Genomic DNA, 230,686 nt, shown 5'->3' with positions numbered 1-230,686 from the left:
CATAAACTGCGCCCCATAAATTAACAACCTCATTGGTATTCGAAGTTAAATTGAACCTCCAGGTATCTAATCCTGTTACTCCGTTCGGTTTGTTTACCACAAAGTCCTCTCCGCGGATATCGCTGTAGATTAAGTATCTTCCTCCGTAAAACTGACCATTTTTTACGCCTGCATAAATACCATTAACCTGAGATAAAATTCTTGCAGGATTTGAAAAGGCATCTTCAATAGGTAAGGATGTATCGGGTGCAGCATCTAAGAAATTCTTTTTACATGATGTTGCAAAGAAAAATGGTGCGACAAGAAAAAGATATTTTACTTTATTATTTATTTTAATTTTCATGATCTCTAATTTTAAAATCCAACATTAATACCAAAAGTAAATGTTCTGCCCGATGGCACAGAGTTTCTATCTACACCAGGAGCAAGGTTACCACTATTTCCAGTTGCTGTAGAGTTTCCGTTTACTGAAACCTCTGGATCTGGTCCTGGATAATCTGATATAATCCAAAGATTGCTAGATTGAGCATATACTCTAATATTCGAAACACCATATTTACTTAAAAGTGTTTTTGGCAGTGTATAACCCAAAGCTAGGTTTCTAACTTTTAAGAAATTACCAGAGAAAACATTTTGAGATTGTGCAAAAGCCGATCCATTCGAAGTATTATCACCATAAACCAAACGAGGAATATCCGTTACCTGACCAGGAGTAGTCCACCTGTTCAATACGCCTGCTTCATTGTTCCAAAAACGTTGATCGCGAAGACCCGCTAATGATCCATAATAAAGTTTATTACCGCCCGAGAAGGTTAAACCCAAGGTAAGATCGAAGTTTTTATAACGGAAATTATTGTCAAGCCCACCAAACCATTTCGGAATTGAAGGTCCATCAATTACAGCATCAAGTGCGGCATCAATTGCAGGTGCATTTTGACCTGCCTTAGGTCCATCAAGGTATTGATAACGGGCAGCTGTTGCTCTTTGGAAACTGAATCTCAATTTCTCTCCATTTCTGTTGATAAAAATTCGTTCTCCTGTTGCCGGATCAACTCCAGCTGTTTGTACAGTATAAATCGATCCGATTGGATAACCAACGCGGGTAATGTTTGCCGTTTCTAAAGAAGTGGCACCAAAAAGATCTGCATTGTTATTACCTAAAGCGGTAACTTCATTTTTTAGTGTACTAAAGGTAAAAGTGCTAGACCATGTAAAATCATCCGTATCGATGTTTCTTGAGTTTACAGTAAATTCAAATCCTTTATTGTACATTTTACCAACGTTTGTTGTAATGGCGTTACCTGGAACACCTTTTGAAGGTGCCTGAGGAGCATTTTGAACCAGGTTGTCGATATTATTATGATAATAGTCTACTTCCAGAGAGAACCTGCCGTCCAAAAACTCTAAATTAACACCAACATCGGCTTTTTTACTGGTTTCCCATTTAAGCTCAGGATTACCCGCCTGAGCGAATGATAACGCTGCATCAGATCCGTATAAACCTGGATTATACAAAAATAGAGATGGGTAATTACCAATATTAATGTTACCAACTTCACCATAACTACCACGTAATTTAATACGGGTTAATACTTTACTTAAGCCTGAGTTTTTATAAAAACCTTCTTCAGAGATTGCCCAACCTGCTGAAGCTCCTCCAAAATTACCATATTTATTACCTGCTGATAAGCCAGAATAACCATCTCTTCTGAATGAACCAGATAAGTAATATTTTTTCTTATAATCGTAGCTTAAACTTCCAAAATAAGACCGGAATGAATTATCTCCTTGTACTAATCCTGATGGGGTAATAATACCAAAGGCTCCCTGATATACTTTAATAAAAGGATCAATTACATTTTGTCTGGTAGCGCCATAACCATCCGATTTGGTTTGTTGATCTTCAGCACCAATTAAGGCACCTAAGCTATGATCGCCAAAGGTATTTGCATAGTTTAGTGTATTAGACCAGTTCCACCTGGCATTCTTAACAAAGCTACTGGTAGCACCACCATTATAAGCAACACCATCGCCCTGTAAACGGTTTACAAAAGCATTGTTGTCAATCTTTAAATTATCTAATCCATAAGTCGTTTTAAAACTCAATCCTTTAACCAATTGAATAGAGGCATAAACATTAGCAATAATCCGATCACTTTCTGATGTATTTTTATCCTCATTTACCAAAACCGCAGCATTTGGATAATTCGACGCGATTGTATTCGCGCCTAAACCAACAGCACTTCCATTCACGTTATAAGATCCATCTTCATTATAAGCGGCAACGTTAGGGGGCAACACAATGGCTAACCTACCCAAACCTACAGTTGAAAAGGTTTGCCCAGGAAGCGAGCCTGTGTTTGGCGCACGGTTCATGGTATTACTATAAGAAAAATTAGTTCCGATAGTAACATTCTTAAATAACTTATGATCTAAATTTACCCTGCCATTTTTTCTTTCGAATGAATTTCCCAAAATAAAGCCTTCTTGATTGCTATAACCAAGCGAAACATAATATGATGTTTTTTCGTTTGCTCCAGAAAAATTTAAGGCATGGTTTTGAGATGTTGCAGTTCTATAGGCATAATCATACCAATTTGTTTCTACCTGAGATCCATCTGATTTAGTTTGTAGAAAAAATGCTGGTGCAAGGCCGATATTTGTTCTTGATTCATTTTTAATCTGAACATACTCTGCTGCATTTAATAAAGGAGTAAGGTTTTGGGCTTTTGTAGTTCCTACCCATCCTTCATAGTTAATTTTAGTGCTGCCTTGCTTTCCTTTTTTTGTTGTAATTACGACAACACCGTTGGCCGCTCTAGAACCATAAATTGCAGATGATGCCGCATCTTTTAAGATATCGATTGACTCGATATCAGCTGGGTTGATGTCTCCCAATGCATTACCTGCAGCACTGTTAGCCGATTGGTCGCCCGTAAATACAGGTATACCATCAACAATAATTAATGGATAAGAACTTAAAGAGATAGAGTTAAAACCACGCACCCTAAAAACAGGAGGGTTATTTAAAACTCCATTTGGCTGAATGATGTTTACACCTGCCGCTTTACCTGCAAGTGCCTGCTCAAAACTCTGAACTGGTACGTTTTTAAGTTTTTCTCCACTTACACTTGCTATTGACCCCGTAACATCTCTCTTAGATTGTGTGGTATAGCCCGTTACAACTACATCAGATAATGTTTTAGAATCGCTTTGTAGCTGTACATTGACCACATTACCGCCGATAGTTTTGGTTTGGCTTAAAAAACCGATATAGGAGAATTCCAATACGGTTGCTCTGCCATTAACTCTTAGTGAATACTTACCATCTGCACCGGTTGTGGTTCCGCCAGTTGCACCTTTAATTCTTACACTTACGCCCGGGAGAGGTAATCCATCTTCCTGGGCCGTAACAGTTCCAGTGATTGTTCGATCTTGCGCTATTGCTGAGGTGGCAATAAATAGCAATATGAACAAACTTTGTAGAAGTTTTTTCATAAAAATAATTTAGTTTAGTTAATAATAATCCAATATATGATTTAGTATTTTGTAATGCAAATTTTACGTACTGAAAGCTATATTTCATCAATAGAAATGTACGCTAGAAATGAACTGATTATTAATCGATAAAAAATCAGGATAGATGCCCTGCTCTATCATAACATTAAATAAAACCTAATGCCATTATTAACCTTATTTATCTGATAAGGCCGCAAATTTTTGGCAAAAATTCTAATACGGTCCTCTCGTTGACAATTATCTCGGTGATTCTAACAGCAATTTTTCCAGTTTTAGGCTTTTAGAGCGGAGATTGAGCCATATTTATAATCAGGAGGTTCTTTGGCGGTTGTTCTGCATCGAATCACCACAAATTGAGCAATAAATAACAACAAAAATAAACCAATCAGCAGTTTTTTCATGAAATTCAAATTAGTTTGGTTAATAATTAACCCAAAATAACATTTAAAACCATTTATTACAAATAATATCCGCAAAAAAAAGCAAAAGAAAAGGCAAAAAAATCAGATTATCAACCCTGAAAACATGAATTTTTGAGAATATTTTGAGAAAGATAGCAATACAACTTAAAAATCCAGGTTAGATACGATGAAAAGTAATAAAGTATCAACAAAAAATTTCATACTCCTATTTAGTAGAATGAAACAGATGGAAAATATCATTTTATTTGACAAAAACATAAGGTATAGTTAATGACCAAAAAAAAAGGGCTGTCTGGATAGACAGCCCTTAAGAATCTTAAGATTTTGATTTATGGGTTTTGAGCGCTCTGTGGAATGAGAGGATTTGCATTCAACTCATCACGAGGAATTAAGAACAAAAATTTAACATCGCCCGCAGGGATAGTTAAAAGATTTGCTACTGATGTACCTACATAATTAGGAACATTTGCAGCAGTTCTATCTAAAGGTAAATTTAAACGTTTTAGATCTAAATATCTGAAACCTTCACCCCAAAGTTCTACTCTGCGGTTAATCATGATTTCATCAATCAACGCAGTTCCGATTTTAACCGTTTTAACTGCGGTTAGATCTCTTACTTTAACCAAATCAAACAATGCAGTTTGCGCAAGTAGATCCTGACCGCTACGTGCATATGCTTCTGCTAAAATCAAATACATTTCTGCACTTCTCATCCAAGGTGTATCTCCTAAAGAAGGGTCGCCAACCGTTTTTACAGAAAACTTTCTGCTCATGTATGCACGACGTGTAAATGCTGCCGTAGGAAGTGGAAAGTTAGCCGCTGTAGGAGCTGGTTCCCATAATTTTCTTCTTACATCATTAACAGGTATTTGATTATATAAATTTGAATTAATCATTTTTGGTGTACCACGCATATAAGTGGTATTTGCGTTATAAGCAATTTGACCATAAAAGGATCCAAATGTATCTCCTTGCTCAGTAGTAGGCATTGCGCACCACATGAATTCAGATAACGCATTATTGTTAAAACCACTTACATAATCTGATTGGCTCATTAATGGATATTTACCACCATCAATCACATCTTTTGCAAATTTAATTGCGTTCGGATAATCTTGCATGGTTAAAGCAACTCTTGCCCTTAAACCTCTTGCCACCCAAACATCAGCATGTGTTTTGTTTGTCTTAGTGGTAGAATTTAAAGCAATTGCCTTATCCAAATCAGCTACTATCTGAGTGTAAACATCTTCTACCGTAGCACGCGGCTTTATAATGTCGGCTGTGGTTAATACCAATGGAACGCCCAATTGAACATTTGGTTTTGCTGCAGCATTATATCTTGTTCCGTAAAATTGCACTAAATACGAATATGCATAGGCTCTAATAGTTAAAGCTTCTGCTTTCAATCTAATTTTTTCCGACTCTAATCCTGTTACGCTTGGTAAATCTATGTTATCAAGCACATAGTTAGCGTTGTTAATCATACGGTAAAAGGTACGGTAATAGTATAGGTTACTCGGATGTGTATCAGTTCGTGGCGACACATAGTTGCCCTCACCAGTTGAAGTGAACCATGTAGCTGCTGCCTGATGCAAATCCTCTCCCATAAAATCAATACCCAACAGGATACCACCAACACCTGGTTTACCTTGTGCGTTTGAGGTGGTGGTTGTAGTTCTGGTATTCATATAGGCATAAATACCACTGACTACAGCATTTGCATTTGTTGTTGAAGTGAACACCTCTTCCAAAGCAATCTGATCGGTTGGCTTGGTTTCCAGGTATTCCTTTTTACAGCCGGGAGCGATTAAAGCTACCACTAAGCTGGTTAATATTAAAAGCTTTTTCATATCTCTTTCTACGCTATTTTTAAAGATTATAAGGTTAAATTAATACCCAAACTAAAGTTTCTGCTTTGAGGATAGGTATTACCATTTACACCGTCAAAAGATTCAGAAGGATTTAATCCTTTTCTTTTTGAATGAAGGTATAAGTTTTCGCCTGTTGCAAAAATACGGGCACTTGGCACCTTAATTTTGTTTAACCAAGCTTTAGGCAAATTATATGATAAGTTAATATTACGTAAGCTCCAATAAGAAGCATCGATTAACCACCTGTTGGATGTTGCGTTAGTATTTGCAGTAGCTCCAAAATCAGCTCTTGGTGTACTGGAAGTATTATTTGCCGGAGTCCAAGAATTTAAGATATCTTGATGCAATGCACCGCCATAAGAGCCCGTACTCATTAAGCCCTGATACACAGAATCATAAGCTTTGCCACCAACTTGGTAATTTACCATAAATGATAACGATAGATCTTTGTAACTGAATGTATTTACAAAAGAGCCCATCAAATCTGGAATTGCCGAACCTGAATAATCAAATTTTGCAAATGATTGATTGGTTACATACTGTACACCGTTCACGGTACGAATGTTTGCAGGAAGCGTTCCATCAGCAGGTACATACAATGCAGCGCCATCGTTTGGATCAACACCTGCGTATTGTCTTAACCAATAGTCATAGATTCCATGTCCTACCTCTCGTTTTTTAGTTCCACTGATAATTGTTGGGGTTTCTGGAGGAAGCTTAGTAATCTTGTTCTTAAAAATACTCCAGTTGGTGATTAGGCCCCAGGTAAAATCCTGTTCGCGAATAATGTCGCCACCCAATTGAAGCTCAAAACCTCTGTTATACATGGCACCAATGTTACGATAAACACTAGTAACCGCTGCAGATAATGGCTGCGGAACACTGAAAATTAAATCATCTACCTGTTTGTTGTAGTATTCTAATTCACCATATAATCTTCTCCCAAAAAACGCAAATGAAATTCCTGTATTTAGCGTGTTTTGTTTTTCCCAGGTTAAATCAGGTGTAGCAATAGATGCCAATAAAACACCGCCTTCCGTATTGCTATTCGAACCTAGATCAAAAAAGGCTCTATCTCCGTAATATCTATTATTTCCACTACCGTCAAGCAAGGCATTATTACCTACTTGACCGTAAGAAACTTTTAGTCTTAAATCATCTAACCAGCTTGCATCTTTTAAGAAGTTTTCTTTTTTAATGGCCCAAGTTGCTCCTGCTGAGAAAAATGTTCCCCATCTTTGTTCTGCAGAAAATCTTGAAGAACCATCACGTCTTAACGATCCATCAATGAAATATTTATCATCATAATTGTAGCTAACTTTAGATAAATAAGACTCAATACGGTCGTTATCCTCTCTACCATATGAACTAGATGATGTAACAAAATTTGCAAACTCTGTATTACCACGAGCAACCATATTTGTTCTGTCAGCCTGGAATATTCTATATTTAAAGTTGTAGTTTTCGTGGCCTGCTAATACTGAAATCGTGTGTTTTCCGATTGTTTTGTTATAATTTAAGATTTGATTAAAGGTGTATGATTTAGTAACCGCATTACTTTGGAACTTGTAACCATTCGAACCCGCACCATCACCAACAATTGGGTTTTGGAACTGATCAACATTATTGTTTCTCAAATCCATGCTAATTGTTGGAGTGAAAGTGAAATCTTTCAAGAATCTCACCTCAATATAACTTCTTGCACTTAACTGGTTTCTTCTATAAGCATTATCATTAAGCATGGTTTCATAAACAACGTTTCGACCCGGAGAAGCTCCTGACGGGCGATTCACAGCTCCTGGATGAATACCATAATCATACCATTGCTCACCTGTTAAAGAATTGGCGATTGGCTCTCCCGCTGCGTTAAAGGCGTGTACAGGATAAATTGGGCCAATTCCTCTTGCAAATGAAAACGGATTGACAAAACTTGAACCGTTTCCTGTAGAGGCATCGCTCGCAGTATTTGCATCAGACATTGCACCTGATAAATTCAAGCCTGTTTTTAACCATGGTCTAAGTTTAGTATTTACATTCACACGTGCGTTAAAACGTTCGAAGTCTGATTTCAGGATGAAACCACTATCCTTTAAATAGCCTAACGACACGAAGTAATCTGTTTTATCGCTTCTTCCTGATGTGCTAATATTTGCATCTGTTCTTTTTCCTGTGCGCTCTAAAGGAGCATACCAGTTAAAATCATTATATAATAAAGATGCATTAGGATTAAGTTTACCATCAGTACCTACAACTTGACCTCCAGGAACATTGAATGGGTTATAAACTAAGTTTGTAAACACATCTGCCGACGCTTTTGTTGCCGCAGCAGCATCTGTTAGCGCTGGAGAAGCTGAAAACATTAAGTTATTCTTAATCGCTTGCCAAACCGCTGGATAGTATTGAGCAGCATCTAAACGCTCATACTCAGGAATTCCACGGGTAGACCATCCTTGACTAAAGTTAACATTGATTGCTGGTTCTGCTGATTTACCTTTTTTGGTTGTAACGATAATTACGCCATTAGCGCCCCTAGAACCATATAAAGCTGAAGAAGATGCATCTTTCAATACCGAAATACTCTCAACATCATTCTGATTGATATCACCAATACTACCATCATACACCGCACCATCTAAAACGATAAGCGGGCTATTTGAAGATGAATAGGAACCAAAACCACGAATACGGATAGCAGAGCTATTACCTGGTTGCCCATTAGAAGCCAATACAGAAATACCTGGCGCTGATCCTTGTAATGAAGCCGTAATATTAGTTACAGTTCTTTTTTCCAAGTCTTTTGCGCTAATACTAGAAACAGAACCCGTAATAGACTCTTTTTTCTGCGTACCATAAGCCACAACCACAACATCGGCAAGACTCTTCGAATCAGAAGCTAATCCCACGTTAAGGGTATTGGATGAAGGAACATTTACTGTTTTGCTTGTAAAGCCGATATAAGAAAATTGAATTGCTGAAACAGCAGAGCCGATTCGTAGGGTGTATTTTCCGTCAGCGCCTGTTACTGCTACTGCTTGCGAACCGATGGCTCTAACACTTACACCTGGAAGGCCGATATTATCCTCAGCAGATGTTACCGTTCCAGTAATTGTTCGCTCCTGAGCCATTGCAGTAATAGCAACAAACATCAATAAGAACAAACTTTGTAGAAGTTTTTTCATGAAATTTAAGTTAGTAAATGAAATAGTTATTTGAATCGCTAAATATAAAAGAGTTTGCTAATAGTTTAACAAATTTTAACAAAACAAGCCATTATAATGACTTTGTTTTGACAATAAAGCTGTCTGTTTAAAAAGGCATATTGGGGGATTTTTCCTCAAAGAAAGGGCCTCTAGAACTACAAGTTATCATATTTTAACTTATAATAGGCAATTTATATCAATTATCGTCATTAAAAGCGGGAGTTATTTTCAGAAAAAATCATGCCATTTTTCCGCTAGATTTTCTATCTTATCCTCCAAAGCGCTTAAAAATCAACTATCAAATTAATTCGTAAAGTAATATACCCATTTCATTATCGGTTTTTTTTGCGCACCTGGCATACAGCCACATATCCATCTATCCGAAACAGTTTAAAGTGCATTAGCAAAACAAAGTACTGGCCAGCTCGGGTATGGAAGTGAGTAGGGCTATAGGCGGGCAGAAGATAATAATATTGAGGCTTAGTAAGTACAATTACTTCTATAAAGAAAACGCTGCTCTAAAATAATGCATCTAATCTATCATACGATACTGAAGGTAGATTATGCTATTTGTCAGGAGGTCAAATATACAGTCAAAAGGTGAACCTTAGCACACCTCCGATTTAGCCATAAATTCAATACAAGAATCGAAAGTCATATACTGGATTCTGAAAGGCTTAAACTTTGCATAAAAAAGGGCGCTCTTATAAACGCCCCTTATTGAAATCTACATAACAAAAATTTCTAAAGCGTATCATAATAGCTTAACAGCTTAATTATACCATCGCTAGATTTTATATCTAATTTGTTCTCTTTAGCGTACTTTGTTAGTTCTTCGCTTTTACCTAGGGCAGCAACAATTGACTTTTCATTATACTTTACTTTAATTGGTTTATTTTCTGCCTTAACAATATAGTATTGAGTATCATCAGCTATTTTTCTTGTTACCGTTGCTGTATTGTAACCTTTGCTTTCAATTACAGTTTTTGTTGTTTTTTTAAGAAACTTAACTTTACCATCATAAATGACTTGGTAAAAAGTCTTATCTGTAAATTTATCAACAGGGGCAAAGCCATTTTTATACAGCTCTTTTGTTGAGGTTAGCAAAAATTCTTTCGGTTGATCCTTGAACTCATATTCTTCGCCATCTTTTCCTTTCAGCACTAATAAGTCGGCAAGCAAATCATATTTCACTTCGCTTGAGGAGGGTTCAATACCTGATCCGAATTGCACCACTGCTTTTTGCCAATCACTAAACAAGTATGGGGAGCCTTCAAAATCAGCATCTGTTCTTTTTGCACGTATGGTTTGACGATCGCCTCCCATATTCACACTTCTGTACACTTGAGCTTCGGCGGTAAGAAATCCTATTGTACCAATCAATAAAAAGAATATTTTTTTCATAATAAGTATTTGATGAGGTTGTATCAAATTTAATCTTTAAAATAAAAAAAACCTATAGTTTGGTTTTTTATTTTAATTTCTCCCATGAAAGACCAAAGCTCATCCCAGCTTATACTCACATCAGGAGGTATTGTTACCAAGCTAGATTAAAACCTGTAGTAAGCTTTATCGTTAAGGTTTTACCCATAACACCGTATACATTACAGTACCCTAAGGGCTTAACCTGCTTGAAAGTGTATTGTTGCATCTTAAAAATTTAGAATGCACTGCAAACAAAAAAGCTCCCTTCCTTAGAAGAGAGCTTTTTAATGATTTCTGGAAATTATCTTGATCCTTTGTATGTAATAACTAAGCCCAATATTTCCCGCTTGTTTGCGGTTTGGTTCCAGTCAAAGTTCAAGGTGAAAGTTTTCGTAGCAGGATCATATTTATTAACAGCTCCCGGAACAATTTTCATACTTGTCGCCACCGTAGAACTAATAGAGGTAACCTGGTTAGTAGTTGGGTTAATGGTCAATGTAATTGGATCTACACCTCCAACACCACCGCCAGCAGCTGCCCAATTTAGGCCCTCGATTCTTAATGAAGTAGCCCCGGTAGTTGCCAACCTCACGTCAGGGTTGCCTGCCATATTTCCACTAAGCGCATCGCCTGCTGGAACGCCTGGCGCAGTATATCTGGTAACTGTACCCGCAGCTACAGAATACACTCCATCATAGGCATTTTTAACACCTACTATGGCAAGGAGTTGGTTTTGAACAGTAACCTCTCCATCAATACCTGTTGCGGCAATTCTAAAAGCTAACATATATTTTTTAGAAAAATCGAATGCAGCAAAATTTAGATTAATATCGAAAGATTTCGCAAATTCTCCTGGAGCAAGATTAATGGTGTATCCTGTACTCGTCCTTGTAACTCCTGGAAAGGTGGTATAAAGTGCTTCTGGAAGCATTTCATAGGTATCAGGAACCGCAGGAGTACCAGTAGCATGATCAGTATTATATTTTGCAATTAAATCAGGTGCATAAGTTAAGGTAATAGTTGCAGCCGCATTGTTAACGGCCTGGCTAGCAGCAGCTTTAGTTACCGTAAAGAGCTTACGTTTTTGTATCCCAGAACCAGCTTCGAGAAAGAAAGATGGATTTGTTCCTTCTGATATCTTTACTCTTGTAGCTCCATTCTCCAGGGTCTCTTCGCCCTCAAATGCGTCCTTTCTGCACCCAGTTACTGTTAGCGCCAATAATAACGCAATACCAGCATATTTTAATAAATGATTTTTCATTTTAGTTAATTTAAACGTTAATGATTATTGATCCCACCACATTCTAGCATCCTGAGTGTTACCACCAGTTAAACGAGCAATAGCCGCATCGTTGTTTGCTTTGTTAGTAGTTTGTTCAGTTGGAGAATAAGCTATTCTTCTTGGAATTTGTTTTGATGAATTTGCAGCAGCAGAAGCTGGTGTAAGCGCAGGAAATCCTGTTTTTCTCCAAATGTTCCATCCTTGTTGTCCATCAGGATAACTTGCCAAATAACGTTGAGTTGAAATATTTCTCACATTATTAGCAGCACCAACAGCTCCGACAGCAACGCTGGCATTGGCCAAATAAGCAGCCGAAGGTGTTCCAACTCCCCATTGCTCGTATGATAATGTAATACCTTGAGTATATAAATCAGACAAACTTTCGGTAGTCCAACCCAGATTAGCCGCTTCAGCTCTGATTAATGCAATTTGTGAAGCAGTTATAATGAAAACAGGGCTAGCCTGATCACGTTTATCACCACGCAGCACACGTGCCCAGGTAGGGTTATTATTTGTAAAACCTTCAGTTGATGCTTTATCTCCGCCGTAAGGAATACCTACGCTTGAGGTTGTTACATTGCCTGCTTGTTCACTCGCGCCACCAAATACGGCTTGTCTTGCATCGCTCAAACTAGCTGTTAAATCAGTCATCGTTTTGCTTTCGCCATAATCTTTACGACCGTTATAACCATCCCAAATCACGTTTCTGAAATTTGGAGCAGCCGGCGTAACTTGCATGTTCTGTGCATTTGTAGTAATTACACCACCTGCATCAGCTAAAGCCGCTTTAAACTGCGTTGCTGCATAATCATTTGCACCAGGGTATTTTTTCGATAACTGAATGCTGATTACCAACCTTAATGAGTTTGCTACTCTTTTCCAGGCCGCAACATCACCATTGAACATAATATCGCCTGTTATTGCAGATGAATTAAAGGAAGTTGCTGCTGTAGTTAATGCAGCCAACATTCCTTTATAAATCGCTTCCTGTGTATCATAGGCTGGGGCATTTACGGTAATTCCCTTTAATGCCTGACTGTAAGGTATGTCTCCCCAACGATTAGTCAATTGAAAATACACGTACTGTTGAAGTATCTTGGCAACCTGATTTTGATTGGTGCTTGTGTTCACCAACTGAATATTTTCCAAGTCATAAAGTATGCCGCTGTAAGCTCCGGTAAATGCACTTTGATCTAACGAATACAACATCGCATCAGGATATTGACTTTGTGAAAAGTACTGTGAATAATAGCCACCTGTTACATAAAAGGCAAAACCTGGTAAACTTGCGATCGAATTAGTTAACAAGGCATCAACCCTCGGAGTAGTAGTTGCTGCTGGATTATCATTAGCAACACCAAAATCCTCTATTTTTTTACATCCCACTGAGCTGGCAAGCACCAAGCCAATTAAGGATGCATATATAAATCTCTTTTTCATAATAATTTCTTTTGTTTTTCTAGATTAGAAACCTACTCTTAAGTTAAAACCAAATCCTCTTGTACCTGGTAATTGAGCAGTTTCACCGCTTGTTGCAGATACCTCTGATGGATCGAAATCTTTTGTTTTAGCATAAATTAAAACCGGATTACGCGCAATTACAGAGAAAGTTGCATTCTGGATATATTTACCAATGCCCAACTTTTTAACGGGTATGTTGTACCCAATTGATACCTCACGCAATTTAATGAAGGTTAAATCATAGATGTAGTCATCAAATGTTCTAGAGTTGTAAAGACCTTGGTAATAATCAATAGCGCTCAAATAATAAGTTTTCGGCTGGCCAGTTGTAGCGTCAACACCATCAACTCTTACACCACCACCATCAGCAGGGTTATCACGTACAGAAACACCTTTATCATTCAAGGCAGCAGTACGAGCAGTTAAACCGCTATATGAACCCCACATATTTGATAAGGAAACAAATTTTCCTCCAAATTGGTAATCAATATTAGCACTTACATTGAAATCTTTGAATATGGTAAATGAGTTTTGCAAACCACCAGTGTGTTTTGGAAGAACGCTACCAAAAAATACGTTTGGATCATTTACAAAATGGCCACTAGCATCCAACAATGGAACGCCATCTGCATTTCTTTTCTTTCCATTTCCGAAAATCTGTCCCCACTGTTTACCTTCTTCGTGCACCATATATGGCATAGTTGTACCCCAAACAGCATCTACCCCTGAAATTCGAGTAATGGCATATTTTTTACTTACCTCTACTACTTTATTATCCAATAAGTTCGCGTATGTTCCTGAAATCGTCCACGAAAAGTTTGGTGATGCCACTGGGCGACCAGTTAATTGAAACTCTAAACCTCTTTTATTGATCTGACCAATATTGGTAATAATTGAACTAAAGCCAGATGCCGGATTGATTGATACAGATCTTGGGAAATTCTTCTCCGTTGCATCCCAATACGTAGCTGCCAAAGTGATTCTGTTGTTCAAGAAGCCTAAATCAATACCCAATTCATAGTTTGATGATACTGCACCAGTGATATCAGGATCAACAAGTACATCAGGAGTAGACATTAGTAAGTTACCATTCCATTTTAATGCATTTACACCATACGCAAAGCCAGGGTAAACATATGCACCAAAACGGCCAGATTGATCAGATAATGCCTGAGGGATCTCACCATAAGACGCTCTTAATTTACCATTTGATAACCAGCCAAAGCTTTCTTTTGGTAATAAATCGCTGAATACGAATGATCCACCAATTGATTTAGATAGTACATTATTATTCACCTTAGGTAATGTTGAGAACCAGTCATTACGTAGAGTTCCTTCTAAAAATAAGAAGTTTTTGTAACCTAAAGTAACTTTACCAAATACAGCTCTATATTTTTCGATATATCTAGTGTTTCCTATTATAGGTTGATTAACAGAGTTTTGAACTGTAAAAAGATCAGGAATTACTAAACCATTATCGGTTTGTGCAGTATTGTCTTTATAATCAGCCCTGAAAATATCAGTACCAACTGTTGCATCAATTGTGAAATCTTGAATTTTTTTAGTGTACTGCCCTAATAATTCGTAGTTCTCTCTATTTGAATAAGTATTAGCAGTATAATAGTAACCTCTAGCCTGTGGATCGTTACCAGTAGTTTGCGTACCACTATCATTTAAACGTGAGCTATATTTATCTTCAGTAAACGTTGTGTTTTGTTGTTTACGGTAAGTTCCCGTAAACTTCAGGTCATCATTAACTTTATAAGTTAAATATACGTTACCGTACAATCTATCTCTTTGATTTAATTTGTTTAACAAATCATAATAAGTATAGAAGTTATACCAATAGTTACCTGCATAAAATGATTTTGGATCTGCTGCGCTATATGAAGTAGGATCATTGTGGTTCCAGCTAGCATAAATGTTGGTTCCATTTAATCCTGGCACTGTCAATCCTCTCAATTCTTTCATAATACCCATATCCAAATCCCTGTGGAACCATTGGTTAAATGATCCTGTACTTTGACTTGAGTATGCATCATCAATATCACCTCCTAGTGCAGTTTTAACGTAGTTAATATTTGCACCTACAGTGAAGTGTTTATTAAGATCGTAGTTTAAAACTAAGTTCAAAGTATTTTTCTTCAAATTTGTTCCAGGTACCAAACCTTGCGTGTATTGGTTACCGTAAGTCATTTTGAAATTGTACTTATCACCGGCATTAGCGAAAGTAACAGAGTTATTTAAGTTCACACCTGTGTTGAAATAATCACGGGCATTATCAGGCTGAGGGGTTAAAGAGGCTGTTTTATAAGAATATTGAGTTCCCGGATACCATGCGTACCAAGGAATGTACTCCTGACCAACCATTTTCGGACCCCAGCTTGCATCATCACTATAGTTATGATAATATTTACCACTAAGCGCTTGCCACTCTACAGGGTCTCCGGTTTTCCAATTGTATTGGATAAGATCTGCAGAGTTACCACCGGCATAAGTGTTTTGATAGTTTGGTAAAATATAGGCATTTTCAAATGTTGCACCTAAATTAAGTGTGATACCAGCCCCCTCGGTTTTCTTACCTTTTTTAGTGGTAATCAAAATTGCACCAGAAGCTGCTTGTGAACCCAATAAAGCTGCCGCAGCAGGACCTTGTAAAACAGAAATATCTTCGATATCATCTAAGTTCACATCATCTGCATTTGGAAGAATTGTTCCGTCAACAACATAAAGTGCGCCACTACCTGTACCAAAGCCACCTGCACCACGTAACCTCACTTGAGTATTTCTACCCAAGGCTGCTGCCGACTGACTTCTTACCTGAACACCTGCAACTTTACCCGCCAAAGCGTTGTTGATATTTGTTCCACGCACCGTATTAAGCTTTTCGCCGCTAATCGTTTGAATGTTTGCAGTAGTAGCTCTTGCAGTAGTTTTTGTACCATAAGCCCCAGTTACAACAACTTCTGTCAATTGGTTAGCATCACCTTCCAATATGGCGTTAATAACATTAGAAGCACCAATAGTTACTTCTTTTTGTTTATAACCAACATAGGTAAAAACTAAAATTGAGCCATTTTTTACAACCAGGCTATATTTACCATTGGCTGCGGTTACCGTACCCGATTGAGTACCTTTGATTTTTACACTTACCCCAGGAATTGGAAGGTTATCCTCCTGTGCAGTAACTGTACCAGTAATTGTTCGATCTTGTGCATATCCAGCCGTAGCCAAGCACAAGAATATGAACAAACTTTGTAGAAGTTTTTTCATAATTATGAAATAGGTTAGTTAATGATTAATGATTGCCTAATTTAGGTGTTGCAAATCATGTTAGAAAATTTTTTTTAACAAATTTTAACAAACCAACAAAACAAATAGCTAATATCCTGATTTTAAGCATATTACAAAATGTTAAATTTTGCTTCCTGGCTGAATTTGAATGACTTAAGCAACACATTATGAGTGGAATATTATAAAAAAAATGTTTTTTTTATGAAAAAAAATGCATCTTTTGAGCAGAAAGTATGTTTAGTTTGACGAAATAAGCTTGAGATTTTCTTTCTTAAGCCCCAAAAATGATTGTTTATAGTTAATGTAAAGTATTTTACATACATGTGCAATAAAATCTATTCAGAAACGATAAAATCAGCGCGTATTTTAACAAAAAAAGTAGAAATCGCGCCTAATATCCACAAAAAATTATATTCCCAAATAAGGTTTTTCCACCTTCCCAGAAGTTTCTAAACAACGGGTCGTTAGCTAAATAAACTACCTTGCCGCGGCCGAAATCTTGTACACCGATTAAAAGCCCTGTTTTAAGCTCTTCCCTTGCTTTTTTACCCACTACACCGGCCATTAAACTTTTTTCGTTAATTAAACCCACATTCCAACCTTTAACAAAAGGCTCATAAATTTTACGGTCTGTTTTTAAACTGTAGTAGGTTTTACCCAGGCCGTAAGAAAAGGGGTGACTAGCATCGAGATTGATCCGGTAAATTGCACCGGGTATGGTCGTTTCGAAATCATCTCTGTCCTTATCCTTGAAAAGAAGTTTGTTTGCCTCCGGTTTTTCGTCTTTTTTTACAACGGCTTCCTTCTTTTTAATATCAAATCCTTTTTTCTCGAATACACTTTCTATAGCATCTTCCATCAAAATCAATCTTCCTCCTTTATTTATCCATGCGGTTAAACCATCCCCTATAAATGCACTGTAACTTCCATCCGGCAAAATCAAGGTGTTTACCTTATTAATATCCAGGTTATTCAGATCCTTAGCATTAATAATACTTGGTGAAAGATTTAGATCATGCTCAAGAAAAAACCAAGCTTCGCCAAACGCGAGAGAAGAAACCTCCATGCCAGATACAATGGCAATTTTAGGCTGTTTTAACAATGGGTAAACGTTAGAGCCGAAATCCTTTCCCTTCTCTACAAAACCACTACTAATTGCCTGAATTGGCCTATTTAAGGTTTTGGCGATCGATGCAACCTTATCTTTCATCCCTTTGATCAGTCTTTCGTTTTCTGCCCTCAACACAATTAGGGTTCCGGCAGGATAGTCTTTACCGTTTACCGCAAATGGCTGATCGGCCTGTCTAACTTTTATATTTTCTTTTTGCAGCGCCGTTAAAACCTGAACATCTTCGCCTGTTCCCCAGCTAAACAACCAGGCTAGGGGCTTCTCAAGCTCATTACTGATTATCTTTGGCTCTTCAATGGCTGAATATTTCCCTTTAATACTTTCTTTACTGGCATAACCCTTTAATACGTACACATAAGGTAGGGCCCATGCTGTAATATCATAAGTATTAGAGTCCGTTACAAGAGTTTGGGGTTCTAATAAAACGTTAGCCAAAACGGCTCTTGGCTGCTGGATATTAACAATTAAATCATTACGGGCGATGCTAAAACTTTCTTCCTTCTGGGTATCATAGTCATAACCTCTTCCCGTTTTATCACCACCAAAAGCAAATTCGATTTTATTTTTGGTTAGCAGTTCAGCCAGTTTTTTTAAGCGTGACAAATTAGTCGCTTTTATGATATAACTTTTATAAACACCCGGACTATTGGCTAATTCCTGCTGGAAATATTTTTTATATTCCTCTAATAACTTCTGATGATTTAAGGAAGTTACTTCAAGGGTCGACATTCCTGTTGTAAAGTGATGTGCGATGCGGTCTTTTAAGGTTAACGTATCGCCATCATTGGTCACCACCGATAACCCGGCCCTGATTCCACCCTGTTCATAGGTCATGCCTATTGATCCATTGTATAAAGGATATGTATCGCCATAAGATGGATATAGTAAATCAAAACGCTCTTTGGTGAAATACTGCCAACCTTCTGCATCAAAATACCTGGCATTGTTTTTACCTACCACTACCTGGAAACTCTTTTGCCAGGGCGTAATGTCCTGGTGAACCGGTTCTGCCGCAGGTGCAAAATAGTAAGGTTCATTATAGCTTTGCTCATGAAAATCTACATGTACCTGTGGCATCCATTGGTTATACAGCGCTAACCTTTGCTGGCTTTCAACCTGGGTTTGCCAGGCCCAATCGCGGTTCAGATCAAAATAATAATGGTTTGGTCTGCCGCCTGGCCATGGCTCTATGTGTTCTCTTGATAACGGATCAGCATTGGGTGTTTTACCCACCACGCTATTAAAATAATTCACGTAACGGTCTCTTCCATCGGGGTTTAAACAAGGGTCTATTATCACAACAGTATTTTTTAACCAGTCTGTTGCAGGTTTATTATTACCCGAAACCAAGGTATAAAGCATCTTCATTGAAGTTTCAGTTGAGTTTGCCTCATTACCATGTACATTATAACTTAACCAGAGTATGGCAGGCTGATTTGTTAAATCCACACTATTATTGGTACCCGTTGCCAAAACCAAATTATTGTTCCTGATCTGTTCGAGTTTGGTTATGTTTTCTGGTGAAGAAACAACTGCCACCATTAAGGGCCTGCCTTCATTGGTTTTACCATATTCTATCAATTTCATGTTTTTAACAGAAGCCGTAGCGGTTTGTCTAAAATAATCGGCTACTTTATGGTGCGGGGTAAAGTGTGAACCCAGCTCGTAACCTAAAAAATCGTCGGGCGATTTTAGCTGTGCCTGTGCAAAAAAAACGGAACTAAGGAAGATTAGGCAGAACGTTAAGCGTCTTTTCATAGGGAAATAATTTTACCTAATGTACTAATTTTGTTTTTTGTTAATGCGAAAGCTTAATTTTACATCATATTTTTTACCATAGGCATGATTACAACCGAAAGATTATACGATTACTACCGAGAAAACCCTGTTATCTCTACCGATACAAGAAACATTAGCCCTGGTTGTATCTTTTTTGCGCTTAAAGGAGATCTTTTTAATGCCAACGAATTTGCCGCTCAAGCTATTGAAAAAGGGGCAGCATATGCTGTTATAGATGAAGAAAAGTATGCTACTAACAGTCAATGCCTGTTAGTAGAAGATGTATTAAGTACTTTGCAAGACCTGGCGCGCCATCACCGCAAACAATTAAATATCCCGGTAATCGGTTTAACGGGCAGTAATGGCAAAACAACCAGCAAAGAATTGGTAAATGCTGTTTTAGCAGAGCGATATAAAACCTTTGCTACCTTTGGTAACTTAAACAACCATATAGGTGTTCCGTTATCTATCTTATCCATCACCGGTGAGGTGCAGATTGCGGTAATCGAGATGGGCGCAAACCACCAAAAGGAAATAGAACTACTTTGCACCATTGCTCAGCCTACCCATGGCATTATTACCAATGTTGGCATGGCACATTTAGATGGATTCGGCGGATTTGAAGGGGTAAAAAAAGGCAAAGCAGAACTTTATGCCTATTTAAAAGAAACCCATGGTTATACTTTTATTAATAGAGATAACCCATACTTGCTTGAAATGAGCACAGCTGCAGGCTTAAACAAACTTATTTATTACGGAACAGAAAATGGCAATACCATTAAAGGCGAATTAAAAAGCAGTGATCCATTTATCGAAGTGGATTGGACCAACCATGACGTTTCTTCTTCTGTTAAAACCAATTTAACAGGTAGTTATAATTTCGAAAACATTCTTGCTGCAATCTGTATTGGCGACTTCTTTGATATGAGCCCAGACGAAATTAACACTGGCCTTGCTAACTATCAGCCAAAAAATAACCGTTCTCAATTAACCAAAACAGAAAAGAATACCGTAATCTGCGATTTTTATAATGCAAACCCAAGCAGCATGACTGCGGCACTGAAAAATATCGCAGCATTATCGGCAGATAAAAAGACTGCCATTTTGGGTGATATGTTTGAGCTTGGACCAGAATCGCTTGGACAGCATGAACTCATTGCGAAACAGGCTAATGAAAGTGCTTTAGATCAGCTAATTTTTATTGGGAAGGATTTCTATTCATTTAAAGACAATTTTAAGGGCACATTTTTCGAAAGTCCGGCCGAAGCAGCTGCATATTTACAGGCAAATCCGGTTCTGGATCATTTGGTATTGTTAAAAGGATCAAGAGGAATGAAACTGGAGAGTTTGTTACAGTATCTGTAACTTCAATCTTTTAATGAATTAAGCTCAAGTTATTAATAAACACAGATATAAAAATCTGTGTTTATCTGTGTGCATCTGTGGCTAAAAAACGCTTAATAACATTAAAATGTACAGGCAATTTTGCCATATACATACCTACCACTAAAACCAAACTGGCTAACCGCTCTTGGGTACAAAAACCTGCCATTCGAAGTATTGTCTAATCCACCTGAATAATTACTGGCAGCGTCTCCACTCAAATTATTTTCATTATTACGTGGATTGATATATAACTTATCAGGGTAAACATCAAAAATGTTATTCGCTCCCACAGTTACCGACCAGGTTTTACTCGCAGCGTAGCTTACAGAGAAATCAGTTATCCATTTCGGCGCAAAAGTCTGATCCAATTGTGCTGGTAAGCCATTGGCAGGAATATTTGGATCAATAGCATTTAAATAGGTAACCTCGCCAAAACGAACTGTCCTTGCCACAAACGATAGTTTATCTACATTATAGGTTGCGGTAATATTCAGTTTGTTTTTAGGCACTGAACTTTCGAAACGGGAGCGTTCCAAACGATCGAAAAGTTTAGCTTTTAATGTAGGATCACTTTCAATTTTATCAGAACCCTGTATACTTCTTACCACGGTTTTGTTTACGTTGCCAGCAACACTTAAAATTAAGCTGCTTTTTGCACCCAAATTAAACCTGTTGGTTAATACCACATCGATACCTGCGGTATTGGTGGTAATGGCGTTGGTAAAAAACTGTACACTGTTAATCTGCGCTGTAGGATCTACCGTATTTAAAATCTGGCTCACCACACCGGTTGGCACTAAAACACCGCCAGCACGTTCGCGGGCATATTGACTGGAGAAAACAATACGGTCGCTGATATCAATATTATAAGCATCGATGGTAAAAGTAAAGGTTTTGGCGATTTTGCCTGCTAAACCCAAACTTCCCGATTTAGAAATTTCAGGTTTTAATGCGCCAACACCAAACTGGGCAACAATAGGGTTTGCATTATTTACCGTTAAAACCTGTGTTGCATTGGTACCTACAAACTGCGTGCTTTCATTATTAAAATATTGTTGGTGTAGAGATGGTGCTCTAAACCCTGTGGCATACGCGCCACGTAACGAAACATCACCAAAAAGTTTAACCTTGCCTGTAAATTTATAAGAAAAGTTCGAACCAAAATCACTGTAATTTTCGTAACGCCCAGCGGCTCCTAAAGTTACCCGGGGGCCAAATTCGGCTTCAATATCGGCATAGGCACCAACATTGTGCCTCGATTTGTCCAATGCGTTGCTCGGCTTAAAGCCCGGGAACACCTGCGCACCTGATGCCGTAGGGGATGTTCCGATCAATCTTCCGCCATTTGAATAAGATAAAAGCTCGCCTTCTTTGATCTGGTAATTATCTATCCTGAATTCTCCGCCAAAGGCAGTATTTAATGAGGTTAAAAACCCACCGTCAAAAGTGTGTTTTTTGTTTAAATCAAGGTTACTGGTATTTTGTCTGAATAGCAATTCCCCAGCGTAAAACGATGTAGGACTTGTTCCAGTAGGCAGAGAAGCATTTACCGTATTATTGATATTGAATTCGATGGTATTTTCACCACTGGTATTACTGATGTCATAATCCCATGTGCCTATCTTACCTCTTAAACCAGCAGAAAATGAATAATCATTAATCTTGGTATCGATGAAAGGCAAAAAGCCATTAGGATAGATAGATAAATCAATCTGTGTGGTTTGTGTTGGCAGGCGATAAAAACCCGCGGCACTTCCGGTTTTATGGGTAAAGCCAGCTGCATAGTACAATTGAGTGGTTTTACCAAAATTAAACTGTCCGTTTAAGAAACCTCCTCCATTTTTTGAATCGGAGTTACCCACCCGCATGTTGTTTCTATCCAAGCCGTTTGCTCTTGCCCTTGCATCATCAATGGCTTTTAAGCTTGCAAAACGGGCCTGAAAAGCGGCTTCTGTTTCTGTTGAACCTTTAGTTGGGCTCGCAGAATATAATAACGGACGGGTATCTAAACCACCCCTGTTTGTATAGCCTCTTTGGAGGTATTGTGCCGCAAAATTGATGAAACCTTTATCATTTTTAAATGCCCATCCCTTGCTAAAATCAACCTGAAAGGTTCTGCCATCGCTAAAATCGCGACCCAGGGCACTTGAAGAAGATTGACCAAAAGAGGTAGAAAAACTATACGGTGTTACCTTTTTTAACACAATGTTGATTACCCCTGCAATGGCATCCGAACCGTACTGCGCCGCAGCACCATCACGGAGCACCTCAATGCGCTCAATTGCCGAAACCGGGATGGAATTTAAATCGGTTCCGACAGAACCCCGACCGAAAGTACCGTTAATGTTTACCAATGCTGTAGTATGCCTACGTTTTCCATTTACCAGCACCAAAACCTGATCTGGCCCTAAACCGCGTAAAGATGCAGGATCGATGTGGTCGGTTCCATCAGAAACGGTTTGCCGGTTAGAGCTAAAAGATGGCGCTACAAAGTTTAAAATCTGCGTTAAATCTGTCTGCGCAAATACCTTAACGTCTTTTGCAGAAATCAGATCAACCGGTACCACACTTTCGATGTTCGTTCTGGGCGTTGATCTTGATCCAACCACAACTACATCACTTAACAGTTCTTTCGCATCCTGCAGTGCAAAATCCATTGTTTTTACGGTATTGTCGATCTGAACAGCTACTTCAGCCGTTTGGTAGCCTGTAAAAGAAACCCTGACTTTATAAGCCCCCGGTGAAGGAAATTTTAAGGCATAAAGCCCATTTCCATCAGATGATGTTCCAACTTTTGAGCCAACTACCTGAACTGTAGCACCTGGAATAGCTAAGCCTGCAGAGTCTGTTACCTTACCCTTTAAGCCTTGGGCAAATGATTGTGTAGAAATTAAAAAGAGGAGAAGGGGAAGGATGTTTTTGAGTAAAATTCGTATCATAGTTCATAGGTTTATAAACAATAATAACAATTTTATTACAAATATGTAGTGAGAAAGCTAATTTTTCCAAATAAAATTTCGAAAAACACACTCAAATACAAACAAATAACGACAATGGATTAAATAATCAATAAAATGCTAAGTGAAAACAAAACTTATTTTGCCTCTTCAACCAATAAACCAACATCACTTACCTCTAAAAGTGGATTATCGCGCATATTCTGCTCAATTTCGACCTCAAACTTACCATTTCGGGAAAAATGATAGTTGGTTAACATCGGCAGGGTATAACTAAACACATTTCCCGAACCACTGCCCAGCCATTCGCCATCATTTTTGGCGAGCTTGTATTGATAACGCCGGGTTATCATCTTCTTGCCATCTTTAAAATGGGCAAGGACAAAAATATTGGCATATTTATAATCGGCGGTATGTCTAAGCTTAAAATAAATGTTGTAAGCCTTTGTATTATCCTTAATCTCAAACGGTGTCGAAATATGGTTACGGTAGGTCCACCTGCGGTTGGCAATTTCGACATTACTATCAATTACGCTGACCATACAGCCCATAAATAGGGTAACCATTAATAAAAAGCCAAGCAAAATTATTTGCTTTTTATTCAGCAGCAGGTTTATTTTCTGAGCCATTATTATTGTTTCGGCGGTTATTATTTTTCCTACGGTTATTTCTATTCTTGTTTTTACTCTGTTCTGACTTAACACCCTCGGCCGTTACATTTCCTTCAGCTTTTACTACAGGCTTTTGTGTTTGTGGCGGCTGTTGTTTTGGCTTATTGTTTTGAGGTTTTGGTCCGTTAATATGCTGTGGTTTAGGAACTGCCTGTTGTGGCTTTGGTCCGTTAGGCTGTTGTTTTCCACCTTGTTGAGCTTTCTGTCCGCCCTGTTGAGGTTGCTGAGTCCTATTATTAGCCCCTGTATTTTTCTCTCCGGTAGGCGTTCTTTCTCTTTTATTTTGGTTGTTGTTGCGGTTATTTTTCTGATTATTGTTTTTGTGTTGGTTATTTTTACCCCGCGAGCGTTCATCTAAACGGGTTAAACTATCCTGACCAACTACATTTTCGTAATCGAAAGATTTTTCAACCACAACCGGCGCAGCAATCTGAACGGCCTCTTCTTTTAAATTAGGCGCTTTTTTGCCCGCCTTATTCATGGCCATGATCTCTTTTACACGCGCAGCTTTAACCGGAATCCAGTTTTCATCACCCATGTAACTGAACCACATGATTTTTTTGAAAATGTCTGTTTTTTGGTGACGGGCATAACCAGCCTCAGTATCAAGGTTTTCAATTCTATCGGGAATATCTTTTAAAGCATCCAAATAGGTATCCAGCTCATAGTTTAAACAGCATTTTAATTTACCACACTGCCCAGCAAGCTTTAAAGTATTTAGTGATAAGTTTTGATAACGCGCCGCAGCCGTAGACACAGTTTTGAAGTTGGTTAACCAGGTTGAACAACATAATTCTCTACCGCAGGAGCCAATTCCGCCTAAACGGCCAGCTTCCTGGCGCATCCCGATCTGGCGCATTTCAATCCTGATACGGAAACTCTCTGCCATTTTTTTAATGAGCTCACGGAAATCCACACGTCCATCTGCTGTATAAAAGAAAGTGGCTTTGGTTTTATCGGCCTGATAATCTACATCACTGATTTTCATCTGTAAACGAAGATCCAGGGCTAATTTACGGGCTTTGTGCATGGTTTCCCACTCCATCCCTTTAGCGGCATTCCATTTTTCTACATCAGCTTCTGTAGCCTTACGGTAGATTTTTTTGGTTACCTGATCGAGAGCCGTTTTACGGCGTTTCATCTGGATCCTTACCAGTTCGCCCGTAAGCGAAACATGTCCCACATCAAAACCACCAGTTGGTCCTTCAACGGCAACAAGTTCCCCAATTTCGAGGTAAATGTTATCGTTATTGAGGAAAAACTCTTTGCGTGAGCCTTTAAATTTGATTTCTGTAACCTGAAAAGGTTTATAATTAGAAGGCATATCCAAATTAGATAGCCAATCGTGAACTTCCATTGTTTGGCAACCACCGGTGCCGCATGAGCCATTACTTTTGCATCCATTAGGGGTGCAACCACCACCTGTTGAACAACTTCCACATCCCATATTAATTGTATATATATTGAGTCCCCGTAGGGAGCGTTTTAAACTTGATAATTTTTACCAATTGTAAAGATACATCTAAAAACAGAATTTTCGGGTTCGCGTTTCTTTCAATGTGGTAATGTGCCTTTTCCAGTTCGCCGATTATAGCCTCTGCCATAGGCAAGGTAAGTACGTGTGTGCTGAGTTTTTTCGCCGTTTCGAAGGTTAGGGGAGGTAATTTCACCAATTCTTCGGCACCACTTAAAATTAAACAGCATTCGCGTAAATAATTTACGCCATATTTTAAAAAATTCTTCTGGTTTTCTCTTCCCCACTTGGCTGCCTCGTCGGTAAACTCAATCAGATCGGGAACTTTATTCCCAAAACCCATCCTCAACCAGGCCGTAAATGTACCCGAACTATCACTTTGCGTATCGGCAGCCAGTGCTTTTGCCTCAATTAGATTTCCATCGGCCAAAAATGCATAATCGATGCCCTGATGCTCAGTTAATCCGCGCGCATTTAATAAATATCCGGTTACTTCTTCCGACGAAAGTTTTGGGATTTTCACAATTTGCGTTCTGGATAAAATGGTGGTTAAAATCTGATCCTGGCTTTGTGCAATTAAAATAAATAAAGTATTTGCGGGTGGTTCTTCAATTAATTTAAGCAGCGCATTTCCGGCTTTATCCAAATATTCGGGCAGCCACATAATTAAAACCTTGGTTTCGGCCTCGAAGGCTTTATAACTTAGCTTTTTAATAATATCGTGGCATTCGGCAATATTAATATTAGCCTGTTTATTAGCTGCATCGAGTTTAGACCGCCAGATATCCATATCGAAATAAGGGTCTTGCATTAACATGCCACGCCATTCTTCCAACACATCTACAGCTGTTTTTACACTCGCAGAAGCAAAAAAAGGATACGAGAAATGGAGATCGGGATGAATTAAACGTTCGTATTTTCTACAGCTCGAACATTCGCCACAACTATCGTTTTCGCCTTTGTTAAGGCAATTAATGTATTGTGCGTAGGCAATAGCCAGCGGTACAGCGCCAGAACCAGCAGGCGACAAAAACAGTTGCGCATGGCTAATGCGGTTTTCTTTAACCGTTTGCACCAATTGTTGCTTCACTCTTTCCTGTCCTATGATTTCTTTAAACTGCATTTGGTGCAAAATAAGAAATAGATATGAGATTCACACATTCGTCATTACGATCTTACTTTTGAAACACATTTTTTAGTGTTAAATAAAGCTCATCACTTACGTTAGCTTATTTGGTCAATATTATTTTGAAAAGCAAGGTCTTGTGCGTTTCGGTTCCGAAAGTCCTGCTATCGCTTCAAGTCCTCGCTACGCTGTGGGCTTTATGCGCTATCAGGTTTATTTAACTCAATTAGTAATTCTTCGGAAATAAACCTTTAAAACCAGAACATCTAGATATAATACGCCCCCCAACTTCGCCCAAACCGTACAGGCCTGAATCAACTAAACCTGATGGAAGCGGCAGCCCCGAAGTATGAGGGCTAAAGCATACAGCAGGGCCCGACATTACCAAGTACTACAGGTTTTGCTTTCCAAAAAATGGAACAAATCATTTTTTTTTTTGCCACAAACGCCAATAACATACACGTTACCAAGGCAATAACGCTTAGGTTTACCTATTATTTCAAAAACCTTACCTTTGCTTTTATTTTTTAAACGGGGCTAAACGCTTTACGCCAAACACCCAACGCTTAACTATTTTTATGGCACGGATCCTCGCATTTGATTATGGAACAAAACGCATCGGCATCGCGGTAACCGATCCCTTGCAGATTATTGCGACAGGACTGGATACGGTACATCCGAAAGATGTGATCGAATATGTTAAAAAGTATATGCTAACCGAACAGGTGGAGGCTTTTGTATTGGGCGATCCTAAACAGATGGACGGTTCCCCATCCGATTCGGCACAACATGTAAAGGGTTTTGCTACCCTGTTAAAAAAATCATTCCCCGATATCCCAAGGCATTGGGTTGATGAGCGTTTTACCTCTAAGCTTGCCCATCAGGCCATTATGCAGAGTGGCTTAAAAAAAATGGACAGAAGAGATAAAGATCGGGTTGATACCATCGCCGCAACCATCATTTTACAATATTTTATGGAAAGTAACCGTTTATAACCAACAAATGAGCCTAATAAACGACGATTTACAGGATTTACTAATTGCCTATTGCGAACCTGAAAGCGAATTGCTTCAACAGATAGACCGCGAAACCAACCTTAAAGTTTTAATGCCCCGCATGTTATCTGGCCACTATCAAGGTCGGGTTTTGAGCATGCTGAGCAAAATGATTTCCCCTAAAAGGATTTTAGAGATCGGCACTTTTACTGGTTATGCTACGCTATGCCTGGCTGAGGGCTTAACCAAAGATGGCCTGCTGTATACGCTGGATATTAATGAGGAATTAGAAGACATGGTTCGCCATAACTTTGCACAATCTGCATTTAACGATCAGATTAACTACATCCTGGGCGATGCCACCACCACAATAACGGGTTTAGATGAAGTTTTCGACATTGTTTTTATCGATGCCGATAAGAAAAATAATGGTACCTATTACGATCTGATTTTTGATCGCGTTCGTCCTGGCGGAATTATCATTGTGGATAATGTACTATGGAGTGGAAAAGTACTGCAGGAGAAACAGGATAAAGACACCAGAAATATTACTAGTTTTAATGATAAAATAGCTGCAGATGAACGGGTTGAGAAATTGATATTACCTGTTCGCGATGGTTTGTTTGTGATTAGGAAGAACTGATGATGGCATATAGTTAATGGCTCATGGTCTTATCAGCCAAGGCCATCAACCATTAAACCATTGTCTATTAACCAAAAAAGAAATGAAGAAAATCTTTACTTTTTGTCTGCTCCTTTTAACAGGGATTATTGCAAGCGCACAAGATACAGAAGAATATATTGCAGAGCACGTAGAATATGCACAGGGTTTAATGCACGATCATAAAATTCCAGCCAGCGTTATTTTAGCTGTTGCCATACACGAATCGGCTGCAGGAAACAGTAAAATCGCACAACACCTTAACAATCATTTTGGAGTAAAAGGCCCAAATAACAATGCCGAAATCCGTTCATCTTATCGCGATTATTTAAATGCGGACGAATCTTATAGCCATTTTGTAGAAATTATGGAAACCCGCAAGCCTTTTAATAATCTTTTCGAAAAATACGATCAATACGATTACAAAGGCTGGGCTTACGGAATCCGCCGTTGCGGTTATGCCAGCAGCAGAAGCTGGGCCAGCCAGGTAATTGGCTTAATCAAAAAATACGAACTCTACCAATACGATGAAAGGCCAGAAGGATACGAAGAGCCTGTTTATGCAACACCAATTCGCCACCGCAGCAAAAGCAGGAGAACAGCTAAAACTTATACCGTAAAATCTGGAGACAACCTAAGTATAATTGCCAAAAAGAAAGGCACCAGCGTTAAAGCCCTGATGCAAAAAAACGGCATAAAAAAAGCGGCCTTAAAACCTGGACAGAAGTTGAAGTTTTGAGTCATGAGTCCAAAGTCGATAAAGACGTACAGTTAACCAATTCCAACAATTAACAGATTAAACATAATCATAACATCAATGCGTTCATACAGCCATTACACCCTTATAGCCGCAACCCTCATATTTTTTAGTTCTTGCGGTACGCGGAAATTTTCTAAAAACAACAAGCAAATAGAAAAAGCAGCCAACAAAGCCAACAACAATTCGTACAAAAGTTACAATACTATAAGTTACATTGATGAGTTTAAAGGAGTGGCGGTTGAAGAAATGAATGCAAACGGAATTCCTGCAAGTATTACATTGGCGCAGGGAATTTTAGAATCAGGCAGTGGAAATAGCGATCTGGCCAAATATGCAAACAATCATTTTGGCATTAAATGTACATCAGATTGGAAGGGAAAAAACTACTTCCGGGACGATGATCAAAAAAACGACTGTTTTAGGGTGTATAAGGATGCCCGCGAATCTTTCAGGGATCACTCTGAGTTTTTAAAGCGCAAACGTTATAGCTTTCTCTTCCAGTTAGATAAGAACGATTACAAAAGCTGGGCACAAGGATTAAAAACAGCCGGATATGCCACCAATCCCAAATATCCGGATTTATTGATCAATACCATCGAAAAATACCAGCTTTACCAATACGATCAACCGGAAAGCGAAAAGCAAAAGATTGCCAGAGAGGACCGTGTCTTTTCAGAAATCAATCAGAATATCCCGCAGGAAAAGGCTAAATTTACGCCAGTAGAAACCCCACCTGCTGGAGCTAAACCCATTCTTGCCGATGGTACTTATACTGTTGTTAAAGGAGATACACTCTACAATATTGCAAAACGTTTTAATTTAACGGTTGATCAGTTAAAAATGTTAAACGAAATGAGTACCGACGCCATTAAACTGGGTCAGATACTTAAGGTTAAATAATGTTAAGTACAAACATAGCCTGCAATATATTTGTAGTTTTGTAACTTAATGAAATTTTTTCTTCCCTTTATACTTGCTTTCGGCATCTCTACGCTGCTTTATGCACAAAATAAACCTGTGCAGGGAATCGTTATTGATAAAGAAACGAAGCAGCGCTTGGCCAAGGTTTATATTTATAACATCCGCACGGGCGATGGTTTATACAACAATACGAAAGGCGAGTTTAGCACTTTTGCTTTACCAGGTGATACCTTAGTTGCGGCTTTATCGGGCTATGGGGTAGATACTATTGTTTTCAAGGGACAAACAGCCGCATATTTTCAACTTAGATCGTTGGGCATAAGACTGCGCGATGTACTTATTCAACAAAAAAGATTAAGTCCGCAGCAGCAATACGAAAAAAATGTTCAGGAATATCGCTACCAAACCATGAAAGGAAGTAGTAAAGATTTATTGAATTTAGGTAACGGTGGTGTTGGTTTAGGTATCGATGCAATTTATAATCTGTTAAGCAAACAAGGAAGAAATGCCCGTCACCTTCAAAAAATCCTGGAAAAAGATTACCGGGAAGACTTGATCGATTATCGTTTCAGCGCCAGTCTGGTTAGTCAGGTATTAGGCATAAAAGATGCTGAACTCACTGATTTTATGCAACAATACCGTCCAACATACCAGTTTGTGCTCGATGCTACTGATTATTCCTTTAATCTGTTTATCAGAAATGCCTATAAAAGCTACAGGTTAAACCCAAAAGCACTGCAATTACCCCCGTTGCCTAAAATAACCATCGATAAGTTGTGAGGGCGCCAATCATCATCGTTAAAAAACTCCCTGCAGCGGGCATGGCAATCTTTCCATTTATCCTGTTAAAATCGCCGCGCTTTAAAAGCGATCCAATCATTATTAACCACGAAAAAATCCATTTACGTCAGCAGTTAGAATTGCTTATTTTCCCTTTTTATATTTTATATCTGGTTAACTACCTGCTTAATCTTATTAAATGCCGGAACCATGATTTAGCCTATCGCAACATTGTTTTTGAGCAGGAAGCCTATGACCATGAAAATGATTTAAAATACCTAAAAAACGGGAATTGGTATGGTTGGTTCAAAAAGATCTGAAACAATAGTTTTCAGCTCCGATTCAATTGTCAATCTGACAATCATTTTGTTAAATGCTTTTTATCTCTAAAATTTTTCTTTTTCTTTGTAGGTAATGAAGAACTGTTTAGCTGCCATAATCCTGATTCTAAGTTTCTGCTCTACCAAATTATATGCACAGGAAATTGATACTATTCCGATCAATACAAAAGACCTGAATATAAAGTTAAAGCGTAGTCCTTTACCGAGCAGACAAGGGCCATTAAACTTTGAACCCGTAAAAATTAAGCCCCTGGTTGTAAATGCCAAGATTAATTACTGGAAAACAAAAACCAACATCGGAATCAATGTTAACCAGGCCCAGTTCAGTAACAACTGGAAAGGTGGGGGTACCAACTCTGTGGCTGTTGGCGGGTTGTTAAACTGGAAAGCAGAATACAATAAAAACAGCTATAGTTATATCAGTGAAATTGTTTTGCAATATGGTAAAATCAAAAATAAAGACCAGTTGCAAAAGAAAACCAACGACCGTATTTTTTGGGACAATAAAGCCTCTTTCCAACTCTCCAAAAGCTGGTTCTTTTTTGGATCGGTAAGTTTTGAATCTCAGTTTGATAAAGGTTTCAGGTATTATAGGGATGGCAATGGAGACGAGCAGGCTGTTTTAATTTCTAAATTTATGGCACCAGGTTATTTAACCGAATCAATCGGTTTGGAGTATAAACCGGTTAAATATTTCTCTACCCGAATTGGTACAGGTACAGCCAGGCAGACTTTTGTACTCGATACCGCAGTTTACGAAAAAGATAAAAAGGAAGCTTATGCGGTAGAAAAAGGCAAAAAATTCAAAAATGAACTGGCTTTCCAAATTGTAAGTGCAATTGATAAAGATATTTTTACCAATACCAACCTGAAAGCCAGGTATGCCATGTTTATTCCATATCAGGAGTTTAAGCCCAGTAAAATCGACCACAGGCTGGATATTGCGCTAACAGCAAAAATCAACCGCTTTATGAATACCAGCTTAACAGGAGTATTGTTGTTCGATACCGATATGGATACGAACAAAATACAGGCCAACCAAACGTTGGCCCTTGGTTTTGGCTTTACCTTCCCGAGGTAGCGTTAACCGCCGCCAACTTTACCTATTTCCCAATATGGCATCGTAACAATCTGCTTAAAGCTTACGCCCCTTTGTTTTAGGTAACGTTTAAACTGCTGTACCGATTTTGCCCTTCCGGTTAAATAAAAAGTTGCATTCTGCCACATTTCCCAGCATAGCGGATGCATATTATCCATCCAGGTGATGGCATTTTTTGCAGGAGTATCCACATCAGAAGGAACCACATCGATCAACAGGTTTAGCTGTTCTGTAGCGCAGAGGTTTTCTTCCTGCAGCTCTAAAATGCCAAAATATTCCACATCCTCATCTACCACTTTTTTTCCAAGCGATTCGTATAAACCCAGGCTGGTTTCATCGCCAAAAAAGAAATGCTGGTTAGATTCTTCCTTATATTTAATCCGCGCACGGTCTAGAATAAGCCTTAAAGTGTCTCCTTTCTGAATGTTCACGGCAAGACTGTGCCCTGGTCCTTGTCTGTTTAAATAAAAGATAACCTCGCAGGTTTCGTTCATTTGATCAAAGGAAGATAGGGTATAGTGCCTGTACTCATTGGCATTAACCCTAAACAATACTTCCATTCCAGGAATAAATTTGGCGTCGAAAAAATCGCCTTTAAAGGTAACGCACTTTAAGTTGCTGCTCAACATTTTCGTTTCTACAACTTCTACCTGATATATTTTATTGCTGATCACTTTTTCCATAGTATTGGCCAGCCATGATGGTAATTTTGGCATCGTATTCTTTTGTTTAGTAACTTTGAACAAAAGTAATTGTCTAACAAACGTATCTTTTTATACCAAAAGGATTAAAGTTTATATCAAAAGGATTTTATGGCTTTAAACATTTACGATGGTGATGATAAATACTATATTGTTGGTAACAAGTTCGACAATAACGAATTTAACCAGGCACTGGTAACCGAAAGAAGAGACAAATACAGCTTTCCCTTTGGCGATGCAGAGATTGTGGAGATCGCTTTTTCGGGTATTTACATTGTTTACGGCGATATGCTCGTGAAAAAGAGCCGCCTGCGCATTAAATCTTTTGATGAACCCGATATGGTTGAGCTTCATTTTTCAATTACAGGCGGCGGCATTATGGAAAATTATCTTACCAACAAACGCCTGGATATTAAAGCCAATCAGCACAATATTATTTATAGTCCTGATTTTGATGGGATGGCAGAATTTACGGTAGGTGGTCCGCATAAATTTTTCGAGGTAAATTTCGAAAGATCACGTTTTGTTGATTTAACTGGCGAAAGCAGCACTTTGCTAAAAAACTTTGCCGAAAAAATCATGAACAACCGTTCGGTAGAGCTTTCATCAGAAAACCTGCCCATCAGCTTTGCCATGCACAGTTGTATAAATGATATTATGAACTGCCAGTTTACCGGTGGATTAAAGCTCTTATTCCTGCAATCTAAATGCCTCGAACTGTTGGCATTGCAAGCCCAGGCTTTTGAACTTGCAGCAAAAAAAACCGACACCCTCACCATTAAATCGTCTTACGATAAAGATCGCATTTATTATGCGCGAGAATACCTGTTAGCCAATGCCATCCATCCCCCATGTTTAACCGAATTGGCAAAGGTTGCTGGTATAAACGAATTTAAACTGAAGCATGGTTTTAAAGAAATTTTCAAAAATACCGTTTTTGGCTATTTAAGCGATTATAAATTGATGCGGGCCAAAGAACTTCTTGCCAATAGCAGCAAAAATATCAAGAATATTTCCGACGAACTGGGCTATTCTTCGGTACAGCATTTCAGCAGTGCTTTTAGTAAAAAATTCGGTGTAAGCCCTGGCAAAGCACGGTAAGTCTAAGTCATATTTCCTAGCCTTGGGTTTAAACCCAAGGCTAGGAACACCCTAACTTATCCCTTTTTCCTTTTCTTCTTCAGATCGAGATAATCTACATAATATAAAACCTTCACCGAAAGGCTGTTATTCTGAGGAGCATTTAAAATCCCGCTTAGGTTTTTGTTGTAACGTTGCGTGTAAAAGGTATCATAAGTTTCGGCGGCATCCTTGTACGAAACGGAAAGAGTGCTGCCGGGTGCAAATTGCCAGGTATAAATCAAATCAATATTAAACACATTATAGTTTCTATCCATCCCGGTTAATGTTGGTCCTTGATAATCGGTTAAATGGCCATCAGGCTGAAGCAGGTAAAGTTCTTTATTTCTTCTATCACTCCAATAATGCCTTAGCACAATGGTTAGTCCCATTAAGTTGGTAAAGGTGTATTTAGCATCAAATGAGTTTTCTACCGTTCTGCGATCGTATTTAGAGAAAATGGCTTGATCACCTTGTGCGGTTACCCAGTTTACATAATCGTAATTTGGGTTAAAGTTCAGGTCTAAACCAAAAGCAATCTTATCATTTAACCGCAGGTTCTGGAAAAAGTAAAAGTTGTATTGTTTACCGCCAAAAAGTTGCTGTTCAAAATAGCGTACATTTCCACCAAAATTATAGGCTTTGGCGCGGTTGGGATTTATATACAAAGCAACACCAAAATTTCCTGGCGCTTGATACATTTGTCCATTTCGGGCTTCGTAAAAGTCGTTCCCTTTTCTATCTACACTTAAATCAAACTCTGCCGACCATTGATTTTTAAACTGAACCCAATACCCTGTATTCGCACCTATTTTTTGATAAGCACTCGGTATTGCCCTGCGAGAATAATTTAGATTAAGCCAACTTTCAAATTGATTATACCATTTGCTTGGCTTGTATACGTTATAACCTATACCAATCCGCTGATCTAAAAAATTGTTATTGGTAAAGAAACCCATATCTGATGGATCAAATTTATCATCAGCATATACCTGATTGTAGCTCCAGGTAAAATTTCCGCTCTGTTTTCCAAACCGTAAGGTGTAGCTATAACCCGTGCTCGACTCTTCACCCCGTAAATAGCTCATTTTACCCCCGCCATTTACGAAATATTTATTGCCTTTATTGTTTAAATTGAAAAGCAGGGCACTCACATTGGCATCGTAAGCAGAACCTTGTCTAAGCACATTTGTATTGATAAACGTAGCCGAACTGTTGTTTTTTAACGACTGATCGAAAACCAGAATGTTATAATTGGTGAGGGGTTGCGTTTCTACCATGCGAAGGTTACCCTGAGCATCCTCTACCTCAGTTTCCATGCTATTGGTAATGGCATTAAATATCCCAATACCAAGGCCTTTTGCTGTCCGTCCTGAAATTTTTGTGGCATTTAATACCTTGGCCTCGGTTTGATCTTTTACAATTTTATCACTGCTGCCTACCCCGCTGTAATTATAATAAGATGGAATAGAGCCGATGCGCTTCGAATAAAACAGGTCACCTTTGTTAAACAATTCTGTTCCTTCTGTAAAAAACTGCCGGTTTTCATTAAATTTCACTTCAAAAGGAGTGAGGTTTAATATCCTGTTATCGGATTGCACCTGACCAAAATCGGGTACTAAAGTCATATCCAGCGTAAAACTGTTGTTAATTCCGTATTTAACATCCATCCCTCCATTAAACCGCGAGGTTGTGTTTTTTACCCCGGGCAAATTAACCGGATAATGGTTTACATAAGCCGAAATATATGGCGAAAAAGATAATCTTAATGGAGGTTTAACATCTTTTATTCCCATCCACAACCCTTCCTGATTGATAAAGCCATTTACTTTAGGGTCTACAAAATTCCAAAAGGTCTGTGTATTGCTCCGTTGTATCCTACGGCTAAAGTTTAAACCCCAGTTCTGGATATCCTTACTAGAGAAACGCAGGGCCGAATAAGGGATTTTCATTTCGCAGGTCCAGCCTTTATCATCAATTTTAACAGCACTTTCCCACACTGCGTTCCAGTTGGCATCTTCATCACCCACCTGCGAGTATTTGGCATCAAACTGAACACCGGCAGCCGTAACAAAAAAGCCATTTCCGTTCATCTTATCGTAAAAGGGGTCTACAATAATCGAAATGAAATCGGCGTTGCCAATATTATCCCTCGACACCAACTCGTGTGAAACACTGTCAGGGTGATCGTACATCCGGGCATAAACATAAATCGCAACATCATCATAAAGCACCTTCATTTCAGTACGCCGATCATGGGTTTCTATCTTTCCCGGATTTGGCCTGATCTGAATAAAATCAGTAGCAATTGGAACATTATTCCAACACTCATCATCTAAAATACCGTCTACTTTGGGGCTTTGCAGCGTTCTTTTTGCTTCTAGCTGGCGCTGTTTCGAAATATCCTGAGCTTGGGAGAAAGCACAAATAAATATAAAAAAAAGGAGGATACAGCGTTTCATTTGTTTAGGTTAGTTAGGTATAAGACTATACCTTAAGCAAAATGTTGCACCAAAAGAAAAATTTAATATTCATCTTCCTAAAGTTTTGACTTTGAGTTGCTAAGATTTACAAGCAAAATTTGATACATTTGCCTTTTATTAAAAACAACTAGCTTTTTGCCTTTCGGCATGAAGCTTTTAGCTTAAAAAAAGATGTTTGATAATTTACAGGACAAGCTAGACAGAGCATTTAAAGTACTAAAAGGACAAGGCAGCATTACGGAAATCAACGTGGCAGAAACCATGAAAGAAATTCGTAAAGCATTATTAGATGCCGATGTTAACTATAAAACAGCAAAAGCATTTACCGATGATGTGAGGCAAAAAGCTTTGGGGCAAAACGTGCTTACCGCGGTTTCTCCAGGTCAATTGCTTACTAAAATAATGAACGATGAACTTGCAGCCTTAATGGGTGGCGAAGTTACAGAGTTAGATACTAAAGCAAATCCTACCATCATCTTAATTGCGGGTTTAAATGGTGCGGGTAAAACTACCTTTGCAGGTAAGCTGGCTTTGCATTTAAAAGGTAAGGGTAAAAAACCTTTATTGGTTGCAGGCGATATGTACCGCCCCGCCGCTGTAGATCAATTGGAGGTTTTAGGAACCTCGGTTGGTGTTTCGGTTTACGCTAACCGTGCATCAAACGATCCTGTTGGCATTGCTTTAGAAGGTATTGCTCATGGTAAACAAAATGGAAATAACGTAATCATTATAGATACCGCAGGTCGTTTAGCGATCGACGAATCTTTAATGAACGAAATATCAGAAGTTAAGGCCAAAACGCAACCACACGAAATTTTATTCGTTGTGGATTCGATGACAGGGCAGGATGCGGTAAATACAGCCAAAGTATTTAATGATCGTTTAGATTTTACAGGTGTTGTTTTAACCAAATTAGATGGCGATACCCGCGGTGGTGCGGCACTTTCAATTAAATCCGTCGTAAACAAGCCCATTAAATTTATCGGTACCGGCGAGAAAATGGAAGCACTTGATGTTTTCTATCCAGACCGTATGGCATCGCGTATTTTGGGCATGGGTGATGTGGTTTCACTTGTGGAACGTGCACAGATGCAGTTCGATGAGAAAGAGGCAGCAGAACTTCAGAAGAAAATCCGTAAGAATAAATTCGATTTCAACGATTTCTACAACCAGATTCAGCAGATCAAGAAAATGGGTAACATGAAAGACCTGATGGGCATGATACCGGGTGTAGGCAAAATGATGAAGAATGTAGATATCCAGGATGATGCCTTTAAATCAATTGAAGCGATTATCAACTCAATGACTCCGTTTGAAAAAGAAAACCCAGATAGTATTCAGCAAAGCCGCCGTTTACGTATTGCAAAAGGCTCGGGCAGCAAAGTAGAAGAAGTTACTAAGCTGATTAAGCAGTTTGAAGATATGCGTAAAATGATGAAGCAATTTTCTAACCCGGCAGCCGCAGCAGCAATGATGAAAGGTATGCCTAAAATGCCATTTGGCAGATAGTAGAGAGGTTTGAGGCAGAAGGTTTAGGGTGTAAGGTATAGTAGTTACGTCATGCTGAACTTGTTTCAGCATCTTTTAAAATAATACAAATCCCGATCAGTAATGGTTGGGATTTTTTGTTTTATTGGTTTTGGAAATGGGGGCTCAGTATTCCATAAGGGGGCCAGTCTTGCTTTCCCTGTCCCGACATAAAGTCCAATCAGGTTTATTTAACAGCGGGTCGTGGAACCGACTCGTTAATAGATACTAAAACTTGATCTTTTTTAAATAATCTGTATATTAGAATCAATATTCATCCCGAATAATTTACATCCAAATTTATTTTAATTAAAATCAATGCTTGTAAAAACATACGGGAGTGCTGTTTATGGCGTAAATGCACTAACCATAACAATCGAAGTGAATATTAGCGCGGGTACAAAATACTACATGGTAGGCCTGCCAGATAATGCGGTAAAAGAAAGTCTTCAACGTGTGGCCAGCGCCATTAATATTTCGGGGTTCCGTATGCCGAAGCAGAAAATTGTAGTCAATCTAGCACCTGCAGATATCAAAAAGGAAGGTTCATCCTACGATCTCCCAATAGCCATCGGTATTTTAGCAGCATCTGGACAGATCCCAAGTGATGAACTAGACGACTATTTCATCATGGGCGAACTCTCTTTAGACGGGACCATTCAACCCATTAAAGGTGCCTTACCAATCGCAATCCAAGCACAGCAAGATGGTTTTAAAGGTTTCATCTTACCGAAACAAAATGTTCGCGAGGCTGGCATTGTAAACGATTTAATTGCCTATGGTGTAGAAAACCTGGCTCAGGTAATTGCTTTCTTTAATAAGAGCGAAACACTGGAACAGGTTAAAATCAATACAAAAGAGGAATTCTTAAAAAACATCAATAATTACGAGCACGATTTTGCTGACGTTAAAGGCCAGGAAAATATTAAAAGAGCACTGGAAATTGCAGCCGCAGGTGGTCACAATGTTATTTTAATCGGTCCCCCAGGGGCAGGCAAAACCATGTTAGCCAAGCGCCTGCCAACTATCTTACCCCCATTAAACTTAAATGAAGCTTTAGAAACTACAAAAATCCACTCCGTTGCCGGGAAACTTTCTGCTGCCGATGCTTTAATGACGATCCGTCCATACCGCTCCCCGCACCATACCATTAGCGATGTGGCTTTAGTGGGCGGGGGAATGAACCCACAGCCCGGAGAAATATCGCTGGCCCATAATGGTGTTCTCTTTTTAGATGAACTACCTGAATTTAAGCGTACCGTTTTAGAGGTAATGCGCCAACCTTTAGAAGACCGTAAGGTGGCCATAGCAAGGGCAAGGTTTTCGGTAGAATATCCTGCAAGTTTTATGCTGGTGGCCTCGATGAATCCTTGCCCATGTGGTTTTTACAATCATCCGGAGAAAGATTGTGTTTGCGCGCCAGGCGTAGTTCAAAAGTACCTGAGTAAAATATCCGGACCGCTTCTAGACAGGATTGATCTTCATGTAGAAGTAACGCCGGTTAATTTTACAGAATTAGCCTCCGCAGCCAACACAGAACGAAGCAACCTCATTAGGGAACGTGTAATTAAAGCCCGGGAAATTCAGGACAAGCGTTTTCGCGATAAAGAAGAACTGCACTGCAACGCCCAAATGAGCCCGAAAATGGTGCGGAAGGTATGCCAAATCAGCGAAGCAGGCACTATTTTATTAAAAACAGCTATGGAAAGGTTGGGCTTATCGGCCCGTGCTTACGATAGGATTTTAAAAGTGGCCCGAACCATTGCCGATTTAGCCGGAAGCGAAAATGTAGAGCTTGAGCATTTGGCCGAATCCATTAATTATAGGAGTTTGGATAGAGATGGCTGGGCAGGATAAAAAGATTTGAAGAAAATCAATTTTTAAACACATGTGATAATCCGTTTTGCCTTTAACTATCTTTAAGGGATAAATAATTACTACCGTTTAATCCATGAAGACTAAAAAAATCATAAAATTATTAATCTATGCCTCCTTATTGGGCATCATTGTAGTATTGGGCATAAATTTATTGATAAAATCTCAAACTGATCCGGTAATTTTTTCAAAAGAAAAAGACACGCCAGGAACCAAAGTAGCCATTATTTTTGGTGCAGGAATAAACAACAATAAGCCAAGCAAATACTTAAAAGACAGGCTCGATGCTGGCATAAAACTTTATAAAAACCATAAAATTGATAAAATTCTGTTATCTGGTGATAACGGTAGCGATGAGCATGACGAGTTAACGGTGATGAAACTTTATTGCTGTGAACATGGTGTTGATACCAATAAAATTTATCTTGATTATGCTGGCTTTGATAGCTACTCTACTTTATACAGGTCTAAATATATCTTTAATATTGATACAGCCATTCTGGTTTCACAAAAATATCATTTAAACCGGTGTATTAATATCGGGAATAAACTAGGTGTTAAGTCATATGGCTTTGCTGCCGATAAAGGCACGTATCAGGGTTACAAATATGCTTCTTTTAGAGAATATTTTGCCCTTGTAAAATCTACAATCGACTTAATGATTGGTAGAAAGCCTCATTTTTTAGGCGAAAAAATTAATATTAATGGTCCATCAAACTACACCAAAGAATAACATGAAATCTTCCATGTTCTTATTGGTTTTATCTCTTTTACCTGTAACTTCATTCCAAAAAAGGATAGCCATTCCGAGGTATTTTATTAAGTGAATCGCCAAAATATAGCATTAATTCAAAAAGGTTGAAATGTTAGACTTTATCAATGCCTAAATTGAACAAGGTCTTTTAAACTGAACAGTTTTACCATGCTAAATCTTTAATGCTAACTCCAGGATCCCCATTTAAAAAATTTTTACTGTCCGTTTTTTCAAAAACCAGCCAAAGCACTGTATTACAACATTTTAAATTTAAAAATAATTTCATTGCACAAGATTTTAAAGGCCTATTCAGCCAATGGCAGCAACGCTTTGGCACAGTCGTTGTCATAGCTCTGTTACATTTATTACCTATTTAAAACTAAAAAAGTGAAAGAGATGAAAAAGACAGTTCAAATTTTCAGCATGCTTTTAATAGCATTAACCGTAATGGTATCATGTAAAAAAGATACCGATCCAGCAGATCGGGATTTCTTTGTGGGTACCTACAAAGGAACCGTTTCTTATCGGAGTGGAGAAACTACCATTAATAGTACTGATGGTAAAGTAACAGTAAGTAAAGTGGGCGAAACTTATAATTTTTACTTCGGCAACGGGATTCCTGATATTACAGGTGTAAAGTTTGAGAAAACAGGCGACAACAGTTATGTTAGTATTGGGTCAGGCTTAACCGGTATCAGTATTGATGCCAGTACCCTTAAAATTTTGGTTTCGAAAGATGGCCAAACCTGGACAGCCAATTGTACCCGATAATTCTTAATAAAAATAAAAGCGCCAATTGGCGCTTTTATTTTATACCTATAATTCAGATTAGCTAAATTTATAGCATGAGTTTTGAATTAAAAGCACACCTCGAAGAAATTATCCCGCTTACCGATCAAGAATTTGAACCTATAATTGCCCATTTCAGGCTTAAAAAGCTCAAAAAACACCAATATTTGATCCAGGAAGATGAACCTGTAAAAAATATCTATTTCGTAATTAAAGGGCTTTTAAAAGCCACTTTCACCGATGCCAACGGCAAGGAATACATTATACAGTTTGCCATGGAAAACTGGTGGATCTCTGACTTCAGGGCTTTTTACAGCAATGTAAACTCAGTTACAAATATCAGCTGCTTAGAAGATGTAGAATTATTGGCCATTACCAAGGAGAACTTAGACAAAGTATGCGCTGAACACCATAAAATGGAGCATTTCTTCAGAGTGAAAAATAGCTTTGGTTATATTGCTTTACAACAACGGATTTTATCCCTGCTTAGCACAAGTCCTAGAGAACGCTTTGAGCAATTATCACAACAATATCCACAACTTACACAAAGGGTTTCTAAAACTATTATTGCAGCGTACTTAGGCATTTCAAGGGAAACGTTAAGCAGGCTTTCTGCAAAAGTGTGATTTAGCGCACACCAAATATGTGACGCTAATCCTTTGCCATTGAGAAATAGCACTATAATTTTGTTTTATAAATACATAAAAGATATGAACAAGAAAGTTTTATTCGTGCTTACAAGCCACGACGAATTGGGAAATACAGGTTTAAAAACAGGTTTTTGGTCAGAGGAGCTAGCCGCTCCCTATTATGCCTTAAGCGATAAGGGCATAGAAATTACATTGGCCTCACCAAAAGGTGGCCAACCACCCATTGACCCTAAAAGCGAAGATCCCACATTTCAAACCGATACCACGCGGAGAATGGATAAGGATGCTGTTCTATTGGATAAATTAAAAACCACCATTAAATTGGAAGATGTAAAAATGAGTGATTACGATGCGGTTTTTTATCCTGGTGGCCACGGACCACTTTGGGATTTAGCAGAAAGCACAACCTCACAACAACTCATAACCGAATTTTATACCGCCAATAAGCCAGTTGCTTTTGTATGTCATGCTCCGGGAGTGCTTAAAGATGTAAAAGTGAATGGCGAATACCTGGTGAAAGACAAAAATGTAACCGGATTTACCAATACTGAAGAAGAGGCCGTACAATTAACAAAAGTAGTGCCTTTCCTGGTTGAGGATATGTTGGTAAAAAACGGCGGGCATTACAGCAAAATCGCTGATTGGAATCCCTATGCTGTGGTTGACGGCTTGTTGATAACCGGACAAAATCCGGCCTCATCAGAAAAAGTTGCAGAAGAATTATTAAAGCTCCTTGCCTAAATTTAAATCCTCAACAAGGTTGGCTAAGCCTTTCCTTGTTGAGGATTCCTTATTATAGCTCGTCTTCTTCCTCGTCTTCAGGTTCAGGCACATACTTTTCAATGGCCTGCCCAATTGCATTTACTTCCTCGTCTTCCTCAAAAATCGGAAGTTCGGTTTTATAATCCATTTTCAACCAGATAGATGAAGTATCTTTTTGAATCTGAATGTATTCTTTTCCATCTTTAAAAATGGTATATGAATCATTTCCTTCAGGAAAAACTGAATAATTAATTGGCCCTATTTCGATGTCGAAAGGTTCTTGCATGGCGGATATTTTTCTTCAAAGATAAAAAATCTTTCGTTGCATAATTGCTGCCAATCTAAGCTTCCTGATAAAAATCGACATCGGTAATCGAGCGCATTTTAATATTCCATAATTAAAAAATTACTTCATATTGTTTAAAAATCCCATCATTTATATTACTTTACGCCTAAAGAACTTACGCGAAAGATAAGAAGATGAAGTTAACGTTTTGGGGCGCAGCACAACAGGTAACAGGAAGTATGCACCTGCTAGAAGTTGGGCATTATAAAATACTGATAGATTGCGGATTAGATTATGAGAAGGAAACCTATCAGGAAGAAAACCAGCAATTCCCTTTCGATCCGGCAAGTATAAACCTCGTTATTTTAACGCACGCCCATATCGATCACTCTGGCAATTTACCTACGCTGGTTCGCATGGGTTTTGATGGCCAGGTGCTCTGTACACCACCAACAGCCGACCTTACTTCGATATTATTATTCGATTCAGTAGAGCTTTTTCTAAGAAAAGCCAGTCGCAAACCCAGAACAAAACGCGGTAACTTCAGCGGTCCAAAACCACTATACCTGCACAAACATGTAATGGATACGATCGATCGTTTTGTAACCATTGCCTTTAACAAGCCTTTCAAGATCAACGGAGATATTAGCCTAACCTTTGTGCCTGTTGGCCATTTGCTTGGCGCTGCTGCAGCTATTTTAACCATTAACGACAATGGCGTAGAGAAGAAAATTGCTTTTACAGGCGATATCGGCAGAGAGAACTACCCGGTATTGGTTAACCCCGAGCCGCTGCCAGAAGTTGACTACCTGGTAAGCGAAGCAACCTATGGCGGGAGGATGCACACCAAAGATCAGACCTTAGAGGAAAGATTGGTTCAGGAAATTACCGAAGCCTGCATTAAAAGCCCTGGACGATTGATTATTCCTGCATTTAGTATCGGCCGTACACAATCGTTGGTATTTGCCCTAAACCAGATCTTTACTAAAAAACTGTTGCCACCTATTCAGATTTTTGTAGATAGTCCCATGGCCATACAGGCTACCGAGGTTTACCGCAAACACCATAACCTGGTAAATCAGGAAGCGAAAGACTTTTACCAAACCATGGGTGATGAGTTTGAATTTGAGCATCTTGCTTATGTTCAAACGATGAAAGAAAGTAAAGATGTTTCCAATTATTTCGATCCCTGTATTATTATTTCTTCTGCAGGCATGTTAGAAGGCGGAAGGATTCAGGATCACTTGTACTACAACATTCAGAACTATTATTGCACCATTCTTTTTATTGGCTACTGTGCCAAAGGAACACTTGGTTACAAACTTTTGAGCGGAGCACCAATTGTTCGGATTAAAGACCGGGAAATGATGGTTTACGCCACTATACACCAAACCGATCTGCTCAGTGGCCATGGCGATCACAATGATTTAGTGAAAACGATTAAACAGACAGGACAGCCCAAAAAAGTTTTCTTGGTTCATGGTGAAGATAAAAGTCTGCAAAGTCTTTCTTTAGCTTTACAAGAAGATGGCTTTAATGTTGCCGTGCCAGAAAGAGGAGAAGTGTTTGAGTTATAGGTTTGGCCGTTGATGGTCCATGGTTTTTTAGTCAATAGCTCAGGGGCTTATAAGCCATCAACCATGATCTATTAAACCATTAACCAAACATCTTCCATCAAACATTACCCCCTCACTTGCCCGTCACCCCGTACCACCCACTTATAGCTGGTTAATTCTTCCAAACCCATCGGACCGCGGGCGTGGAGTTTTTGCGTGCTAATGCCAATTTCGGCGCCCAAACCAAACTGTGCACCATCAGTAAATCCGGTAGAGGCATTGGCATAAACCGCAGCAGCATCTACTTCGTTTAAAAATTGGGCAATATTCGCAGCATCTTCAGAAATAATGGCCTCACTATGTTTAGAGCTATAATCTGCAATGTGGTTCAAAGCTTCAGTTAAATCAGCCACTACTTTAACCGCTAGTTTTAACGATAAAAACTCTGTACCAAAATGTTCAGGTTTAGCCTGGTTTAACAGTTGTGCAGGATATGAAGCTTTTAATAGCTCAAAACTTTTTTCATCAGCATAGAGCTCAACATTACCATCAGCCAAAGGAGATAAAAGCGCAGGAAGATCATCAAGCCGATTTTGGTTAATTAGCACACAATCCAGAGAATTACAAACACTTACCCTTCTGGTTTTCGCATTAAAAATAATCGCTTTCCCTTTCTCTAAATCACCCGTCGCGTCAAAATAAGTATGTACAATCCCTGCTCCGGTTTCAATAACGGGGATTTTACTGTTTTCGCGAACGTAGTTAATTAACGATTGACTACCCCGCGGAATTAAAACATCTACAAAACCTCTTGCATTTAACAAAGCTTCGGTTGCCGCTCTTTCCGTTGGCAGAAGTGTTAAAACATCAGGGTTAATTCCGTACATATCCAGTACGCCATGTATTACCCTCGCAATAGCCAGATTTGAAAATTCTGCATCACTTCCACCTTTTAGCACAGCTACATTTCCGGTTTTAAAGCAAAGTGAAAATACATCGGCAGTAACGTTAGGGCGGGCCTCGTAAATTACCCCAACCACTCCCAATGGCACGCTAATTTTTTGGATATGAAGCTGGTTTTCCAACGTTTTATCTGAAAGGATTTTACCTAACGGACTGTTTAAACTCGCAACATTTTTAAGATCGTTCGCAATATCTGCAATGCGTGCCGCACTAAGCTTCAGCCTATCGTATTTGGGGTCTTCGATAGGCATTTTTGCTAAATCTTTTATATTTTCAGCAAGAATTAATTCAGTATTGGCTACTAAAGCCGCAGCCAGATCTGTTAGAACTGCATCTGTTGTTTCTTTGCTCAGGCTAACTAAGGTACGACTTGCCTGCCTTGCTTTTTCGAAGTATTGTTTGTAATCCATTTTGTTAATTATTAACCGCAAAGCGCGCCAGGTTTTCGCAGAGAAACGCAAAGCTAGATGCGTTCTTTCATTTTATTCATATTGCCTCTGCTTTCTTTTGCGTCTTCTCTTTGTGTCCTTTGCGGTAAACCTTTAAATAGCCGAGTAAAAATAATCGTAATGTACCAGCGCTTTCTGTTTCTTTTGCCCAATGCGTTCTCTGGCTTTATCTGATCCGTATTCCGCGATTCCCAATCCTATAAGGTTATTTTTTTCGTCTATAATTTTAATAATATCGCCTTTTAAAAAGTCTGTCTGAATTTCGATAATCCCAACCGGCAGTAAACTGGTTGCTTTGCCGGAGGTTAATACCGTTTTTGCTCCATCATTTAATTTCACAACACCTGTTGCGGCAGTTTCTGAATGCGCAATCCATTTTTTCTTGCCCGATTTACTTTTTTCGGGCACAAAGCGCGTATGCACCAGTTCGTTGTTTAACAAAGAAGTAAGCACATTGTCTTTCGTTCCATTAGCAATATGAACCGTGATGCCCAGTTTAGCCACCTTTTGCGCCATAGTCGATTTGGTAATCATTCCACCACGGCCAAATTGTGATTTACCCGTTTGGATAAAAGAAGCCAGATTAGCAACCGAACCATTAATTTCCTCAATAACAGCCGATCCTTCAATTTTCGGATCACCATTGTAGATTCCGTTTACATTCGATAGGATAATCAAGGCATCTGCATTTAACATCGAAGCAATTAATCCAGCCAATTCATCATTATCGGTAAACATCAGTTCGGTAACCGAAACTACATCGTTTTCATTCACCACAGGGATTACCTCATTTTGAAGCAAAATCTGTAAGCAGTTTTTCATATTTAAATAATGCGCCCGGTCGCGGAAATCTTCTTTGGTAACCAAAACCTGTGCACACCGAATTTCATGTGCTGCAAAAAAATTAGCGTAGGTATTGATCAGTTTAACCTGACCAATAGCTGCCAATAGTTGTCGGGTAGTTACGGCGTCTTGTTTTTCAGATACCTTAATCAAACTTCTGCCCGATGCTACCGCACCCGAAGAAACCAAAATAACCTCAATACCAAGTTTTTTTATATCGGCCAGTTGATTCACAAGATGTTTAATCCTTGCTTCATCAGGTAAACCATTCGCCTGTGTAATTACATTCGAACCAACTTTAACAACTATTTTTTTGTACCCTAATTTCATTATTATTTTCAAACAATTTGATGTGGCAATTTACCATCAATTTTTCTAATTAAGATGATTATCTATAGGCATAATGGATTTTTACAAAAATGGTAATGGGTTTGGCGTATGGCGCTAAGCGTTTGGGGCTGGGAGTTTGGAGTCAATTAAACGATTAACCTTTTCCCCCACTAATGAACCAATGACAAATGAACTATTGAACTAAATTATTTAAATTGCATTCAACCTAAATTTCAAACCACTATGAAACGTATCTTACCCAGCCTAATCGTACTCAGTGCAATTACGGCATGTAACAACCCTCAAAAGAAAGAAATGAAAGCAATTAAATGGCCCGACGCCAAGGCCCCTATAGCAGAGATTATTCCACATAAAAGAACAATACATGGAGATACCGTGATAGATAACTACTATTGGATGATCGATTATTTTAAAAAAGGTCCCGATAGTACAAAAGTTGTTGATTATTTAAAGGCCGAAAATGCCTACCTCAACACGATGATGAAAAGTACAGATCAATTTCAGGCCGATCTGTTTAAAGAAATGAAAGGGAGGATTAAAGAAAAAGATGAGTCTGTTCCTGTTTTCAAAAATGGCTATTTTTATTACACCAGAACCGAAGACGGGCAGCAATATTTTAAGTATTGCCGTAAAAAGGGGAGTTTATCCGCTTCGGAAGAGATATTATTAGATGTAGATAAACTGGCAAAAGGTCATGCCTATTATAGCGCAACCGGATTTAGTGTTAGTCCTGACAATAAACTTTTAGCCTTTGGTGTAGATCAGGTTTCTCGCCGCCAATACACCATCAATGTTAAAAATTTAGAAACTGGCGAAATGCTGAAAGATGCCATTACCAACACCGAAGGCGGGGTAGCATGGGCGAATGACAATAAAACACTTTTCTATACTTCGAAAAACCCCATTACACTATTAAGCGAAAAAATTAAAAAACACACGCTTGGCACCGATGCTAAAACAGATGTCGTGGTTTATGATGAAAAAGACAACAGCAACTATATCGGTGTGATGAAATCGAAAAATGGCCGTTTTATTTTCATTGCTTCGCAGGGAACATTAACTACCGAATATAGAATGATCGATGCAGATCATCCAGAGGCTGCGTTTAAAGTATTTTCACCCCGCTCAAAAGATGTTTTATACGATATTTTAACCGTAGATGATAAGTTTTACATCATCACCAACTGGAATGCCAAAAATTTCCGTTTAATGCAATGCCCGCTGGATAAAACAGAAAAAGAAAACTGGAAGGAGGTTATTCCAAACCGCAAGGATGTTCTACTCGAATATGGAGAGGAATTTAAGGATCATCTCGTGTTATCGGAACGTAAAAATGGCTTGACCGAGCTGCGCGTACTGAAAAAAGATGGTAGCGATTATTATATTAAGTTCGATGAACCTGTTTATGCTGCCGGTGTTGGCGCAAATCCAGAGTACAACAGCAAAACACTGCGTTATTCGTACACCTCTTTAACCACACCAAACTCAGTTTACGATTACGACCTGGAGAAAAAGGATAAAAAACTAATGAAACAACAGGAAGTTGTTGGCGGTTACGATCCAAAAGATTACACAACAGAACGTGTTTTCGCTACGGCAAAAGATGGCACAAAAATCCCAATTGCTTTGGTTTACAAAAAAGGCTTTAAAAAGAACAGCAACGCTCCATTATTACTTTATGCGTATGGATCTTATGGATCGAGCACTGATGCAAACTTCTCTTCGCCAAGGTTAAGCTTGTTAAACCGCGGCTTTGTTTTCGCTATTGCCAACATCCGCGGTGGACAGGAAATGGGGCGCCAGTGGTATGAAGACGGTAAACTGATGAAAAAGAAAAACACCTTTACCGATTTCATTGCGGCGGGAGAGTACCTGATTGATCAGAAATACACATCAAAAGGCCATTTATATGCACATGGAGGTAGCGCGGGTGGTTTATTGATGGGCGCGGTTGCTAATATGGCACCCGATTTATGGAACGGTATTATTGCTGATGTTCCTTTTGTAGATGTAATTAATACCATGCTGGATGAAAGCATTCCATTAACCACCAACGAGTTCGATGAGTGGGGCAATCCGAAACAAAAAGCAGCTTACGATTATATGAAAAGCTACTCTCCTTATGAAAATGTAGAGAAAAAAGCTTATCCGAATATGCTGGTTACTACAGGCTTACACGATAGCCAGGTGCAATATTTCGAACCGGCCAAATGGGTAGCCAAATTAAGGGCAACCAAAACCGACAAAAATGTATTATTGCTTAAAACCAATATGGAATTTGGCCATGGCGGTGCATCGGGCCGTTTCGATTATTTAAAAGATGTTTCCCTAAGATGGGCGTTTTTATTCTCACTGGAGGGGATAACAAAATAATTTTTTACTCGGTTCGTCATTCCCAACTTGATTGGGAATGACGACCACCCTTTTTAAAATTTAAATCAAGCTAAAATCCACAATGAATACCAAACTAAAAACACTCCAGATTATCCACCTTGCTTTATGCTCTGGTGTTTTCCTCTTTGCATTAGTAACCATTTTCCTCAACCGCGAAATCATGTTTTTTGATGCCAATCCTAAAACTACTTCACCTTTTAACCCGATATTTCCGATTATGGGATTGATTACCATCTCGGCGAGCATCTTCTTTTACAGAAACTTAATGGCAAAAATCGACAAGAATGCTCCTGCCGATACCAAGATTAATATGTATCAAAGTGCGTTTATCATTAGTTCGGCAATGTTAGAAGGGGGTGCTCTTTTCAATATTGTTGGTTTTTTTATGACACATAATTCATTCTTTTTAATATTCGGTGCAGCAAATTTTATTTTTTTGGTGCTCAAAAGGCCAACTAAGGATAAATTGATTTCCGCTTTACAATTGCAATACCCAGATACAGAGTCATTGTAAGCAATTAGCCTTATCTTTGCCCCTCAATGGAATACAATGTTCACACTTTGCCAAACGGCATACGCTTATTGCATGTGCCCTCGGCCTCTGCCATATCTCACGCATGCATCATCGTTAACACAGGATCGCGCGACGAGCCTGAAAACAAAGCGGGTTTAGCACACTTTATTGAGCATCTGATTTTTAAGCGCACCGAAAAACGGAGCACTAATCAGATTTTAAACCGCCTGGAGAGTGTGGGAGCAGATTTAAATGCCTATACTACTAAAGAATACACCTGCGTACACGCTTCTTTTTTAAACCCATACCTTGATCGGACACTAGATCTTTTCAATGATATTATATTCCACTCTACCTTCCCTGAAGAGGAAATGGATAAAGAGAAAAGTGTAATCCTGGACGAAATTTCTTCTTACCTCGATCAACCGGAAGAAGCCATTAATGATGACTTTGAGGATATGCTTTTCGCTGGCCATGCACTTGGCAACAACATTTTGGGCACAACCGAATCCGTTCAGCATTTTACCAGGGAAGATGTAATCAATTTCAGGAAGGCCAATTACCGCACAAACGAAATTGTGGTGGCCGTTTTAGGCAATTACACCTTAAATAGTGTTGTAAATAAAGGGAGCAAACATTTCGCAGCTGTTGAAGAGAATAATCCAAACAAAGAAAGGCTTAAACCGGGTATAATAGCACAAAACAATACGACTATCTACAAGCCGATTATGCAGGCACACTGTATTTTAGGCAGGCAGGCATATTCTACCTACCAATCGCAAAAGGTACCTTTAATGCTGTTGAATAATTATTTTGGTGGTAATGGCATGAGTTCGGTATTAAATCTACAGATCAGAGAAAAATATGGGATTGCCTATACCATCGAGTCCAATTTTTCTCCATTAAGCGATACAGGTATTTTTTCAATTTATTTTGGAACAGATAAAGAAAAACAAGCCAAAGCACTCTCTTTAATCTTTAAGGAGATCAAAAAGCTTAGAGAACATCCTTTAAATGAACTGCAGTTACAAAAAGCCAAGAACAAATTTATCGGACAGATTGCTTTGGGTGAAGAAAACAGGATCGGTTTAATCATTTCAATGGCCAAAAGCCTGATCGACCACAACAAAATCGATTCTCTGGAAACTGTTTTTGAGAAAATTAATGCGGTTACCACCAAGCAAATGGCAGATGTTGCCAACGAGATTTTAGATATTGAGCAACTGAACATCTTTACTTTCTGCCCAATAGAGGAATAATTCTTATTTTTGTAAGTCAAAACCACTCGTTTTGTCATCCTGAGCTTGTCGAAGGACTTAACTATAGGTCTTCAACAAGCTCAGGCTGACAGCGATTTATAATAATTAATAAGCTCAGATCTAGATCTGAAAAAATATAATACAATGAAATTACCAATAGTAGCTTACGGCGATCCTGTTTTAAAAAAGGTAGGAACCGATATCGATAAAGATTATCCAGGATTAAAACAATTAATCAGCGACATGTTCGACACCATGTATTATGCAAATGGTGTGGGCTTGGCTGCTCCTCAGGTTGGCTTGCCGATCCGTTTGTTTATTGTAGATACAGGTGAAGATGAAGACGGGAAACCAGGTTATAAAAAAGTATTTATCAATGCAGAAATTTTGGAAGAAACGGGTGAGGCCTGGAGTTTTAACGAAGGCTGCTTAAGTATTCCTGATATCCGCGAAAACATTATGCGCAAGCCAAATGTCAAAATCACCTATTTTGATGAAAACTGGGTAGAACATACTGAGGATGTAGACGGAATGCCTGCACGCGTAATCCAACATGAATACGATCATATTGAAGGAAAATTATTTACCGATAAAGTAAGCGTCCTCCGAAAAACCATGCTTAAAAGCAAGTTGGATGCGATTTCGAAAGGAAATATCAAAACAGATTACAAAATGAAGTTTCCGAATAAAAGTAAGAAAAGATAATGCCATGAAAAGTTGTTGGCAGTTATTGAGCAAAGGTTGCTTCGTTATCTTTACGATCGTCAGCTTGATTAGCTGCCAACAAACAAATTCGCCCAGCCCCCAATACAGCTATGATAATGGGCCAGAAATCGACACTTCCTACATTGCAATAATCCCCTTCGAAAAAAACACTGCTTTTAGAAAGCCCGCTCAGTTGACCTCAACTGATCTAAAAGAAATAGATAAAATTCTATTAAAATTTGCTGAAGATTATAATAAGCATATCCTAAGTTTACTTTCGCCTAACGACGACAAAAAGAACTTTCTACTAAATCTTAAAGATTACAAACGCCAATACACACCAACAACCAATAGCAAAGGAGAAAAGGAAGTTGTAATTTATTGCATGTGTCACTCTTTTAATGTTGACTGGAAAAAAGAAAGAATAGATGTTCAAGATGGAGGTAAATGCTACTTTATGTTAAAAGTAAACCTTAAAACAAAGGATTTCGAGAGTTCCGTTAATGGAGAGGCTTAGTAGATCGATGGTGATCCGATGGATTTTATATGTAAACATTTACATTTCACTTCAGTCGAGATGACGCCCCTATGAAACTAATTCTTTTATTGAAAGAGATGGTTCTGCATCCAAGACTAAGGACTCCGGACTTAAGACTCCAGACTAATTCGTCCTACTCTTATCCCCATCAAAAATCTGCTGCATTAGCTTGCCCCATGCGAAAGGATTAAGCAGGGGATTAGTTTGCACCATGTTCTTATTGACCATCCTATCAAAATTATACCGGTAATTCTGACTTCCGATTTCTTGTCCGTCGCGTGGCAAGGTTTGAATTAATCCATCAATTGAAGAGCGTGAAAGGTTCTTTTTGGCTATGGCCATATCATCATCCGCCAGTTTCATTGATAAAAATTCGCGGGTAAATTCTTCTGTTGTTGCCCATGGAAAAACACGCACCGACGGTAAATCGATCACGTTGGCTTTCAGTTTCACCATAATGGTATACTTGCTATCCGGTGTACTTTCTGGAATTACTGTAGAAAATTTCTTGTAACCAATAGCGGTGAACAAGATGGTATCGCCAGGATTTACAATGAAGGTAAAATACCCTCTATAATCAGCACCAACCCTTTTGCTCTTGGCTGAAAGATTGGTGATGGTAACGTAAGGAATCACATTTGAGCTATCGATGTCGGTAATAATCCCTGAAAATTGAATAAGTTTATCCTGTGCCGGCTTTTGTTGTGCAAAAGCGGTTACAGAAAAAATAAGGCAAATTAGGGCAACACAATATCTCATTAAGACAAAAGTAATTTTATTAATAAAACTTCCTTGTTAAATAGTGTTAAAGCTTAATCTTGCTCGGCCATATTAACGGCAACTACCGAAGTGATCTGAGGAACGGCTTTCATAATGGCCTGTTCGATACCAGATTTCATAGTCATGAAACTCATCGGGCAAGAACCGCAGTTGCCTAAAAGTTTAAGCTTTACCGTTCCTTCAGATGTAATTTCTTCAACAGAAACATCACCTCCATCAGCTTTTAAATATGGCCTGATAGTTTCCAATGCCTGTTCTACTTGTTCTGTTAAATTCATTATATATATTTTAATTTATAAAAATAGTAAATTTTTAGCAATTCACCATTTGCGCATTGTTGATGGATATTTGTTGGGCAATTTTACTTGCAATGTCTCCAAATATAACATCCAGCAAAGGATTTTGGTTTAATGCAACCGGTTTCCCTTTATCGCCAGCTTCCGAAATGCTCTGGATAATTGGAATTTCGCCTAAAAACGGCACATCAAAACGTGCTGCAAGCTCGGTGCCGCCACCTTTTCCGAAGATATAATATTTATTCTCCGGCAATTCTGCTGGTGTAAAATAAGACATGTTTTCAATAACGCCTAAAATCGGGATATTAATTCCCGGCATCCTGAACATCGCTAAACCTTTATGTGTATCAGCCAGGGCAACCTGTTGAGGTGTCGTAACTACAACCGCGCCCGAAATTGGGAAACTCTGCGTGATGGTGATGTGGATATCGCCGGTTCCCGGTGGAAGATCTACGATCAGATAATCCAGTTCTCCCCAGCTGGTATCGTTAAACAATTGTTTTACTGCGTTGGATGCCATTGGTCCGCGCCATGGCACTGGTTGGCCGGGATCAGCAAAAAAGCCTAATGATAATAACTTGATCCCGTATTTTTCGATCGGTAAAATTTTGGTTTTACCATCGGCAGTTTCTTCAGCGCCCGGCTTGGCATCAACCAGATCGAACATGGTGGGTACCGAGGGGCCATAAATATCGGCATCGATAAGACCAACTTTGGCGCCATCTTTAGCCAATACAACTGCCAGGTTACTTGCTACTGTAGATTTACCAACTCCTCCTTTTCCAGATGAAACCAAAATGATGTTTTTGATGTTATCTAACGATGATGAATTGCTTGGTTGGGTAACCCTCGAAGTTACATTGATGATTACCGCTGCAGTTGGCGATACAAAATGCTTGATGGCATTTGTACAGGCATTTTTCAGCATTTCTTTCATCGGACATGCTGGCGTAGTAAGCTCTAATGTAAAATTGACCTGGTTATCTGTAATCTGTAAATCTTTAATCATGTTTAAAGTAACCAGATCTTTTTTAAGATCGGGATCTTCAACATTTTTAAGTGCATCTAAAACTTGTTGCGGGCTAATCTGCATGGTATTAATTTAAATTCAAAATTAACAAAACATAGCCACAAATACTTTTATTTAGGCTTTTTAACTGTAATTTTAACACGAAATAAACATTTAATTGTTACGTTTAAGCAATTAACCATTTTAACGACTATATGCGAATACCAAAAATTAAGATCCCCAAAAAATATTTAAAAATCGGAGCCTGGGTTTTAGGTGTTTTTTTAGTTGTTTGTATTGCTTTAGGTGCGGTTGCCTATAGCAAAAGGGAAGCACTTCTTAAAAAAATGGTCGCCAAAGCAATTGCTAAGGCCGATAAGGATTATGGTTTGGAAGTTAAAATCGGATCGGCTGGTTTTACAGGCTTTAGCACTGTAAAAATGACCAATATTTCTGTTGTTCCTAAAGATAGGGATACGCTTTCTAATATTGGCGAACTTAGCGTTGGTGTTAAACTTTTCCCGCTCATTTTTGGCAAAGTAAAACTCTCAGAAGTAAAACTGAACAATGGTTTTGTAAGTGTTGTACTTAAAGATTCGACCACAAATATCGATTTCATCTTAAAGCGCAAAAAAAAGGACAGCACCCAAACCAATGGAAAAGCCAACTTACCGGAAATAGCCAGTAACATCTTAAATCAGGTTTTATACAAAATCCCTGACGACATGGATGTGAAGAATATGATCTTTAAACTAAACGATCATGACACAGCCAAATTGAGTTTTGCAACGACGGCTACAATTGATGGGGGTGACTTAAAATCAACCATTGATGTGAATGGTCACGAATCTACCTGGCATGTAGATGGATATGTAAATCCAGGCAGCAAAGAATTAAGCTTTACCGCTTATGCTGATGGAAAAAAACTGGAATTACCTTACTTAAACAACAAGCTCCATGCAAAAATAAATTTTGACACCTTACAAACCGAACTTAAAAATGCGAAATACAGTGGAGACGATTATAAAATTTCTGGCTCCTGGTCGGTAAAAAACATGCTAATTAATCAGCCGCGCATTGCTTCAAACGATATCATTATACAAAACGCAAAACTGGATGCCGATATTCTGGTAGGACCTAATTACATTGCTTTAGACAGCACTTCAACAGCCTACCTAAAAAATGCACAGATCCATCCTTTTGTTAAATATACTTTAGGAAAGAACAAAATATATGAGTTAAAACTAAATGCCGAAGAACAGGATGCGCAAGGCGTTTTAGATGCTTTTCCACAAGGCCTGTTCGAATCGCTGGAAGGATTAAAAGTACAGGGCAAGGTGAAGTATAACCTAAATTTTTATTTAGATACAAAAATACCTGATAGTGTGCGCTTTAGTTCTACCTTAACACCGGTTGATTTCAAAATTGTACAATGGGGTAAAACCAATCTACAAAAAATCAATAGCCCATTTGTATATACACCTTATGAGTATGGTAAACCGATGCGCAATATTACCATAGGTCCATCAAATCCGAATTTTACACCATTATCTTCAATATCGAAAAACTTTATTAATGCGGTTTTAACAGCAGAAGACCCATCATTTTTTACACACAATGGCTTTGTTGAAGAATCGATCCGTAAATCAATCGCAGTAAACTTTAAAGAAAAGAAATTTAAACGCGGTGGCAGTACCATCAGTATGCAGCTGGTTAAAAATGTTTATTTAAGCCGTCAAAAGACCTTGGCCCGTAAAGCCGAGGAGATATTAATTGTTTGGCTTATTGAGCACAATCACCTGGTAAGCAAACAACGGATGCTCGAAGTATATTTCAACATTATGGAACTAGGCCAGAATATTTATGGAATAGGCGAGGCTTCGCGTTATTATTTTGGAAAACAACCTGCCGATTTAACCATCGGTGATGGATTGTTCCTGGCGAGTATTGTTCCTAAACCAAAAGCATCGATGTATAAATTCATGGCTGATGGTAGTTTGAAACCTTACATGTTCAACTATTTTAGGTTTATGGGAAATATTATGGCAAGAAGAGGTTTAGTGGCGAGCGATACTTCTGGCTATGGCTTCTATAATGTACGTTTAAGAGAGGGCCTTCGCCAGTATTTAGCACCTGATACGGCTGTTGTTGATACTACAGCATTTGATGATGACGGAGACGGCTTACCAGTTGTAATTGTACACGATAAAAATAAAAGTTTCTTCGAACGCCTTTTTGGTGGTGGATCTAAAAAAGATACTACAAGCAAACAGATAACCACACCAACCGATACTACTAAAACCAAAAAACAATTGAGGCAGGAGCGTAGGGAGGAACGAAGACGACAAAAGGAATTGGAAAAAACGCAGTAGCAATGAGTTTGCGGTTGTCAATTGGCAGTTACCAGTTGAGCCACACCATTAAACAATTAACCATGACCAAGTTTGCAATTGGTGGTTTACGGTTCTTAGTTAAAACCAACGATTAACCAATTTATACAATTAAACAAAATAACCTTTAAACAGCAGCATGCACAAAATAAAAGTAGAGGATAAAGAGTTCGAGATATTTTTAGAGAACGATACCTTAAACAAACGGATCCGTTTACTGGGCATCCAGATCAATGTTGATTACGAGGGTAAATGCCCGCTATTTATTGGTGTATTAAATGGTAGTTTTTTGTTTATGGCCGATCTAATCAAAGAAATAACCGTACCCTGCGAAATTGCTTTTATGCGTGTGGCCTCATACGAGGGAACAGCAAGTTCGGGAAATGTAAAAGAATTAATCGGACTGCCCGATAACATCGAAGGCAGAGATATTATCATTGTAGAAGATATTGTTGATACAGGCTTAACCTTAACGCATATTTTAAAAACGATAAAAGAAAAAAATCCTGCTTCAATTAAAGTCGCTTCTCTTTTGCTTAAACCAAGTGCTTTAAAATATGAAATTGAAGAACTAGAATACGTTGGTTTTGAAATACCTAACGAATTTGTGGTGGGTTACGGATTAGATTACAATGGCCTTGGCAGAAACCTAACTGATATTTACAGAGCAACCGGGGCATAATTTTTAGATTGGATTAATTTATTTTTCGCACCTTTGCCCAATAATTTCTAAAACAATGACCATACATAAAGAAGGCTACACCACCATTGCCTTAAGCATATTGTTTATCTTCGTAATCAACGCAGTAGTTGATTATAAATATCACGACATTACCTGGTTGCGCTGGTTCATTTATATCTTTTCAGCAGCATTATTTATTATTGTACTGCAGTTTTTCCGCAACCCAAGCCGCAGCTTTTCTTCGGGCGAAAACCTGGTTATCTGCCCGGCAGATGGCAAAGTGGTAGTAATTGAAGAAACAGAAGAAGGTGAATATTTTAAAGATAAACGTTTACAGGTTTCAATTTTTATGTCGCCAATAAATGTTCACATTAACCGCAATCCAATTTCTGGAGTGGTGAAGTTCTTCAAATATCACCCGGGAAAATACCTTGCGGCGTGGAATCCAAAATCATCAACAGAGAATGAACGTACTACAACTGTTGTGGAGCATAAAAATGGCACCCCCGTATTGTTCCGTCAAATTGCCGGTGCTTTAGCCCGCAGAATTGTATGGTATGTAAAAGAAGGCGACCAAGTGGTACAAACAGAGCAGTTTGGCTTCATTAAATTCGGATCGAGGGTTGATGTGTTTTTACCTGTAGGGACAAAAGTTAACGTGGAGCTTAACCAGGTTGTAAAGGGTGGAATCACTACCCTGGCGACTTTAAGTTAAGGATATAATATTTTAAAAGAAGCCGGTTTAGTTAATGCTAAATCGGCTTTTTTGTTCATTTTACAAATATTTAGATGGCAATTTATATCCCTTTAGGATATTCTATACATATTCTAATTTAGTCGTCACCCTGAACCGAGCTTTAGCGAGCTCACCGAAGGTAATTCATTTCAGGGTCTATTTTGCAGGAAAGATGCTGACCACGAAGTAGCTACAAGACAATTGAAAACACTATCCTACTTGTAAAATAAATTCAGCATGACGATCATCGTCTAAGCAAATAGTTAAATTAATAAATATTAATCGGATGCAGGGTATGTAATCACTTAATCCATAGCATCATTACCTACCTCTTCTTTATCACCTGCAGGAGCTGGCCTATCGCTAATTAAGCGTTGTGTAGGGTAGGCAAAATCCGACTTATTACGGATAACGATATCCATAATTTCAAGGTTGATCTCTTGTCTGATTTTAAGGAATTCGGTATAATTTAGCACGGTTACAAAATAGTTAACCTCTACATTTAAACCCGAATCGCCAAAGCTCTTAAAGGAAGCATTTCCATCATCACTGGTACCTTGATGATTATTGATGTAACTTTCTATCTCGGTAATAATTTTTCTAAGTGATTCCGAATTAGTTTCATAAGTAAGTCCGATGATAAAAGAGACCTTGCGCGAATTCCTTAGTGAAAGGTTTTCCAAAACGCCATCAATCATACCTCTATTAGGTATAGTAGCCATCGTTTTTTCAGAGGTTCTGATCCTTGTACTCCTAAAACCTACTTTTTCAACCGTTCCTTCCACACCATCAACCTTTACCAGATCGCCAACGGTAAAAGGTTTATCTAAAAAAATGGTGAACGAACCTATTAAGTTCTCTAAGCTCTCTTTAGCAGCCAAAGCAATGGCAATACCACCAATGCCCAATCCAGTAATCAGCGTTAATACATTAACCTCGAAAACAAAACCAAGAAGGGTAAAAAAACCGATAAATATTACGATCGTTTTAAACAGCTCTTTTAAAAAGGGCACCAGCTGATCGTCGGCCTTATTATCTGTAAGCGAAGCTTTATAAAGAAGCACGTGGCTAATAAAGTCGATTATCCTTAAAATAATCCAAAAAATAGATAGGATGATCCCAAACAAAAATATCCGGTCAATACAATCGCCAATTGTTACAGGTATTAACTCTTTAACCTTACCAATTAATTTACTGTAATGGAATACAGCTACCTCTAGTGGGTGTTTTAACTGGTTAATGGATAGATAAAGTGTGGTTAACAGAATAAAAACCTCGATGGGTTTTACCAATAAGGCAACAAAAGCATCGTTATGCGATTGATTTGAAAAGTTTCTGAAAAGCTTAAACAGCAACCTACTTAACAGCTTAGAAACAATGTTCTTAAAAACTAAGCCTAAAAAAAGTAGGCCTCCGAAAAGGAAATAGGCTTTTACGGTATTACCCCAAAACACTTGGTCGAAAAAAGCAGAATCTAACATTTAACAAAGGTACAAACAAAAAAACCTCCACGAAATTAATCGTGAAGGCTATATCTTATAATAAAGAATATTATTTTCTCAAAGATTTGATACGAGCAGCTTTACCAGTTAAAGCACGTAAATAGAACAATTTCGCTCTACGAACTTTACCATAGCTATTCACTTCTACTTTCTCAATATTTGGAGAACTAAAAGGGAAAATACGCTCAACACCAACGCCGTTGCTCATTTTACGAACGGTGAAGGTTTCGTTAGCACCTGCACTGTTACGTTGTATTACAACACCTTGGTAAATTTGAACACGTTCTTTATTACCTTCGCGAATTTTATAGTGTACGCTCACTGTATCGCCAGACTTGAACGCAGGAAAATCTTTTTTCGCGATGGCCTGCTCTTCAACAAATTTTACTAAATCCATGATTTTAAGCTATTAAACCAACTTTCTTTACCTTGAAAATCGGATTGCAATATTAGGGATTTTTTTTCATATAAAAAAACCTATTTTAATTTTTTCCACAATCTTTATGAATTCCACATTCGATTGTGTTAAATGCTTCTATTCCAAAAGATCAGGAGAGCACTTATTCGCGAATATATCTCAAAATTTAGTGTTCAATATCCTAAGGTAAAATATTTACCTATTAATGATATCAAATGTGAATAATACAATTAGGCAATGTTTCTTCCGCTTTTATTATCTTTTCTAAAATGCTATCCCGACTTTCTTCCACCCCTTCGTCGTGAGGCGATATATGCAGTTCTTTGAGGTTTTTTAAATCTTTTAAAACCCATATATCTTCTAAGCGGATTTTGGTTCTCCAGATATCGAGGTATTCCAGATCGGTCAGTTTGTTCAGATAAGGCAAACACGCTTTAGTAATATCTTCATGCTTCATCAGGGTTAAATCTTTAAGCTGCTTAACATTGCTGATCAATTTAACTCCCTCATCGGTAACTCTCGTTTCTTTTAAATAAATACTTCCCATAACCGAAACTTTTGCAAAAAGCATGGCTAAATACGCATCATCAACCAACGAATCGATACTGGTAAAACCGGGCAGTTCTGTAGGGATATTTTTCGCTTCGGTAATATGTCCGAAATGCCACCAAAACTGTTTTTCTGCGCCCCTGAGTTCCATTTTTTATTAAAGGGTATATTGCTTTAATAAGCTAAGGTATGCGAAATATACTCAGGTAAACATACCCATTAAAGGGTATATTAACAGCTACACAACTCAAGAAAAAGGCTAAATTTAACGATTGGATGGAATATTAATCTGAATAATAGTGCCTTCATTTTTAGCACTGCTAATTTCGAAACTACCTTTGTAGTAATTTACTCTCTTTTCAATGTTTTCGAGCCCAAAGCCCTTGCTTGTTTTCTGCAGATCGAAGCCGAGCCCATCATCGGTAAACTGAAAATGGTAATTTTTGGTATATTTATAAAGCTCCAAGGTAATCAACTCAGCATTACCATGTTTAATGGCATTATTTATAACCTCAAGTGTAATGAGATATAAATCATAAATCCACTTTTCATCAATTTTATCAGGAAAATCATAACAGAAAAGTTCAATTTTTGCATTTGTTAAACCTGCGTTCAGGCTTGATATCTGGCTTTGTAAACTAGATATCAAAGCGCCTTCATCAAGTGCTTTCGGCAGTATTTTATGAGATATTTCTCTGATATCTTCTGCCAGTTCGTTTATGGTTTGCTTGGCAAGCTCGGCATTCTTCATGTCAAAGAGATGAATAATATGGGCAATCTTGCTCCCTACATTGTCGTGAATAATATTAGCGATGTTTCTCCGCTCTCGTAGCTGGACCTCACTAATGGCCCTCAGCGAGCTTTCTTTTTCGAAAATAACCTGTTGCATCAGTTCGTTGTTCTTCAAAAAAATATCAATATAATTTCTTGATAAAACATATCCGAACAAAAACACTTCATAAAGGCCGATAAACAACATCCAATTATCGCCCAGTGATTTTGGAATAATTTCAAATGTCTTTAAAATTAAGCACGCGCCCCATACAAACTGTGGCGCAAAGGCAAGAAGCGCATAAATAGCCTGGGTTTTTTCAATTTTCAGGTGCGTTAATGCCGCCCAGAAAAGTACGACAATAGAAGCCAGGAATATCGTATAGCCCAACACAAAAAAGTAGCGAAATTCAAACCCCTTATAAAACACCAATAAGGAAATCGAAATTAAAATCAGTGAAAAGTTTATACCGCCAAGCACTATAATTAACTTATGTTTAACCGGCTGATTTTCTTTTAACTTTAAAAAATATTCAAGAAAAATACTCAGGGCAATATACCAAAGTGCTCCCGTATAAACCCGGCCCTCGCTAAAAAACCTAAACTCGGGAAATAAAACATGCTTGGCGAAATTGGTTGTAATTGCCGCGTAAAACACAGTCAATACAGAATAGCCAATGTAATAACCATATAACCTGCTTTTAGTCATGAAAAACAATATCCCATTGATCATGAGCAGCAAAAATACCATACCGATAAAAAAAGATGTCAGCGCTGTTTTTTGAGATGACTTGCTTTCTAAATAAACCTGATCTTCCAAACTATAAGAAAAATCTAAATAGGACGTCTCTTTTTTAACCCGTACCCAAAGTAATTTTTCTTCGCCTGGCTGCAGGTTAATTTCAAATGCCAGGGTTTCAATAAACGGACTCTTGCCAGCCGTTCTATCGCCAATGGTTTTAATTAATCTACCATCGTAAAGGCTAAGGCTATCGATATGGTTATTGTTAAAACACAACCATGTTTTATTGCTTTGCGAAGTATTTATATTTTTAATAATAAATCTGCACCATACCGCCGCATTTTTGTTATAGCCAATATTAACCTTGCTATCCTGCTTAAATGGATGAAATTTTTGTTTTTGGAGCATCCCGCTCGTCCACGACGAATTTTGGTCTAAAGCATAGCCGGATATTACAGATATTGATTTGTTTGTGGTTTGTGCACAAGAGAGTAGCGGGAATAGCAAAAAGCTAATCAAGTAGATTATTCTCATGAGCAAACTTAATGAGCGAACTGCTGTTATTGATTTCCAACTTCCGGTGGATGTTCTTCCGATGGGTAGTTACGGTTGTTATGCTGATAAATAAGACTTCAGCAATTTCTTTACTGGTTAATCCTTTAATGATTAATTTAATAATCTCTTTTTCCTGTCTGGATATCCTGAATTTATTGACGATTGAACCATCAATGGCGCTATACACACTCTCGCCTTTTTTATAACTCTTATTGGTATAAAACGTTGTGTCTTTATTTGATTCGATAATACTGATAAGCTCTTCGGCAGGTGTTTCCTTTTTTAGGAAAGCATTCACACCCAGTTTCTTTGCCTTTTGAATCAGAAAATCTTCGTAATAAGCAGTGAGAACAATTATTTTGGTATTTTTTAGTTGGGATCTGAGTTCTTCGATCAATACAAAACCATCAAAGTGGTTAATATTTAAATCACAGATGAAAACATCAGCAATGTTTTGCATTAAATGGTTTCTGCAGGAATGTACATCGCTGAATTTAAAAATGCCATAATTGTTCCCGGTATTTTTAAGCAATTCGGAAATGCCGTTTAAAAAAAGTAAATGGTCATCACAAATAACGATTTGTTTGGGCATATTATCGGGAACTAGAAGCGTTTCTCCTAAAATAGAATTTACCTTTATAATTTACAAGGAAATTTTATTCTAAAAGGTCAGGGCGCCGGGTTTTCGTCCGCTCCAAGGCTTGTTCGTGCCTCCATTCATTCACTTTAGCTTCATGGCCGCTTAATAAAACATCGGGCACTTTATGTCCACGCCAGTCTGCCGGGCGGGTATAAACTGGCGCATCAAGCAGTTCTCCCTGAAAACTATCAGATAGGGCAGAAGTTTCATCATTTAAAACGCCCGGGATTAAACGCACAACAGCATCTACCACAATCGCTGCAGGTAGCTCTCCTCCGCTTAAAACATAATCACCTACCGATATCTCCCGGGTAACAAAGATATCGCGTATGCGCTGATCTATGCCCTTGTAGTGGCCACATAAAATAATAATGTTCTTTTTAATAGAGAGTTCATTGGCTGTGCTCTGGTTTAAAGTAACACCATCGGGACTCATGAAAATAACCTCATCGTATGTTCTTTCTGCCTGAAGCTTTTCAATACAGGCCGCAAAAGGCTCAATACTCATCACCATACCGCTACCCCCGCCGTACTGGTAATCGTCTACACTTTTTTGTTTGTTGGTTGCATAATCCCTCAGGTTATGGACAACAATTTCGGCTATGCCTTTTTTTTGTGCGCGTTGCAAAATAGAATGAGCAAACGGACTTTCTAATAAAGCTGGCAAAACGGTTATAATATCGAAACGCATGCTGCAAAGGTAAGTCTTTAGTCTGAAGTCTTTAGCCTGAAATAGAATTTCGCTGGTTGATCATATTTGAATGGATAGGAAGTAAGAATAAGTCGTATAAATAATTCCAGAAGAGATTCAAAATTAGATACCCTTAAAAATTCGTAAATTAGCTTAAAGTTAAAAAAAACAGAGGCCACCAGATATTAAAGTTCACCATTCCAATGGAGAAAGTAAAAACTGATTTAAGCAATTTAAATGACCAACAGAGGGAAGCCGTTGCTTCAGAAACAAAACGGTTGCTCGTTCTTGCTGGTGCGGGTTCAGGAAAAACAAAAACACTTTTGCAAAAATTGATTTATTTAATTGAAGAAAGGAATGTTAATCCCTCTAATATATTAGCTATTACATTTACTAAAAATGCCGCTAATGAAATGCTTGATAGGCTGATCATTTCGGCGGATGATACCGAAAACTATCGTGAAATTTTATCAGATAAAAATAAATCTGCAAAAGAAAAGGATATTGAGCGATATTTTTTCAGTAAAAAGTACAAATGGATTGAAAATATCACACTTCGTACATTTCACAGTTTGTGCTATAATATTTTAAGAAATTTTGGCGTAAACGAGTTTGATAATAAATTCAAAATAATTGGTGAAACAAAAACCCACGAAGATGAGTTCGCAAAATATTCTGCAACAGAAACATCCTTTGAGGTTATGCATAAAATTTTGATTGAATGTTGTGAATCGAAAAATTACCTTTTAGATTTAAAAAGATATATTCTTGATTATTTAGTAGATAAAATTCATCAAAAAAAACAAACTACGCCTAATTTATATCCCGAGGGAAAGTATTACACATCTTTAAATGGAACAAAAGTAAGATCCAAATCCGAGCAATATATTTCAGACTGGCTTTATAGACACAGTATAAAATTTGAATATGAACCAATTATAAATTTTTCTGATTTTGATTTCAAACCCGATTTCTTTATTCCTGAAGCAAATTTATACATCGAACATGTTAGTGACAAAAGCTATTTAACTAAAAACAAAGAAGATCAGTTTCGAAAAGCAAACAAACTTCTTGTAAAAACTTATGAGAAGCAAACAGAAGATACAGCTCTATTTAATATTACGCTAGAAAAGATCGTTAAGAACAGACTACCTGCAAATTACCACTATATTAGTGCGTTAAAGTTTGAAGAAGAGTTTAAATTTTACCACAAAGAAATAAAGGACTTCTTAAGATTGGCGCTTTCAACCTTGGATTTGATAAAGGTCGAAAATTTAGCAACGGATGTATTATTGAAAAAATCGCAACAAGATCAACATGAAAGAGTAAGAGATTTTTACAAACTAGCTATCCCATTATTAAAAGAGTATCAGAAGTACTGTACCAATAAATCATATTTGGATTTTAACGATATGATTATTAAAACCATTGATTTATTCAAAAATCATAAAGAAATCGGTGATAAATTCAGACAGAAGTTTGAGTACATTTTAGTTGATGAATTTCAGGACGTAAATAATCTTCAAGTAGAGTTTATCAAATTATTGTTAACACAAAATAATCAATTGTTTTGTGTTGGAGATGATTGGCAAAGTATTTATGGCTTTAGGGGGTCTAATGTTGATTACATTGTAAATTTTGAAAGCTATTTTCCGCATTCCAAAACAATAAAATTAAATATGAACTATAGAAGCACTGAGCATATAGTAGGTGCTAGTAATGAAGTTATAAAACACAATAAATTTAAGGTTGAGAAAAATATTCAATCCTTTAAAAAATCAGATAACAAAATCACCATCTTTGCTGGAAAAGATGAAAATGAGAATCTCGACTATGTTGTCGATGAGGTAAAAAAATTAATTTTAAAAGGCTATTTAAGAGAAGATATTCTTTTTTTGTACAGAAGAAGCAAGATGTTTAATCCTTATTTAGATCGCATGAAACATGAAAAATTGTCTGTTACAGGAAAAACAATACATGCATCAAAGGGTTTGGAAGCTAAAGCCGTTTTCATTATTGGACTAACCGAAGGAAACGGCGGTTTCCCCGATATTTGGATGGAGGATAGAATTTTTCAAGCAATAAAGATTTCAAATCATGATTTATTGTTTGAGGAAGAAAGAAGGCTTTTTTATGTTGCCATTACTAGGGCCAAAGATGAGTTGTTTTTAATTACTGAAAAAGGAAATGAATCAAGCTTCTTAAAAGAAATACCAGACATTTTTACTCATAAAATAAACTTTTTATTTAAACCGATAATTGAACATAATAAAACATGTAATAGCTGTAAAAATCAGCTAGATACAAATTTTGTTTTTTGCCCTTACTGTGGAAAAAAACAAATTGAATCTAATTAATACTTTTTTAGCTAAAATCAGAAAGATTATTTTATTTTTCTAAATAGATATCCAGCAAACCTTCAGGCAGATCCAAAGTCAAGCTTTTTTCATCCTCGTCGTATTCTACAATAAAGTCTTCATTTAGCGGGAACAGGATTTCGGTTTCTTTATACATCACTGTAGCCACAAATTGTTGTGGATATTCGTTTACTTCCAAAATTTCACCCAATTCGCCCAAAGTTTCATCTATTGCTAAATAGCCTTTAAAATCGGTATAGAAAAATTCTCCTTCTTCGCGTTCTGGCATTTGCGATAGGGGCAGGTATAATTTCTTTTTTAATAGCGGCTGCACTTTATCGATATGATCAGCATCATCAAAGTTAAAATAGCCGGTTTTATTGGCCTGCAGTTTTGCCGAAGCCACAAAATACGGAACAAGCTTACCGTTCATATCCGCAAATACCACATCAAATTCGAGTTGTTCGTATTCATCAAATTCGAAAAATACCTGAACTTCTCCTTTTAAACCTCTCGTTTTGGTAACGTAACCTATATAAAATGCTTCTTCGTGTTTCATACCCCAAATTAAACGTCACCCTAACCTGTAGCATAGCGGAAAGCTACGCAGTATTTATTTCAGGGTCTTCCCAGAAAGATGCTGAAACAGGTTCAGCATGACGAACTGTAAATAAAAATAGCGTTCCGAAATTCGGAACGCTATTTTATGAGACAAAATAATTAAAATTATTCTGCTCCTTCTTCTTTAGTAGCTTCTGCTGCAGGAGCCTCTTCAGTTGCTTCAGCTTCAACAGCTGGTGCTTCTTCTGTAGCTTCTTCTTCAACAACTTCTTCTGCAACTGGTGCATTTTTAGCTGCGATAGCTGCTGCTTTATCTTCTTTTTTCTTAGCTTCTGCTGCTAATGCCGCTTTACGCGCATCTGCTTTAGAAGTAGCTAAACCTTCTGATTTACCAGAAATTTTACCTGCTTTAGCATCTAACCAAGCTGCAAATTTTTCATCTGCCTGTTCTTGAGTTAAAGCACCTTTTTTAACACCACCTTCTAAGTGTTTTTTGTACAAAACACCTTTGTAAGAAAGGATAGCGCGAGCAGTATCAGTTGGTTGTGCACCACTGTTTACCCAAGCTAAAGTTTTTTCGAAGTTAATTTCGATGGTTGCAGGATTGGTGTTTGGGTTGTAAGAACCTAAACGCTCAATAAATTTACCATCACGTGGAGAGCGAGAATCTGCTACCACAACGTGGAAAAAAGGTTTTCCTTTTTTACCGAATCTTTGCAATCTGATTTTAGTTGCCATTTCTTTTTGTATTTATGTATTCAACATAGTTCCCGGAGCTTCATGCTGCGGGGCTGCAAAGATAACTAAAATACTGTAAATTAAAAACATAGTTTAATTTCTTTGTTTTCAGGATATTTGCGCCGAAATATTTGCAGGTACAAATGGAAAGAATTGCGATTGATATGGACGAGGTAATTGCCGATGCCCTTGGAAAATTTATTAAACTATATAACCGGGATTTTAACGTTCCTTTAGACTTAAAAATCGATGCCGGAAACGAAATCTATCACCATGTTCCGCAAGATGTTAACCAGAAATGGTTCGAATATATAAACGAGCCTGGTTTTTTCCGCGATCTTGAGGTTATTGCTGATAGCCAACGGGTAATTAAGGCTTTACAGGAGAAGTATGATGTTTATATTGTTTCGGCAGCGATGGAGTTCCGAAATTCATTGGTTGATAAGTACGATTGGATGGCCGAACATTTTCCTTTCATCGATTGGCAGCACATTATGTTCTGCGGAAATAAAATTGTAAATGTTGATATTATCATTGATGACCGCACTAAAAACTTTGTGAATTTTGCAGGCAGACCATTGTTATTTACCTCTCCACATAATTTATTGATAACCGAATACGAGCGCGTTAATACCTGGGAAGAAGTAGCAGGTTTATTGCTATAATATTAATTCATGGGGGTCGACTTAAGTCGACCCCCATGAATGCAATTAATCAATATAATCCCTAAAAATTAAATTCGCCTACAAGGTTGGCTCCGCTACTTCTGGCTGCCATAGGCAATACAATTACTTTCCGCTGTTGTTTGCCTGTTGCGTATCGGGTATAAATCTCAGCCGTCACCGTTGTTGGCCCGCTAATATTAATCTGGCTATCGCCGTAATAGTTAACCTCGATTTTATATTTTCCCTTTATTGCTTTTTTGATCATAAATTGTTCGGGGCCATAACCGGAAGTGAAATCGTTGCTGATCCTGCCACCTATTTTTGTTCTCGAGTTTCCATAAAATCCTTTTTCGCCAGTTGGGTCGGTTAGCCATAAATCGATATCAGTATCGTTTTTATTCCAATTGAGCACCACGCGCACATCTACTGGCAAAGGCTGTATTAACCTTTTATCAATCCCCCTGATACTTAGGCTTTTGCCGTGTTTTGCAATCAGGTTATTGATTTCGGATAACACAATCTCCTCGATTCCCTGGTCTCGATCGGTAATCTGACTGTTATAACTTTGGGTAAGTACCTTATATAAATAATCAAGTGCAGCCTGGTATTGCCCGTTATCTGCCAGTGCTAAAGCGTAATCGCGGTAACTCTGCGCATCCATTGGTCGCCATTGTAAAATCTTCTTTGTGATAAAAATCTCGTCTTTATAATTTCCGGTCTGTTTTAATTTATAGGCTAAAATTTTATATAAATCGGCATTCTCCAAGTCCAGATCGGCAATATTACTTAAAATGGTCAGTGCCCTAATGCTATCTTTCTGTTGGTAAAACCAATTGGCTACATCAAAATAAAACATCGGTGTGCTGATGTAGCTTGAACGCATTTTTAAATAAGCCTGATAAGCGCTGTCTGGTTTTCCAACCAGGTTTTTCATATAATCTTTATCACTTTTAAATTCGGGGATTATAATTGCGGGTTGTTGTTGTACCGGTGGCGGCATCCTTATTGCATCTACATTTTGCACTTGAACACCTGCAACCCTACCCGCGAGAGCACCATCCAAACTTCCTGATGTACCACTACTATATCGATTTGAGACTGTCGCTGCAGAGCCAGTAGTAACAGTTTTGCTTTGAGCTGAGTAACCAACAACTACAACCTCATTAAGCATTTTATCATCGCTAGCCCTTGCATCTTCATCTTTTTTTACAACGGGCGCGGGCATTCTTACCCGACTTGCAGACTCAGCTCTGTTTCTTGCGCGTAACTGTTGTGCAGCTGCTTCTCTCCTTGTTCCTTCGCCAACTGGTTCTGAAAGCACGATATCAGCAGTAGGATCTCCATTTACCTCTCTTTGCCCCGGATCAGGGTATCTTTCCTTCTTTTTTTCTGGTTCTTTATAGTAAAAATCTGTATTCCACCATGTTTTCAGTTCTTTGGCCATGGCTACCGCAGCATTGATTAGATCCTGTTTACGTTCCAAAATAGCAATTCTGCGTTGCTTCAAAACGGCATTATAGGCCTGCTGCAATTCAACAGGGGGTACAATATCATAACGCAGGTAATCATCAAGATTCTCTAACACGATGAGGCTGGTATTACGGGTAACAATACCAAATTGTTTACTCAAAACACTAATATCATCCTTATTATCTTCATATTGAATGTCCATTTCAGCAATTTTCTTCTGCGCCCAAACACGGCTAACATCAATGCTGCTTAAAGTATGCTCCGTAGCATTTAACCGAACAACCTGTTCTGAAACAACAGTATTTCCAAAACCAAACTGCAACGTAAATTCCGTATTAAACTCATTCATAATGCCAGCTAAAGAGAAATGTCCGTTTACATTTACTTTCATTGAAGGATAAGTCTGCCTTACATCTGCTCCGTTTTTAATGCCTAAAAACTGTAGGTTTTGCTGGTTCACTTGTTTAAAAGCCTCGGAAACTGACGTGGAATTAAGATTTACAAATTGCCCCCCGGTTTTCATACTGATAAACTTTAATGTGCTATAATCTGCTTTAAGTGCTGTGTTGATACAATGAACAGGTTTATTTAAGCTCACCGTATTTTTCCCGAACGTAGATAGTCCATCAGTAAATAAAATATATTCGTCGGCCTGCAGGCTTTTAGCGTTTATGGCACTGAAATTTGTCCCTCCATCATACACAAGATTCTTCAGTTTATCTTTTAACTGTGTCCAGTTACCGTTCGAGATGACAAAAGTGCCTGCGTTCTTAAAGCCATTGTTAACCAAACCCAGTTGTATAGTTAAATTTTGTTTTTGTTTGATGATTAAATCCAGCAGTTCTATTTCCTTCTCGGTATTGCGCTGCATACCACTTAAAGAAACATCCCACATTACACCTATTTGATTACTCCACTGTTTTTTCCGGCTGTCGGTTTTAGGGAAAACATTCACTAGAAAATAATAACCAGTTGATGCTTTTTGCATTTGCACTTCAGTCAGGTCATTCCGTTTGGGCAGGTTAATAGTCAGGCCGTTTTTAGGCTGATAATTGGTTTTATTAATCTCTCCAACATAGGTATTTCCGTTGGCTTTAAGATCAAAACTACCGCCTGGCTGTTCACCCAGCTCTGGTTTTATGACACTTTCAAAAACGGTAGTTTTTAACGAAAATTTCTCAATGGCCTGGTTATAATCTAATGGCAAATGATACCTTAAAACATTCTTATTATTAAAACTTAACTCTTCCTCATAACCTACAATTATGGTTCTGCTGCCATTAGCAGGTAAGGGATAAATCCTGGTACGGAAATTATTTCCTTCAACTTTTTCCAATAAGCCCGGATCTATCCTACGGCGCTCAATACTCTCGAAAACCTCCGTTGCTTTGGCTTTTTCTACGGGAACGGCTTCGCGCATTTTCCCATTAATATCTAAAGCGTACCGGCTTATGCTAACGCCTTCTGGCATTGGAAAGGTGAGTTCACCTTCTAAAATACGGTTACTGTTATTGTGGAAGGTCATTGTCATTACCGTTGTGGCCACATTTCCTGTAATCTGCACATCAATATTTAACTTTTTAAGTTTAACGGCATCTTTTTGCTCGCTGGTTTCGGTCTGCTGTACCCTTAAAACAGGCATTTGCGCCTGAACAAAAAACATGACCAATAATAGGGGAAGGGTGAGTAAGGTTTTAGATGGTCTCATAACAGTAATTTTAAATAGTGATGCAAAAGCATTAGCGATTACATAAATTTATTTTCTGAGCCTCATCTTTTTTGGGTTTTGGAAGTAAAAAAAACTTTTCAAAAATCTAAAATGGGCTTTTCAAAAAAAATGTAACATTTCTAAAAAAAATTGTTCTAATTATTAAAACTGAAACTATGTTAGTAACCACAACGCCTTCAGTTGAGGGCAGAAAAATTGTAAAATATATAGGTCTTGTTACCGGAGAAACCATTATTGGCGCAAATATTTTTAAAGATTTATTTGCTGGCATAACAGATATAGTAGGGGGCAGATCCAGTTCTTATGAACGCGTTTTAAGAGAGGGAAAAGATACAGCAGTTAACGAAATGCAGCAATATGCAGCTGCCCTTGGTGCAAATGCTATTGTTGGCGTAGATTTAGATTATGAAACTGTAGGCAGCGGAGGCAGCATGTTAATGGTAAGCGCCAATGGCACTGCGGTTATTTTAGAAGACTAAGAAATTGCTTATTGCGAAAACTAAGCAAAAACAAGAAAGTCTTTCCGGTGCGGGAAAGACTTTTCTTTTTTATCCTGTTTTCGATTAAAACGAAAGTATATCGATTAATTTAAGCCATTTAGAACTCACTTTTTCAGCATTAATGTGTTTAATGGCATGATCAAAGGGCGTAAAAACAATTTCACGGTTAATCTGGCCAGCCATAACACCGCTTTCGCCATTAATTAAACCCTCTACAGCAGCAACACCTAAGCGGCTCGCCAGCACACGATCCATACAGGTCGGTTTTCCACCACGCTGAATATGCCCTAAAACTGAAACTTTAGTATCATAATGCGGATATTTTTCCTGAAGAATTTCGCCAACCTTAAATGCGCCACCGGTATCATCACCTTCAGCAACGATAATGATTTTCGAAGCTTTATCTTTACGGCTATGCTCCAGTTTATGTAAAATGTCGTTCGCATTCATGTTTGCTTCCGGAATCATAATGGCTTCGGCACCAACACCGATTCCACTTCTTAGAGCAATTAACCCGGAGTCGCGGCCCATTACCTCTACTATAAAAAGCCTGTCGTGCGATTCGGCAGTATCTCTGATTCTATCCACCGCGTCGATAACGGTATTAATGGCAGAGTCGTAGCCAATGGTAAAATCTGTTCCTGCTAAATCGTTATCAATAGTGCCAGGCAAACCAACAATTGGGAAATCGAACTCTTTTGAAAAAATATTTGCGCCTGTAAATGTTCCATCACCGCCAATTACAACCAAGGCATCAATTCTATTGGCTTTTAGGCTTTCATAAGCTGTTTTTCTACCCTCAACTGTTTTAAAAGCTTCGCTACGTGCCGTTTTTAAAATGGTTCCTCCGCGCTGGATAATATTTGCTACAGATTTGCGGTCCATAGGGATAAAATCATTGTTGATCAACCCTTCGTACCCACGGATAAACCCGGTTACTTCGATATCATAATAAATTGAGGCCCTTACCACGGCCCTGATTGCGGCATTCATGCCTGGCGAATCTCCACCAGAGGTTAAAACACCAATATTCTTAATCTTATTCATTTGTTTGTTTCTTAGCAAATTCTGATAATCCATTATCAAGATATTGCAAATATTTATCTATATTAAATTCTACTCCGATAGGAGGCGAAACTAATTCTTTTTCATCAGTACCCAAAAGTACATAATATGGTTGCGAAATGGTATTAAATCTTTCGGCCTGCAAATGTTTAAATTTTTTACCAACCGTATTCACTTTTGTGCCTAAAATTTTAGAATCAAATTGTTCAGCAGCTGGCAGATCCGTTTTATCATCGGTGTAAAGCGATACAACAATATAATCTTCTTTCAACTTTTTAAGCACCCTTGGGTCAGACCAAACCCTTGCCTCCATTTCGCGGCAATTTACACAGCCATGGCCTGTAAAATCAAGAAATAACGGTTTTTTTACCTCCTTTGCGTAAGCCAACGCTTCCTGGTAATCAAAAAATCCATCAATATTATGCGGAATGTGCAGGAATTCAGCATATTTACGCTTAGCATGGCTGGTTGCTGTTATCTGGCTTGATCCGCCACCACTATCTTGTCCGATCACAAAATCCTGAGTAGAAAGCGGAGGTACCAACGCACTTACGGCTTTTAAAGGAGCTCCCCATAGGCCTGGAATTAAATATATCGCAAATACGAAAGTGGCGGTTGCAATAAATAACCTCGGCACTGAAACATAAGGAAGATCACTATCGTGAGAAAATTTGATTTTTCCCAGTAAATAAACGCCTAAAATTAGCGCCAGTACAATCCAAATGGCCAAGAAAATCTCTCTATCCAATATGCCCCAGTGATAAGCCAAATCGGCTGTCGAAAGGAATTTTAAAGATAGGCCCAACTCTAAAAAGCCAAGAAAAACTTTAATAGAGTTTAACCATCCGCCTGATTTTGGCAATCCCGTCATTAAACTCGGGAAAATGGCAAACATGGTAAAAATTACCGCTAACGATAATGAGAAACCAAACATTACTACAACAGGTGTTAGCAAATCGGTATTAATGGCAACTAATGAGGTTCCGATCAGTGGGCCGGTACAAGAGAAGGAAACAACTGCTAAGGTTGCTGCCATGAAAAAGATCCCGCTTAAACCTTTAGCATCCGATTTTGCATCAAGTTTATTTACAAATGAACTTGGCAGGGTAATTTCGAAAGCACCTAAAAACGATACGCCGAAAACAATCAGTATAAGAAAGATGAAAATATTAAAAAATCCATCGGTAGATATTTCATTTAATGCACTGGCGCCCCAGATCAAGGTAATAATTACGCCTAAACCAACATAAATTACAATGATCGATAAGCCGTAAATAATGGCACTTCTGATTCCTTTTGCTCTGCTTTCGGCTCTTTTGGTAAAAAAACCAACAGTAAGCGGCACCATGGGAAAAATACATGGAAGAAAAAAAGCGGCAATACCGGCCAACAGGCCTAAACCAAAGGTTACCCAAAGCGATTGTTTAGGGGCATCCTTACCAGCTACCGTAGCTTTTTCTACTTTGGCTGTATCCTTCTTAAGGGTATCTTTTTCCGTTTTTACCTGACTATTGGCTGCACTATCCTGTGCAGAGCCTACTTCGGTAAAAACAATATCATCGGGAGGAGCAGTTGCTGTGGTATCCTGTGTTACCAGGGCGTAACTCTTAACGGCTGGCAATGCAACAAACATTGTAGCCATTAACAACAATAATAAAACCTTTTTCATTTGTGTGTTTTGTGTGTGTATTTTTTGAAACCGTGAAATTAAGAATAATTTTATAAACGATTTTTTTTAAACCACTACTCCACGTAGATTTTACTTTAAAAAGAAACAGTCCCGAAAATTCGGGACTGTCTGTAAATATTTTGATGTCAACTATTTAACCGGAACGCTAAATTCAACTTCTTCTGGTGGAAGACATTGTTTATCGTTACAAACCATAAACTCAACTTTTCCTTTAACAGCAGCTGTACCCTTATTTAATTTCACCTTTTGCTGAAAAATTACCGCTTTTTCGAAATAGCTTACGTTCATTTTAAATGTACTTTCGTATTTAACAACTGCTTTAGGTTCGATTGTTTTACCAACAAGGCTAAAATCTTTGGAAGGGGCAAAAGTAAATGTAGTTTTTACCGGACCACCATCTTTCACATTTTGCGAATAGATATGCCATCTATCTTCGATTGTAGCCTTTAAATATATGATGGCTTCATCTTTACTTATCTTCTTTGCAGAATAAGCCCAGGTTACCGGCTTTTCAATTTGGGCAAATGCACCCGCGATGGTAAAAAGTACCATCGAAAGTACTAAAGTGATTTTTTTCATTGTGTGTTTATTTTGTGTGTGTAAATTCTATTTCTTTAAAATTAAAGCCTTTCAGGCCGTTCTTTGTATCAACGGTTAGCCTACCATCATCTTCAACTCCTACTATAGTACCTTCAAAAAGCGCTCCATTTTGCATATACAACGCTGGAATATTAAAGTTATAAAGCCTTGAAAGGTAATCATTTTGTAAAATACTATATTTCCCAGTCCTCAAAATTAAGTAGTATTTTTCCATAAATATGAATAATTTATCCATAATATCCATTAAAGCTACATCTCTTTGTAAAATTTGAATGACGGAAGTAGCGCGTTGGCTAATATTATCCGAAAATTCGGATTGGTTAATATTTAAACCAATGCCAATTACTGAGGATTTAATAGAATTGCCTGTCAGTGTATTTTCGATTAATATCCCCCCTAATTTCTTATTTTGGTAATACATATCATTCGGCCATTTTACTTTTATCCCGTCTTGAACAAAACAGGCTAAAGCATCACTAACGGCTAAACTAACGGCTATATTTAAATAAAACTGCTTATTTAGGGGCAAAAAAGAAGGTTTTAAATAAATGCTTGTGCTTATATTTTTCCCTGCCTGTGTTTGCCAAACGCTTTCCTGCTGTCCTCTTCCGGCAAACTGATTATCTGCCATAATTACAGTCCCTTCGGCTAATGGCTCGGATTTTGACACCAAATCTTTTAAAAAGTTATTAGTAGAATCAACTTCTTTTAATTTGATTAAATTTTGACCAACAAATAGTGTCGAAAAAGTGTTATTTTGCAAGTGTTGAATTTATAATATTGTAATTCCAAAATTAAAGCATTTTAATGGTAAAAAAGAAAATAGTAGCCCTTTCTACATACCTTTCTGAGTTAGCCGTTCACGGCATACAGGAGAAAAAAGGAGAAGATATTGTGCGGTTAGATCTTAGAAATATTCATACCTCAGTGGCTGATTACTTTATTATTGCGAGCGCCAACTCCGGTACTCAGGTAAAAGCTATTGCTGATAGTGTAGAAAAAGAAATATATAAAGCCACTCAGGCCGATCCAAGACATAAAGAAGGTTTCGAATCTGCAGATTGGATTATTCTTGATTATTTCGATGTGGTTGTGCACATTTTTAAAACTGAAAAGCGCCACTTTTATGGCATAGAAGAACTTTGGGGGGATGCCGAAAGCACAAATTATCAAAGCGCATAACCTATAGAACCATTTTGACAAAGACAAATGAACGACAATCAAAATACCAACGAAAAACAAGGAAAAAGAATTCCAAATATCCCTAAAAAACCACAAAAAGGATCGAAATTTAATATTTTCTGGGTGTACGCGGCCATTATTATAGCCATTATTGCAGCACAGTTCTTATTTACTACCGATGGCGGTAAAGAAGTTACTTACCAAAAGTTCGAACAACAGATGTTACTTAAAGGCGACGTACAAAAAGTTGTTGCCTATAAATCCGACGATTTAGTCCGTGTAGAGGTTTATATCAAAAAAGATAGTTTAGAAAAAAAGAAACTATACGATGCCTACAAAAGCAATAGTACCTTTAATGTAAATAACACCGCTAGCCCTGTTGTATATTTTAATGCTGGTACAATGGATGGCCTTGATAAACAACTTGCCGATTCGCAAAAAGATCTTCCTGCTAACCAGCCAAGGGTATTGGCCGAGAAAACCAGCCGCAGCAATCCGTTAGCAAGTTGGTTCTTAAGTATCATTTTACCAGTGCTGCTTTTAATCGGGTTCTGGATTTTTATGATGCGCAGAATGGGCGGTGGTGCCGGCGGTGGAGGCCAGATCTTCAGTATCGGAAAATCAAAAGCAACTTTATTCGATAAAGAAAGCCAGGTAAACATTACTTTCAACGATGTTGCAGGTTTAGAAGAAGCAAAAACAGAGGTAATGGAGATTGTAGATTTCCTTAAAAACCCTAAAAAATATACCGATTTAGGTGGAAAGATCCCTAAAGGTGCTTTACTTGTAGGTTCGCCGGGTACTGGTAAAACCTTGTTGGCTAAAGCTGTTGCAGGCGAGGCCCAGGTTCCTTTCTTCTCGCTGTCAGGATCTGATTTTGTAGAGATGTTTGTTGGGGTAGGAGCATCTCGTGTTCGCGACTTATTTAAACAAGCAAAAGATAAATCGCCATGTATCATCTTTATTGATGAGATTGATGCTATTGGCCGTGCGCGTGGTAAAAACGGTGTAATGGGCGGAAATGATGAACGCGAAAACACCTTAAACCAACTTTTAGTTGAAATGGATGGTTTTGGCACGAATACACATGTTATTATTTTAGCCGCTACCAACCGTGCTGATGTTTTAGATAAGGCTTTATTAAGAGCAGGCAGGTTCGACAGGCAGATTTATGTTGATTTACCGGATGTTATCGAGCGTAAACAAATTTTCGAAGTTCACATCACTCCGCTTAAAAAATCAGAAGAGCTTGATACCGAATTTTTAGCAAAACAAACGCCAGGATTCTCAGGAGCAGACATTGCAAATGTTTGTAACGAAGCGGCATTAATTGCTGCCCGTAAAAACAAATCGGCAGTTGATAAGCAAGATTTCTTAGATGCTGTTGATAGAATTGTAGGTGGTTTAGAAAAGAAAAACAAAATCATCACCCCAAGTGAAAAACGCGCTATTGCTATTCACGAAGCTGGTCATGCCACAGTAAGCTGGTTGTTAGAACATGCGGCGCCTTTAGTTAAAGTTACTATTGTGCCACGCGGACAGAGCTTAGGTGCAGCCTGGTATTTACCAGAAGAACGCTTAATTGTTCGTCCTCACCAAATGCTCGACGAAATGTGCGCAACTATGGGTGGTAGGGCAGCTGAAAAAGTGATGTTCGATACCATTTCTACCGGTGCACTTAGCGATTTAGAAAAAGTAAATAAACAAGCCAGAGCAATGGTTACCATTTATGGTTTGAACGATAAATTAGGAAATATTACTTATTACGATTCATCTGGTCAGAATGAGTATAATTTCTCTAAACCATATTCAGAGGATACCGCATTAACGATCGACAAAGAAATTTCGGCATTAATTGAAGGCCAATACCAAAGAGCAATTAGTTTATTAGAAGAAAATAAAGATAAATTGATCCAATTGGCCGATATCCTGATCGAAAAAGAAGTTTTATTTAAAGACGATTTAGAAGTGATTTTTGGTAAACGATTATTCGAAAACCAAGGAGAAAGCGGAACTCCCGGACATATTACTCCGGTAGAAGCATAAATAAATAATTTCTATTATTACATTTGCTACCCTAGTTTAATTATTAGGGTAGCTTTTTTTTTACAATGAAGGATAATACGACAGCAAAAGAACAAATACTAAAAAAGATAAGGAAAGCACTATTAGAGAAGCGCGAAAACCCTTATCCTAATTTAGAAGAAAGTCAATTGTATAAAAAAAATACGGATGAGCTAGAGGTATTATTTGCCGAGCAGCTCACCGCTATATCTGGTAACTTTATTTTCTGCGAAGATGGGATTGATTTCTTTGAAAACATGCTGCAATTGGCCGATAAGTTTAAATGGCGCAAAATATACTGCTGGGAACCAGAACTTCAACAGTTTTTAAGCAAATACGAATTCCCTTTTTACCAAACCGATAAAGATTTTGAACAGGCAGAGGTAGGCATTACCCTTTGCGAAGCCTTAATTGCCCGTAATGGAAGTGTAATGGTAAGCAATAGCGGTGCTGCCGGCAGGAGATTAAGCATTTTCCCACACCACCACATTGTAATTGCAAAAACAAGCCAGCTGGTTTTAGATCTTAAAGATGCTTTTCTTTTATTGAAGAACAAGTATGGTAATCAAATCCCATCAATGATCAGCAACATCACAGGTCCGAGTAGAACTGCCGATATCGAAAAAACATTGGTTTTAGGCGCGCACGGGCCTAAAGAGCTTTTTGTGTTCTTGATTGATGACTTTAGTTAATGGGATGAGCAGATAGACCCCTATTATCTTCCTGTATAAAACCCATCCCATTATACAATAAATCTATCTGGAACTCTGAAACCTTTTCACCACTAACTCACCTGCAGCATTTATGCAATATATGTCTTCATCATAGTTAGAATATCTTCTTGATAGCACCGGTTTTAACCCCTCATCTTCCAGTTTATGGTGATCAAATGTCAAATAAAGTTCTACTCTAGAGCGATCTTTATCCAAAGTGATGGTTTTTTTCGTTTTTACATTGTAAATGTCAACATCCTGAATCCTTCTATAATTATAGCCCCAGCTAGAATCTTCCCCAAAATCCTTGCTTCTACCAATCACGAAATAATCGTTCATTAAATGAAATATGGTACTGATGCTCTTATCATTAAAAAGCCGTTTTCCCTTCAGGTCAACAATATCTACAACCTTTCTCGTTTTACCATTGGTTAAGGTGTTTTCTTCATTCAAAATCACGATTCCTATATTCTTAGGGAAATTATTTTTATTGTCTCCAAAAGCCGCGAAAGTGCTTTCATAATCCTTGCTTTTTAAAACCGTATCACCATTTTCGTTCAAAAAATAGTTTAAGTTTTTACCACTCATCGACATTGATCCTGGATAGTCGGCAAAAAACAATATATCTTTTGTGGGTTTAGATGATGCTTTTTTTACAGGCAATTCAGCCTTTTTGATTGCCTTTACAGGCATTTTTCCCATCGTTACGCGTACTTCGGTTACTTTATTTTTCTCTGCAGTTTCGGCCAGTTTCTTTTTAAAGTCTGCCTCCCTTTCAGCCTTAAGTTTTGCGTTTCGGATCTTACCTGCTTCATAGGCTGCCTTATCATCTGCGATCTTCTTTTTACGGGCGTCCTCATTTTCTTTGTCACAAGCAGGGCACATCAGTTTTCCTTCCGCATTATTCCAGCCTTTAGGTGCAAATCTGCAGTTATAACGGGCATATTCGCTTTTCGAAACATGTGATTGTGCATTTACCACCTGTACCATAAACAGGAGCAAAATAGTAGTTAAGAAACTTTTCATTTTTAAGTCGTTTAATTTGATGTAAAAATAACAGATTAACCAGGGGAGGTATATACCCTTTAATCGGTATATTTAGTGCTTATTATATCCTAATTATTTATGAGGTATTGATTGGTAATTTAAAATAAGCCATTTAATTATCTCAAATCAATATACTAGATAATAATACCGCACATTTTCAAAAAAGCCATAATTTAACAGCAAGGGAAATGGAAATCCTGAAATTAATGAGTGAAGACTATTCCTCACAGCAAATTGCTCAAAAATTATTTATAGCTTTAAACACCGTTGATACTCATCGTAAAAATATGCCGCACAAGCTCAACGTAACTGGAAAAGCTGGGTTATTAAAATTTGCACTTAAAAAAATAAACTCCGCTAATATTTAATTTATTTTCGATTACCGAATATAATTGATATTTTTATACTACATACCGTTTTAGTATGCGGTATTATAATTATGAGCAGAGCAATAAATACGGTAATTACCGGCACTGGAAGTTATATCCCAAAGAATATTATTTCTGGTAGTGAATTCTTAAATTCGACGTTTTTTGAGAATGGTAATCGATTGGAGAAAGAGAATTCAGAGATCATTGATAAATTCTCTGAGATTACGGAAATCGTAGAAAGACGTTACGCCTGCCCCGAGCAGTTAAGCAATCACATTGGCGCAAAGGCCGCAGAAAAAGCCATTGAAAATGCAGGTATTGATAAAGAAACTTTAGATTATATTATATTCTGTCATAATTTTGGCGATATCCCTTTAGGTAGCAACCGCATAGATATTTTACCTTCTTTAGCCTCAAAGGTAAAACAACAATTAGGTATTCAAAATCCAGACTGTGTTGCCTACGATATCATTTTTGGTTGTCCAGGATGGGTTCAAGGTGCGATACAGGCAGATTATTATATTAAAAGCGGAGATGCGAAACGTGTTATGGTTATTGGCGCAGAAACCTTAAGCCGCATTATCGATCCACATGACCGCGATAGTATGATTTTTTCGGATGGTGCCGGAGCCGTAATTTTCGAAGCTGAAGAATCAGCAGAAAAAAGAGGGATATTAGCCCATAAAACAGAAACACATGCCGTTAATTACGGTAATTTACTTACCATGGGCAAGGGATCTCATCCTGATGAGACCAGTGGAAACTTCTATTTAAAAATGAATGGGCGTAAGCTATACGAGTTTGCGGTAATCCAGGTGCCTCAGGTGATTAAAAAGGCCATTGATAAAGCAGGCTTAAGCGTTGAAGATGTAAATATCGTATTTGTTCACCAGGCTAACGGGAAAATGGATACGGCTATCATGAAACGTTTATTTAAGCTTTACGGTAAAGATACAGTGCCAGAAAACCTAGTCCCAATGACGATTTCATGGCTAGGAAACAGTTCGGTAGCCACCGTGCCAACCTTATTAGATCTGGTATTAAAAGGCGAAGTTAAAGGCTATAAAGTTAAGCCTGGCGATGTAGCTGTTTTTGCTTCAGTAGGGGCTGGGATGCACATTAATGCCTTTATACACCGTTTCTAATTCGCTAGCCGTTTTAATCCGGCCCTAGCCTGGCTTTCAATACTGCTTTCGAATTCATGATTTTTCATGGCAATCGCCGTATTGAAAGCCTCTTTCGCTTTTGCGTTATTTTTCCTTCTTTCGTAAAGCTTACCCATCTGCACTGCCGCGTTGGCGGCAAAATAGTATTTTAGATTTTTGCCTTCATTAATTGTCTCCTGATAAGCTGTTAATGCCTGATCGTCTTTCCCTAAATCATCATAAATTCTACCTAAACGGTAATTCAGTTCTGTTTTGTCTTTATCGTTAGTGTAATCCGTTACTTTCTTGTTATCAAGTAGCTGCAAGGCCCTGCTTAAATAACCACCATCAAACAGTAACCGGGCTTTTAACAGGTCAATTGTTGGCGCTCCTGAAGCCGCTTCGGCTTTCGCCTGTTTATCTTTTTCCATGTAAGTGTATCCGTTTTTAACAGCCTTGGCAGCAAATGCCACGTAAGCCGCTTTATCTCCCTTCAGAAGAGAGATCCAGCCCAAATGAAGGTAAGCGTCCTTCACAAAATTAACGCCCTTGGTTGTCTGCAAAAAGCGGTTTAAATACGTTCCTGAGTTAAGGTCCAGTTTGTTCAGGCGAGCAATGCCCTCCAGGTAGTCCAAATATGGAAAAGGCTGATACACGCCCCCTTCAGGCCGCTTAGCTAAAATTGTAATAGCTTCTTCGCTATGTCCGTTTTTAATGCACACATAACTCTGCAAATAACTTTTTAACAAACTGGTATCGGCAATCCGTTCGGTATATTTTATGGTTTTTGCATAGGCCTGGGGGCTATGCGCCACATCGGTTAATACATAGGCATAATAAAACACCACCTCTTCGTAAAAAGGCTCGTAAGACGATTTTGGTAGATTATCAGCCAGTTTTTCGAACATATTTAATCCGTTCTGAAGGTTACCCTTGATTCCAAAAGTAGATAATGCTGTTTTTAAAGCTCCATCCGGAAGATTGCCCAGAACAGCATTAATCAGCCCCAGGCCTTTTAAGTTAAGGTGAAAGTTCGGAAATTTCTTACTGTTCTCCTGCAAAAGACTGTTGGCTTTCTTAACCTCCATCGCAGCATTAAAATATTCACCAAAACGCCCACGGATCAGTGCCCATTGCAAATTAATTTCTGCCTGCGCATATAGGTAATATGGCGAACTTTTATCATCATCACTTATTTGATCTAACCGTGTAGATTTATTTCCCTTTAGGCGATCAAAATCAGCTTTGCTCTCAGATGTTAGGACTGTAAAATAATCTACGTAATTTTCTAAAAGTGGAATAATGGAATTATTGGGGTGCTGTTTTTTTTCGGTAGAGATATAAGCCCTTGCATTGCCTAATTTAAGCTCGAATATACTTTTATAGGCATTTAAGCAATTGTTGTTAAAATCGAAATTTGCAAATAAAGACGCTGGAAGCAGGAGAAGGGCAGAAAGTGCAAAAACAGGGAAGATTTTAGTCATTCGGGAATATATTTCAGTTTGATTCTGCGCTATAGCAACAGTAGTTCACATTTAAACAAATATCTACATTAAACGCTAAAATCATATTCTTGTTTTGTGTAAACGCCAGAAAATAGGTCTAAACAAAAACGTCCCGATTAAATCGGGACGTTCTAATAATTTTATGATGCGGATTAAGCTTCTGCTACTTCGTGCGTTAAAGCTTCATCAACCAAAATACGACCGCAGTGCTCGCAAACGATAATTTTTTTACGTTGGCGGATATCTAACTGACGTTGAGGAGGAATCTGATTAAAGCAGCCTGAGCAAGAATCGCGGTCGATTGTTACTACAGCTAAACCATTTACAGCATTTTTGCGTAAACGTTTGTAGGCCACCAATAAACGCTCTTCGATTTGAGGCTCAGCTTTATCAGCTTTCTTTTGTAAATCCTGCTCTTCTTTTTCAGTTTCAGCAGTAATTACATCAAGCTCGCCTTTTTTAACTTCTAAATCTTTCTTTCTGCCATCTAACTCCGCTTTAGCAGCTTCGTAGATTTCAGTTTTAGAAGTGATTTCGAAACCATGTTCTTTAATTTTCTTTTCAGAAACCTGAATATCTAAACCTTGAATCTCAATTTCTTTCGTTAAAGCATCGTATTCACGGTTGTTTTTAACTTCTTTTAATTGAGTATCGTATCTTTTGATGGCAGCTTGCGCATCTTTAATTGTATTTTTACGGGTTACGATTGAATCCTCAAGATCATCGAGTTCGCCTTTGATTTTTGCAATTCTAGTTTCTAATCCTAAAACGTCATCCTCAAGATCGGCAACTTCCATTGGTAATTCACCACGAACCTGGCGGATCTTATCAATTTTTGTGTGGATATTTTGTAATTCGTATAAAGCCTTTAGCTTTTGTTCTACGGTTTGTTCCATTAAAACAAGTAATTTATGGGGTTTGTATTTTGCTCCGTTAAACGGATTGCAAAGTTAGTAAATTTTTTCTGAATAATTTCAAGCAATAAATTTGAGGTAAATTGTTCAGTTTCAAAGTGTCCGATGTCGGCAATGATCAATTTTTCCTCTGCATCAAAAAACTCGTGATATTTAAAATCTGCGGTAATAAAAGCATCCGCTCCGGCAGCGATGGCCTCTTTTAACAGGAAACTTCCTGAGCCGCCGCAAACCGCTACTTTTTTGATCCTTTTGCCAATTACCTCGGTGTGCCTAACCACTTTGGCCTGCATTCTATCTTTTACCAAATGTAAAAAATCATAAGCATCCATATCGTATTCCAGCCAGCCCACCATACCAGAACCCACCAATTGATGTTTATTTTCGAGTTTGTAAATATCGTAGGCCACTTCTTCGTAAGGATGGTTCTCGAACAAAGCAACCAGAATTTTGCGTTCGGCTTGTGTTGGGTACACCATTTCAATCCGCACCTCAGCCTCCCGGTGGCGAACGCCTCTCTCACCTACAAAAGGATCAGCATCTTCGTTACCTTTAAATGTACCAAAACCATCGGCATTGAAACTGCATTCGCTGTAATTGCCAATGTTCCCTGCTCCGGCATAAAACAATGCCGACCGTAATTGCTCGGCTTGTGCTTGCGGGCAATAAGTAACTAGTTTTTTCAAAAGGCCCGTTTTCGGCGAAAGCACTTTGGTTCCTGTTAAGCCCAAACGCTCACAAATTCTTGCATTTACTCCTGTGTGGATACTATCAAGATTGGTATGGATAGCATAAAGAGCAATATTATTCCTAATCGCCTTTAACACTACGCGCTCTACATAATTTTTACCGTTGAGTTTTTTTAACCCTTTAAAAACGATTGGGTGGTGGGTAATAATCAGATTGCAACCTGTTGAAATCGCTTCATCTACAATTTTTTCTACACAATCTAAAGCCACTAAAGCCCCACGGATTTCCATATTCGGATCACCCACAATCAAACCAGAGTTATCATAATCTTCCTGATAATTAAGTGGCGCTATGTTTTCGAGATAATTGGTAATTTCGGCTAATTTCATTTTCTAAAGATAGAAAAAATGGCGTTTTTGTTAGAAATGAAAATTTAATCTTGGCATAATATGTTTTCGAGTATTAAATTCGTAATTTAAATAGATAACGCCCTCAATCGATGAAAACAAAAGCCCTTAAAATTTCTTTCTTATTATTATTCACCCTAATAACTAGCAAAAGCTATAGTCAAGTTAAATATAGCGCTAAAGCAGAATATGGTCATCTTTATTATGGCTCCCAACTAATAAGATATGACAGAATAGAGCCTTATACAGGTGATTTTTTGACTGGCAAAGGCGGGGGAAACGAAATTAACGTGGTTAATGGCCTCATTATTAATCGCTTTTTATTCGTTGGAATTGGCTTAAGCTACCTTAAATTAAAAAATGCCGATGGGTTAGCTCCAAGTTTTGACGCTGAGCTTTTAGCGGGTCGAAAAAAACTGTGCCCACTCTTTAATTTTAAAATTGGTCAAAGTTTTCTAAAAAACGATCTGGGGAAAAACAAAAGCTCAACATTTGGAGAATTCGACTTTGGTTTGAATTATCGTTTTATTCCAAAACTTAGCGCCTTTGTTAAGGCAGGGATTCAAATTACGCAAAATACTAGTTTTCTATCCATTCGTGGAGGTGTGAGATTTTAGACGTTTACCACAATCTAAAACCAACTGGGACGAAACAAAAAGCCCGCAAACCCAATTTTTCATCGGGTGCGGACTTGTAGTGTATGGCGGGACGAAGATTAATAATTGCGCTGTCTTTGCTTTCCAAAAAAATTATTAAGGATTCTAAAAATGAAAGGTTTACTGAAAACCGCCCATTCTTACCATCTGTAAGCTTTCGAAAACCATTTTCTGGTTATGTTCAAAAGCAAGGGTTTTGTGATTTACCACATCAATGATCGATCCGATAAAACATAAACCTGCGGTTAAGAGGTATAAAATACCCATCCCGATCTGCCCGATGATAAACCTTTGCAATCCTGGTACAGCAAATAAACCGATTAAACAGAAAATTAGCATGTCTGATGGATTTTTCCTTTTGCTGCTATAAACCATTAAGAAGTTACGCAACTGTTGCTCGGTTAATCCGGTGGTAGCTTGTTGTAAGTATGAAAATTCTTCTGGCGTTATGCCTGGTAACGACATTAGAGGTGATTGATATATATCCATGGTTGCTATGTATTTGTGGTTGAAATTTTAAACTTGTTTTTATTTTTTATCAATGTGTAAATTCTATAAACTATTATTAAAAGTGCCGGAAACCCAAACCAATGTTCAGAAAAGCTTTCGGTAAACTCGCCATGTAAAATATGACTGATTGACCTGCCTATACCGCATCCCGGACACCAGTCTTTAAAGCCCAAATTGGCTAAAGGACAAAGTGTGAAGTGATGTTCGTGGCTATTCGCTGTTGCCAGTAATACTAAAGCTGCAACCCAGAAAAAAAGTTCTAGTGGAAAGCTTTTGATGTACTTCATTGTTTCACTTTTTATATGGTTTAGAGGTTATAGCGTACCCTTTGTTACATCAATTTGCCCCCTAATCGACGAAAGAGGGATATATTTCGACAAAACGAGTAATGGAATCTAAGAATAAGAACTTATTTCTTTTCCTTTTTTGATTTTCACCTGCAACCCAGCCAAAAATAGTTAAAAAAACCTTTACACAAATTGCAGGTTAATATTAAAAGATAAGCTTATTTTTGTGCCTTGAACATTCGCGATTTAATAAACAGATACAAAACCGACGATAGGGTAACTCAATTTACCAAAGCGTTGAACAGCAGCAAAAACCCAAAGATACAATTAAAGGGATTGGTGGGTTCGGCCGATGCTATTGTTGCCCTGTCTTCTTACTTTATATTACATAAACCCATACTATTCGTTTTACCGGATAGGGAAGAAGCCGCTTATTTTCAGTCTGACTTGGAGAGCGTTTTGGATAAACAGGTTTTATTGTTCCCATCCTCGTACCGTAAATCATTTGATTTTACACAGGTTGATACGGCCAACGTTTTGGCCCGTGCGGAGGTTTTGAACGAACTGAACCACGATTCGGAATACGGAAAAATTGTGGTTTCTTATCCCGAAGCCATCGCCGAAAAGGTTATTGACCGCTCTGCTTTAGAAAAAAACACTTTAGAAATTAGTCTGGGTGCCAAATTGGGCATCGATTTTATCAACGAATTTTTAATTGATTACGATTTCGACAGAAGAGATTTTGTTTACGAACCAGGCCAATTTTCTATCCGTGGCGGTATTGTAGATATATTTTCTTTCTCATCCGATCTTCCTTACCGTATCGAGTTTTTTGGTGATGAGGTAGAAAGTATCAGGAGTTTTGAAATTGAAAGTCAGCTTTCGGTTGCCGATGTTAAGTCGCTTACCATTGTCCCGAATGTTCAGGCGAAATTTTTAACTGAAAGCAACATCAGCATCCTCGATTATATCGATCAGGATACACAACTTTGGTTTAAAGATGTAGAATTTACCCTCGATATTGTTAAAGCGGGCTTTAAAAAGGCTGTTGAACTTTGGAAAGCACTACCAGCGGTAGATAAAAACCAAAATCCCGAATGGATTGATCCAAAATTTGCCTTTACTGACGAAAAGTTACTGGGCGATCATCTTCAGGATTTTCCAATCATCGAATTCGGGAAGCAGTTTTTTTATAAAACCGCCGACCGTTTTGAATTTGAAACCAAACCACAGCCATCGTTTAATAAAGATTTCAACCTACTCATTCACAACCTTAAGGAAAATGAAAAAGAGGGTATTGTTAATTTTATTTTTACCGATTCGCCAAAACAGATTGAGCGTTTATATGCCATTTTAGAGGATATTGATAAAACGGCCAAGTTTACGCCGATCAATAGCATGTTGCGCGAAGGTTTTGTTGATCCGCAGATCCAAACCGCATTTTATACCGATCACCAGATTTTCGATCGATATTATAAATACAAGCTTAAAAAAGGCTATCAGAAAAGTCAGGCCATTACCCTAAAAGATCTTCGGGAACTAAAATCCGGCGATTACGTTACCCACATCGATCATGGCATCGGCAAATATGCCGGGCTTGAAAAGGTTGAGGTAAATGGAAAAACACAAGAAATGATCCGTTTAATCTATGCGGATAACGACCTGCTTTATGTAAACATCAACTCGTTAAACCGCATTGCCAAATACAGCGGCAAGGAAAGCGGAGTACCCAAAATGAATAAACTGGGTACCGATGCCTGGGATAAGCTAAAAAAAACTACTAAAAAAAAAGTTAAAGATATCGCCAGGGATTTGATCAAGCTTTATGCTTTGCGCAAAACCCAGGCTGGAACGGCATTTTCGCCAGATAGCTATTTACAAACTGAATTGGAGGCTTCTTTTATTTACGAAGATACCCCCGATCAGTTAAAAGCTACCCAGGATGTGAAAAAGGATATGGAATCGCCGCATCCAATGGATCGTTTGGTATGTGGTGATGTTGGCTTCGGAAAAACAGAGATTGCAGTACGTGCGGCATTTAAAGCGGTAGCAGAAGGTAAACAGGCAGCGATCCTGGTACCAACAACCATATTGGCCTTACAGCATTTCAAAACTTTTTCGTCACGCTTAAAAGATTTCCCGGTTACAGTTGATTACATTAACCGTTTTAAAACCAGTAAGCAGATTAAGGACACGTTGGCCGAAGCAGCTGCAGGCAAAGTTGATATTTTAATCGGCACACACCGTTTGCTGAGCAAAGATGTAAAGTTTAAGGATCTCGGCATCATGATTATTGATGAAGAGCAAAAATTTGGCGTTACTGCAAAAGAAAGGTTAAAAGCTGTAAGGGTAAACGTTGATACTTTAACACTTACCGCGACTCCGATCCCGAGAACGCTGCATTTTTCTTTGATGGGGGCAAGGGATTTATCCATCATCAGTACACCGCCACCAAACCGGCAACCGGTGAGTACTGAATTGCATGTTTTTAATGATAAACTGATTCAAGAGGCTGTTCAGTTCGAATTAGACCGCGGCGGACAGGTTTTCTTTATCCATAACCGGGTAAACGACCTGATGCAATTGGGTGGATTGATCCAGAAACTGGTTCCAAAAGCCAGGATCGGTATTGCACATGGCCAGCTAGATGGCGACGCACTGGAAGATGTAATGCTCGATTTTATTAATGGTGAAAAAGATGTTTTGGTGGCTACCACGATTATTGAGGCTGGTTTAGATATCCCAAATGCCAATACCATCATTATTAACCATGCACATATGTTTGGTTTAAGTGATCTCCACCAGATGCGTGGCCGGGTAGGCAGGAGCAACAAAAAAGCTTTCTGTTATTTACTTTCACCGCCATTATCTACTTTAACTTCTGAAGCCCGGAAGCGTTTAAGTGCCATTGAAGAATTTTCTGACCTGGGAAGCGGCTTTAACGTAGCCATGCGGGATTTGGATATCCGTGGAAGTGGAAATTTATTGGGCGCCGAACAAAGTGGCTTTATTGCGGAAATCGGTTTTGAGATGTACCACAAAATTTTGGACGAGGCTATTCAAGAATTAAAAGAAGCCGAGTTTAAAGGCCTGTTCGAAAATGAACCTGCCCGTCCGTTTGTGGGCTTTACGCAGGTAGATACCGATCTGGAATTGTACATTCCGGATGCTTATATCACCAATATTACCGAGCGTTACAATTTATATACCGAGCTTTCTAAACTCAATAACGAAGCAGAATTAGCTATTTTTGAAAAACATTTGGCCGACCGTTTTGGTCCGGTTCCGCCACAGGTAAAAACCATGCTCAGCGTGGTACGTTTGCAATGGTTGGGCAAGAAATTAGGCTTCGAGAAAATTAGTTTCAAGAAAAACAGCTTAAGAGGATATTTCTTAAGCGATAAACAATCTGCTTATTTCGATTCGAATACCTTTACCAAGATTTTAAATTTTGCACAGAACCATCCACGTATGTGTAATTTAAAAGAGGTAAAAAACACCTTAAGGATTGCTTTCGATAACATAAGTACCGTTGAAGAAGCGATTGAAACTTTAGAACTTATCGACTAAAAACATTAATTCAGTCAATAGACTGACTCAATTAACGTTAATTTGATCAACGAACTGACTGATTTAATGTTTTTAAACTTAGTTTATCTTAAAATGAAATGTTAGATCCAACCTTATTGCTCGATTTAGTGAAAATGCAAATGCCTTATGGAAAATATAAAGGTTATCTGATCTGCAATATCCCTGAAAGTTATTTGCTTTGGTATAAGGATAAAGGCTTCCCGAAAGGAAAATTGGGCGATTTAATGGCTACCATGTTCGAAATACGCGTGAATGGATTAGAGTATCTGTTAACGCCGTTGAAGAACCAGCCACGGTAAATATCCCGAGCGATCGTCATCCTGAGCGGAGTCGAAGGACCGAAAACGATCGTCCTTCTGAACTTGTTTCAGGATCTAATTCATAATTAACGCAATAGATGCTGAAATAAATTTACTGCGTAGCTTTCCGCTGCGCTAAAGGTCAGCATGACGAGTTGGGTAAAATCTGCGTTGATCAGCTTAATCTGCGGGAAAAAGGCTATATCTCACACCCATTTTCATCACAAACTGCATCATCATTTTTATTTAATGAGGTTATTGTGGTTTTAGGTTGAGCTTCTTTCCATTCGGTAAAACTTTGAGTAAGTGCATCGGTAAATGCCTGAACAGGTTGAGCACCCGAAACACCATACTTGCGGTCCATTACAAAATAAGGTACACCGCGGATCCCTAAATTCTGGCTTTCATAAATATCGTAACGGACAGCTTCAGCAAACTCATTTCCATTCAAAACTGATTCAACCTCATCCTTATCCAAACCTATTTCTATAGCAAGATCAATCAAAACACTCGTTTCACCGATATTTTTACTGTTTACAAAATGCGCTTCAAACAGTTTTTCTTCAGCTAAATCCTGAAGATTATGTTTTGCCGCCAAATGGATCAAACGATGAGCATTAAAGGTATTGGCAGGAATATTCGTATCAAAATCTATCTTCAAACCGGCGTTTGCAGCCATATCGACCACCTGCTTGGTCATTTGTTTAGCCTGCTCAATTGGCATTCCCTTGCTTCGCGAAAGGTAATCGTAAACGGATTCATTATTGGTATTGTGATACTCAGGATTGAGCTGATAGCTCTTCCAATCGACTTCAATTTCATTTTTGAACGGCAATTTTTCTATCGCCTGCTCAAAATGTCTTTTCCCGATATAGCAAAACGGACACATCACGTCCGACCAGATTTCTACTTTCATAACACAAAATTAAGGTGATTAAAGTTGGGTAAAGTAAGATCAAAGTAAAAAGCCACTATCGTTTAGGGTAGTGGCTTTCTATATTAATATAGAATTGTCATCCTGAGCCTGTCGAAGGATAGAAATAATACGTTTTTAAGCGTTTCGACAAGCTCAACGTGACAAATCCGAGTAATTTATAGATGTGATTACTTATACAACTGGTTAAATATCAGCTTAAAAGTGCCATGTGTTTGTGCCCTAAAAGCAATTTCGGGTCCGAAAACAAGCAGCTTGCCTTTACCAACCTTTGCCTCGAAGGCCGTTACCCCATCTTGCAGGTAAGCCTGCCCCCAGGCCCAGCCGCTGCGTAGCGGGGTGGCGTTTTCGAACCACATTAAAGGTTTAATCTTTCCTGCTGCAATAGCGTCGCCTGTGAGCTTAAAAACAGGGCTATTATCAAAGTATACATCAGCCTCCTTTTCCATGCCCCAATTGCTTGGCAAAGTTGTATCTACGCCAACATTTAAAACACTTCCCGGGACATAATATTTTTCAGCTGGCAATCTCTTTTCCTCTCCATTTACGATTTCAACCATTGCATTGCGAACAGGGAGATTTAAATGATAGGCTAAATTGGTACTGCTGCCAATAGTTACAATATTGCCGCCTGCCTCCAAAAATTTCTTTAATTCAGGGATTGATTTGTCTGCGGTGATCCTTCCCAAACGGTTTCTAAATTCCTGAGGAACTTCCTCTGCCTTTGGCCCAAAAAATCTGTTTCCAGCACCTCCCTGTACCGATGGGATCGCACCACCTACAAAAATAATTACATCATACTTAGATTTTAAGTTCCCGGCATCAATATCCTGCGGATAAATTACCGTTGCGTTATAATGATATTGTTCCATTAAAAAGCGCAGCCAGCCCGAAGCCATAGAACCTCCATAGGTATCCCAAAGCGCAATTCTGCCAGCAGAAATTTTAATCTTATCCTTTGGTACGGCCGCGGTTTTGAGTTTAATGTTTGCTTTTTCCAATATGGCTTTCCCTGCTGACGAAACATAAAAATCGCCATTTTCAGTAGAACGGTGAACTTCAATTTTATTTTTCAAAAGATCGTTCACTGCAGTATAAGAATCGTTTTGTGCTGCACTTAACACATAATTTGATCCATTAGGCAATTTATTCTCTGGCTTTAATAATTCTCCGTAAGGGTTTTTCTCAAACGGCCCTGAAAAATCATTTAAAATCCGGTCGAATTTCACATCCATTAAATAAGCTAAAGTCCATCCGGCAGCATCGTATGGTGGAATTGGTGCACCCCCTTCGTATTTAAAATCGTTTGGATGATCTTGCGGCTCGAACATATCCAAAACGTGCGGACGGAAAGCCTGATCGGTTTTTACGACATAACTTCCGACAGGATAATTTTTTCCCGCAACGGAAAATGAAGCGGTTGCTTTTTGAACCACAATACCCGTTCTGATCAAAGCGTTTAAAAATTTAACAGCAGAGTTAAAATCCGGTTGATCGGCACTTAAAATGTATCCGCGGGGATCTCTGTTTGCAGGAGCTTTCATTACCGTATCAAAAGCTTTCATACTGATCTGCCTCCTTGCCCCAAAATCTGCATCACCTCCGGCAATTGGCGCCCCTTTTTCACCTTTAGCCGCGTTATTAATGGCTTCTATTTTTTTTGGAGAAAAAGACCAGGTATCTTTTTTACCACGTTCTATCGAATTTCTGCCCATCTGGTAAATGTTGTACAACAATTCGTCGCGATAGCGTTGCGCATAGTTTAAAACGGCATAGTTTAACGATACCGAATAATCGATCGAGTTTTTAAAATACCACTTCCTCGGGGTAATCGGGTTTGGTGAATCGCCGTTAGGCAATAATCTCGAAGGAACTAACGGAATTTCAGAAGGCGTAGGGTTCCCGATAATCTCGGTCAGGAGCCCAATCATATTATGAAAATAAGTGGTGGTTCTTAAACCGCCATTGTACCAGGTAGAGTAAACCGATCCTCCACGTTGAGTATAACCAGGTTTGTTTTCTACATTCATGCGGTTGTGCATGGCCGCACCAACGGCATCTAAACTGGTTAATAACGTTGGGTCAAAAACATAATTGAAAGGATCGCGGTAGGGAGGCCCGGCAACGACGGTTCCTGCAGGGCCAGCCTGATGGTGGTTATACATAATCTGCGGAATCCATTCTACAAAAAGCTGACGGCCGATATTCTGCGTTTCTTTAAGGTTTAACATAAAGAAATCGCGGTTGTTATCATGACCTGCATATTTTTCATACAAAACAGGCAAACCTGAGGTTGTTCTTTTCTTTGGGTCTTTCTCCCTCATGTACCAATTGCCCACCAGTTCTTGCCCGTCAGGGTTGGCATGGGTAAACAAAATGATTACGTTATCCAAAATGCGCAGGGTTTCAGCGTCTTTTCTGGAGGCAAACTCATAAGCAGTTTCGATCAGCTGATGTGCACCCACCACCTCGTTGGCGTGCAGGCCACCATCAATCCAAACTACTGCTTTACCTTCCTGGGCCAATGCTTTTGCCTGCTCCGCTGTAATTTCTGCGTGTGCCAGTTGTTGCGAAATTTCCTTGTAACGATCTAATTTCTTGAGGTTTTCTGGTGAAGAAACGATTAACATGTATTGACTTCTGCCTTCTTCGGTTTTGCCAATATCAACCAGTTTAATGCGGTCAGAACTTGCCGCGAGTTTCTTAAAATAAGCTTCTGTTTGGGTATAATTGGCCAATTGATAATCGTCGCCGATATCAAAACCAAAATGCGATTTAGGCGTTGGCACTTCCTGCGCCAGCACCGCACAGCTATTTACCAGTAAAAAAGCAATAAAAAGCCTTTTAAAGTAGATTTTTATCATAATAAAGTTTAGTTAGGTAATCAAATATAATAGAGAATAAGCGCTAAAAACGGCTTGCTGTAAATTTGTTACAAGTTTTAAATCCTAATCCATACATTTGCCTTGATGTAAGTTCTTAACTTTATTTTTCATCAACCGATACAGGTTCCCGGAATTACACCCGGGATTAATAGGGAATCGTGTGCAAATCACGAGCTGTCGCGCAACTGTAAATTCTGTCTTTAAAAAGACAACGGTCTTATCATTCATGCCACTGTGCCGTTTACCGGTATGGGAAGGCGATAAGATCGGGAATAAGTCAGGAGACCTGCCTATATTGAATTGACGGTGCTTTCGCGTTATAAAGTAATTGGTCAGGTCTGATTGTACACCATAAAATTAAACATTTTATATGCTTGCTTTAAGCTTTTTGCTGATGAGTAGGCTGCTTGTGCGCGAACCTTTCCTCTTTATTTCTAACAAAAAACATTATAAAATATTGCTATGAGCTTTTAAACGATTTATTTACTTAATCTTTAAAAGAGATGCTAACGCAAAATCTGGGCTATCCGCGAATAGGTAGCCAAAGGGAATTAAAGAAAATCTGCGAAAATTACTGGGCAGATAAAACTGGGTACAAAAATGTACTTCAGGTGGGAAAAAACATTCGCCACGAAAACTGGAACCTTCAAAAAGAAGCTGGAATTGACCTCATTCCTTCGAACGACTTTTCTTTTTATGATCATGTCCTTGATCATTCTTTAACTTTTGGGGCCATTCCGAAAAGGTATAACGAAGTGATATTGAAAAAAGGAAATTCAGAGCTTGATCTCTATTTTGCCATGGCAAGAGGTTATCAAAAAGAGGGATTGGATGTGGTAGCAATGGAAATGACCAAATGGTTCGATACCAATTACCATTACATTGTTCCTGAATTTTACAAAGACCAGCCTTTTAAACTTTTCTCTACCAAAATTATCGATGAGTTTTACGAAGCAAAACAATTGGGCATTACTACAAAACCTGTTTTAATCGGCCCGGTATCTTACCTTTTATTGGGAAAAGAAAAAGAAGCTGGTTTCGAAAAAATCGATCTGATCAAAAATCTCCTTCCGGTTTATATCGAGATATTATCCCGCTTAGATGCTTTGGATGTTGAATATGTTCAGTTTGATGAGCCTTTTTTGACTTTAGACCTTACCGAAAAAGACAAGAAAGCTTACGAATATGCCTATAAAGAGATCAGAAAGGCTTTTCCAAGGATAAAAATTGTTTTGGCTACCTATTTCGAAGGCTTGGGCAATAATTTAGCTTTAACAACTTCATTACCAGTAAATGTTTTACACATCGATCTGGTACGTGCTGAAGGTCAATTGACGGAGGTTTTAGCTTCACTAAAGGAAGATACTATCCTTTCGTTAGGTTTGGTAGACGGAAGAAACATCTGGAAAAATGATTTCGAAAAATCTGTTTCCATCATTAATCAAGTAGTAGAAAAAAGAGGCCTGGATAAAGTGTGGATCGCCCCATCTTGTTCCTTAATCCACTCACCCGTTGATTTAGACAATGAAACCAATGAGCAAAACCTTTCGGCCGAAATTAAACAGTGGCTGGCTTATGCGAAACAAAAAATTGCGGAGGTAGCTACCCTAAAAAAACTGATCACCAACGAAAGCCCTGCATCTACCCTGCAAAAACTTGAGGAAAATAAGATCGCGATTGCTAACCGTAAAGTTTCTAAAATCATCCACAATCCCGAAGTTAAACAACGTGTTTTAGGATTAAAAGAGCAGGATGCAGAACGCTTAAGTCCATTTTCGAGCAGAAAAATTAAACAACAGGAACTCAATCTGCCAAGTTACGCCACTACTACCATCGGATCATTTCCACAAACGGCAGAGGTAAGAAGCTGGAGAGCAAAGCTTAAAAACGGAACTTTTACCGTTGAAGAATATGATGATCTCATTGCGAAAGAAACTGCAAAAGCCGTAAACTGGCAGGAAGAGATCGATCTGGATGTTTTGGTTCATGGCGAATTTGAGCGCAACGACATGGTTGAATACTTCGGTGAACAGCTAGATGGTTTTGCTTTCTCTAAAAATGGCTGGGTACAGAGTTATGGCTCACGCTGCGTAAAACCACCGATCATTTTTGGTGATGTTTCGCGGCCGAAACCTATGACGGTAAAATGGACCGCCTATGCGCAGTCGCTCACCTCAAAATACATGAAAGGTATGCTAACAGGACCGGTAACGATTTTACAATGGTCGTTTGTACGTAATGATCAACCTCGATCAGAAACCTGCACTCAAATTGCCCTGGCCATCCGCGATGAGGTTTGTGATCTGGAAAATGCAGGGATAAAAATCATTCAGATTGATGAGCCAGCCATTAGAGAGGGTTTACCATTGCGCAAAGCTGATTGGCAAAACTATTTGAACTGGGCGGTTAAAGCCTTTAAAATTTCGGCGAGTGGTGTGAAAGACGACACACAGATCCATACCCACATGTGCTACTCGGAGTTTAACGATATCATCCAAAACATTGCCGATATGGATGCCGATGTAATCACCATCGAAACCTCACGCTCGCAGATGGAATTATTAGATGCATTTGCCGATTTTAAATATCCAAACGAAATTGGCCCCGGGGTATACGATATTCACTCTCCAAGGGTTCCGAAGAGGGAAGAAATGGTTCAGTTGCTCAAAAAAGCAAAAGCTGTTATTCCCTCCGAGCAACTCTGGGTAAACCCCGATTGTGGTTTAAAAACCCGCGGATGGGACGAAACCAAAAAGGCACTAATAGAAATGGTTGAAGCCGCAAAAGAAATGCGTAAAGCCGAAGAGGTACTTGCTGCAGATCTTCAGGTGAATTAATTCTAATTTTGTCACACAGAAACCAATACTATTAAGTTAAGAATTCGATTGTTGTCAGTCTGAGCTTGTCGAAGACCCTTATCGTGAAATAACTAAAAAGACTGTCCTTCGACAAGCTCAGGATGACATGTTTTTAGTTATTTCGCTACTTAATTGCATTACTGAAAGCACATTTTTTTACATTTCAGTATCCATTTCTCAAGGCAAATCTTTTAATTTGGCAATTTTCTACTAAAAATAGCTAGAAAGTTGCCAAAGCTTTTTACAGCACCTATATTTAACCCATGACCCTAGAAGAAAGAATAGAAAATTCTAAAACCAGCATTTTTAAAGCCGTTTTCCCCAATACAACAAACCATTACGATACCCTTTTTGGCGGAACAGCCATGCATTTAATGGACGAAGTTGCTTTTATTACCGCAACCCGCTTTAGCCGTCAGATTATGGTTACGGTAAGCAGCGACCGGATAGATTTTAAAAAACCAATTCCGGCAGGCACAATTGTAGAGCTTATCGGTAAGGTAAACCATGTGGGTAATACCAGTTTAAAGGTTAATGTAGAAATTTATATCGAGCAGATGTATGCCGAGGGAAGAGAGTTGGCGGTGCATGGCGATTTTACTTTTGTGGCCATTGATGAAAATAAAAAGCCGGTTCAGGTAATTAAATAATCTTGTAAGCTTTGGCCAAAAAGATGTAAAAATCATAATGCCTAAATTTTTAAATTTGATTATGGAACAGCAACTTTCTGAAGAAGATTTAAAAAATATTGCCAAACAATTGAGTTGTCCTGAAGGTGAACACGGCATTAAAACAGGCGAAATGATGCATGCCAATAATATCGGTATGACGACCGCTGCAATTGATTCACTTGGTCTTCAAAACAATGAAACTGTTTTAGAAATCGGCCATGGTAACGGCGGGCATATTGCTCAACTCTTATCAAAAGCCGAAAACCTCAATTATTTCGGTGCTGATATTTCTGCAACCATTATTGCCGAAGCCGAAAAGATCAATCAGGATTTCATAACAAAAGGAAAGGTTCACTTTCAGCTAACAGATGGCATTACATTGCCCTTTGATGATGATCGCTTTGAAAAAATTTTTACGGTTAATACGATATACTTCTGGACAAATCCAAGTGAATACCTCAACGAAATTAAGCGAATATTAAAACCTAAGGGCACTTTAACTATATGTTTTGCTGATAAAACTTTCATGCAAACCCTCCCTTTTACCCCTTATGGATTTACACTTTACGAGGTAGAAACCGTAAAAGAATTATTAGAAAAAGCAGGTCTTACCATTAAAAATACCCTTAAAAAATTAGAGCGGATACAAAGTAAAACTGGCGAACAGGTAGAAAGAGCTTACTATGTTTTAGTTGCCTCTGCTGAATAGAATTATAAAGAATATATAGAGGGCTGTCTCATAAATTGTATTTGCTTCGAATTTGTCACGTTGTCCAAAGGACTCCTACGGAGAGCCTGTCGAAACGTCTTGTGAGAAATCTAAACAGGTCCTTCGACAAGCTCAGGATGACAATCTATATTTATGATACAGCTTCTTCGCAAGAATAGCGATTGTATCGTTTTGGTTGCAACTACACTATAAATGTAATCTTATTCATTCCCGTTAAAACGACTATAATAGATAGGCTTAAACACAGTATTCAAATCCGTGTTTATCGGTGTACATCTGTGGCTAAAATTTTCTTTTATCTTTAATACAAAATCAAATACAGGTAGGCATAAACTACTGGAGCAGCCAATAACAATCCATCAAAACGATCTAACAAACCACCGTGGCCGGGTAATAAACCACCACTATCTTTCGTATCCAGACTGCGTTTAAGCATCGATTCTACTAAATCGCCCAGTGTACCAAAACTAGCAATCAATACAGCCATGCCGATCCAAACCCAGGCCGGACTTTCGGTAAACAGAAATGATAAGCCAAAAGCGACCAAAACACTGGTGAACATCCCTCCGAAAAAACCTTCCCAGCTTTTCTTTGGAGAGTGGCGCTCGAACAATTTGCGTTTACCATACTTTACCCCAAAAAGATAAGCGCCTGTATCATTTGCCCAAAGCATCAGTAAAAATGCCAGCGGAAGATGAAAGTTATATTCGTTCCAGTTTTTCAAAAAGCCAAGGGCGTGAAAAAAACAGAAAGGAATGGTTACATAAACAAAACCAACAAAAGTATACGAGATGTTGGCAAATGGAATTTTGTTCTTTTTGTATAACTCTGTGATAAAAACCGAGAAAATTAAAGGGATACAAAGCAGCAAATACTTCACATCGTATTTAAGGTAGTGTAAGCCAGCTGCCATTAAAAATACCAATGAGCCAGCTGCCAAACCGATATTACGGTGTGGTCTTATTCCGGAGTTTTTAATCAGTTTGTAAAACTCAAACAATGCCAAAACACTTAAAACAAGATAAAAGATGGTAAAAGTGTAGCTCCCCAGAAGGATAGAGCCAAGCATTACAATGGTAAAAAAGAAAGCGGTTATTGCCCTGGTTTTCATTTAAGGTAAGCGATAAAGGGTGTAAGGTTTAAGATCATTTCTACTATTCAATTTCGTTTTCAACGATGTATTCTATGGCTTTATCGAAATCTACCTTATTCACCAAAACATTTATTTCGCCAATATTATATGCCGAGAGCTGTTTATTTATCGTTACCGCCAGAATTCCGGCTTCTGTTAATCCCTGTTTTAATACCTCGGCCGCAAAGGCATCGCTGGTGGTATATACTTTAACCCAATTTTCGCTCACGTGTTGCGTTATCTTTAAAAATTTTGAACAAAGCTATGGTAATTATTGCACTAATTAAATAGCCATACCATGGAAAACCGATCGGTTCGTCAGCTTTATCAAGTGGCATATGGTGTTTTTGCATATAAAAAGCGGCACAAACCGCATAGGCGTTGTTTATAAAGTGCGCCAGCATGGCATACCAGATACTTCCGCTATAATAATACAGGTAACCAAACCCTGCACCCAACAACATACGTGGCACAAAACCATAAAACTGCACATGGATGGCACTGAAAATTATGGCCGATAACCAAATAGCTAGATGTGGGTTTTCAAAAGCCCTGTTTAACGATCGTTGTACACCTCCACGGAACATTAATTCTTCGCCAATTGCAGGTATTACAGCAATCATAACGAGGTTTACAATGAAATCGAAATTACTGCGTACTGTGATCAATTGAATTGTCATTTTCATTGCAATAGCTTCTTTCTCCTTCATCCACTGTTCTATCTTATGTAAAAAATCGGGCAAAACCATTTTTTGGTTCCATATTACGGTCCATTCCATAAATGGCATACTCAGTATCATAATGGCCAGAACAAGCACAATTAATAAGAATTTTGGTTGCTTGAAAAGATAAAATTCTGTTACTTTTTTCCTTTCTGTTAAGGCCAGGGCAATTGGAGGTAAAATAAATGTTCCGATCGAACTTAATATTTGTATCACTTTAAAACCAGCAATATACTTGGTATCGCCAGCTAAAAGCATGTCCAAATTACTTACGATTCCTAAGCCATACATGAGTAAAACAATGACAACAGCTATAATCCCAAACACAAGTCCACCTGTAACTGCGTAAAATAAAAGTAAAAGTAATTGTAAGAAAGGATTGATTTCCTCCTTGTTAGGTGTTACAAAATTCATTATTTGTACCTTTGTATGTTTTATTAATCGTTGAAGATAGAAAATGTCTGTTAAGATAGGAAATATAGATTTAGGTGAGTTCCCATTATTACTGGCTCCAATGGAGGACGTGAGCGATCCGCCGTTCCGTTATGTATGCAAAAAAAACGGGGCTGATATGATGTACACCGAATTTATTTCTTCGGAGGGCTTGATCCGTGATGCTGCAAAAAGCTTACAAAAGCTCGATATTTTCGAATACGAAAGGCCAATTGGTATCCAGATTTTTGGTGGCGATATCGATCACATGCGTGAAGCCTCAGAAATTGCCTCTGCAGCAGGACCGGACCTGGTTGACATTAATTATGGCTGTCCGGTTAAAAACGTAGTGTGTAAAGGCGCAGGTTCAAGCCTTTTACAGGATATCGATAAAATGGTAAAAATGACCGATGCTGTTGTTAAAGCTTCACATTTGCCGGTTACCGTTAAAACCCGCCTTGGTTGGGATGATAACACCAAAAATGTTTACGAAGTGGCCGAGCGCCTTCAGGACGTAGGCATTCAGGCACTTACCATTCATGGCAGAACAAGAGCGCAGTTATATAAAGGCGAGGCCGATTGGTCACTTATCCGGGAGATTAAACGCAATCCACGCATCAAAATACCGATTTTTGGTAATGGCGATGTAGACAGTCCTGAAAAAGCGGCTAACTGGCGTATGGAATATGAGATAGATGGCATCATGATTGGCCGTGCAGCAATCGGTTACCCATGGATTTTTCGTGAGGTAAAACACTTTTTTAAAACGGGTGAACACCTTGCCGGACCAACTATTGAAGAACGTATTGAAGTTTGCCGTACACATTTAGATAAATCGCTGGAGTGGAAAGGTCCTAAAACCGGAATTTTCGAAATGCGCCGCCATTATGCAAACTATTTTAAAGGCCTCCCAGATTTTAAACCTTACCGTATGCGTTTGGTGGCCGAGCCAGATATCAACAACATTTACAGTATTTTAGAAGAAGTGGCAGAAAAATTTGCCGACTACGACGCCACTAAAGTACTGGCTTGATTTTTGAAAGGTTTTTTTATACATTCGTAAATCATCATGGTTACAGCTATTACAGACGGGGTTAAGGTTTCAGTTGAAACAGTGTACCAGCCAGAATATTCAAATCCGGCCAACGAGCATTATATGTTCGCTTATCGCGTAGAAATTTCTAATCTTTCTGATTATGCTGTGCAATTAATGCGCCGCCAGTGGTTTATTTTCGATTCGAACAGTAGCCGAAGAGAGGTAGAGGGTGAAGGCGTGGTTGGCTTACAACCTATTATTCAACCCGGCGAAACGCATGTATATGTTTCTGGCTGTAATCTGAAAACCGATATGGGCAGCATGAAAGGTGCGTACTTAATGAAACGCGACATTGACGGATCTGAATTCGAAGTTGATATTCCAGAGTTTCAGTTAATCGCTCCTTATAAACTGAATTAATTCTTTGAAAAATCGTCATTTCGACTGAAGTGAAGCGAAATGGAGAAATCTCTGAATCAAATTAATTCTATCGTTGTCTCAACAATGATGTAACAGCAACCAATCTCTTTTATCTATTCTTTAGAAAAGCAACTGCAGCATTCCATTTTAGTGGTAGTCCTGCTTTTTGTTTCAAGTCCTCTCTACATTCTTCGCTCCGGGCTTTTCACGTCAATCAGGTTTAATTTGCAATAATCCTGCTACTATTAATGTTTAATAGCATGGTCCGTATATCATAGTTTCTCTGCACTCTGCAACCCAAAATAGTACAACCTACCCTGCCACCTAAACCCGATCGAAGCGAGATGCCGATTTTTTCTATCGGCAGAAGCGGGAGCGGGACCGGAGCTCACCCAAGCACCACAAAACCTGCTTTACAGAAAAAAGAAAATCATTATTATTTTTTCCAAACTGATACAAACCAAAAACGGCCAAGATTACCCGGCCGTTCTGTGTTTTTCATATTTAGATATCTCTTTAATCTCTGCTTCTTCCAAAAAGCATCGATGCGTAATACAATAAGTTGGCTAATGCACCAACAGCTGCTACCACATAAGTCATCGCTGCCCACCAAAGTGCATCTTTAGCCTGCGCATTTTCTTCTTGCGTTTGCATTACACCATTATTATTTTTTAACCAGGCCAATGCACGGTTACTGGCGTCAAATTCGACTGGTAGGGTAATGATACTAAATATAGTTACCAGTGCTAAACCTACTACACCAATTGCCAAAACAATTGGATTTCCGGTAAAGCCTATTAACAATACGCCAATTAATAATACCCACTGCAAAAGATTAGATGATATACTTACCACCGGAACCATACTGCTTCTTAAATTAAGCCAATTATATGATTTCGCCTGTTGCACGGCATGGCCACATTCGTGAGCCGCTACGGCCGCGGCAGCTACACTTCGGCTATAATACACATCTGTACTTAAATTAACGGTTTTATCTGATGGATTGTAATGATCTGTTAATTGTCCTTCGGTACTCATCACCTTCACGTCGTATATCCCATTATCATGTAACATTCTTTCTGCTACCTCTTTGCCCGATAAACCAGAGCTAAGTTGCATTTCCGCATATTTAGAAAACTTATTTCTAAATCGCCATTGTACAAACATGCTCAGCAATAATACCGGGATGATTAATATTAAATAAACTCCCATTTTCTTTCTGTATGTTTTTCATTTAACACATATCAAAAAGCGTTCCCATATTATTTGACTGTTAAAAAATGGTACATTTATACTATGCCAACAGCATTTTCATATTGGGAGAAGAAGTCATTTTTTACCTACGATATCATTATTATCGGTAGTGGAATTGTGGGTTTAAATGCTGCCATCCAGCTTAAAAAAACTGTTCCAACTTTAAAAATCGCTATACTCGAAAGGGGCTTTTTACCAACAGGTGCCAGCACCAAAAATGCGGGTTTTGCATGCTTCGGTAGTATTTCTGAACTGATTGAACAAGAAGAATGTGCTGGTTTAGATGGCTTGGCATGGCTTATAGAAAAACGCTGGAAGGGCCTACTTAAACTGCGTGATTTATTAGGCGATAAAACCATTGATTACCAATGTTTAGGCGGCTATGAATTATTTAAAAATGATGACATTTTTCTGGCCGACACATGTGTATCCAAAATTGAACATTATAACCGACTTATTAACGATGTTGTTGGCCCCAACGCCTTTGGCCTTGCCAATAAGAAAATTACTTCCTTTGGTTTAGAAAGCATCGGTTCCTTAATCGAAAACCGATACGAAGCACAGATTGATAGCGGTAAAATGATGTTTGCTTTAATTCAATATGCACAAAAACTAGGTATTAGCCTATTTAATAATTGTACGGTTGATCAGATTCAACAAGAAAACAAGGGTACGCAATTGATAACCAAAAACGGAAAATTTTTCTGTAACCGCCTAATTGTAACCACCAATGCCTTTGTAAAAGATTTATTGCCCAGTGTTGATATTAGTCCCGGCCGTGGACAGGTTTTAATTACCAAACCCATTAAAGAACTAAAAATAGCAGGTACCTTCCATTACGATAAAGGTTATTATTACTTTAGGAATATAAATAATAGAGTTTTATTAGGTGGTGGCAGAAATATCGATTTTAAAGCCGAAGAAACCACTGAATTTGGCCAAACCGAGGCGGTTCAACTGGCGTTAGCAGATTTACTAAAAAATGTAATCCTTCCTAAAGGAAATTATGAAATCGATTACTGTTGGAGTGGTATTATGGCTTTTGGAAAAATTATGGAACCACTTATAGAAGAAATTAAGCCAAATATCTTTTGTGCTACGCGGTGCAACGGCATGGGCATAGCCATTGGTTCGCAAACAGGAGAAGATGTAGCGAATTTGTTGTTGAAGAAACTATAATTGTTTTTACCACAGAGGACATCGAGTTGGTTATCCATTTTTAAGTATTCTTACTATAATTGCGTCATCTCGACTGAAGCACAGTCCCGACGTTAAGTCGGGAGAGAGATCTGTAAAATAGATTTAGCTTCGCTGAGCACTTCGTGGTTCTCGACTTCGTTGCACCCGATAGCTATCGGGTCCGCTCGAAATGACGACCAAGCTTAGAAAAAAGTCTTCGCAATCCGTCAAACCCTAAACGCATGCGCTTATTTAAACACAATCGTCTTATTCCCACTCACAAAAACGCGGTCTTCGAAAATAAGCTCCAAAGCTTCTAACAATACTTTTTTTTCTATTTCTTTTCCAGCCCGAACCATTTCTTTTACCCCAAAATTATGATCTACGTGGTTAGTATGCTGCGTAATAATTGGCCCTTCATCCAGGTTATCGGTAACAAAATGGGCAGTAGCGCCAATAATTTTTACACCACGTTCAAAAGCCTGGCGATAGGGGTTAGCGCCTATAAAAGCCGGTAAAAACGAATGATGGATATTGATGATTTTACCTGCATAATCTTTTACAAAATCAGCGGATAGAATTCGCATAAATTTAGCCAGCACCAAATAATCTACCTCGAACCGGTTGATAATTTCTTTTACTTCAGCTTCGAATACACTTTTATCCTTATTGGTATGATCGACATAAAAATAAGGAATGCCCAATTTTTCGGTAAAATCCCTCAGGCTTTCGTAATTGCCTATTACACATTTTACGTTTGCCCCTAAGGTTTTGAATTGGTTTTTGATCAGTATTTCTGCCAGGCAATGATACTCTTTGGTTACCAAAACGGCAATCTGTTTTTCCTGTTGGGTAATTAAATTTACCAAAGCAGCATTTGGCAGGTTTTCTAAAAGTTTTTCCTTTAATTTTTCAGTCTCCCCCAGGTTTCCGGTGCAGGCAATACGGGTAAAAAACGATTTATTCGCCTCGTCTACAAACTCGCGCATGGCGATAATATTCAATTGGTGAGCAGCCAGCACGCGGGTAATATTTGTAACTAAACCAACTTGATCGGGACAGGATATGAGGACTGTTAATGCGTTCATTTATAAAATACTAATGCCCAATTATAGAAATTTTTTTCCGTTATTTTCTGTTCACAATAACTAAAATTTTTTGGTATATCTATTTTAAATCTTCATTTTTGCTAAAATTTTTATCATTATGGAGATTGCGGGTATTGCTTTACTAATCGTTATTTTAATAGTCCTGGTTATTTTATTATTAAAGAAACCACAGGCTGCTCTTTCTATTATCTCGGTAGAAGACTTCGAAAGAACAAAAAGTGAAAATGAATCTTTAAAAATCACCCTGGCCAAAGCCGACGAACGTGTTTCTAATTTATCTGCAGAAAAAGAGCACATTACCACATTGCTTAAACAAGAACAGCAACGCCTAATTGATGAATTACAGGCGGAGCGCGACCGGCTTGCCGATGCCAACAGAGAGTTGGAAAGTACCAGGTCATTTTACCTGGCCGAAAAAGAAAAACTTGCCGAACAAAAGCTAAGTTATGAGCAGTCGCAAGAAAAACTGAACAAAGACTTTGAATTAATTGCCAATAAAATCCTGGAGGAAAAATCGAGCAAATTTATTGAGCAGAACCGCACCAATCTGGATATTATTTTAAATCCTTTGAAAGAAAACATTAAAGCTTTTGAAGATAAAGTAGAAAAGGTTTACAAAGCCGAATCAGATGAAAGAAATACACTGAAAGGCGTAATTTCACTATTAATGGATCAAAGTAAACAGATTCAGGAAGATGCCAATAATTTAACCAAAGCTTTAAAAGGTGATAGCAAAAAGCAAGGCAATTGGGGAGAGGTAATTTTAGAAAAGGTTTTGGAACGATCCGGTTTGGTGCGCGATCAGGAATACCGCATTCAAGCCTCGCATGTATCCGCCGAAGGCGGTCGCTACCAACCCGATGTGGTGATAGATCTTCCAGATAACAAACATCTTGTAGTTGATGCTAAGGTATCGCTGGTTGCTTATGAGCGTTCTGTATCTGCAGAGACGGATGAAGAGCGTGACGGCTTTGTAAAAGCCCATTTAGCCTCGATCAAGAATCACATATTAGAGTTATCTTCTAAAAATTACCAGGATTTATATAAAATCAATTCTCCAGACTTTGTTTTGCTGTTTGTTCCAATCGAATCTTCTTTCAGTATTGCCGTACAAAAAGATGCCGAACTTTTCAATTTTGCATGGGATAGAAGGGTAGTAATTGTGAGTCCATCAACGTTATTAGCCACCTTGCGTACCATTGCCAGCATGTGGAAACAGGAACGCCAAAACCGGAATGTAATGGAAATTGCCCGGTTAAGCGGAAGCATGTACGATAAGTTTGTAGGCTTCATTGCTGATATGGAAAATATTGGTAAACACATCAAAAACGGACAGGATGCTTACGATAAAGCCATAAATAAATTGTCGGTCGGTGCGGGAAATTTAACCAATACTTCAGAAAAGATTAAAAAATTAGGTGCAAAAACCACCAAACAGATTGACACAAAGTATTTAGATCTTAATGAAGATTAGGCAAATCTGTTTAATTTTTTAGCCTAAATTATAGCTAAAACTTGCAAATTTAGTGATTTTTTCTGACAGCCATAGAACGATTTTTTGTTATTTTTTATTTTTCTGAATGTAGAGCTGTTCATTGAAGTCCTTATTCTGAATTCATTTCAAGGTCTATAATGCATGCTGATCCCGGAGATTTGGGACAGTGCGACGATCGCATAAAAAAGTCGTCATTTCGAGCGAAGTGCAACGAGTCGAGAAATCTATGTAAACAGATCTCTCCATTTCGCTACGCTACAGTCGAGATGACGACGTATCATTTTTTAAATTAAAGTTTATTTCTTAAAAGCATTCCATCCCTGGGCTTTCAACTCATGTACTTTTTCCGATTTTGAAACCATTTTGCAGCCCGAATTTTTATCGGTAACATGGCCAATCACAGTGATATCTAAATCATGTTTCAGTTTTTTATAATCTTCCTGGCTGATGGTAAACAATAACTCATAATCTTCGCCACCACTCAAAGCACAAACTGTAGGGTCTAAACCTAACTCGCGGGCAGTTTCATAAGTCATTGGATCTAAAGGTATCTTCTCTTCGTAAATGGTTATTCCTTTATCTGATTGTTCTGCCAAATGCAAAATTTCGGAAGCTAAACCATCCGAAACATCAATCATAGAAGTTGGTTTGATATTCATTTCATCTAAAAGCGCAACAATATCCATCCTTGCCTCTGGTTTCAATTGTCTTTCGATGATATAATCTTTCCCTTCTAAATCTGGTTGAATCTGCGGATTTTCCAGATAAATTAATTTCTCTCTTTCTAAAATCTGCAGGCCTAAATAAGCACCACCCAAATCGCCCGAAACACATAATAAATCATGTTCTTGAGCACCATTTCTGTATACTACTTTATCGGCATCGGCATAACCAATACTGGTAATACTAATCACCAAACCTTGCTTGCTTGATGATGTATCTCCGCCAATTAAATCGATGTTGTATTTGTTGCAGGCCAGTTCAATTCCTTTATAAATTTCTTCAACAGCCTCTAATGGAAATTTGCTCGACAAACCCAGCGAAACTGTAATCTGACTAGCTTTTCCATTCATGGCGTAAATATCACTTAAATTTACCTGAACAGCTTTGTAACCTAAGTGCATTAAAGGCACATAAGCCAGGTCAAAGTGGATCCCTTCCAGCAATAAATCGGTCGAAATTAAGGTCTGTTTTCCTTTAGCATCTAAAACAGCAGCATCGTCGCCAACACCTTTTACCGAATAATCGTTTTTAATTTTAAAATTAGTAGTGAGGTGTTTAATCAACCCAAATTCACCTAATTCATTAATATCTGTACGCTCTTTATTTTCAAACATATGCAATAGTTAGGGGCGATGCCCCAGATTTTTATTTTTTAAAATCAACTGTCATTCTGAGCATAGCGAAGAATCTTTAACTACACCAGCTGGTATTTCATAGCTAGCAGATCCTTCCTGCGTCAGGATGACAAATCCTTACTCTCCATCCAGTTTTTACCTTCGGTAAACCGGGCAATTAACATGGCCGCAACATTATCACCAGTGGCATTTAACAAAGTAGCCATCGGATCGACCAATGTTCCTATAATCATAGCTGGTGGTAGCGCCTCTGGTGGTAATTGGTAAGCCGAAATCATTAATAACTCGCCAATATAACCTCCATTTGGTATTCCTCCCTCTACTATACTCACCAAAACAGTAATGCCTAAGGCCAAAATAATGGTATCAACATGTACTAAATCTTTACCAAAAATGGCAAAAACAACGGCAATTTTAACTATAGAGCTAATACTCGAACCATCCTTATGCAAGGTAGAACCTAAGGGAATCGTCACATTGGTGATGTAATCGGGTACCCCCATTTTTCGTGCGCCATCTAAATTCGCCGGAATAGTGGCAATGCTGCTACAGGTTCCGATTGAAGTTAAAGACGGTACAATGTTATTTTTCCAAAATACTTTTATCGCTTTAAATCCACCCGCAACAAAAGCATATAGGGTGAAAAAAACGATAAAATAAAATGCACCTACGCCATAATATAGCCCTAAAGCTTTAGCATAAGTTCCAAAAAGCTGTGGACCAAAAACTCCTACCTGATAGGCAAAATAAGCACCCAAACCGATTGGCCCCAGTTTCATAATCAAAATGATGAGTTTTTTCATCACTTCATTGCCCGAAACCAAAAAGTTCTTAAATCCATCGCCCTCTTTCCCGGAATATAGTGTTGAAAAACCAACCAGTACCGAAAAAATAATCAATGCAAGCATGTTTTTCCTACTGCCAATCTCGAAAAATTCACCTACGGTTAAAAGTTGCGTCATCTGTTCGCCAAACAACTGTATTTTTTCCGGTTCAGTTGGCAAAGTAGCATTTCCCAATTGTTGATGGATCGGAAAAATCCATGTAGCAACCAATGTTAAAACCGCAGAAATGAGTATGGTAGAAAGAAAAACCAAAACCATAATGGTTAATAATTTCCCTAACTTTTTGGTTCTGTCTATATTCGCAATTGCTGAGGAAACCGCAAAAAATACCAATGGAATAACCGCGGTAAACAACAGGTTTAAAAATATATCGCCTAGTGGTTTAATACTTTCAACGCTTTTCCCAAAAATTAAGCCCACAATACTTCCAACAGTTATTCCTGCCAAAAGCCATAGTAAGCCCGAGTAATTTTTAAGAATGTTGTTTTTTTCCATGTAATTATTTTTCCGTCATTGCAAGGCACGAAGCAATCTCATAACTATCGCTACCTGCGAAGGCGTTAAGATTGCTTCCCCGAAAAGTCGGGACGGGCTGTCGTACCTCCTCGCAATGACGATTTTTATTTTTTACAAACCCAGCTCTGCTGAAATATCCAGCATTCTTTGAATCGGTTTACGTGCCTGCTCTATAATATGCTCAGGTACAGTTACTTCAGGCAAACCATTTTTAATACATAAATATAGTTTTTCTAAAGTATTTCTTTTCATATATGGGCAATCGTTACAAGCACAGCTGTTATTCGGCGGCGCCGGAATAAATGTTTTTGTCGGATTTGCCTTCTCCATCTGGTGGATAATTCCACTTTCGGTAGCCACAATAAATTCGGTAGCTGGATTGGTGATCGTGTATTTTAAAAGTCCTGTTGTTGAACCGATATAATCGGCCATTTTCAAAACCACTTCTTCACATTCCGGATGCGCAATAAATTTAGCATTCGGATGGCGTTCTTTTAACTTTGTAATTTTCTCCTGCGAAAAAATTTCATGTACCATACAGGCGCCATTCCACAATACCAAATCGCGTCCGGTTTTCTTTGCTACATAAGCACCTAAGTTCCGATCGGGACCGAATATTATTTTTTGGTCTTTAGGTAAACTCTCTACAATTTGAACCGCATTGGTACTGGTACAAACAATATCACTTAAAGCTTTTAATTCGGCCGTGCAGTTTACATAAGTGATCACCAGGTGATCTGGATATTTTTCTTTAAACTTTCTAAACAAATGGGGCGGACAACTATCTGCTAATGAGCAACCTGCTTTTACATCTGGTAATAAAACGGTTTTATCAGGCGATAAAATCTTTGCTGTTTCGGCCATAAAATGAACACCAGCAAACACGATTACATCAGCATCTGTTTTTGCAGCTTCTTGAGATAGGCCTAAACTATCGCCAATATAATCTGCAATATCCTGAATGTCAGGTTCTTGGTAGTAATGTGCAAGAATAATGGCATTCTTTTCCTTTTTTAACTTCTCAATCTCCGCAAAAAGATCAAGTGTAGGATCAATTTCTTCTTCTGCGAAACCTTTTTTATTGATTTCTTCTAAGACATCTATGTTCATTTTAAAATTTTCCTTTTTTGAATTTTGACGTTGGTCAAAGATAAAGCTTTCAACGTCTCAATAATTAATAAGTATTTTTAAATAAATAAATCTTGTTTGTTTATTAGTGTGTTAGTATTGTTGGCAAGTTTCGAAAAAAAGTTCTTTTATATAAGTTGTTAATCGTTTACTAACATTTAGATTACATTTCGCTAATATCATGAGTTTGATTTTCAGCACTATCGAAAAGTCGCTCAATTTTTATCAATACCCGAATGTTAATTGTTTATAAGTGGGTAAAAAGTTAATTACTTGTACAAAGGTGCTCAAAAATTACTTAAAAGATTGTGGCAAATTGTCTTTTTAGAGTAGCTTTAAACATTCAAATTTATTTGTTAGGATAATTTAGACACAGAGTTAACATTTATCAACTAGTTGTTAACATCGTGGATAAAGTAAATGTTTTTATTAATGAGGAAAGTAGATTTTCTGGTAATTGGTTCAGGTATAGCGGGTTTGAGTTTTGCACTTAAGGCAGCCAAGTTTGGTAAGGTTTTGATTGTTACTAAATCGAACGAAGACGAATCGAATACAAAATACGCACAGGGCGGTGTTGCGGTTGTGGTGGATAAAGGTGATTCTTTTGAAAAACATATCGATGATACTTTGATTGCCGGCGACGGATTATGTGATGAAAAAATTGTGGAAATCGTTGTAAAAGAGGGACCTCAGCGTATTCAGGAGATCATTGATTATGGTATAAACTTCGATAAGGATAATGCCGGTTTCTATGATTTGGCAAAGGAGGGTGGGCACTCCGAACACCGTGTTTTGCACTATAAAGACATCACAGGATATGAGATTGAACGGGTGTTGCTGAATGAAATTCATGAGAATAACAACATAGAGATATTAACACATTACTTCGCACTGGAGTTAATTACCCAGCATCACCTGGGTGAGTTTGTGGATAAACGTACCGAAGATATTAACTGTTATGGCATATATGCCTTTAACACAGAGCTTAACGATGTGGAAAAGATTGTGGCAAATGTGACTGTGATGGCTTCGGGCGGTGCCGGACATGTGTATTCGGCCACAACAAATCCGGTTATTGCAACAGGCGATGGTATGGCAATGGTTTACCGGGCAAAGGGAAAAGTGAGAAATATGGAGTTTATTCAGTTCCATCCAACAGCTTTGTACCATCCTGGAGAGTACCCATCGTTCCTAATATCGGAAGCTGTTAGGGGTTTTGGTGGTGTTTTAAGACGTAAGAATGGCGAAGAGTTTATGCATGAGTATGATGAACGTAAATCGTTGGCACCACGTGATATTGTAGCCAGGGCTGTTGATAATGAAATGAAGAAATCGGGTGATGATTTTGTTTATCTTGATATTACCATGCGCAAGAAGGCAGATATTCTGAAACATTTTCCTAATATATATGCCAAGTGTTTGTCAATTGGAATAGATATGACAAAAGATTATATCCCGGTTACACCTGCCTCTCATTATATGTGCGGTGGTATTCTGGTTGATGAATATGGCCGCTCTTCAATTAAAAATCTTTATGCCTGTGGTGAATGTTCTTCTACCGGTTTACATGGCGCTAACCGTTTGGCATCCAATTCGTTACTAGAAGCAACGGTTTTTGCTCACCGCATTTATCAGGATGCTATTGAAAACTTCAAGAATAATGTTATTCCAGATCACATTCCTGAATGGGATTCGAAAGGGGTTACGCAAAGTAACGAGGATGTATTGGTTACGCATAACCTTAGGGAATTGCAAAAAATTATGGGCGATTATGTAGGTATTGTCCGTTCTGATTTCCGTTTGGAAAGAGCACATCGCCGTTTATTTTTAATCTACCAGGAAACAGAAGAGTTTTATAAAAAGAATAAGGTTTCAGTTAAACTTTGTGAATTGCGTAATGTAATTCAAACGGCTTATCTGGTGATCAAATCTGCGATGCAAAGGAAAGAGAGCAGGGGATTACATTATACTACTGACTATCCTGAACATGCAAAAGAACTGGTAGATACTGTTTTTTAATGTGGAATCGTCATGCTGACCTGTAGCGCAGCGGAAAGCTACGCAGTAAATTTAGGTCAGCATCTACGTATCATATATACAATACATATAAGACCCTGAAATAAATTCAGGGTGACGTAAAATAATGTTATGCCTTTAATACTACCCGTAAAAGATAAATACCCTGAAATTGGAAAAGACAATTTTATTGCAGAGAACGCCACAATAGTGGGTGATGTAATAATAGGTGATAAATGTTCCGTATGGTTTAATGCCGTGATTAGAGGCGATGTAAATGCCATTACAATCGGAAATGAATCGAACATTCAAGATGGTGCCGTAATTCATGCAACGTACTTAAAAGCTTCTACACACATCGGTAACCGGGTATCTGTAGGGCACAATGCCATAGTACATGGTTGTACGGTTCAGGATAATGTTTTAATCGGCATGGGTGCCATTGTAATGGATCATGCGGTTATAGAAGCGTATTGTATTATTGCAGCTGGGTCTGTCGTATTGGAAAATACCATTTGTGAAACAGGTTATTTATACGCGGGTACACCTGCAAAAAAAATAAAGCCCATTACCGAAGAGCAAAGGGCTTTGTTGAATAAATTGCCTGATAATTACATTATGTATTCGGGCTGGTTTAACCAATAGTTTTCGTCATTTCGACTGAAGTGAAACGGAATGGAGAAATCTGTTTCGAGATAGATCTCTCCATTCCACTGTGTTCCAGTCGAGATGACGGTTTTTTTACTTAGTTGGAGGTGAAGGTATCACCAGTGGATCTTCACGTTCCCAGTTCGGTTTTAAATCCATTAAAGCTTTTAAATACCAAACCTTTTCGGGTTGGTATCCTTCCTTAACATTTCCCGTGTCCCAGATTCCGTTTTTATTGTCATCGTAAATTACCCTGAGCATATATTTGCCTGCCGGATATTTAGAAAAAGTAACCTTCGAATTCTTGCTAACCGGAAAAGATTTTATAATATCCTTTTTTTCACTTAAAAACTGCACAACATATCTTTTAGAAGTATCCGGAACAGTTACATTTAATACCAGGGTGGTATAAGCATCCGGGCTTTCGAGTGAAAAACGTTTGGTTACATCTTTGTTTTTAGCGTTAAATATAGCAGTAAATGCACCTGCAGCTAATTTTAAATCATAAGTTCTTTTATTTTTCCAGGGGTATTTAATGTAATATTTAAGAAAATCTACGCTGTCTTTTACCACCTCAAAAGTTGTTCGTTTCACAGAATCTTCTAAAAGCGTGATTTTAGATGGATCTGCAGCAGTCATCGGAAAAGGAAAGCTTAGGGTTAACTGCTGGAAAGGGTTTAATTTACCGCCCGATAAATTATCAGAAATCGTTACATCGCGTGTGTAGGTGTCTTTTTTGCCCCTGGTAAAATTTAAAGTCTGTAAAACCTTACCCTGATCGTGTATGGCAACCTTAACTGAATCGAAACTTAAATCCTTTAGCCAGATTTTTGCAGTATCATTGTTTTTAGAAAAATGGACAAACTTACCTACATCTACAGCTGGTGGGTCTGTAATGGTTATTTTAGGACTTTTAAGCTGCTGATTTAAGCTGATTGATATACTACCGTCGTTATTTAATTTTCGGTCTAATACCCGGAATTCTGGTGCCAGTTCTTTAAATATTTGCAGATCTATGTTCTCTATATTTTTATCTATTACAACAGGCTCTTTTACAAATCCAACTTCGTCCGAAATCTGCTGGTATATTTTATCACCTCCTCCGCTACTTTCTTTTACCGCATATACTTTATAAGTACCTTTTCTTAAATTATTTAATTTGTACGTTCCGGCACTATCGGTAGTGGTATAAATTGATGGACGTTTTTTTCCAAAAATGGTATCTCTTTCTAAAGGCAGAATAAATACGGTAACTTCCTTCTCAGGTTCGTCTGTTAGCGAATTAATTACCTTGCCACTTAACGATAACGAATCTATTTCTGGGCCGGTAGAAAAAACATAAGATAAATTTTTAACTACGTTTCCCTCGTTAACATCAGCCACAGACTTTCCGAAGTTTAAGGTATAGGTCGTATTTTTTTCTAAAGAATCCTTAAGATTAATTTCTAATCTTTTTTGTCGCTTTTTTAACTCTGGAAGTTTTTCCTGATCGGGTGAAATAGAAAATTCTTTAAACTCATCTTTAAGATTAAAATATTCATCAAACTCGATTACAATTTTTTTAGCATTAAAATTCCTCGTTTGATTTTTTGGGGTCATGCTTAAAACTTTTGGTGGCTTCGTATCTTTTGGTCCACCTTGTGGTGTTTGGATACTTGCACAACCAAAAAATAGGAGCAAGGTTGTAACAACCGCTAAATTTTTAAGGTTAAAATACTGAGCTTTTAAATTTGGCATATTTTAAACGTTCTGACGAATTTTTATACTTTTTGGAACCGTAACATTAAAAAATCTTTTTTTTAGCTTATATCGCTTTATTTTAAGTCTGTTTTTAAATAGTTAAAGTATTGATTATCAATTACTTATTAATATAAACCATTAAAACTGATATATCGGAAGGTGAAACGCCCGAAATCCGCGATGCCTGACCCAAAGTCCGTGGTTTGATCTTAAATAATTTTTCCCTGGCCTCTTTTGAAATGGAAACAATTTTATTGTAATCGAAATCTGGCTTGATTTCTTTGTCTTCCATCTTCAGCATTTTAGCTACAATTTCATTTTCCTTTTCAAAATAACTTTCATATTTGATTTTGATTTCAGCTTGTTCAATTGTCTCATTGTCGAGATCTTTTGTCGCTTCAGCAAGCGGTTTGCTTACTTTAATCAGATCGGGTAAACCAACATGAGGTCTGCCAACTAGGCTATGTATTTTTACATTTTGATTTAAAGCACTTGATCCTAAACTTTCGAGCATTGGATTGGCGTCGCTCATTTCGATACCCTGATTTCTGCTGAACTTAACCAAAGCATCAGCATTTGCAATTTTCTGATTTACCTTTTCTAAACGCTCATCAGAAATTAAACCAAGCTCATGTCCGATAGGAGATAAGCGGATATCAGCATTGTCCTGCCTCAATAATAAACGGTGTTCTGCCCTCGACGTAAACATGCGATAAGGTTCTTCCGTTCCTTTAGTTACCAGGTCATCAATTAAAACACCAATATAACTGTCAGATCTTTTCATGATCAGTTCGTGTTTATCAGTGATTTTTTGATGTGCATTTATACCCGCCATGAAACCTTGACAAGCCGCTTCTTCGTATCCAGTAGTTCCGTTTATCTGTCCGGCTAAAAATAAATTGCTGATCAATTTAGTTTCTAGTGTTAATGATAGTTGGGTAGGTGGGAAGAAATCATATTCAATTGCATAACCTGGTCTAAACATTTTGGCCTGTTCAAAACCTGGTATTAACCTTAAAGCTTTAAACTGTACATCTTCCGGAAGTGAGGTCGAAAATCCGTTTACATAAATTTCGCAAGTATTCCATCCTTCAGGTTCAACAAAAATCTGGTGTCTGTCACGCTCAGCAAAACGGTTAATTTTATCTTCAATGGATGGGCAGTATCTTGGCCCTAAACCTTTAATTCTTCCGGTAAACATTGGCGACTTTTCGAAACCTTCTTTTAAAGTTTCATGAACATCTCCATTAGTATAGGTGATCCAGCAACAACGCTGATCGGTCGAAACTTCGGTATCGGTGTATGAGAATTTACCTGGGTTTTCATCACCCCATTGTTCTTCCATTTTGGTATAATCCAAACTTCTTCCATCTACGCGCGGGGGAGTACCGGTTTTCATTCGGCCTGCTTCCATGCCTAGTTCTACCAGTTGCTCTGTAATTCCTGTCGATGCTCTTTCGGCTGTCCTACCTCCTCCAAATTTCTTTTCTCCGATGTGCATTACACCGTTCAAAAAAGTTCCATTGGTAAGGACTACTGCTGTACTTTCTATTTCGATACCTAAAGAAGTTTTAACACCATATACCGTATTATCTTTCACTAATAAACCTACAACACTATCTTGCCATATATCAAGATTAGGTGTTCTTTCTAGTGCTAAGCGCCACTCTTCTGCAAAGCGCATTCTATCAATCTGTGCTCTTGGGCTCCACATTGCGGGACCTTTTGATTTGTTGAGCATTCTAAATTGAATAGTCGATTTATCAGAAATGATGCCTGAGTAACCACCCATTGCATCCACCTCTCGAACGATCTGTCCTTTAGCTACGCCACCCATGGCAGGGTTACAACTCATCTGGGCTATGGTGCCCATATTCATTGTGATTAATAAAACAGATGATCCTAAATTGGCAGCAGCAGCAGCAGCTTCACAGCCTGCGTGACCAGCACCAACAACAATCAAATCGTATTTTGAAAACATTTTATTTTATATTTCTTTAATTGTTCCACGTGGAACAATTGGTTTTTATTTTAGTATTACGAGATGCTGAAACAAGTTCAGCATGACGATTTGTTGATGTTCCACGTGAAACATAACGCGGAAAACATCTTTGAATTGCGCTTTTGTTATTCTGAAAGTTCTAGCCAACGCATGGTGAGATCGTCAAGCTTTGCTTGAAGTGATTCTATCTCGGCGGAAACTTCCTGAATCTTTATATAGTCGGTCGCGTCAATTTTAACTAAGCTTTCGTTAAGCAAAGCTATTTTGTTTTCTGTTTCTGCAATACCTTTTTCGCTATCTTCTAATTCTTTTTGCTCCTTGAAGCTTAATTTCTTTGCCGTTTTGATAGGTGGTTGTTCTACAACAGGAGCAGGGGTTTTCTTGGTTTCTGCTTTTACTTTTGGTTGTTCTAAACTTAAACGGTACTCAGAATAATTACCATTATAAATTTTAACTACACCTTCACCTTCCATGATAAATATTTGATCGCTCATTTTATCGAGCAGGTATCTATCGTGAGAAACCAGCATTAATATGCCGGGAAAGTTTTCTAAAAATTCTTCAAGAACATTCAGTGTGTCGATGTCAAGATCGTTGGTTGGCTCATCCAAAATTAAAAAGTTTGGATTTTGCATCAGTACTTTCATCAGGTTCAAACGCTTCTTTTCGCCACCACTTAATTTCTCAACCATGCCATGTTGTTTCTTGGGCGGGAATAGAAATAAGGTTAATAGGGCAGAGGCAGTAATCACCGAACCGTCAGCCATCTTGATATATTCGGCATCAGACTTTACAATATCAATTACTCTTTCCTTCGGATCGAAGGTTAATCCGCCCTGCTTATAGTAGCCGAAAACAGTAGTTTCACCTGTGTCTACTTTACCTGCATCTGGTTTCAATTGGCTGGTAATAATATTTAATAGAGTAGATTTTCCGGTTCCGTTTTTTCCAGCCAAGCCAATACGATCACCTTTTTTAAAGGTATAACTAAAATCGTTAATGATTGGACGTCCGTCAAAAGCTTTTTGAATGTGTTCCAGCTCAATAATTTTCCCACCTTGACGAGACATCTTCATTTGGAGGTTAATGCTCTGATTATCAGTCTTTTTCTTGGTTTTTTCCTCTAAATCATAAAAAGCATTAATTCTTGCGTTAGATTTCGTTGCCCGGGCCTGTGGCATGCGCCTCATCCACTCTAATTCTTTCTTTAACAGCTGTTGGTTCTTGTGTAAAACCGTTGCGTCTAAAGCTTCTCTTTCGCTTTTCTTTTCTAAGAAATAAGCATAATTTCCGTTATAGTTAAATATTTTTCCTCTGTCTAGCTCTACAATAGTATTGCAAACATTATCCAAAAAGTACCTGTCGTGGGTAACGAGTAAAATTGTTTTTTGCCCGGTAGTTAATAATTTCTCCAGCCATTCAATGGTATCAATATCCAAATGGTTGGTTGGCTCATCAAGCACCAAAATTTCCGGATCTTCAATTAAAAGCTTAGCCAGGGCCAAACGTTTCTTTTGCCCACCAGACAGGGTAGATATTTTCTGTTGAAGATGAGTAATACCCATTCTGTTTAAAATGGTTTTAATCTCATGTTCATATTCCCAGGCATTGTGCTCGCTTAATTCTTCATATAAACGGTTAAGCGTTTTTTCATCTGGATTAGGGTCTTCAATTAATTCTTCATATTCCTTAATCAACTGTTGTTGTTTATTCTCTAGCGAGAATATGTGGTCGCTAATAGAAAAGCCTTCAGTAAATTGTGGCTCCTGATCGAGAAAACCGATTTTAACAGCTTTATTTTTAACAATTTTACCTTCGAGCGGAGGGAACCTTTCTGCCAATAATTTCAAAAGTGTACTCTTACCTGCACCATTAATTCCAACCAACGCCACGCGCTGACCAGAGTTAATACCCAAGGTTAAATTTTTAAATAGCCATTCGTCATGATAACCATGCCCTAAGCCTTCTGCCGCAATTAGTGTGCTCAATTTTTTTGTATTTCGGATTTATAAAGGAAAATTAGTGCAAAAGTAAGTATAAAATATTTGGAACGGCATAATCAAATTGTAAAGGGCTTCTGTATCAGCTAAAAATGGCAGAATATTGATGTATTGGATTGTCTGTTCTTAGTTCATGTGGCATTGCTGCATCATTTCAGTAAAAAGAAAACAGCGGTCGGACTCGCTCCACCGCTGCTTCAATCATTAACTAAAACTAAACTTTATCTTGATATAATGCACAGGATATAAATTCCAGCGCATTATGTAATTGCCGTTTTTTGAATATAAGACTGCAATTGGTTGAAAATGTTGCAGGGAATTTCGGTGTATTATACCAGTATAGTCTAATTGTCGACGAACGCCCATAACTATTAGACAAACGGGAAACAAGCGCAGGAAGGTATTCCAAACAAAATTGATAACAATAGATTTAAAATTAGCTGTTAAAATGTACTATACAGCAAAGTCTGATTGAAAGAGCTGGCAAAAAACTTATGGAAAATTAACGGTTGAGACGGGTTTGGTTCGGAGTTAGTTCGGACTTAAGACAGAGTTGTGACAATGGTACCCGAACAAAGCCCGTTTAAACCCCGAAATTTATGCATTAAAAAATGCTAGTAGTGGTTTACTTGAGTGGAAGTAAATAAAAGGTGAGTCATTTGCTGTGGTCAGTTGGTTCTGCCACGCGAATGATAAAAGGCCAGTGGATAACCTGAAAATGAATGTAATGTGTAACTAAAAAGAAACTTAGATCAGGCCAGCTTCTGCTCTATAGCTTAAATACTCATCTTCTTTTTGCGTCATGAGGCTTTTAGCGGCTTTTCCTTTGTCTTTGTAACCCAGTAAATGGAGCGTACCATGGATCATAATGCGGCAAACCTCATCAAATTCGATTGTTTTGAAGGTTTTGGCGTTTTCTTTAACGCGCTCTATGCTGATGAAAATATCGCTTACAATCTGTTTTTCTTCTTCTGAGTTATCGAAAGTGATGATATCGGTATAAGTATCATGGTTTAAATATTGCTGGTTGATACCCAGCAAGTATTCGTCGCTACAGAAAATAAAATTAAGCTCCTGCAATTTAAAGCCTTCTTTTTCAATCGTAGCTTTAATCCACTTCTTTACCTTAAGCTTCTGAGGAAGATTATAGCTAACTGATTCTGTGAAAAATGATATTGCAGGCATATTGTGGTGTTTATGGCCGCAAATTTAAGAAATATTCCGACAGTCGTCATGCTGAACTTGTTTCAGCATCTTTTGGACAAAGACCCTGAAATAAATTCAGGGTGATGCAACTCCTAACATCATCGCACCATATTCAACGATTTTAAATATTCAGCGATCTTGTTTTTATAGTAATAATTTAAACTAGGAGGCATTTTTTGCAGCATCTCATTACCATTTTGTTGCTGTTTTTTAAACTGATCGACCATTTTTTGATAAGATGGAGGGAACTCTTTAGCAGCTTTACTTTCCCGTTTAGCATCTTCTTCCTGATCGCGTGCGGCTTTTTCTGCCTCTAATAACTTTGTTAAGAGGTCTTTTTGCCTGTTTAGGGTCTCTTGTTGCAAACGTTTGTTAACCAGATCGCTCTCGGTTTGTTTCATTTCTTTAATGGCTTCGTTTAGGTTGCCCATTTTACCTGTGCCATCCTTGTTCTCTTCACGGTTAATCTTCTCGAGCGCCTGACGGATCATTTGTTGCTGCTGGGCCATCTTACCAAACTCCTGGCTCATTTGTCCTTTGCCAACTTTACCTTGATTATCGCCCGATTTTTGCATTTGCTCCCGGGCTTTTTGCATGCTTTTATTCAACTGTTCCTGCATCTGCGAAAGCTGCTTCATCCCTTGTTTTTGTTTCTTTCCGCTACCCCCCTTACCGTTTTTCTGCATGTTTTGCAACTGACTAAGCGCTTCACTCAACATCAAGGTCAGATTATTGATAGAAGTCATGGTAAACTGCTGAAAACGGTTAGCTTCAGGTGTTCTCCTATCACCCAAACTTTCCAAACTTTTATCCAGGTTGAAATTGATTTTGTTCATCTCCTCATTAACTGTCGATTCTATCTGTGGAACGCGTTTGCTTAAGCTATATAAGCTATCCGCAATAGTTTTAAGGTTATCTTTAATGCTACGCTGTTTCTGAACGTTGCTGGTATAAGAAGGATCGGCCGCGGTCATTTTCTTTAAAGCAAGCATTACTTTTTCCTGATCAAAAGAAGTAGTCAATAAGTTTTCCAAGAGGCGGCGCAACTCTTTGGCATTCAGGTTGTTCTCCATTTCTTCGCCCTGTTGCTGCATATCACTCATTTTTTTAGAAAGTTTTTCCATCTGTTCGCCAGCTTTTTGCTGTTTCTGGCTTGCATTTTTCGAATCCTTTTTATCTAAAGCGTCTTTACTGTCCTGCTGTTCTTTTTGTATATCCTGCACCTCTTTTTCAGGATTTTCGAAAGGATTGGGCCTTTCAAGTGATTGATTTTTTTCTTCCAGCTTTTTTAGATCGTCTTTCAGGTCTTTCATCTCTTTGTTGAGTGCATCCTGTTTTTGCTTCAACGATTCATTGTCCTGTTTTTTATCTTTGGTTTGCTCAGCAAGTTCCTTTTGTTCTTTAGCCAATTCATTTAGCCGATCGATATCGGTTTGGAGGTTTTGTTCAAATTCTAATTGTTTGTAGAGTTCTAAAATCCTGTCGAGTTCATTTTTGAGGGTTTTATTGTCCAATTGCATTTTCGAGAGCTCATTTTGCGTTTGGTCTTTATTTTTCTCATTCATCAGATTTTGCAGCTTTTGCAAAAGTTCTTTTGTTTTCTCATCCAGTACATTATCAAACAGGTCTTTAATCTGTTTCTGTTTTTCCAGAAGCTCTTCGGTTTGCTTTTGGTCTTCCTGTTGCTGAATATTTTTATCGTTCTGTTCTTTTATTTCCTTAACAGCCTCATCAAGCTGTTTCTGCTTGTCTAAAAGGGCTTCAATCTGTTTTTTATCTTCGAAAGAAATCTGTTTTTTATCGATGAGGCTTTCGGCTACCTTTTTACTTTCTTTTTCAATGGTATTGGCGAGGCGTATGGCCGATTGCATTTTTTGTTTTAATGCCTGGTTGCTGGCATTTACCTGTTCGGCAGTTTCTTTTTTAGTAGGCTGTTTAAAGGTTTTAATTTCCGATCGGGTAACTTTTGCGCCATTTACACCGTCATTATCGGCTACTTCAAAATAATATTCAATTTCCTGACCAGGTTTGGCAGCCGCAGTTTTTAAATCCCAGAAATAGAAAAAGCTATTTTCTGTCGCATTGCTCTTAATGGCAATATTTTTGGTAACTGTACCCACAATACGATTATTTTCTTTGAGATGGTATTTAAAACTTAATCTACTAAAACCATAATCGTCAGTTACTTGTCCGCTAAAATATAAAGCTTTATTGCTCGCAGAGTCGGGCTTTTCTTCAACGTTGATACCCGGTGCCTGATCTTTAACTACGGTAATTTGGTGTGAAAGCGAATCTCTAATGGTAACGTATTGGTTTTTAGGTGTAACGCTATATTTTGAATTGTTCCTGATGGTTGCATTAAAGGCCGATTCATTATCCTCAACTTTTAAAACATTTTCGGTTCCATTTAAAATGAACAGGAGTGAACTGCTCTGGCCAGTTTTAAAGTTCCAGGTAACTTTTGTGCCTTCGGGTAAGAGCATATCGCCAACATTGGCAATCAGTTCCTGTTTTTTACCCAGATAAGCAGGGTAATTTAAAGTTGCGGTTGCATTTAGTAGTTCAGGGCGTGGTTTAACCGAAACTGTAAACACAGCTGAACTAAAACCACCTCCTTTAAAAACCAATTTTTTATCGCTCTGTATATTTTTGATGTTGTAATTAAATTTACTGATGCTCTCTTTTTCGAGTTTATAGGTGTTTTTTCCGTCTTCAACGTAAATTTCGGCAGGGAGTTCGTCGCCGGCCAGTTTAACGTTTAGGGTTACATCATCACCTTGTGTAGCTGTTAAACTCTTATTTAAAACTGTGAAACTGAAAGGTGCTTTAGGTGCAATGTACTCATCGTACTTAAAGAAACTATTCGTGCCCTCGCGTAAAATAGTCGGCGCGATAATGGCTATAAGTAGAATGATAGAAAGAGGAACAAAAAGATATTTTAAATATTTCCGGTTATCGTTAATGCTAACGGCGGTGTAAAAGGGGACAGGTTTAAGTTCAAGGATCTTTTGATCGATACTGGCGAGAATAAGGTGGTTGTTTTCAGGATGATTTTCGGATAAATGATGAAGTTGTAAGGTATTCAATAATTTATCCTTAATATCGGAAAAGTGATTTCCAATGATAACCGATGCTTCGTCGAAAGTGAGGTGTTTGCCCAGTTTGAGCATGGAAAGCAAGGGTTTGATGATTAAAAAGCCAACCAGTAGAATACCAATGAGGAGATAGGCAAAAAATACAAAGGTTTTAAAGCCGGCAGTTGGATTGAGGTAATACAGACTTAGGAAAACAAGGAGATACAGCCCTAAAAGTATGGCTGCAGCGTAAATACTGCCCCGCAAAATTTTATTCAGGTAAAATTTGCGGATAAACTCGTCTATCTTCCCTAATAGATCATTGTAATTATTGCTCACCATATCACTGTAAATGTAAAAATAGTTCTAATCAATTGAAAGAAATCTGATATTAGGATAACGTGTTTATTACAAATTGGTTATCAATTTTAACTATTTACCGGTTTTTAATAGAAATTCTTATAAAATGATGAAAATGGTAAAAATAAGACAAACGTTTGTTTAATAAGGAAAAGCTTGTTTTTTCATTAAAATGCATGAAAAACTTAACAATGGGTTGATTCTTATTTAATGAAAAAATATCTTTGGCCTATCATCCGCTCCGAATAACTAGTAAAATCACCCTTTTTATTTTCTCAGGAATCCCTATTAATGGACTATGTTGTTGATTTAGCGTCGGGTTGCTTACAAACTTTTCAAACAGTTTACCGTTTGTTCAACCAAAAACTTTACGCTTATGTACTGAAAAAAACAGGTTCAGTTTACATGGCCGAAGAGGTGGTGCAGCTTACTTTTATCAAACTTTGGGAAAAGAGAGAAAGTCTTTCTTCGGAATATAGTTTATCAGCTCAGATTTTCCGCATTGCGGGTACAATCCTTATCGATCAACTTAGAAAGGAGGCAGTTGGCAAAAAACATTTGACTATAGTGGAAAATGATTATGCTTTGCAGAATGAAGTTGATCAACCAGAAATGCACCATGCACTTGAGCAGGCCATCGAACAAATGGCTCCTGTTAGAAAAAAAGTATTCAAATTAAGTAAGGTAGAGGGCTATTCTTATAAAGAAATTGCAGAAATGCTTTCTATTTCTCCAAAAACAGTCGAAAATCATATATCACAGGCATTAAAACAGCTAAGAGCTGCGTTTTCTTCCATTATTTCTTTGGCCATCATCATGTCGGCCATTATTAATAAATAATTATTGCCTTTTTTGGTTATAAAAACCGTTTTTTCAGAAATTATATAAAATAATTTCAACCCTATAGGGGTAAAGTGCTTTCAAAAACGTAATGTAGTTATGCAAATCAACCAAAAGCTTGTTGAGAAGTTTTTTGCCGGCCAGTGTACTGCCGAGGAAGCCCGCATGGTAAGTAAATTTTTAGCTGATGGAGATAACCGTGAAATTTATTTAAACAGCGAGGAGTGGGCGCATTTTGAACCGAATGAAAACGTTGATGGCGAAGTATCAGACCGGATTTATGTAAATGTATTAGACCATATCCACGATACTATAGAAATGAAGAGAAACCGGTTGCGTTATTTGGCTTATGCCGCCTCGATAGCATTGATTGCTACTATAGGGTTGGTGGTTTATAAATTTAACAGTAATCAGGTTTCTAAATCTAATGTTACTGCTTTAACTAAAGCGAGGGTGCCTGCTAGAGTTGCTAAGTTTGTGACCAATACCTCTCCTATAAAACAGACGCACACGCTTCCGGATGGAACTATTGTTGAACTAGATCCAAACAGTGAGGTGAGTTATTTTCCGTTTGATCAGGGAAAAAGAGATGTGGTTTTGATCGGACAGGCATTATTCAGGGTGCATAAAGATAAGACCAAACCTTTTACGGTTTTTGCCAATAATCTGGCTACTACTGCTTTAGGTACGGTTTTTAAAATAACCGCCTTTAAAAAAGGGCTTTACACTAAAGTGAGATTAATTGAAGGAAAGGTAGTGGTTAAGGCTCAACATAAATTGCTGGCAGCAGGTGTTAAAACAGTGTATTTATTACCGGGGAAAGTATTTACGGTAAATATGCAAACCTACGTTGCAAATGTGAAAGAGGTTAATATCCTGCCAGCTAAGCAACTGGAAACTTTAGACCAGAACAAGGCTATTGTTACCGAAAATGCCATTATTTTCGATAACGAATCTTTAGCAGGCGTTTTTGATGCACTTGAAACGAAATTGAACATTAAAATAAAATATTCTGCAGGTCAGTTAAACAAAAAAGTATTTACAGGACAATATGAATTCGGACGCGATGACATTGACTCTTTCTTAAATATGCTTTGTTCGCTCAATAACCTGACTCCAGAAAAAACAGCCGTGGGATATAATATAAAGAAGAAGTAAACAAAAACCTAAACACAACTAGACCAAACTAACTAACTTCATGATTAAAATTTTTACTAAAAGGAACGTTCCAAAACGTGTCTTACTGCTACTGCTTTGCCTTTATCTTGGGCTAAGCGCCTATGCACAAACGCCATCTGTTAAGGGGGTTATTAAAGACGCAAAAGAAACCATTGTTGGCGCAACTGTTATCGCTCAAAATGTGCAAACGGGGGTTAAAACAACAACCTCATCTGATAAGAACGGCGTATTTAGCTTTCCAAGACTAGTGGCTGGGCCATATAAATTCATGATTTCTTTTATGGGATATGAATCGAAAACAGTGCCAGGTGATGTAAAGGATGGCGGAACATTTTCGCTTTCGGTTATTCTGAAAGAAAGCACCACTAATTTGGATAAAGAGGTTGTTGTAACCGGGACGGGAATTAACAGGCGTAAGGATAGTTTTACAGGTACAACAGCCGTTTTTTCGGGTGAGGACCTTAAATTGATTGGAAATAACAACATTATTCAAAGTTTAAGAACAGTAGACCCGTCATTTCTGGTGATGGAAAATGTTGCAGCAGGTTCAAATCCGAATGTTTTACCTGTTATTGAGGTTCGTGGTAAAAGCAGTATTCCCGGTACCACATTAAAAGATCAGTTCGGGCAGGATCCCAATCAACCGCTATTTATTTTAGATGGATTTCCAACTACCCTACAAACCATTGTTGATCTTGACATGAACAGGGTAGCTTCTGTTACCATTTTAAAAGATGCAGCATCAACAGCGTTATATGGGGCACAGGCTTCTAATGGTGTAATTGTAATTGAGACTGTTAAACCTGTTCCCGGCGAACTGAGGTTCAGTTATGTTCAGGATTTCCGGGTAGAATTACCAGATCTTTCTGCTTACAACATGATGAATGCGGCAGAAAAACTGGAATTTGAACGCCTATCAGGCAGATATACTGCTGCAGAGGCAAATCCTACTCAACTTATTTATTTAGACGCACTCTACAATTCGCACCTGGCAAATGTACAAAGGGGAGTAGATAGCTATTGGTTAAGTGAGCCAATACAAACCGGCTATTCTACCAATAATTCAATTAATGCATCTGGGGGTGACAATACTTTTGTTTATAATTTAGGAATGAATTACAGAACGGGTAAAGGTGCAATGAAGGGTTCCGGAAGGGATAGTTACAGTGGTACCATTAACCTTACCTATAGGACTTCAAGATTTAACATCAACAACATTACCTATATAAGGGGAAATTCCAGTAGCGATTCGCCATATGGATCGTTTTCTAACTTCGTTAATGCTAATCCTTATTTTGAAAAGAGCAATGAAAACAGATATTTAGAGGTTTCAAGAACTTCTAATGGAACAGAACTTTATGTAACCAACCCGCTATTCGATGCGACACAACCTCAATACAGCACAAAAAAGGGCTTTGAGGTTCAAAACAATTTGAATTTGAATTATGACTTAAGTAGAACCTTCCGATTGAACGGTGGATTACAAATTACAAAGGGAACTTCGGTTAATAAAGATTATAGGTCGTCTGAAATGTCAGAATTTCTGAATACACCAAATTTAAGAAAAGGTAAATATACCGATTACCGCGCGGAGAATTTTTCTTATCAAGCCAATTTAATGCTTGTTTATCACACGGTAATTGCTGCAAAACACGTAATCAACGCAAACTGGAGAAATACTGTTTCGGAAGAAAATAACAGTAGTTATGGCAGTGTTGCAGAGGGCTTCCCTGCCGGAAATTCAGGAAATCCCCGCTTTGCCTATAGCTATCAATTAGATGAGGCGCCTTCGGCAAGCAACCGTATTTACAGAACTCTAAATTCTACAGTATCCGCCAACTATTCTTATGATAACAGGTACTTAGCGGATGCGGTATATAGATTGGACGGATCAACAGCGTATGGTAGCAATAAACAGTTTTCGCCTTACTACGCCTTTGGTTTAGGTTGGAATATCCACAACGAAAGCTTCGCAAAAGGTAGTGCCTGGATAAACTCATTAAGGCTAACAGCAAATATGGGTATAACCGGTAACCAGAATTATGGTAATACAAGTTCTGTTTCAATATATAATTACAATACGAATACCAATTACAATCAATTTGGTCAGGGGGTTACTTTAAGTACATTGGGAAATCCTAACCTAGCTGCTCAGAAAACCCGACAAATCAGTACATCAATCGATTTTGCCTTATTCAATAACCGTTTTACAGGTTATGTTAATGCATACAATAAGAAAACAGATCCATTGGTTGTTCCTGTCGATTTACCATCATCTACCGGTGTCGTTGCTTTTCCCTACAATATTGGGGCACTTACCTATAAGGGTTTGGAAACCAAACTAACTTTCTTTCCGATTTATAACCTGGCTAAACGTTTCACGTGGAGCATAGGTGTAACCGGTTCATCATATAAAAGCAGATATAGTGGTTTCGGCAATACTTTAAACACACTTAATAAGCAACAGGAAAAACAAGAAGGCATCAGTTCATTAATCAGATACAACGATGGAAACAGTGCGGAGGCTATTTGGGCAGTAAGATCACTGGGAATTGACCCTGCAACAGGCAGAGAAATTTTTCTGACAAAAGATGGCCAGTATACCTTCGATTATAATGTAGCAGATATTACAAACGTAGGTAATACTGTATCAATAGTAGAAGGTGTAGTTTCTACCAATTTACGGTATAAAAATTTCAGCCTGGGAGCAAGTTTCAGGTATAAATTAGGCGGCGACATTTACAATTGGGCCTTATTTAACAAAGTTGAAAACATTTCATTTGCCGATGCAGCTTTAAACCAGGATAAAAGGGCACTTTACGACCGTTGGAAAAGTCCTGGAGATGTAGCACAGTTCAAAGGGATTTCACAAACAGCGACTACCCAGCAATCGTCAAGATTTGTTCAGACAGAAAACTCGTTTACCAGCGAGTCGTTAAATTTTGGGTATATGTTTGATGGGGCAAAATGGCTAAAAACTGCCGGATTGACCAACCTGAGCCTCAACTTACAAACCAACGATCTTTTCTACCTATCAACGGTGCGGAGAGAAAGGGGTATAGATTATCCTTACGCAAGAACATTAGCCTTTTCACTTAAAGCCTCATTTTAATCTTTTAGATATGAAAACGAATTATTTCAAACTAATAGTAGGTTCTCTAGCAGTGGTGATTACACTTGGAGCCTGTAAGAAATTTTTGCAGGTGCAGCCTGAGGACAAAGTGATGGAAACGCAACTTTTTTCTACCAAGAAGGGAATAGAATCTGTTCTGAACGGAATTTATATCTCGTTAGCCAGTAGTAATTTATATGGTGAAAACCTAACACTAAATACCACAGAAGTATTGGCGCAACGTTATAATATTCCGTCTACACATAGCTTGACTAAAATAGCCAATTATGCTTATACAGATGTGCCAGCTACTACCAAATTAGACGCTGCCTGGGTTGATGCCTATGCAGGCATCCTTAATGTAAACAGCTTCTTAGAGAACCTGGAAAAGTATAAAGGCGTTGTTGATCAGAATACCGAATCTGTATATAAAGGAGAAGCCTTAGCTATAAGGGCTTACCTACACTTTGATTTGCTGCGTTTATTTGGTCCTCGGTATAGCACTGTTGATTCTACCAAACAGAGTTTGCCTTATTATGATGCGACAAAAATCTCGATCAATCCGTTATTGCCTGCAAACGAATTTATGAACAAGGTTATAATTGATTTAAAGAAGGCAGAAGAGTTGCTCAAAGGTGATGTGGTTATTACATCCGGAGTCAACTTAGTGGCAAATACCCAAACGGCCGATTTCTTAAAAAACAATAGAAATTATCGCCTTAATTATTATGCGGTAAAAGGCCTGCAGGCTAGGGTATTTTTATACAGGGGAGATAAGATTTCTGCATTGGCAGCGGCCAAATCAGTAATTGAAAAGGCTAGTTTCTTTCCGTGGACAACAGTAACCAATGCGCTTTCTGAAAAAATAAACCCTGACCGGATATTTTCTACGGAAATGATATTTGGCGTTTTGAATACACAACTGTATAACACCTACACTTCTATTTTTGATCCATCCAATACAGATCCAAATATTTTAGCGCCACTTCCTGCAAGGCTTACAGCTGTATTCGAAAATAATGAGAATGATTATCGGTATAATTTAAACTGGCAGGCACCCTCAAACGGGCTTAAACCATACAAAACATTTTTAAAATATGCTGATGTGGTTGATAAGAATAAACTATTCCGGTTTACAATTCCCCTCATCAAAATCAGCGAATTATATTATATCGCTGCAGAGTCAGAACCAAATGCTGCAGACGGGATTAATAACTATTTAAATGTTGTTCGATTTAACCGTGGACTTACCAACCTAGCCACCACGGTAAATATTAATACAGAATTACAGAAAGAATACCAGAAGGAGTTTTACGGTGAAGGTCAGCTTTTTTATTACTACAAGCGCCGTAATGTTACCTCAATTCCAAACGGCGCAAGTACATCCAATATTACCGTAAACTATGCCATTCCGCTGCCGCTATCTGAATCTCAATATCGTTAACATGACTTTATAAATATGAAAAGAAATATCATACCAATCATAGCAATTGCTATTACTATGATTATGCTTTCTTGTGAAAAGCCACTCAATACCTACGATTCTAAAGACGCAATATATTTTAATGATGCCGCCAGATTACCGCTGTTTTCAGGGGAGGTAATTAAAGATTCAACAGTTGTTTCTTTCAGTCTGGCTAAATCGAAAGATTCAGTAGTGAATATGGTAATCAGCACTACCGGTGCAAAATCTTCAAAAGATAGACCATACCAATTACGTGTTAATGCTTCTTCTACTGCTAAAGAAGGGGTTCACTTTGAAATTTTGAATAAATCTTTTTCCATTAAAAAAGACCAGTTAAAGGATACCGTAAAGATAAAATTTTTGAGAAAAACGGATATGCAAACGAACACATTCTTATTGAGCTTCGATTTGCAGGATAACGAGAATTTTGTAACGGCGATGAATAACAAGGTTACCAATCAAACCACAGGGAAAAAAATATCATATGTTAATTACAGGTGGTATGTAAACGATATTATTAAACGGCCAGCTAGATGGTTGGATACTTACATGGGTACGTTTACCCGGAAAAAGTTATTTCTTATGGTATCGATACTCGATGTGGACCCTGCCTATTTAGATACCTCTGTATCCATTGCAGAAATGGTTGCTTATGCAAAATATATGCAAAGGTATCTTAATGATCAAAAATCGCTGGGTAATATCATTCTGGAAGATGATGGAAGTATAATGATAATGGGCCCATCTGTTCAATAATAATTTTAAAAGAAAATAAAATGAAACTTAAACAATACAGTTGCCTTTTTATTGTGCTATTAATCATGACTATGGGTGCTTGTAAAAAAGACCTGGGAAATTATGATTACAATGAGATTAATAAATTAGAAACCATTACTGATTTACCCAGCGAAGTTGTGGCCACTTATGGCAAATCGATTTCTATTAAGCCGGTTACTAAGTTTAGCCTTGATCCAAACTTTGATGAATCTAAATATACTTATGAATGGAGTTATATCGGGCCAAATGGTTTAGGCGGAACCAAACTCTTTATTTTAGATCAAAATCGCAACTTAGAGCAGGTAATGCGTGTCGTAGCGGGTTCTTACCAAGCATATTATGCCATAACAGATAAGGCCAGTGGCGTTAAATACAAAGTTGGTTTTATATTAAAAGTTGTTAATGAAATTAATGAGGGCTGGATGTTAATGTGCGATGTGAACAACCTGGCCCGGGTTGATATGCTATCGCTTAACACAACAGGAAGTTTCGACGTAATTAACGATTTACTAGCCAGTACCGGATCAGAACTTAAACTTTCTGGAAAACCTGTTATGGTTTACAATTACAATACCGGGCTCTTAATCGGACCAGATAAAATAAGCTTCGGGATATACCTGGGAACAGATCAGTTTACAACTAAGGTGGAGCCCAATACGTTTAAATGGACACCAACGATGAACCTAACTTACGAAATGTTTGGCAGTACAACCGCTGGTTTTTATGCTGATGTAATTCAACAAAGAGGAAGCAGCACAGCATACATGATCGGAAAAGAGGGAGCATACTATTATGAGCGGGTTCAAAATATTTACTTTTCTTCTCCAATTAGCTACATCACAGCTGAACAGAAAGAATTTAAAGTGGCACCATTTATTGGCGGAGACAAAAATACTTCAGCTACTGCACATGCCATTTTTTACGATAAAACAAACCGACGTTTTGTAAAACATACGGGATCGAATTCTACCTGTACTACTTTACCTGACCCAGACATAGCCCAAAGAAAATTCAGTTTCAGTACCGGAATGGATTTATTGTATATGGCCTGGGTACCTTACAATGGTGGTGAAGTTTTTAGTGTTTTAAAAGATCCAAATTCGACTAAAAGATACTTGGCCAGGTTTAACAGTGCCTCGCTTGTACAAAGTTATTATGATGAGATTACGGCTACCAATTTTGCCAACGCAGAGTTTTATGCAGTGAGCCCCGCGTTAGGATATATTCTTTACAGTATTGGAGGTAAAGTTTACGAGTACGATATGTCTTTGAAAACAACAAAACAAGTTGTTGATTTAGGCAACAAGAAAATCTCGCTTATCCAGTTTTACGATTTTAAGAATACGACCAAATATAAAGATACCAATAATTTGATGGTTGCTTTTTACGATCCGGCATTGTCGGAGGGTACCAACGGAAGCATTAATACCTACGTAGTACCACCGGTTATGGGCGATTTAGTTTTGGCTAAAAGTTTTTCTGGCTTCGGAAAAGTCAAAAGCCTTACCTACAGGGAACGTTAAACAAAATCTTCAAAAACACATACAAATAAAACCAATGAAAATGAAAAAATTATTAAGCGCCGGACTTTTGTGCCTGGCCTCTTTAACAACAATGGCACAATTGCCGGTAGAGGTAAAGGGATTATTAAAGAAAAAACGCCTTTCTGCTGTTAAACTTTTTAAAGTAAAAGAAGGTAAAGCAGTAGAAATTGCCAATGCAACACCAGCAGAGAAGGGACAGTTTGGATTTCTTTTCTACCCGGAATATGAAGGTTTATATGTAATCGGTACCGGTAATGAAAACAGCCCGAACGATAACTATAAATTCTATTTCAAGGGTGGTGAGCAGCTATCCGTAAGTCTATTAGATTCGAGCTATGTGTTAACGGGTAATTTAAACTCTAAAGAAAACACAGTACTTACCCAATGGCACGACCTTACTTTCCCCCTTGAGCAGAAAGCCGTGAACTTTATGAAAGTGCAGAGTACTTTTGTTGATTATTTCCCTCAACAAGAAGAAATTGTGGCGAAAAGCAAAACTTTCTTAAATGGTAAAAGCACAGGTAATGCAAAATTTGATAAACAGATTAAAGATATTATGGCTTTAGATCTGGCCAGTTATGCGACTAACTTTTTAAATACACCCCGTTCTGCACATCCTTCGGTTGAAGAGTACAGTAATTTTTACAGCAGTTTAAAAGCAGTAGATTTTGCAAAAACAACCAATAAGGTGTACAGTTATCCATGGGGTTACCGCACCCTTTCGGGCATAATTAGTGTAAATATGCGTCAGGATGGCAAAGTCTATAAAAGAGGAATAGAGGGAGTAGATATTTTTGCTTCTTATCTTCCAAATGACACTTTAAAGGGTGATTTGGCTTTAGAAAATGCTGCCGGTTATAAAACAATAGGTGATTATCAAACCTTAATGGCAAAATATGATAAATACGTGATTACCAAAGCACAAAAAGAGCGTAGCAGCAACATTATGAACCCCTTGTTAACCTATAAACCAGGTACCGATGCTTACGAATTTTCTTATGCAGACAACAATGGTAAAATGCATAGCATGAAAGATTTTAAAGGAAAGGTGGTGCTGGTTGATACCTGGGCAACCTGGTGCGGACCTTGCAAAGCCGAAATCCCCTTTCTTAAAAAATTGGAAGAAGAAATGAAAGGGACAGATGTGCAGATTATCAGCTTATCTACCGATGCAGAAAAAGACAAGGAAAAATGGCTTAAAATGATCAAAGATGAAAATTTGGGCGGCTTACAGCTTTTTGCAGGTGGACCATCCAATGAGTTTTCTAAATACTATAAAATTAATACCATTCCCCGTTTTTTGGTTTTCGATAAACAGGGCAAAATTGTAACCGTTGATTCACCCCGTCCTTCTCAGCCAGAGTTAAAAGCTTTATTGCAAAAAACGCTAGCCAATTAGGTTATTGCTTTGCCGCTATCTCGGCGGCAAAGCTTTTACATTTTCTTTTACCAAATGATAACAATAAAAAAACTATTGCTGGCTACGCTTTTGCTCTTTTTTTTACCCAGGGCATATTGCCAAAATGATAGCATACAAATTAGCGGGCAACTTAAAGGCCTGGGAAATAAATCGGTTTGGATTTCTTTTGCTGATGATGCTGGTGTATCGAGAAGCTATAGAGCAAATGCCAATAACGATGCTTTTTCTTTAAAAGTGCCCCGCTTGCAAAAACCAGCCATTGCCCGTTTTGATGTTTCGGTATCAAGGGGTTTAAATGCTACGAACAATGACAAAACCGTTTCGAATCCATCTCCCGTTCTTGATTTGTTCGTTTTTGATAAAGGAATTAAAATAACTGGCGATGCCTTATTGGTTCAGTTTGCAAAGGTAAGCGGCGATGAAGAAAACAATGTGCTTGACAGCTATAAACAGCTGGTAAAAAAAGATGAAATGCGTAATTACGAAATTATGCAGTTGCTTTTTAACGGAGAAAAAAATACTAATGCGGCGCAATCAAAGGTGCTCAGTGCTGAGGCTACTGCAATAAACAGAAAATTGGTTAACGTAAAGCGCGACTTTGTTAAAAACCATCCGGACGCCTTTGCTTCTGTATTTTTATTAACCCGGATGCAAAACCTGTATACCGCAGGCGATTTTATTTCCACGTGGAACAGTTTATCATCCAAATATAAAAACCATCCTATTGCGGAGAGAATCAAGGTATATATCAAAAAAATAAGTGCTACACCTGAAGGATCGGATGCCATTGGTTTTCAGAAAACCGACAATCATGGCAAAACCATCAATTTGGCTGATTTTAAGGGAAAGACTGTACTGCTCGATTTTTGGGGCAGCTGGTGCGGGCCTTGCCGGGCCAGTAACCCACATCTTAAGGCATTATACGCAAAATACCAATCCAAAGGTTTTGAAATTATAGCCATAGCACAAGAGCAGAAAAAATTACTTAGCGAGGCACGCACAGCCTGGCTTAAGGCTATTGAAGAAGATGGACTTACCTATATCAATGTGCTCAATAATGAGGGTATTGACAAGCAGAATCTGGTAAAAGACTATAACATTATGGCTTTTCCAACCAAGATCCTGCTCAGCAGTGAGGGTAAAATAATACTCCGTATTACCTCGAGTGCTACTGATGATATTGACCTGGCCCTCGAAAAAATTTATGGATTTTAAATCCACCTACTCAGATAAAATGAAAATTAAAGTAATACTGTTTTTGGGCGTCTTGGTATCGGCGTTAAATGTGCAGGCACAAAACGCCAAAACGATAATCGAAAGCATGAACAAAATGTTCGCTCAAAAATCTATCGACCCAATAATGGAGAATTTAAGCACCAAATTTTCTGTTGCTGCTTATTCCAGACCCTCAACCGATAGGATGCTAAAAGCTATTTTGGAGCGTTATGCCTGCGATTCGCTACAGTTGAAAAGTGAGGCAAAACAAAACGGAAATGTTCAGCTTACCGTACTTCCGTTTAATAAAGGAAAAGCAGGAAAGGAAAGTTCGGTTTATACGGATAACCAATATAAGCTCCTTTATACTGATATTTTCGATCAGCTTTATGGCATGAACCGGTATAAAAAATCGGTATTGATTGCTAAAATCCCCTTCGAAGTACAAGATGGTTCAATCATTTTAACAGTTAAGGTAAACAACAACTTGCGACCGCTAAAACTGCTTTTTGACACCGGAGCTGATGGAATGGCCATTACCAAAGCCCTTGCCGATTCTATAGGTATAAAACCTACCCGCCAGCAAAGTACCTCTGTAGTGGGGGGGAATATGCAAATATCAGTTTCAGAAGGAAATACCATTCAGCTAGATACTTTTAAGCTAAAAAACCAAAGCTTTGCTATTTTTCCTGAAATGCATAAAGGAAGTGATGGCATCATTGGAAACAGTATTGCCAAAAACTACATTACCAAAGTAGATTTCGATAAAAAAGAACTCTCGCTCTATAATTTTGGGGATTACGAGTACCAAGATCAGGGGAAATCGGTTCCGGTTACTGTGCCTGCCGGGTTATTTATTATTCCAGGTGAGATAAGCATAATGCCTGGACAGGAAAATGCAGGAGAATTTGTTTTCGACACAGGTGCTTCATATAATCTCATTTGTTTTAGGCCATTTGTAAAAAAGAATAAACTATTGGTAAGCGGTTTCAAACCAGAATATAATGGTACCACAACCAGTATGGGTATCAGCACACCTACCTACAGTGGCAGGGCGACATCGTTTTCTTTTTCAAATATGCCTAAGCTAACCGATTTTCCGGTTACCCTCATGGCAGGTGGAGGCCAGAGCGAAAACTGGAATCCGGGCTTCGATGGATCAATCGGCATCAGAACCATAGGGCGTTATAATTTCACCATTAATCTGCAGAAAAAGGAAATCCATTTTGTACCAAACCATACGCTAAATTTCCCTAATGATTTTGTTTTGGGCGCTTATTTATTCGGCTTCGATCAGGATGGGAAATTAAAGTTGTTAAGTGTAGTTGCTCCGGTTGAAAGCGAAGCAATAAAAGCAGGGCAGACAATTGAAAGTATTGATGGCGTCGCCGCATCAGTTCTACTTAAAGACAGCAAGAAAATGCTTGCGGTTTTAGCAGCACCCTCAGGTAAAAGCTTCAAAATTGCCTACACTGCAAATGGAGAAAAACAAAATATCTCAATAACCAAAAAATAGATTTATGAAAAAAATAATCCATACCATTTGCCTGATGTTCGCTGTTATAGGCTGCCTGGCACAAAATCAATCCTTAAACAGCGTATTGAAACAAGCCAAAAAAGAAAATAAACTCATTTTTGTTGATTGTTATTTCACAGGCTGTATCCCATGTGCTCAAATGGATGAAAATGTTTTTCCAAATGCGCTTGTTAAAGCAGAAATGGACAAAAATTTCCTGATGCTCAAAGTAGATATTTTTAAGGATAAGCTTGGCGATACCTTAAAAGTGCAGCATATTTTAAATGGATTCCCAACTTTCTTGGTGTTAAACGGTGATGGAAAATTAATCAGCTCCTCATCTGGCTACAAAGATCCGGGGAATTTGCTCGCATTGTTTGCCGATGCACGCCAAAAAGCAAACCAACAGCAGTTTTTAACTGGTTTTTCTACGCAATATGATGAAAAAAAATATCCATCGTTTTATGTAGAATTCTGTAAAACCCGGAAGGGAATAAGCCCAGCTATCTTAGCAACCTATAGCGATACTTTAAAAAACTTTAAAGCTGAGAATGCCTTGTTGCCTTACCTGGTTAACAGATCGGCTGATGAAAAGGCTATTGAAACCATCTTTGCTGATTACAATGGTTTTGTCTCGCTTTATGGAGCCGATGTATTGCAGCCTGTAATCGATTATGGCTTAAACCTAAAGTTGGCCAAAGCACTAAAAGCAAATTTGAATGATGCTGCTTTTGAAGACTTTTTAGGGGGGCAGAAAAAATACTTCTCAGAAAAAACATGGAAAATATGCCTGCAAACTTTGGGCAATAAATATTTCCTGGCGATGAAAAAAGATACCGTAGGTTTTCTGAAATTCTCGATAAAAAATCCAGTTTTATATCAATACCACTTTAATGCGCTTTATAGCACATTATTGGTTAAAAATGGTTTTACTCCAGAAGTGGTGAAGCTCTTTTGTAAATGGGCTGATGCCATTGTTACAGATGATAGTGGTCTTGAGTTTATGAAAACGGCTGCCGCGGTAAATAAACGTGCGCAGGACGAAGTTGGTTATAACAGATTTGTGAAAATGGCTACTAACTATGCCAGTAAGTATAAAATGAAAACGGAACCCATTAATGAGAGCGGTTCAAAATAAATAAGAATTACACCTTGTAGAAGGGGTGCATGTTAAATAGTTAATGATCGAAAAGCTTATCTGGATGGATAAGCTTTTTGTTTTTGTTCATATAATGGTTACATTAACTTTATTTTGTTTTCGGGCTAAAAATCTACTTTTGATCTTCCATTTTATAAAATTGTTTTCAATTGAGATGGAACGATCATGATTTTCAGGTCAATCATCATAAAACCCAAATATGAAACGAGTATTTATTTCTGCACTAATGTTGTTCATTTTTACCGCCTCTTTTGCTCAAAAATTTAACTGGAACAAAAACCAGGTAATTGCCCATCGTGGCGCATGGAAGAAAAATAATTTTCCTCAAAATTCTATCGCTTCATTAAACGAAGCGGTAAAGCTGGGCTGTTATGGATCGGAATTCGATGTGTGGATGACCGCAGACAATGTTTTGGTCATTAATCACGATCCTGAATTTCAGGGTTTGGTTATCGAGAAAGTAAATTATGCTGATTTATTGACCAAAACGATGAGCAATGGCGAAAAAATCCCAACGCTCGAAGCTTATTTATTGGAAGGTAAAAAGCAAAGAACTACCAAACTGATTTTAGAGATCAAACCTTCGTTAATCAGCAAAGAACGAGGAATCGAGGTGACCAATAAATGTGTTGAAATGGTTCAGAAACTCGGGGTAACGGAGTGGACGGAGTATATCAGTTTCGACTACGATTACTGCAAACGCATTTTAGCGTTAATGCCGAAAGCAAAGGTAGCTTACCTAAAAGGAGATATAAGTGCCGAACAAATGAAAGCCGATAAATTAACCGGTGTTGACTATCATTTTAGCGTTTACCAGAAAGATGGGTGGATTGAAAATGCCCACAAATTAGGATTAACGGTAAATGCCTGGACCGTAAATACTGTTCCCGAAATTCAATGGCTTTTGGCGCATCAGGTTGATTATATCACCACTAACGAGCCGGAATTAACTTTCGAAGAGCTCAAAAAAACACCTGTTGCAACGGGCTGGAAGCTGAAATGGGCTGATGAATTTAACGACGCCGGATTACCTTTAGCAAAAAACTGGAGTTACGATGTAGGTGGAAAGGGTTGGGGCAATAATGAGCTTCAATATTATACCGATGCTGATAGCACAAACGCAATTGTAAAAAAAGGGAGTCTGAATATTACTGCAGTAAAAGCAGATAAGGAAAACAACCATTATACTTCGGCCAGATTGGTAACGAAAAATAAATTCGATTTTAAATACGGAAGGGTAGAAGTTCGCGCCATGTTGCCAAAAGGCAGGGGCTTATGGCCTGCCATATGGGCTTTACCAACCGAAGGGAAATACGGTGGCTGGCCAAAGAGCGGCGAAATTGATATTATGGAACATGTAGGTTACGATCCGGATAGCGTTCATGGAACGGTACATACCGAAAAATTTAACCACGTAATTAAAACGCAGGTTGGCAAGGCTTTAAAGGTTGATCATCCTTATACCGAATATCATATTTATGCAGTAGAGTGGTTTACCGATAGAATAGATTTCTTTATTGATAACCAAAAATACCTCACTTTTAAAAATACTAAAAAGGGATCTGGCGATTGGCCATTCGATCAAAACTTCCACCTTATTTTAAATGTAGCCGTAGGTGGCGGTTGGGGCGGAAAAAAAGGAGTAGACGATGCTGTATTCCCTGCAAGTATGAAAGTAGATTATGTTAGGGTGTTTCAGAAGTAATGGTTTGTTAGTTCAATAGTTCATTGGCCATTAGTTGATTGGTTTATCGACTATGGATCCCAGGCCTATGACTGATTTAAAACTGTCAACTGAAAATTATAACTTGCGTTATCTAAGCTATATTGTATAATTTATGGATTCACGTAGAGAATTTCTAAAAAAGGCGGCCTTGTTTGCCGGAGCTACTGGTATGGCCAATACCTTGCCTGGTTCGGTGCTAAAAGCCATGTCGATTAACCCTGAACCCGGTAGTACATTTTACGATGCAGAACACATTGTTTTCCTGATGCAGGAAAACAGATCTTTCGACCATATGTTCGGTAAAATGAAAGGTGTGCGCGGGTTTAATGATCCCCATCCACACATTCAGCCTGATGGAAACAAGGTTTGGTTGCAAAAAGATGGCCAGGGTTATACCTATGCGCCTTTTCATGTAGATATAAACAAAACGAAAATAACCTGGCAGGGCGGTTTACCACATTCGTGGAACGATCAGGTTGCCGCACGGAATGGTGGCCGTTATGATAAATGGTTACCTGTTAAAACACCAATGACACTGGCTTATTATGATCGGAATGATGTTCCTTTCTATTACGCCATGGCTGATGCTTTTACCATCTGTGATCAGCATTTTTGTTCATCGCTAACCGGAACAACGCCAAACAGACTGTTCTTTTTTACAGGAACCGTTCGCGGAGAAAAAAGTGCAAACCGGGTTGCGGTGGTCAATAATGATCAGGCCGAATCGCAAAATAATGTATTTGTAGATTGGCCAACTTTTCAGGAAACATTAGAAGATAATGGTATCGATTGGCGCATTTATCAAAACGAATTATGGACCTCCAAACTCCCGGAGGGTGAAATAGATGATTGGTTGGGTAATTATGGCGATAATCCTGTAGAATACATCAGCAGGCATAATGTTAAATTATCGGCTTACTTTAGAAAAAATGGAGATAATACCGTTAAACCTGCTTTAACCGCAAAGGAGGTTCAGGAGAAATACGATAAATTATCTCAAAAGGAAAAAAACTTAGTAGATAAGGCATTTACGACGAACATTTCTCAAAAAGACTACCTCGATCTTGAACCATTTACTTTTAAGAACGACGAAGGGAAGTCTGAAACGATTAATTTACCTAAAGGCGATATTTTCCATCAGTTTAGAAAAGATGTAGATAGCGGGAAATTACCAACGGTTTCGTGGTTGGTTGCACCTCAGCGTTTTTCTGATCATACCAGCTCGCCATTGTATGGAACCTGGTATGTAAGCGAAGCCCTGGACATTTTAACCAAAAACCCGGAGGTTTGGAAAAAAACAATTTTTGTTTTAACCTATGATGAAAATGATGGTTATTTTGATCATCAGCCACCTTTTGTAGTGCCAAACCCGGATGATTCGACCAGCGGAAAGGTATCTGAAGGAATAAACTATGCCACAGATTTCGAAGCAAAAAAGGGAAGTCCGATCGGTTTGGGATATCGTGTACCATTGGTTATTGCCTCACCCTGGAGCAAGGGTGGTTTTGTGAACTCGCAGGTTTTCGATCATACTTCATCATTAATGTTTATGGAAAAATGGCTGGCTAAAAAAACAGGCAAAACCATTAAAAGCAATAACATTAGCGATTGGAGAAGGAATATTTGTGGTGATTTAACCTCGGTGTTTAGACCGTACAATGGAGAAGAAATTAAATCTCCCGAACCGCTAAAACGTGATGTTGTAGTAACCAATATTGGTAATGCTAAAAACAAACCGGCCCAGGTTGGTCCTACGGCACTTAACAAAACAGAAGTTGCAAAAATAAATAAGTTCGAAGCCTTTTCTGCAGAAACATCTAATCATGCCCCTAAGCAGGAGAACGGAACAAAACATGCTTGTGCCTTGCCTTATCATTTAACGGTTGATGCAAATCTGGTTAACAATGAAATAGCACTTACTTTTCAATCGGCAAAAACCTTGTTCGGTAGTGAAACAGAAACGGTTGGTGCGCCTTTCAACATGAATACCATTGCCAAATTTAAAGGTGTTGCTGGCAAAACATGGGCCTATGCGGTAAAAGCTGGCGATGTGGTAAAAGACAGTATCAAATTGGATGATTTTGATAATGAAGTTTACGATCTTACAGTTAACGGTCCGAATGGTTTTTACAGGCATTTCGTAGGCAGCAAAAAAAATCCTTCCATTGTGGTAAAAGCATATCCAGAGCAGGCTGGTTTGGTGAGCAAAAAACTAACAGGTAACCTGGTTTTCGCTATTGAAAACAAAGGGGCCAGTTTAGTTTCACTTCAAATTGTAGATAACAAATACAAATCGGGGAGCAAAACGGTAACAATTAAGCCAAAATCGGGTACAAATATCTCGTTTAATCTGGCTAAAAATGCGAATTGGTACGATTTCAGTATTGTGCAGGCCGGCAATACCACATTTAAGCACCGTTATGCAGGTAAAATAGAAACCGGAGAAATTACCCAAACCGACCCATACATGGGTAACGCATTATAAATATCCCCCAAAAAGGGGGATGGCTTTTGAAAGAAATTATGCTTATTTTGTATTACATGTGCAGTAAACTGTCTATAATCAAGATAAATTTCATAGTTTCTTTCATTTTGCTTTTTAGCCTTAAGCTATCGGCCCAAAGCTATAATTTTACCAATTACAGCTTAAAGGATGGCTTACCTCAATCGCAGGTAATGGTCATATATCAAGCAAAAGACAGGACACTCTGGCTTGGCACTTTTGGTGGGGTAAGTAATTTCGATGGCCGGCAATTTATCTCGTACAGCAAAGCCGATGGGTTAGGATCAAATTCAGTAAACTGTATTGCAGAGGATAACCAGGGCCAAATGCTTTTTGGTACCGAAACAGGTATCAGCATTCTTAAGCGTGGAAAAATAAGCACACTGTTTTCGGGCAAAGGGGTAAGCCATTTGCTTAAAGACAGGCAGGGTGTTATTTGGGGAATAAGCGAGTATAAGCTTTTCAAAATTGAAAAAAATAAAATTGTTTTTTATTCCATTGCCAATAAAAATATTAATACCATAAACAGTGATAGCGCCGGAAACCTATATGCTGCTGTATCAGGAAAGGGGATTTATCAATTAAAAAATAATAACTGGGTAATCTCCCTGGAGTTGCCGCCAGCCATTAATTCCTTATCTATCCGGAAGATCTTATTTGATAAAAATGTAAAGAATAAGGCCTATCTCTTAACCTCCCGTAGCGGAATTTATGTATTGGAGAACGGAGTAGTTAAACCGTTTTTTAAAAAAGCAGGCATTGATACCTATTACTCCATCGCACAGGATCATCGTGGAAATATGTGGATAGGCTCTGAAAAAGGAGCTTATTTTATCAATAAAAATGGTTCGATCATTAACTTTAATGGAGAAAATGGATTGAGCGATAACCAGGTTAACGAAATATTTAGCGATGCTGAAAACAATATCTGGATATCTTGTTTTAGTGATGGTATTTACAAATATGAAGGCGATGCCTTTATTCGTTACAATAGGTTTAAGGGCAAGAATCTGGCTTATCCAATAAGCGGAATAGCGGCAGATAAAAATAATAACCTCTGGTTTGGCACTTTTAACAAAGGTGTTTTTAAGTATGATGGTGAAAATGTACAAAATATTGATATTCCCGCCTTTAAGGATAAGAAAATCTACTTCGTTTATGCCGATAAAGCGAAAAACATTTGGTTTTCGACCTACGGTAAAGGCATTTGGAAGTACGACGGGCAGAAATTTAGCCAGGTATTAAAACCAGATAGGTTTGATAACAGCTCGATAGCTGAAGACGAGGGGGGAGGGATCTGGATAAACGGCCTCATGTCATCTACTTATTTAAAGGATGGGAAAACTGAAAGAATAAGCGGGTTTGATGGTTATTTATCGTGTATTTATACCTTGCGGAAGGATAGCGTGTTTCTTGGTACCTCAAATGGTGTTACACTTATCAAAAACAAAAAGATAGATAAAACATTTCGCATCAAATCGCTCACCAATGTTTACGTACTGAGCATTATAAGACAGAATGATAATTTAATTTTTGCTACGCTTGGCGATGGCATCATCACCTGGAATTTAAAAACGAAAGCCATTAAACGTTATGTTGTTGCTGACGGGTTAAACTCAAATGATATTTATAGCCTTGCAACCGATAAGGAAAATAATTTATGGGCAGGAACCGGGCGGGGAATTAACAAATTAACTTTTAATAAGCAGCAACAAAGTTATGAGGTTTTTAGAGATCATCCGCTAATTGTTGAGTGTAATCAAAACGCAATTATCAATTACAAAAACAGCATATTGGTAGGCACCATAGATGGACTTATTCAATGTAAAACCAATGTGCTTGCAGAGGATAAAAAGAATCCTTTTATCCATATTCAACAGGTAAGTGTTTTTCATAAAAATGATCGGGCAAAGGATCTGTCAGTAGATCTGAACGGAAAAAGAGATAAATTTTATAAACTTAATTACAGTCAAAACCACATTTCGATAAGTTTTAAAGGGGTTTACCTCACCAATCCAGAAAGTGTACTTTACCGCTATAAACTGGTGGGGATAGATAACGATTTCAGTAAACCTGTACCCAACACGGAAATCGAATACTCGGCCATAAGGCCAGGTAGCTACACATTCCAGGTTTATGCTATCGCAAATGGCCAACAATCAAATATCGAACAGTTTAGCTTTACCATTGTACCGCCCTATTATGATACCATTATATTTAAGATTGGCGCGTTTTTGGTGCTTATATTCCTGATCTGGCTTATCTTTTACCTCATTTTTAAAACCAGAGAACGTAAAAAACACCAATTCGAAAAGTTAAAGTTAAAAGAACAGGAAAAAATAAGAAAGCAAACCGCAGAAGATTTTCATGATGATATTGGCAATAAACTAACGCGGATTAATGTTTTATCCGAAATTTTAGATAAAAAGGTAGCTGGAACGGAAAAAGAGCAAAAAGAACTGATCAGACTAATCAGAGAAAATGCCAGCCTGTTGTATACCGGCACTAAAGATATCCTTTGGGCGCTAGATCCGCATAGCGATAATCTTTTTGAGATATTGATGCACATTAAAAATTTTGGGATCGATCTATTCCAAAACACAGGTGTTACATTTAAAATGGAGGGGGTGTTAAGCAAATACCAAAAGCTACAGCTATCGATGGAGTTTAACCGAAACCTGACCCTTATTTTTAAGGAAATGCTAAACAATGTGTTAAAGCATGCCAAAGCAAGCCAGGTGTTGATTATGGTTATTGAAACCGATGATGATACCGTAAACATCTTAACAACAGACGATGGCGAAGGTTTTGATCTTGAAACGGTAGAGAAAGGGAGAGGGTTAAACAACATTCAAACACGCTGCAAACGGATAAAATCGACCTTTCAGATTTCTTCTATAAAGGGGAAAGGCACCACTACAACAATTTCTACCAGAATTCCTGTTACAAAATAGCACTAAAACCGTCTTAATTAAAAACTACCACAAAATGAGCCAGAATTTACGAATTGTTCTAATCGAAGATGACGATATCTTAAGAATGGGTTATGAATCGTTATTAAGCGATGTTGAAGATTTTGTAGTCGTTAACGCTTATGCATCCTACGATTTGGCCAAAAAACACTTAGAGACCGATCATCCAAATGTGATTTTGCTCGATATCCAGATGCCTGGCACCAATGGACTGCAGGCCTTGCCTTTTATCAAAAAAACTTTACCCAACGCGAACATTATTATCCTCACCGTTTTCGATTCGCCCGAATTGGTTTTCGAAGCCCTAACCATGGGCGCAGGAGGTTACCTCACCAAAAATTCGAGCGCCTCAAAAATTATAGATGCTGTAAGAGAAGTGAGTACTGGCGGGGGCGCCATGAGTACAAATGTAGCGCGCATTGTAATGCATTCTTTTCAAAAAAACCTGAATTCTCCTTTAACTAAACGCGAAACCGAAATTTTAGATCGGATTGCAAATGGACAAACAAAATCTCAAATCGCAAACGATCTCTTTATTGATCAGGAAACCGTAAGGAGCCATGTAAAAAATATTTACATCAAACTCGATGTAAACTCCAAATCAGAAGCGATTAAAACAGCCAAGGAAAAGCGCTTTATTTAATCTATACCTATATTCTGCTAAAAAATAGTGCGAAAATCACCCTTTTTGGGTGATGCTTTGGGTTCAATTTGAGTTTAATTTTACATCATACAATTAAACAAGGAAATGAACCCATCTGCAAAATTCTTTTATGTGCAAGTAAAGCAACTAAATGATGCAGATGCATTTTATGCCAACTGTTTAGGGATGCCTACAGAATCGACAATGATTTCTGAACAGGAAAAAGGAATCATGGTTAAGGCAGATCATGAGACCAAAATTTTCCTGTCAGAACAAAAGCATCAAAACCAGACCAATAAAATTGTATTAACCAGCGATGATTGTTTAGAGGATTATTGCAGGCTAAAATCGAGAGGGGTTATCTTTAAAGATAGACCAGCTTACTTAAGTGAGGGTTTAAGTATCGAATTTTCTGATCCTTATGGTAACCATTTTATCATATTGGAACAGCGTAACTACAATGAGGATTAATGTTATGAGGTACGTAAAAGAATTAAGCAATAGGAATAAAATTATAAGCGAAAGTACTTGTGAGGCGCTTTACGAGCAACAGAACGATGCTTATACCATAAAATTTGTTTTTAACGGAACCGAAGATTGCGAAATTAACAAACGTAAGTTTAGCATTTACCCCGATACTTTCGCCGTAGTAAATGCCGGAACAAATTTTAGCAGCAAAATAGATTCGATAAGCCCCGTAAATACGTTTTCTGTTTCTTTTGGCGAAAACTTTATTAAAGATTTTCACCATACTTTTTCGAACAGCAACGAAAGTTTACTTGCCGGAAAAGAAGCTGGGGAAACACCCCCGTTTATCGAATCACTTTATCCGTTTTCTGGCGATATGCGCTTTAATGTGCTGCATTTAAAAAATCAGCTCGATAAAGGTTTGAAAGACGAAATGCTGATTAATGAATACCTGTACCACTGCCTTTTAAATTATTATAAAATTTATGATAAAGAGGTGGCCCAGAAATTAGATAAACTCAGCTTTATCAAAACAAAAACCCGCGAAGAGGTTTTAAAAAGATTAACACTTGCAAAAGAATACATTAGCAGCAATTACAATCAAAATATAACATTAGAAAATATTGCCGAACAGGCATGTTTATCGGTTAATCATTTGCTAAGAACATTTAAAGAAGCATATGAAATTAGCCCATACCAATTTTTAATGCAATTAAGATTAAACAGGGCTAAAAAACTATTGCAAACTACCACTTATTCCTTAAACGAAATAGTAGGTTTAGTAGGGTTTGAATGCCCAAGTTCATTCATCAGGTTATTTAAACACACGTTCAATATTACCCCTCTAAAATATAGAAAGAGTAGGTTGAACTAAAATATAAATAGTGATTTCTGCATATTTAGAATGTTGGGATGAAACTATTTTTGAAGCTCTTGCAGGATAATTTGTAGAAGTTTTTTCCTGTTTAGGTTAATAATGATTAAAAAAGCAAACTGCCAGGATTGGAGTTTGCTTTTTTACGTTTAAAGCCTCCTTCAATCCAGAATGGTGATTTTCGCACATTTTTGGATTTTCAGAGCACCTAAATTGCTCATTGATTTGGTTTCGTGCACATCTGCTAAGAACCTGCTTAACTAATTAATTACTAACTATTTATTCCCAAACATGAAACAAAAATTACTATTGATTTTAATGGTGACGGTTTTGTCTTATTTTAATGCCTTAGCGCAAAATAGAACAATTACCGGAAAAGTGGTTGATGCGGACGATGGCTTACCATTGCCAGGCGTATCTATAAAAATAAAAGGAACCGCACAATTAACCCAAACCACCGGACAAGGAACCTTTTCGATTTCGGTACCAGCAAATGCACAAAGTTTAGTGCTAAGCTATGTTGGTTATACCGAGCAGGAAATAAGAATAACAGGCGAAACCTTGAATATCCGCATGGTTTCATCTTCTAAAAACCTGCAGGATGTAATGATTATTGGTTACGGAACCATTAAGAAAGAAAACTTTACGGGCTCTGCAGCGACAGTTAAAGAAGATGTTTTTAAAGACCGTCCGGTTACTTCTTTTGAAAAAGCTTTACAAGGTGCCGCTGCAGGCGTGCAGGTTACGAGCGTATCTGGTCAGCCAGGCGCAACTTCTACCGTACGTATCCGTGGTGTAGGTTCCTTTTCGGCCTCTAGTACCCCGCTTTATGTGGTTGATGGTATTGCCATTACCAATGGCGATTTAAGTTCGGTTGCGCAGACTTCTGATGTGCTTTCTTCTATTAACCCTAATGATATTGCTTCGGTAACAGTATTAAAAGATGCAACTGCTGCAGCAATTTACGGTTCAAGGGCGGCAAACGGTGTGGTATTGATTACAACCAAGCAAGGTAAAGCCGGCCAAACCAAACTAAATTTAAGCTCAAGCACAGGCTATTCTTACCAGGCAGTAGATAAACACGAGGTAATGGATGCTACGCAGTATTATAAAACTTTTTGGGATGTTTACTATGCACAGCGGTTGGCAGCAGGTTTAGCTCCTGATGCAGCTGCTACTGCGGCAAATGGGTTAACCAATGCTAAACTGGTAGTTAACCCGTACAATACAGCTAATCCTTACGGAGCAAATGGGGTGTTAGCAAACGGCGCATCATTACTTTACGATACCGATTGGCGCGATGAAGTATTAAGAAGAGGCGTAACGAAGAATATCGATTTATCGGCTAGTGGCGGTAATGACAGAAGCAAATTCTTTGCTTCTGGTGGTTACTTTGAGCAAAACGGTATTGTAATCCGATCAGATTTTAAACGTTATTCAGGTAAATTTAACTTTAATACTGATGTAACCGAATTCTTAAAAGTAGGTATTAATAACAGTTTGAGCCGTACCGAGCAAAATACGCCAGCCGGAAGTACAGGTTCTGATAACCCGGTAAACTTTGCCGATCAAACCGCTAATATTTATCCTTTATACGTACGCGATGCTAATGGAGCTGTGGTATATGATGCAACCGGAAACCCGGTTTATAACTACATTAACCCGGTTACACCAGATTTTAATCCGGTAGGTTTGTCTAAACTGAACGAATACAATACCATAACCAACAGGGTAATTACCAGCCCTTACGCAGAAGTTCGGTTTTTAAAAGATTTTGTAGCTAAAAGTATGGTTGGTATTGACTATATCAATAACCGTGAGCGCCAGTTCTATAACATGGAGCATGGCGATGGTGTGAGTGTAAAAGGACGTGCTTATCGCTACTCAAAAGAAGATGTTACCGTAACTTTTCAAAATACTTTAACCTATAATAAAACTTTTGACCAACATAATTTTGATGTTTTACTAGGCCAGGAAGCGTACCGTTCAAAACGCGATTTTAACTATTCGCAGGTTACTGGTTTTCCTTTCCCCGGTACCAGTGAGCAAATTGCAGCATCAACTCCTTCAGCAGTACAATCTTATTATACCCAGCAAAGGTTTGCTTCATATTTTTCTCGTTTACAGTATAATTATGCAGGAAAGTACTATTTGTCAGGAAGCTTAAGAAGAGACGGCTCTTCTGTTTTTGGAAACGACAATAAATATGGAACATTTTATTCTGTTGGTGGTGGATGGCGCATCGGCAGGGAGAATTTCTTGAAAGATGTAAACTGGATTGATGAACTAAAACTTAGAGCTAGTTATGGTACTTCAGGTAATGACAGGATTGACCGCTATGCATCACAAGGCTTGTACGGACTGGGTAAAAACTACGAAGGCCAATCGGGTATTAATTATGTACAATTAGAAAATAAAAATTTAAAGTGGGAACAAAACACAACTTTAGATATTGGTGTGGAGTTTGCCTTGTTTAAAGGAAAAATAAGTGGAGAAGCTTCTTATTACAAACGCGGATCAAATGGCTTATTATTTGATCAGCCACTTACGAGATTAACCGGTTTTGATAATTTGACCACGAATCTTGCCTCAATGGATAATTATGGTATTGAGGTTCTATTAAACGGAAATCCGGTTAAAACCAAAGATTTCGATTGGAATATCTCGTTCAACATTACCTCAAATAAAAACAAAATCAATTCAATGACCCAAAATGAAGTGATTGATGGCACTAAGAGATGGAAAGTGGGCGAAGATAGATACCAATGGTATTTACGCGATTATGCTGGTGTAGACCCGGCGGATGGCCGCCCCATGTGGTATACCGACGAGATTGTAAATGGTCAGGCCACAGGTAATAGAATTACCACCAAAAACTGGTCAACAGCAACACGTTACGATGGTTTAGGTTCTTCGCTACCAAAATTCACAGGCGGCTTTAACAATACATTCAGATACAAAGAATTTGATTTAAGTGTATTGACTTATTTTTCTACTGGAGCTAAAATTTATGATACTTTATATGGTAACCTAATGCATAGTGGTGGTTCTGTTGGTAAACAATTATCAATAGATAATTACAACAGCTGGCAAAAACCTGGTGACATTACCGATGTGCCTCGTTTTGTGATTAATAATACTGATTTGGGAAATAACCAATCAACACGTTTCTTATATGATGGATCATATATGCGTGTTAAAAATATCACATTAGGTTATTCATTAAAGAAAAACTGGTTAGAAACTATCCATTTGTCGAATGTAAGACTATACCTGATGGCCGAAAACCCGTTTACATTTGCCAAGCACAAAGGCATGGATCCGGAATCGGCTCTTACCGGTTTAACAGATAACGATATTCCAAATGTTAAAACATTTACGTTAGGTCTTAATGTTGGATTTTAATTGATAAAGAAATGAGAAAGATAAAAATAAATAAAACCGCCATATATACCGGAGTAATGCTGCTTTTAGTTGGGGCAACATCATGCAAGAAAGAATTTTTGCAGGTTACCCCATCGCAACAAATCAACGCCAAAGATGCTTTTTCATCGGGTGCAAAAATACAGGCAGCCATGACTGGCATTTACGATCTTACTACGTTTTCAGGTTATACGAACAACATGTTGTTAAGTGCCGATGTTAAAGGGAATGATGTAATGATTGTGAGTGGTGCTGCTAATTATAACCGCTTTGTGGCGCAATACCAGTTTGTAGAAACAGTAAACAATGGCGATGCATTTGCTTGGTGGCAATACAGTTATAAAGTAATTTCGAACGCAAACCAGTTTGTAGTGAATGTTCCGGATGCACCTATCAGCGATGCTTTAAAAACAGAATATCTGGCCGAAGCACGTGCGTTAAGAGCTTACACGTATTTTTGGTTAGTACGTTGGTTTGCGCAGCCTTATGCTGTAAATCCTGAAGCGCTTGGTGTACCTATTTTAAGAAAACCTTTAGGTCCGGATGAAACCTCGCCTGCAAGGGATAAAGTAAAAGACGTGTATGCTTTTATTATTGAAGATTTGAAATATGCTGAAGCCAATTTGCCAACGGCAGGTAGAACCAGTATTTATAGAATGAGCGTTCCTGCAATACAAGGTATATTGGCACGCGTTTATCTGAATATGGGTAATTGGACAGAGGCCAGTCGTTATGCAAAATTAGCTAGAGCTGCTAAACCATTAAGTACAGCAGCCGCGTTATTAACAGGCTTTAACAATCCAACTTCAGAGTGGATTTATGCCATTAACGTAAGAACAGATGATAATCAGGGCTTTTTGGCTGTATCATCTTTTTACGATCCTTATGACTCTGGTTACTCGAGCTTTAGGGTTACTGATGATTTCTTTAATTCTTTTGCTGCAAACGATGAGCGTAAAAAACAGTTTCTGGTTAAAAGCAGCCCAACTGCTGCTGCCAGTACTGGCGCTTACAGGAGAAGAGGTGAAGGCTATCTGATCAATAAATTTGATTTTACAACAACGACAGCCAATAATCAGGTATTGATACGCTCTTCAGAGATGTATTTAATCGAGGCAGAGGCCGAAGCCAGATTAGGCAACGAACCTGCAGCTAAACAAGCTTTATTAGCTATTCAACAACGTGCTGGTGTAGCTACAGCTGTTTCTGCAAACACAGGTAATGCGTTAATTGAAGAAATACTATTAGAACGCAATAAAGAATTATATGGCGAAGGACATAAGTTTTTTGATTTGTTGCGTACTAAAAAAGGTGTTGACAGAACTGGCTCTACCGTACATTGGAAAATCGTAAACTTCCCGTCTGGCGATAACAGATTGGTTTCCCCAATTCCGCAAGCGGAATTAGATGCAAACCCCGTGTTAAAGCCTCAGCAAAACCCAGGTTACTAATCCATTTTACACTTAATTTGGTTTCGTTTACGGCCCTTTCCAATACCAATTGGAAAGGGCTTTTGCGGTAATATCACATTTTAGTTACCTCATCATTATGGTGTTATCGGCATATTATTTTTATCGTTTCCGGCCGACCTTTAATAAAAAAACACAGATAGTTATGAGACTAAAAGCTTTGGTGATTTTATTACTAGGTATTACAATCACAAATAATGTTTTTGCAGCTGAAAAACCAACTGCAAGCCATAAATCGGTTATCAATTATTACATGGACAGCTACATGAATTCTGACTATCGAAAGTTAAAAGCTGTTTTAAGTGAAGATGCTGTTTTTACGTCGAATAGAGATGTAAGGGTAATTAAACATAAAGCAAGTGATGTGTTAAATCAAATGAAGAAAAATGAGGGCGTAATTCAAAGAGATTGCAACATCAGTTCTTCAATCGTTTCTGAAACCGATGCCCTTGTGATTGCACGTGTAGATATTAATTACGAATTATTTGATGGCGCACAACAAAACTTTGTGATCATCGAGAAAGATAAAGAAGGCGAATGGAAAATTACCCAGGTATACAAAGTTTTTATCGGCAGCGAAAGTGAGGCTAAAAAACTCGTTTCAAATTAAGATCGTTATTCTCTGGTGCGGAGAAATTAAAAAAGCGATTAAAACAAAGAAGTCCCGGTTATTACCGGGACTTCTTTGTTTTATTTCTTTTCGATTTAAAAATTAATTGGTAATTCTACCTGCGTTCTGTCCCAGCCAATAACCAGGTTTGCACCTCCAGTAATCTCTGTAAAGGTTAAGGAGAAATATTCGATCGGTTTAGCCAGGGTTTTAACCGGAACATTTACACGAACAATATCTTTAGCCTGATTGTAAGAAAAAGCACCCCATTTATCGGTTTCGCTATTTACAATAATTGTCCAGGCATCTTTGTTTGGAATGGCGAATAAGCTATAGGTACCTGCTTTGATTTTTTTGCCGCCAATGCTTACTTTTTTGAAGAAACGAACCTCTGTGCTTTCGTTGGCACCAAAACGCCAAACGTTTCCATACTGTTCTAAAACACCAAAAATATCACGTCCTTTTTTCTGTGGCCGCGAATAAACAATCTTTATAACCGGTTTTGTTGGGTCTCCGGCCTTTGCCTTTGGGGCATTAAGCGGAAAATAAACAATATCAGCAGGGCTTGAGTCTGCAACAGGAAATTTTACTTCAGCGGTAGCGGCCTGTTGGGCCTTTGCGCTGAAACAAAGAAGAGCGAAAACAACAATGAAGATGTTTTTCATTTGTAATTTTTGTTTTCAGTAGCGATGAGCAATCATGATTTTACAGCTATTGGCAAAATCATAACAGTCTCATTTGCTATGGAATTAAATTTAATCCTTAAGGATCTAATTGTATAAAAGGACTTAAAACTAGTATTTTCTTCCTTTTACGATAGCGTTTAAAAATAAGCCCGCTGTTAACAAACCTAAAACACCGCCTAACAAAGCGAAAATATAGTTTTGCGTAATGATTGCTCCGGTTAAAACTCCGAAGAATAAACCTAAAGCATAATATAACCAGTTGAAATTATTGCTGCTGTTCTCTTGTACACTCATTTTTTTAGTTATTTGGAGGCAAAGTTAATATTTATTTTAAATTTTAATTTGTCATTATGCCCAATATTCTAATTAATTATCAATTCTAGCCAATTTATAATCATACTTTTTCAGATAAGTAATCAATTCTGCTAGTCTGTTATAAAATTTATCATTTCTTCTGGCATCGGTACCGATGTGCAACAACAAGATAAAACCATTTAAACCATTGGGTTTTGTTTCGTTAAAAGTTGTAATTGATCTGTATATCTCATCGCTCGATCGATAACTTTTTCCCATTTCGGGGTAGGTGTAATCAGCATTGGCACGTGTTCCCGGAGTGAAATTAATCAATTGTAAACCCTGCGCTTTGGTCCAATTGGCTATGGTTTGGTTATACCACTCGTAAGGAGGCAAAAAATAGCCTGCCGCTTCTTTGTTAATCCCAAAACCGGCCATTGCCTGATAATTGTTGTTTAAATCGGTTTCAAAACCTGTTTTAGTAATCAGGAGGCTGTCGCGTTTATTCCAATCGCAGTACAATAAATGCTTGTCAGAATGTGGGCCGAGATAATGCCCATCATTTTTTAGTTTTTTGATCAATGATTTGAAATTTGGGTTCCGATAAAAATTTCCGGTAAGAAAAAAGGATGCTTTAACTTTCTCCTGCGCCAGAACCTTGCTTATTTTTTCACCGCCATCCGCATATTCATCGCCTGTAAAAACCAGGTAAATTTTCTTTCGGGTAGAATCGCCCCGAATGTTCGCGCCGAGGCTATAAGTTTTATGGTTGGGTAGGGGTTTAGCCTGCGCTTCCTTGGCCGCTAGTAAATAAATAAGAGATGCTGTCCCGTCCATCGTGGGTTCGTTGGTGCTATAATCTCCATAATCATCATGGTAAACGGCAAGTTTGCTCTGAAAGTCAGCATATTCATCAGCGTCATTGAGCTTGATCCCGATTAAACTTTTATAAATATTAGTGTAAACAGGTCCGTCGACCAATCCGCCGTTTATCGGGTAATTCTTTAAATGGGTAAAAGCCGAGTGGGGGTCGCTTGGTGCATCTCCCCATTGAGGCAGGCCATAAACCATACTCGTTCCCCAGGGGTTACAGCCAAAAAGCCAGTCGAAATTAGCCTGCTCCAGCTCTGTATAGGTTTTATCGCCACTTAATGCTGAGTACCAGCTACACTGTATGGCAAAGGCAACCGTTAAATTATTGCTGCACCAAATAAACGGAACACCACGATAAAAGGCATTGTTTTTCGCTCGGTTCCAAACTTGCTTAATTCCTTTTTGATAATAGTTGATGGCTGTTTTATCTTTCGAATCTTGCTTGGCAATTTCGTAATGGCCAAGGTTGATGAAAGGATAATATTGATAATGCGCTGCGGTGTCTTTTTGTAGCCAGGGTGTAATGCTTTCTTGCTGGGCGTAGTTTAGGGCCAGTTTTATTTTCTGTTGATCGATCTTTTCTCTTCCGAAATTGAATGATGTTTCGGCCAGCTCCATGTCGTCAACCCAATTATCCTCAGCGTAAATGTAAGGCGATTTTACAGAAGCTGTTTGCGTTACTCCAGGTTTTTGTAATGCAAATTTATAAGCGGTTTTTGCCTTTTTGGTAAGTATTTGGGCATAGGCCTGATCATGCTCTTTAAATAAAACCGACCCTAAATTAAAAGCACTTGTAAATTTAGCGGCTGTAGAACTGGTTCCGGTGGTGTTGTTCATAAATTTACCCCGCTGCTGTGTTTCGCCGGTAATAAAATAGAGCGGGCGCTCAAAACCTTTTCCGTATTGACTGTCTTCTTTTGGAATCCGCATACTGATGTGATCACGGTCATCGGCCAGTTGGTTGAACATGATATTTTTTTGCGGATGCATTTTCAACAGCCAATCTAATCCCCATTTAGCTTCGTCCAGAACATCAGCCAGGCCGTTTTTTCCATCCAAACCATTTGCCTGTTGCCGATCGCTAAATACTTGAGGGAAATCGCGATAAGCCATTAGTAAGTGATAGGCCGCATTTGCCGAAGTAGTTGAATATTGGAGGTAATCGCTGGCATCGTGCCAACCACCGGAAGCATCAAAATGTGTACTGTCTTTAATGCCGGCTTTGGCGCCATATAAAACAAAGCCATCGTGTGTATGGCAGCTATCCTTTAAGTATGGATTAAAACCACTCCGTTGCTGACGCATATATTGTAAGCAGAAATCAGCCGAACCGTCATATACCTTGTTATTGATCAATAACAGGGGCGATAGAATACCGTTTGCCCTGAGGTAGAAATGCCCTTCACTTTTAAAATCACTGAAATTTAATCGAGCGGTTCGGTTAAAGGGGCCATAGCTGCCAAAGCTTTTAATATTGGTGGAGGTATAAACAATTTTATTGGTTTCCTTTTCTACAATTTCGAAGCGGGTAGGGGTCTCGCCTGTTTTACTTGCCCATACTGCAACTTTAATACTTTCGGTAGGGTAACCAAGCAAATTAATTCTGATCCAGCTCTGTTGGATTTTTCTTTGGCTGCCAATAAATGAACATAAGAACCATAGGGCAAAAGAGAAAGTTAAAGCTAAAAAGAACTTATTTTTCATTATGATGAGTGATTATTTCATTTAAAATTAGGGTTTTATCAAGATAATGTAAAAGAAGTAACCAAACATTTGGAAATTAATCAATCGTTTGATTAATTTTGTGTCGTCAAAAAAGAAATGAAAACAGAAAAAGTAGATAAAAGGCAGGCCATTCTTGAGGCAGCTGAAAAGCTGTTTTGCGAAACGGGGTACGAAGGTACTTCTACCCGCCAGATTGCTAAAGAGTCTGGAGCAAACATGGCCATGATAAATTATTATTTCGGCTCTAAAGAAGGGGTTTTTGTGGAGATTATGAACGAGCGTATTGCTGGTTTTGCTTCTCAGTTAAAAATCATCAATGAAGATAAGATTTCGGCATTAGAAAAATTGCACAGGGTTATAGAGGGCTATGTAAATAGGATATTGAATAATACTGCGTTTCATAAAATGATGCACAGAGAGCTTTCTTTAACCCAAAGGCCAGAAATGTATGATAAGATAAAAGACGCCATGAGCCACAACATGCAGCTTATCGATCGCATTATTACAGACGGGATTGAAGATGGAACATTTAACAAGGTTGACGTCCGGATGGTAATCGCCACTATTATGGGCACCATAACCAATATTGTTATCTCTCCTCATAAGGTGATATCATGCTCCAACTTCGACTTGAATAACCCGAAAGATAAAAAAATTATTAAGGAGCGGACAATCGCTCACTTACAAGATCTAACAACAGTTTATTTAACAACAAAAAAATGATACCCAGATCAATAAGATTAATGCTTGCGGCATCATTAATTCCGGCGGCTTTATTTGCACAGAGCTCCAAAGAATTAAATATCAACCAGGCAATAGAACTTGGCATAGCCAACAGTAAAAACTTAAAACTTTCTCAAAACAAGATCGATCAGGCTGTTGCACAGCTAGAAGTTGTAAAAGACAATGTTTTGCCTACGGCAAACGCAAGTTTTATGTACAATCATGCTGAAATACCAACCACTACTTTTACTTTACCAGGAGGTGGATCGTCTTTACAATTACCTAAAAGAGCCGATGCTTTTGTAGGAACAGCTGCAGTACAAGAATTGGTATATGGAGGTGGTAAATTAAGATATGCTAAAGAATCGACCAAATTATTGGCCGATGTGGCACGTTTAGATGCGGATAAAAACAAAGAAGAAATTACTTATGCTGTTATTAATACCTATTACGCTTTATACAAAGTATTGCAGAGCAGAAAAGTGGTCGATCAGAATTTAGAATCAATTGCTGCACAAATTAAACAGGCACAACGTTTCTTCGAACAAGGCATTGTAACTAAAAATGATGTGTTGCGTTTCCAACTGCAGCAGGCAAATGTTACGCTAACGCAAATGGATATCGAGAGCAACCGCAAAGTGATTAATTATAACCTTGATATCTTATTGGGTTTACCAGAAGATACCGAGGTGAAAATTACTGATCCTACCTTAGGTTTAAAAGGGGCAGGCTCATTAAACGAATATATTGGTTTGGCAATGGCTAACCGCCAGGAGTTAAAACAACTTGATGTACAGAACAAAGTTGCCGTTTTTAACATTAAAACCATCAAAGCAAATACTTTGCCTACCGTTGGCGTTGGTGCAAACTTATATTACATCAACCCAAGTGGCAATTTTATCCCGCCAACAAACCAATATTTAATGCCCATTACATTAGGCGCAACGGTTTCCTGGAATTTCGGCAACCTTTGGACAAACAAGAACAAAGTAAGCGAAGCGAAAATTCAGCAAAGTGCAATTACCATTCAGAAAGACATCTTATCTGATCAGGTAAAAACAGATATCAACAAAAACTTCCAGGGTTACCAGGTGGCAATGAACAAAATCCAGGTATTGGAAACTTCAATTGCACAAGCAACAGAAAATGATAAGTTACTGGCATCTAAATACAAAAACAACGTGGCTTCGGTTACCGACCGTATCGATGCTGAAACCTTATTGTACCAGGCAAAAATAAACTTAGAGATAGCTAAGGCAGACGCAGGTTTGGCTTACTATACCCTATTAAAATCAACAGGAAAAATAACGCAATAAACACAGCAATGACAACTGAAAAGAAAAAAAAGAACATAGTAGTACCCATCATTTTAGGTGTTTTACTAGTAATAGGTATAATCTTCGGGATTACAGAATGGAATTATTATAGCAAACACGTAGATACGGATGATGCGCAGATTGATGGCGATATCAGCCCTGTTGTTGCCCGTGTTGGCGGTTATGTTGCAGCAATTAATTTTGAAGAAAATACACATGTAACCGAAGGACAGGTTTTGGTTAAGCTTGACGATAAAGACTATAAAGTTAAATTAGAGCAGGCAGAATCTGGTCAGAAAGGTGCAAGTGCGGGTGTTGGTGTTGCCGAATCGCAAATTGTGGCTACACAGGCGAACACTGGAACTGCAAAAGCAAACGTTGATGCTGCAAAATCAAATGTTGAGGCTGCCAATGTTAAATTAAATTTAGCGCAGAAAGATTATAATCGTTACGAAAACCTGGTGAAAGATGGTTCAATCACACAACAGGCTTTCGATCAGGCTAAAGCGAGTAAGGAATCTGCCGAAGCGGCTAGACAATCTGCTCTGGCAGCATATCGTGCAGCGCAAGATCAATATAATGCTGCGGTTAAACAAGTTGGTACTACACAATCACAGTTAGCGGTGAGCAGCAATGTAATCAGTCAACGCCAAAGTGATATCGATTTTGCAAAGCTTCAATTATCATATACCGATATCAAAGCCCCTGCAACCGGTATTGTTTCTAAAAAGAATGTTCAAAAAGGGCAATTGGTTCAGGCTGGTCAATCTTTATTCTCTATCGTGAACGACGGAAGCATTTATGTAACGGCAAACTTTAAAGAAACTCAATTGGAGAAAATTAAAGAAGGTTCTAAAGTAGAGATCGAAGTTGATGCTTATCCAGACGAAAAAATTGAAGGTGAAGTGTATAACTTCTCTCCAATTACTGGTGCAAAAGGATCTTTATTACCTCCTGATAATGCTACAGGTAACTTCGTTAAAGTTGTTCAGCGTGTACCAGTTAAAATCAAAATCCATCCATCAAAAGAGCTGTTGGCTAAGTTGCGCCCGGGAATGAGCGTTAAAGCATCAGTATCTACTAAATAATATTTAAAATGGCCGAAGTAGGTTTAAAAAAGTGGATTATTACGTTTACGGTAATCACGGCTTCTTTATTGGAGCTGATTGATACGACTATCGTAAACGTGGCAATTCCACAAATACAGGGAAACCTGGGCGCTACCCTAGAGGATGTGGCCTGGCTTTCTACCGGTTACGCGGTAGCGAATGTTATCGTGTTGCCAATGTCGGGCTGGTTGGGTAACCGATTCGGCAGGAAAAATTACTTTCTTACCTCCATCATCGTTTTTACATTGGTTTCCTTTTTGTGCGGAAACGCCACATCATTGAATGAACTTATTTTATTCAGGATTATTCAGGGATTGGCCGGAGGTGGTTTAATATCAACAGCGCAAGCTATTTTAATCGAAACCTGGCCACGCGAAGATGTGGGCATTGCAACCGCCTTATTTGGTTTGGGTGCAGTAGTTGGGCCAACAGTAGGGCCAACCATTGGTGGATATATTTTGGAAATCAGTTCATGGCCATGGATCTTTTATGTGAATATTCCCGTCGGAATACTCGCGGCCTACTGTACGTACACTTTTGTTCGGGCAACCCCGAAATCAGGGCAGGGGCAACCTGTCGATTGGTGGGGTATCGCATTATTGGCTATTGCAGTAGGTAGTTTACAAACATTATTGGAAAAAGGCGAGAGCGAAGATTGGTTTGCTACTCCATATATTACTGCATTGGCCGTGGCCTCGGTATTTGGCTTATTGTTATTTATATGGCGGGAAATGACCACCGACCATCCGATTGTGAATTTTAAAATTATGAGACACAGAAGTTTCTCTGTGGGGATGTTTACCTCATTTATTTTAGGGTTTGGTTTATATGGTTCAGTGTTCGTGTTTCCGGTATTCTGTCAGAATTTGTTAGGATTTTCGCCTTTGCAAACAGGAGAAATCTTATTCCCGGGCGGTTTATGTACCATTATAATGATGCCGTTTATTGGCATTATGCTTAAAAAAGGTGTTCCGGCACAGATTATGGCAACCTTTGGGATGTTGGCCTTCTTCATTTTCTGTTGGATGTTGAGCAATTCGACTTTGCAATCAGGAACTGGCGATTTCTTCTGGCCACTGGTCATCAGGGGTGTGGGTATGGCCTTATTGTTTGTGCCTTTAACAACACTTGCCATCCAGGATTTAAAAGGACCAGAAATCGGTCAGGGATCAGGTTTGAACAATATGATGCGCCAATTGGGCGGTTCGTTCGGTATCGCAGCTTTAACAACGTTAATTCACGTCCGTTCGGGTTTCCACAGAAGTGTTTTATTGGCAAATGTGAACGATTATAACCAACCATTTGTAGATCGTTTTAACGGTTTGATTAAAGGCTTTATGGCAAAAGGACAAACTTTGTTTGATGCCAAAATTATGGCGGCTAAAGCGATGGAAGGAATTGTTACAAAACAAACCATGTTACTTACTTATGATGATGCCTATTGGGTTGCAGGGTTGATCATGTTGTTCTCCATTCCGCTACTTTATCTTCAAAAGTTTAAGAAAAATGCAAACATTCCTGCCGATGTGCACTAATATTTGCAAAGAAATGCCATAAAAAATGGCAAAAAACAAAAACAGCCGGTGTATTTTATTACATCGGCTGTTTTAACCCAAAAAATTAACAATCAATGCAATGCCCTTAAACATTGCAAATGTTCTTACTTAACCACATAGTGGCCAAATAAGATTCTAAAATTAAAATTTATTCTACAATTTTCCAAATTGTAAGCCTTAGAATTTTAATACCTTATGCATTTTTTGTAGTATTACGGTATACAAAACTATTGCATAAGCTATGCCTAAACTTCGTTTAACTACGCAACGAGAATCTATTTTTAATAATGAGGTAATCTCAAAATTCGAACTATTTAACAGTTTATTTCTCACCTTGCCTTTTTACAAAATTAAAGATACCGGAACATTGCTTCCACTGTTTTTTAAGAGCTGTGAAGAAGGCATTGCAAACGGAGAAAAACCTGCACAGATTATCGAAGAATTTTTTGCCAAGTATACCAGTTATACCGACCCTAAGGATATTGTTGACCTGCTTTTCCGTTTTATCCAGTATATCGAACGTCAGGTGGTGCTTTTTGATGCTGTAGAAGATGCTTCTTTTACCAAGTTGAATACCACTGATGAGCAGAGTACATTGGCGTTCATCTTAAAAAAGAATGCCGATAACAAACCAATGTTATCAAAAATTGAGAAGTTGATTGACGAACTTTCGCTTCGTTTGGTTTTAACCGCACACCCAACACAGTTTTATCCTGGGAGTGTATTGGCCATTATTACCGATTTAACAAAGGCCATTCGTGATAACGACCTTACTTCGATGAACTCCTTGTTGCAGCAATTGGGTAAAACGCCGTTTTTTAACAAAAAATCGCCAACACCTGTTGATGAAGCCTTAAACCTGGCCTGGTTTTTAGAGAATACATTTTATTTTGCTGCGGCAAATATTCAGGAAGAGATCGATCAGAACCTTGATGAATACAACCTGGAGACCAAGAAAATTTTAGAGCTGGGTTTTTGGCCTGGGGGAGATAGAGACGGAAATCCGAACATTCATGCTGATACCACCTTGGAGGTTTCTAAAATGTTGCGCCAGATCCTTTTCCGTTGTTATTACCGCGATTTCAGGGTAATTAAACGCCGCATCACCTTTAGAGGGGTTGAAGAAAATATCGCGAAACTGCACGACGTACTGTATCTGAATGCTTTCGACCAGACCTGTGAGCTTCATGATATTTCTGATGAACTAAGGGATAACCTGAATAAAATTAAAGAAACACTGTTAGCCGAACACGAAGGTTTGTTTGTTGATCTGGTTAACGATCTGATCCGTAAAATAGATTTATATGGTAACTACTTTGCGTCGTTAGATATTCGTCAGGACAGCCGTGTGCTGAGAAACGTACATGCTTATTGCCGCGCAAATAAGCCGATTTCTTCGCTTTATCCTGCCGATTATGATAAACTATCCGAAGCAGAGAAATTAGCTTTAATCTCTTTTAAAGAGGCAACGGTTGTTTACGCCGGTGAACCCGATGCTTTGACAAAAGATACAATCGAAGTAATCAAAGAAATTAAAGGCATTCAAAGACGTAATGGCGAAAAAGCTTGTCACCGTTTTATTATCAGTAATTGCCAACAGGCAAGCGATATTTTGCAGTTAATTGAGCTTTTTCTTTGGAATGGCTGGAGTAAAGAATCGTTAACGATTGATTTTGTGCCCCTTTTTGAAACGGTTAACGACTTAAAGGGAGCAGCTGCAATTATGGATACGCTTTACAGCAATCCGTTTTATAAAGCACATTTAGCCAGCCGTGGAAATAAACAGGATATTATGCTTGGTTATTCTGACAGCACCAAAGATGGTGGTTATTTAATGGCCAACTGGTCTATTTTTAACGGAAAAACATCATTATCTGCGGTTTCTGCCAAACACAATATTCAGCTGGCGTTTTTTGATGGCCGTGGTGGGCCGCCTGCACGCGGTGGAGGTAAAACACACCGTTTTTATGCTTCTATGGGTAAGGAGATTGCGAACAAGAACATGCAGTTAACCGTTCAGGGGCAAACCATCAGTTCTCAATATGGTTCGGTAGAAAGTGCAGAATTTAATATCGAGCAATTAATCAACGCCGGATTAACCTCTGGATTGAAAGAGAAACACAATATTCTGTTAGATTCTGAAAATAAGACCTTGCTTGATGAAATGGCTGAAGAAAGTTATAAGGCTTTTGTCGATTTGCGTGAGCATCCATTGTTTGTGAGTTATTTAGAGAAATTATCTCCTTTAAAACTATTGTCGCAAGCTAACATTAGTAGCCGTCCGGTTAAAAGAAACGGTGGAGGCGAAATGAAACTTGAAGATTTAAGAGCCATCAGTTTTGTTACCGCCTGGAGTATGCTGAAACAGAATGTTCCTGGTTTCTATGGAATGGGAACGGCTTTAAAAAACCAGGAAAAAGCTGGTAATTGGGATAAAGTGCTTAAAGTTTACCAAGATTCTGATTATCTGAAAACGATTGTAGACAACTGTATGATGAGTATGAGCAAATCAGACTTTACCATTACAGCGCATTTGGCCGCAGATAAGGAGTTTGGTGCTTTTTGGACTCAACTACATAACGAATTCGAGTTAGCTAAGGAGATGCTTTTAAAACTCTCAGGACAGCCAACATTAATGGCTAACTATCCTGTAGATAAAAAATCAATCGCCACTCGCGAAAAAATCATTTTACCATTGGTATTGATTCAGCATTTTGCTTTAGAGAAACTGCAACATAATCAGAACGAGAAAGACCAGCACGCTTTAGAAAAGCTAGCGGTAAGAACGGTATTTGGTATTGTAAATGCGGGCAGGAATTTAGCTTAATTAAGCCAAACCTGTAAGGTTTCAAAAACCTTACAGGTTTATAATATATTTCCAAGGTCTGTGTCCGCACAGACCTTTTTGTTTTGGCTTATTATCATTGCGAAGTACAGCCTGTCAGTAAAAATATTCTAGAACAAAGGGTATTTAACTTTTTCTATTGTGCTGATTATTAGTTATATTTAATATTGATATAAACAGATAAAAATGAAATTGAAAACAAAATTTATTATAGCAACGCTTTTACTCGCCATTTTCATCGTAGATATGATTTGGTGGTTTCGTGCCACGGATAACAACGGTTCTTTTGAAGTCATAAAGCAAAATTACCTTTCGGTATTTCCCGGGTTTTTACAAAATCCTTTATTGCTAACTGGTATTGCCATTCTATTTTTGGTTATTTCAGGAATATTTTTTGTTCAAACAAGAAAAGGAAATAAACTTAAAACAATGTCGACAGTTGGGTTTTGTTTAAGTTTTACTTTAGCTTTTTGGCAATTGTTTTCTTTGATGTAAGGTTTAAAATATGTCGCCAAGGTCTGTGTCCTCACAGACCTTTTTTTATGTCCAATTTGTCATTCTGTGGTACGAAGAATGTCCAGCACCGTTTGATGTTAATTTTCTAATTCTCAGGTTGTGGATTCGTAACGGTGTTCAGAATGACAAATCCTGCCAGCTAAACCTGATTGGACCAATGCCGATTTAAGCATCTGTTTTTATTTACTTATGGTATGCTTGCTTGTCTCACAGGTTTTCTATCGGCAGTAGGGAAAGCAGGGCTGTATCAACCGATGGAAAACGGAACCTTGCTTTCAAAAAAACGTAAAAAATGATATTAAGGAATGTTTTGCTCAGAAAAGGAAAGATTGCTTCCTCGGCTGAAAAAGCCTCATCGCAATGACGAATTATATCTTAAACAAAAATCCCCCGCTGATTTTTCATCAACGAGGGATTTTATATTATAAAAGCGAGATTAAGCTTTAAAACGATTATCGATCAATCGAACCCATTACCTTTTGGCCGAAAGCATTTAATGCGTCCTTTTCGGCGGTACCCTCGCTTACCATCTGGTGTACTTCTAGGGCACCGCAGATATTGGTAATCATTTCGCCCGCAACATCAACTTCGTGTTCGCTAACGCCTCTAAACTCGCAAAAAGCCTCTAAAACCTCCAAAGTTGTCTCCAGTTGTGCCGGAGTGGTGTTTTGAAATAATTGTCTTATAACCGGAATCTTCATTACTTTATCTTGTTAAATAGTTCAATTAAACCTTCTGCTTTGTTGGTTTGCACCTGATCTACCAAGCTACCACCTTCAAAAGCTGCGAAAGTTGGTAAATTATCAACGTTTGCAAATTTGCGTGAGTTTGGAAGTTTTTCGGCATCAACAATCAAGAAAACTACATCTTCATTTTCTGAAGCCAATTTTTTAAACTTCGGTTTCATGATCCGGCAGTTTCCGCACCAGGATGCAGCATACTGAACCATAACCTTTGAGTTATCGGCCAAATATTGTTGGAGATTATCTTCTGTTAATTCTAAAAACATAACGTTTTGTTTAATTAGTTAGCGGCTAAATATTCAGCTACGCCAGTTCTGTTCGCGTTCATTGCTTCTTTTCCTTCTTCCCAGTTTGCAGGACAAACTTCGCCATGTTTTTGAACGTGAGCATAAGCATCGATTAAACGTAAATATTCTTTAACGTTTCTGCCTAATGGCATATCGTTAACACTTTCGTGGAAAACTTTACCAGTTTCGTCGATTAAATAAGTGGCTCTGAAAGAAACATTTGATCCTGAGAAAGATTCGTTTCCTTCTTCATCGTAGTTAACTTCTTGATCTAAAATATCTAAGATGCCAGATAACTGTCTGTGTGTATCAGCTAAGATAGGATAAGTAACACCCTCAATACCGCCGTTATCTTTTGGTGTATTTAACCATGCAAAGTGAACTTCGTTGGTATCGCAAGATGCACCAATTACAATTGTATTTCTTTTTTCAAACTCAGGTAAAGCAGCTTGGAAAGCGTGTAATTCTGTAGGGCAAACGAAAGTAAAGTCTTTTGGATACCAGAACAATAACACTTTGCTATTTTTATTTACAGCCTCTTCAAATACATTGATTTTCAAGTCATCACCCATGTCTGACATTGCATCAATACTTACACTCGGGAATTTTTTACCTACTATTGCCATAATTTTTGTCTTTAATTTTGTAGTGCAAAGGTAAGGCTAAAACAGGTGTCAATCAACCCCGTTTTACGAATTGTTAATTGTATTTATTGATAACGATATAGATGAAAACTATATTTAATTCGTTTACTATAGCATATTTCTATTTTTCATTCGTTGTCGTCATTTTGAGCGGAATGGAGAAATCTATCCATAGATTTCTCCATTCCGCTGCGCTCCAGTCGAGATGACGAACTGGCTAAAAGTAGAGGTTACTTCTTCAACGTATTTTCATACAGTTTAAATATCCTTTTATATTCATCTGTCCAGCTGCTAGGCTCGATAAAACCGTGGTCTTCAACAGGATAAACGGCAAGCTCCCAATTGTTTTTGCCCAGCTCTATAAAACGTTGACTAATACGAACAATATCCTGAAAATGAACATTTACATCAACCATTCCGTGCGCCATTAAGAGGTTGCCCTTTAACTTATCGGCGAAATAGATCGGTGAGCTTCTTTTGTAAGCAATCGGATCATTAAACGGTTCATTTAAAATGTTGGAAGTATAGCCATGATTATAATGTGCCCAGTCGGTAACCGAACGTAAAGCTGCCCCACTGGCAAAAACATCTGATTCGTTAAACATCGCCATCAAAGTAATAAAGCCGCCGTACGAGCCGCCATATAAGCCAACATGCTGAGGATTAACACCATATTTCTCCACTAAAAACTTAACACCATCCACCTGGTCGGTTAAATCTTTTCCACCCATATGGCGGTAAATGCCTGTACGGTGATCGCGGCCATAACCAGAACTTCCGGTATAATCGATATCGATTACCGTGTAACCGTTATCGGCCAGTAAATTATTGAACATAAACTCGCGGAAGTAGGTGCTCCAGCCAAAGTGAACGTTTTGAAGATAACCTGCGCCATGAACAAAAACTACCGCAGGGTGGTTGGGATGTGGATTATCGGATTTATACACCCTTGCATACACATCGGCACCATAGCGGTTTTTAAAGCTTACCATATCCGGTTGGCGCCACTTGTAAGAATTAAATTCGGCAGAGGTAGATTGGGTAATTTTTTCGGCTTTGGCACCAACCTTATTTGGCTGAAGATACAACTCTCCAGGTTTGTCCATAAAGGAATAATTAATGGCGATGTATTTCTCATCAGGAGAGAGGGTGATATCATTTAAGCCTTTCATGGTGGTAATCTGAACAAGCTCACCACCGTTTGCACTGATTTTAAAGAGGTTTGTAATTCCTGGGTGCTCCTTATTTGTTTTAAGATAAAATGTACTTCTATCTTTTGAGAGCTGAACAGATTGCACTTCCCATTTGCCAGATGTTAGTTGTTTTTTATCGCCTGTGGCAACATTCGCCACATAAAGATGCGAATATCCGGTAGCTTCGCTCTGGTAGTAAAAGCGGTTATTGTCTATCCATCCGGTGCTGCCCTGGTAAAAGCCACTAATGCCAGGGCCACCAATCCAGGCTTCATCGCGCTGACGGTCTATTAAAGAAAACTTCCCTGTTGATGCATCTAGTTTTAAGATCCAGCGGTCTTTATTATCCGTTGAGGTTGCAACTACAACTGCTATACTTCCGTTATCGTTCCAAAGCGGGCCAAAGAAATTTACTGGTCTATCGGCATTTTTCTTTTTTAAGGTATCGAGTTCTTTTGGGTAATCCTTCAGGTAATCGGGGAGATCTTTTATACCTGTAATGGTAGTAGTCTGAATGGCATAAACAGAATCTTTTTGAGTATCGTAGATGAAGCCCTGCGAAATATTTTCATTTTCCCCGACCTTTGTTCTGCCCGGAATATCTTCGGTATAACCTGATGATGTGATATAATTTGGAACAACAGTACTATGGTTATTCTGGGCTGGCGTGGTTAGCTTATAAGTGACAAAACGCCCATCTGGACTAATGGTTACTCCATTTAAAAATTTATCTTCGGTATAAAGCTCTTTTAATGGTTTTGAATCGGCAGATGTTGCGCCAGAACGGCCTCTTCCACCACGGGCACCACTTCTGGTTTCTGCATTTCTCTTTTTAATAATATCGAATAGTTCTGTTTGTTGAGCCTTAAGCCATTTATCCTGTTCGGTAACAGATTTGTTTTCCTGTCTTCCCGCTTTTTTACCTTTAACAAAATTGGTTAATTGTTTGGTTTCGGCAGATTTTAGGTTTACTTCAAAAAGATTGTCACCCAACTGATATACAATATTTCCATTCTTTAAAAAAACCGGACTGTTTTCCCTCTCCTGTGTACTGGTTAATCGTGTTTCTTTGTTGCTCTTGAAATTTTGGAGATAAATATCACCACTTTTTTCGATTAACCCAAGAGAACGGTCTGCATTGTAGGCGTAGTTTAAGCTTAACAGTTTTTCATCTTCCTTTTCTGCAGCTTTAACAGGTTTGGTGGCTGTTGCAGAAACTTTAAATAATTCTTCTTTAGCTTTATTTTCAGGGTTCCAGTTGAAGTAAAGGGTTTTGCTATCCGCAGTCCAACGGAAATTAGTTGGCGCAACGCCCATCCACTTTGGATCGCGCATGATCTTTTCGACGGTTAAAGGCGCTAATTGTTGTGCAAAAGCATATTCGCCTGTGCAAAGCAAAAGGAAAAGTAAATATTTCTTCATGAATTTTAGGTTTGGCTGCAATTTAGGTAAAGCGTGACCTAATTTTAAAAGGAAATGGAAATGTTACAACTCCCGAGCTGTAGAAAAAAGGTCCTGTCACGGAAACACGGCATTCACAGAAATTCTAACCATAACTATTCCGTGTTCCTCAGTGTTTCCGTGGCAAAAAACTAGCGGATTACTCTACCGGTTTTATCTACGTTCACATCATCGAAAGGCTTTAGGTACTCGTTGATGATTACTGCAAATTCTCGCCTGGTTAATAATTTTTTAAGCTCGTATTTAGAAGTAAACTTGTAATTTTTGTTCCACTTTTTTTGCAGTTCGGTTTTGATTGCCTCAACTGATTTATTGCCCACATAACAGACCATCGCAATGGTGTTTTCTAAATTAATGGGGATATTCTGATGATCATCAAACCAGATCTGAGCCTTGTAATAATAATCTTTGATCGGCTGCTTAATTTCATCATAGGTAACTTCTTTCTCGGGATTAAAATAGGCTTTATCCTGTTTTATTTCGGCTTTGATAATTCCCGTTATACCAATTTTTTGGATGGCCAGCCAGTTAGAATCAATTGATTTTACATCCTCAAAAGGCATTAACGTATGTTTATAGGCTAATAACTCACCCTGGATCCTTTTTAAATTTGACAAACTGGTTTTGGTGTCGAAAAATGCAGCATAGGCTGCGATTGCACCTGCAGCAGGGCCAATTTCGAACTGATCGGCAGAAATATATAAAAGGTTTTCTTGGTTCGGGATGAGTAAGCTGTATAGGGATAAAAAATTGGCTCCTTTGGACGAAACACTTGCTACTGTTGTCCTATACAGATTCTCGTTATAGTTTAATTGGCTTGAAACCGCAGGATTTAGACTAGTGATTTTTAATGCAGCCAATAATTGATCTGGTTTATCGGCCAGTACAAGAATCTTGGCTTTAATGCTTTTGTCTTTTGTGAGTTTCACTTCCCAACCACTGCCTGATCGTTTGATTTCTTTATAAGGCGTACTATTGATTACATTCAGAAGCAACGTGCTGTCAACCGTCACTTTAACAGGTTTCTTTTTATCGGGTTTTGGTTTAGGGGTTTCTAAGCTTTTTGCATTTTCGATTTCCCTTTTTAAGAAACGCTGATAGAAAGCCTCCACGGTTTTAGGTCTGCCCTCAGAAACTTTCTTAACATCAAGCTGTTCCTTTTGTGTTAGCAGCATGGTTTTAACACCAGATTTGAACGATTGAAAAGATGCGGCATAGGCGGCATCGCCACTACCAATAACCAATACATCTGTTTTTAGGGTTTGGGCATGTATAACTATCGGAATTATGAATGCGAAAACAAAAAACAATCTTTTCATCTTGAATATTAAAATTTGCTGCAATATGCTTTAAATGAATGAATTTTTAATGAAATGAGTGCATTTTAACTAAATTTAACGCACAAATTTAGCTAACTCGATTAGCCATTTAATTTTCATATCACCTCTCCAACCTTATATTTTCTTAAATTGCTTATATGGTAAAAATTGTGAGCCTTTGTTAATTATGGAAGAGCAAATAAAATCAGTTTTCGATTTACAGCAGCAACACAAATTCGTGTTGCGCAAAACAGATGCTAAAAAACGCATCGGAAAACTAAGGCAGCTTAAGCAAGCTTTAGAAAATGCCGAGGAAGAAATATTTGCTGCATTGGAAAGAGACTTACGCAAAAACCGTTTCGAAACAGCAGTAACCGAGCTGTTTTTTACTTATGCAGAAATAGACAATGCCATAAAAAAGCTGCGTAGCTGGATGAAACCAAAATCGGCGGGCAGAACCATAAGCAATCTTTTTGCCAGCAATAAAATTTATTATGAACCAAAAGGTGTTTGCCTGATTATTGCGCCATGGAATTATCCTTTGCAATTGATTATGAGCCCATTGATTTCTGCAATGGCGGCCGGCAATTGTGTAGTCCTGAAGCCGTCTGAACTGAGCGGAGCAACGGCGGGTGTGATCAGTAAATTGATTTCAGATAATTTTGACCAAAAAGAGATTGCCTGTTTTGAAGGTGGGGTTGATGTTTCTACCGAATTGTTGAAGCTCCCATTCGACCATATCTTTTTTACAGGAAGTACAGCAATTGGTAAAGTGGTGATGGAAGCTGCGGCAAAAAACCTGAGCTCAGTTACCTTAGAGCTTGGCGGAAAATCGCCAGCGATTGTAGATGAAACCTGTGACCTACAAAAAGCCGCAGAAAAAATTGCCTGGGGTAAATTGGTAAATGCCGGACAAACTTGCATTGCGCCAGATTATGTGCTGATTAAAGATAATTTGCTGGCCGATTTTGTAGCGCATTATGAAAAAGCTGTTAAAAAAATGTTTTTTGATGAAGTGGGAATTAACAAAAATGATTATGCTAAAATCATCAATGTAAAACAGTTCCTGCGCTTAAATAAATTGATTGAAGAAGCTCTTCGCGATGGAGCTATATTGGCCTTAGGTGGAAAATCTGACGAAAAAGATTTAACCATTACGCCAACGCTTTTAACTTCGGTAGCCGAGGGTAGCAGCATCATGCAGGAAGAAATTTTTGGGCCAATTTTGCCCGTTATTACTTACAACAATCTACAGGAGGCAATTGATTTGGTGAACAGGAAAGAAAAGCCTCTGGCACTTTATATTTTCTCAGGCAATAAACAGAACCAGGATAAAATTATCACCGAAACAAGTGCCGGTGGATCCTGTGTAAATGATGTATTGGTCCATATCGGTAATCCGAATTTGCCTTTTGGTGGTGTTAACAATAGTGGGATAGGTAGCTGTCATGGTATTTTTGGTTTCAAAACCTTTTCGCATGAAAGGGCAGTGGTTTTCCAGTCGAAGTTGGGATTGAGCAAAATGATTTACCCTCCATATGCATCAAAAATGGGTTTGTTGAGGTGGCTAAAGAAATTGATGTAATTCAGTTCCCGCTGATTTAATGTGACCTTCACAGATGTATATATCCCAGCTCTTTATTGTCGGTGTATTCTCCTCTGTGATCTTTATGTTAAAAAAAACGATAATTATTCTTAAAAACCTTATTTTGGTTTCATGGATTTAGAACAGCTTAAATACCCGATTGGTCAATTTTCAATGCCAGAAATTTTCGATCAAAAACAAATTGACATATGGATTTCCGAAATTGAGGCTTTACCAGGCCAGCTTAAAAACGCGACTGAAAACTTAACTGACGAGGAATTAAATCAAACTTATCGCCCCGAAGGTTGGACCCTGAGGCAGGTTGTTCACCATATTCCCGATAGCCACATCAATGCTTATATTCGTTTCAAGCAAGCCATTACCGAAGATGTTCCCATAATCAGGCCATATTACGAAGAACGATGGGCAGAAACAGGGGAAGCAAAAAATGGTGATATCAAATTATCTATAGATTTATTGGCTGCTTTACACCAACGTTGGGTTGCTTTTTTAAAAACATTGAAACCCGAAGATTATCAGCGAAAATATATTCATCCAGCTCAGGGAAAAGAACTTACATTAGCAAACATGTTGGGTATGTACGCCTGGCATGGAAAACATCATTTGGCACACATTACCAATACAATAGCAAAATGAAAATAAATCGTTTAAATTTATTGGTCTTAATCCTTATCGGCTTTTGCACTAATGTTAACGCACAAAAAAATCCTTCAAAAACCTTTGCTTTCATTTTAGGTTCATGGGAAATGCAAACGCCAAAAGGAAAAATTATAGAGCAGTGGGTTCAAAATGCAGATAAAACACTCAGCGGCAAAAGCTATCGGATAAATGCCAAAGGCGATAGTTTGCTTACCGAAACCCTTCAGATCAAAAAGATCGGAAAAGACACTTTTTACTGTTCTACTGTAACAGGGCAGAACGAAGGGAAGGAGACTTGTTTCAAACTTATTGCCACAAAAGATGAGACCTATGTTTTCGAAGATAAAACACACGATTTTCCGCAGCGGATAGTTTACCAAAATCAGGGAAAAAATGATTTGCTCGCCTGGATAGAAGGCGAGCTTAATGGTAAAAGCCGAAAATCGGAGTTTAGGTACAAGCGGCAATAACTTATATTATAGGGATTAATAAAATCGTAATAAACCAGCCCCCTTGATCTTTTAGACTGTAATGCGTATATTTGAATATATCACACGTGTAATGACAACGAAATTAACATTAACTGTTCAAAAATCGACCATCGAAAAAGCAAAATCTTATGCAAGGCATACTGGGCGGAGCTTATCAGAATTAGTTGAGAAGTATTTAGAGACGATTACACTTGAAGAGAAGCCAATTATTTCGTCAAAACTAAAGGGCATAGTGGGAGCGGTAAAATTGCCAGAGAACTTTAATGAAGACACGGAACTTCGTCATTATTTTGAAAATAAACATATATGAAAAGGGTATTTGTTGATACCAATATCATCGTTGATCTAATTGCCGATAGACAACCTTTCAGCAAATTTGCTATAGAAATTTTTGAAAAGGCTGAACGAGATGAGGTACAATTATTCACCTCATCTCATTCAATCGCAACAACTCATTATCTACTAAAGAAATACCTAGAAGAAAAGAAATTAAGGGATGTAATCTACAATGTTTTAGAATACGTTCAAATTATTGCGATAGACCAGGATATTATTAAAAAAGGTTTGAAGTCAAAACATAAAGATTTTGAAGATGCCCTTCAAATGCTTTGTGCTTATAATATTGAAAAGCTGGATTACATTGTTACCCGAAACATTAAAGATTTCAAAAATTCTGAAATTCCGGCTTTACCGCCTGATGAGCTGCTTACAAAAATGTAGTTTACATCAAAATCAGCATCGCCGTACTCATCGCAATCATAATGGCATCTTCAACAATGGTTACGGTACTCATGGGTAGATTAAAAACCGCGCCCAAACAGGCGCATTGAATCTTTTTCTTGTTTAAAACACTTTCCAAAACGCCGAGGATGCTTATCGTCATTACAACCAGCGTGGCCCAGTTTACAACTACAGGTGATAAGTTTAAAGCAAAAGATAATCCTAATCCGAGTTCGATAAAAGCATAGATATATCCCCATACGCTAATTTTTTTGGCTACAATATCGTACATGGCATAACTTTCGGAAAAAGCTTTCAGATTAAGCATCTTAAAGAAAGAGAAGGTGAGGAAGAATCCGGCCATGAATATGCGCATAAATACCATGAAGTTAATGCTGCTGCCTTGCCACGAAACGACTAACGAAATCGCAGTAACGTAACCAAAAATTAGCAAAATAGGTTTATAGGTTTCGCCCCACGATTTTGCTTCTTCCAATGTTTCACTATGGTGGGCTGCTGAAATTTGATATTTGCTTTCTGATCCGCCCAAAGCTTGTTGGAGTGTATCTAAGCCAATATGTTTATCCATGCTAATGGTGGCCGAGTTGGTGTCTTTCGAAACCTCGACTGAGGTTACATCTGGTAAAACGAGCAGGTTACTTTTTACTTTATTTTCGCAACCGCCACAAGTCATGCCGGTAAGTTGATAGGTGTGTGTCATGATTAAAATCTTTAAACAAATTTACCGCTTCATGTTACGGAAAGCGTTACAGAATAATCATAAAGTTTTATAGAATTTTAGCTTTTGTTATGCCGTAGATCAAGGGACTTTCTTAATGACCTTAATTTCTTAATGGTACTTCCAAATATACTTTTGACCATCAAGGCGTTAAGAAAATTAAGGTTTAGCGGCAGTGGAAAATAAAACCAGGCCTCTAGCGATTTGTTGCGCCTAAACCCTAAACCCTAAACCCTAAACCCTAAACCCCTGCTTACCCCACCAAAACCGAGGTCATGGTTAACGAACCGCCAACCGCTTTGTCATTAAAGAAAGAAACCTCTTCTTTATCGTTTTTCATCCCAAGGGTATAAATTAATGGTAAATAATGCTCTGGGGTAGGGATCGCCAACATTGCATCGGTACCGAGGTTGCGGTAATTAATTAAAGGTTGATGATCGCCGTTGGCAATTAAATTTTTAAACTTATCGTTCATTTCAATTGCCCAATCATAACCACCACCATTAATCATTTCCCAACTTAACATGCGTAGGTTGTGTACCATATTGCCACTGCCGATAACCAATATCCCTTTTTTACGGAGGGTATAAATTTCTTTGGCAATTTCATAATGTTGCTCAGGCGATTTGGTGTAATCGATACTGAGTTGTAAAACAGGAATATCTGCATGAGGATACATATGTTTAACAATTGTCCAGGTGCCATGGTCCAAACCCCAATCGTGATCTAAACCAACGGGAGTGGAGTGAATTAAATTCGGAATTTCTGCGGCCAGTTCGGGATCGCCGGGGGCAGGATATTGAACATCAAAAAGTGCCTGTGGAAAACCACCAAAATCGTGAATGGTGCTCGGGAAATCCATCGCCGTAACAAAGGTGCCATGTGTGTACCAGTGTGCCGACACCACTAACACTGCTTTTGGCACTGGAATATTTTTTGCCAGTTCTGCCCAACTCTGGCTGAACTCATTATTTTCGATGCCGTTCATTGGCGAGCCATGACCGATAAAAAGTGTTGGCATTAAATCCGTTTGAGGCAAACGTTGCGTGAAGTTCCTGAATTGTGATAGTGCAGACATGATTTTCTATTAGGTGATCGTCATTTCGACGAAGTGTTCCAAAGGAACTCCTTTGGAGGAGAAATCTTTAGCGCTTATAAATTATCATAGGCTAAAAGATTTAGCTTCGCTGAGCACTTCGTGCTTCTCGATTCCGCTGTGCTTCACTCGAAAGACGATTCAGGTGTTATTTCCCTTGAACAAACTCCAGGTTTAATTTAATGGCCACATCTTTTGCAACGCCAGCACCAGTCGGGTCATATTTAATATTATAATCTAAACGGTTAATGGTTGTTGTAGCACCAAAGCCAGCTTTAGTATTTCCTTGCTGATCTTTAGCCGTGCCGCCATAAACAACAGCAAATTTTACATCTTTCGTTACATCGCGGATGGTTAACTTTCCACTTAACTCGTAGTTGTTTCCACTTAATTTTTTGAAAGAAGTACTTTCGAATTTCATGGTTGGGTAAGTTGCCACATTAAAAAAATCGTCAGTTTTTAAGTGCCCGTCTCTCATATCAACACCTGTAGTAATGCTGTTTACATCAACAGTAAAGCTGATTTTAGCATCTGTTAAATCTGGTTTAGAAGCCGTAACTGTTCCGTCGAATTTTTTAAAAGAACCATCAACGAAAGAAATGCCCATGTGTTTAACCGAAAAGTTAACAAACGAGTGCATAGGATCAATTTTCCAGCTTGTTTGTGCAAATGATGCCACACTAATTGAGGTTGCGATCAGAAATAAGAATAATTTTTTCATCAGTTTATAATTTAGTTTTAACTGTGATGAAGCTATCAGATTTTTCACCAATGTGGTTTGAAAAATCATGATGGTTTCATAACTAGTGAATTTATTTAGATACAAATATAGTTGAGTATCAGCCGATCAGTCTTGACGTATGATAAGAAATTTGGGGTTAGTATACGGCTTATAGACTATCGACCATAAGCCATCAACTATTTCACCTCGTCTAGTGTTTTCCTGCTATCCGTTGATGCTGCTTTATAAGCCGAGGGTGTAATTCCGGTTACTTTTTTAAACTGTGCGGATAAATGTGCAACACTGCTGTAATTTAGCTGATAAGCAATTTCGCTAAGGTTAAGTTCGCCGTAAGTAAGCATTTCTTTTGCCTTTTCTATTTTTTGAGCAATGAAATACTTCTCAATGGTTTGGTTTTCCGTTTCTGAGAAAATACTGCTTAAGTTAGTGTATTCTAGCTTTAGTTGCTCACTTAAATAGGCTGAAAGGTTAATTTTTAACGGTTCTTTCGTGTAGTGCACCAGGTTGATAATCGCTGTTTTGATCTGCTCCGAAATTTGGGTTTTCTTATCGCCAAGCAGTTCGAAGCCAAAATGCGTTAGGCGCGCTGCTATTTTAACCTTATCCTCCGAAGAAATATTTTCGGCTAAAGTAACTTCACCCAGTTCAACCAATAATGGTTTAAAGCCGAGGTTTTCTAGCTCGGCTTTAACCACCATTTTACAACGGTTGCATACCATGTTTTTGATATGCAGCTTCATTAGTTCGATTTTATGGTTTCGGAAACGTCACCACAATCGAACATCATACTTCCATAATATGGATTTTCGATATTTTCTTTTTCGTTTAACCAGCTTGCCTTCGCCATTGGGCAATGTTGAACATAAACGGTTTGACTGTTAAATTTCAGGCTTTTTAGTGTTTTGATCATCGCATAAGAAATTCCTTCAAAAGCTTTTCTTTGTGTTTTGATATCATTAGAACCTGCAAGTTGAGCGGCTTTACTTTTAATGATAGCTGCCTGTTCCATAAATATTTTATGCTGATCGGCAGGTAGGTCCTTATGGTTAACCGCATTTACTTTTGCCGATAAAACCTTTACCTTTTCTATAGCCAAGTCTTTTTTATCTGTTGCTAATGCATTTTTTACATCGTAATAAGCTGTTAGTACCTGGTTTAAGGCTACATCTGTTTTGCCTTGTGCATAAGTGAAAGCTGTTGTTGCAATAGTCATGATAGCAACTAATCCTAATATTTTTGTCATCTTTTTTATATTGTTTTTAATGGTGATGAAGCGATCATGGTTTATGTTCAGTTTAATATGAAAACCATGATGGTTTCATTTTTTTATATATTATTTTAAAACGTTAAAGAAATTAAATTCTGCCCTAAGCAGGTACATGTTTTTAGTGTATCGGTTATCCATATTTCCAGTCGCCTGAAAACGATAACCCAAATCGATGCGGGTTGTGCTATTCAAAATCATCTGTATGGCTGGTGCGATATCCAAGTAAGATTGACCGCTACTTGGATCTGTTTTGCCCAATAATTCTAAATATACATTAAAGTTTGGCTGCTTGTAATCCTTGTAAACCACCGGCAAAACCAGGTAACCTGATGATAAGCTATAGGATAACATATTTTTTGGCTGCGGCATTCCGGTAATTTGCCTGTCGCTGTTTTCGAAAGCATGTGCATAACCCAAAGTGGTTGATAGTGCCAGTTTGTGCAAAAGTTGCGTGAAAATTAATCCACTCTGTATCCCGCTATTATCACCTTCGAGGTTAATGTCTCTGGTGTAGGTTGGCCTTTTGCTGGTGCTTACCCGCCCAAAAGCTGCTGCCCTAAAGTGGCTATGTGCTTCATCTAGTGATAAAAACCGATACTTGGCATAAAGACTCCCGCCTTCTAAACGGTATTTTCCGTCCATATCAGACATAAAACCTTGAGCATGCATCATCAGGTTCTTATTAAAACCGATCATTACTTCCGGAATAGTTCTGCTTACAAAGTCAGGATTGTTGAACATACCTTCGTTCGTAATCCTTACACCAATCGATTTGGTTGGCATATTACTGGCGGGTTCGGTAAATACATAGAGTTCTTGTGCAAAACCATTGGTATAGGTGCCGATAATCACCAGCGCCAATACGAATATCCTTTTCATCTTAAGAAAGAACTAAATGGTAAATACGTGTTTTTTTTCCGTTAACTACGCCAGTACCACTCGCATAAGCATCAGAATTAGTGGTTGTGGCTTGCTTTTTAAATGCTGAACCAGAAATGAAGTTTTTATCAACCACGCTGGCTTTTACAGTTCCATTAAGTGTTTTGCTTTTAGCATTTACAAAACGATATACATTGCCATCAACAACTGCCTGACCTTTATCGTCTATTTTTACCTGGTTAAAATTGAAACTTGCAGTTAAACCACCAACCGAAAAACCAGCATCCTGAACCTTTTTGCGAACCAAATCAAGATTGATATTGGCATCTTTTTTAAAAGTTAGAACAAAGGTGTTTTTGTTTAAATCGGGTTTTACGCTGCTGATAAAGTTTAGCGTTTCTAACGATTTTTGTGTTGCATTTGAGCACATTGAGCAGGTTAAACCAGTTACCTGTAAATCGGCTGTAGATATTTGTTGTGCCGAAACATTAACGGCAAAGAACAGCATAATGATGCTGAATATTTTTATTGTTTTCATGATTTTTTTGAATTAGAATAATTTTTTAACTGTTGTCAAGCTGCCCCGATTCTCAGATGGAGCAAGGCCTTAGATGCTGAAACAAGTTCAGCATAACGTCAACGTAGAAAATCCTAATTCCTAAAAATACAATTGAAAATATGCAGGGCAATCCGCGAGGAAAGTGGCGGGGCTTTATTCGAAATTTTACTGAAAAACTTCGGAGTAATGTTAGTCAGAAATTCTAAAACAGGAGGATGAAGAAAAAGCTGGATAGAAAATAACTTCGGCATTTGTACCTGTGCCGCTGTTTGGTGACTATCTTTAACTTTTACGGTTACCTGGGTGTTTTTGCAGCAACCATCATCTTTCTTTTCAGCGGGAATGTCTTTGCAGAATTTGCATGAAACCTCATTGCTAAAAAGTTTAACGTTTTCTAATTTGCCCCCACAGAAATGGAGACTTAAAGCCAAACCCATAACACTAACTGCATAGAATACAGCCAAAGAAAGTGCTATTTTTTGTTTTAACTTCATTAATACAAAGGTAAAGGAAAAAATATCGAATAATGCCAGTAAATATTTATTGAATTTCATTTTTTAGCTTACTTTAGCCTTAAACACCAATTAAATGAAGAAAATATTATTATTCCTCTGCACCTTTTCGATACTTTCGGCATTTGCTGCAAAGCCTAAAAATCAATATGTACGCATTAAAACCGAATTTGGAGAATGCATCGTTAGGCTATATAACCAAACCCCTTTACATCGCGATAACTTTTTGAAGTTAACCAAGTCGGGATATTACAACGGAGTTTTATTTCACAGGGTGATTAAAGATTTTATGATTCAGGGTGGTGATCCCGATTCTAAAAATGCCAAACCAGACTCCCTGTTGGGCGAGGGTGGGCCTAAATATACCATTCCGGCAGAATTTAAAGATAGCTTGTTTCACAAAAAGGGCGTTTTGGCTGCTGCCAGGGAAGGTGATGATGTTAATCCGGCCAAAGCATCGAGCGGTAGCCAGTTTTACCTGGTTCAGGGAAAAGTTTTTACCGATCAGCAATTGGATAATGTTGAAGAAAAACGCCTGAAATTCAAAATTCCGGAGTGGCAGCGTGAGGTATATAAAACCATAGGTGGTACGCCTCATTTGGATAGAAACTATACCGTTTATGGCGAAATAGTGGTTGGTTTAGATATGGTTGATAAAATAGCCGTTCTGGCAACTGATAAAAATAACCGCCCGAAACAGGATGTAAAAATGGAAATTACGATTTTGAAAAGAAGAGCGGCAAAAAAGTTAGAGAAACAGTTGTTACAGGGATCTTTGAAAGATAAAATGGTTATGGGCTCCTAAACGAATTTCATTTATAAACCCCATGGGATCGTCATTTCGAGCGGAGTGCAACGCAGTCGAGAACCACGAAGTGCTCAGCGAAGCTAAATCTATCGAGGCCAGATCTCTCCATTCCACTGCGTTTCAGTCGAGATGACGGTTGCTAATAAATATGATTAATTGAATTACTAAGCATTTATTCAATTAATTTCTAAATTTACCGCCCACAACAATTGAAATTACTGAATGAAGATCATCTCCTATAACGTTAATGGGATTAGGGCGGCAAGTACCAAAAACTTTTTTGGCTGGCTTCAGGCTACAGATGCTGATATGGTCTGCCTGCAAGAAGTAAAGGCCTTGCCATTGCAGATTCCAGAAATTATTGCCCTGATTGAGCAACTTGGCTACCATCATTATTGGTTCCCTGCTGAAAAAAAAGGATATAGCGGTGTGGCAATTCTGACTAGAATTAAACCGAATCATATCGAATTTGGCTGCGGTGAAGAATGGATTGATAAAGAGGGTAGGATTTTAAGGGCAGATTTTGATGATTTTTCTTTAATGAGCCTCTATATGCCGTCGGGCTCAAGCGGAGATGAACGTCAGGTTAAAAAGTACGAATTTATGCGGTTTTTTGATGTGTATATTGGAGAACTGCGCAAAGAGATCCCAAATTTAATTGTAAGTGGCGATTACAATATCTGTCATACCCCCATTGATATTCATAACCCAAAATCAAATGCCAATTCATCGGGCTTTTTACCAGAAGAACGGGAATGGATGCAGTTATTTCTGGATAATGGTTTCATCGATACTTTCCGTCATTTCAATAAAGACCCACACCATTATACCTGGTGGAGCTACCGTGCCGGTTCGAGAGGAAAGAATTTGGGTTGGCGGATCGATTACCATTTGGCTACCAGGCCTATGGAGAGCCGATTGAAAAATGTTAGAATCTTACCCGACGCGATACATTCTGATCATTGCCCGGTTCTTTTAGAGATCGATTAAGTATTTGGTTAACTGGTTAATGGTTTAAATCGGTTAACTGTAACCAAAACCCGATTAACCAATTTAAACAATTAACCTTCAATCTAACCAATGTTAATTACAAATATAAAAGGCCTCGTAGGCTTACATTCCAAAGATAAATTAGTGCTGCTTGGCGGTGAATTAGATTCGTTACCTGTTCTTGAAAATGCCTGGCTGTTAATCGAAGGTAGTCTGATCAAAGATTTTGGTAAGATGGATTCGATCCCGTCTCACATCTCAAGTCTCCCATCTCAAGTTTCGGCAAAGGGCAGATATATTTTCCCTTCATGGTGCGATAGCCATACACACATTGTTTTTGCTGCTTCGCGCGAGGAAGAATTTGCCATGAAAATCCAAGGCAAAAGCTACGAAGACATTGCTGCGGCAGGAGGGGGGATTCTAAATTCGGCTAATAAACTCCAGAAAGCTTCGGAAGACGAATTGTTTGAGAGTGCATCTGTGCGGTTAAAACAAATGATCCTTCAGGGAGCAGGGGCCGTTGAAATTAAAAGCGGATATGGATTAACCACAGAGAGCGAAATCAAAATGCTCAGGGTAATCCGCAGGCTAAAAGATCAGTTCCCGATCCCGATAAAAGCAACCTTCTTAGCTGCCCATGCTTATCCAGCTGAATTTAAAAACAACCATCAAGGTTACATCGATTTAATTATTAATGAAATGCTGCCTCAAATAGCAGAAGAAAAACTGGCTGATTATATTGATGTTTTTTGCGAAAAAGGGTTTTTCTCTGTCGAAGAAACCGATCAGATATTAAAGGCGGGCGCAAAATATGGGCTAAAACCAAAAGTGCATGCCAATCAGCTTTCCGTTTCTGGGGCAGTAGAGGTTTCTGTGCAAAATAGCGCCATTTCAGTTGATCACCTTGAAGAAAGTGATGAAGAAACGATCCGAACATTAAGAAATGCTGATACCATTGTAACATTACTCCCTTCTTGTTCGTTTTATCTGGGTATTCCTTTTGCTGATGCCAAAAGCTTTATTAAAGCCGATTTGCCGATTGCTTTGGCTACCGATTACAATCCTGGTTCAACACCTTCAGGAAACATGAATTTTGTGGTGTCACTTGCATGTATTAAAATGAAGATGCTCCCTGAACAGGCGATAAATGCTGCAACATTAAACGGTGCGGCAGCAATGGAGATGAGTAAAGATTATGGAAGCATTACCGTTGGTAAAAAAGCGAACCTGTTTATAACCAAACCGATGCCTTCAATTGCCTATTTGCCATACAGCTTTGGTGAGCCGCAAATAGAAACTGTTATTTTAAACGGTGAAATTTATAATGGATAACCTTAAAATATATTCGCAGGGCGACATCGATCACTTAACCATCACGCGTGATGGCGAAATCAAAATAGGCGAAAGGGTTAATGTATATCAGCACGATGAGAGAGCTTCATCAAGTGATAGTATTTCGGTAGAAGGGTTAAAAGCCAGTAGTTCTAAATTTGTATTGTTCGGTATTCCAGAAGACATTGGCGTACGTGCAAACTTAGGTATTGCAGGTGCAGCCTCTATGTGGCGGCCAGGTTTGGTGGCTTTTTTAAATATCCAGAGCAATCGCTTTTTAAACGGAGAGGAGGTTTTGGTTTTAGGCCATTTCGAAATCGATGAGCCCGAAGATTCTTCCTTAATGGGTTTAAGAAACAAAGTAGCACAGATTGATGGGCTGGTTTATCCGGTAATTGAAAAAATTGTCGCTGCGGGCAAAATACCTATTGTGATTGGTGGTGGTCATAATAATGCCTACCCAATAATTAAGGGTGTTTCTTTGGCACATAAAAGCCCAATAGCGGTTTTAAATGTGGATGCACATGCTGATTTAAGAGAACTGGAAGGTAGGCACAGCGGGAACGGATTTTCTTATGCGCTAAAAGAAAACTACCTGAATAGTTATTTCATGTACGGCTTGCACCAAAACTATAATAATGAAGCTATTTTAAATCAAATAGATACAAATCCAAAGCTTAAGGCTGTGTTTTTTGACGATATTTTAACTGGCGCTAACGTTACTGACATCGTGAATGAAATAGGTTCGGTTGCGGGCCTGGAAATCGATTTGGACTGCGTTCAAAATGTACTTTCCAGTGCCGAAACACCATCTGGTTTCGCAGTTAACGATATTAGAAAGTTAATTTTGACTAGTGCAAAGCAATTTTCTTATTTGCATCTAAGCGAAGGGGCAACCCGAATGTTGGATGGGAGGGTAAGTAGGTTAACCGCTAAACTGGTTGCTTATCTGGTGAGCGATTTTGTTAAAGGCTATAGTTCTTAGGTTTAGGCAGGTATTCATGTAAAACATGGAGTAGTTGTCCACCAAAGCCGTCATTTCGAGCGGAACCGATAGCTATCGGGTGTACGCAGCCTAGAAGCATGAAGTGCTCAGCGAAGCTAAATCTATCTCGAGCGTACTTTTGATTTAGATCTCTCCATTCCAGTAGAGATGACGAAAAATCGGGGAAGGGTGAAGGCTTTTTTATGAAGCAACCAGACCAAAAAACTAATGACCACTGAACTAATGAGCCCTTACAAGTGCTCCGCTTCGTATTTTTCTCCAGCCTTCAACATCAGTTCGATCTGTTTCAGGTCTTCGGCTGTTAATTCTTCTTTTTCCTGTAACTCGAATACCGCAATCATATTGTCTTCATATTGTTTTTCGGTTTTTATAACGATTTCCTGTGGCATGCTGGTAAGCTTAAAATTTTATAATTTTTGTTGGCGTAATGCAAAAATCCAACCTGATGTCATGTTCATTTACATCATCGATTTTTTCAATAGCAGGATACAAAGATATGCCTATTTTTCGAGCATTTATGCCCTGTAAAAAACGATCGTAAAAGCCCTTGCCATAACCCACCCGATAACCCTGTTTGTCGAAAGCTAAAAGTGGAATAACAACAAGATCTACCTCGCCCTCGTGCAGGTTTCCTTTTTGCGGTTCCAGGATATTATAAAGGTTTTTCTTTAAATCGCCTATGCCTAAATATTCGTGATTGGTCATTAAAGCGGTTTCAAAATCGGCTTTAGGTACAATGATTTTAATTTCCGGGTGATTTTTATTAAGCCACTCGATCAGTAAGAAAGTATTGGGCTCCTTTTTTTCTGTAATGGGCAAAAAGATGTGGAGGGTTTTAATTTGGCTAAAATCGAGCGATTTAAACTCATTTAAGAGGGCTTGGCATAGGTCCTCGTATTCTGCGTTGCTCAGCAATAATCTGTCTTTTAGCGCTTGCTTTCTGATTTCGGCTTTTAACATAACGGCAATTTTAGTATGATTAACAATTTGAAATCAGGCTTGTTTTCTTGTGTGCTTAAATGAACATGTGGATATCGACTCCCCTTGCTGGATTTTTAAGACCCTGAAATAAATTCAGGGTGACGATCACGAAAAAAAAGCCCCTGAAGAGGTTGCTTCAGAGGCTTTCATATATTTTAATCGAATTATTTTACACGCTCAACGTATTCGCCGGTACGGGTATCGATTTTAATTTTGTCTCCTTGGTTTACAAACATGGGAACTTTCACCTCAACACCGTTTTCTAATGTTGCAGCTTTTAATGCGTTTGTAGAAGTATCGCCTTTAACAGCCGGCTCCGAATAGGTAATTTCGAATTCAGCAAAGTTTGGCAATTGAGCCATAATTGCTTCTTCGCTTTCCATTGAAACAATAATGTTCATGCCTTCTTTTAAGAATTTAATAGCCGAACCGAATAGTGATTTCTCAACGTTAAACTGTTCGTAGCTGTTATTGTCCATTACTACCAGATAATCACCTTCTTCGTATAAATATTGATAATCGTTGGTTTCAACGCGGCAGATTTCTACAGCCTCGTCGGTATTCATACGCGCTTCAACAATTCTTCCCGATTTGATGTTACGGAATTTACCTGTGTAAAATGCGCCGCCTTTTCCTGGTGTACGGTGATTCCATTCGTCAACAGTAACCAGCTCGTTGTTTATGCGAAGAATGTTACCTGTTTTAATTTCTGATGCTTTTGCCATATTGTGTTATCCTAAATTGGATTTATATTTCAGTTTTTCGTGACGGCAAAGGTAAAATTATTTTGATAAAAACCTATAAAGGTTTAAGGTATAAGGCTTAGGGTTTAAGGAAATTTAAACCTTCAGTTGTGCTATTTTACCCGCTCCATATATTCGCCGGTTTTGGTGTCAACCTTCACCTTATCGCCCTGATTGATAAACAGCGGAACTCTAATTTCTGCTCCGGTTTCTACAGTGGCATATTTTTGTGCACTGGTAGAGGTATCGCCTTTTACAGCAGGCTCGGAGTAGGTGATTTCTAGTTCCACGCTATTGGGTAGCTGGGCAACAATTGGTTCATCACTTTCAAAAGCGATGGTTACATTCATGCCCTCTTTTAAAAATTTAATGGCGTTTCCGAAAAGCAACTTGGGGATATTGTACTGCTCAAAAGTATTGTTGTCCATCACCACTAAATAATCGCCATCTTCATAAAGATATTGATAGTCGTTGGTTTCTACACGGCAAATGGTCACCTCTTCATCGGTACGGAAACGGTATTCTACAATTTTGCCGGTTTTTACGTTACGCATGCGGGCCTGATAAAAAGCCCTTAAATTTCCTGGAGTACGGTGGATATACTCTTCTACACTTACCAACTCTCCGTTAAAACGAAGTACATTTCCGCTTTTTACTTCTGATGCCTTTGCCATTTTATCTTGAAATATAGTTTTGTTAATTTTTGAGCACCAAAGTTAAAAAAAGGAATGATGATTTGGAAAGGAAAATCTGTGGCTCATTGGTTCGATAGTCGTTAGTTAATTGGTCTGAAAGCATACGCGGATGATTGTTTTTGTTTTTAGTGAACGTTAACCCTTAAAAAAACTCCGTATAAAAGAAATGCCTTTGGGAACCACTCCAAAGGCATAATCAACCTAAACCTCAAACTAAACTATGAAAAACTCTTTGCTTTTTACGGCTATATATTTTGATTCCGAAATACGGAAAATATGATCTTTACTTCAAGAGATAAAATTAAATAATTGTTTCTCTTTTTGGTGGTGCAAAGGTAAGTATAATTTGCGAATTACAAAATATTTTCTGAAAAATTTATTTATAATACAAATGTATGACAAAACAGACGTTTTGTAGGTAATGGAATTTTTCTATAACTTACTTATAATCTGATATTTGTATCTGATTTGTGCAGAAATCGTATTCTTGTATTTGGTTAGAGCCAATTATTGTTAGGCGGTCCTTTCCAAAATTTTCAATCAGTTCGCGGTACCAATTTATTCCCTGAACGTCTAAATTGCTCGTTGGTTCGTCTAAAAATAAAATTGGTGTATCGGTACAACATGCCAAAGCTAGTTTGGTTCTTTGCTTCATTCCCGATGAAAAGTACTTGATTTCTTTGTTCGCTGCTTTTTCTAATCCCAGTATGGTGATCAGCTTTTTTGAATCGAGCCCCGGAGCAAAATTTTTGAACTTAAAATGGAAATCAACGCTCTCTTTTAAGGTAAATGTTTCAACCAGTTCGAGATACGGCGCAGCCAGGCTGATGTATTTGTAGATATTTTCTACAGGAATTTCCTTGGTATCTGAGAATGAAATTTCTCCTTCAGAGGGAGATAGACTGCCTGTTAAAACACTTAATAGAGTTGATTTACCAGAGCCGTTGGGCCCAAGTATTGCATAACTATTGCCAGAGGTGAACTCAGTACTTAAATTTCTAAAAATCCATTCCTTATTAAACCTTCTGCCAACACTATTTAAAGAGATATTCATTTTCAGCAGGGCGTTTAGGGTTTGGTGATAAGCGGTTTAGTCATGCAAACGCTGTTATCAACGCCGATATATTGTCCGTAATTGGGAGTAATGTGGTAACCCACCTTTTGATAAAGTGCAATGGCTTCCGGCTGTTTCTTGCCCGTTTCTAAAACACATGCAGTAAAACCGAGTTCAGTAGCCCAGCTTTCTAATTCATTTAAAACTTTAGCAGCTATGCCTTGCTTCCTATAATCTGGATGTACAAACATTCTTTTAACTTCGGCTTCTGTTGCTGAAAAAGGCTTTATGGCGCCACAGCCAACAGGATTTCCATCGTGATAAGCGACAATCACTTCCTTAATGGTATCAACCTTATTAAATTGAGCATAAAAAGCGTGATCCTCACCATCTCTAACCGCTAGATCTTTATCCAGTAAAGCAACCAATTGTCTAAAATCGGCATTGTCTGAATCGGTCCTGATTAGTGTTAAATCACTCATGAATATATATTTGAATTTGGTTAAGGCAATGGGTTTTACCCTCCACCTTAAACCCTTCAGCCTTCTACCTTAATTAGCTTCCCATTCCGAAACCCTTCATTACACCGCGGTTAGAATTACGGATAAAATCTACAATTTCATCACGGATTTCCGTTGGTTTAAATTCGGCTTCGATCATGTCTAAAGCTTTAGTTACATTATTGTGTTTTACGAAAAGTACACGGTAAATTTCCTGGATTTCATCAATCTGCTCGTTGGTAAAACCTCTTCTGCGCAAACCCACAGAGTTAATGCCTGCATAGGAAAGTGGTTCGCGTGCTGCTTTTACATAAGGGGGAACATCTTTACGCACCAATGAACCTCCGGTTACGAAAGCATAAGAGCCCACTTTAACAAATTGATGTATCGCAACCAAACCTGCCAAAACTACATTGTTTCCAATGGTAATGTGGCCAGCCAAAGTAGTACTGTTCGAGAAAATACAGTTGTTGCCAACTTCACAGTCGTGCGCGATGTGAGAGTATGCCTGAATTAAACAATTGCTACCGATAGTCGTTTTCCATTTATCTTTTGTACCACGGTTAATGGTTACACATTCGCGGATAGTTGTATTGTCGCCAATTTCTGCAGTGGTAACTTCGCCGGCAAATTTTAAATCCTGCGGTTCGCCAGAAATAACGGCGCCAGGAAAGATGCGGCAGTTTTTACCAATACGTGCACCATCCATAATGGTAACGTTCGATCCGATCCAGGTTCCCTCACCAATTACAACGTCTTTATGTATCACTACAAAAGGTTCGATTACCACGTTTTCGGCAATCTTTGCCTGAGGATGTATGTATGCTAAAGGTTGTATCATTATTGGGTGGGTTCTGCTTGTTTAACTTTTGAAATTTGAGCCATCATTTCGGCTTCGACAACGATTTTTTCGCCAACCATACCTACGCCTTTCATCTGGGCAATGCCCCTTCTGATCGGTTCAAGTAAATCGCAGCGGAAAACAATAGTATCGCCAGGAAGAACCTGGGCCCTAAAACGTACGTTATCTATTTTTAAGAAATAGGTTAAATAATTTCTGGGATCTGGTACGGTGCTTAACACTAAAATGCCACCAACCTGAGCCATAGCCTCAATTTGGATTACGCCGGGAAAAACCGGTGCACCAGGAAAGTGACCTTTAAAAAACTCCTCGTTCATGGTTACGTTTTTAACGCCCACTACGTGATTTTTAGAAAGTTCTAATATTTTATCAACAAATAAAAACGGTTGGCGGTGAGGCAAAATGTCCATAATCTGAACAACATCATATAATGGTTTTGCACTTGGATCGTAAACCTTTTGTATTTTTTTGTTTTTCTCTTTTTTAATTGCGGCTTTAATTTTTTTTGCGAAGGCAACGTTGGCTGCGTGGCCTGGGCGGGCAGCCATAATATGGCCTTTTAAATGCATGCCAACCAAAGCTAAATCGCCAATCATATCTAATAGTTTATGACGGGCGGGCTCGTTTTGATAACGCAGTTCCATGTTGTTCAAAATCCCTTGTGGGGCAACATCGATATCTTTACGGTTAAATAATTTGGCCAAATGGCTCAATTCGTCCTTCGTAACCTCTTTATCTACAATTACAATAGCGTTATTTAAATCTCCACCTTTAATTAAATTGTGCGATAACTGGTATTCCAATTCGTGTAAGAAACAGAAGGTGCGGCATGAAGCAATTTCTTTCTTAAACTCTGCAATGGTATTAATGCCGGCGTGCTGGCTGCCCAGAACAGGAGAATTGTAATCGATCATACACGTAAAACGATAATCGTCTAACGGCATCGCTACAATTTCTACTTTTCTATCTTCTTCGGTATAAGTAATGTTATGGGGAATAGTAAAGTACTCGCGATCTGCGTTTTGCTCTACTGTACCTACCTCTTCCAGTAAATCAACAAACTGGATAGAGCTCCCGTCCATAATTGGTGTTTCCGGTCCGTCAAGTTTAATGAGTACGTTATCGAGGTCCATACCAACCAGCGATGCCATTACGTGTTCTACAGTGCTAACGCTGGCGCCATTTTGGGTAAGCGTGGTGCCTCGTGAGGTATCGGTAACGTTATCTGCATCGGCTTCAATAATCGGGTGGCCGTCTAAATCAATACGCTGAAATTTAAAGCCATGATTTTCGGGGGCCGGGCAAAATGTTAAAGTAACATTAGCGCCTGTGTGTAAACCAACACCAGATGCAGATATTTCTTGTTTAATCGTTTTCTGTCTAACGTTCATTGTGTATTGTATTCTTTTCCAGTTCAGCTGTGAGCTTTTTCAATTCCTGTTCGAGCGCATTTATTCTTTTTTCTACATCTGGAAGATGTTTGAAAATTACTGAGGCACGCATCCAGTTGCGCAAAGGTTGCGCCGGACTGCCATGCCATTGTTTATTTTCTTCTGTAATATTAAAATTTATGCCGGCCTGGGCGCCAATCTGAGTGCCCTTAGCTAATGTTAAGTGCCCTGCTATACCAACTTGCCCGCCAACAACACTGTTAGGGCCAATTTTTGTACTTCCTGATATACCCGACTGTGCGGCTAAAACCGTATTCTCGCCAATCTCCACATTGTGTGCAATCTGTATCAGATTGTCGATTTTTGCACCTTTTTTTACAATTGTTGATCCCATTGTTGCCCGATCTACAGTTGTATTTGCGCCGATTTCTACGTCATCTTCAATTATAACGTTTCCAATCTGAGGGATTTTATTGTAAGTACCGTCTTTTTGTGGGGCAAAACCAAAACCATCGCTTCCAATAACGGTATTGGAATGAATAACAACCCTGCTGCCGATTACCGAATTGTGATAAATTTTTACACCAGGGAAAAAAGTGCTGCTTTCGCCAACTTTAGAATTCGCGCCAATAAAGGTTTGCGCATTTATTTTACAGCCATCTGCAATTTCTACGTTTTCGGCAACATAGGCAAAAGCATCTATAAACACGTTTTTGCCAATTTTCGCTGTGGGGTGAACAAATGCAAGTTTATCAATTCCAGATTGTGCGGTCTGGGCGTTAACAGCTTCATTATATTTATCCAACAAGATTGTAAAAGCGCTATATGGATTTTCTACACGTATTAATGTACTGGTATATGGTTGCGTAGGGGCGAAATCCTTTGATACGATAACGACTGATGCCTGAGTAGAATACAAGAAGTTTTCGTACTTAGGGTTCGAAAGAAAAGACAAAGAGCCTTCCTTTCCGTCTTCTATTTTAGAAAGTTCGGTAACGGCTACATCAGGGTTACCTTCAATGGAACCGTTTAGAAACTGACTTATCTGCGTGGCAGTAAATTGCATCGTACAAAGGTATATGTTAAATTGATATGAACAAAAAAACCTGCTCAGGTTAAAGGGTGTATATTTACACAATAATAAGACTTAAAACGGCACTAAAAGTTAAATATTTTGTTAAATAACCTTAAATCCCTCTGGGGTAACAGAGGATATATTTTTCTACAGTTTTCTGGAGCGACTCAAGATTAGACAAATCAGATGCCTTTGCAATATCAACAATGTCGTTATTTTTCATCAAAATCTTAATATTTCCAACCCCAGCGTTATATGCGCGGTTTTGGATCGAATCAGTAAAAACAAAATACCTTGCTTCTTCGGGCTTGATTTCTAATAAATTAATGGCCGCATCCTGCAAAAAGTTTACGCGGTCTTCACTTGCCTTTTCGTTACCCATTTCTACTTTATATAGGTTTCTTGAGGTAAGCATTTTACATAAAGTAGACAAAATTTTATCGGGATGTTTGGTCCAAACCTTAACTGCCGCATAAATGTCCTGGTCATCCAGGTTGGTAAAATGCTCGAGATTTTCATGCTGAGAAAAGAAATTAGCCTCGTTAATATCGTTTTTCAGGAAATAATTTAACGATGGTGAAGCAAATAACTCAGTTCCAGCAGCCGATAGTTCTTTTGCACGTTCTAATAGCTTTACCAAAATCATCTCACCAGCAATAACGGTTTTGTGCAGATAAACCTGCCAGTACATCAGTCGGCGGGCAATTAAAAATTTCTCGATAGAATAAATGCCTTTCTCCTCAATAACCAGGTCATCATCGTAAACGTTAAACATTTTGATAATCCGATCGAAACTGATTACGCCTTCGCTAACACCCGTAAAGAAGCTATCACGGTTTAAATAATCCATTCTATCGAGGTCTAACTGACCGGAAATTAATTGATGTAGAAACTTTTTAGGGTAAGTACCATTAAAAATTTCGATGGCATGTGTTAGTCGACCATTAAAATGCGCATTTAAATCGCGCATCAGTTTTGCCGAAATATCTTCATGCCTAATTCCGGTTACTAAAGAATGTTCTAATGCGTGTGAAAAAGGACCATGGCCGATATCGTGCAGTAAAATGGCCAAAATGGCGGCTTCTTCTTCGCCCTCGGTGATCGTATGTCCTTTACTTCTTAAAAGGTTTATGGCCAAACTCATTAAATGCATGGCCCCTAAAGCATGGTGGAAACGCGTATGTAATGCACCCGGGTAAACCAAATGAGTCATTCCAAGCTGTTTGATGTAACGCAAACGTTGGAAATAGGGATGTGAGATCACATCGTAAACTAATTCGGACGGAATGCTGATGAAACCGTATACAGGGTCATTTATTATTTTCTTCTTGTTCAATCGTTAAAAATAGTTAAATAGATAGATACGGTACAAAAATTGCTATTTTTATTTATAGTTTGATTTACCTGCCACAATTAAAAGGCAATACTTATCTATTTTTACAATAACATGCAAGAAACTAAAATATTATGGGCCGATGATGAAATCGACTTATTAAAACCTCATATATTATTGCTCAACGATAAAGGTTACCATGTAACTACATTTACCAATGGGAACGATGCGTTGGAAGCATTTGGAAAAGCTCATTTTGACTTGGTTTTTTTGGATGAAAATATGCCGGGGATGAGTGGAATTGAAACCTTATCGGCCATCAAAAACCTGAATCCGGATGTTCCTGTTGTGCTGATTACCAAAAGTGAAGAAGAAAATTTAATGGAGGATGCGATTGGTAGTAAGATTGACGATTATCTGATTAAACCTGTAAACCCTAAGCAGGTTTTGTTAACCATTAAAAAACTGATTGATAACAAACGCCTGGTAAGCGAGAAAACTTCTATGGCTTATCAACAGGATTTTCGCCGATTGGGTATGACGCTTGGCGACAGGCTGAATTACGAAGAGTGGGTGGATGTGTATAAAAAAATCGTTTTTTGGGAACTGGAACTTGAAAAACTCGACGACCCACAGATGCATGAAATTTTAACCATGCAGAAACAGGAGGCCAATACACAGTTTACTAAATTTATCGAAGAACATTATTTAGGCTGGATTAAAGAAAAAGATAAAGCTCCTTTGCTTTCTAATGAACTGTTAAAGAAAAAAGCATTTCCTCATATTAACGATACCACACCAGTCTTTTTTATTCTGATCGATAATTTACGTTACGATCAGTGGAAAATCATTAATCCGCTAATTTCTGAATATTTCAGGATCGATGAAGAAGATATGTACACCAGTATTTTGCCAACAGCAACACAATATGCCCGTAACGCCATCTTTTCGGGCATGATGCCTTTGGATATGGAGAAACGTTTTCCACAGCTGTGGCAGAACGATGATGATGAGGGTGGAAAAAACATGCACGAAGAAGCTTTTCTGGCAGATAACATTAAGCGTAGTTTAAGAAAAGATTGTAAATTCAGTTATAATAAAATCCTCACTTTTGAGCAGGGGAAAGATCTTGTTGATCAGACCAATAACTTGTTGCAGAACGATTTCAACGCCATAGTATTCAACTTTGTTGATATGTTAAGCCATGCCCGTACGGATATGCAGATGATCCGCGAGCTGGCCAATGATGATGCCGCTTACCGTTCGTTAACCTTATCTTGGTTTGAACATTCGCCACTTTGGGACTTATTGAAAAAAATCTCACAGAAAAAGGTAAAAGTGATCATTACAACCGATCATGGGACCATCCGGGTTAAAAAACCGGTTAAAGTAATAGGCGATAGGAGCACAAACACCAATTTAAGGTACAAACAAGGTAGAAACCTTAATTTTAATGCAAAAGAAGTATTTTTGATTAAAAACCCTCATGATGCTTTGTTGCCTAAAATCAACATCAGCAGCAGTTATATTTTTGCAAGGGAGGATAGTTATTTCGTTTATCCGAATAATTATAATCAGTTTGTGAATTACTATAATGAAACCTTCCAGCATGGAGGTATTTCACTCGAGGAAATGATTATTCCGGTGGTGACATATTCGCCGAGGTAGAACATAAATAAATTCGTCATTTCGACTGGAGCACAGCGGAATGGAGAAATCTTTGATGAGATGATTCGGGAAAGATTTCTCCACTACGGTCGAAATGACGACCTATAAAAGGCAAAAGCAATGCAATTATGTATTACTTTTGCCTTTATTTTTTTAAAATGGATATCGAAGTTAACAGTTTAGCCGATTTACCCGCTGTTGCACAACAGCTTTCAGATTTCGCCAATGGCCAGAAAGTCTTCATTTTTGAGGGTGATATGGGAGCTGGGAAAACAACCTTCATTAAAATTTTCTGTAAACATTTAGGGGTTGACGATGTGGTTTCGAGCCCTACCTATTCTATTGTAAATGAATATGAAAGTCCGAACGGCTCGGTTTTCCATTTTGATTTTTATAGAATAAAAGATATTCACGAAGCTTATGATTTGGGCTATGAAGAATATTTTTATGGTGGTGGCGTTTGTTTAATAGAATGGCCTGAGCGAGTGGAAGAGTTACTACCCGAAAAACATATTAAAATTGAGATAAATGTGCTGGATGAAAACCGCAGGTTATTCAGAATTTCGAAGGTATAACAATTAGTTATCAATAAATTAACAGATTTTCCTTATCTTGAACAACCTAAAACTATCAAAATTTTAATTCAACATGGCTACAGGATTACGCGAAGGAATGGCCGATATAGCTCGTCAGGGTTTACTACAAACGCAAGAGGCAAAGCTAGAAACCAGAAATAAAAAAAACAGTCTATATATAGGAATACCAAAGGAAATTTCTTTCCAGGAAAATAGAATTGCGCTAACTCCTTTATCTGTTGCCTTGTTGGTAAACAATGGGCACCGTGTTGTGCTGGAAAGTGGCGCTGGCAACGGCGCTAATTTTTCTGATACGGAGTATGCTGAGCAGGGTGCTAAAATTGCCTACAACAAAAAAGAAGTTTTTGATGCTGATATCCTGATGAAAATTGCGCCCCCGATGCTGGAAGAGATTGAGATGATGCATAAGGGCCAAACGCTTATTTCTTCTTTACAAACCGGAACGCTAAAGCAGGATTACCTAAAAGCGTTGATGCACAAAAAAATTAACGCATTGTGTTTTGAGAATCTTCGCGATGAAGGTAATGTACTCAGCGTGGTGCGCGCCATGAGCGAAATAGTGGGCTCGACCTCTATTTTAATTGCTGCAGAATACCTGAGCAACGTTACAGGCGGGAAAGGTTTAATGCTTGGCGGCTTTACTGGTGTTCCGCCAACGGAGATTGTTATTTTAGGCGCTGGAACGGTGGGCGAATATGCCGCCAGAACAGCTTTGGCATTAGGAGCCGAGGTTAAGGTTTTCGATAGTTCTATTTACCGTTTACGCCGCCTGCAGAATAATTTGGGCAGCAGGGTATTTACTTCGGTAATGCAACCTATTGTTTTGAATAAGGCTATTGTAACCTGCGATGTAGTAATAGGTGCCATTAGAGCTACCCACGGGCGTAGTCCATGCATAGTAATGGAAGAAACCGTTGCCCGCATGAAACCACACTCGGTGGTAATTGATGTAAGCATTGATCAGGGCGGCTGTTTTGAAACTTCTGAAGTGACCAACCACACCAATCCAGTGTTTAGAAAATACGATGTAATTCACTATTGTGTGCCAAATATTGCTTCGCGTGTGCCAAGAACAGCCTCTTACGCTTTAACGAACATTTTTGCTCCGATTTTATTGGATATTGGTGAATTTGGAGGTTTAATGAACATGGTTTGGAATAATCCGGGCATTCGTGAAGCGCTTTATATTTATCAAGGTAATTGTACCAATAAAGATCTGGCCGATATGTTCAATCTGCCATTTAAAGACCTTGAATTGTTGGTCGTTTCGAATCAGTAAAACTTTGCAGTAACGAGCCTATTGATAAATGAACGAAATGTCATCCTGAGCTTGTCGAAGGACATTTTGTTCGTTATTTAAATGTAAAGGTCTTCGACAGGCTCAGACTGACAATCGTTTTGACTTATAGCAGTAATGACGTATGCTAAATACCAATTTATATGAAATTCAACCTCTTTACGTTATTTTTCTTCTTCTCAGTCGTTGTTAGCGCTCAAAACAAACCTGTTGCCGTAAAAAAACTGGCGGTGGTAAGTTCTTATAATCAGTACCTCGCATCTGTAAAAACAGATCCGAATAACGAATTGGTTGAAATCAAAAAAGCCATTCCCAATATTAAGCTTGAAATCCGCTACGCCACTAAGCATAATTTTATGCAGCAGGTCATGTATAAACAGGCAAGGGCTTTTGCCCGAAAACCAGTGGTAGAATCATTAAAAAAAATCCAAAAGGAATTAAGTAAAAAAGGATATGGCTTAAAAATATTCGATGGCTATCGGCCCTATGCTATTACCGTTGAGTTTTATAAAAAGGCCAGCGATAAAAATTTTGTGGCGAATCCGGCAAAAGGATCTAAACACAACAGAGGTTGCGCGGTAGATTTAACATTGATCAATTTAAAAACAGGTAAAGAAATAACAATGCCAACACCTTACGACAGTTTCTCGGCTGCCGCTGCGGCAAAATATGACAAGGTATCGCCAGAGGCTAAGAAGAATCGCGACTTTCTGATCGCTATAATGGGTAAATATCAGATGAATGTACTGGAGAACGAATGGTGGCACTATGATTTTGCCGGTTGGAAAAAGTACGATTTAATGGATATTCCCTTTGAGAAGCTTTAGAGGTAAATTTGTTCAATAGTCATTAGTTCATTAGGCTGGGAGCATACCAAATTAGTTTCGTCATTTCGACTGGAACGCAGTGGAACGGAGAAATCTACCCTTTTCTCGGTGTAAGATGTTATCATCTTCTAAATTTAGCGCTCCAATTGTCAGGTGGTAACACCTTACCTCACAAACTATAAATGATGCGGCCTCCCGTATTGTTCCATTTTTACCTTCGCTTTATCCTCTTTTACAGCCAGTTCAAAAATGTAATCGTAATCATCATCTGTTAATTCCTCTTTAGGCTTTTTGCCACCAAGGGCTTCAATAATTTCGAGTACGGTATTAGAATGGCCTGCTACAATAATGGTTTTGCCAATGTAATTGGTTTTAATGCTGTCTACAAGTGATTTAATGTCTTTATAATCGATTACCTTCGGAATCACCAATGAATCCAATGTTTGGTGCGTTCTTTTTGTCGGCGTGGCAAAAGCAACATCAAATTTTACCTTTTTTAAGTAAGTTGCTAAATCGCCTGCTCTTATTCTTCCTTCATCAGAGAGATTAGGGTTGGTATCCTGTGGGTTCGATTTATCTTTCTCCGCGTGCCTAACAATCCAAACATTAGTGGTTTGTGCAGAAATTACATTAGCAAAGAGAAGCGTTAACGACAGTAATACAAGCAGTTTTTTCATGTGATAAATATTCAAAAATTAATTGGATAAGGAAAGGTTAAAAATTTATAGCTGTTATCAGCCTTTCAATATCCTCTTTTTCATGCCAGGAGGAAAGCACTATACGATCTAAAGGCGCGTCGCTAGGATTTGGATAGGGAAAAGATGAAATTAAGATTTGCCTTTGCAGAAGGCGTTCTGAGAAATTAACATCGCCCAGCAAATATACAGGAAAACCGTGTTCGTGTTTCCAGGTAAGATTTAATGCAGATTCAAACATCAGCATGTTGTTTTTCAGTTTGTTTAACGCTCTGTTGTATATTTCTTCAGCATGGATAAATGCATAAAGTGCGGCGGGGCTTGGTGGAGAAGCGCCAATAAACGAATTTGTACTTTTAAGTTTATTGATGATTTTATTTGAGGCCAACACAATACCAGCATCTACCCCCAATGCTTTTGCCATGGAGGCAACCACTACATTTTCGATGTTTTCTTGCTTGGGAAGATTCAAAACAGCCCCCATTCCATTGTTGTTTACGCCTATTCCATGTGAATCATCAACAAGCAGCATTATATTTTTATCCATGTGGATTTCTTTTACAAAGCCGAAGTCATAAATTTCGGGCATTAGATTGTTCATCGAATTGCTGATCAAAACCCAATTTTTTTCTTCGGATACATTTATCCTTTCAATTGTTGCCTGTTCCCATGCTTTAAACGGCATTAAACTCCTGGTTTGATTTTCGGTTAACCAAAGCGAGGGGTGCGTAGCGGGGGCATAAATTACCTGGCCTAATTTCGATAAAGCTTTAACCGTAAGCTGTGCAGCTAAATATCCACTTGAAGTAATTAGTGCGGCTTCTGCTCCGTAGCGTGCTGCAGCTACTTTTTCGGCATCATCATAAATGCCAAGCTGAATGTTGTTGGTACGGCTTGTTCCGTTATTTAAACCGAATTTTTTAATCCCTTCGATATACAGATTAATGAAGTCCTGATTTTTGGGAATGCCCAGGTATGCTGTTCCCCCAAAATATAAATAGGTGTTCCCCTCAATATTTATGTGATTAGAAAAAGGCTGATCAATCGACTTAAAGTTAGGCTTCATATTAATTGTAGTTTCTTCCAAGCTCATCATTTGCAGCACGGATAATAGATTTATCGCCATTGTCATCATGGTAGAATTCCCAGAACATGATTCCATTTGCAATATCTTTAGCGAGTTTAGCTTTTTTCTTGGTGGTTATGGTTCCATTAAAGTAAAATTGAACGCCATCAATTGATGCATTATCTAAACTTACATCGGCCCCTGCTGTTACAAAATCGCGGTAGGCCTTAGCCGAGTTACTGGCGTTTTTGCCGTAAGCCGGGATACCCAGAACGGCTTTCTCCTTTGGCATGCCTCGGGTGTTTAACCAATAAGTTAAACTGGCAACGGCCATATTATAGGATGCGTGTTGTATAGGCTCATTTTTATCCCAGCCAATGCCATCATACACCATAATATTAAAGAAATCTACAGCAGGGAAAACTTCCGATTTTAATCCATCCCGGATACTGCCGGCGTATACACCGGGGGTTATGGCCGCACTAAGGAATTTATGGTGTTTGTGCAGCGAATCTGAAAGTTCTTTCATAAGCAGCACGTAATTATCTGCCGATCCATCGCTGGTGCTTGGATATTCCCAATCCATATCTACGCCATCCAGATTATTTGTTTTGGCAAAAGTTAGCACATTTTTTACAAACAGGTTTCTCGCCGTTGCAGATGCCGCCATGGTTACAAAAATACTTTTCGTACCTGATATCGAAATGCCTGTTTTTACGCCATTTGCTCTTGCTTTTTGCATTACTGTTGTAAATCGGCCGGGTTGTTCCAACGCAGCTAAACTTCCATCGGCATTGGGATTTAGAAAAGCATAAAAGAGGTGCGTTATCATTTTGAACTTCGAATCGGCAACACTGGCTGGATCTCGGTAACTTGGAAAATAGCTAACAATTTTAAAGCTATTGTCGGGTATATATGGTGTAGTAGGGGTAGGAGGGCCAGTTGGATCGGTTATGGGGTCATTTTTCTTACAAGAGGATATGATAAGCAGGGTAGAAATGCCGATAAATAAGTTGAATTTTTTCATAGGTTAGGTATTTTTTGATGCTACATATGCTTAAAAAGTATTGTGTATATAAGTGATTATCCTCACCATTTCTGCACGTACCTCGGCAGTTGGTTTTACAAAGCTGTTGTTCATGAAAGAATAAATATACGTTTTACCCTTTTTTGTGAGTACATATCCACTTTGATTATGAACACCCCCGAGCGAACCTGTTTTTCCGAAAACAAAGGGTTTGTCGGTTTTGGGGTAAGCGTTCTTTAAAGTACCGCTTTTACCACCTGCAGGTAACAGACTAAACAGCTTTTCCGGATTGTTTACCAACCTGTAAATTGAATCAAGGAGGTATACATTATCACGCGGCGTAAATAAATTCTGACGGGACAAACCAGATCCATCAGCCCATTTTACTTTATCAGGCAGAAAAGAAAGGTAGTTTTTTGTAATGTAATCGATAGCTTTTGTTGTACTCAACGTATCGCCAATCTGGTTGGAGCAAACCAATAACAAATGTTCGGCGATAAAATTATCGCTGGGTAGCATCATGTGCTTTAAAACAGAATCACGTTTTGCGCCCCATAAAGTTTTAGCATACGATGGTATTTTTAAGTTTATAATGCTGACAGGTTTGTGCAGGGTATCTGCTAATATTTCAACAGTAGCCTGTACACTGGTTTTATATGGGTTTTGCTGATTGTAGCCTGGTTGCACTGAAACGGCGGGATAATGAAAGCGATTGCTTAAAAAATCTCTGCTTACCTGAAAGCTGCCCGTCTTTTTTGTAGAATCTATTTCGAAACAGGAGGCAAAAACCCGTGGTTCGATATTGATTTTATTTGAACTGGCATAAGTAGAAGTAACCATGTTATCCATAATTGGCATTTCGGTAATTTCTGGCTGATAATAATAATCGTAATCATCCCACGACCAGCCATCGCCAAAAAAACTGCCAGAATATCTTCCGGGAGAAAAGAATAGTTTTTTGTTCGAAGCCAAAAGAAAATTGTATGCCGATTTGTCTTTTACTGCAAACTGTAAAAAAGATGGATCGCCTGTACCCCAAAAAATCAATGAATCATTCTGTTCAATATATTTTAAAGCTGGCATCAAATCTGGCAGCATTTTTAAGCTCGCAAAAAAAGTATAAAGTTTGGTGTTAGATGCCGGGGTGAAATACTTATCGGCATCTTTCTGAAAAACCATTTTTTTATCTGCAGGATTGTAAAGGGCGAAGCCAACCTGATATTGTTTGATTACGGGAGAATTTTTAAATTCTTTAGCTACTTTTTTTGAAATGATTTTATTGGTTGAGCAACTTGTTAACAAACAAATAGATAGCGCAAACGCAAGAAAAATAAAATTATGATTTTTTAAGGGAAACATGTTCTAAATTTAGGGGACATAATTATCAACTAATTTATTAAATTTAGTTTAATGTTAACCAAATATAACCCCGGTGTAATAATCTGTTTACGCAAACTAACAATTTGTTTGGGGTTGGTATTTCTTTTTTTTTCTGGGTTTGGCCAGGAATTCCTTTTTAAAAGAAACCGGCAAAAACAGTCAATTACTTTTAAGTGCATCAAAAACCTAATGGTTATCCCGGTGTATGTAAATGGTAAGGGGCCTTATGATTTTGTTCTTGATACAGGAGTTGGACCGATGATTATTACCGATCCATCGATTATCGATTCGTTAAATTTTAGTAAACTCCGTAAAATTAAAGTATCTGGTTTGGGTATTGAAACAGTTGAAGCATATGTTTCTCAAAGTCTGGATGTTAAGGTAGGCAGTACGAGCATTAAGAATATACCAACAGCAATCTTAAAAGAAGATCTCTTTAACCTGTCGGGGCATTTGGGACTGAAAATTTACGGCTTGCTGGGCTTCAGTTTTTTTAACAGCTTTATTGTTGATATAAGATATAGTGAACATAGGCTGATTATTTATGATCACGATGCCAAAATTAAATACCGCGGCAAAAAAATACCCATTGAGATTGAGAATCAGAAACCCTATGTTTTAGGCACTGTTGATGTTCCTGGCGGTAAAACAGTTGAAGCCAGGTTTTTAATGGACACAGGCGCCAGCCATGCTTTGTCGCTCGAAATGCTCTATGGAACCGAATTCCCGCTACCTGAAAAAAAAATCAAGGCAAATTTAGGGATGAGTCTTAGCGGTCAGATTAAGGGATATGTTGGCCGTGTAGACAAGTTTAATGTAGCCGGCTATGTTTTTAAAGACGTTGTTGCAGGATTCCCTGATTTTAAGAGTATTGCAGATAAGATCGATTTATCTAAACGGAATGGTAATGTCGGAGCGGATTTGCTGCGGAAATTTAATATTCAGTTTAACTACCAGGGAGGTTTTATTTATGTTAAGCCTAATGGTTTAAGCAAAACCCCTTTCGAACACGATATGTTAGGTATGGTGCTTTACCTCGATCAGAAAGAGTATAAAAGAGTTCTGATTGGAGAAATAGACGAAAATAGTCCGGCAGAAAGAGCTGGATTATGTCCTGATGATGAAATTATTGCGGTAAATTTCAAAAGTGTAGATGCCTACTCTTTAAATGAACTTACTGAAATGTTTAAATCAAAAGCAGATAGAAATGTAATTTTTGAGATTTTTAGGGATAATCAAGTCTTTTTTAAAGTAGTTCGCCTTGAAAAGAGGATCTGAAAAGCGTAATTTTCCAGTTACAAAAGAATTGTCGTGTAACAAGGTTCTAACTTTAACCTCTTATTGCCAAGCAAACTAACTTTTTATACACATGAAGAAAAACTTTAAGATACTTGCCCTCGCAGGTATCGTAGTACTTGGTGTAGCCGGATCAGGTTCGGTATATGCCCAGAAAAAATCTAAAACGACAAAAGGGGCTACCCCTGCGGCTCCAACTGCAGCCCCGGCAGCAGCACCCAAAAAAGAAGGAATTAAACCATTTTCTGAAGTAATTACAGCAAAAGCGAGAACAACCAACGGCTTATTCAAAACACACAAGGTAGACGATAAATGGTATTTTGAGATACCAGATTCGATGATCAACCGCGAAATGCTTGTGGTTACCCGATTGGCAAAAGTACCAGCAGGAGTAAAAGTTGGCAACCAGCAATATGGAGGTGAACAATTAAATGAGCAGGTATGGAAATGGGAGCGTAGAGGTAAACAGGTTTACATCCGCGTACCAAGCTATTCAACAAAGGCCGATCCAAACAGCGATATGTACGAATCAGTACAAAATTCTAATCTTGCACAGATCTTAGCCAGCTTTGAAATTAAAGCTTATAACAAAGATACAACAGGCGTTGTAATTGATGTGACCGATTTTTATAACGGTGATGTAATGGCCATTGGCGCTACCGACCAGATCCGTAAGGCTTATAAAGTTACCATGTACGATGCAACACGTTCTTATATCGATACGGTAAAAACTTTCCCGATTAACGTTGAAGTAAAAACAGCTAAAACTTACCGCGCAGCAGAATCTCCGACCGATAATAGTAATGGTGCGGTTACTTTCGAATTTAATACATCGATGTTATTATTGCCGAAAACACCTGTAAAAGCCAGAATAATGGATAGCAGGGTTGGTTTTTTTGGCCAATCTCAAATTGATTATGGAAGTAACGCACAAAAGGCAGAGCGTACCGCTTACATTCACCGCTGGAATTTGGTTCCAAAGGATACCAACGCTTACAAACGTGGCGAATTGGTAGAGCCGGTAAAACCGATTGTAATTTACATAGATCCTGCTACGCCTAAAAAATGGGTGCCGTTTTTAATCCAGGGGATTAACGACTGGCAGGTAGCTTTTGAGGCGGCAGGTTTCAAAAATGCCATTATAGGTAAAGAGGCGCCAACACCTCAACAAGATCCTCAATTTAGCGTAGAAGATTCGAGATATTCGGTTGTTCGTTATTTTGCCTCAGATATTGCAAATGCTTACGGGCCACACATCAGCGATCCACGTACCGGGCAGATTTTAGAAACACACATTGGGTGGTATCATAATGTGATGAACCTGTTGCGTAACTGGTATTTTGTACAAACAGCGGCGATTAATCCTGAAGTACGTAAAGCTAAATTTACGGATGCGCAAATGGGCGAATTAATCCGTTTTGTTTCTTCACACGAAATAGGCCATACTCTAGGTTTGCCACACAACTTTGGCTCGAGCTATGCTTACCCGGTTGATTCATTACGTTCAAAAGCGTTTACAGATAAACATGGAACTGCACCATCTATTATGGATTATGCGCGTTTTAACTACATCGCTCAACCTGGTGATGGCGTAACCAAGCTTCACCCGCAAATTGGAGAATACGATAAATGGGTGGTGAAATGGGGATATTCTTGGATTCCTGGAAACAAAACCGCAGAACAGGAAAAAGAAATTTTAGACCAATGGACATTGAAAAACGCAGGTAATCCTTTGTATTTTTATGGTCGTCAGGGAACTTCATTAGATCCTCGTTTGCAGAGCGAAGATTTGGGCGACAACGCAATGAAAGCAAGTACTTATGGTATTGCCAACTTAAAACGTATTTTACCTAACGTAGAAAAATGGACCTATCAAAAAGGTAAGGACTATAGCGATTTAAAAGAAATCTACACCGAAATTGTTGGCCAGTTTAACCGTTACATGGGGCATGTGGCAACAAACGTGGGTGGATTAAGTGAAAACTTTAAAACCTACGAGCAAAAAGGGCCCGTTTATGCTTATTTGCCTAAAGCAAAACAAAAAGAAGCTGTTGCTTTCTTCAATCAACAATTATTTACTACCCCACTTTGGTTAATCAGCAATGATCAACTCAGTAAATTTGATAATGGCGTGTTGTTAAACCGCATTAAAAATGTTCAAGCTAATACTTTAGGCAATTTATTATCTGCTTCGCGTATCGCTCGTTTGTTAGATAACGAAACTAAAAACGGTGCGGCAAAAGCATACACCTTACCTGAATTATTTACGGACTTGAGATCGTCGGTTTTTGTTGCAGGAAGAGCAGATGCCTTTAAACGTAATTTACAACGTGCTTATGTAGACCGTTTACAAGATTTAATGACCAAAGAAGCAGAACTTCCGGTTGGTTTCCCTGTAGATTATGCAGCAAGTTACGGTTTAACGCCAATCAATGTGGGTTTATCTGATATCAGACCACTTGTTAGAGCAGAGTTAAAAACCTTATTGGCGACCACAAAGGCTAGAGCAGCAGCAGGTGATGCCATTACCAAAGCACATTACGAAGATTTGAATATCAGAATTAAAGATATTTTAGATCCTAAGAAATAAAATGATGGAGGGGTTGAATTAGAGGATGATAGGGCGGTGCACTATCCAAATTCAATAACTCACTCATTCAAAATTACAAAGCGGAGCAGATCATTAAATTGATTGCTCCGCTTTTTTTGTCCAAACCTCGCAGGACTTTTAATAAAGGGACGTCATCTCGACTGCAGTGAAACGGAATGGAGAGATCTATTGCAGCAGATTTAGCTTCGCTGAGCAATCGTGGTTCTCGGCTTCGTTGCACTTCGCTCGAAATGACGAATCTATTTAATACCCTTTGTATAATTTTTGATGCTTTAAGCTAAACACATAGCCATTTTTTAATTTTATGATTAAAACAGCTATTATGCTTAAAAGATTATTATTTGCCCTTACCTTATTTACATACAGTTTATCTGCTTTTGGCCAAAGTGCAGATTCGTTAACGATCGTAAAAACCAAATGGCATAAGCACAGAATTGCCAAACAGGTAACTTTATTTAAGCACCACTTCGACCAGAAAAATCTTTTCGCTGCAAACGAAAACATTTCGTTTTTAGAAATAAAAAATACGGGCCGGAAGGCATTTTTTGCCATTGGAGCAGAAGAGAAGGAGCTGATTACCACCAGTAATTTTGGATTACGCGATAGCGCAATGGCCGCAGTAAATGGCAATTTTTTCGATGTAAAAAATGGAGGTTCGGTAGATTTTGTTCGCGTTAATGGAAAAACCATTAATGCCAACCGCTTGGATAAAAATGGAAATCGGGCAAGGCATCAGGAAGCAGCGGTTGTAATTGAGAATGGAAAAATTTCGATCCAAAAGTGGGACGGAACAAGCGATTGGGAAGCAAAAATGACCGCTCAAGACGTTTTGTTAAATGGCCCCTTATTAACTTTAAATTATATTGATGAAAAGCTAGATACGACCGGATTTAGCCGCCTGCGCCATCCGCGTACCTGCCTGGGGATAAAGCCAAATGGGAGAGTGATTTTGTTAACTGTTGACGGAAGAAATGAAAACTCGGCAGGCATGAGTTTGTTTGAGCTAACCAAATTAATGCGTTGGCTAGGCTGTGCCAGTGCCCTAAATTTTGATGGCGGAGGCTCTACAACTTTGTGGGTAAACGGAATGCCTGATAATGGTGTTGTCAACTATCCAACTGATAATAAAAAATGGGACCATGAAGGGCAGCGCAAAGTAGCTAACGTTATTTTGGTGAAAAAACAAGCGCGGAGATGACCTGTATCTATAACAGCATGTTTAGCTCTGGTTAAAAAAACTTATTTTAGCCAAAGATTTTTGTAGAAATGATTAAACATACCATATACTTTTTCTTTTTTGTGCTGATGCTTTCTGCCTGTAAGTTTGGCTCTAAAACCAGCGACCCAACTTTAAGGGATTTTACTTTCGAGCCAGTAAAAGGCATCCGTTATCAAGAGGTAAAACGCCGGTTTAAAAGTGGACTTTCTTTTAATAAGGAAGGTTTTATGCAAAAACCATCCTGGATCATTGAAGTGGTTAAAGAAGATACCATGTCGGCCTGGAGTCCACAGAAGCAAAGAATGCAAAAATTCTACATGCAGTACGATCACGGAAATGTATATAATTTTGCTGCGGAATTTTTTAAAGTAAAACACATCAGTAAAGATAGTTTGGTTTTTCAGCGGATTCAGGTTGATGGAAAAGTAATTGCTTCAGATGTCCGCTCGGATGTAAATATGACTTTTTACGCGCAGGATTATATTAAAAACAAATTGAAGGTCAAGGCTGCTGATCTGCAAAAACCGAGCAAGGCCGATACTGCTTTCATAGAGAAGCGTGCTGCCGAAGTTAATTTGAATAGCGATAGTGCTTTTGCGGCAACAGATCCGGTTCAGTTTATACCAAAAAGTAAAATTGTTAGGGTAGAAAAAATCAGCACGGTTGATCGGGCCAATAACAGGACAGAGGCCTACGACTATATGTTTCCGCAATATATTATCCGGATAGACCGGGCTTATAAAGATTTTGCTTACCAGGTTGCAGCGGTGATAGATTTTCAGGGAAGGATACATGTAAAAACAATTTATAACGTGCTTCCCGAGAATGTTGAAGCTAAAAAAAAGGTGGCTCAGGGGATAGCAGATATCTATGTTAGAAACCTTTTTGATGTGGCGCCCGGAACAACACTCGGGATTCCGCATAACAGTGAAATTACTTTAACAATAATTGGGAAGGCAATTAAAAAGCCTTAGTAATCTGCTATTTACAAAATTTTAACGTTAAAAAAATGTTAAAATTTATTTTGATTTTAAAAATTAAAACTTACCTTGCATACTTAATTTTAATATTTAATACAATGCAAGAAGGCACAGTAAAATTCTTCAATGTAACTAAAGGTTTTGGCTTTATCGTACCTGCAAATGGAGATAGCGAAATTTTTGTTCATTCAACAGGTCTTATCGACGAAATCCGTGAAAACGACAAAGTACAGTACGAAGTTGCTAACGGTAAAAAAGGCTTAAATGCCGTTAATGTGAAAGTAATTTAATTTATTTATCATATTTACAGAGAAGGCTGCTTTCTTGCGATGGCGGCCTTTTTTTGTTTTATTTTTCGCCGCCTCAATTTATTCAAGAGCTATTCTCACTTATTATGACCTACTACTTTATTGTTCCTGGTTTGGGTAATTCAGGCGCAGATCATTGGCAAACGCATTTCGAAAAATCTGGAGATCATTTTATCAGGATTAATCAGCGGGAATGGGATACACCCGCCAGCAAAGATTGGATTGAAACAATAGATCAGGCCGTTGCTGACTATAATTTGGCTGATGTGATTTTAATTGGCCATAGTTTGGGTTGTACCGCAATTGCAAACTGGGCAAAACAATATCAAAAGAAAATTAAAGGTGCATTATTGGTAGCACCCAGCGATTTGGACGCGCCACGTTATACTTTCGATACGGTAGGTTTTGATCATGTACCTTTAGATAAAATAAACTTTAAAACCATAGTTGTGGCCAGTTCAAATGATGAATGGGTAACACTAGAAAGGGCCGAATTTTTTGCTGAGAACTGGGGAAGTGAATTTATTAATATCGGTAGTGCCGGCCATATTAATGCCGATGCTGGTTTCGGTGAGTGGCCAGAGGGGCTAAAGATTTTAAAAACTTTGGGCTAATATTTACCCTATTGGGTTCCCGCAGATTTCGGAAAAAGTACAGACGAGCATAAATCTGCCTAAATCAATTTGATCTGCGGGAACAATTTAAGCGTTCTTACTTCTGCGCAACTTTCTTCCTTAAAAACTGGTCGAGAAAAATTAATCCGATCACCAGATCTGCAAAAAGAAAGGCATAAATAGTCGTGGGCGTAATGTATTTCTCTAATCTGAAATCGAAATTCACCTTCAAATCGAATTGAGGCATTTCGAGGTTGGCATTATAAAGCACATAACCCAATACGGCAATTAGGGAGAACAGGAAAAAGCCCCCAATGCTGTAAATAATCTTTTTGTCGACCTTTGTTTTCATCGCTACCGGGGCAGGAGTTAAAGCAATACTTTCCATTACATTCCTGTTGAAAGACATAGAAGGCTCATCAAGATCGAGTTCATTAAAAACTAAATTAAGCTTTAAAAGGTCTTCATACTGCGATCTAACTTCGGCATCTAATGCAATTTTTTCTTCGATGGCTTTTTTTGAAGAATCATCCAAATTCCCATCAATATAATCCCAAAGTTGTTCTTCTATTGTATTCATAGTAACTCCTTTACTTCATCTTTTAACAAATATTGTAATTTTTCTTTAAGTCTTTGTCTGGCTCTGTGCAACTTTACTTTTATCGTGTTGGGTTCCATGTACAGTGCTTCGCCAATTTCTTCCAAGCTCTGTTCGCCTTTATAAAATAGGGTAATAATAGCCGCATCGTCTGGTAAAAGCTGGGTAATGGCAATATTTAAAAAAGCATGGCTATCCTGCCGCTCATAGTCATTTGCATTAAGGCTCGAGGTATGGTTTTCGAGCTGTAAAATGGTGCTTTCATCATGTATCGACGTAGTATCTAAACGGTTTTTCCTTAAAAAAGTCATCGCCGTAGTATAGGTTATCGTGTACAGCCAGGTACTAAATTTAGCTGTTTGTTTAAAGGTACCCAATGCTTTATAAGCTTTTACGAAGCAATCCTGCGCAATTTCTTCGGCGTCTTCCCTGTTTTTCGAAAACCTTAAAGCAAGCGTAAATACAAATCGCTGATGGCGTTTCACCAACAAAGCATACTGATCGGTTTCACCGTTCAATACCTGTTGGATCAGCTCTAAATCTGTAGGTTTTTGCTCCATGTTTAGCAATAAGACTACATTAAAGATAAACAGGTTACACGTGAAACATAATTAAGGAGATTTATTATTTGTAAATAGCGAGATGAATCAGGTAAAATTGGTTATTGGAAACGAAAGGGCAGTATTTCATGGCGGATTGTAGTCCTGCTGTTCGCTGTAGTCCCGACGTGAAGTCGGGAGCTGCCGCTGCCATCAGGTTTACGCACAAAGTTGTGGCGCCCTGAAAACCCTGAATATGAAATACGGTCTTGGCCATTTAGCCCTGGGTGAAGCGGTACCCTGCAGGCTGAGGAACGAAGCCGAAGCGTACAAGCGCAACACGGGAGCCAATTTGATTACCTGCACAGGCCTTGCGCTCCAAAAAGAAAACTATAAGCAGAAACATTCATTTTTTAGATTTTTTGGAAATGAATGGGCAGTTTTCCATGGCGGATTGTAGTCCTGCTGTTCGCTTTAGCCCTCATGCTTCGGGGCTGCCGCTGCCATCAGGTTTACGCACAAAGTTGTGGCGCCCTGAAAACCCTGAATATGAAACACGGGAACCAATTCGGTTAACTGCAGAGGCACTGCGCTCCAATAAATAAAACAGCTTTTATGGTCAATGGTAAACTTGCGAAGTTCCCTCCTGCTCCGGGGCCTGCTAAACTTCACAAGGTGCACATGCACTAATGTGAAGCAAAGAACTTCAAACCCGCAATTGATCCTATAAGCGTACAGATAAAAAATATCCGCCAAAAGGTTGCCGGTTCGTTGAAATAAAAAATTCCGATAATTACTGTTCCTACGGCACCAATACCCGTCCAAACTGCATAGGCAGTTCCCATGGGTAAAGTTTGGGTTGCTTTATTTAGTAATAAGAAACTTAAAATAATACAGACAAAAAAAGCTGTACTCCATTTTATATTCGAAAAATTGTTCGATAATTTAAGGCAGGTGGTAAAGCCAACTTCAAAAAGGCCGGCAATAATTAAGATAATCCAGTTCATGATAAATGTGTTTCTGCAAATTTAAGGCACATTTATTAGGCAACATTTTACAAATGTTAAAAAATGATTTTATTTATGAGCTGCTCTTATTCTGCTCAGGGTAACCTGGGTTACACCCAGGTATGAGGCAATATGTTTTAAGGCTACTCTTTTAATCAGCTGGGGAGATTGATCTACAAATTCATGATAACGTTCTGCCGCCCCTTTAAAAGCCCGGTCTATTAACCTTCTTTCAGTAGCAATTAACTCCTGTTCTGCAATTTTTCTGCCCCAATTGGCAATTTCTAAATGTTGATCGTAAAGCGAAAAAAGATCGCTTAGCCTGATTTGAATTAAACTGCAGTTTTCCAATAGCTCAATATTTTCGTAACCGGGGCTATTATTAATATAGCTGTTAAAAGAAAAAAGAACGGCACCACTTTGTCCGAACCAAAAGGTTATCTGTTGGTTTTCTCCGTCAGAATAGGCTCTGGCGATACCACTTTCGAGGATATAGAAATAAGGCTCTGTTTTATCTGCATAGATTAAAACCGTTCCTTTTTGATGTTCTACCCGCTTAGAAACAGCAGCTAACTTTTCTAAAGCTTCATTGCTGAGCGGCTTAAAGATTTCTATATTTTTTAACTGACTGTACAAGGGAATTTTTAATAAAGCTATCGATTTTTTTTCACCAGGGGGTGTAACCTGATTAAAAAGTATGTAGTCATAATACACAGAACACGGTTCAAGTTAAACAATAGAATATTTACAAATTAAAAAATTATAATCATGGAAGGTATATTAGTCCCAATCTCACTTTTTTTAGGTGCATTCGCAATGGTATTCGGAATCCGCTACCTATCAAACAAAGAGAAAATGGCAATGATCGAAAGGGGAATCGATCCGGGTGTGCATAAGGCTACACCAAAACCGTTTTTAAGTTTAAAGTTCGGTTTGCTTTTGGTTGGTTTAGGAATTGGCTTACTGGTAGCACTATTTACAGTTAGAGGAGTGTTCGGCAGCGACATGACCCACAGTGAGCAAGGACAATCGGTAGCCATTTACTTTGGTTTCGTTGGAATTTTCGGCGGACTTGGTTTAATTGTTTCCTACCTGGTAGAGAAGAAATGGCTGGATAATAATAAGTTTTAATTATTAAATAAGTCCTGCCGCCAGATGCTTTCTTCTGATGCGGATCGGAGAGGAGTCAGGTTTTAGAACAAGAGTTGTTCAAAACTTGATTTCTCTTATTTTTTTAGCGCTGTGGGATATTGTGTTGTCAGATATTTCTATCAGACAAAAAAGACCAATCATTAATATAATTGTCAGATGGTAACATCTGACAGCAGATGACTGCAAGGAATGACTTCTCTTTATTGTGGTTTGTTAATAATTGCTACGGTTAAACGGCTAATGCAGTTCATCTTTCCACGTTCATCGTAAATTTTAATTTCCCAAACCTGGGTTTTGGCCCCAATATGTAAAGGTTTACAAATGCCTTTTACCAAACCACTTTTTACTGGCCGCAAATGGTTGGCGTTTACTTCTAAACCAACAGCAACATACTTCTCAGGATCTATACACATATACGATGCAATACTGCCCAAGGTTTCTGCCAAAACCACCGAGGCGCCGCCGTGCAAAATCCCTGCAGGTTGGTGTGTACGTTCATCAACAGGCATGGTTCCAATAATAAAATCTTCGCCAATTTCGGTAAAGCGGATATCGAGCAGCGCACCTAAATGATTTTTAGGGCGGTTGTTCAGCTCATCAACCGTAAAGTTTTTAAACCACATGGTAACGTTCTTTTAAAATGTAAACATGATGGATAATATGGCCACCTACAATAAATAAAATAGATTTTACATTAATTTCTCTGCCCGAAGCAATTCCTTTTCTGTTTAGTTCTTCTTCGTTTAAAGATTTAAAGAGGTATAAATTGGCTTTACGCAATGCAATAAATTCTTCGATCAGATCTTCCAGATCGCGCTCAGCAAAGCGGGCATTGGTTACATAGTCATCTTCCTCGAAACCTGGCAAAGGCTGTTGTTCTTTTCGGGCAAAACAGGTAATCCGAAAGGCAAAAACGCGTTCAGTATCAATAATATGGCCTAACATTTCTTTCAGTGTCCATTTGCCTTCGGCATAGGCGTAATCAGCTTTATCCGCATTTGCCCTAAACAAGGCCGGCAGACTTAACATCTGATCGTTTAAAATTTCGAAAATATCTCGATCTACTTTACTGATATAGGTTTCGCCCCAAGTTGGATATTCGTTAGGCTGTGGTCGGTTCATATCTTAAACTGCTTTTTAATATTATTCTAAAAGTTGTGCCTTTACCCAGTTCAGAGTCTTTTACAAAAATTTCTCCACTGTGGTAATTTTCTACAATACGTTTGGTAAGCGATAAACCTAAACCCCAACCGCGTTTACGCGTAGTATAGCCAGGTTGAAAAACCGCATCGAACTTAGATCTTGGAATTCCCTTTCCGGTATCGCTCACATCAATAAATACCTGTTCTTTAGCTAAATTTTCTATAATGTTGATGGAGATCGACCCTTCGTTTTCGATGGCGTTTGCTGCATTTTTTAAAAGGTTTTCAATTACCCAATCAAATAATGGAACGTTTAACATCGCCCTTACCTGCTCATCGCCGGTAATGCTAAATTTAACCTTATCTGAGGTACGTACTTTAAAATAGCGGATAAAATCGCTGATTACAATGTAAACTGTATGGTCTTCTAGTATGGGTTTTGAACCGATTTTCGAGAAACGGTCGGTAATAATTTCCAGACGCTTAATATCGTTTTCCATTTCCGCAATCAGCGGATCATCTTCTGCATCAAATTTAGATTTCATCAACTCCGTCCAGGCCATGAGTGATGATATTGGCGTACCCAGCTGGTGGGCCGTTTCTTTGGCCAAACCTACCCAAACATGGTCTTGTTCATCTTTCCGCGCAGAACTAAATGCTGCATAAGCTGTTAAAAGGAAAAGGAAGATAACCCCCATTTGGATGTATGGGAAGTACCTCAGCTGTGTCAGAACGAAGGAGTCGCGATAGTAAGCCTTAAATTTTTTGCCCAAAAAATTCATTTCATCTGGTGGATGCTGTGCTTTCATCTGCCTTAACTGCCTTACAAAATATAAACTATCGTAAGTGAGTTTAGCATCTGCAACGGGATAATTGGTTTTAGTACTGTCTAAACCAAAAAAAGAAGTAATCGTTCCTGCAGAGTCGATCAAGATTACTGGTGTTTTGGTGTTTGCACGTACCGTTTCTACAATTACACGATAATCGTCATTATCGTAAAGAAACATGGCCCGTTCCTGAATTTTCACCCAAAGGTGAAACTGGTCGGCCTCTTCGCGTTCCATTTTTTTTACAAAAGAATCGGTGTAAAATACTGAAGCAATGCCAATTAATATGGCAAAAATGAGAAGGAAAAACTTCCAGCGGCGTTTCTTTTGATAAGGATTCATGCTTTAGCTAGCCAAATTACAATAACAAAACGGAAAAAACATAAAACCATTATGCTTTTTAAAAAACCTTGAGCAATCATTTCGAATACATCATAGCTTCATCATATATGAAACACTATAAAATGGATGAAAAACATATCTTTGCAACGTCTTGCGTTTTGCGCAGAGCGGCAAGCGCTAGAGCGCCCAACGCCTAACGCCAAGCGCTCAACAAACCAATTATGGATAAGAAAGTTAGAGTAAGATTTGCCCCAAGCCCAACCGGAGGTTTGCATTTAGGTGGTGTACGCACCGCTTTGTTCAATTATTTGTTCGCCAAAAAAAATAACGGAACTTTTGTACTTCGTGTAGAAGATACCGATCAAAACCGCTTTGTAGAAGGCGCTGAAGAATATATCGTTAACTGTTTAGATTGGTGCGGCATTACACCAGATGAAAGCCCCAACAAGCCAGGGGCTTATGGCCCGTACCGCCAAAGCGAACGCAAACCCAGCTACCGTAAATTTGCCGAACAGTTAATTAGCGATGGTTATGCTTATTACGCCTTTGATACACCGGAAGATTTAGATGCCAAACGTAAAGAAATTCCAAATTTCCAATACGGACAGGCCACGCGTATGCAAATGCGCAATTCTTTAACCCTTACCATTAGCGAGGTTGAAGAGTTACTGGCAGCCAAAACACCGCATGTTATCCGTATTAAAGTACCAACCGATGAAATTGTACATTTTAATGATTTAATCCGCGGTGATGTAAGCTTCGAAACCTCGCTGGTTGATGATAAAGTATTATTAAAAGCTGATGGAATGCCAACCTACCATTTAGCCGTTGTGGTTGATGACAAGGCGATGGAAATCAGTCATGCTTTTAGGGGAGAAGAATGGTTGCCTTCGGCACCGGTTCATATTTTACTTTGGAAATATTTAGGTTGGGAAGCGGAGATGCCTGCATGGGCACACCTGCCTTTAATCTTAAAGCCAGATGGACATGGAAAATTAAGTAAACGCGATGGCGACCGATTAGGTTTCCCGGTTTACGCGATGAACTGGACCGACCCTAAAACTGGGGATGTAACCAAAGGATTTAAAGAAATGGGTTTTATGCCCGAAGCTTTTATCAATATGCTGGCACTTTTAGGCTGGAATGATGGTACCGACCAGGAGTTATTCTCGCTAAAAGAGCTGGAAGAAAAATTCTCGATAGAAAGAATCAGTAAGGCAGGGGCTAAATTCGATTTCGAAAAAGCTAAATGGTATAACCATGAGTGGATTAAACAATCTTCAGTTGGTAGTTTACATTTGGCAGTTAAAGCCGAGCTCGAAAAAGCAGGAATTGAAGTAAAAGACGGAGCTTATTTAAATACCGTTATTGATTTAATTAAAGATCGCTGTACATTATTGCCGGATTTTGTGGCACAAAGCAGTTACTTTTTTGCTTCACCCGCAGAATATGATGTAAACTCGGTAAAACCAAAATGGACAGCCGAAAAAGCTGATTTTTTTAATGCTTTTGCTGCTGGTTTAACATTAACCGATGCAGGTACTGCCGAAGTAGCTTTTAAAGCCTTGGCCGAAGAAAAAGGCTTTAAACCAGGCGAATTGATGTTGCCTTTCCGTATTATGCTGGTGGGCGGTAAATTTGGGCCTGGTGTTTTTGATATTGCTGTGCTGTTGGGCGCAACAGAAACTAAAACAAGAATAGCTAAAGCAATTGCTGTTTTTAATAATTAGCATTTATACTGTGATTGCAGGAAGATAATACGGAGAAGTCGGATTTTAAACCCGGCTTCTTTTTTTGCAATAATCCAAAAGAATAAATCAATAAAAATAATTTATACTTTAGTATAACAATTGTCCCATAATTAAGGTTATTCATTAAACTAAAGAAGTAAATTATGCAATGGTTTGGTAAAGGCAGTAATAATGTAGAAGACGGAAGAAGCGGCGGCGGTGGGAAAACCATCCTCGGGGGCGGTGTAGGTATAATAATCGTGGTGCTCGGCCTAATTTTTGGAAAAGATTTAACTGGCTTAGTTAGTCAACTTCCGGCTACTACAGGTACGGAAGAAGTTAAGCAGGGCGTTCCGGCTAACGATCCACAGGCACAGTTTGTAGCGGGTGTATTAGAATCGACCGAGCAGGTATGGGATAAGGAATTTCAGGCAATGGGTAAACAATATGAGTATCCTAAGCTCAGACTATTTAGAGAAGCTGTGCAAACTGCCTGTGGCAATGCAGGAGCCAATGTAGGTCCTTTTTACTGCCCTGGCGACCATAAAGTTTATATCGATTTATCATTTTACGACGATTTAAAAGACCGTTTCGGTGCGTCCGGAGATTTTGCACAGGCTTATGTAATTGCACATGAGGTAGGCCATCATGTTCAAAATTTATTGGGAATTTCGGAAAAACTAGATCGGGCACGTGGGCAGGTGAGCGAAAAAGAATATAACCGCTTGTCGGTGAAATTAGAGCTACAAGCCGATTTTTTTGCCGGGCTTTGGGCGCACAATGCCCAAAACCTTAAGGATTTTAAATTAGATGAAGGAGATATTGAAGAAGCGTTAACTGCTGCCAATGCCATAGGCGATGATAAATTGCAGAAACAGGCTACAGGCGATGTTCAGCCAGATTCTTTTACCCATGGTACCTCTGCACAACGGATGTTCTGGTTTAAAAAAGGCTTCGAAACCGGAGATATTAGGCAGGGCGATACTTTTAATTCAAACAATTTATAAAAACTTAAAACTTTTTTTAAAGAGCATTGTTTGTTTACAGTTAATGAGTTTTTTATCTCAAAACCAAACATAATTATCCCGGCTTCTTATTTGTTTTAATAAAAGATGATCCTTATAGTTGATGACAGGCCCGAAAACCTGATCTCGTTACAGAAAGTACTACAGGCACACAGTTTTGAGGTTGATACCGCATCGTCTGGCGAAGAAGCGCTGAAAAAAGTTTTAAAAAACAACTATGTCCTGATTATTCTCGATGTACAAATGCCAGATATGGATGGCTTCGAGGTAGCCGAAACCATTTCTGGTTTTAGTAAGGCAAAAGATACCGCCATTATATTTCTTTCTGCTGTAAATACAGAGTTAAAATTTATCACCAAGGGATACTTGAGCGGTGGACTGGATTACATTACCAAACCGGTTGATATTAATGTGCTGCTCCTTAAAATAAAAACGTTTTATCGCATTTACGAGCAGAATAGAAAACTTAACGAGGTACAGGAAAAATTGCTTGAAGAAATCGAGTTCCGGAAACAGGCCGAACATAAAAAAGACGAATTTATCAGCATTGCCAGTCATGAGTTAAAAACACCTTTAACCAGTGTAAAAGGATATATTCAGTTGCTGCAGCGCAGCCTTAACAGAGATGATAAAACCATGGCTCAGAACCATCTCGAAAAAGCGAGTACCCAGCTCGAAAAATTAAATGAATTAATTGTTGATCTGCTCGATATCTCGAAAATTGAAAGCGGAAAGATGAAGTTTAACATGAAAAGTTTTTATGCTGATAACATGGTAAACAATGCCATTGAGATGTTGCAACAATCTAATCCCGATTTCAAAATCAGCAAACTGGGCAAAACAGACGAAATGATATTTGGTGATGAAATGCGCTTGGAACAAGTAGTCATCAATTTTATTACAAATGCCATTAAATACGCTCCAGGTACCAATCAGGTTAATGTAACCACGAATATTAAAGATGAAAAACTTTATCTGGCGGTGAAAGATTTTGGTATAGGGATTTCAAAAGAGCAGCAGCACAAAATTTTTGATAAATTTTATCGGGTAGAAGATAACAGTAACCGCTTTAATGGCCTTGGAATAGGTTTGTATATCTGTTCTGAAATTATTAACCGCCATGGCGGCACAATTGGTGTAAACAGTGTGCCGGATGAAGGGTCTGAATTTTACTTTATCATCCCTACCACAGAAGAGGAAATCCTTAAAAATCAATTCTAACTATCCTTAATCCATATAATGAAAACAACGCTTAAAAATAATTTACGCTTAGGCCTTGGCTTATCGCTAATTATTCTATTTATCAGTTCGCTGGCTTCTTATGTAAGTATTAGCAACCTTATTAAAAGTACTGAACTTGTAAAACACAGTGATGAGGTTATCTTAACTACCGAAGGTGTAATTTCTACCTTAAAAGATGCCGAAACGGGACAACGCGGTTACCTTTTAACAGGAAACAAAATATTTCTGCAGCCTTACTACGGGGCTACGGATACAGCGATGGCTGCCTTAAACAGGATAGAAGTACAAACTAAAGATAATCTTGTACAACAAAAAAATGTTGCGGAGTTAAAAAACATCATGGCCCGCAGGCTCAATATCATTACCTCAACAATCGAAATTAAATCGTTGGGTGGGCAGATCGATCCAACGGTACTGTTAGAAGGGAAAACCTATATGGATCAGGCCCGTAATGTAGTTAACCGCATGGTAAAAGAAGAGCGCAGATTACTCGAAAGCCGTACTGTAGAACTGAACAAGCTCACTTCTTATACGCCAATCCTGATTTTAATTGCAGCTATTCTGGCTATACTCATCACGCTGTTTTTCTACAGAAAAGTATCAATCGATTTCGATGAACGTGTTAAACTTCAGCAAGAAATTGAAGATAAAAAATACGAGATGGAAAAACGTATTGTTGCCATTAAAGAAATTGCCTACCAAATTTCTAATGGTAATTATGGTATAAAACTCGATAGCCAAACGCAGGATGAGATTGGTGAGCTTTCCGAATCGCTAAATACAATGTCATCATCATTGAAAAAATCTTTCGATACTTTAGAAGAGAATGAGTGGTTGCAAACTGGTGTGGCTAACTTAAACGTAAAAATGGTTGGCGAAAAAGATGTTTTCCATTTAGCAGAAGACATTATAGAGTTTTTGGCCAATTATACCAAAAGCCAGATTGGTGCCATTTATTTATTTAAGGATGATGGATACCTGCATTTAAAAGGGCAATATGCTTTACAAGGACAAAATCTCACCCAAACCTTGGAACTTGGCCAGGGTTTAATTGGCCAGGCGGTTAAATCAGGTAAGCCAATATTATTGGATGATGTTCCACAGGGCGAATTAACCATTACACATGCTACCGGGAATATCAAACCAGCACAGTTAATTGTACTTCCAATTATTAGAAATGAAATTTCAATAGGCGGATTAGAATTAGGCACTATCGGTAAATACAGCGACCTGCAGTTACACTTTTTAAACTTGGTTTTATCTGATGTGGGTACCGCATTGTTGGGTGCACAGAACAGACAAAAGCTTCAGCAGTTATTAGAAGAAACGCAGGCACAATCAGAAGAATTGCAGGTTCAGCATAATGAGTTAGAAGGCTTAAATGCAGAGCTCGAAGCACAGGCACAGAAACTTCAGGCCAGTGAAGAAGAATTACGTGTACAGCAGGAAGAATTGTTGCAAAGCAACCAGGAGCTCGAAGAAAGAAGCAGTTTACTGGAAGAAAAAAATGAACTGATTGAAGAACGCAATATAGAAATTCAGCAAAAGGCTGAAGCTTTAGAGCTTAGTACAAGGTACAAATCAGAATTTTTGGCCAATATGTCGCACGAGTTAAGAACACCACTTAATTCGATATTGTTATTATCGAGGTTAATGGCCGAAAATGAGGCTATGGATCGCGAGCATCAGGAATATGCAGAAGTTATCCAAAGTTCAGGTCAGGGTCTTTTAAGTTTAATTGATGAAATTTTAGATCTTTCTAAAATTGAAGCAGGCAAAATGGAACTCGATAGAGCAAATATAAAGGTTGATGAGATTATCCTTAACATGCGCTCGCTGTTTAATCCTTTGGCTAAAGATAAAAACCTAAACTTTGTTATCGAAAAATCGGCAGAAGTTCCTGAATTTTTTCATACCGATAAAATGCGCTTAGAGCAGATTATTAAAAACCTGCTATCGAATGCTATTAAATTTACTACCGTAGGTGCGGTAACCCTAAATATTACTAAAAATGAAAAGTTGGGCGCGCTGGTATTTAAAGTTACCGATACAGGGGTAGGTATTGCGCCCGAAAAGCAAGGCATGGTATTCGAAGCTTTTCAACAGGCCGACGGCTCTACACGGCGCAAATTTGGTGGCACAGGCCTTGGGCTTTCAATTAGTAGAGAGCTGGCTAAACTATTGGGCGGATATATTGATTTAAAAAGCACAGAAGGCGAAGGAAGTATTTTTACACTTACCCTACCCATTGATAGAAATAAAGGTTTTGACGGTGCTGTGCCTCATGTGGAGAAGCCCGTAATCGCTTTAGAGGCTCCGGTAAAAAAAGTGAGCCACTTAACAGTCGAAAATATTCCGCAAGAGATTGAAGATGACCGAGATAACATTCAGCCTGATGATAAGGTAATTTTAATTGTTGAAGACGATACTCCTTTTGCCAAAACACTTTTAGATTTTACCCGAAAAAGAAATTATAAGGGTTTGGTTGCCGTTCGTGGCGATGTTGGTATTGAAATGGCGAAAACCTTTAAACCACTTGCCATTTTGCTCGATATCCAATTGCCGGTTAAAGATGGTTGGCAGGTAATGGAAGAGCTGAAATCGGATCCTTCAACACGTCCGATTCCAGTGCACATCATGTCTTCTTTACAGGTTAAGAAAGAAAGTTTGTTAAAAGGTGCAGTAGATTTTATAAATAAACCTTTTGCTTTTGAGCACATGCAAGAGATATTTTCAAAACTAGAGCATGCCTTAAGCCGTCACCCTAAAAAGGTACTTATAGTAGAAGAAAATGAACAGCATGCCAAGGCATTAAGTTATTTTTTAAGCAATTTTAATATCCAGACAGAAATTGTTAACCAGGTAAACGAAAGTGTTTCTGCCCTGCACAAGCCAGAGGTTAACTGCGTGATTTTGGATATGGGTATTCCTGATAAACATGCTTACGAAACCCTCGAAGTGGTAAAGAAAACACCTGGTTTAGAGAATTTACCGATTATCATTTTCACAGGTAAAAACCTTTCAAAAGGCGAAGAAAACCGCATCAAACAATATGCTGATTCTATCGTTGTAAAAACGGCACATTCTTATCAACGTATTTTGGATGAAGCGGGTTTGTTCCTTCATCTGGTAGAGGAAAAAAGCAAGGAGAAAAGCAAAACACCTAAAAAGTTTTCCGAATTGCAGGATGTATTGGTTGGTAAAACGGTTCTGGTAGCGGATGATGATGTGCGTAATATCTTCTCCTTAACCAAAATGTTAGAGCAGCACCAGATGAAAGTGGTAGCGGCTACCGATGGAAAGGAAGCCCTCAAGTTATTAAACGAAAACCCTCAAATTGATGTTGTTTTAATGGATATGATGATGCCGGAACTGGATGGCTACGAAACGACAACAGCCATCAGGCAGGATATCAAATACCGGAACCTGCCTATTTTGGCCGTTACGGCAAAAGCCATGATGGGCGATCGCGAAAAGTGTATTGCAGCAGGTGCATCCGATTATATCAGCAAACCGGTAGACATGGATCAGCTGATCTCGTTACTAAGGGTTTGGTTATACGAAAATCATCATAAATCATAAACCATTTTTTATTTTTATGCCTCAAAAATTAATTCTCATAATTGATGATGATAACCGAAACATTTTTGCTTTAAAAGCTGTTTTAAAGGCCAAAGGTTTCGATTGTTTATCTGCTATAAGTGCCCAGGAAGGTTTTTCTATTATGGAGAAACATGATAATGTTGCCATCGTTTTAATGGATATGATGATGCCGGATATGGACGGCTATCAGGCTATTGCAGCGATGAAAAAATCAGCTAAAATGCAGAATATACCCGTGTTAGCGGTAACTGCCCAGGCCATGGTTGGCGATAAGGAACGTTGCTTAAGCGCAGGCGCATCGGGTTATGTTTCAAAACCGATAAATGTTGACGAGTTATTAATGCAAATCGAAAATTTTACAAAATAACAGGTGATAAGTGATGCGATAGATAATGAACAGGTAGAAATCCTGTTGAATGATGTTTTGGAAAGCCATGGATATGATTTTCTGGAATATTCTCATGCATCGATAAAAAGGAGAATTATACGCCTTTACGGACTGGATAATTTTGTAAGTTTCGCCGAATTTCGTTACACGGTTAAAACAGATAAGCAATATTTTAAACGTTTTTTGGAGGAAATTACGGTTAATGTTACCGAAATGTTCCGCGATCCTTCTTTTTACAAATCTTTGCGGAACGATGTCCTCCCGGTATTGGGTACCTATCCGTTTATCCGCATTTGGGTGGCGGGTTGTTCTACCGGAGAAGAGGCTTATTCGCTTGCCATTGTTTTAAAGGAACTTAATTTGCTTAATAAATCGCTTATTTATGCCACCGACATTAATCCATCGGTTTTAGATAAAGCAAAAAAAGGGATGTTTCCCTTAAACTATTTAAAGCAGTATTCAGAAAATTACCTGCAATCGGGTGGCTTGAAAGATTTTTCTACTTATTATACGGCGAACTACTCTTTGGCAAAATTTGATGAAAGCTTAAATAGTAAGATGATCTTTTCAACGCATAATTTGGTTTCCGATCATTCTTTTAATGAATTTCAGCTAATTTTATGCAGAAACGTTTTAATTTATTTTGATAAAGACTTACAGCATAAAGTATTTAACCTTTTTGATAGTAGCATCGAGAAATTGGGGTACCTTGCTTTAGGAAGTAAAGAAAGTTTGGAGTTTTGGCCAAAAGCCAAAGAATACAAAAGGGTTAAAATGGAAAAAATATGGCGGAAACTGTAGATTCCAGGCCTTGTGCTGCATTAATTATTGGCGGCTCGGCCGGTAGTTTAGATGTAGTGCTCGAAATTTTTCCGGCCCTAAGGAAAGATATTGGTTTTCCAATTGTATTGGTGGTTCACCGTAAGGCAAGTAACGAATCTCTTTTAACCGATTTGTTAAAATCGCGCACTACACTAGTAGTTGGTGAAGCAGAAGAAAAGGAGTTTTTAAGTCCGGGCAAAGTTTTTATTGCGCCTGCAGATTACCATATGCTGATAGAGGAAGACCGAAGTATATCTTTAGATTATTCGGAAAAAGTAAATTATTCCCGACCATCAATTGATGTTACCTTTCAATCAGCAGCCGAGGTTTTTAGAGAAAATCTAGTCTGTATTTTACTTTCAGGCTCTAATGCAGATGGAGTAGAAGGATTAAAAAGTGTAAACAATTTTGGCGGTAGAGTGGTTATACAGAATCCAAATACGGCCATAATGCCGTATATGCCGCAACAGGCGGTGCTGAATGTTGAGCCGCATGTGATATTGGATAGCCATGATATGGCTGATTATATAAATAAATTAAATGATTAATTGCTTTTCGGAGGTTAATATGATAGTTGCAAAAAAAGTATTTGTTTTTGATGATAATAGGGATATCCTTGATCTCTGTACATTTATTTTGGAAGATGCCGGGTATGAGATAAAAACATCTGAAAATGCCAATAACATAGAAGAACAGGTTGCAGCATATATGCCTGATTTAATTTTTATGGATAATTGGTTGCCCGATCTGGGCGGGATACAAGCTACTAAAGCATTAAAAAGCCACCCTGATTTAAAGCACATTCCGGTAATTTATTTTTCGGCCAATAATGATATATCTTCATTGGCCGATGAAGCAGGTGCCGATAGTTACCTATCGAAACCATTTGATATTGCTGCACTTGAAGAAATTGTGAAAAAACATTTGAGCTAGCCATAGGCCAAGCTAAACTTTCGATATAAAGCTCCGCTCGAATTGTCGTCATTTCGAGCGGAGCCGATGGCTATCGGGTGTAACGAAATCGAGAACCACGATTGCTCAGCGAAGCTAATCTATCGTAGCAGATCTCTCCATTCCACTGCGTTCAAGTCGAGATGACGAATTTTTTAATTCTTGTGAATAACCTATCTTTTATTCCTTGCCCCAAATCCTTGTATTCAGATCCAGCTCCTTAACAATATCATACATAAACTTTATGGTAGAGATATCTTCATTTACGGTTTCCGGACTGAGCAATGATTTAAAAACGGGGGCTTCGAAATAGTTCCGGTTCAGCGGGAAGGCGATATACATCCTCGACTCGATAAAAGATAAACTGATGTTGTATTTGGTTTGATGGTTGAGGTTTAGTATCCGTTCCATCATGGCAGGTGTAAGGATGTATCTTGATCCGACCTGATCCGAGCCATAAGTCACAAAAGTCTTATCGAAATCTATATTCTCTAATTGGATAACGTTATTACTACCAAAAGAAAACAGGTTTTTTGAAAACCATGCGCCAAAAGCTGCTCCGAAATCTTTTGGCCTCACAATGGTTACACCATTAAATTTCTTGTTAAAATCAGCAGCAAAGATAATTCCTCTAAAAATGTCGTGCCACTCTGTTCGGGTTCCGTCTTTTGTTTGGGTTACTGTTTTATATTCGGCATGTACCTCGGCAAAGTAAAACCTGGTTTTATCGGCACATCCAGTTACCAGATCCTCCGTTTTATAACGATCAGGCTCATTGCTAAACAACTGTGTGTACATAAACTCTGATGCTTCAATTCCCTGGTAGGGATTAATCGATAAACTTTCGTCTAAAAATTTAAGGGCAGCACCAATTACATTGGTTTTGTAGGCATTTTGGTAAGCTGTTAAAGAATCGTTTATTTTAAATAACAAAACGCCTCCGTAAATAAGAGGGATTAAGCCGCCAATTACACCTGGAACAGGGAAACCCAAGAAAAAGCCTAGAACACAGAGCAGAATGCTCGCGGCAATAAAAATATAGCCTTTGGTTTGGGTGCCGGCAATTCTTTTGCGCTCTACCTCCATTGTAGCCAAAACTTGCTGTAAGGCTACATTATTTGCAATATCGAACGGCATTAATTATTGAAAAGCTCTTTTGCGCTAATATTTTTGCGCTCTTCAGCTGCGGTTTCTAAAACGGCGATTGGCTGAAAGTTTAACATTCCGGCAAATAAACTGCCGGGAAACATCATGATTGAATTATTGTAATCGGTTACTGAAGCATTATAAGTTCTTCTGGCTGCGGCAATCTGTTCTTCGCTTTCGGTCCAGGTGGTTTGAAGGTTAATAAAGTTGGTATTGGCTTTTAAATCAGGATAATTTTCGATGTTAACCATTAAACCTTTCACACTGCTGCTCAACTGGGCGTCTAAATCTGCTTTTTCCGCATTGCTGATGTTTGGTGAGCCTGCTTTAGCTCTCAGTTCAACTATTTTGGTCAGGGTTCCCTGCTCGTAATTAGTGTACTGTTTTACCACTTCAACAAGATTTGGAATAAGGTCGAACCGTTTTTTAAGCATTACATCAATGGCCGAGAAAGCGTTGGTTACCTGGTTTTTCTTCCCGATAAGCGAGTTGTAAAAGAAAATCCCGATAAGGAATATAAATCCGATGATAATGAGGGCAATAATCATAATTTTAGTTTAAGGTTTAGAGAATAAAGATAAGAAAAGGTTACAAAATGTTATCGCTTTTCATTTTGTTCCCGTTCGCGCTTTATCCGCCGCTCTAAGCGCTTCTGTTTTCTTTGCATATGATTGGCCCGCATGGCCTTAAACTTTGCAATATGCTCACGTACTTCATTTTGCTTTTCTTCTGTAATACCGATGCTATATTTTATGCCGGTAAAAAGGCTCTTCCAGATCATGTTGAAGAAGGAGGTATTTGCCGGCCTGCTGTAATTTACGGTTACGGGTACCAGCTTTCCATCCGCACCGGGGTTTTCTGATTTAATGATTAAAGCATTTGCTAAGAAAGAAAGGAAACCGCGGGTAACCAGGTGATCTTTTTCAGGATCGTTTTTCATCAGCGCTACAGAAAGATCGTAATAGGAGAACGCTAGCGTTCCTTTTGCACCTAAATCGTTCGCTTTAAAGTTGAACTTCAATTTATCTACACTCCCGCGGTTAATGCGGACCAAGCCTAGGGGTTTAGTAATCTGATTTAAAACCCGCGCATTAAAATTGTGTAACACCCCATTGTAAGAAAAGGCGCCATCTTTAGCGGTAAGATCAAATATAAAGTTTACATCAAGCTTTCCCTGCCCAAATAGATAAGTGTTCAGGTTAACCTGCATAATGGGGTTTATGGCTTTAATTTTTTCGAGATTGGTTGCGTTTTTTATAATGCCCGAGGTATGTTCAAAAGTAATCTGCCCCTTTTGGTTACTCTCATTGTTATAAACCGCGTAATTCACATTTATATCCTTTAGCTGGATTTTCTGGACCAGAATAGGTGCTTCAACAAGCTGCAAAAGCTGATGCGGAAACTTTCCGATTTTGCTTTCCTGTGGTTTTTTGGGGAGGCCGTTATGGTTAAATACCGAAACGAAACCATTGGTAATGGCCATTTCCTTTGCCCAAAGCTCTTGTTTGCTAATGTATAAAGGCAAATCAATCCCATTAAGCATAATGTCGCTCATCTTGATGTTGAAACGCTCCTTCGCATATCCGGCAACTTTGCCAAAGTTCATTTCATCATGTAACGGCACTAAAGCAAAACTGTTGATCCTTAACTTACCCGTTGTTGCCCTGAAATCCAGTTTATCTAATTGGATATCGTACATCTTGTCTGGCGTATGGTATACATAGTTATTCAAGTTGATCACAATATCTTTAATCAGATAAAACCGTGTAGGATCTTCAGCAGAGGTAGAATCTACCAGCAGGTCGGTTAAGGTAATATTGAGGTCATCAATAGAGAAGGGTACTGAATTAGCTATGTTTTTATTGATGTATTTAAAACTTACATCCTTAAACCTGATGCTTTTAATGCTAAATTCGTTCAGGTTTTTAGAAATGATATCGTAAGGCGATTTAATGGGCCTGGGTGCGCGCCCCTCATTGAAAGCAAATTGCTGGTTAACCATCGTTACCTCAGGTTTATCAAATATGATTTCTTCCAGCTGAAGTTTTTTTTCGCGGTACAAGGTTAATGGGTGAAAATGCTTCACCACGAGTTTTTTTAAAGACACCGTATATAAATTGTTTGGTGCTCTTTTTAGGGCGATGAGCTGCTTAAACCGATTGGTATCGGGTATTATTTTTACGTTCTGTAAGGTAGCATTGCCCGTAAAAACATTGGTAGAAACCTTGGTAAAACTAATGGTATATAAACTATCGGTTGATTTATAGAGGAGTGTTTTGATCCTATCGGTTAAAATAGGGCGAGACTTAACATTTAACAGCCAGGCTATACCTGCGAGTACAATAAAAACACTGAGTAATGTACACGCAATCCATTTAAAAACTCTATAACGGTATCTTCTGGTATCAGGCATTAAAAAATGAGCGGCTGTGGTTTTATTAGCAATATACGGTTATAAACATATATTTGAAAAAAGTAAGATCAGTTTTTTTCTCTCCTGGCTTTCCGCGCTGCTTTCCTGTCTGCTCGTTTTTGTTCCCTTATTTTTTTTGCGATTACTTTTTGCTGTTTTACCGGGTTCTTTTCGGGTATCACACTAACACCTACAATATCCTTTATACCCACAAAAAGGGTTTTCCACATCAGGTTAAAAAAGGAGCCCGAATTAATTCTCGTATTGGCCATGCTTGCTGTTCTTGGTGCCTCGCCTTTTTGTGGATTTTCGTTTTTAACTAGAATTGCATTGGCCAAAAACGACAAAAAACCTTTTTCCTTGGTTCCCTCTCCATCAATATTGTCTGATAAGAGCTTTATTTTCAGGTTTGTGTACAGCATATTCATCTTGCCCGATGCAGCTCTTAAATTTCCGTTTGCGCTGAAATCGATATGCTGTACATCGCCGCTTTCTATCTCTATTAACCCCAGGGCTTTCGATAGTGGGTTTAAGTTTTTCAGATCAAATTTCCCCAGATTCCCGCTGTAGGTAAATGCACCATTATTATCCGTAAGGTTAAAATCAATTTTTACATTCAGCTTTCCGGTACCCATTAAAAGAGCGTTTAAATCTGCCAGAGCATGACTTTTTTTGCGCAATTGTAAACTATCGTTGGTTACATTTAAAATATTTCCAGTTAGTGCTTTAAAATCAACCGATCCAATTTTTTTACTCGCCGGGTTAAATTCAGCATATTTAACATTAATGTTTCTGAGTTTTACTGTATCGATCAGGGTCGGTATGTTTAACCTTTTTAGGGCCATATGTGGGTAGTTTCGGCCTTTATCAAAGCCGGGTGGTGGCGGCGATTCACGGCTCATAAAAACTTCTACACTTGCCGGGCCAATCCTCAACGATTTTGCATGCAGTTTCTGGTCGGTATTTAAACTGATAAAATCGACGCCGTTAAATTCTATTTTATCAAAATTGAGGTTATACCGGTCTTTCTGGATCTTGTATTTTCTTGCAAAAGTAAGCTCGTCGTACAATGGTGTAAGTTTAAATCCTTTAACCGTTATTTTTTTTGATGCAGTAGAACCTTTAATGGTATCAACTTTCATCGAGTACATTTTATCTTTCGTTATCGATTTATAACCCGCAATCTGAAAGGATGCATCTTTTGTATAGTAAAACCTTGTTGTATCGTTGCCCGAAAGTGAATCCAGCAAAAAATCATTAATGTTAATATCAAGGTGTTTGATCGAGTTTTTGGTTTTTTTTGCTGAGGTTTTATTGATGTAATCGAAATCTGCATCTATAATTTTAATGGTTTTAACATGTACCGATTTAAAAGTTTTCGAAATCTGTTCGTAAAGCGATTTTTTATCTTTTATGCTATCGGGTTTATTGGTTACTTTATTGAAAATCATATTGATAGATGGCTTTTGTAAAACGATTTCATTTACATCTATCCGCTTTTTAAAGTAAGCCGTTAATATTCCGACACGGCTAATCTGTAGTTTCTTTAATTTAAGCTCGAAAGTATGTGCAGGTGCCAATTGTTTTTTCCTTAAGCTATCAAAAACCGAAGTATCGGGTATTAGTGTAACATCGCGCAGCGCCAGGCTACCTGTAATTACGTTTAAATTAATGCTTTTAAAATCTATCCGGTACAAATGGTGCGAGCCATTATAAACCCCGGCTTTAATTTTTTCGGTCAATATAGGTTTCCACCGGGCACTTAAAAACATGGCGCCAAAAGCAACAATTAAAATCAATATGCCGAATATGCTTCCTATCCAGATCCAAAATTTATTTCTATGCTGAGCTGTCATTTATTATGGCTTATCGATAGGTAACAGATAGAAGCGCGAAAGGTTTTTTCAGGGCTAAGGCAAAAGACCAATAAGTGAATGATAAAATAATTTTTAGCACGCAGGGTCAAAGTAAGTAACAGCGTTTGCTCCTTTGCTGCGCTTGTACGCTTTCGGCCGTAGTGCCTCCTTGCCTGCAGGGTACCGCTTCGCCAAGGGCTAGATGGGTTAGGACGGTAGCACGGAAAACCCCTCATAGTAGCAGGAACAGCTGTAATCTAAACCCGACCTTAGCAGGATGCCACAATTTTTTCAATTGGGGCAGAAGCGGGGGGCGGGGCTACAGTCTCCTACAGGCACCGAAGCCTACATTTCCAAAAACATCCTGACTCGTTTATAACGGGGGAACTGTTAATTTTTTGGAGCGCAAGGGCATGGCAAGTAACAGCGTTTGCTCCTTTGCTGCGCTTGTACGCTTTCGGCCGTAGTGCCCCTCCTTGCCTGCAGGGTACCGCTTCGCCAAGGCTAGATGGGTTAGGACGGCAGCATGGAAACCCCCTCATAGTAGCAGGAACAGCTGTAATCTAAACCCGACCTTAGCGGGATGCCACAATTTTTTCAATTGGGGCAGAAGCGGGGGCGGGGCTACAGTCTCCTACAGGCACCGAAGCCTACATTTCCAAAAACATCCTGACTCGTTTTATAACGGGGGAACTGTTAATTTTTTGGAGCGCAAGGGCATGGCAAGTAACAGCGTTTGCTCCTTTGCTGCGCTTG

Annotated in this window: 196 protein-coding genes and 1 riboswitch (1 of these 197 only partly in view); of the genes, 98 read left to right on the top strand and 98 right to left on the bottom strand. The window is 38.4% G+C overall.

The genetic code is table 11. From position 1 onward, the window contains the following. From AC07VK_RS16715 to AC07VK_RS16670, 10 genes are all read right to left on the bottom strand, one after another. A protein-coding gene (locus AC07VK_RS16715) for a RagB/SusD family nutrient uptake outer membrane protein (protein WP_492961854.1) crosses the window boundary here: on the bottom strand, positions 1 to 343 show its 5' portion. Its footprint begins 1,118 nt before the window's first position; only the first 343 of its 1,461 coding nucleotides appear in the window; it begins with the start codon at positions 341 to 343; the stop codon falls past the left edge of the window. Between the two features lie 11 nt (positions 344 to 354). Further along, positions 355 to 3,498, bottom strand: a complete 3,144-nt coding sequence (locus AC07VK_RS16710; RefSeq protein WP_492961852.1) for a SusC/RagA family TonB-linked outer membrane protein — start codon at positions 3,496 to 3,498, stop codon at positions 355 to 357. 293 nt (positions 3,499 to 3,791) lie between these two features. Next, positions 3,792 to 3,920 carry a hypothetical protein gene (locus AC07VK_RS16705; protein ID WP_492961850.1) on the bottom strand — a complete coding sequence of 43 codons (129 nt, stop codon included), beginning with the start codon at positions 3,918 to 3,920 and terminating at the stop codon, positions 3,792 to 3,794. Positions 3,921 to 4,270: 350 nt separating this feature from the next. Continuing rightward, complete coding sequence (locus tag AC07VK_RS16700; protein WP_492961848.1) at positions 4,271 to 5,791, bottom strand: RagB/SusD family nutrient uptake outer membrane protein; 1,521 nt, start codon at positions 5,789 to 5,791, stop codon at positions 4,271 to 4,273. A gap of 26 nt (positions 5,792 to 5,817) precedes the next feature. Beyond that, positions 5,818 to 8,991 (bottom strand): SusC/RagA family TonB-linked outer membrane protein, encoded by a 3,174-nt coding sequence (locus AC07VK_RS16695; RefSeq protein WP_492961846.1) that lies wholly within the window; start codon positions 8,989 to 8,991, stop codon positions 5,818 to 5,820. Positions 8,992 to 9,756: 765 nt separating this feature from the next. Continuing rightward, positions 9,757 to 10,416: a hypothetical protein gene (locus AC07VK_RS16690; RefSeq protein ID WP_492961844.1), complete on the bottom strand. Its 660-nt coding sequence runs from the start codon at positions 10,414 to 10,416 to the stop codon at positions 9,757 to 9,759. Positions 10,417 to 10,738: 322 nt separating this feature from the next. Continuing rightward, entirely contained in the window at positions 10,739 to 11,698 is a 960-nt protein-coding gene (locus AC07VK_RS16685) for a DUF1735 domain-containing protein (protein ID WP_492953748.1), read from the bottom strand. 24 nt (positions 11,699 to 11,722) lie between these two features. After that, positions 11,723 to 13,159, bottom strand: a complete 1,437-nt coding sequence (locus AC07VK_RS16680; protein ID WP_492961842.1) for a SusD/RagB family nutrient-binding outer membrane lipoprotein — start codon at positions 13,157 to 13,159, stop codon at positions 11,723 to 11,725. Between the two features lie 24 nt (positions 13,160 to 13,183). Beyond that, complete coding sequence (locus AC07VK_RS16675; protein ID WP_492953750.1) at positions 13,184 to 16,453, bottom strand: SusC/RagA family TonB-linked outer membrane protein; 3,270 nt, start codon at positions 16,451 to 16,453, stop codon at positions 13,184 to 13,186. A gap of 412 nt (positions 16,454 to 16,865) precedes the next feature. After that, positions 16,866 to 19,361, bottom strand: coding sequence for a M14 family metallopeptidase (locus AC07VK_RS16670; RefSeq protein WP_492961840.1), 2,496 nt, complete (start codon positions 19,359 to 19,361; stop codon positions 16,866 to 16,868). A gap of 84 nt (positions 19,362 to 19,445) precedes the next feature. Here AC07VK_RS16670 and AC07VK_RS16665 point away from each other — a divergent pair, with 84 nt between their 5' ends. Further along, entirely contained in the window at positions 19,446 to 20,747 is a 1,302-nt protein-coding gene (locus AC07VK_RS16665) for a UDP-N-acetylmuramoyl-tripeptide--D-alanyl-D-alanine ligase (protein WP_492961838.1), read from the top strand. A gap of 101 nt (positions 20,748 to 20,848) precedes the next feature. Here AC07VK_RS16665 and AC07VK_RS16660 read toward each other — a convergent pair whose 3' ends face one another. The 4 genes from AC07VK_RS16660 to AC07VK_RS16645 form a co-directional block, all read right to left on the bottom strand. After that, positions 20,849 to 23,707 carry a TonB-dependent receptor gene (locus AC07VK_RS16660; RefSeq protein ID WP_492961836.1) on the bottom strand — a complete coding sequence of 953 codons (2,859 nt, stop codon included), beginning with the start codon at positions 23,705 to 23,707 and terminating at the stop codon, positions 20,849 to 20,851. A 155-nt stretch (positions 23,708 to 23,862) separates the two neighbouring features. Next, entirely contained in the window at positions 23,863 to 24,354 is a 492-nt protein-coding gene (locus AC07VK_RS16655) for a gliding motility lipoprotein GldH (protein WP_492961834.1), read from the bottom strand. Then, on the bottom strand, positions 24,323 to 25,843 hold the full coding sequence (locus AC07VK_RS16650) for a PSP1 domain-containing protein (protein WP_492961832.1): 1,521 nt from the start codon (positions 25,841 to 25,843) through the stop codon (positions 24,323 to 24,325). The genes AC07VK_RS16655 and AC07VK_RS16650 overlap by 32 nt, the downstream gene beginning before the upstream one ends. A gap of 1 nt (position 25,844) precedes the next feature. Further along, on the bottom strand, positions 25,845 to 26,993 hold the full coding sequence (locus AC07VK_RS16645; RefSeq protein WP_492961830.1) for a DNA polymerase III subunit: 1,149 nt from the start codon (positions 26,991 to 26,993) through the stop codon (positions 25,845 to 25,847). 581 nt (positions 26,994 to 27,574) lie between these two features. Here AC07VK_RS16645 and ruvX point away from each other — a divergent pair. The 7 genes from ruvX (at position 27,575) to AC07VK_RS16610 (ending at position 32,535) form a co-directional block, all read left to right on the top strand. Next, the gene (gene ruvX, locus AC07VK_RS16640) at positions 27,575 to 27,991 is read left to right on the top strand and encodes a Holliday junction resolvase RuvX (protein ID WP_025141594.1); all 417 of its coding nucleotides are present in this window, start codon (positions 27,575 to 27,577) and stop codon (positions 27,989 to 27,991) included. Between the two features lie 7 nt (positions 27,992 to 27,998). Further along, positions 27,999 to 28,634, top strand: a complete 636-nt coding sequence (locus tag AC07VK_RS16635; RefSeq protein WP_492961828.1) for an O-methyltransferase — start codon at positions 27,999 to 28,001, stop codon at positions 28,632 to 28,634. Between the two features lie 82 nt (positions 28,635 to 28,716). After that, entirely contained in the window at positions 28,717 to 29,391 is a 675-nt protein-coding gene (locus AC07VK_RS16630) for a glucosaminidase domain and LysM peptidoglycan-binding domain-containing protein (protein WP_492961826.1), read from the top strand. 78 nt (positions 29,392 to 29,469) lie between these two features. Then, positions 29,470 to 30,312 (top strand): glucosaminidase domain-containing protein, encoded by an 843-nt coding sequence (locus AC07VK_RS16625; protein ID WP_492961824.1) that lies wholly within the window; start codon positions 29,470 to 29,472, stop codon positions 30,310 to 30,312. 48 nt (positions 30,313 to 30,360) lie between these two features. After that, positions 30,361 to 31,113 (top strand): hypothetical protein, encoded by a 753-nt coding sequence (locus AC07VK_RS16620; RefSeq protein WP_492953760.1) that lies wholly within the window; start codon positions 30,361 to 30,363, stop codon positions 31,111 to 31,113. 41 nt (positions 31,114 to 31,154) lie between these two features. After that, positions 31,155 to 31,433, top strand: a complete 279-nt coding sequence (locus AC07VK_RS16615; protein ID WP_494939807.1) for a hypothetical protein — start codon at positions 31,155 to 31,157, stop codon at positions 31,431 to 31,433. 94 nt (positions 31,434 to 31,527) lie between these two features. Beyond that, entirely contained in the window at positions 31,528 to 32,535 is a 1,008-nt protein-coding gene (locus tag AC07VK_RS16610) for a DUF3078 domain-containing protein (RefSeq protein WP_492953762.1), read from the top strand. A gap of 2 nt (positions 32,536 to 32,537) precedes the next feature. Here the strand turns inward: AC07VK_RS16610 and AC07VK_RS16605 are convergent, their stop codons facing one another. After that, positions 32,538 to 33,269, bottom strand: a complete 732-nt coding sequence (locus tag AC07VK_RS16605) for an SIP domain-containing protein (RefSeq protein WP_492961820.1) — start codon at positions 33,267 to 33,269, stop codon at positions 32,538 to 32,540. Between the two features lie 96 nt (positions 33,270 to 33,365). Between AC07VK_RS16605 and AC07VK_RS16600 the strand changes: the two genes are divergently transcribed. Further along, positions 33,366 to 34,355: a helix-turn-helix transcriptional regulator gene (locus AC07VK_RS16600; protein WP_492961818.1), complete on the top strand. Its 990-nt coding sequence runs from the start codon at positions 33,366 to 33,368 to the stop codon at positions 34,353 to 34,355. Between the two features lie 56 nt (positions 34,356 to 34,411). Here the strand turns inward: AC07VK_RS16600 and AC07VK_RS16595 are convergent, their stop codons facing one another. After that, positions 34,412 to 36,835 carry a DUF5916 domain-containing protein gene (locus AC07VK_RS16595; RefSeq protein ID WP_492961816.1) on the bottom strand — a complete coding sequence of 808 codons (2,424 nt, stop codon included), beginning with the start codon at positions 36,833 to 36,835 and terminating at the stop codon, positions 34,412 to 34,414. Between the two features lie 192 nt (positions 36,836 to 37,027). Between AC07VK_RS16595 and ffh the strand changes: the two genes are divergently transcribed. The 3 genes from ffh to AC07VK_RS16580 all read left to right on the top strand — a co-directional run bounded on the left by ffh (position 37,028) and on the right by AC07VK_RS16580 (position 40,991). Further along, positions 37,028 to 38,365 carry a signal recognition particle protein gene (ffh, locus tag AC07VK_RS16590; RefSeq protein ID WP_057930942.1) on the top strand — a complete coding sequence of 446 codons (1,338 nt, stop codon included), beginning with the start codon at positions 37,028 to 37,030 and terminating at the stop codon, positions 38,363 to 38,365. A gap of 336 nt (positions 38,366 to 38,701) precedes the next feature. Continuing rightward, positions 38,702 to 40,240: a YifB family Mg chelatase-like AAA ATPase gene (locus tag AC07VK_RS16585; RefSeq protein ID WP_492961814.1), complete on the top strand. Its 1,539-nt coding sequence runs from the start codon at positions 38,702 to 38,704 to the stop codon at positions 40,238 to 40,240. A 94-nt stretch (positions 40,241 to 40,334) separates the two neighbouring features. Then, the gene (locus tag AC07VK_RS16580) at positions 40,335 to 40,991 is read left to right on the top strand and encodes a SanA/YdcF family protein (protein WP_492961812.1); all 657 of its coding nucleotides are present in this window, start codon (positions 40,335 to 40,337) and stop codon (positions 40,989 to 40,991) included. Between the two features lie 184 nt (positions 40,992 to 41,175). Here the strand turns inward: AC07VK_RS16580 and AC07VK_RS16575 are convergent, their stop codons facing one another. After that, positions 41,176 to 41,298, bottom strand: a complete 123-nt coding sequence (locus AC07VK_RS16575; protein WP_492953768.1) for a hypothetical protein — start codon at positions 41,296 to 41,298, stop codon at positions 41,176 to 41,178. 110 nt (positions 41,299 to 41,408) lie between these two features. Here AC07VK_RS16575 and AC07VK_RS16570 point away from each other — a divergent pair, with 110 nt between their 5' ends. The 3 genes from AC07VK_RS16570 (at position 41,409) to AC07VK_RS16560 (ending at position 43,192) form a co-directional block, all read left to right on the top strand. Beyond that, a complete protein-coding gene (locus AC07VK_RS16570; protein ID WP_230143069.1) occupies positions 41,409 to 41,783 on the top strand; it encodes a hypothetical protein in 375 nt (124 codons plus the stop codon). Positions 41,784 to 41,857: 74 nt separating this feature from the next. Beyond that, a complete protein-coding gene (locus tag AC07VK_RS16565; protein WP_492961810.1) occupies positions 41,858 to 42,427 on the top strand; it encodes a Crp/Fnr family transcriptional regulator in 570 nt (189 codons plus the stop codon). 84 nt (positions 42,428 to 42,511) lie between these two features. Next, a complete protein-coding gene (locus tag AC07VK_RS16560) occupies positions 42,512 to 43,192 on the top strand; it encodes a type 1 glutamine amidotransferase domain-containing protein (protein WP_492961808.1) in 681 nt (226 codons plus the stop codon). A gap of 52 nt (positions 43,193 to 43,244) precedes the next feature. Here the strand turns inward: AC07VK_RS16560 and AC07VK_RS16555 are convergent, their stop codons facing one another. Continuing rightward, complete coding sequence (locus tag AC07VK_RS16555) at positions 43,245 to 43,499, bottom strand: hypothetical protein (RefSeq protein WP_477610512.1); 255 nt, start codon at positions 43,497 to 43,499, stop codon at positions 43,245 to 43,247. A gap of 194 nt (positions 43,500 to 43,693) precedes the next feature. Between AC07VK_RS16555 and AC07VK_RS16550 the strand changes: the two genes are divergently transcribed. Next, complete coding sequence (locus AC07VK_RS16550; protein ID WP_492961806.1) at positions 43,694 to 45,076, top strand: MBL fold metallo-hydrolase RNA specificity domain-containing protein; 1,383 nt, start codon at positions 43,694 to 43,696, stop codon at positions 45,074 to 45,076. Between the two features lie 104 nt (positions 45,077 to 45,180). On the opposite strand, the gene AC07VK_RS16545 is transcribed toward AC07VK_RS16550, so the two are convergent. Together AC07VK_RS16545 and proB are read right to left on the bottom strand one after the other, a co-directional pair. Further along, positions 45,181 to 46,428 carry a glutamate-5-semialdehyde dehydrogenase gene (locus AC07VK_RS16545; RefSeq protein ID WP_492961804.1) on the bottom strand — a complete coding sequence of 416 codons (1,248 nt, stop codon included), beginning with the start codon at positions 46,426 to 46,428 and terminating at the stop codon, positions 45,181 to 45,183. A gap of 132 nt (positions 46,429 to 46,560) precedes the next feature. Next, positions 46,561 to 47,640 carry a glutamate 5-kinase gene (proB, locus tag AC07VK_RS16540; RefSeq protein WP_492961802.1) on the bottom strand — a complete coding sequence of 360 codons (1,080 nt, stop codon included), beginning with the start codon at positions 47,638 to 47,640 and terminating at the stop codon, positions 46,561 to 46,563. Between the two features lie 243 nt (positions 47,641 to 47,883). Between proB and AC07VK_RS16535 the strand changes: the two genes are divergently transcribed. From AC07VK_RS16535 to AC07VK_RS16515, 5 genes are all read left to right on the top strand, one after another. Continuing rightward, positions 47,884 to 50,034, top strand: a complete 2,151-nt coding sequence (locus AC07VK_RS16535; protein ID WP_492961800.1) for a S9 family peptidase — start codon at positions 47,884 to 47,886, stop codon at positions 50,032 to 50,034. A gap of 82 nt (positions 50,035 to 50,116) precedes the next feature. Next, positions 50,117 to 50,569 (top strand): hypothetical protein, encoded by a 453-nt coding sequence (locus AC07VK_RS16530; RefSeq protein WP_492961798.1) that lies wholly within the window; start codon positions 50,117 to 50,119, stop codon positions 50,567 to 50,569. A 26-nt stretch (positions 50,570 to 50,595) separates the two neighbouring features. Then, positions 50,596 to 51,828: a M16 family metallopeptidase gene (locus AC07VK_RS16525; RefSeq protein ID WP_492961796.1), complete on the top strand. Its 1,233-nt coding sequence runs from the start codon at positions 50,596 to 50,598 to the stop codon at positions 51,826 to 51,828. 144 nt (positions 51,829 to 51,972) lie between these two features. Continuing rightward, entirely contained in the window at positions 51,973 to 52,533 is a 561-nt protein-coding gene (gene def, locus AC07VK_RS16520; protein WP_492953777.1) for a peptide deformylase, read from the top strand. Positions 52,534 to 52,537: 4 nt separating this feature from the next. Next, the gene (locus AC07VK_RS16515) at positions 52,538 to 53,050 is read left to right on the top strand and encodes a hypothetical protein (RefSeq protein WP_492961794.1); all 513 of its coding nucleotides are present in this window, start codon (positions 52,538 to 52,540) and stop codon (positions 53,048 to 53,050) included. 144 nt (positions 53,051 to 53,194) lie between these two features. Here AC07VK_RS16515 and AC07VK_RS16510 read toward each other — a convergent pair whose 3' ends face one another. From AC07VK_RS16510 to AC07VK_RS16500, 3 genes are read right to left on the bottom strand one after another with little or no spacing between them, the layout of a single operon-like run. Further along, positions 53,195 to 53,830 (bottom strand): peptidase associated/transthyretin-like domain-containing protein, encoded by a 636-nt coding sequence (locus AC07VK_RS16510; RefSeq protein ID WP_057930958.1) that lies wholly within the window; start codon positions 53,828 to 53,830, stop codon positions 53,195 to 53,197. Positions 53,831 to 53,883: 53 nt separating this feature from the next. Continuing rightward, positions 53,884 to 54,129, bottom strand: a complete 246-nt coding sequence (locus AC07VK_RS16505) for a NifU family protein (protein WP_029274884.1) — start codon at positions 54,127 to 54,129, stop codon at positions 53,884 to 53,886. A gap of 34 nt (positions 54,130 to 54,163) precedes the next feature. Further along, complete coding sequence (locus AC07VK_RS16500; RefSeq protein WP_492961792.1) at positions 54,164 to 55,240, bottom strand: Mrp/NBP35 family ATP-binding protein; 1,077 nt, start codon at positions 55,238 to 55,240, stop codon at positions 54,164 to 54,166. A gap of 131 nt (positions 55,241 to 55,371) precedes the next feature. Here AC07VK_RS16500 and AC07VK_RS16495 point away from each other — a divergent pair, with 131 nt between their 5' ends. The 3 genes from AC07VK_RS16495 (at position 55,372) to AC07VK_RS16485 (ending at position 58,943) form a co-directional block, all read left to right on the top strand. Then, positions 55,372 to 57,528 carry a transglycosylase domain-containing protein gene (locus tag AC07VK_RS16495; RefSeq protein WP_492953780.1) on the top strand — a complete coding sequence of 719 codons (2,157 nt, stop codon included), beginning with the start codon at positions 55,372 to 55,374 and terminating at the stop codon, positions 57,526 to 57,528. 157 nt (positions 57,529 to 57,685) lie between these two features. Then, positions 57,686 to 58,228, top strand: a complete 543-nt coding sequence (gene hpt / locus AC07VK_RS16490; RefSeq protein ID WP_492953781.1) for a hypoxanthine phosphoribosyltransferase — start codon at positions 57,686 to 57,688, stop codon at positions 58,226 to 58,228. Between the two features lie 55 nt (positions 58,229 to 58,283). Next, positions 58,284 to 58,943 (top strand): phosphatidylserine decarboxylase family protein, encoded by a 660-nt coding sequence (locus AC07VK_RS16485; RefSeq protein ID WP_108197006.1) that lies wholly within the window; start codon positions 58,284 to 58,286, stop codon positions 58,941 to 58,943. A gap of 326 nt (positions 58,944 to 59,269) precedes the next feature. On the opposite strand, the gene AC07VK_RS16480 is transcribed toward AC07VK_RS16485, so the two are convergent. The 6 genes from AC07VK_RS16480 to trmD form a co-directional block, all read right to left on the bottom strand. Continuing rightward, positions 59,270 to 60,445, bottom strand: coding sequence for a mechanosensitive ion channel family protein (locus AC07VK_RS16480; RefSeq protein ID WP_492961790.1), 1,176 nt, complete (start codon positions 60,443 to 60,445; stop codon positions 59,270 to 59,272). A gap of 70 nt (positions 60,446 to 60,515) precedes the next feature. Continuing rightward, on the bottom strand, positions 60,516 to 60,863 hold the full coding sequence (gene rplS, locus AC07VK_RS16475) for a 50S ribosomal protein L19 (protein WP_057930964.1): 348 nt from the start codon (positions 60,861 to 60,863) through the stop codon (positions 60,516 to 60,518). A gap of 232 nt (positions 60,864 to 61,095) precedes the next feature. After that, positions 61,096 to 61,584, bottom strand: a complete 489-nt coding sequence (locus AC07VK_RS16470) for a hypothetical protein (protein ID WP_492961788.1) — start codon at positions 61,582 to 61,584, stop codon at positions 61,096 to 61,098. A gap of 114 nt (positions 61,585 to 61,698) precedes the next feature. Continuing rightward, positions 61,699 to 63,480 (bottom strand): sensor histidine kinase, encoded by a 1,782-nt coding sequence (locus AC07VK_RS16465; RefSeq protein WP_492961786.1) that lies wholly within the window; start codon positions 63,478 to 63,480, stop codon positions 61,699 to 61,701. Then, positions 63,458 to 64,093 carry a response regulator gene (locus AC07VK_RS16460; protein WP_492961784.1) on the bottom strand — a complete coding sequence of 212 codons (636 nt, stop codon included), beginning with the start codon at positions 64,091 to 64,093 and terminating at the stop codon, positions 63,458 to 63,460. Before AC07VK_RS16460 ends, AC07VK_RS16465 begins: the two co-directional genes overlap by 23 nt. 64 nt (positions 64,094 to 64,157) lie before the next feature. Then, positions 64,158 to 64,832, bottom strand: coding sequence for a tRNA (guanosine(37)-N1)-methyltransferase TrmD (trmD, locus tag AC07VK_RS16455; protein WP_492961782.1), 675 nt, complete (start codon positions 64,830 to 64,832; stop codon positions 64,158 to 64,160). 203 nt (positions 64,833 to 65,035) lie between these two features. Here trmD and AC07VK_RS16450 point away from each other — a divergent pair, with 203 nt between their 5' ends. Beyond that, positions 65,036 to 67,189, top strand: coding sequence for an ATP-dependent helicase (locus tag AC07VK_RS16450; RefSeq protein ID WP_492961780.1), 2,154 nt, complete (start codon positions 65,036 to 65,038; stop codon positions 67,187 to 67,189). A 31-nt stretch (positions 67,190 to 67,220) separates the two neighbouring features. Here AC07VK_RS16450 and rimM read toward each other — a convergent pair whose 3' ends face one another. After that, the gene (gene rimM, locus AC07VK_RS16445) at positions 67,221 to 67,748 is read right to left on the bottom strand and encodes a ribosome maturation factor RimM (RefSeq protein ID WP_492961778.1); all 528 of its coding nucleotides are present in this window, start codon (positions 67,746 to 67,748) and stop codon (positions 67,221 to 67,223) included. A 167-nt stretch (positions 67,749 to 67,915) separates the two neighbouring features. Then, a complete protein-coding gene (locus AC07VK_RS16440) occupies positions 67,916 to 68,488 on the bottom strand; it encodes a 30S ribosomal protein S16 (RefSeq protein ID WP_492953789.1) in 573 nt (190 codons plus the stop codon). Between the two features lie 143 nt (positions 68,489 to 68,631). Here AC07VK_RS16440 and AC07VK_RS16435 point away from each other — a divergent pair, with 143 nt between their 5' ends. Beyond that, positions 68,632 to 69,153, top strand: a complete 522-nt coding sequence (locus tag AC07VK_RS16435) for a 5' nucleotidase, NT5C type (protein WP_492953790.1) — start codon at positions 68,632 to 68,634, stop codon at positions 69,151 to 69,153. Between the two features lie 61 nt (positions 69,154 to 69,214). Here AC07VK_RS16435 and AC07VK_RS16430 read toward each other — a convergent pair whose 3' ends face one another. Continuing rightward, positions 69,215 to 72,331 (bottom strand): DUF2135 domain-containing protein, encoded by a 3,117-nt coding sequence (locus tag AC07VK_RS16430; RefSeq protein ID WP_492961776.1) that lies wholly within the window; start codon positions 72,329 to 72,331, stop codon positions 69,215 to 69,217. A 176-nt stretch (positions 72,332 to 72,507) separates the two neighbouring features. On the opposite strand from AC07VK_RS16430, the gene AC07VK_RS16425 reads away from it, so the two are divergent. Next, positions 72,508 to 72,831, top strand: coding sequence for a heavy metal-binding domain-containing protein (locus tag AC07VK_RS16425; protein WP_029274899.1), 324 nt, complete (start codon positions 72,508 to 72,510; stop codon positions 72,829 to 72,831). A gap of 84 nt (positions 72,832 to 72,915) precedes the next feature. Here AC07VK_RS16425 and pfkA read toward each other — a convergent pair whose 3' ends face one another. The 4 genes from pfkA to AC07VK_RS16405 all read right to left on the bottom strand — a co-directional run bounded on the left by pfkA (position 72,916) and on the right by AC07VK_RS16405 (position 76,970). After that, the gene (gene pfkA, locus AC07VK_RS16420; RefSeq protein ID WP_492953792.1) at positions 72,916 to 73,899 is read right to left on the bottom strand and encodes a 6-phosphofructokinase; all 984 of its coding nucleotides are present in this window, start codon (positions 73,897 to 73,899) and stop codon (positions 72,916 to 72,918) included. Continuing rightward, positions 73,892 to 75,586, bottom strand: a complete 1,695-nt coding sequence (locus tag AC07VK_RS16415) for a protein-disulfide reductase DsbD family protein (RefSeq protein WP_492961774.1) — start codon at positions 75,584 to 75,586, stop codon at positions 73,892 to 73,894. The genes pfkA and AC07VK_RS16415 overlap by 8 nt, the downstream gene beginning before the upstream one ends. A 150-nt stretch (positions 75,587 to 75,736) precedes the next feature. Next, entirely contained in the window at positions 75,737 to 76,186 is a 450-nt protein-coding gene (locus AC07VK_RS16410) for a protein-disulfide reductase DsbD domain-containing protein (protein WP_492953794.1), read from the bottom strand. Positions 76,187 to 76,193: 7 nt separating this feature from the next. Further along, positions 76,194 to 76,970, bottom strand: a complete 777-nt coding sequence (locus AC07VK_RS16405; protein WP_492961772.1) for a biotin--[acetyl-CoA-carboxylase] ligase — start codon at positions 76,968 to 76,970, stop codon at positions 76,194 to 76,196. 44 nt (positions 76,971 to 77,014) lie between these two features. Between AC07VK_RS16405 and rsfS the strand changes: the two genes are divergently transcribed. The 3 genes from rsfS (at position 77,015) to AC07VK_RS16390 (ending at position 80,145) form a co-directional block, all read left to right on the top strand. Beyond that, positions 77,015 to 77,389, top strand: coding sequence for a ribosome silencing factor (gene rsfS, locus AC07VK_RS16400; RefSeq protein WP_057930976.1), 375 nt, complete (start codon positions 77,015 to 77,017; stop codon positions 77,387 to 77,389). Between the two features lie 27 nt (positions 77,390 to 77,416). After that, positions 77,417 to 79,435 carry an ATP-dependent zinc metalloprotease FtsH gene (ftsH, locus tag AC07VK_RS16395; protein ID WP_492953796.1) on the top strand — a complete coding sequence of 673 codons (2,019 nt, stop codon included), beginning with the start codon at positions 77,417 to 77,419 and terminating at the stop codon, positions 79,433 to 79,435. Between the two features lie 65 nt (positions 79,436 to 79,500). Next, entirely contained in the window at positions 79,501 to 80,145 is a 645-nt protein-coding gene (locus AC07VK_RS16390) for a LutC/YkgG family protein (RefSeq protein ID WP_492953797.1), read from the top strand. A 63-nt stretch (positions 80,146 to 80,208) separates the two neighbouring features. Here AC07VK_RS16390 and AC07VK_RS16385 read toward each other — a convergent pair whose 3' ends face one another. After that, complete coding sequence (locus tag AC07VK_RS16385) at positions 80,209 to 81,192, bottom strand: cell envelope integrity TolA family protein (protein WP_492961770.1); 984 nt, start codon at positions 81,190 to 81,192, stop codon at positions 80,209 to 80,211. Positions 81,193 to 81,338: 146 nt separating this feature from the next. Here AC07VK_RS16385 and AC07VK_RS16380 point away from each other — a divergent pair, with 146 nt between their 5' ends. After that, positions 81,339 to 81,581 (top strand): response regulator transcription factor, encoded by a 243-nt coding sequence (locus AC07VK_RS16380; RefSeq protein WP_492962051.1) that lies wholly within the window; start codon positions 81,339 to 81,341, stop codon positions 81,579 to 81,581. A 71-nt stretch (positions 81,582 to 81,652) separates the two neighbouring features. Beyond that, entirely contained in the window at positions 81,653 to 82,729 is a 1,077-nt protein-coding gene (locus tag AC07VK_RS16375; RefSeq protein ID WP_492953799.1) for a 3-oxoacyl-ACP synthase III family protein, read from the top strand. Here AC07VK_RS16375 and AC07VK_RS16370 read toward each other — a convergent pair. From AC07VK_RS16370 to AC07VK_RS16360, 3 genes are all read right to left on the bottom strand, one after another. Continuing rightward, positions 82,726 to 84,213, bottom strand: coding sequence for a tetratricopeptide repeat protein (locus AC07VK_RS16370; RefSeq protein ID WP_492961768.1), 1,488 nt, complete (start codon positions 84,211 to 84,213; stop codon positions 82,726 to 82,728). The genes AC07VK_RS16375 and AC07VK_RS16370 overlap by 4 nt on opposite strands. Before the next feature lie 173 nt (positions 84,214 to 84,386). Then, on the bottom strand, positions 84,387 to 85,130 hold the full coding sequence (locus tag AC07VK_RS16365) for a zinc ribbon domain-containing protein (RefSeq protein ID WP_057930982.1): 744 nt from the start codon (positions 85,128 to 85,130) through the stop codon (positions 84,387 to 84,389). Next, a complete protein-coding gene (locus AC07VK_RS16360; protein ID WP_492961766.1) occupies positions 85,130 to 86,227 on the bottom strand; it encodes a Nif3-like dinuclear metal center hexameric protein in 1,098 nt (365 codons plus the stop codon). Before AC07VK_RS16360 ends, AC07VK_RS16365 begins: the two co-directional genes overlap by 1 nt. Before the next feature lie 110 nt (positions 86,228 to 86,337). Between AC07VK_RS16360 and AC07VK_RS16355 the strand changes: the two genes are divergently transcribed. Continuing rightward, positions 86,338 to 86,862: a hypothetical protein gene (locus AC07VK_RS16355; RefSeq protein ID WP_492961764.1), complete on the top strand. Its 525-nt coding sequence runs from the start codon at positions 86,338 to 86,340 to the stop codon at positions 86,860 to 86,862. 159 nt (positions 86,863 to 87,021) lie between these two features. Here the strand turns inward: AC07VK_RS16355 and AC07VK_RS16350 are convergent, their stop codons facing one another. Beyond that, positions 87,022 to 87,390 carry a TM2 domain-containing protein gene (locus tag AC07VK_RS16350; RefSeq protein WP_057930984.1) on the bottom strand — a complete coding sequence of 123 codons (369 nt, stop codon included), beginning with the start codon at positions 87,388 to 87,390 and terminating at the stop codon, positions 87,022 to 87,024. 5 nt (positions 87,391 to 87,395) lie between these two features. After that, positions 87,396 to 87,698 carry a DUF2752 domain-containing protein gene (locus tag AC07VK_RS16345; RefSeq protein WP_057930985.1) on the bottom strand — a complete coding sequence of 101 codons (303 nt, stop codon included), beginning with the start codon at positions 87,696 to 87,698 and terminating at the stop codon, positions 87,396 to 87,398. A 231-nt stretch (positions 87,699 to 87,929) separates the two neighbouring features. Between AC07VK_RS16345 and mfd the strand changes: the two genes are divergently transcribed. Continuing rightward, complete coding sequence (mfd, locus tag AC07VK_RS16340; RefSeq protein WP_492961762.1) at positions 87,930 to 91,268, top strand: transcription-repair coupling factor; 3,339 nt, start codon at positions 87,930 to 87,932, stop codon at positions 91,266 to 91,268. A 98-nt stretch (positions 91,269 to 91,366) separates the two neighbouring features. Then, positions 91,367 to 91,588, top strand: coding sequence for a DUF3820 family protein (locus AC07VK_RS16335; protein WP_492953803.1), 222 nt, complete (start codon positions 91,367 to 91,369; stop codon positions 91,586 to 91,588). A 199-nt stretch (positions 91,589 to 91,787) separates the two neighbouring features. Here the strand turns inward: AC07VK_RS16335 and AC07VK_RS16330 are convergent, their stop codons facing one another. Both AC07VK_RS16330 and AC07VK_RS16325 read right to left on the bottom strand, forming a co-directional pair. Then, on the bottom strand, positions 91,788 to 92,504 hold the full coding sequence (locus tag AC07VK_RS16330) for a DsbA family oxidoreductase (protein ID WP_492953804.1): 717 nt from the start codon (positions 92,502 to 92,504) through the stop codon (positions 91,788 to 91,790). A gap of 188 nt (positions 92,505 to 92,692) precedes the next feature. Next, positions 92,693 to 95,386, bottom strand: a complete 2,694-nt coding sequence (locus tag AC07VK_RS16325; protein ID WP_492961760.1) for a M14 family metallopeptidase — start codon at positions 95,384 to 95,386, stop codon at positions 92,693 to 92,695. 125 nt (positions 95,387 to 95,511) lie between these two features. Further along, a riboswitch (cobalamin riboswitch) is annotated at positions 95,512 to 95,715 on the top strand. Positions 95,716 to 95,910: 195 nt separating this feature from the next. Here AC07VK_RS16325 and metE point away from each other — a divergent pair. The 3 genes from metE to AC07VK_RS16310 all read left to right on the top strand — a co-directional run bounded on the left by metE (position 95,911) and on the right by AC07VK_RS16310 (position 99,645). Next, complete coding sequence (metE, locus tag AC07VK_RS16320) at positions 95,911 to 98,244, top strand: 5-methyltetrahydropteroyltriglutamate--homocysteine S-methyltransferase (protein WP_492961758.1); 2,334 nt, start codon at positions 95,911 to 95,913, stop codon at positions 98,242 to 98,244. A 284-nt stretch (positions 98,245 to 98,528) separates the two neighbouring features. Beyond that, on the top strand, positions 98,529 to 98,915 hold the full coding sequence (locus tag AC07VK_RS16315) for an acyl-CoA thioesterase (protein ID WP_025141655.1): 387 nt from the start codon (positions 98,529 to 98,531) through the stop codon (positions 98,913 to 98,915). Between the two features lie 61 nt (positions 98,916 to 98,976). Continuing rightward, positions 98,977 to 99,645, top strand: a complete 669-nt coding sequence (locus AC07VK_RS16310) for a class I SAM-dependent methyltransferase (protein ID WP_492961756.1) — start codon at positions 98,977 to 98,979, stop codon at positions 99,643 to 99,645. Positions 99,646 to 99,967: 322 nt separating this feature from the next. Here the strand turns inward: AC07VK_RS16310 and AC07VK_RS16305 are convergent, their stop codons facing one another. The 3 genes from AC07VK_RS16305 to AC07VK_RS16295 are packed head-to-tail and all read right to left on the bottom strand — an operon-like array spanning position 99,968 to position 101,934. Then, positions 99,968 to 100,777 (bottom strand): phosphatidate cytidylyltransferase, encoded by an 810-nt coding sequence (locus tag AC07VK_RS16305; RefSeq protein ID WP_492953808.1) that lies wholly within the window; start codon positions 100,775 to 100,777, stop codon positions 99,968 to 99,970. Positions 100,778 to 100,820: 43 nt separating this feature from the next. After that, entirely contained in the window at positions 100,821 to 101,027 is a 207-nt protein-coding gene (locus AC07VK_RS16300; RefSeq protein WP_184466133.1) for a putative signal transducing protein, read from the bottom strand. After that, a complete protein-coding gene (locus AC07VK_RS16295) occupies positions 101,008 to 101,934 on the bottom strand; it encodes a CPBP family intramembrane glutamic endopeptidase (RefSeq protein ID WP_492961754.1) in 927 nt (308 codons plus the stop codon). The genes AC07VK_RS16300 and AC07VK_RS16295 overlap by 20 nt, the downstream gene beginning before the upstream one ends. Positions 101,935 to 101,977: 43 nt before the next feature. Here AC07VK_RS16295 and dusB point away from each other — a divergent pair, with 43 nt between their 5' ends. Together dusB and apaG are read left to right on the top strand one after the other, a co-directional pair. Further along, positions 101,978 to 102,985, top strand: a complete 1,008-nt coding sequence (dusB, locus tag AC07VK_RS16290) for a tRNA dihydrouridine synthase DusB (RefSeq protein WP_492961752.1) — start codon at positions 101,978 to 101,980, stop codon at positions 102,983 to 102,985. 36 nt (positions 102,986 to 103,021) lie between these two features. Further along, positions 103,022 to 103,408, top strand: coding sequence for a Co2+/Mg2+ efflux facilitator ApaG/CorD (gene apaG, locus AC07VK_RS16285; protein ID WP_029274928.1), 387 nt, complete (start codon positions 103,022 to 103,024; stop codon positions 103,406 to 103,408). 516 nt (positions 103,409 to 103,924) lie between these two features. On the opposite strand, the gene AC07VK_RS16280 is transcribed toward apaG, so the two are convergent. Beyond that, the gene (locus AC07VK_RS16280; protein WP_029274930.1) at positions 103,925 to 104,620 is read right to left on the bottom strand and encodes a zinc metallopeptidase; all 696 of its coding nucleotides are present in this window, start codon (positions 104,618 to 104,620) and stop codon (positions 103,925 to 103,927) included. An 84-nt stretch (positions 104,621 to 104,704) separates the two neighbouring features. Here AC07VK_RS16280 and AC07VK_RS16275 point away from each other — a divergent pair, with 84 nt between their 5' ends. Beyond that, positions 104,705 to 105,841: an NAD(P)/FAD-dependent oxidoreductase gene (locus AC07VK_RS16275; protein ID WP_492961749.1), complete on the top strand. Its 1,137-nt coding sequence runs from the start codon at positions 104,705 to 104,707 to the stop codon at positions 105,839 to 105,841. Positions 105,842 to 106,089: 248 nt separating this feature from the next. Here the strand turns inward: AC07VK_RS16275 and purU are convergent, their stop codons facing one another. Next, positions 106,090 to 106,929, bottom strand: coding sequence for a formyltetrahydrofolate deformylase (gene purU / locus AC07VK_RS16270; RefSeq protein WP_492953812.1), 840 nt, complete (start codon positions 106,927 to 106,929; stop codon positions 106,090 to 106,092). Between the two features lie 118 nt (positions 106,930 to 107,047). Here purU and AC07VK_RS16265 point away from each other — a divergent pair, with 118 nt between their 5' ends. Next, positions 107,048 to 108,424: a DNA recombination protein RmuC gene (locus AC07VK_RS16265; RefSeq protein ID WP_492961747.1), complete on the top strand. Its 1,377-nt coding sequence runs from the start codon at positions 107,048 to 107,050 to the stop codon at positions 108,422 to 108,424. 317 nt (positions 108,425 to 108,741) lie between these two features. On the opposite strand, the gene thiL is transcribed toward AC07VK_RS16265, so the two are convergent. The 3 genes from thiL to nadA all read right to left on the bottom strand — a co-directional run bounded on the left by thiL (position 108,742) and on the right by nadA (position 112,274). Further along, complete coding sequence (thiL, locus tag AC07VK_RS16260; RefSeq protein WP_492961745.1) at positions 108,742 to 109,782, bottom strand: thiamine-phosphate kinase; 1,041 nt, start codon at positions 109,780 to 109,782, stop codon at positions 108,742 to 108,744. 122 nt (positions 109,783 to 109,904) lie between these two features. Then, positions 109,905 to 111,143 carry a dicarboxylate/amino acid:cation symporter gene (locus AC07VK_RS16255; protein WP_492961743.1) on the bottom strand — a complete coding sequence of 413 codons (1,239 nt, stop codon included), beginning with the start codon at positions 111,141 to 111,143 and terminating at the stop codon, positions 109,905 to 109,907. Positions 111,144 to 111,275: 132 nt separating this feature from the next. Beyond that, the gene (gene nadA, locus AC07VK_RS16250; protein ID WP_492953815.1) at positions 111,276 to 112,274 is read right to left on the bottom strand and encodes a quinolinate synthase NadA; all 999 of its coding nucleotides are present in this window, start codon (positions 112,272 to 112,274) and stop codon (positions 111,276 to 111,278) included. 450 nt (positions 112,275 to 112,724) lie between these two features. Here nadA and nadB point away from each other — a divergent pair, with 450 nt between their 5' ends. Together nadB and AC07VK_RS16240 are read left to right on the top strand one after the other, a co-directional pair. Continuing rightward, positions 112,725 to 114,311: an L-aspartate oxidase gene (gene nadB / locus AC07VK_RS16245; protein ID WP_492953816.1), complete on the top strand. Its 1,587-nt coding sequence runs from the start codon at positions 112,725 to 112,727 to the stop codon at positions 114,309 to 114,311. A gap of 129 nt (positions 114,312 to 114,440) precedes the next feature. Continuing rightward, positions 114,441 to 114,953 carry a gamma carbonic anhydrase family protein gene (locus AC07VK_RS16240; RefSeq protein WP_492953817.1) on the top strand — a complete coding sequence of 171 codons (513 nt, stop codon included), beginning with the start codon at positions 114,441 to 114,443 and terminating at the stop codon, positions 114,951 to 114,953. 96 nt (positions 114,954 to 115,049) lie between these two features. Here the strand turns inward: AC07VK_RS16240 and AC07VK_RS16235 are convergent, their stop codons facing one another. The 5 genes from AC07VK_RS16235 to AC07VK_RS16215 form a co-directional block, all read right to left on the bottom strand. Continuing rightward, positions 115,050 to 116,693, bottom strand: a complete 1,644-nt coding sequence (locus AC07VK_RS16235) for an Ig-like domain-containing protein (RefSeq protein WP_492961741.1) — start codon at positions 116,691 to 116,693, stop codon at positions 115,050 to 115,052. Positions 116,694 to 116,814: 121 nt separating this feature from the next. Beyond that, on the bottom strand, positions 116,815 to 118,677 hold the full coding sequence (gene mnmG / locus AC07VK_RS16230; RefSeq protein WP_492961739.1) for a tRNA uridine-5-carboxymethylaminomethyl(34) synthesis enzyme MnmG: 1,863 nt from the start codon (positions 118,675 to 118,677) through the stop codon (positions 116,815 to 116,817). A gap of 146 nt (positions 118,678 to 118,823) precedes the next feature. Next, positions 118,824 to 120,686, bottom strand: a complete 1,863-nt coding sequence (locus tag AC07VK_RS16225) for an ABC-F family ATP-binding cassette domain-containing protein (RefSeq protein ID WP_492961737.1) — start codon at positions 120,684 to 120,686, stop codon at positions 118,824 to 118,826. Between the two features lie 759 nt (positions 120,687 to 121,445). Beyond that, entirely contained in the window at positions 121,446 to 121,883 is a 438-nt protein-coding gene (gene ybeY, locus AC07VK_RS16220; RefSeq protein WP_492953821.1) for an rRNA maturation RNase YbeY, read from the bottom strand. A 119-nt stretch (positions 121,884 to 122,002) separates the two neighbouring features. Further along, positions 122,003 to 125,320, bottom strand: a complete 3,318-nt coding sequence (locus AC07VK_RS16215) for a DUF4175 family protein (protein WP_492961735.1) — start codon at positions 125,318 to 125,320, stop codon at positions 122,003 to 122,005. A gap of 309 nt (positions 125,321 to 125,629) precedes the next feature. Between AC07VK_RS16215 and AC07VK_RS16210 the strand changes: the two genes are divergently transcribed. The 19 genes from AC07VK_RS16210 (at position 125,630) to AC07VK_RS16120 (ending at position 154,253) form a co-directional block, all read left to right on the top strand. Next, positions 125,630 to 126,178, top strand: coding sequence for a sigma-70 family RNA polymerase sigma factor (locus tag AC07VK_RS16210; protein ID WP_492961733.1), 549 nt, complete (start codon positions 125,630 to 125,632; stop codon positions 126,176 to 126,178). Between the two features lie 99 nt (positions 126,179 to 126,277). Continuing rightward, positions 126,278 to 127,336, top strand: coding sequence for a FecR family protein (locus tag AC07VK_RS16205; protein ID WP_492961731.1), 1,059 nt, complete (start codon positions 126,278 to 126,280; stop codon positions 127,334 to 127,336). A gap of 40 nt (positions 127,337 to 127,376) precedes the next feature. Next, positions 127,377 to 130,469, top strand: coding sequence for a SusC/RagA family TonB-linked outer membrane protein (locus AC07VK_RS16200; RefSeq protein WP_492961729.1), 3,093 nt, complete (start codon positions 127,377 to 127,379; stop codon positions 130,467 to 130,469). 10 nt (positions 130,470 to 130,479) lie between these two features. Further along, the gene (locus AC07VK_RS16195; RefSeq protein WP_492961727.1) at positions 130,480 to 131,913 is read left to right on the top strand and encodes a RagB/SusD family nutrient uptake outer membrane protein; all 1,434 of its coding nucleotides are present in this window, start codon (positions 130,480 to 130,482) and stop codon (positions 131,911 to 131,913) included. Positions 131,914 to 131,928: 15 nt separating this feature from the next. Further along, positions 131,929 to 132,690 (top strand): DUF4843 domain-containing protein, encoded by a 762-nt coding sequence (locus AC07VK_RS16190; RefSeq protein ID WP_492961725.1) that lies wholly within the window; start codon positions 131,929 to 131,931, stop codon positions 132,688 to 132,690. A gap of 20 nt (positions 132,691 to 132,710) precedes the next feature. Further along, the gene (locus AC07VK_RS16185) at positions 132,711 to 134,234 is read left to right on the top strand and encodes a PKD-like family lipoprotein (protein ID WP_492961723.1); all 1,524 of its coding nucleotides are present in this window, start codon (positions 132,711 to 132,713) and stop codon (positions 134,232 to 134,234) included. 40 nt (positions 134,235 to 134,274) lie between these two features. Next, the gene (locus AC07VK_RS16180) at positions 134,275 to 135,654 is read left to right on the top strand and encodes a TlpA family protein disulfide reductase (protein WP_492961721.1); all 1,380 of its coding nucleotides are present in this window, start codon (positions 134,275 to 134,277) and stop codon (positions 135,652 to 135,654) included. Between the two features lie 54 nt (positions 135,655 to 135,708). Beyond that, complete coding sequence (locus AC07VK_RS16175; RefSeq protein WP_492961719.1) at positions 135,709 to 136,890, top strand: TlpA family protein disulfide reductase; 1,182 nt, start codon at positions 135,709 to 135,711, stop codon at positions 136,888 to 136,890. A 19-nt stretch (positions 136,891 to 136,909) separates the two neighbouring features. After that, entirely contained in the window at positions 136,910 to 138,406 is a 1,497-nt protein-coding gene (locus AC07VK_RS16170) for a retropepsin-like aspartic protease (protein WP_492961717.1), read from the top strand. A 4-nt stretch (positions 138,407 to 138,410) separates the two neighbouring features. Beyond that, a complete protein-coding gene (locus tag AC07VK_RS16165) occupies positions 138,411 to 139,544 on the top strand; it encodes a thioredoxin family protein (RefSeq protein WP_492961715.1) in 1,134 nt (377 codons plus the stop codon). Between the two features lie 220 nt (positions 139,545 to 139,764). Next, positions 139,765 to 141,270 (top strand): glycerophosphodiester phosphodiesterase family protein, encoded by a 1,506-nt coding sequence (locus tag AC07VK_RS16160; protein WP_492961713.1) that lies wholly within the window; start codon positions 139,765 to 139,767, stop codon positions 141,268 to 141,270. Positions 141,271 to 141,403: 133 nt separating this feature from the next. Then, positions 141,404 to 143,776 carry a phosphocholine-specific phospholipase C gene (locus AC07VK_RS16155; protein WP_492961711.1) on the top strand — a complete coding sequence of 791 codons (2,373 nt, stop codon included), beginning with the start codon at positions 141,404 to 141,406 and terminating at the stop codon, positions 143,774 to 143,776. Positions 143,777 to 143,967: 191 nt separating this feature from the next. Next, the gene (locus AC07VK_RS16150) at positions 143,968 to 146,748 is read left to right on the top strand and encodes a ligand-binding sensor domain-containing protein (protein ID WP_492961710.1); all 2,781 of its coding nucleotides are present in this window, start codon (positions 143,968 to 143,970) and stop codon (positions 146,746 to 146,748) included. Between the two features lie 34 nt (positions 146,749 to 146,782). Then, positions 146,783 to 147,409, top strand: a complete 627-nt coding sequence (locus tag AC07VK_RS16145) for a response regulator (RefSeq protein WP_492961708.1) — start codon at positions 146,783 to 146,785, stop codon at positions 147,407 to 147,409. A 105-nt stretch (positions 147,410 to 147,514) separates the two neighbouring features. After that, positions 147,515 to 147,880 carry a VOC family protein gene (locus AC07VK_RS16140; protein ID WP_492961706.1) on the top strand — a complete coding sequence of 122 codons (366 nt, stop codon included), beginning with the start codon at positions 147,515 to 147,517 and terminating at the stop codon, positions 147,878 to 147,880. Positions 147,881 to 147,884: 4 nt separating this feature from the next. Beyond that, positions 147,885 to 148,751 (top strand): helix-turn-helix transcriptional regulator, encoded by an 867-nt coding sequence (locus AC07VK_RS16135; protein ID WP_492961704.1) that lies wholly within the window; start codon positions 147,885 to 147,887, stop codon positions 148,749 to 148,751. 291 nt (positions 148,752 to 149,042) lie between these two features. Then, a complete protein-coding gene (locus AC07VK_RS16130; protein ID WP_492961703.1) occupies positions 149,043 to 152,156 on the top strand; it encodes a SusC/RagA family TonB-linked outer membrane protein in 3,114 nt (1,037 codons plus the stop codon). An 11-nt stretch (positions 152,157 to 152,167) separates the two neighbouring features. Next, positions 152,168 to 153,625 (top strand): RagB/SusD family nutrient uptake outer membrane protein, encoded by a 1,458-nt coding sequence (locus AC07VK_RS16125; RefSeq protein WP_492953842.1) that lies wholly within the window; start codon positions 152,168 to 152,170, stop codon positions 153,623 to 153,625. Between the two features lie 163 nt (positions 153,626 to 153,788). Then, the gene (locus tag AC07VK_RS16120) at positions 153,789 to 154,253 is read left to right on the top strand and encodes a hypothetical protein (protein ID WP_492953843.1); all 465 of its coding nucleotides are present in this window, start codon (positions 153,789 to 153,791) and stop codon (positions 154,251 to 154,253) included. A 95-nt stretch (positions 154,254 to 154,348) separates the two neighbouring features. On the opposite strand, the gene AC07VK_RS16115 is transcribed toward AC07VK_RS16120, so the two are convergent. The 3 genes from AC07VK_RS16115 to AC07VK_RS16105 form a co-directional block, all read right to left on the bottom strand. Beyond that, complete coding sequence (locus AC07VK_RS16115; protein ID WP_492961701.1) at positions 154,349 to 154,918, bottom strand: DUF2911 domain-containing protein; 570 nt, start codon at positions 154,916 to 154,918, stop codon at positions 154,349 to 154,351. A 129-nt stretch (positions 154,919 to 155,047) separates the two neighbouring features. After that, a complete protein-coding gene (locus AC07VK_RS16110; RefSeq protein ID WP_025141696.1) occupies positions 155,048 to 155,233 on the bottom strand; it encodes a hypothetical protein in 186 nt (61 codons plus the stop codon). Between the two features lie 72 nt (positions 155,234 to 155,305). Next, the gene (locus tag AC07VK_RS16105; protein ID WP_492961699.1) at positions 155,306 to 157,810 is read right to left on the bottom strand and encodes a bifunctional glycoside hydrolase family 9 protein/polysaccharide deacetylase; all 2,505 of its coding nucleotides are present in this window, start codon (positions 157,808 to 157,810) and stop codon (positions 155,306 to 155,308) included. A 117-nt stretch (positions 157,811 to 157,927) separates the two neighbouring features. Between AC07VK_RS16105 and AC07VK_RS16100 the strand changes: the two genes are divergently transcribed. The 6 genes from AC07VK_RS16100 (at position 157,928) to AC07VK_RS16075 (ending at position 165,875) form a co-directional block, all read left to right on the top strand. Further along, positions 157,928 to 158,554, top strand: coding sequence for a TetR/AcrR family transcriptional regulator (locus AC07VK_RS16100; RefSeq protein ID WP_492953846.1), 627 nt, complete (start codon positions 157,928 to 157,930; stop codon positions 158,552 to 158,554). Then, entirely contained in the window at positions 158,551 to 159,870 is a 1,320-nt protein-coding gene (locus AC07VK_RS16095) for a TolC family protein (RefSeq protein WP_492953847.1), read from the top strand. The genes AC07VK_RS16100 and AC07VK_RS16095 overlap by 4 nt, the downstream gene beginning before the upstream one ends. An 8-nt stretch (positions 159,871 to 159,878) precedes the next feature. Beyond that, a complete protein-coding gene (locus AC07VK_RS16090) occupies positions 159,879 to 160,958 on the top strand; it encodes an HlyD family secretion protein (RefSeq protein WP_492953848.1) in 1,080 nt (359 codons plus the stop codon). Between the two features lie 8 nt (positions 160,959 to 160,966). Beyond that, entirely contained in the window at positions 160,967 to 162,514 is a 1,548-nt protein-coding gene (locus AC07VK_RS16085; protein WP_492961697.1) for a DHA2 family efflux MFS transporter permease subunit, read from the top strand. A gap of 262 nt (positions 162,515 to 162,776) precedes the next feature. Beyond that, complete coding sequence (locus AC07VK_RS16080; protein ID WP_492961696.1) at positions 162,777 to 165,362, top strand: phosphoenolpyruvate carboxylase; 2,586 nt, start codon at positions 162,777 to 162,779, stop codon at positions 165,360 to 165,362. 204 nt (positions 165,363 to 165,566) lie between these two features. Further along, positions 165,567 to 165,875, top strand: a complete 309-nt coding sequence (locus AC07VK_RS16075; RefSeq protein ID WP_492961694.1) for a hypothetical protein — start codon at positions 165,567 to 165,569, stop codon at positions 165,873 to 165,875. A 473-nt stretch (positions 165,876 to 166,348) separates the two neighbouring features. Here the strand turns inward: AC07VK_RS16075 and AC07VK_RS16070 are convergent, their stop codons facing one another. From AC07VK_RS16070 to AC07VK_RS16050, 5 genes are all read right to left on the bottom strand, one after another. Then, positions 166,349 to 166,597 carry a DUF6952 family protein gene (locus tag AC07VK_RS16070; RefSeq protein ID WP_124558920.1) on the bottom strand — a complete coding sequence of 83 codons (249 nt, stop codon included), beginning with the start codon at positions 166,595 to 166,597 and terminating at the stop codon, positions 166,349 to 166,351. After that, a complete protein-coding gene (locus AC07VK_RS16065) occupies positions 166,597 to 166,905 on the bottom strand; it encodes a thioredoxin family protein (protein WP_492961692.1) in 309 nt (102 codons plus the stop codon). Before AC07VK_RS16065 ends, AC07VK_RS16070 begins: the two co-directional genes overlap by 1 nt. A gap of 14 nt (positions 166,906 to 166,919) precedes the next feature. Continuing rightward, positions 166,920 to 167,552, bottom strand: a complete 633-nt coding sequence (locus AC07VK_RS16060; RefSeq protein WP_025141704.1) for a peroxiredoxin — start codon at positions 167,550 to 167,552, stop codon at positions 166,920 to 166,922. Between the two features lie 248 nt (positions 167,553 to 167,800). Next, the gene (locus AC07VK_RS16055; RefSeq protein WP_492961690.1) at positions 167,801 to 170,185 is read right to left on the bottom strand and encodes a S9 family peptidase; all 2,385 of its coding nucleotides are present in this window, start codon (positions 170,183 to 170,185) and stop codon (positions 167,801 to 167,803) included. A gap of 170 nt (positions 170,186 to 170,355) precedes the next feature. Then, positions 170,356 to 171,543 carry a hypothetical protein gene (locus tag AC07VK_RS16050; RefSeq protein ID WP_492961688.1) on the bottom strand — a complete coding sequence of 396 codons (1,188 nt, stop codon included), beginning with the start codon at positions 171,541 to 171,543 and terminating at the stop codon, positions 170,356 to 170,358. 187 nt (positions 171,544 to 171,730) lie between these two features. On the opposite strand from AC07VK_RS16050, the gene AC07VK_RS16045 reads away from it, so the two are divergent. From AC07VK_RS16045 to AC07VK_RS16025, 5 genes are all read left to right on the top strand, one after another. Next, positions 171,731 to 173,128, top strand: coding sequence for an aldehyde dehydrogenase family protein (locus tag AC07VK_RS16045; protein ID WP_492961686.1), 1,398 nt, complete (start codon positions 171,731 to 171,733; stop codon positions 173,126 to 173,128). 132 nt (positions 173,129 to 173,260) lie between these two features. After that, positions 173,261 to 173,785: a YfiT family bacillithiol transferase gene (locus tag AC07VK_RS16040; protein WP_492961684.1), complete on the top strand. Its 525-nt coding sequence runs from the start codon at positions 173,261 to 173,263 to the stop codon at positions 173,783 to 173,785. Continuing rightward, on the top strand, positions 173,782 to 174,258 hold the full coding sequence (locus AC07VK_RS16035; RefSeq protein WP_492961682.1) for a DUF6265 family protein: 477 nt from the start codon (positions 173,782 to 173,784) through the stop codon (positions 174,256 to 174,258). Before AC07VK_RS16040 ends, AC07VK_RS16035 begins: the two co-directional genes overlap by 4 nt. A 91-nt stretch (positions 174,259 to 174,349) precedes the next feature. After that, complete coding sequence (locus AC07VK_RS16030; RefSeq protein ID WP_057931030.1) at positions 174,350 to 174,589, top strand: DUF6364 family protein; 240 nt, start codon at positions 174,350 to 174,352, stop codon at positions 174,587 to 174,589. Beyond that, on the top strand, positions 174,586 to 174,999 hold the full coding sequence (locus AC07VK_RS16025; RefSeq protein WP_492961680.1) for a type II toxin-antitoxin system VapC family toxin: 414 nt from the start codon (positions 174,586 to 174,588) through the stop codon (positions 174,997 to 174,999). Before AC07VK_RS16030 ends, AC07VK_RS16025 begins: the two co-directional genes overlap by 4 nt. A gap of 1 nt (position 175,000) precedes the next feature. Here the strand turns inward: AC07VK_RS16025 and AC07VK_RS16020 are convergent, their stop codons facing one another. The 8 genes from AC07VK_RS16020 to AC07VK_RS15985 form a co-directional block, all read right to left on the bottom strand. Continuing rightward, on the bottom strand, positions 175,001 to 175,720 hold the full coding sequence (locus AC07VK_RS16020) for a heavy-metal-associated domain-containing protein (protein WP_492961678.1): 720 nt from the start codon (positions 175,718 to 175,720) through the stop codon (positions 175,001 to 175,003). 271 nt (positions 175,721 to 175,991) lie between these two features. Beyond that, entirely contained in the window at positions 175,992 to 176,816 is an 825-nt protein-coding gene (ygiD, locus tag AC07VK_RS16015) for a 4,5-DOPA-extradiol-dioxygenase (RefSeq protein WP_492961676.1), read from the bottom strand. Positions 176,817 to 176,982: 166 nt separating this feature from the next. Further along, positions 176,983 to 177,555 (bottom strand): YceI family protein, encoded by a 573-nt coding sequence (locus AC07VK_RS16010; RefSeq protein WP_057931095.1) that lies wholly within the window; start codon positions 177,553 to 177,555, stop codon positions 176,983 to 176,985. A gap of 197 nt (positions 177,556 to 177,752) precedes the next feature. Beyond that, positions 177,753 to 178,316, bottom strand: coding sequence for a helix-turn-helix domain-containing protein (locus tag AC07VK_RS16005; RefSeq protein ID WP_492961674.1), 564 nt, complete (start codon positions 178,314 to 178,316; stop codon positions 177,753 to 177,755). Beyond that, on the bottom strand, positions 178,316 to 178,819 hold the full coding sequence (locus AC07VK_RS16000; protein WP_492961672.1) for a DUF3347 domain-containing protein: 504 nt from the start codon (positions 178,817 to 178,819) through the stop codon (positions 178,316 to 178,318). Before AC07VK_RS16000 ends, AC07VK_RS16005 begins: the two co-directional genes overlap by 1 nt. 90 nt (positions 178,820 to 178,909) lie before the next feature. Next, the gene (locus tag AC07VK_RS15995) at positions 178,910 to 179,722 is read right to left on the bottom strand and encodes a transporter family protein (protein ID WP_492961670.1); all 813 of its coding nucleotides are present in this window, start codon (positions 179,720 to 179,722) and stop codon (positions 178,910 to 178,912) included. A gap of 1 nt (position 179,723) precedes the next feature. Beyond that, positions 179,724 to 180,260, bottom strand: a complete 537-nt coding sequence (locus AC07VK_RS15990) for a heavy-metal-associated domain-containing protein (RefSeq protein WP_492953862.1) — start codon at positions 180,258 to 180,260, stop codon at positions 179,724 to 179,726. Between the two features lie 113 nt (positions 180,261 to 180,373). Continuing rightward, entirely contained in the window at positions 180,374 to 180,835 is a 462-nt protein-coding gene (locus tag AC07VK_RS15985; RefSeq protein ID WP_492953863.1) for an HYC_CC_PP family protein, read from the bottom strand. 34 nt (positions 180,836 to 180,869) lie between these two features. Between AC07VK_RS15985 and AC07VK_RS15980 the strand changes: the two genes are divergently transcribed. From AC07VK_RS15980 to AC07VK_RS15965, 4 genes are all read left to right on the top strand, one after another. Further along, positions 180,870 to 181,598 carry a peptidylprolyl isomerase gene (locus AC07VK_RS15980; RefSeq protein WP_492961668.1) on the top strand — a complete coding sequence of 243 codons (729 nt, stop codon included), beginning with the start codon at positions 180,870 to 180,872 and terminating at the stop codon, positions 181,596 to 181,598. Between the two features lie 225 nt (positions 181,599 to 181,823). After that, positions 181,824 to 182,591: an exodeoxyribonuclease III gene (locus tag AC07VK_RS15975; protein WP_492953865.1), complete on the top strand. Its 768-nt coding sequence runs from the start codon at positions 181,824 to 181,826 to the stop codon at positions 182,589 to 182,591. A 90-nt stretch (positions 182,592 to 182,681) separates the two neighbouring features. Beyond that, positions 182,682 to 183,923, top strand: coding sequence for an imidazolonepropionase (gene hutI / locus AC07VK_RS15970; RefSeq protein ID WP_492961666.1), 1,242 nt, complete (start codon positions 182,682 to 182,684; stop codon positions 183,921 to 183,923). After that, on the top strand, positions 183,916 to 184,908 hold the full coding sequence (locus AC07VK_RS15965; protein WP_492961664.1) for a formimidoylglutamase: 993 nt from the start codon (positions 183,916 to 183,918) through the stop codon (positions 184,906 to 184,908). Before hutI ends, AC07VK_RS15965 begins: the two co-directional genes overlap by 8 nt. Before the next feature lie 251 nt (positions 184,909 to 185,159). Here AC07VK_RS15965 and AC07VK_RS15960 read toward each other — a convergent pair whose 3' ends face one another. From AC07VK_RS15960 to AC07VK_RS15915, 10 genes are all read right to left on the bottom strand, one after another. Continuing rightward, on the bottom strand, positions 185,160 to 185,318 hold the full coding sequence (locus tag AC07VK_RS15960; RefSeq protein WP_157255332.1) for a hypothetical protein: 159 nt from the start codon (positions 185,316 to 185,318) through the stop codon (positions 185,160 to 185,162). A gap of 10 nt (positions 185,319 to 185,328) precedes the next feature. Beyond that, on the bottom strand, positions 185,329 to 185,889 hold the full coding sequence (locus tag AC07VK_RS15955; protein WP_492961662.1) for a 5-formyltetrahydrofolate cyclo-ligase: 561 nt from the start codon (positions 185,887 to 185,889) through the stop codon (positions 185,329 to 185,331). A gap of 185 nt (positions 185,890 to 186,074) precedes the next feature. Continuing rightward, a complete protein-coding gene (gene efp / locus AC07VK_RS15950; protein WP_055904072.1) occupies positions 186,075 to 186,635 on the bottom strand; it encodes an elongation factor P in 561 nt (186 codons plus the stop codon). A gap of 131 nt (positions 186,636 to 186,766) precedes the next feature. Next, a complete protein-coding gene (gene efp, locus AC07VK_RS15945) occupies positions 186,767 to 187,327 on the bottom strand; it encodes an elongation factor P (RefSeq protein WP_131528600.1) in 561 nt (186 codons plus the stop codon). Between the two features lie 460 nt (positions 187,328 to 187,787). Continuing rightward, the gene (locus tag AC07VK_RS15940; protein WP_492961660.1) at positions 187,788 to 188,402 is read right to left on the bottom strand and encodes an ABC transporter ATP-binding protein; all 615 of its coding nucleotides are present in this window, start codon (positions 188,400 to 188,402) and stop codon (positions 187,788 to 187,790) included. A gap of 14 nt (positions 188,403 to 188,416) precedes the next feature. Then, a complete protein-coding gene (locus AC07VK_RS15935) occupies positions 188,417 to 188,884 on the bottom strand; it encodes a GNAT family N-acetyltransferase (protein ID WP_492961658.1) in 468 nt (155 codons plus the stop codon). Between the two features lie 73 nt (positions 188,885 to 188,957). Then, positions 188,958 to 189,743 carry an acyl-ACP--UDP-N-acetylglucosamine O-acyltransferase gene (gene lpxA, locus AC07VK_RS15930; protein ID WP_029274294.1) on the bottom strand — a complete coding sequence of 262 codons (786 nt, stop codon included), beginning with the start codon at positions 189,741 to 189,743 and terminating at the stop codon, positions 188,958 to 188,960. Continuing rightward, the gene (locus tag AC07VK_RS15925) at positions 189,743 to 191,155 is read right to left on the bottom strand and encodes a bifunctional UDP-3-O-[3-hydroxymyristoyl] N-acetylglucosamine deacetylase/3-hydroxyacyl-ACP dehydratase (protein WP_492953871.1); all 1,413 of its coding nucleotides are present in this window, start codon (positions 191,153 to 191,155) and stop codon (positions 189,743 to 189,745) included. Before AC07VK_RS15925 ends, lpxA begins: the two co-directional genes overlap by 1 nt. Next, the gene (gene lpxD / locus AC07VK_RS15920) at positions 191,145 to 192,221 is read right to left on the bottom strand and encodes a UDP-3-O-(3-hydroxymyristoyl)glucosamine N-acyltransferase (protein WP_492953872.1); all 1,077 of its coding nucleotides are present in this window, start codon (positions 192,219 to 192,221) and stop codon (positions 191,145 to 191,147) included. The genes AC07VK_RS15925 and lpxD overlap by 11 nt, the downstream gene beginning before the upstream one ends. 121 nt (positions 192,222 to 192,342) lie before the next feature. Continuing rightward, a complete protein-coding gene (locus AC07VK_RS15915; RefSeq protein ID WP_492953873.1) occupies positions 192,343 to 193,566 on the bottom strand; it encodes an HD domain-containing protein in 1,224 nt (407 codons plus the stop codon). Positions 193,567 to 193,677: 111 nt separating this feature from the next. Between AC07VK_RS15915 and porX the strand changes: the two genes are divergently transcribed. From porX to AC07VK_RS15895, 4 genes are all read left to right on the top strand, one after another. After that, positions 193,678 to 195,231 (top strand): T9SS response regulator signal transducer PorX, encoded by a 1,554-nt coding sequence (porX, locus tag AC07VK_RS15910; protein ID WP_057931049.1) that lies wholly within the window; start codon positions 193,678 to 193,680, stop codon positions 195,229 to 195,231. A gap of 158 nt (positions 195,232 to 195,389) precedes the next feature. Next, the gene (tsaE, locus tag AC07VK_RS15905; RefSeq protein ID WP_492953874.1) at positions 195,390 to 195,806 is read left to right on the top strand and encodes a tRNA (adenosine(37)-N6)-threonylcarbamoyltransferase complex ATPase subunit type 1 TsaE; all 417 of its coding nucleotides are present in this window, start codon (positions 195,390 to 195,392) and stop codon (positions 195,804 to 195,806) included. Between the two features lie 73 nt (positions 195,807 to 195,879). Further along, the gene (locus AC07VK_RS15900) at positions 195,880 to 197,106 is read left to right on the top strand and encodes an alanine dehydrogenase (RefSeq protein WP_492961656.1); all 1,227 of its coding nucleotides are present in this window, start codon (positions 195,880 to 195,882) and stop codon (positions 197,104 to 197,106) included. Between the two features lie 161 nt (positions 197,107 to 197,267). After that, positions 197,268 to 197,951: a M15 family metallopeptidase gene (locus AC07VK_RS15895; RefSeq protein WP_492953876.1), complete on the top strand. Its 684-nt coding sequence runs from the start codon at positions 197,268 to 197,270 to the stop codon at positions 197,949 to 197,951. Positions 197,952 to 198,127: 176 nt separating this feature from the next. Here the strand turns inward: AC07VK_RS15895 and AC07VK_RS15890 are convergent, their stop codons facing one another. The 4 genes from AC07VK_RS15890 to AC07VK_RS15875 are packed head-to-tail and all read right to left on the bottom strand — an operon-like array spanning position 198,128 to position 202,098. Further along, a complete protein-coding gene (locus AC07VK_RS15890) occupies positions 198,128 to 198,628 on the bottom strand; it encodes a phosphoglycerate mutase family protein (protein WP_492953877.1) in 501 nt (166 codons plus the stop codon). A gap of 37 nt (positions 198,629 to 198,665) precedes the next feature. After that, positions 198,666 to 199,712: an aminotransferase class I/II-fold pyridoxal phosphate-dependent enzyme gene (locus AC07VK_RS15885; RefSeq protein ID WP_492961654.1), complete on the bottom strand. Its 1,047-nt coding sequence runs from the start codon at positions 199,710 to 199,712 to the stop codon at positions 198,666 to 198,668. 1 nt (position 199,713) lies between these two features. Further along, positions 199,714 to 200,739: a glycosyl hydrolase family 18 protein gene (locus AC07VK_RS15880; protein ID WP_492961652.1), complete on the bottom strand. Its 1,026-nt coding sequence runs from the start codon at positions 200,737 to 200,739 to the stop codon at positions 199,714 to 199,716. Positions 200,740 to 200,769: 30 nt separating this feature from the next. Then, positions 200,770 to 202,098 carry a D-alanyl-D-alanine carboxypeptidase gene (locus tag AC07VK_RS15875; protein ID WP_492953880.1) on the bottom strand — a complete coding sequence of 443 codons (1,329 nt, stop codon included), beginning with the start codon at positions 202,096 to 202,098 and terminating at the stop codon, positions 200,770 to 200,772. 210 nt (positions 202,099 to 202,308) lie between these two features. Between AC07VK_RS15875 and AC07VK_RS15870 the strand changes: the two genes are divergently transcribed. The 6 genes from AC07VK_RS15870 (at position 202,309) to AC07VK_RS15845 (ending at position 209,147) form a co-directional block, all read left to right on the top strand. Further along, the gene (locus AC07VK_RS15870; RefSeq protein ID WP_492961650.1) at positions 202,309 to 203,397 is read left to right on the top strand and encodes an aspartyl protease family protein; all 1,089 of its coding nucleotides are present in this window, start codon (positions 202,309 to 202,311) and stop codon (positions 203,395 to 203,397) included. Positions 203,398 to 203,488: 91 nt separating this feature from the next. Beyond that, positions 203,489 to 206,005, top strand: coding sequence for a zinc-dependent metalloprotease (locus tag AC07VK_RS15865; RefSeq protein ID WP_492961648.1), 2,517 nt, complete (start codon positions 203,489 to 203,491; stop codon positions 206,003 to 206,005). Positions 206,006 to 206,348: 343 nt separating this feature from the next. Next, entirely contained in the window at positions 206,349 to 207,224 is an 876-nt protein-coding gene (locus tag AC07VK_RS15860; RefSeq protein ID WP_492961646.1) for a phosphodiester glycosidase family protein, read from the top strand. A 68-nt stretch (positions 207,225 to 207,292) separates the two neighbouring features. Then, positions 207,293 to 208,219: a hypothetical protein gene (locus AC07VK_RS15855; protein WP_492961644.1), complete on the top strand. Its 927-nt coding sequence runs from the start codon at positions 207,293 to 207,295 to the stop codon at positions 208,217 to 208,219. 104 nt (positions 208,220 to 208,323) lie between these two features. Next, positions 208,324 to 208,515 (top strand): cold-shock protein, encoded by a 192-nt coding sequence (locus tag AC07VK_RS15850; RefSeq protein WP_025141747.1) that lies wholly within the window; start codon positions 208,324 to 208,326, stop codon positions 208,513 to 208,515. Positions 208,516 to 208,619: 104 nt separating this feature from the next. Then, the gene (locus AC07VK_RS15845) at positions 208,620 to 209,147 is read left to right on the top strand and encodes an RBBP9/YdeN family alpha/beta hydrolase (RefSeq protein ID WP_492961642.1); all 528 of its coding nucleotides are present in this window, start codon (positions 208,620 to 208,622) and stop codon (positions 209,145 to 209,147) included. Positions 209,148 to 209,244: 97 nt separating this feature from the next. On the opposite strand, the gene AC07VK_RS15840 is transcribed toward AC07VK_RS15845, so the two are convergent. Together AC07VK_RS15840 and AC07VK_RS15835 are read right to left on the bottom strand one after the other, a co-directional pair. Then, a complete protein-coding gene (locus AC07VK_RS15840; protein WP_492961640.1) occupies positions 209,245 to 209,727 on the bottom strand; it encodes an anti-sigma factor family protein in 483 nt (160 codons plus the stop codon). Then, the gene (locus AC07VK_RS15835; protein ID WP_492961638.1) at positions 209,724 to 210,305 is read right to left on the bottom strand and encodes an RNA polymerase sigma factor; all 582 of its coding nucleotides are present in this window, start codon (positions 210,303 to 210,305) and stop codon (positions 209,724 to 209,726) included. Before AC07VK_RS15835 ends, AC07VK_RS15840 begins: the two co-directional genes overlap by 4 nt. A 235-nt stretch (positions 210,306 to 210,540) precedes the next feature. Between AC07VK_RS15835 and AC07VK_RS15830 the strand changes: the two genes are divergently transcribed. Beyond that, on the top strand, positions 210,541 to 210,744 hold the full coding sequence (locus tag AC07VK_RS15830; protein WP_492961636.1) for a hypothetical protein: 204 nt from the start codon (positions 210,541 to 210,543) through the stop codon (positions 210,742 to 210,744). Positions 210,745 to 210,970: 226 nt separating this feature from the next. Here the strand turns inward: AC07VK_RS15830 and AC07VK_RS15825 are convergent, their stop codons facing one another. Then, positions 210,971 to 211,291: a DMT family transporter gene (locus AC07VK_RS15825; RefSeq protein ID WP_057931064.1), complete on the bottom strand. Its 321-nt coding sequence runs from the start codon at positions 211,289 to 211,291 to the stop codon at positions 210,971 to 210,973. A 69-nt stretch (positions 211,292 to 211,360) separates the two neighbouring features. After that, positions 211,361 to 212,005 carry a Crp/Fnr family transcriptional regulator gene (locus AC07VK_RS15820; RefSeq protein ID WP_492961634.1) on the bottom strand — a complete coding sequence of 215 codons (645 nt, stop codon included), beginning with the start codon at positions 212,003 to 212,005 and terminating at the stop codon, positions 211,361 to 211,363. A gap of 54 nt (positions 212,006 to 212,059) precedes the next feature. On the opposite strand from AC07VK_RS15820, the gene AC07VK_RS15815 reads away from it, so the two are divergent. Continuing rightward, the gene (locus AC07VK_RS15815) at positions 212,060 to 212,422 is read left to right on the top strand and encodes a DUF6249 domain-containing protein (RefSeq protein ID WP_492953890.1); all 363 of its coding nucleotides are present in this window, start codon (positions 212,060 to 212,062) and stop codon (positions 212,420 to 212,422) included. A gap of 221 nt (positions 212,423 to 212,643) precedes the next feature. Here AC07VK_RS15815 and AC07VK_RS15810 read toward each other — a convergent pair whose 3' ends face one another. From AC07VK_RS15810 to AC07VK_RS15800, 3 genes are read right to left on the bottom strand one after another with little or no spacing between them, the layout of a single operon-like run. After that, on the bottom strand, positions 212,644 to 213,066 hold the full coding sequence (locus AC07VK_RS15810) for a hotdog fold thioesterase (RefSeq protein ID WP_086548540.1): 423 nt from the start codon (positions 213,064 to 213,066) through the stop codon (positions 212,644 to 212,646). Then, on the bottom strand, positions 213,056 to 213,565 hold the full coding sequence (locus tag AC07VK_RS15805) for a DinB family protein (RefSeq protein WP_492961632.1): 510 nt from the start codon (positions 213,563 to 213,565) through the stop codon (positions 213,056 to 213,058). Before AC07VK_RS15805 ends, AC07VK_RS15810 begins: the two co-directional genes overlap by 11 nt. After that, positions 213,546 to 214,754, bottom strand: a complete 1,209-nt coding sequence (locus AC07VK_RS15800; protein ID WP_492953891.1) for a sensor histidine kinase — start codon at positions 214,752 to 214,754, stop codon at positions 213,546 to 213,548. The genes AC07VK_RS15805 and AC07VK_RS15800 overlap by 20 nt, the downstream gene beginning before the upstream one ends. 221 nt (positions 214,755 to 214,975) lie before the next feature. On the opposite strand from AC07VK_RS15800, the gene gltX reads away from it, so the two are divergent. The 8 genes from gltX to AC07VK_RS15760 all read left to right on the top strand — a co-directional run bounded on the left by gltX (position 214,976) and on the right by AC07VK_RS15760 (position 224,497). Continuing rightward, a complete protein-coding gene (gltX, locus tag AC07VK_RS15795) occupies positions 214,976 to 216,484 on the top strand; it encodes a glutamate--tRNA ligase (RefSeq protein ID WP_492961630.1) in 1,509 nt (502 codons plus the stop codon). A 164-nt stretch (positions 216,485 to 216,648) separates the two neighbouring features. Continuing rightward, the gene (gene ypfJ, locus AC07VK_RS15790) at positions 216,649 to 217,491 is read left to right on the top strand and encodes a KPN_02809 family neutral zinc metallopeptidase (RefSeq protein ID WP_492953893.1); all 843 of its coding nucleotides are present in this window, start codon (positions 216,649 to 216,651) and stop codon (positions 217,489 to 217,491) included. Between the two features lie 105 nt (positions 217,492 to 217,596). Next, positions 217,597 to 218,730 (top strand): hybrid sensor histidine kinase/response regulator, encoded by a 1,134-nt coding sequence (locus AC07VK_RS15785; RefSeq protein ID WP_492953894.1) that lies wholly within the window; start codon positions 217,597 to 217,599, stop codon positions 218,728 to 218,730. An 18-nt stretch (positions 218,731 to 218,748) separates the two neighbouring features. After that, positions 218,749 to 222,333, top strand: a complete 3,585-nt coding sequence (locus AC07VK_RS15780) for a response regulator (protein WP_492961628.1) — start codon at positions 218,749 to 218,751, stop codon at positions 222,331 to 222,333. Between the two features lie 16 nt (positions 222,334 to 222,349). After that, entirely contained in the window at positions 222,350 to 222,721 is a 372-nt protein-coding gene (locus AC07VK_RS15775) for a response regulator (protein ID WP_057931074.1), read from the top strand. Between the two features lie 3 nt (positions 222,722 to 222,724). Next, positions 222,725 to 223,543: a CheR family methyltransferase gene (locus AC07VK_RS15770; protein ID WP_440827765.1), complete on the top strand. Its 819-nt coding sequence runs from the start codon at positions 222,725 to 222,727 to the stop codon at positions 223,541 to 223,543. Then, entirely contained in the window at positions 223,528 to 224,112 is a 585-nt protein-coding gene (locus AC07VK_RS15765) for a chemotaxis protein CheB (RefSeq protein WP_492953896.1), read from the top strand. The genes AC07VK_RS15770 and AC07VK_RS15765 overlap by 16 nt, the downstream gene beginning before the upstream one ends. A gap of 19 nt (positions 224,113 to 224,131) precedes the next feature. Further along, entirely contained in the window at positions 224,132 to 224,497 is a 366-nt protein-coding gene (locus AC07VK_RS15760) for a response regulator (protein ID WP_086549472.1), read from the top strand. A 198-nt stretch (positions 224,498 to 224,695) separates the two neighbouring features. On the opposite strand, the gene AC07VK_RS15755 is transcribed toward AC07VK_RS15760, so the two are convergent. From AC07VK_RS15755 to AC07VK_RS15740, 4 genes are all read right to left on the bottom strand, one after another. Continuing rightward, on the bottom strand, positions 224,696 to 225,652 hold the full coding sequence (locus AC07VK_RS15755) for a DUF3137 domain-containing protein (protein WP_492961626.1): 957 nt from the start codon (positions 225,650 to 225,652) through the stop codon (positions 224,696 to 224,698). Then, positions 225,652 to 226,209 carry a LemA family protein gene (locus AC07VK_RS15750; RefSeq protein WP_492961624.1) on the bottom strand — a complete coding sequence of 186 codons (558 nt, stop codon included), beginning with the start codon at positions 226,207 to 226,209 and terminating at the stop codon, positions 225,652 to 225,654. Before AC07VK_RS15750 ends, AC07VK_RS15755 begins: the two co-directional genes overlap by 1 nt. A gap of 50 nt (positions 226,210 to 226,259) precedes the next feature. Beyond that, the gene (locus AC07VK_RS15745) at positions 226,260 to 228,074 is read right to left on the bottom strand and encodes a hypothetical protein (RefSeq protein WP_492961622.1); all 1,815 of its coding nucleotides are present in this window, start codon (positions 228,072 to 228,074) and stop codon (positions 226,260 to 226,262) included. A gap of 68 nt (positions 228,075 to 228,142) precedes the next feature. Continuing rightward, positions 228,143 to 229,930, bottom strand: a complete 1,788-nt coding sequence (locus AC07VK_RS15740; RefSeq protein ID WP_492961620.1) for an AsmA family protein — start codon at positions 229,928 to 229,930, stop codon at positions 228,143 to 228,145. Positions 229,931 to 230,686 lie beyond the last annotated feature (756 nt).

This window comes from Pedobacter sp. GW821-FHT01D05, from assembly GCF_059422505.1.
This window is presented reverse-complemented; position numbering and strand designations above follow the sequence as displayed.

What these genes read in the sequence shown, in the direction of transcription:
- AC07VK_RS16570 (WP_230143069.1), top strand. Translation starts at nt 41,409, where the DNA reads ATGAAAAAGACAGTTCAAATTTTCAGCATGCTTTTAATAGCATTAACC.
- efp (WP_131528600.1), bottom strand. Translation starts at nt 187,327, where the DNA reads ATGGCAAAGGCATCAGAAGTAAAAAGCGGAAATGTACTTCGTTTTAAC.
- AC07VK_RS15880 (WP_492961652.1), bottom strand. Translation starts at nt 200,739, where the DNA reads ATGAAAAAATTCAACTTATTTATCGGCATTTCTACCCTGCTTATCATA.
- AC07VK_RS16265 (WP_492961747.1), top strand. Translation starts at nt 107,048, where the DNA reads ATGGAGATTGCGGGTATTGCTTTACTAATCGTTATTTTAATAGTCCTG.
- AC07VK_RS16645 (WP_492961830.1), bottom strand. Translation starts at nt 26,993, where the DNA reads ATGCAGTTTAAAGAAATCATAGGACAGGAAAGAGTGAAGCAACAATTG.
- AC07VK_RS15895 (WP_492953876.1), top strand. Translation starts at nt 197,268, where the DNA reads ATGAAATTCAACCTCTTTACGTTATTTTTCTTCTTCTCAGTCGTTGTT.
- AC07VK_RS16000 (WP_492961672.1), bottom strand. Translation starts at nt 178,819, where the DNA reads ATGACAAAAATATTAGGATTAGTTGCTATCATGACTATTGCAACAACA.
- ftsH (WP_492953796.1), top strand. Translation starts at nt 77,417, where the DNA reads ATGAACGACAATCAAAATACCAACGAAAAACAAGGAAAAAGAATTCCA.
- AC07VK_RS16480 (WP_492961790.1), bottom strand. Translation starts at nt 60,445, where the DNA reads ATGTTAGATTCTGCTTTTTTCGACCAAGTGTTTTGGGGTAATACCGTA.
- AC07VK_RS16465 (WP_492961786.1), bottom strand. Translation starts at nt 63,480, where the DNA reads ATGAGAATAATCTACTTGATTAGCTTTTTGCTATTCCCGCTACTCTCT.
- AC07VK_RS16680 (WP_492961842.1), bottom strand. Translation starts at nt 13,159, where the DNA reads ATGAAAAAGAGATTTATATATGCATCCTTAATTGGCTTGGTGCTTGCC.
- AC07VK_RS16160 (WP_492961713.1), top strand. Translation starts at nt 139,765, where the DNA reads ATGAAACGAGTATTTATTTCTGCACTAATGTTGTTCATTTTTACCGCC.
- nadA (WP_492953815.1), bottom strand. Translation starts at nt 112,274, where the DNA reads ATGAACATAGATGTCTTAGAAGAAATCAATAAAAAAGGTTTCGCAGAA.
- AC07VK_RS16600 (WP_492961818.1), top strand. Translation starts at nt 33,366, where the DNA reads ATGGCTTTAAACATTTACGATGGTGATGATAAATACTATATTGTTGGT.
- AC07VK_RS16210 (WP_492961733.1), top strand. Translation starts at nt 125,630, where the DNA reads ATGGACTATGTTGTTGATTTAGCGTCGGGTTGCTTACAAACTTTTCAA.
- AC07VK_RS15975 (WP_492953865.1), top strand. Translation starts at nt 181,824, where the DNA reads ATGAAGATCATCTCCTATAACGTTAATGGGATTAGGGCGGCAAGTACC.
- ypfJ (WP_492953893.1), top strand. Translation starts at nt 216,649, where the DNA reads ATGCAATGGTTTGGTAAAGGCAGTAATAATGTAGAAGACGGAAGAAGC.
- AC07VK_RS16675 (WP_492953750.1), bottom strand. Translation starts at nt 16,453, where the DNA reads ATGAAAAAACTTCTACAAAGTTTGTTCATATTCTTGTGCTTGGCTACG.
- AC07VK_RS16350 (WP_057930984.1), bottom strand. Translation starts at nt 87,390, where the DNA reads ATGGATATATATCAATCACCTCTAATGTCGTTACCAGGCATAACGCCA.
- AC07VK_RS16255 (WP_492961743.1), bottom strand. Translation starts at nt 111,143, where the DNA reads ATGGAAAAAAACAACATTCTTAAAAATTACTCGGGCTTACTATGGCTT.
- AC07VK_RS16710 (WP_492961852.1), bottom strand. Translation starts at nt 3,498, where the DNA reads ATGAAAAAACTTCTACAAAGTTTGTTCATATTGCTATTTATTGCCACC.
- AC07VK_RS16560 (WP_492961808.1), top strand. Translation starts at nt 42,512, where the DNA reads ATGAACAAGAAAGTTTTATTCGTGCTTACAAGCCACGACGAATTGGGA.
- AC07VK_RS16660 (WP_492961836.1), bottom strand. Translation starts at nt 23,707, where the DNA reads ATGATACGAATTTTACTCAAAAACATCCTTCCCCTTCTCCTCTTTTTA.
- AC07VK_RS16165 (WP_492961715.1), top strand. Translation starts at nt 138,411, where the DNA reads ATGAAAAAAATAATCCATACCATTTGCCTGATGTTCGCTGTTATAGGC.
- AC07VK_RS16665 (WP_492961838.1), top strand. Translation starts at nt 19,446, where the DNA reads ATGATTACAACCGAAAGATTATACGATTACTACCGAGAAAACCCTGTT.
- AC07VK_RS16555 (WP_477610512.1), bottom strand. Translation starts at nt 43,499, where the DNA reads ATGCAAGAACCTTTCGACATCGAAATAGGGCCAATTAATTATTCAGTT.
- AC07VK_RS16095 (WP_492953847.1), top strand. Translation starts at nt 158,551, where the DNA reads ATGATACCCAGATCAATAAGATTAATGCTTGCGGCATCATTAATTCCG.
- AC07VK_RS16375 (WP_492953799.1), top strand. Translation starts at nt 81,653, where the DNA reads ATGAGCAGAGCAATAAATACGGTAATTACCGGCACTGGAAGTTATATC.
- AC07VK_RS15850 (WP_025141747.1), top strand. Translation starts at nt 208,324, where the DNA reads ATGCAAGAAGGCACAGTAAAATTCTTCAATGTAACTAAAGGTTTTGGC.
- AC07VK_RS16075 (WP_492961694.1), top strand. Translation starts at nt 165,567, where the DNA reads ATGAAATTGAAAACAAAATTTATTATAGCAACGCTTTTACTCGCCATT.
- AC07VK_RS16655 (WP_492961834.1), bottom strand. Translation starts at nt 24,354, where the DNA reads ATGGCTCAGAAAATAAACCTGCTGCTGAATAAAAAGCAAATAATTTTG.
- AC07VK_RS16550 (WP_492961806.1), top strand. Translation starts at nt 43,694, where the DNA reads ATGAAGTTAACGTTTTGGGGCGCAGCACAACAGGTAACAGGAAGTATG.
- AC07VK_RS16185 (WP_492961723.1), top strand. Translation starts at nt 132,711, where the DNA reads ATGAAACTTAAACAATACAGTTGCCTTTTTATTGTGCTATTAATCATG.
- AC07VK_RS16545 (WP_492961804.1), bottom strand. Translation starts at nt 46,428, where the DNA reads ATGGATTACAAACAATACTTCGAAAAAGCAAGGCAGGCAAGTCGTACC.
- AC07VK_RS15995 (WP_492961670.1), bottom strand. Translation starts at nt 179,722, where the DNA reads ATGAAAAGGATATTCGTATTGGCGCTGGTGATTATCGGCACCTATACC.
- AC07VK_RS16005 (WP_492961674.1), bottom strand. Translation starts at nt 178,316, where the DNA reads ATGAAGCTGCATATCAAAAACATGGTATGCAACCGTTGTAAAATGGTG.
- pfkA (WP_492953792.1), bottom strand. Translation starts at nt 73,899, where the DNA reads ATGAATAAGATTAAGAATATTGGTGTTTTAACCTCTGGTGGAGATTCG.
- AC07VK_RS15935 (WP_492961658.1), bottom strand. Translation starts at nt 188,884, where the DNA reads ATGAGTGATTTAACACTAATCAGGACCGATTCAGACAATGCCGATTTT.
- AC07VK_RS15840 (WP_492961640.1), bottom strand. Translation starts at nt 209,727, where the DNA reads ATGAATACAATAGAAGAACAACTTTGGGATTATATTGATGGGAATTTG.
- AC07VK_RS15765 (WP_492953896.1), top strand. Translation starts at nt 223,528, where the DNA reads ATGGCGGAAACTGTAGATTCCAGGCCTTGTGCTGCATTAATTATTGGC.
- ybeY (WP_492953821.1), bottom strand. Translation starts at nt 121,883, where the DNA reads ATGCCTGCAATATCATTTTTCACAGAATCAGTTAGCTATAATCTTCCT.
- AC07VK_RS15890 (WP_492953877.1), bottom strand. Translation starts at nt 198,628, where the DNA reads ATGAAAAAACTGCTTGTATTACTGTCGTTAACGCTTCTCTTTGCTAAT.
- nadB (WP_492953816.1), top strand. Translation starts at nt 112,725, where the DNA reads ATGAGGAAAGTAGATTTTCTGGTAATTGGTTCAGGTATAGCGGGTTTG.
- AC07VK_RS16415 (WP_492961774.1), bottom strand. Translation starts at nt 75,586, where the DNA reads ATGAAAAAGGTTTTATTATTGTTGTTAATGGCTACAATGTTTGTTGCA.
- AC07VK_RS16365 (WP_057930982.1), bottom strand. Translation starts at nt 85,130, where the DNA reads ATGGAACAAACCGTAGAACAAAAGCTAAAGGCTTTATACGAATTACAA.
- AC07VK_RS16115 (WP_492961701.1), bottom strand. Translation starts at nt 154,918, where the DNA reads ATGAAAAACATCTTCATTGTTGTTTTCGCTCTTCTTTGTTTCAGCGCA.
- AC07VK_RS15805 (WP_492961632.1), bottom strand. Translation starts at nt 213,565, where the DNA reads ATGAACCGACCACAGCCTAACGAATATCCAACTTGGGGCGAAACCTAT.
- AC07VK_RS15965 (WP_492961664.1), top strand. Translation starts at nt 183,916, where the DNA reads ATGGATAACCTTAAAATATATTCGCAGGGCGACATCGATCACTTAACC.
- AC07VK_RS16200 (WP_492961729.1), top strand. Translation starts at nt 127,377, where the DNA reads ATGATTAAAATTTTTACTAAAAGGAACGTTCCAAAACGTGTCTTACTG.
- AC07VK_RS16235 (WP_492961741.1), bottom strand. Translation starts at nt 116,693, where the DNA reads ATGCCAAATTTAAAAGCTCAGTATTTTAACCTTAAAAATTTAGCGGTT.
- AC07VK_RS15740 (WP_492961620.1), bottom strand. Translation starts at nt 229,930, where the DNA reads ATGACAGCTCAGCATAGAAATAAATTTTGGATCTGGATAGGAAGCATA.
- AC07VK_RS16530 (WP_492961798.1), top strand. Translation starts at nt 50,117, where the DNA reads ATGAATACCAAACTAAAAACACTCCAGATTATCCACCTTGCTTTATGC.
- AC07VK_RS16685 (WP_492953748.1), bottom strand. Translation starts at nt 11,698, where the DNA reads ATGAAAAATCATTTATTAAAATATGCTGGTATTGCGTTATTATTGGCG.
- AC07VK_RS16505 (WP_029274884.1), bottom strand. Translation starts at nt 54,129, where the DNA reads ATGAATTTAACAGAACAAGTAGAACAGGCATTGGAAACTATCAGGCCA.
- AC07VK_RS16425 (WP_029274899.1), top strand. Translation starts at nt 72,508, where the DNA reads ATGTTAGTAACCACAACGCCTTCAGTTGAGGGCAGAAAAATTGTAAAA.
- AC07VK_RS16045 (WP_492961686.1), top strand. Translation starts at nt 171,731, where the DNA reads ATGGAAGAGCAAATAAAATCAGTTTTCGATTTACAGCAGCAACACAAA.
- AC07VK_RS16620 (WP_492953760.1), top strand. Translation starts at nt 30,361, where the DNA reads ATGAAATTTTTTCTTCCCTTTATACTTGCTTTCGGCATCTCTACGCTG.
- efp (WP_055904072.1), bottom strand. Translation starts at nt 186,635, where the DNA reads ATGGCAAAAGCATCAGAAATTAAAACAGGTAACATTCTTCGCATAAAC.
- gltX (WP_492961630.1), top strand. Translation starts at nt 214,976, where the DNA reads ATGGATAAGAAAGTTAGAGTAAGATTTGCCCCAAGCCCAACCGGAGGT.
- AC07VK_RS16510 (WP_057930958.1), bottom strand. Translation starts at nt 53,830, where the DNA reads ATGAGATATTGTGTTGCCCTAATTTGCCTTATTTTTTCTGTAACCGCT.
- AC07VK_RS16125 (WP_492953842.1), top strand. Translation starts at nt 152,168, where the DNA reads ATGAGAAAGATAAAAATAAATAAAACCGCCATATATACCGGAGTAATG.
- AC07VK_RS16150 (WP_492961710.1), top strand. Translation starts at nt 143,968, where the DNA reads ATGGTCATATATCAAGCAAAAGACAGGACACTCTGGCTTGGCACTTTT.
- AC07VK_RS16215 (WP_492961735.1), bottom strand. Translation starts at nt 125,320, where the DNA reads ATGGTGAGCAATAATTACAATGATCTATTAGGGAAGATAGACGAGTTT.
- metE (WP_492961758.1), top strand. Translation starts at nt 95,911, where the DNA reads ATGCTAACGCAAAATCTGGGCTATCCGCGAATAGGTAGCCAAAGGGAA.
- AC07VK_RS15845 (WP_492961642.1), top strand. Translation starts at nt 208,620, where the DNA reads ATGACCTACTACTTTATTGTTCCTGGTTTGGGTAATTCAGGCGCAGAT.
- AC07VK_RS16335 (WP_492953803.1), top strand. Translation starts at nt 91,367, where the DNA reads ATGTTAGATCCAACCTTATTGCTCGATTTAGTGAAAATGCAAATGCCT.
- AC07VK_RS15760 (WP_086549472.1), top strand. Translation starts at nt 224,132, where the DNA reads ATGATAGTTGCAAAAAAAGTATTTGTTTTTGATGATAATAGGGATATC.
- rimM (WP_492961778.1), bottom strand. Translation starts at nt 67,748, where the DNA reads ATGAAACACGAAGAAGCATTTTATATAGGTTACGTTACCAAAACGAGA.
- AC07VK_RS16700 (WP_492961848.1), bottom strand. Translation starts at nt 5,791, where the DNA reads ATGAAAAAGCTTTTAATATTAACCAGCTTAGTGGTAGCTTTAATCGCT.
- AC07VK_RS16275 (WP_492961749.1), top strand. Translation starts at nt 104,705, where the DNA reads ATGCCAACAGCATTTTCATATTGGGAGAAGAAGTCATTTTTTACCTAC.
- AC07VK_RS16345 (WP_057930985.1), bottom strand. Translation starts at nt 87,698, where the DNA reads ATGAAGTACATCAAAAGCTTTCCACTAGAACTTTTTTTCTGGGTTGCA.
- AC07VK_RS16370 (WP_492961768.1), bottom strand. Translation starts at nt 84,213, where the DNA reads ATGACTAAAATCTTCCCTGTTTTTGCACTTTCTGCCCTTCTCCTGCTT.
- def (WP_492953777.1), top strand. Translation starts at nt 51,973, where the DNA reads ATGAAATTACCAATAGTAGCTTACGGCGATCCTGTTTTAAAAAAGGTA.
- AC07VK_RS15835 (WP_492961638.1), bottom strand. Translation starts at nt 210,305, where the DNA reads ATGGAGCAAAAACCTACAGATTTAGAGCTGATCCAACAGGTATTGAAC.
- AC07VK_RS16180 (WP_492961721.1), top strand. Translation starts at nt 134,275, where the DNA reads ATGAAAAAATTATTAAGCGCCGGACTTTTGTGCCTGGCCTCTTTAACA.
- AC07VK_RS16315 (WP_025141655.1), top strand. Translation starts at nt 98,529, where the DNA reads ATGACCCTAGAAGAAAGAATAGAAAATTCTAAAACCAGCATTTTTAAA.
- AC07VK_RS15925 (WP_492953871.1), bottom strand. Translation starts at nt 191,155, where the DNA reads ATGAACGTTAGACAGAAAACGATTAAACAAGAAATATCTGCATCTGGT.
- AC07VK_RS16130 (WP_492961703.1), top strand. Translation starts at nt 149,043, where the DNA reads ATGAAACAAAAATTACTATTGATTTTAATGGTGACGGTTTTGTCTTAT.
- AC07VK_RS16010 (WP_057931095.1), bottom strand. Translation starts at nt 177,555, where the DNA reads ATGAAAAAATTATTCTTATTTCTGATCGCAACCTCAATTAGTGTGGCA.
- AC07VK_RS16240 (WP_492953817.1), top strand. Translation starts at nt 114,441, where the DNA reads ATGCCTTTAATACTACCCGTAAAAGATAAATACCCTGAAATTGGAAAA.
- AC07VK_RS16325 (WP_492961760.1), bottom strand. Translation starts at nt 95,386, where the DNA reads ATGATAAAAATCTACTTTAAAAGGCTTTTTATTGCTTTTTTACTGGTA.
- AC07VK_RS16440 (WP_492953789.1), bottom strand. Translation starts at nt 68,488, where the DNA reads ATGGCAACTAAAATCAGATTGCAAAGATTCGGTAAAAAAGGAAAACCT.
- AC07VK_RS15955 (WP_492961662.1), bottom strand. Translation starts at nt 185,889, where the DNA reads ATGTTAAAAGCCGAAATCAGAAAGCAAGCGCTAAAAGACAGATTATTG.
- AC07VK_RS16090 (WP_492953848.1), top strand. Translation starts at nt 159,879, where the DNA reads ATGACAACTGAAAAGAAAAAAAAGAACATAGTAGTACCCATCATTTTA.
- AC07VK_RS16100 (WP_492953846.1), top strand. Translation starts at nt 157,928, where the DNA reads ATGAAAACAGAAAAAGTAGATAAAAGGCAGGCCATTCTTGAGGCAGCT.
- AC07VK_RS16060 (WP_025141704.1), bottom strand. Translation starts at nt 167,552, where the DNA reads ATGGCAATAGTAGGTAAAAAATTCCCGAGTGTAAGTATTGATGCAATG.
- AC07VK_RS16625 (WP_492961824.1), top strand. Translation starts at nt 29,470, where the DNA reads ATGCGTTCATACAGCCATTACACCCTTATAGCCGCAACCCTCATATTT.
- AC07VK_RS16485 (WP_108197006.1), top strand. Translation starts at nt 58,284, where the DNA reads ATGACCATACATAAAGAAGGCTACACCACCATTGCCTTAAGCATATTG.
- hutI (WP_492961666.1), top strand. Translation starts at nt 182,682, where the DNA reads ATGTTAATTACAAATATAAAAGGCCTCGTAGGCTTACATTCCAAAGAT.
- AC07VK_RS16205 (WP_492961731.1), top strand. Translation starts at nt 126,278, where the DNA reads ATGCAAATCAACCAAAAGCTTGTTGAGAAGTTTTTTGCCGGCCAGTGT.
- AC07VK_RS16310 (WP_492961756.1), top strand. Translation starts at nt 98,977, where the DNA reads ATGGAACAGCAACTTTCTGAAGAAGATTTAAAAAATATTGCCAAACAA.
- AC07VK_RS15940 (WP_492961660.1), bottom strand. Translation starts at nt 188,402, where the DNA reads ATGAATATCTCTTTAAATAGTGTTGGCAGAAGGTTTAATAAGGAATGG.
- AC07VK_RS15745 (WP_492961622.1), bottom strand. Translation starts at nt 228,074, where the DNA reads ATGCCTGATACCAGAAGATACCGTTATAGAGTTTTTAAATGGATTGCG.
- AC07VK_RS16610 (WP_492953762.1), top strand. Translation starts at nt 31,528, where the DNA reads ATGAAGAACTGTTTAGCTGCCATAATCCTGATTCTAAGTTTCTGCTCT.
- AC07VK_RS16410 (WP_492953794.1), bottom strand. Translation starts at nt 76,186, where the DNA reads ATGAAAAAAATCACTTTAGTACTTTCGATGGTACTTTTTACCATCGCG.
- AC07VK_RS15810 (WP_086548540.1), bottom strand. Translation starts at nt 213,066, where the DNA reads ATGTGGTTTAAAAACTTTACGGTTGATGAGCTGAACAACCGCCCTAAA.
- AC07VK_RS16280 (WP_029274930.1), bottom strand. Translation starts at nt 104,620, where the DNA reads ATGGGAGTTTATTTAATATTAATCATCCCGGTATTATTGCTGAGCATG.
- AC07VK_RS15900 (WP_492961656.1), top strand. Translation starts at nt 195,880, where the DNA reads ATGGCTACAGGATTACGCGAAGGAATGGCCGATATAGCTCGTCAGGGT.
- ygiD (WP_492961676.1), bottom strand. Translation starts at nt 176,816, where the DNA reads ATGTCTGCACTATCACAATTCAGGAACTTCACGCAACGTTTGCCTCAA.
- AC07VK_RS16025 (WP_492961680.1), top strand. Translation starts at nt 174,586, where the DNA reads ATGAAAAGGGTATTTGTTGATACCAATATCATCGTTGATCTAATTGCC.
- AC07VK_RS16705 (WP_492961850.1), bottom strand. Translation starts at nt 3,920, where the DNA reads ATGAAAAAACTGCTGATTGGTTTATTTTTGTTGTTATTTATTGCTCAA.
- AC07VK_RS15785 (WP_492953894.1), top strand. Translation starts at nt 217,597, where the DNA reads ATGATCCTTATAGTTGATGACAGGCCCGAAAACCTGATCTCGTTACAG.
- AC07VK_RS15875 (WP_492953880.1), bottom strand. Translation starts at nt 202,098, where the DNA reads ATGTTTCCCTTAAAAAATCATAATTTTATTTTTCTTGCGTTTGCGCTA.
- rsfS (WP_057930976.1), top strand. Translation starts at nt 77,015, where the DNA reads ATGGTAAAAAAGAAAATAGTAGCCCTTTCTACATACCTTTCTGAGTTA.
- mnmG (WP_492961739.1), bottom strand. Translation starts at nt 118,677, where the DNA reads ATGTTTTCAAAATACGATTTGATTGTTGTTGGTGCTGGTCACGCAGGC.
- AC07VK_RS16695 (WP_492961846.1), bottom strand. Translation starts at nt 8,991, where the DNA reads ATGAAAAAACTTCTACAAAGTTTGTTCTTATTGATGTTTGTTGCTATT.
- AC07VK_RS16435 (WP_492953790.1), top strand. Translation starts at nt 68,632, where the DNA reads ATGGAAAGAATTGCGATTGATATGGACGAGGTAATTGCCGATGCCCTT.
- AC07VK_RS16670 (WP_492961840.1), bottom strand. Translation starts at nt 19,361, where the DNA reads ATGAAAAGACGCTTAACGTTCTGCCTAATCTTCCTTAGTTCCGTTTTT.
- AC07VK_RS15750 (WP_492961624.1), bottom strand. Translation starts at nt 226,209, where the DNA reads ATGATTATTGCCCTCATTATCATCGGATTTATATTCCTTATCGGGATT.
- AC07VK_RS16135 (WP_492961704.1), top strand. Translation starts at nt 147,885, where the DNA reads ATGAGGTACGTAAAAGAATTAAGCAATAGGAATAAAATTATAAGCGAA.
- AC07VK_RS16390 (WP_492953797.1), top strand. Translation starts at nt 79,501, where the DNA reads ATGAAGGATAATACGACAGCAAAAGAACAAATACTAAAAAAGATAAGG.
- AC07VK_RS16120 (WP_492953843.1), top strand. Translation starts at nt 153,789, where the DNA reads ATGAGACTAAAAGCTTTGGTGATTTTATTACTAGGTATTACAATCACA.
- AC07VK_RS16040 (WP_492961684.1), top strand. Translation starts at nt 173,261, where the DNA reads ATGGATTTAGAACAGCTTAAATACCCGATTGGTCAATTTTCAATGCCA.
- AC07VK_RS15775 (WP_057931074.1), top strand. Translation starts at nt 222,350, where the DNA reads ATGCCTCAAAAATTAATTCTCATAATTGATGATGATAACCGAAACATT.
- AC07VK_RS16190 (WP_492961725.1), top strand. Translation starts at nt 131,929, where the DNA reads ATGAAAAGAAATATCATACCAATCATAGCAATTGCTATTACTATGATT.
- ruvX (WP_025141594.1), top strand. Translation starts at nt 27,575, where the DNA reads ATGGCACGGATCCTCGCATTTGATTATGGAACAAAACGCATCGGCATC.
- AC07VK_RS16430 (WP_492961776.1), bottom strand. Translation starts at nt 72,331, where the DNA reads ATGAGACCATCTAAAACCTTACTCACCCTTCCCCTATTATTGGTCATG.
- AC07VK_RS16630 (WP_492961826.1), top strand. Translation starts at nt 28,717, where the DNA reads ATGAAGAAAATCTTTACTTTTTGTCTGCTCCTTTTAACAGGGATTATT.
- AC07VK_RS16470 (WP_492961788.1), bottom strand. Translation starts at nt 61,584, where the DNA reads ATGGAACTCAGGGGCGCAGAAAAACAGTTTTGGTGGCATTTCGGACAT.
- AC07VK_RS16085 (WP_492961697.1), top strand. Translation starts at nt 160,967, where the DNA reads ATGGCCGAAGTAGGTTTAAAAAAGTGGATTATTACGTTTACGGTAATC.
- lpxA (WP_029274294.1), bottom strand. Translation starts at nt 189,743, where the DNA reads ATGATACAACCTTTAGCATACATACATCCTCAGGCAAAGATTGCCGAA.
- AC07VK_RS16615 (WP_494939807.1), top strand. Translation starts at nt 31,155, where the DNA reads ATGGCAATCTTTCCATTTATCCTGTTAAAATCGCCGCGCTTTAAAAGC.
- AC07VK_RS15990 (WP_492953862.1), bottom strand. Translation starts at nt 180,260, where the DNA reads ATGAAAACAATAAAAATATTCAGCATCATTATGCTGTTCTTTGCCGTT.
- purU (WP_492953812.1), bottom strand. Translation starts at nt 106,929, where the DNA reads ATGAACGCATTAACAGTCCTCATATCCTGTCCCGATCAAGTTGGTTTA.
- tsaE (WP_492953874.1), top strand. Translation starts at nt 195,390, where the DNA reads ATGGATATCGAAGTTAACAGTTTAGCCGATTTACCCGCTGTTGCACAA.
- AC07VK_RS16105 (WP_492961699.1), bottom strand. Translation starts at nt 157,810, where the DNA reads ATGAAAAATAAGTTCTTTTTAGCTTTAACTTTCTCTTTTGCCCTATGG.
- AC07VK_RS15870 (WP_492961650.1), top strand. Translation starts at nt 202,309, where the DNA reads ATGGTTATCCCGGTGTATGTAAATGGTAAGGGGCCTTATGATTTTGTT.
- AC07VK_RS15980 (WP_492961668.1), top strand. Translation starts at nt 180,870, where the DNA reads ATGAAGAAAATATTATTATTCCTCTGCACCTTTTCGATACTTTCGGCA.
- AC07VK_RS15960 (WP_157255332.1), bottom strand. Translation starts at nt 185,318, where the DNA reads ATGCCACAGGAAATCGTTATAAAAACCGAAAAACAATATGAAGACAAT.
- AC07VK_RS16145 (WP_492961708.1), top strand. Translation starts at nt 146,783, where the DNA reads ATGAGCCAGAATTTACGAATTGTTCTAATCGAAGATGACGATATCTTA.
- AC07VK_RS15825 (WP_057931064.1), bottom strand. Translation starts at nt 211,291, where the DNA reads ATGAACTGGATTATCTTAATTATTGCCGGCCTTTTTGAAGTTGGCTTT.
- AC07VK_RS15855 (WP_492961644.1), top strand. Translation starts at nt 207,293, where the DNA reads ATGATTAAACATACCATATACTTTTTCTTTTTTGTGCTGATGCTTTCT.
- AC07VK_RS16080 (WP_492961696.1), top strand. Translation starts at nt 162,777, where the DNA reads ATGCCTAAACTTCGTTTAACTACGCAACGAGAATCTATTTTTAATAAT.
- AC07VK_RS16635 (WP_492961828.1), top strand. Translation starts at nt 27,999, where the DNA reads ATGAGCCTAATAAACGACGATTTACAGGATTTACTAATTGCCTATTGC.
- lpxD (WP_492953872.1), bottom strand. Translation starts at nt 192,221, where the DNA reads ATGCAATTTACTGCCACGCAGATAAGTCAGTTTCTAAACGGTTCCATT.
- AC07VK_RS16030 (WP_057931030.1), top strand. Translation starts at nt 174,350, where the DNA reads ATGACAACGAAATTAACATTAACTGTTCAAAAATCGACCATCGAAAAA.
- AC07VK_RS16055 (WP_492961690.1), bottom strand. Translation starts at nt 170,185, where the DNA reads ATGAAGAAATATTTACTTTTCCTTTTGCTTTGCACAGGCGAATATGCT.
- AC07VK_RS16360 (WP_492961766.1), bottom strand. Translation starts at nt 86,227, where the DNA reads ATGAAATTAGCCGAAATTACCAATTATCTCGAAAACATAGCGCCACTT.
- AC07VK_RS15860 (WP_492961646.1), top strand. Translation starts at nt 206,349, where the DNA reads ATGCTTAAAAGATTATTATTTGCCCTTACCTTATTTACATACAGTTTA.
- AC07VK_RS16585 (WP_492961814.1), top strand. Translation starts at nt 38,702, where the DNA reads ATGCTTGTAAAAACATACGGGAGTGCTGTTTATGGCGTAAATGCACTA.
- AC07VK_RS16305 (WP_492953808.1), bottom strand. Translation starts at nt 100,777, where the DNA reads ATGAAAACCAGGGCAATAACCGCTTTCTTTTTTACCATTGTAATGCTT.
- trmD (WP_492961782.1), bottom strand. Translation starts at nt 64,832, where the DNA reads ATGCGTTTCGATATTATAACCGTTTTGCCAGCTTTATTAGAAAGTCCG.
- AC07VK_RS16140 (WP_492961706.1), top strand. Translation starts at nt 147,515, where the DNA reads ATGAACCCATCTGCAAAATTCTTTTATGTGCAAGTAAAGCAACTAAAT.
- AC07VK_RS16155 (WP_492961711.1), top strand. Translation starts at nt 141,404, where the DNA reads ATGGATTCACGTAGAGAATTTCTAAAAAAGGCGGCCTTGTTTGCCGGA.
- hpt (WP_492953781.1), top strand. Translation starts at nt 57,686, where the DNA reads ATGCACAAAATAAAAGTAGAGGATAAAGAGTTCGAGATATTTTTAGAG.
- porX (WP_057931049.1), top strand. Translation starts at nt 193,678, where the DNA reads ATGCAAGAAACTAAAATATTATGGGCCGATGATGAAATCGACTTATTA.
- AC07VK_RS15830 (WP_492961636.1), top strand. Translation starts at nt 210,541, where the DNA reads ATGAAATACGGTCTTGGCCATTTAGCCCTGGGTGAAGCGGTACCCTGC.
- AC07VK_RS16110 (WP_025141696.1), bottom strand. Translation starts at nt 155,233, where the DNA reads ATGAGTGTACAAGAGAACAGCAGCAATAATTTCAACTGGTTATATTAT.
- ffh (WP_057930942.1), top strand. Translation starts at nt 37,028, where the DNA reads ATGTTTGATAATTTACAGGACAAGCTAGACAGAGCATTTAAAGTACTA.
- AC07VK_RS16495 (WP_492953780.1), top strand. Translation starts at nt 55,372, where the DNA reads ATGCGAATACCAAAAATTAAGATCCCCAAAAAATATTTAAAAATCGGA.
- AC07VK_RS16020 (WP_492961678.1), bottom strand. Translation starts at nt 175,720, where the DNA reads ATGACACACACCTATCAACTTACCGGCATGACTTGTGGCGGTTGCGAA.
- AC07VK_RS16515 (WP_492961794.1), top strand. Translation starts at nt 52,538, where the DNA reads ATGAAAAGTTGTTGGCAGTTATTGAGCAAAGGTTGCTTCGTTATCTTT.
- AC07VK_RS16070 (WP_124558920.1), bottom strand. Translation starts at nt 166,597, where the DNA reads ATGAAGATTCCGGTTATAAGACAATTATTTCAAAACACCACTCCGGCA.
- AC07VK_RS16575 (WP_492953768.1), bottom strand. Translation starts at nt 41,298, where the DNA reads ATGAAATTATTTTTAAATTTAAAATGTTGTAATACAGTGCTTTGGCTG.
- AC07VK_RS15865 (WP_492961648.1), top strand. Translation starts at nt 203,489, where the DNA reads ATGAAGAAAAACTTTAAGATACTTGCCCTCGCAGGTATCGTAGTACTT.
- AC07VK_RS16175 (WP_492961719.1), top strand. Translation starts at nt 135,709, where the DNA reads ATGATAACAATAAAAAAACTATTGCTGGCTACGCTTTTGCTCTTTTTT.
- AC07VK_RS16385 (WP_492961770.1), bottom strand. Translation starts at nt 81,192, where the DNA reads ATGAAAAGTTTCTTAACTACTATTTTGCTCCTGTTTATGGTACAGGTG.
- AC07VK_RS16195 (WP_492961727.1), top strand. Translation starts at nt 130,480, where the DNA reads ATGAAAACGAATTATTTCAAACTAATAGTAGGTTCTCTAGCAGTGGTG.
- AC07VK_RS16500 (WP_492961792.1), bottom strand. Translation starts at nt 55,240, where the DNA reads ATGCAGATTAGCCCGCAACAAGTTTTAGATGCACTTAAAAATGTTGAA.
- AC07VK_RS15885 (WP_492961654.1), bottom strand. Translation starts at nt 199,712, where the DNA reads ATGAAGCCTAACTTTAAGTCGATTGATCAGCCTTTTTCTAATCACATA.
- AC07VK_RS16595 (WP_492961816.1), bottom strand. Translation starts at nt 36,835, where the DNA reads ATGAAACGCTGTATCCTCCTTTTTTTTATATTTATTTGTGCTTTCTCC.
- AC07VK_RS16035 (WP_492961682.1), top strand. Translation starts at nt 173,782, where the DNA reads ATGAAAATAAATCGTTTAAATTTATTGGTCTTAATCCTTATCGGCTTT.
- AC07VK_RS16355 (WP_492961764.1), top strand. Translation starts at nt 86,338, where the DNA reads ATGAAAACAAAAGCCCTTAAAATTTCTTTCTTATTATTATTCACCCTA.
- AC07VK_RS16065 (WP_492961692.1), bottom strand. Translation starts at nt 166,905, where the DNA reads ATGTTTTTAGAATTAACAGAAGATAATCTCCAACAATATTTGGCCGAT.
- apaG (WP_029274928.1), top strand. Translation starts at nt 103,022, where the DNA reads ATGGTTACAGCTATTACAGACGGGGTTAAGGTTTCAGTTGAAACAGTG.
- AC07VK_RS16295 (WP_492961754.1), bottom strand. Translation starts at nt 101,934, where the DNA reads ATGAATTTTGTAACACCTAACAAGGAGGAAATCAATCCTTTCTTACAA.
- AC07VK_RS16330 (WP_492953804.1), bottom strand. Translation starts at nt 92,504, where the DNA reads ATGAAAGTAGAAATCTGGTCGGACGTGATGTGTCCGTTTTGCTATATC.
- thiL (WP_492961745.1), bottom strand. Translation starts at nt 109,782, where the DNA reads ATGTTTGAAAATAAAGAGCGTACAGATATTAATGAATTAGGTGAATTT.
- proB (WP_492961802.1), bottom strand. Translation starts at nt 47,640, where the DNA reads ATGAAATTAGGGTACAAAAAAATAGTTGTTAAAGTTGGTTCGAATGTA.
- rplS (WP_057930964.1), bottom strand. Translation starts at nt 60,863, where the DNA reads ATGGATTTAGTAAAATTTGTTGAAGAGCAGGCCATCGCGAAAAAAGAT.
- AC07VK_RS16050 (WP_492961688.1), bottom strand. Translation starts at nt 171,543, where the DNA reads ATGAAAAGATTGTTTTTTGTTTTCGCATTCATAATTCCGATAGTTATA.
- AC07VK_RS15780 (WP_492961628.1), top strand. Translation starts at nt 218,749, where the DNA reads ATGAAAACAACGCTTAAAAATAATTTACGCTTAGGCCTTGGCTTATCG.
- AC07VK_RS16525 (WP_492961796.1), top strand. Translation starts at nt 50,596, where the DNA reads ATGGAATACAATGTTCACACTTTGCCAAACGGCATACGCTTATTGCAT.
- AC07VK_RS16650 (WP_492961832.1), bottom strand. Translation starts at nt 25,843, where the DNA reads ATGGGATGTGGAAGTTGTTCAACAGGTGGTGGTTGCACCCCTAATGGA.
- AC07VK_RS15755 (WP_492961626.1), bottom strand. Translation starts at nt 225,652, where the DNA reads ATGCCGTTCGATATTGCAAATAATGTAGCCTTACAGCAAGTTTTGGCT.
- AC07VK_RS15985 (WP_492953863.1), bottom strand. Translation starts at nt 180,835, where the DNA reads ATGAAATTCAATAAATATTTACTGGCATTATTCGATATTTTTTCCTTT.
- AC07VK_RS16450 (WP_492961780.1), top strand. Translation starts at nt 65,036, where the DNA reads ATGGAGAAAGTAAAAACTGATTTAAGCAATTTAAATGACCAACAGAGG.
- AC07VK_RS16460 (WP_492961784.1), bottom strand. Translation starts at nt 64,093, where the DNA reads ATGCCCAAACAAATCGTTATTTGTGATGACCATTTACTTTTTTTAAAC.
- AC07VK_RS16535 (WP_492961800.1), top strand. Translation starts at nt 47,884, where the DNA reads ATGAAACGTATCTTACCCAGCCTAATCGTACTCAGTGCAATTACGGCA.
- AC07VK_RS16605 (WP_492961820.1), bottom strand. Translation starts at nt 33,269, where the DNA reads ATGCCAAAATTACCATCATGGCTGGCCAATACTATGGAAAAAGTGATC.
- AC07VK_RS16690 (WP_492961844.1), bottom strand. Translation starts at nt 10,416, where the DNA reads ATGAAAAAAATATTCTTTTTATTGATTGGTACAATAGGATTTCTTACC.
- AC07VK_RS15800 (WP_492953891.1), bottom strand. Translation starts at nt 214,754, where the DNA reads ATGAATCCTTATCAAAAGAAACGCCGCTGGAAGTTTTTCCTTCTCATT.
- AC07VK_RS16580 (WP_492961812.1), top strand. Translation starts at nt 40,335, where the DNA reads ATGAAGACTAAAAAAATCATAAAATTATTAATCTATGCCTCCTTATTG.
- AC07VK_RS15815 (WP_492953890.1), top strand. Translation starts at nt 212,060, where the DNA reads ATGGAAGGTATATTAGTCCCAATCTCACTTTTTTTAGGTGCATTCGCA.
- AC07VK_RS16170 (WP_492961717.1), top strand. Translation starts at nt 136,910, where the DNA reads ATGAAAATTAAAGTAATACTGTTTTTGGGCGTCTTGGTATCGGCGTTA.
- AC07VK_RS16565 (WP_492961810.1), top strand. Translation starts at nt 41,858, where the DNA reads ATGAGTTTTGAATTAAAAGCACACCTCGAAGAAATTATCCCGCTTACC.
- dusB (WP_492961752.1), top strand. Translation starts at nt 101,978, where the DNA reads ATGTCTGTTAAGATAGGAAATATAGATTTAGGTGAGTTCCCATTATTA.